Origin of the sequence: Desulfocicer vacuolatum DSM 3385 (assembly GCF_900176365.1) — a bacterium.
In the GTDB taxonomy this organism is placed as follows: Bacteria; Desulfobacterota; Desulfobacteria; order Desulfobacterales; family Desulfobacteraceae; genus Desulfocicer; species Desulfocicer vacuolatum.
The window spans coordinates 57,672-288,357 of sequence record NZ_FWXY01000002.1; the positions used below are offsets into that span (position 1 = coordinate 57,672).

Consider the following 230,686-nt stretch of genomic DNA (forward strand, 5'->3'; position numbering starts at 1 on the left):
CCCTGTAAACTCAATCTCAATATCTTCATCTGGCACCAGACCGCACAGCCGGATGAGATCCTTTGCCATGTCCGCAATCTTGATGCTCTGGCCCATCTCCAGGATAAAGGTCTCGCCCCCCTCACCCTGGGAACCGGCCTGGAGGATCAATTGGGCTGCCTCGGGAATGGTCATGAAATACCGGGTCACATCGGGATGGGTCACGGTGACGGGCCCTCCCCGCTCGATCTGTTCCCGGAACAGGGGAATCACAGATCCGGAAGAGCCCACCACATTACCGAAGCGTACGGCCATAAACTTTGTTTCCGGGGTATCAGGCCCAGCACTTTTTGAATCCGGCACCGGAGGGGCAGCTTTTTCATCCAGATCCGGTTTATCCTGATCTGATTTATCCTGATCCGGCACAGGAAAAAGAATCTGCTTAAACGTCTCGGCATTTAATCCCACATAAGAATGCACAATCAACTCACAAATCCGCTTGGAAGCCCCCATAATATTGGTGGGCCGCACGGCCTTGTCCGTGGAAACCAACACAAACCGTTCCACATTCCACGATAAGGCCATCTCCACCATCACCTGGTTGCCGTAGATATTGTTGCTCACCGCCTCCCATGGATTTTTCTCCAGCATGGGCACATGCTTATAGGCTGCCGCATGGAAAATAACCTGGGGCCGATGGCGCTGCATCACCTTGTCCATGAGATTGGCATCCTGGATCTTTGCCAGCACCGTTGAATAACGCTGATACTTGGCCCGGTGCTTCAATTCCATCTGCACATGGTACAAGGCAGCTTCACAGCTGTCCAGCAACACCAGCTGTCGGGGATTGAACCGGATAATCTGCCGACACAACTCGCTGCCGATACTGCCCCCGGCCCCGGTGACCATGACCACTTTTTCGTTGAGATACCCGCTGATGCTCTCTCGATCCAGTTCCACCGGCTTTCTGCGCAAAAGATCCCTGTAACTCACATCCCGCAGCACCTTGACATTGACCTTACCGTTCACCAGCTCGCCCATGCCGGGCAGGGTTTTAAAGGGCAAATCACAGGATTTGCACTCATCCACAACGGCCCGCATCTGACGACCGGTGGAGGAGGGCATGGCAATGAGCACCTGACTAAACTTGTGCGTCTCTTTAAGGGCACAGATATCCTTTGCCCCGCCCAGCACAGACACCCCATGGATGGATCGGCCCTTTTTCTGGGGGTCATCATCCCCAAACCCCACCACCCGATACCTGAGTCGGGGGTTTTCTGCAATCTCCCGGTAGAGCTTTTCTCCGGCACTGCCTGCCCCGTAAATCAACACCGGGGTTTTGTCTTTATTCATATTAAACAGGGGCAGCCCATTGCCGTCGCCCTTGTGCACCATGTATTCCTTGAAAATATAGCGGATAAACAACCGAAGCCCACCGGCAAAAAGAAGGGTCATCACGCCATCAATGAGAAACACGGCCCGGGAAAACCCCTGGAACCGATGGAGCAAAAGCCCCCCAGACAGCATCACCAGGGTGGATATGGCCACGGCCTTAGCCAATCGCCACAGATCTGCCAGCCCGGCATAGCGAAACATCCCTTTGTACATCTGCATGAACAAAAAGCTGAGGGACTTCACCGTCAGAACAAGGGGCAGGAGATGGACATACTGATCCCACATCCCCGGGGACATCACAAACTCAAACCGTATGAGATAGGCGCACAGCAACGACAGGGAAAAAAGAAGCAGGTCAATAAAAAAAATCACATAGAAATTAACATTCTTTAGTTGAACAAACATGTGAATTCTCTCTTTTGAAGATTTGTTTTTTAAAATTAGTGGGGGTCATTAGTGGGGGTCAGGCTTCGCTTATTGCGGTTATTTGATCTTTGATATGCTCCACTCTTTCAAGCATTGACTGGTTTTTTGTAAGGCGAGTACGCACATCCTTGACCAGCCTGCTCATTGATGGCAGATTCCGGTTAAAATAGCGTGTAAAATCTGACAGCGAAAAATTACAATAATCCATACCGATCAATGCGATGATGGCTCTTGCTTCTGCCGGATGCCTTGCGCGACTGGCACTTGTCAGTTCCATAGGTGAAACTTGATATACCTTTGCCACGACATCCACTATCTGCTCAATTGTAATCTCAGTTGAAACCTTTTCTTTGTTTTGTTTGAGTGCACCTTTAATAAAGTCTTCACTGCCGAGTATCCGTCCCTGCTTGGTGCCATGGCGGAGCTGCTCCAGAAGTTCTTCTTCTGTAGTTTGTCCCATAAAATGCAAATACGCAGCTTGTGCAGCCAATTCTGTTTTGCCAAATTGTCCCAGACCCTTATCAACGCTTAACCAGCAGGGTGATTTCACACGCCCGGTATATGCAGCATGGCTGCTCAACGGATAATCAACTGGATCACTTACCAGATTAGCTCGTACCGGGTTAAGATGAATATAGCGGATCAGCTCTTTCAAATAAGCATCTTTGTCTACAAGAATGGCTTTGTACCGCCCCTGGAAAAGATGCCCGACCCGATCGTACCGCTTATTGAACCAGTGTGTATAACGCTGGGAAATATTTTGCATCAGTTTTGAAAGTGGTTGGTCTGTGACCTGTAGTGCCATGTGAACATGATTTTCCATCCAGCAGTACGCATGCAGCATGAGCGAGTATTGCTCCAGCCCCTGGGCCAGAATATCTTCAAAATACCGATATTCTTCATCCCTATGAAAAATAGTCTGCTTTGCGTTACCCCTGATCATCACATGGTAAATTGCTCCAGGGTAATGTATGCGAGGTTTTCTTGCCATAATTATTCACATACCATGAATATATCTACAATACAATAACCACAATAAGCGAAGCCTGACCCCAAATCAGACCCCCAATATGATGTTTACCACGCGGTGGAGATCTTCTTCGGTCATGGCTGTGCCCGAGGGCAGGCATAGGCCCCGGTTAAAGAAATCTTCGCTTACTGCGCCGCCAAGGACACGGCAGGGGTAGGTTTTCTGGAACACAGGCTGCAGGTGCATGGGCTTCCACACGGGACGGGATTCAATGTTTTCGGCCTCCAGGGCCAGACGTACGGCTTCACTGTCCGCACCAAACAGCTCCGGGGTGATGAGGATCACGGTGAGCCACCGGTTGGGAATCCCATAGGCTGCCTGGGGCATGAAGGTCAGGCCCGGCACATCCTTTAAAGCATTCTCATACCAGGCACAGATTTCCCGCTTGCGGCGCACCCGATCATCCAGCACCTTAAGCTGCCCCCGGCCAATGCCGGCCAGGACATTGCTCATGCGATAGTTGAATCCGATCTCGGTGTGCTCATAATGGGGGAAAGGCGCCCTTGCCTGCTGGGACAGAAACCGTGCACGATCAATCAACGCCTTGTCATGGGAGGCCAACATGCCCCCGCCGGAGGTGGTCATGATCTTGTTGCCGTTAAAGGAGAAAACAGCGGCCCGGGCACCCACCCCGGCATGGCAGCCCCGGGTATTGTCAGCTGCACCCTGGTTGCTTTTATCTGCTCTCTTCTTACTTAGATATCGGGCACCCATGGCCTCGGCGGCATCCATGACAACGGGCACCCCGTAAGCATCACAGATCTCAAAGATCCGGTCATAATCGCTGCACTGGCCATAGAGATCCGTTGGCACCACGGCTTTGGGCAATTTCCCTCGCTGGCTGGCAGATTCAAGGGCCTGGGCCAGCAATGCCGGGTCCATGTTCCATGAGGTGCGGTCACAATCCAGCAGTACCAGGGTTGCCCCCAGAAATATCACAGGGCTGATGCTGCCCACAAAGGTCAGGGTGGAACCGATGACTTCATCACCCGGGCCTACGCCAAGCTCTTTTAATGCCAGATGCATGGCGGCTGTGCCGCTGGTGAGGGCTACGCAGTGTTCTATGCCGGTGTATTCAGCGAACTCTTTTTCAAAGGCGTTGATCTGGGGACCCAGGGGGGCTATGTAATTGCTCTCAAAGGCATCATTTACATATTGCTGTTCAAGAGTGCCCAAATGGGGAGGAGATAAAAATATTCGATTTTTCATGGGTTTATGCGTTACCTTTTTTCATTTTTTGGACGCTTCACGATATTCAATTTGATCAATTTTCATAACTCTGGCTGGAACGCCTAAAATAAAAAACCTGATCCAGAGGGCCAGGCCTGTAACAACTAATTAATCTCGGTACTGAACGGCGTGGGCTGTCCAGCCCAGCACCCTGTTCAGGCGCGGAGCGCCGGGAAAAGGTGCTGACACAGTAAGCACCGAGATTCACGGTGGCGCAGCCGCCGTGAAAGAAAGGTGTATACTTTACCCCCCAATAACCACAATAAACGAAGCCTGACCCCCATGATGACCCCCATGACCCCCACAATACTGATGTTGATTGACATTATATCCAGTTTATTTTAATATATTTTTTATGAAATACAGGCGTAAAATACTACAGCTTCATGAAGTTTTGGGGTTGTATTTAGGTGGATATATGGCAAAAACAGACAAGATAAAAGAGGTTCAAAAATGAGGAATCACACATTGATATATTGGAAAGATGATGGCTGGTATGTAGGCAAGCTTTTAGAAAACCCTGAAATAATGACCCAGGGAGAAACGCTGGAAGAGCTTGAAGTCAATATCAAAGATGCCTACATCATGATGTATGTTGATGATGTCCCCAGCGACTACCAGACCAAGGAAATTGCGCTGTGAAGCGTAAGGAGTTTATTAGGTATTTGACCCGAAACGGATGTGTGCTTGTTCGGCATGGTTCCAGGCATGATGTGTATCAGAACCCAGTTAATGGAGAAAAACAACCGGTTCCAAGACATAAAGAAATCAAGGACATTCTTGCCAATCATATTAAAAAGCAGCTTGGGGTGAAATAACGTGGGCCGGCTTGTTTGGATATGGCGGAGTTTTGGTTAATAAATAGACATAATCTATTGAATTTATAGCAATTATTGAAGAGATACAAGACTGAACCTACTCGACACTGAATAATCCCGGCGATGATCTGAGTGGCGTATCCAGCCCAGCACCCTGTTCAGGCGCGGAGCGCCGGGACAAGGTGCTGACGCAGTCAGCACCGAGATTCGCGGTGGCGCAGCCGCCGTGAAAGAAAGGGCTATACTTTACCCCCCAATAACCACAATAAACGAAGCCTGACCCCACCACGACCTTTCCTATAAAATCAAAAACTTAGCGGGGTCAGACCCTCACAGGCTCACAGGGATGCCGACGACTACAGCATTCTTTGGCACATCTTTATTTACAAAGCTGAAGGCCCCCACCACAGCGTTTTCACCCACAGTTACCCCGGGCATGACCACGCTATGGCTGCCGATGCGAGCATTTTTACAAAGGGTCACCTGCCCCTGCTTGTCATCAATGGTGGACACAGAATAAATGGAGCAATGGGAGCCAATCTGAACAAAATCCCCAATGATAACCCCATGTTTTGCATTGATATAAGAAAAAGCCCCAATGTCTGTCTTATAACCGAGTTGAAATTTCTCGGTATTTTGAACCACCCAATTGTATTTTGTTGGTTGGCCATCCACTATTTCCGGGTATTGCCACTGGCTGAAACGATCGCTGGAACTCTCAGATATCTCAGGATCGGGGTTTACCAAGTTCCCTTGCGGGCACCCCCCCCAAGTTCCAGAAGTGACTGATTTGGTCACGCAAGCCCCGGCACCAATAATCACATCATCACCAATGACCAAGGGGTTTTCTTTGGTGCCATTCAAAAATACCGCACCCGTTCCCACATATACTCTCTTGCCCAGATACACATATCCTGAAACATGAACACCCGGGGCCAAAGTTGCGTAGTCATCCATGATCACATCGTGGCCAATGGTGCAGTCCAGATTGATCTGCACATGATTTCCCATTTTAATGTTGGTGGTCAGGATGCAACCCGAACAGATCACCGTGCCTTCACCCATTTCAACCCAGGGAGACATTTCCGTTCGGGGATGAATCAATGTCCCTATTGATAGCCCTTCTTGTCGGACCTTTTTAGTAATTTTTTCTCGTATCTGGGGAGACCCCACGGCAACAACAACCCAAGCATCAGGAAATTTATCCTTGGCTTCCCCAAGAGACATGACCGGGATTCCGTTCATTTCTTTACCATGGTATTTGGGATCATCATCAACAACTGCAACCACTTCGCATTCATTGCAGCTCTGCGCCAGCCAGGCGATTTCCCGGCCAAAACCTCCGGCTCCATACACCACAATTTTTCTGAATTGATTATCTGGCATTTTACCTCGCTTGACTAAATACGAATGGATCGTTTATTACTCACTGAGTGTTGCTCAGAACCCATAAACTCCTGCATTGTCGCTTCCCCATCTGCACTGATTCCCTCTCTATGGAAGACCTTTCCAACTGTCATCAAAAGAATCTTGATGTCCAGCCAAAGGGATTGATTCTCCACATACCACACATCCAGCTTGAATTTTTCTTCCCATGTGATGGCATTGCGCCCATTTACCTGTGCCCAACCGGTAATCCCGGGCTTTGCTTCATGTCGTCTTGCCTGGTCGGGTGTATAACGGTCAAGATACTGCAGAAGCAAAGGCCGAGGCCCCACCAGACTCATATCCCCATTGAGAACATTAAACAATTCCGGCAATTCATCCAAAGAGGTGGCCCGGAGGAATCGGCCCAGGCGTGTCAAGCGCTCGCAGTCGGGCAGCAGACAGCTATTGTCATCACACGCATTGGTCATGGTGCGGAATTTGTACATGTAAAAGGGATCGCCATGGAGGCCGGGGCGTTTCTGCCTGAAAAAAACCGGCGACCCCATTTTCTGACGCACCAGAAAAAAAAGAAACAACAAAACCGGGCTGATGACAATCAGACCGGCTGCGGTTGCAATGAAATCAAACAATCGTTTCAACATAGGGAATCCAGAACAAGAGGATGAATGGCGTAAGTGGATAGCACAATATTTTCGCTTAAACAGCTCTTTTTGCCCCCGAAAAGGGGCTTCTAAGACCCAAAAGCGGCTCTTTTAAACGGGTTTTATTTGTCATATCAGCACATTAGGTGGGTCAGACGTAAGTTCTCAATAACCTGGGGTGATAAAGCCTGCTTACCCTTTAAACGCCGGGTGCTATTCAAAAGGATTTTATTAACGCCCGGACTTATTGAGAACTTGCGGTCAGACCCACCATTATTTTTTCAACTCATGAAATATTTTTTCAAATTTTTTGACACCAGCGTTCATTGATAAGTTTTCTCTATAATACTGTGATCCTTTTAATCCCATCCGCTTTCTTTCAGTTTCAGTCATATTGTATAATTCCAATATGCCATCAAGCATTGATTCTGGGCTTTCAGGAGTAAACATCACCCCGGCTTCAGATTCTCTAACGATATCGGCGGAATCTCCTTTAACACCTAAAAGGATTGGTTTTCCAGCTGCCATGTAGGCTTGAATTTTTGAGGGAATCGTTATTTGAAAAAGAGGGATATCCTTGAGATGAACCAACAGCACATCCGCCATTTGAAAAAGAGCATTGATCTTTTCCGGGGGCTGTCTCTCCAGAAAAACAACATTTTCAAGATTACGCCGGGTCGCGCTCTCTTCCATTCTCTCACATTCTATGCCGCCACCCACAAGCACAAATTTAATTTGTGGTTCAATTTTTAGCAGGTTTTCTGCTGCATCCAACACAGTATCTAACCCCTGCATTACCCCCATGGTACCGGCAAACATTACAATAAAGGGGTTCTCTTTTTTCAGCTTGTTGAGTTTGGATGGAATACTTGAAGAGGTATTTATGTTGGTCTCATCGCACCAGTTGTAAATAACACTGACATTATTCTTTGGAACACCGCGTTTTACAAGTTCATTTTTAAAACCCGGGGATAGTGTTGTCAGATGGCTTGCCCGTCGGTAAACGTTATTACACCAAAAACTAAGCAGGTGCATCAGATTCGATTTTCTCATCATTCCTGAATCAATTACTGAATCAGGCCAAAGATCCTGAATATCAAGAACCACCGGACATCCATGTATTTTTTTCAATAACCAGGCTGCCCAATCCAAGGTAATGAGGTTATAAGCATAAATAACATCCGGTTTTTTGACCAGCAATGGGCCGATCAATGCTGCACTGACAGCAAAACTCATGTAATTTAAAATTCGATGAAAACCTGAATGATTGTGGCTGGGATAAAGTGCAACCCGATTCACCGGTATAGAATCAATTACCTCACGATGAAACAACCGAACCTTATACCCTGGATAAATTTTACCATTGGGATAATTGGGGAACCCGGTAAGTATCTCCACCTCATGACCCCGAGCCTGCAAGGCTTTGGCAAAAGGTATACCTTTAAAAAAAGGCTCTGGCTGACACCACTGGGATAAAATTAAAATTCTCATACTTTATGCCAAACAAACCTATTTACATAATCTATGTAGCTCAAAATAATTCGTACGACTTTCTGGCTGACATTGGGCATGGCGTAATCATTTACAATGCGCAAACTTCTGTCGCTACCTGTGGGTTGATCTTCCAATATCTGGATTGCATTTTGAATGATTTTCCATTCAAAACCCGTCATCATCACCGCCCCCTCTTCCATCCCCTCTGGTCTTTCATGGGCATTGCGGATATTTAAAGCGGGGAAATTCAAGATAGAGCTTTCTTCATTAATGGTCCCGCTGTCTGACAGCACTGCCCTGGAATGCATCTGAAGCTTGACATAATCATTAAATCCCAAGGGTTTCATCAGCTCCACCAAACCATTCAATTGTACTTTTTCTGCATCCATACGTTTCCGGGTCCGGGGATGTGTGGATACGATGATGCGGTGGTTGTAGGTTTCTGCCAACTGATTTAAAATTTCTATGAGCTTGGAGAATTGTTCCGGAGCATCAATATTTTCCTCACGATGGGCACTGACAACAAAATATTTCCCAGGCTCAAGACCTAACCGCCCAAGCACATCGGAATCCATGATTTTGGGCATGTAATGATGCAGCACCTCATACATGGGGCTACCGGTCTTGATAATACGATCCGGAAGAAGGCCTTCACGCAGCAGGTACTCCCTGGCAATGCTGCTGTAGGGCATATTGATATCACTGATGTGATCAATGATTTTGCGATTGATCTCCTCGGGTACCCGTTGGTCAAAACAGCGATTCCCGGCTTCCATGTGGAAGACGGGAATCTTTCGACGTTTGGCTGCATAGGCGGACAGGCAGCTGTTGGTATCCCCCAGCACAAGGAGGGCATCGGGGTTCTCCTTTTCCAACACCTCATCCACCTTGGCAATGACCTGCCCCACTGTATCACAGGCGGTTTTGCCAGCTGCTTCCAGGAAATAATCGGGTTTACGAAGTTCCAGATCATCAAAGAAGACCTGATTCAACTCATAATCATAATTCTGGCCGGTGTGGACTATTATCTGTTCCATATATTTATCCAGTGCTGCCATGACTCTGGACAGACGGATAATTTCAGGGCGGGTGCCCACAACTGTCATTACTTTGAGTTTATTCATCGTTGCCTTTTCTTAATCAAAAATCACAAATAATCGTCTGAGCCCGTTTACCCAAACAGAGAGGCTGAAAATTTAGATCATCAAGTGGATGTAATTCATTGGCAATTAGACCTTTTCAAAACAGGTGTCTGGTTTTTCAGGATTAAACATTTCACTTGCCCAGAACAGTGTCACCAGCACGCCTTTGCCTATATTTTCAATGGAATGGGTGTAACCAGGCGGAATGTCAACCACCTGGTAATTTTCTCCACACACCGGATATTCCAGGATTTCATCCTTCTCTATATGTCGGAAACGAATTACCCCTTCCCCCTCCAACACCAAAAATTTTTCTGTTTTGGTGTGGTGGTAGTGATCACCCCGTGTGACTCCAGGGTTTGTCCTGCTGACAAAGATCTGTCCAATGGCTGGGGACTTTACAAACTCCGCAAGACTGCCCCGCTGGTCTGATTTTATGTCCAGGCCATACTCAAATTTTTTTTCATCCAGATATGTCAGGTATGTTCCATAAAGGGCTCGATCAAAATCGGTGTTAAGATCTGGCAAGAGCAAACTGGTTCTCATTTCCCTGAAGGATTGAATTTTTGCTGCCAGTTCACCCAATGTAATGCGGGTGGAACATAGGGGTTCTGCAAATCTAAATCCGGGAGTTTTTGAGTCTATATCATTAATAAAGGCTTTTACCACATCATCAATGTGTGTCAGGTCAATTTCGTGGGCTGGATCAGATATTTGGATGGGCAGATTATTGGCAATGTTGTGACAAAATGTTGCGGTTACAGAATTGTAATTGGGCCGACACCACATACCAAATAAATTTTTGAAGCGATGAACCACACACTCTGCACCAGTATCCTCTGAAAATTTCTGGAGCAATTCTTCTGCTCCACGTTTGCTTATGCCATAGGGATTATCAAGATCCGCCTGGATGGAGGAGGAGAGCACAATTTTTGGTGAGCGATTCATTAATTTCAACTTTAGACAAATTTCATCAATGGAACCGGTATTGCCGGTTTCAAACTCGTCTGGATTTTCTGGCCTGTTGACTCCTGCAAGGTGGATAATGCAATCGGCTTCAGCTAAAAAATCATCAAGTTCTTCAGGTTGGCTGTTCACATCATATTCATATAGAATAATATCCTCATGCTGACGTAAAACAGCACAAAGATTTCTGCCCACAAATCCTTTTGATCCCGTGACCAATATTTTTTTCATCTATATCCCTTCAACAATTATTTGTCTCTTATCCTTTGCTCATTGGTGAACTTCGTGCCTCAAACTTCTACTTTTTCCCCTCGCAATGCCATCTGCACACATTCTAACTTAAGCAACAAGTCACACATGCCGGCCACATCCTTCTGATCTATATTATGGGAATTATAATCCAGATTCAAAGCAACTTCCTCACGACCTTCACTGAAATATTGAGAATAATTCAGGTCACGATTGTCTGCTGGTACCCGGTAATAACCACCGAGATCTTCCGCAACGGCCATCTCTTCCCTTGTCAACAAGGTCTCATAGAGTTTTTCACCATGCCTGGTACCAATGACTGTGATGGGGGTATCCACTTTGAGCAGTTTTTTCAAAGCCAGAGCCAATGTTTCAAGAGTGCAAGCGGCAGCCTTCTGGACAAAGGTGTCTCCCGGATTCCCATTTTCAAAGGCATACACGACAAGATCAACAGCATCTTCAATGGTCATCATGAACCGACTCATGGCAGGATCTGTGATAGTTAAAGGGTGTCCTTCTTGAATCTGCTTAATAAAGAGGGGGATGACCGATCCTCTGCTAGCCATAACATTGCCATAACGTGTGATGGAAATGGTTGTGGTATCAGTGGCTACTCGAGATTTTGCCACAGCTATTTTTTCCATCATTGCTTTGGAAATTCCCATTGCGTTAATGGGATAAACTGCCTTATCTGTGCTTAAGATAATTACCCGTTCCACTTTTGCATCTATTGCAGCATTAAGCATATTCTCTGTGCCGATTGCATTGGTTCTTAATGCTTCAACCGGAAAAAATTCACAAGATGGAACCTGTTTCAGAGCGGCAGCATGAAACACTAAATCAACCCCAATCATGGCATCTCTCAGACTACTTGAATCACGAACATTACCGATATAAAATTTCAATTTTGAATCGGCATATTCTTTTCGCATGTCATCTTGTTTTTTTTCATCTCGTGAAAAAATACGTACTTCTTTAATTTTGGTTTCTAAAAAACCTTTCAAAACCGCGTTCCCAAAAGTGCCCGTCCCGCCAGTTATTAATAAAATTTTATCAGTAAACATAATATTTTTCATCCCAACAATCTATAATTATCAAAGGTTTGAACATTTAAAATCTGTAACTATTCAGCGTCGAAAATTCATGCCCAGCTAATTATTCAAACATCCAGCCGGGTAACTACGAACTTTTTGGCTCCATATGACAGAAACCAGGGAGACTGCCTTCAAACAACATCCGCAGAGCATCCGTAGCACTCATCCCATGCTTCCGGCACGTGGAAAGATAACTGCGTACGCGGCAGAATATTTGAGCTCCGTCCATGGAACGGAAACACCCGGACACCTTCTGCTGAAGCATTGTCATCCTGAGGTCATTTCCACCCTGGTTGTTGGTGAAGGTGTGTCAGGTTCCTCCATGAACCTCAGGATCTGTGTTTCAAAGTATCTCAGCCGTTCAAGAAGGCTTCTTGCCTTGAAGCGCTTGGCCGTCCCCGAGTTCCCTTTTTCCTTTAGAACCGGTGATTGAAAAGAGCTTATCCTTATCCGCCGAATTTGGATACTGAATCAGCACCGCGCGGTATTTACCCTTGAACACAAACAGGCTGCCAGCTGCTGCCCCGATCACCCCGTAGCGATGTACCAGCGCACGAAGGTCTTCCACTGCGCCCGCCCCACCCAGAACCGAGATTGGCAAACTGACCGCACCCCGCACTTGATCAATTAAGGCATAATCATAACCCTTCATTACCCCATCCTGATCGATTGAGTTGACCAGAATCTCACCGGCACCTAAAGCCTCGGCTTGACGGGCAAACTCTACAGGATGTATACCAGTGGAGTGCTTACCGTTATGCGTAAAGACCTCATAGCGCTTACTTATCAGCCCGATTTTTTTGACATCCAGCACCACCACGAGACTTTGATTGCCCACTCTCCGCGATGACTCGTAAATTAGTTTTGAGTTTGTCAGTGCCGCACTACTGATCGCCACCTTTTCAACTCCCAGGCTGATAATACGCTCCACATGTTCAGGTGTTTTCACCCCGCCACCATAACACAGAGGCATCCGACATTCACCGGAAAGATTGGCGATCAGCCCGTAATCCGGTTCCTGGCCGAAGGCAGTGGCGTCGATATCCAACACGATAAGTTCATCCACTTCCTTCTCGTTGAAAATACGCACAGCATTCAGCGGATCACCCACATACCGAGGCTCAGCGAACTTCACTGTTTTCACCAATCCGCCATTTTGTATCAACAGACATGGAATTATTCGAGGACGTAGCATGATTACATCTCCGCAAAGTTTTTCAATAACTGAATTCCCCAGTTGTGGCTTTTCTCAGGATGAAACTGCACGCCATAGACATTGCCATTGGACATGGCCGAAGTAAATTCATCGCCGTACTGTGTAGTCGCCAAAGTCTGTGATGCATGGCCAGGCACAAAGTAATATGAGTGCAGGAAGTAGAACATAGGCGCAGTAATACTGGCGAAGAGTGGATTATCTCTCACCGGCATAACGTCATTCCAGCCCATGTGCGGCAAATGGGTCTGCGAGGTAAAAGCTGCCTGGTCAAAGCGCTTGACTTTTGCTTCAATCCAGCCTAAGCCCTGTAAACATCCCTCTTCGCTGCCTTTGGCCATCATCTGCATACCCACACAAATGCCCAGGACCGGGATTTGTTGTTTCATCACCATCTCGTCCAATGCTTCTCGCAGGCCAGAGTCGTTCAGCCGAGTCATTGCCCAGTCAAATGAACCTACACCCGGCATAATAATTTTTTTCGATCGCAACAATTGAGCAGGGCATGAGGCTACCTCTACGGTAATATTCAATCGGTGATATATGTTGATAAAAGCAGGGATATTTCCCATTCCATAATTGATCAGAGTGACTGATGGCATTCCTAAAAAGCACCTCCCCTGCGGGTTCCGGAAATCTTTGACATTATTTTTTCACCCAGTTGGATACGCCGGCATTTGTTGCGATAATTCCAATAAAAATTTTTCGGCATTTGGTGATAACTGTGCAGTTTAGCCTCAGAGATACCCAATTTGGCGGCAACATATTCAATCTCCTGCTGAATCCGTTCGGTATCGTATGGCGGGACCTCAAGCAGCTCCAGGGCTTTACCGCGGTCCATCTGCTCAGTTAATATCAGGCTGGAAAACTGCACCCTGCGCACATCAAAACCAAAGCGAGTAGGAAGCCAATAGCCCTCAAAAAAACGGGTAAATATGGATTCAAAATGTTTTTGTGGATAAGGCTTCCAACCATACACTTTCTCCAGCTCTATCATAGCCTCAGCCTTGATATAGGGTACAAAATTGAGAGGCTTGAATATTTTCACGCCTTGGAAATAGGGCAAATAAAATTTACGGTAGAATATTGAGCTGAAAGGATAAGTCGCCATTTTCACAAGACCAAAACGGGAGAGAACATCTCGTACAAGCGTCATATCTGCATAATAATAATATTGAAGAGGATAGCATACGCATTCCGTTGATATATTTCCCCCATTTAATATGAATTTTATTCCATATTTCTGAGCATATTGATACAAGACACCAATAAAAGCGATATCTTGTGGCCCATCGATATTTGGCAGGCCACTCTTGAACATCGCCAACTGAAAGTCCCGCATTTCTTTCCAGTTAATTACTTCAGTAAAGAGATCAAGCCCCAAACTATCCACAAGCACTTTAATATTATGTACCGCCAACTCAGTGTTCCAGCCGCCATCCACATGAAAAACCAGCGGACGTAGACCAAATTCAGTCACCATCACATGCAGCATGTAGGAACTGTCAGCCCCGCCGCTCAACCCCATAATGCAGTCGAATTCATGCCCTTCACCTGATTTCTTAATAACTTCGACCATCTGTTCCAGCTTTAACCGCCCCTCGGGGCCTGTATGCCAGTGTTGTTTCACAAAGTTATTGAACTCCCAGAAATGGTTTGATATCCCGTCATGATCAAAGGTGATCGTGGGATCGGTTATGTCCATTACCGTTTTAGTACAAATTTGGTATGGCCTTTGATTCTCTATGGTGGTATTAAGCATCTCTTGCAGTCATCTCCATATTATTGATAATTTTAGGCTGTTTAGTACTGTTGGAGCAGCATCAAATCAACCATTTTCAACTCGTCCGTTTTCATTTCAATCCAGTCTTTCCCCAATGTATTGACAAGCTTAAATTCGATTAGTGCCACAGGCAAGGGGGTAAAGGCGAATGTTAGTATATACGCCGGGGCAAACGCCCGAGTGTTTTATAATAGAGCTCTTGGCTCATTTTGCCTATCTATCTAATAGATATTTAGCTCCTTAGATATAAAGAGTACCATAAAAAACCTAAGTTGGATCACTATAAAAGTACGCTTCATTTTGATGAACCGGAGTGTAAACGAGCCACGCCTTTATGAGATTTAGCCTATATTTGGTTTAGAGAAAAGTTTCAGATGGTCAATAAATATTTTTTCAGTGTCATTCAATGCGTTAAATGCTTTTATTCTAATTCTTCTTGCCTCTTTTTGATCATATATATTGTTTTGGACCAACTTTGATTCTATCACATCAACGAATTCTTGCATGTTATTTAAATTAATATCCCATCCAAGGCCAAATTCAGACAAGTTTTTCCATGGGGTATTATCGCTAATTAATACAGGGGTGCCAACCGAAAGTGATTCTGCTATCACATGTCCAAAGTTCTCGGCGAAAGTCGGTAAAAACAATAAGTCATTATTTAGTAAAATATTTTTCACTTTTTCTCTTTTAACTTCACCCAAGTACATATATTCAATATTAGAAGGAAGTTTCTTTGATTTTTTAACACAGATATCCCAAATATAATTGTCTTCAATAGGCCCATAAATTCTAAGTATCAACTTTCTTTTTACTTTCTTTAGTACGTCAAACACAAATGGGAGGTTTTTGTCTTTTGAAATCCTGGAAAGAAAAACGATATTTATAACATCATAGTTTCTCATAATATCAGAAGAGCTACAAATTTCGAATTCCTTACTGGTTTTTGATGACAGGTTTGTTGCTATACGAACTTTTGAAGAAGTGGTTTTGATGTGCTTCATGATACTTTGTTTCTCGAATTCTGTTGAGGCATGAAATATAATTTCTTTGTAAAGATTAAACCGTTTTGCAAAAAAAAGAAAAAGTCTTTTTTTATTCTTTTTGAAGTTTAACGCCTCATCATACAATTCACCCTTAGTCGCGACAATGATACATTTTACATTAAATATTTTTATCTTATGCAGAATGATTATCAGAATTGAAAAAAGAGGACTGAATAAACTTGGAAGGTAAAGAAAATCAGGGTTGACATTTATTATCTCCCTGACAACCGATTTAATTGATTGTAAATGCGATGGCAAGTACATTATTTGCACATTTCCATCTTTTATCCAACTGTTTACCGGAACTCCTTCATAAGGCTTAGAAATGCCCAGGTCATTATTATAAGTAATTATGTTAAAGTCATATTTCGATCCCAAATGATCTATAATGTTAATTATGGATGTAAGTGGGCCTCCAATTTTGTTCCCTGGCAAGTAGTGAGAGATTAAAATCAATATTGACTTTTTCCTATAGCCGCAAAATGCTGTTGCTTTTTGTTGAATCATAAACATTCCTCTAAAACTTACCGAGCTGAAGTTCCCATCCTGCCCAACCACCGGAAAATTTGATTGTTCACGGATAATCCTTATACACAGTTAACTCCACACCATCTTTATTAAGGGTGTTGGAATTGATGACTTTTATTCTATAAAAATAGTAAGTTATTACCAAGACATGTAAATCCTCATAAGTTCAGGTATTCAGAGATTCATTTTGAATACCATTTGGCGTTTAAAGGGCTAAATAGATTTTATACCTCGACAGGCTGTTACGGAACTAAAAATATCTTCACAGAATAGCCATATGTAGTATCGATGAAGCGAATGAGCCACTGTATGATGTGCTTTGCTTCGTGAGATCATGCATTCCGTAACAGCCTGTCGAGTTATTGAGTTATTACCAAGACATCTTTTATTTGGATAAACTACTGAAACGATCAATACGATTGCTACTATTTGACAAATTGACTTAACACCCTATTTAATAGGGTTATTTCAACTTGCTACCTAAAAATATTAGTAATTTTTTACTATTTTTATTATAATCTAAATAGTCAGAAGCCCAATTATATCCATTAAGAGCTATTGCTTGGGCCTCTGCTTTGTTATTCAGGACATAGCATATTGCTTCTGATAAAGAAATCGGATCATCAGGATTTGCAAAAATCAACTCTCTTTTATCTTTAAAATATGATAAAAGATCTCCCACCTTGGTTGAAATAACAGGTTTCTTGTTTGCAAAATATTCGCCTAACTTGGTTGGAAAACCTGTTTCTGCATGTATTCCAGATTTCCTAGGATTGACCATCACCGTACATTTTTGAATATATCGATTCACTTCTAATTTAGTTATTAAACCAGTAAATGTTATATTAGCTTTACATGTAATTTTATTAGCTATTTTGTCATAAATTTCAGGTTTTATATCACCGATGATAACCAATTCGGTGTTTGTCTTTTTTCTTGAAACGATTAAATATGCGTCTACCAAGTCTAATATGCCATTTTCGTAAGTTGGATTACCACAATAGCAAATTCTATCTGTATCTGAATTCTGATCATCCCCAATTTGTTTATTAACGTTGTCCACATCAATAAAATGTGGTATTAAAGTTAAATTTTCTTTTCTTACCTTGTTGGCAACACAAATTTGATAAAGGCGTTTTGTAAGAACGATTATTCCATCGAAATACCTGTCAAAATACATAAGCTGAGAATTGTAAAATAAGATTAGTGGTTTTCTCCACCAGCAATATGCATATTTATATGGTAGATATATTTCTGTAATTATTCTGAAGCACTTTATTCCAAAAGCCTTTGATAAGAAGAATACAGGAACTAAAATATAAGAAACATCAAGCCCATAAATAAGCAAAACATCGCTCTTTTTAAATAACTTTATTTTAATGAAAAATAATGGCAAAAATAGAATTTGACAAATTGTCTCAAAAATTTTTGAAAAAGCATTTTTAAATGGTTTTTTGAAAAGATAATTTGAACAGAAAATATCAACATCATTAATATTGGAAAACCTGTCCCCCCAGAAACGAATTATTTCAATTGAAGCCTTGTTATTTTTCAATCCTATAGTCAGCTGCCTCACAAAACTTTCTGCCGCCCCCCTATATGGGAAATCTGATGTAGTTAATAAAGTAATTCTTAATTGTCGCATTTATAATATTATCCCCAATATTCATTCGAATTATTTCGGTCTGATCCTTTCTTCGTTAAAATCCCTTTCTTATGTCACCTGATTTTGTTAAACTTGATTGAGTTATGAGCATAGCCCTTCTTTTATGTATTCTTTTTGTTGGAAACTTTAAAATACATTTAAAGGGGGCTTGCTCATAACTATTTTTTTAATTTTATCTTTTCAACCCCAAAATCCTTTTTTTTAACTCAAAGCGTAAAATGAGAATGAAGGGTGCACAGAACTGGACTTTTAAATTTTGGATACCAACCGATTCGTTAAATTTATGACATTACCATTACGTCTCATCTTCCAGTACCTGGGCACGGTAGACCCTGACAACCTTAATGATGTCGATATCAATGGCCTGCCTTGCTTCATAGCGTTTATCCGTATATTGACCCGGCGACAAAGTTACAGCCTTTTGAGGTCCCCAGATTCATCCGGAATATCATCCAGAGAGAATGATCCGGGGGAAACAGGACCATGCTGTTCTCTGCCTGAGAGTCATCTTTATAGCTTTGCACAAACCTGTTTTGCTCCATTAATTTTTACTCCTTTTTGTCACCAATTTTTGACCCATTTGAGGAATTTTTTCTGTCACACCCTCTTTGCTACCTGCTGTTTTTAGCATCGGCCGACCGGTACCGGGTTTTTGGTCCAACTAATAAAAAAGCGGCCTGGTTCAAAAGAGCATATGCCAGGGTAACACTTTTTTCTGATCTCCCAACTAAGTTTTCGCGACTAACTTACTGATATTTATTAATAAAAATCCAGCAAGGCTGATAGGAAAATATCAAAAACTATTACCCTGATTTGAATCAGGCCAAAAAACCCTTATTTCCTGATGGACAATACCGAGTGGCCTACTCTCACTGATGCAGCATATTCAATCTGAATTTCACGGATGGGCACTTTTTAGCACACCTACAATCATCCTTGACAGACAGCGGACTATCCTTGCCTAAAACAGGGGGCTCTAAGTGATTGAATAGTATTGTGTTTGCTGTTTGCTGTTTGCTGTTTGCCAATTATTATCCCAACAATCACCAAAAAAAAAGGGTCTACGTAAACCATGTTGGTTAGAACAGCTAATAAAAGATATGCCTGAAGAATAGAATTATTTTTTGTAAGCCGATATATGCGTAACAAACCTACTAAATAGAGTAGCACCCCAATTATGCCGCTTCTACTTAAAACATTAATGAGGAAAACATTCGGAACACTGTCAATTCTACCTTCTAAAGAAAAAATTGATGTAGAAGGTATAAATTCACTTGCCGGAATGCTTATTAGGTTGGGGCCAACCCCAGAAATAAGGTACTTAGGATTATTCCACAAAAAAATTAGAGATAGTCTATCAAAAATATCAAATCGAGTAAAAAGTTTTGGTTCATTTGGAATCCAAAAATCTTCAACTCCCATAATTGCTTTTTGAACTTTACTATAAGTAAAGTCAAAAACATACTCTTGTAAAACTGAAAATGTTAAAATGATTAAAGCAATAAATATTATATAGTATTTAGAAAATCGGCTTTTAAAATTTTTCAGCACAATAAAATTAATTAAAACAAAAAGAATAAAACTAGATGCAGAAGAGCTTAGAACTACAGCAATAACATTAGTTATAATTGCGAATAGTAGTATTTGTTTTTTTTTAATGTACAAATAATAGTAAAATATTATCCCATATGCTAACGCTGCATGTCTGCCCAGCTTTTTGGGTTCAAAATTAAGCCCGACAAATCTTCCTCGAATATTGTCGGCCGCATAAAATAGATGCTCTTTTATCACATAATCAAAATTATAATCTATTAATCCTATCCAAAAAGAGAACAATGAAGTTATTGCGAAGAATAAGACTATTGTATCTAATTCTATCTTTTTAAAATAAATAACCCATGCAAAATAAAACATAATTGCGAATTCATTTAACATTCGGATTAACGTAACGACTGTTCTACCTTGTGCTTGCTGAGTCAAAGTTCTTAGCCCTGTTATATCTTCCCATGGTATAATAAATCCAAAAAGCACACCTAATAAAATCAAATATACATATTCAGCAATAAATGGTTTTGTGTATTTATTAATATTTCTTTTGATAAAATTACTATTTGCGACGAGAAGCGGAATGACAGCAAAGCCAACAATATTAATCAGCAATAAACTAGGGCCAAAATATATTGTTCGAAAGTTATCAGCGATAATAGACAAAATACTTAAAAAAACCAATGTTTTATGATTTTTACTTGCAACCGCATGAAAAATAACCAAAATCGCCAGAATAGTGAGGTAAAAATTCATTTACTGAGAATAATCCATTTTATGATACTCATTAGGGGGGGGTGAGACCTTAGCACGACCACATTAATTTGACCGCAGCGAAGTCGTAATTTGGGCAGCTATCTTACTTTAACTTTTCATTATTATATTTTACCAAAGGTGATTAGGAGACATGCTTCGTCGCATGACTTATCCAGCCTCCCCTCATCGAATCTGGAAATGAAGTTTTCCCTCATTCGTGGATGCATCCTGAACTTCTTTTCTGTCGCCTGTGTCGTCCGCTTTCTCAAGGCCATGGTTTTTCAATACAAAGCAACGGCGTTATGAGAATTTTCACGGATCAACTCAACGCTCACATCTCCAAACAAGCCAAAATATGGGGTTTATATTCACTGGTGGCCATCAATTAGGTGGTGGTGTAAACGGTGCCAAACTCCGATTTGTTGAAGATCAATACTCTGTTAGTATGCAAATAGTATGACGGGTATTTTGTACCCAAATTGGCAAAATACTGTAACGCCTTTTTGGGCACACAAAAATTATAAGGTTTTACTGGATTCCAACCGGCATTCGCGATCATAGTTAAATATAAGAAAACAAGAAAAAATCGTTGTTTTTCAGCTAAAAAGGGCTCATAAAACTGTTCACCTGGCTTAAAGTGCACGCTTTATCCGACTTTCAGGATTTTATAGGGCTACAGAACCTGGATGGAATAGCTTTGGGCATCATTTACATCCAATCGCTATTTAAAAAATCCGTTATTTCAGCCACTTTAAAAACTGATGAACCTGTAAAAAGTCGACCTATGAATTTTTAACCACATCATATTGATTTGAAGTTGATTCTAAGTACCACATAATGTGGTTAAATATTGAGATCTGGACTTTTTGCGAGACCATCAAAAACTGATCCTTCAAGAACTCCGACGCAACCCCACATACTGAAAGAAGGTTTAGGACTCATCAATTAGGGCTTGAGCCTGATTACACAGGGTTTACCTGTAACTCGATGTTCAAGTTTTTGTACAACCATTGTAAACACGGCTACCGCCATAAGCCGGGACACTTTTTGTGTTATGACGCAGTAATGACGCGAACATGACGCATTTTTGAAATTTTATGACGCACTTAACTTATTGATTTCAAAAGCCATATCTGCATTTCCCCTGCGAGCTCAATCAAGCCTTACTATAGTGAGAATTTAGACTGTCCCGGCTTATGGCGGTAGCCGTAAACACTATGCTTGTGGGTGATGTTTTTTTGTGACTTAAAATCATCAATAAAACATAAACCTTTGATATTACTATCAATTAAAAACCATGCCAATATAATATTTAATTAAGAGCTTAAGCAATATTATCTTATTATATTAAAGGTTTAAAAAAACTTGAACATCGAGTGTAAATATGCAAATCTCAAAAAGCGTGAATTTTTTTCACGTTTTTTAGGAACAAAGCATATCATTTCTCCCCAGATCTGTGGAACGTCGTGAGGTCCGCTAGCATAGGTGGAGGATTTAGACAGGTGTTAATTTCCAGAATATATTTTTTTTAAGTGATCAATATAACTATTCCAATTATACTTCTCTCTGGTCTGTTTTATTGAGTTCTCTCTTAATTTTCTCAGGAACTCAGGATCAAAAAGTAATTTTTTTATCGATCTTACGTAATCTTTTGAATCATTAATACCAACTATAATACCAGTTATGCCATGTTGTATAACTTCATTGTTTGACTCAACATTTGATGCGACAACCGGAACACCTGCAAAAAGGGATTCAAGGATTGAAATTTGAGGGTTTATTGATAATTTTCTATACGGCGCTATAACCAATAATGATTGTGAAAGCAACTTTTCAATAGTGATTTGATTCTCGTATGGATGTATATAAACAAATACATTTGTGAATTTAAATGATAGCTCATTTATTGAGTGTTCGAATTCACTACCTGGTCTTATTGCAAAAACAAATTTTTTTCTTTTAAATACAGGCGCTAATTGCTTAACAATACTTATCATTATATCTGCACCATTATTATAATCAGCATTTCTCCAAAACAAAATAATATCACGCTGCCCATCATTAAAAATGGGTATTATGTTTTTTACGATGCCAGGTTTAATAACGACTGATTTGTGTTCACCAACAAAACTTTTCCATTTTTGGGCCACAAATTCTGAGTTAGATATAATTAAATCAAGATTACGAAAAAAATTAAAACCTGATCCTGTATAAATTTGTTCTGGCTCAGAAATTGGCGAGAAAAATACTCTTTTATTAGCAAAAATTAATTTTGAAATAACCGCAACCATGCCAGTTTTGTAACCACCAAAAAAATGAATTAGAGAATAATTTTCCTTCTTGATAAGAATTATAAGCTGAACAATTTGAATAAATGACCTAAAAAGACTAACACCTTTTTTCGGCCATTTTTTTGTTGAGTGTAAAACGGTTTTGATTTTTACATTTTCTGACAAATCAATCATTAAATGATTTGCCCCTTTTGGCTTTGTTGTAATGAAATCAACATTTATATTTTTTTCTGATAACAATGAAGTGGTTTTTAAAGGTATTTGAACATGACCAGACACGCCGTAAAGTTGTTCTTTCAAATAATACGCTTCCGTCACATAAATTGCTATTTTGGAATCTTTCATGGTACAATTAGCCTTTTTTGATAATTATATAACCTCTCGAAGCAAAACGCCATATAAAGATTGCTGATAATTTCTCGACCCACTCCCAAAATCCTAAAAAAAACAAAGGAATTTTATTTAAAACAGTTTGAGAGAATATTAAAATACCTGATTCCTTAATTACAGAACAGTTGTTGCTCCTTGCATAATTTTTTATCTGATTAAATGTTAGTCTTACAGAAGTTGTATTACGTACGAAAGGTCTTGATCTGTTTGCAAATTCCACAAGAATTACCCCTTCTTTTTTGGCAACACGAATCATTTCACTGATCGTACTTATCGCATAGTCTTTTGATTCAGTAGAATTTAAAACACGAATTGCAAAAACAAAATCAAAACTGTCATTTTCAAATGGCAAGGAAGCACCTTCAGCAACCTGAAAATCAACATTTGTTAATGAAGCACATTTTTGTTGAGCGATTTTAATCATATCAGGGGAAGGATCTATGGCTCTTACTTTGAAGCCCTGTTTTGCAAAAAACTCAGAGAATCGAGCTGTACCGCAGCCAACTTCAAGCACATATGAATTCTTGCTTATTATTTGTATTGTTTTTTTTAACTGAGTTAATTCAAGATTGTGAAAGACTCTACCTTGTTTAGATTTAAACCTTCTATCATCATAAGTATAAGCACCATCACCTATATAGGCAGTACTACTGATGTTGATTTTTTTATTTTTTTTTATTGTATCGTACATTCTGCACCTTTTTTATTTTTGTTAAGTCTGAGGCTGTTTATTAAATGGTGTACAAATTGACATCTCAAATTGTATCATTTCCTTAATACTCTCAATGAGTTACTCCAAAAAGTTTTTGACCAATTTACTGTTTTTATTAGAAAAACTATCCTTTTCAACACCCATTATTACTGCCTAAGCAACATAAACCCCACTTTTTTCCATTTCAATCCAAAGAATTCTCGTCGTCTTCGTAATTTTTCTTCACCCCTAGTACAAGGCAGTTATTTTTTTTAAAATATGTTCATTTTTGCTGACGTCCCCCTTTTCTTTTTGCTATAATTGGCACTGGTTCAGTTGAATAGGTAGTGTATATTTCTAAAAATATTAGAGAATATCCATATTTAATATGAGAAAAGGGGTAAAAACAAGCCTATTTCTAACTGATATGATTTGTCAAGGTGATTCAAGCTGTTCTGAAATCCTTGATTTTAAAGACTGTCCAGGTTTAGCTGATTACCTATTTAACTGAACCAGTGCCAATAAATCAAGTACTTTATATTTTTTTCAACATGCAAGAACCTAACTGGTCACCACTGGGATAACCGATTTTTCAATTTTGACAAAGGAACTTACTCAACACGTTCCAAACACCTGAACCATTACTGGTACCTGACCCAGATTGAAGTCTGCTCTAATATGATTTTTAAGTCCACCCTTTACCGCACCAGTCTCTTTGAACGACTTTTGGACAAGTTTTCTCGTGTCGGATTGCCCGACACTATTGCCAGAATGTTCAGCCGATAACTTGCCCGTACAGGTTCAAATTTTAGGGCTTGATCATAAGATCGGCCATCATCACAATTGGTGGACCAACGGGGTCAGGCTTGTGTTATTATATTTTTGACAACAGCCTGTGTTTAAAGACAAATTCAAACAAAAGTGTCAATAACGCAAGCCTGATAATCATATAAAGAGCACAGGGGAAATTTCAACGCTAATGGTTGATGGTTTGGCAGATGTGGCCTGTAAGAAACACGCCAGGGGGATTTTTAGTGTCCCCCTGGCTTATGGGAACACATACTTTTAAAAGAAAATGAGACACCTCCCTAATTATAGCACCTACTGCTATAATACCAGTTATGATTAACCATTTGGATTTAGGAGGTGTCAGATGAAATTTTACGCTGGAATTGATTTGCATTCAAGTAATAATTACATCGGCGTCATTGATGAGACGGACAAAAGAGTATTTGGCAGGCGGATTGATAACCATCTGCCCTGCGTTCTATCTGCTCTGGAACCGTTTAAGAAAAATCTCGATGGTGTCGTGGTTGAATCGACCTACAACTGGTACTGGCTGGTGGACGGTCTACAGGAAAACGGATACAAAGTCCACTTGGCTAACCCGGCCGCCATTAAGCAATATGAAGGGTTAAAATACACCGATGACAAATGGGATGCATTCTGTCTGGCGCACATGAAACGATTAAATATCTTACCTGAAGGCTACATCTACCCAAAAGATTTGAGACCGGTCAGGGACCTGCTGAGAAGAAGGAGTCTGTTTGTCCACCAGCGTACCAGCCAAATCCTGAGTCTTCAAAGCATGATTACACGAAATCTGGGTATTCGAATATCTGCTCAAAATATTCGAAAATTCGGACTCGATAGAATGGATCAGATAAATGATGTAAATCAAGCGTTTCTCATAGAAAATCAGCTGGGAACCATCGAGCATCTGGACAAGACCATTAAGGGTATGGAAAAGCAGGTGTTGTCCCAGGTCAAACTCAAGGAGGAATTCAGGCTGCTACAGTCCATTCCCGGCATTGGTACTATCCTGGCGCTGACCATCATGCTGGAGGTGGGAGACATCAAACGTTTTAAAAAAGTCGGCCATTATTCATCCTACTGCCGCTGTGTCAAAAGTGAAAAGACCTCCAACAGCAAGAAAAAGGGAGAAAACAACAAAAAGAACGGCAACAAGTACCTGTCCTGGGCATATGTTGAGGCGGCCAATTTTGCAAACCGGTTCAGCCAAGAGGCCCAGCGTTTTTTTCAAAAAAAACAAGCAAAACGGAACAGGATCGTTGCCACCAAAGCCTTGAGCAACAAGCTATGCAGGGCATCATATTACATCATGCGGGATCAGGTTCCCTTTGATGAAGCAAAACTGTTTTGCTGAGTTTGGTTGCGGCAGAGAACCCGTATAGGGGTTGGAATGAAACCATCAAGCCTGATTGGAACCTGCCGCAACCACTATAATGGTTTTTTGACTTGATTCGCCTATGCCGTGAGCCTGTATGGGGTTGGTTTACAACCATAAAATCTGAAAAACAAAACAATTAGCCACGGCATGGTACTGAAGATTTTCTGGGGTCCGAATGGACCAGGGGCCGTGTATTAAGCCGTGAAGGCTAATGCACACTCGCCTTGAACCCGATGGGTGACTGGTGCGGATCAACAAACCCGCAAACCCACACGATGAAATAACAGGTGCAGGTCAGGGATAAAAGCCGTGTTGAAAGAGCAAAAAATAGTGTCAGAAGTCAAGAAAAAAGGAAACTTTTTTCATAGGGGAGGTGTTTTTTCTCTTGACTGGCCCTTTAATGGGTGACCCCAACTCAAAATGGCCGATCTTATGATCAAGCCCAAATTTTCAGAACACGACATGTCATCCTCCTGTGCCCCCGACGATGTAAAAGTGTGTTATGCAGCCTGACTTTTGGATCCTCGCCCAGGCCCCCCGCGGGGGCCTCTGGGCGTAATTTCGACTGCTGTCTTTGGAGGTGACAACTATCCTGCCACAGGGGGATCATCTGTGAAGTCCTTTATGAGATCTTTGATAATTGAATTTAAATTTATTCATAATTTTCTCTCTTATTTTTAAATAAAAATCACTTGGAGCACATAAAAAAATTCTATACAATATAATAAGTTTTTCGAAAAAGCTTGTTATTGTTCTTAACATTAGCATCTTAGAGAAAAAATAGTTAAATTCGGAATTTGGCAAATTTATATATTGATTTAGATAATAGTCATCATCCATCTCTACATCACCGGAATATACTTGCTTAGGGGTAGGAGAAATATCGCAAAACAAAGTATGTAGCGCAGATTCAAACTTTGTTTTCCTATATCTATTATTCGAAAAGAATGAAGCATTTTTTGATCTTTCATCCTCATAAATTATCAATTTTTCTGCTTCAGTAAAAAATTCATCAATATTTTGTGGCTGTTTATAATTGTTTAGATCAAAAAAATCTTCAATACATCCAGACGCATTTCGTTTTTCTCCTATACCTATGATTGGCTTATTATTTTCGGTCCCGTACAAGACCGTCAACCCTCCTTTCAAAGGATAAGATTCAAACAAAATATCAATATTCTTTACAAGCTCATAAAAATCTTTTCTTCTGCCTAAAAAATAAAACCTTTTTTCTAAATTGTTTTCTTTAATAAACTCTATGATCAGTCTCTCGTTGCCCCAACCTGCTAAACAAAAAACAAAATTTTTATTTCGATCTAATAATTTCTTGACTGCATAAAAGTAGGCTAAACTTGGATCCAACAAATACTTATTAAGGTTTGCCCCACTTAAACCTACTACCTTTCCTTTTCGATCAAAAGGCAACCCTAAAAAATTTATTTTTTGAACTATTGGATAATATGGTATATGAAAAATTTTTTCTGGAGAAATTTTTCTCCGGTTTGTTGCTAACAAGTACCCAAATTTTCTAAATTCAATAAAAAAATCACTACAATTTTTTCCCAACCAAAACGTATGATCATTATGAACAATATAATATTTTGTAACGTCTTCAAAGGTGCAAAAAGAAGCATATCCAACAACATCATTAGGGACAAAATGAAGAAATGCTTTTTGAGGCATATAATCCTCAATTTTCTCAACGATTTTTTTTATTTTCTCAACATATCCAGAACACTCAGGAATAAAGAGTTCTACATAATCTGAATTTTCAATGAGTTTCAAAATATTTACACCTTCCAAAGTGTATTTTTTATCTGGAATAATAAAGAGAACCTCAATTTCATTTTCAATAAAATAATATAAATACTGCTCTGTCAGGGCTCCACTATCAATTATTTGAGAATTATAGAAAATTACCTTATTAGGTTTAACTGGCTTAATATTAATATTCCGGTGAAATACGATTTCTTTAGAAAGTTCTTCAAGAATTTTTTCTAAATCATCATCACAGAAATTATAAAGAATAGGATATTTCCATGCGATAAAAGCGCAAAAAGCAACACACAAAAGAGATTTCTCGAACTTATCTTTTTCAAAACATTCATACGCTTTTTTTTTATAAAAAGAATATTCTTTATTTAAAAAATTTTTATTTAATTTAAAATCCATATACTCTCACTCTATTTTTTCATCAAAATACCCGGTCTTTTGTTATGCTGGTCAATGGTATGGATTAAACATTTTACCTAAAAAGGGAATTTTCACAATCATCCGATAAACACGATGTTCTTTTCCCAGTCGTGCCAGTAACTGCCGTAAAGAATAAGCTCCGACCACAAATGACAAAATGCCACCAAAAGCCATACTCCACAACCCAGGCAACACAAGAGAACCCACAAAAACACAACCCACAATGAAAAGCTGACTGATAATCAAACGTTTAGTAGCTTTATCCCAAGAAAAACAAATCAAGTGCCTTGCAATAAGCCGAACACCAAAAACATAGAGCACATACATCGAAAAAAATGCAATAGCAGCGCCACATAAACCAAAAAAACGAAGCCCAACAAAAATAAAAAAAATATGCAATACATTAAAAAATATCTCAGAAGAAATAAACCAATATTTTTCGCCTTTCGCAAGCTGTATAAACGCCATAGGCCAAGATATCACTCGTAAAAAACACCCCATGGCAAACCAACGCAACAAATCAACGGCTGGGGCAAATTGAGTGGAGTACAAAAGATTGATGGCCAATGGAGCTAAGGCAAGGGTTGCAACTATAGCGGGTGTAGCAAGTAAAAGACCTATTTCAGTCTGTTCGTTAACCAAACAAACCATTTCCTCGTGATCCTCGGAAACACCTGCCAAACGGGGATAGAAGTCTGCCCCCATGGCACCGAGTACAAAATTAAGAACATAACCGGAAATAGAAAACGCAGCTTGGTACATACCTAAGCCATCCATCCCAATATCACGGACAATTAATGCCCGGGTGGCATAGGCTGTAAATGTTGTGGCCAAGCCTCCGACCATAAAGGCGGCACCCAGTCCGAGCAAGCTTTTGGCACCACTAAAAGTTTCTCTCCAGGACATAGGGATACTTCTTTCAAACAACTTTCTGGAAAACCACCAGGCCGATCCAAGATTAAACAGGGCAATTGCCATCAATGACGGTACAATTCCTGCTTTCCCAAAGGATGCATACAGACCTATGCTGATCACGGCCCCAGCTGTTGAGCCAAGAATTTGCACTCGAACCAAATCCGTAATACGTCGCAATCCCTGAATTACTGCCATCTGTCCCTGTGCAATGGTGGTAACAAGAACCACCATAGACAAAAGCATAAGACTGACAGCGTGATCTGAGTTTCCAAAGGTCAACTGGCTGACCGGAACGGCCAGAGCAGCCAAGACTACTGCACCGACCAAGCCTGTCAGCCAACACATTCGACGTAAAATAGAAACCGTCCGTGCGACTGCTTCTTCATCTTCTGATCCGGATGAAACGGCGACATCACGAACTCCACTCTGATTGATGCCAAGCCCAGCGAGTTGAATACCAAGCTGAATTATAGATTGGTATGCCCCTATTAACCCTACACCTGAAGGCCCGATAAGTATAGCCGCAAATTTAGTTGAGACAACCCCGATCATCATTCTTATGAGCTGGGAGCCACCGACCATGGAAGAGGATTTTAATATTTGAGAATAGGACTTCTGATTTGTCAATTTACTCCAAACGTTTTAAAATTTTTCCGGATTTCCACCTGATAACAATTTTGTGGAACACACTATGAAAAGGCATTAACAACCTCGACGACTTCATTTAAGCTTTCCAAACTCATCACAGGGCTCATAGGCAAGCTCAATACTTCAGTATGAATAGATTCTGTAAGTAAAATATTTTGATTAGGCCACTCAACAAAAGCCTGTTGTTTATGGGGAGGTAGTGGGTAATGAATCAAAGTTTGAACACCAGATTCATTCAAATATTTCTGAAGTTCATCACGCTTTGAACAGCGAACAACAAACAAATGAAACACATGCTGTTCGTATGCTTTCCATGCCGGCAACACAATAATTGGGTTGTTAATTCGTTCAAGATATATTTTTGCAACATTACGCCTGCCAATATTCTCTTGATCCAAACGCTTCAACTTAACCCGCAGCAATGCCGCCTGCATCTCATCCAACCGACTGTTAACACCCTTATACAAATTTTCGTACTTCTTATGGCTCCCATAATTACCCAAAGCCCTGATGGTATTTGCCAGCTCTTCATCATTTGTGGTAACTGCTCCACCATCACCCAAAGCACCAAGGTTTTTACCCGGATAAAAACTAAATCCAGCAGCATCACCCCAACTACCAGCTTTCTTCCCTTGAAAGCTTGCACCATGGGCCTGAGCAGCATCCTCAAGAACCAACAGCCCATGCCTTTTTGCAATATCCATAATTTCAGGCATTTCAGCCAATCGGCCATAAAGATGCACCGGCAAAATAACTTTAGTTTTTGAAGTAACAGCTTTTTCCGCCAACACAGGGGATAAATTATAAGTATTTTCATCCGGCTCAACAAGAACAGGCGTCAAACGATTTTCAGTAATAGCAAAAATGGTTGCAATATAGGTATTTGCAGGCACGATGACCTCGTCACCTTCCTTTAGTTTACCCAATTCCTTCCAGGCACGGAGAGTCAATATCAAGGCATCCAAGCCATTCCCAACACCAACGCAATACTTCACCCCGCAGTACTCGGCAAACTCCCTTTCAAATGCTTGGACTTCTTGGCCTTGAATATACCAACCAGAATCAATAACCCGAGTAGCAGCCGCTATAAACTCTTCACGATAGGCCGCGTTGATTGCCTTAAGATCCAGAAATGGTACCTTCATCTTTGTTTCACCTGCAAAAATTCATCATAATTTCGAATATATTCAGCTTCATCATACAGCATAGATGCAAGCACAAGGCAATTGGCACCAGAAGAAAAATTAATTAATTCACGCCATATTTGCTTTGGAATATAGAGACCACAATATGCACGATCCAGGCGAATTGTTTTTTTTTCTGAGCCATCATCCACAATAACATCAAAAGCGCCCATTACAGAGACCATCAATTGTTGAAGTTCTTGATGCGCATGACCACCCCTGGATTCACCACCAGGCACATCATAAAGGTAGTAAGTTCTGACAATATCAAAAGGAACTTGCACACCATTAGAAATATGCGTCAATGAACCCCTTTGATCATACATGCGGGGCAACTCAATCATTTTGCAGTCATGAACAGTCGTTTTCATTTTCCCTCCCGCATCAACGTTTTGTATGCATCAAAATTTCTCACATAATCCTCCGCCTTATACGGGCAGGAAGCAAGTACATAAGCCACTGCATTGGTGGAAAAATTCTGCATTCTTCGCCAGAGCATTTTGGGGACGTAAAGACCATGGTATGCACGATTTAAATGAACAATTTTCTGGGCTGTGCCGTCGTCCAAGAACACATCAAAACTGCCCGAGAGAGCGATGATTACTTCATCTTGTTCCTGGAATGCATGACCTCCGCGCTTCTCACCTCCAGGCACATCGTAAATCCAGTAAACCCGGGAGATATCAAAAGGAATGTGTTGTTGCTGTTCTATAAAAGTAAGATTACCTCTGGGATCAAGGATTTTAGGAAATTGGATTAGGGATGCGTCGTAAACGGAAGGAATCGAATTCATATATACACCCGAATATTTCTTTATTTTTTCAATTAATTTCAAAGCATTAGATAGAAAATACCAACAATCATTCAAAATTTAATTCAAAATTGCAAATATTCTTTTCAAATAATTTACTTTCATATCCAAAAGTTGCCCAGATATTCCAATCTTCAATTTTCAAACTATGAATATAAAAAAGCTTTTCTTTTTTTGGGAATTTCACTTTTACGACACTAAATTTATCAGGTACTTCAGAAACAGGTCTTGATTTTACGAGGATTAATATTGGAATATTTAATAGCTTGGCAACAACTTCGTAATATGTCCAAACTTTATAAAAGGTATTGCTCTCTTTAATAGAAAAATATTTACTAAGGTGCTCAGGGACATCTCTCTGATAAGTTTCAATATCCAAAGCAATATTTAATGAATTTTCTAAAATTTCAATTGATGGAGACCACGTGTACTTAAACCCTAAACCATCATATGATATCGCATAATTATTTTTCTTTGGATTAATGTTAATAGTGCTGCAATCACAATTCAGAGACCCCCAGATATAATCTTGCACCCAAGAAGTCTTAGATGTCAATTGCTGATACCGCCATCAATAAAAATTGTTTGTCCTGTTATATTGGTTTGCTCAAATAACAACATATTTATAATAGGGAGGATATTAGATGTTTGCGTTAATTCTTTTGTCGGTGTACGCCGCTTAATTGTATTTAACTGGTCTGCCCTTAGCACTGATGACATCTCAGATTCAAAAAAACCCGGGGCGATGGAATTAATATAAATCTTTCTTTCTCCCACCTCCCTTGCTAAAGAGCGAGTAAACGCATTCAAGGCACCTTTAGTGGCTGAATAAGTTGAAAGGCCAGGATAGCCCCTTTCTGCACAAATAGAGCTGATATTGACTATCCTTCCTCCATTGTTTGCCAAGAGCATGTATTTCAAAACCAGACGTGTCAAAATTATTGGCGCGACCAAATTAATGTTGACGATATTATGAATGGCTTCTTCTGGTGTATGCACAAGTAAATGATCTTGACCTATGGCGGCATTATTTATCAATGCATCAATTCTGCCATACTTTTGATTAACTGCAATTAAGAATTGTTTCAAAGCCACTGCATCTTGCAAATCAACTTCATCAAAATAAAGTTTCTCATGATATTCTAAAATTAAATCAGAAATCTCTGTGGTTTTTTTCCTTGCAAAGGTTACGACGGTATGCCCCTTGTGGAGTAAATGTTTTACAAGAGCTAACCCAAGCCCTCTACTTCCTCCACTTACAATAACAACCCTTTCGATATTCATCATTTTATCTCCGCTTTTAAATTATAACCAACAGGAATCTCGGAAAGGTTATTCCATATTCTGGGAACTGCAAATTCGGGACAATTTTCACGGCATAACGTTTCAAGTTCTTTTTCAATATCCGCTGTAAATTTGATATTATTTTTTAATACTATGTCAGCGGCAACCAGAAAGCCAACCAATGGAGCTTTTCGAGGATAAACACGACACCAGAGTACTTTTGAATTTCTTAATATTAAGGATTCAATGTCCACGGGATAGGCTTTACTGCCACCAACATTAATCATATTTGTTTTATCCCTTCCGAGAAATAAAACTCTATCTTTTCGGATTTCAACCAAGTCACCCGTATCAATCCAATTTTCTTTATCTTTATCAATTGAAATTGCAGAGAAAATTGATTTTAAATAGAGGTGGTTACCAACAATTTTCATTTTTTTATTGTCAATCCATTTTTCAGGAAAACCTTGCTTACCATCTTTTACAACAATACAGGCACCTGCCTCTGTGGACGCATAAATATGAAAAATAGCAGCATCTGGGTAAATTTCCCGCAAGTGATCCAAAACTGATTGGTCGGCGGCTTCACCACCTAATGAAATTTGTTTAAATGGTATTCCTTTCAAGTCCTTTTCATTCAAACCTAAAAAAGCCATTCTCCAAAAAGTGGGGGTACTCGAAATAGCAGTCACGTTGTGATGGGAAGCCTGCAATAACATCTCTGCTGGTTCTGCACTCAATGGGAATACAAGTTCCTGACCTTCAAGGAACAACCCCATGCATATCATCTGATACCATGCATATGTGCCAGGATTATAAGGTACCATCCATTTAAGCGGATTTGATTTTTTTACGTTTTGAAAAGTATTTAGGGTATTCCATGTGTGTTCAATAAGCTTTGGTATGCCAGTTGTGCCTGAAGTAAGCATTGAAATTCTACCAGGTACAACTTCTTCAATCTTATTAGCTATGACATCATCACTGACATTAATTGGCTTACCTATAATAGAATATCCATTATCTGATAAAATAGCCCTGATATTTTCATTGAGCCGTTCATGCGTTAAAATCAATCCGTCCGCTTTTTTTCGATTTAGGTAAGCGACTGCCCCCACGGCATCATGAGAATTTTCTATAGAAAATGCGATTTTATGTAGTCCATGGTCAAGCAGTGATTTTAAATCTTTGTTTTTTTCTTCATAGACCTCATCCCAGGTTGAGTTATTATGCTCCCCAAAAAAAATTTTATTTTCCCAATAGATTTTCTGTTCCATTACGCACATTCCTGAAAAAATTCTAAGACATCACTGACCGTTTCAATCTTTCGTAAATGCGAAGCATCAAAATTAAGCTCTTTTCCAGTTGTCATCTCCACGCGTAAAGCCAACTCAGAAAAATCAAGGCTGCGAAAGCCTATTTCTCGCAACTTTTGGTCATGAGAGTGAATGGGTTCTTTATTTTGCTTTTCCAAAATCATATTCATCAGTGTTAAAGTTTCAGATAGTTCCATAATCGTTGTCCCATCAGTTTATTTTGAGATTCATTTTATTTATCATTATTTCATTTAACAAAGAATCCAAACGGTTTGTAATTTCCTCTGTGTTTGGATAAACATGTCGATAATGATTCATCCAAGGATGCCTCTGCCCGCTGTTGAAATCTATCAAACGACTAACATGGTTGACTACTTTGCCATCCTCACCCGCAATGACTGCACCTGCAGGGACATCTCCTCTTGCCTGAGCACCAGCACTGATAAAAGCACCAGTCCCTACAATAGAGCCTGGCATCAAAGTGGCACCGACACATACAACAGCCCCATCTTTGATTTTAACTGGTGCTTGGGCATTAGATGGGGGCAAGGGATCATTTGTGGCAGTAACAAGGGAAAAAATCCAGACGAAATGTCCTATTTCTGCGCCTTTCCCAATATGAGAATATCCATGAAAACGACAATAGTCTCCAATTACACAGTCGCCCTCAATATCAGAAAAATTTCCAACTCTCAAATTTTCACCCACCATGGTTCCTTCACGTATGACAACATGATGTCCGGTTTCCAGAGCAGGGCCAAATTCAGAATTCTCATAAATTATTGAAAAAGATCTAATATGACTATTTGAGCCAATAATTACTGGTTTTTTATCGCTTAAAATGGAGGGATGGCCAATTTGACAATAATCATCTATCTGGACGTTATCACCAATAACCACATTATCAAAAATCTTAGCGTAATCACCGATAACAACATTTTTGCCCAAAATGGCCTTGGAAGAAATAATCGATGTTTTTGAAAATTCACTCATTTGCTTTTCCAATTTTTTAATTGACTGCCCAATAAAAATCAGGACTCCCTTCTAAATTCAATTTGATTGATTAAAGAGGAGTGGCTTAAAAACTCTATGTTCATTTTTTTGAAGAATATACAAATTTATCAAAATTTGAGTTGAACTGGGCAATATTCTTTATAATTGTTTTTTACAAATTCATCAAAAATTATTAAAAATATTTGAAGCGGAAACGCTTTGGCGTAGCCCTTTTAGATACGCTCCATAACCGTTTTTCAAAAGTGGTTTAGCCAATTCATCTAACGCCTCAATAGAAATATAGCCTTTTCGGAAAGCAACTTCTTCCACACACCCGACTTTAAGTCCTTGGCGCTTTTCAATGGTTTCAATAAATGTCCCAGCGTCCATAAGGGATTCATGTGTACCTGTATCCAACCATGCAAAACCTCGACCCAGAAGCTGAACTTTAAGATTCCCCCGGGACAAGTAGGCGTTATTAACGTCTGTGATTTCAAGCTCACCCCGGGCTGAGGGTTTGATGTTTTGTGCAATATCCACAACTGAGTTATCGTAAAAATAGAGACCGGGAACTGCAAAATTCGATTTCGGTTTTTGGGGTTTTTCTTCTATGCTGAGCACTTTACCGGTTTCATCAAAGTCCACAACCCCATACCGGGATGGGTCATTGACCCAATAACCAAAAACAATTCCTCCATCCTTCAATCCAGTACATTTTTTTAAGAGCGGCTGAAATCCCTGTCCATAAAATAAATTATCACCAAGGATCAGGCAGACTGAATCATTCCCAATAAAATCTTTACCCAGGACAAATGCCTGGGCAAGCCCTTCAGGCTCTGGCTGTTCAACGTAAGAAATTGAAATCCCCCATTGTGAGCCACCTTTCAGCAATTTCTTAAATCGTGGCAGATCTTCCGGAGCAGAGATCAGCAGAATCTCCCTGATACCCGCCAGCATCAGCGTTGACAAAGGGTAATATATCATGGGCTTGTCATACACCGGCAGGAGTTGCTTGGACCCTGCAATTGTCAGCGGGTATAACCGCGTACCGGAACCACCTGCTAATATGATGCCTTTCATTTTATTTCCTCAAAGTCGGCTCAAAGTCGGGGTCTGACCCAGCTAAGTCGTTGTTATTTAAATTTAATTGCTTTTAAAATGGCCCATTTTAGCTCTTAAAGCCCACTTTTTGGGATCAAAAACAACAGTTTAAGAATATCCTGAATCAGAGAGCTGGGGGTCTGGCTTGGTTTATGGGCTTTGTTTGAGTTGTATTATGGGGCAAGATCAGGTACTTTGGTTTATGATCAATCTCGACCCGAATGCTTGCTGTTTTTCAATGGATTTTTTCTCGGAATCAACTCATTTTCAAAGAAAACAAGGATTTTATGATGTGCCATCAGAAGCGTCTCTTGGGAATTTTTTTGTTTATCATCTTACTGGGTTTTTATTGTTTTAACGTCTCTGTTACATGGTGTGCGGATCAAGAAATTTCATCACCCGGATTAAATCTTGCGGCACTTGAGGAGTGGCGCATTGTCATTCCGGAAAAACCCATCCCCAGCGAAGCTTTTGCAGCCCGGGAGTTCCAACATTTTTTCAACATCGCATCTGGTGTCAACCTGCCCATCATCACATCGGCAATATCCCATCCATCTAACCCCGATGAAACCAGAAGAACCGGTCAGCATATTTTCATTGGATCACACAAGGCCATGCATAAAATTAACCAAGGTTCCCATGTAGACGGGTTTGGAGCTGAAGAGTTCAGTATCATCATCCGGGAAAACTCCATTACCATTTCCGGAGGAACACCCCGTGGCACCCTGTACGGTGTCTACGCCTTTCTTGAAACCTGGCTCGGAGTTCGGTTTCTCACGACTGATCACACCCATGTCCCGCCCCTGGATCGAGAAAAACGCCTCAGCCCCGGTGAGTTCACGTATCATCCATCCTTTGCCATGCGCACCTGCAGTTACCCGGAAACCACACAACACCCGCTCTTTGCCGCCAGAATGCGGATCAATACCGTTGCAGGTCCCAAACATCTGGGGGGCATCACCGATATCCGCACCATCAATCACAGTTTTTACCGACAGATTCCAACAACGGTGTATGGCACGGCCCATCCCGAGTATTATGCCCTGGTGGAAGGCAAGCGCCTGTCCCAGGTGAAGTCCGATGCCTATGACACCCAGCCCTGCCTGACTAACCCCGATGTCCTGGACATTGTCACCCGGTCTGTGCTCGCTGAAATAAAAGATCATCCGGACAGGAATTACATCGCCATCAGCCAGAATGACAGCCGCCAATATTGCCGTTGCAGCAGGTGTGCCGCCATTGATCAGCAGGAAGGCACGCACATGGGATCGCTGCTCACCTTTGTCAATGCCGTGGCAGACCGAGTGGCCCGGGAACATCCACACATCATGGTGGGCACCTTGAGCTATCTCTATTCCAGAAAGCCACCCCGCACCATCAAACCCCGTCCCAATGTTCAGATTCAGCTATGCAGCATTGAGTGCTGTCAAATCCATGCCATCAATGATCCGGATTGTCCCAAAAATGTTGCGTTCTGTAAGGATTTAAAGGCGTGGCGTGGTCTCACCGATCATATTTCTATCTGGAATTACAATGTTAATTTTAATAACTTTCTGCTGCCCTGCCCCAACCTTCGGGTGATTGAGCCCAACATCCGGTTTTTTGCAGCCAATCAGGTCACCGGGGTATTTATTGAAGCGGCGGACAATGGGGTTTCAGCTGAATTCTCGGACCTGAGGAATTATATGACCTGTCGTTTGCTGTGGGAACCCTCCCAGAGCGGTGAAGCCCTGATGGATGAATTTTTGATCCTGCATTACAAAAAGGCGGCAGCCCCCATCCGGGAATTCATTGATCTGATTCATGACACGGCTGAAGCAAGCGGGCGGCATCGCCATTGTATGGCCCATTATGCCCAGTATTATGGCATCCATGGATGGGATGTGGCTTCCCGGGGATTGGCATTATTTGACAAGGCCCTGGCATTGGAGCCCACCGGTGTGGTGCATCAATGGGTGGAAAAGGCTTCCATTGCGGCGTTGCGCCTGGCCATTGAACCCATATGGTATGTAAAAGACCCCAAAAAAGTACATCCATGCCTGCTAAAGGAAATGCGACCCTTAATTAAACGCTTCCTGACTCTATGCAAAAAATACGGCGTTACCCGCTCCCGCTCAACCGCCCCCTTTGAAAAAGACCGGAAAAGACTTCTCAAACTCGGGGTCTGACCCCGTAATCAATCATGGGGTCAGGCTTCGCTTATTGCTGTTATTGGGGGGTAAAGTATGCCCGGGAGTGGGCTCAGGCTTGGGTGCTGCCCACGGTGTCGTCATCAGACGTCGGTCATCATTTTTACGAGGGTGCGGGCGCGTTGCCCCACCTGGGTGTACCACCGGGAATCCTTCATTTCTGCGGCGGCCCGGGGGTAATCCAGATCGTTGACGGCGGTGATCATTTTTTTGAATTTCCGGAACCGGCCGGGTCCCAGGTTAAACCGCATATCCACAAGCACCAGCTGCACCGTTTCTGGCAGCAGCTCAAACCCCTTAAAAACTTTGTTTAAATCCGCAATGCACTCCTCAATATCATTTTCAAGAAGCATCACTGCTTCCTTTTCCGTGATGCCTTTGTCCTCAAGGTTTCTGCCGATGCCTATTGTTAATTTACCCGCCGGGCAATGATAGGGTTTCAGGCGCAGGCCTTCGTGTTTTGTCAATTGATCCGTCAGTTTTTCATGAAACGCTTTGTCATGGCTCATAATTTGCCTCCAAATCAAATCAGGGTCAGGGCAGCAGCTCCGGGGCATTTCGTTTGCGGTTGCCCCGCCAGGCCCACCACCCAGCCACGGACAGGGTGGCCCATCCCAGGGTATCAATGACGGCCATGCCGTTCACCTCTTTGCCCACGTCCTTGAAAATGGTGTCCCAGAAGTGCTGGCCCCGGCCCTTGCCGTATTTATATATGGTGCCGTCGGCTTCCTTTGCCCAGAGATAATCGTATCGGTACCCGAAATCGTGGATCAACCCGGGGATGAGGAGCAATCCGATGGGGGACAGCACGCCCCACAAGGGTCTGGGGATGGAGGCCCCGTCAAACAGAAAACCTTTGGGAATGATGATGCGCGGCCCGCCGTTGGGAAGGGAGTATTCCCAGTTTTCCATGACTTCCCACTGCCGCACCGTGGTTACCCAGCGCCAGACCCGCTTTGGCGCACCACAGCCCTTGGTGTCAATGGGCCAGGGCCTCAAAATCGGCATATGTTGTATTTTCATGGGGTATGACCCCGCTAAGTGGTTGTTATTAATGTGTTATGGATTTAAATAAAGGGTGTTTTTGCGCTTAGGGTGCACTTTTTGGGGGCAAAAAGTGGATTTTAAGAAATTGTAGTCTGATACTCCGTGCTGGGTTATCGGCTTATCGGGCAGGGTTCGGGTTTGTATGCTCGGCGGCTGCGCCGCCTTGCATACAAACCCGAACCCATGAGTAGTCGGATCGCAGGACCTGGTCGTGTTGGTGTTATTGGTGGGTAAAGTATAGAGGTTTTAGTTGCCCCTTGGGCTTCAATGGTGGATTCAGGCCCTATGATTCAGAGGGTATCTGTAGAATCCAGAAGATGCAGAGGGATATTGATATCTTCATTGTTCAATATACTTTCAACCATGGAAATGTCCAACTGAACAATTTTGGCAATAGTTGACACGCTGATTCCCTGTTCATGGGCACGGCGGACAAAAGAAAGAAGCTTTTTCTCCTCTCCTTTTTTTCTGCCTATTCTTTCAGCACTTGTAATATAAGGCATGTTTTTCTCCTTTTCATACGCTTTCAACTCTTCAAGAAAAATTTCCTCAAGGGCTTCGGGCAAAATCAACACCCAGTCTATAAAACGGTACAGGTTTACGACCGTTCTGGAAAATCTGATTTGCTCTGGGCCTGAACTTCTATATGGATCAATATCCATTTTTTGTTATTATTCTTGAGCGTGATTTCTACACTTGAGCGTGATTTCTACAAGTTTATCCGTATGCCTTTGACCGAGAACAGACTCTTTTGTCAATTTCTGAAATTCTTTATCCAGAAATTTGATATCTTTGCCCCAATCAATGTCCTCCTCTGAGCCGGGGACAAAAAAGGCCATGAACTGAGGGAAAAAGAATTCAATGATCTCTTTCCAGGGGGTGTCGTATGTTTGATTTTTATGGGTCATAATTCCGAATGTTGGTGTCATGGAATGTTGGAATTTGGTTTGTTTTTATTGCGGCTGCGCCGCCGTAAATACAAACCTGCTGTGGGGTCAATCTCGGCTTATTGTGTTATTAAAAACCCAGTCGTTGGGCCAATGCTTTTTGGGCATGGGGTTCGCCGTGTACCAGGATTATTTTTCCCGGGGGCTTGGGCATGGATTTTACCCAGTTAACAAGGGTATTTTGATCGGCATGGGCTGAATAACCGGACAGGGTATGAATGGCAGCCTTCACCGGTATCTTTTTTTCCATCATGCGGCGGCCCGGGGTGCCTTTTGCCTGGTATCCCACAAAAAAGAGATCGTTTTTCGCATCGTTCAAACCCTGCTCCAGATGATCCACAATGCGTCCTCCGGTGCACATGCCCGACCCCTTTTCGTATAAAAGCCTTGTCAGCTCTATTTTCCATTGCTTTCTCAACGAATGGTCTTTTCTTGTCTCAAGTGCTTTTAAATGTGCCATCACCACAATGGCAAAGGGGTTATCCTGTCTTTCAAGATACGCCCATTTCTCCTGATAATCAAGGAGGAGGGTTACTTCTACGAGTTTATCCGTATGCCTTTGGCCGAGAACAGACTCTTTTGTTAATTTCTGAAATTCTTTATCAAGAAATTTAATTTCTTTGCCCCAGTTAATGTCCCCTTCCGAACCGGGAACAAAAAAGGCCATGAACTGTGGAAAAAAGAATTCAATGATCTCTTTCCAAGGGGTGTCGTATGTTTGATTTTTTTGGGTCATAGCTCCGAATGTTGGGCTCATGGAATGTTAGGGTCTGGGTTGTTTTTACTGCGGCTGCGCCGCTGCAAATACAAACAAGTTCCAGGCTCAGGCTTGGCTTATAAGTAGTGTTGGGGCTACGAATGAAATAATATATCACTGATCGTGGTAAAAACACTTTGTGCAACATCGTAGAATTCTCGGGCATCCGTCTGAGATGGTTTTCCGTCCGGTAAAAGCCCCAAATCCCCGGGGTACCTTGCGTCAATATAAAGCGAATCAAAATCTGTTAAAAAATCAATGTCAATATCAAGCGTCAATTCATCCTTGATCATTCCATACAATTTCAATGTTGAGTGCGTTCGTGGCACCTTAACACCTGCCTTTGCTTCCAACATGGCTTTAAAACACTTTTCCACACATTGCTGGGCATAAAATGCAACAATGTGCGTCAAGAATTCATCATCAATGATATGCTTAATGCTTTTCAGGTCAGCCAAGGCTGATGTAATCCAGGCTTTTGCCATCTCATTGCTCATAACAGACGAATCCCTTTTTCCTGGATCTCCTTTGCAAACGAGCTGCGCAGTGCGTAAAATTTTTTATTCATAGGTGAGGTGTGCACCATTAAGTCAAGGCTAACCTTCAATCGGAGGTCCATAAGCGAGCGCGATATTCTCCTGACAATTTTTCGCTTTTCATGATAATTCTGAGGTATAAAATCATCCTTTGTCACCACATACAAATCAATATCACTCTCCCCATCAGGCTTGCCATAGGCATGGCTCCCAAACAAAATAACAGATTTTGGATCGACTGGACGCAGACGCTTTACAATTTCTTTTTTCAGCATTTCAATATTTTTCATGGGCACCTCCCATGGGGGTCTGACCCCGCTAAGGTATTACTATTTCAGAGTATTTTGTTTATTTTTGGGCTATTTTGGCTCTTAAAGTGAGCTTTTGGGGCTTAAAAAAGACAGTTTAAGGATTGCATCCTTGTTGCGGGTGCTGATATCGGATGTCCGGTTTTTTGAACAGGGCAATGGTTTGTTATCACTGCGGCTGCGCCGCCGTGAACACAAGCCCGCTGTGGAGTTGGGCTCGGATTATGACATTATTTTAAACCAAGGCGCTGGGCCAGGGCTTTCTGGGCATGGGGTTCTCCGTGGACCAGAATTATTTTTCCCGGAGGCTTGGGCATGGATTTCACCCAGTTAACAAGGGTATTTTGATCCGCATGGGCCGAGTATCCGGACAGGGTATGAATGGCGGCCTTAACCGGTATCTTTTTTTCCATCATGCGGCGGCCAGGTGTGCCCTTGGCCTGGTACCCCACAAAAAAAAGGTCATTTTTCGAATCGTTCAGGCCCTGTTCCAGGTGATCCACAATGCGGCCCCCTGTACACATGCCGGAACCTGCAATGATGACGGCCGGTCCCTTAATATCCATGAGCTGCTTATGATCCCGGTATTTTTCCACAGAATAGAGGTTCTTAAAATCCAGGGGATGATCCCCGTCAGCTTTAAGAGCCTTTGCCTCCTGATCCCAGAAGCTTTCCAGATCCGCATAGATTTTTGTAATTTTCAGGCCCAGGGGAGAATCAATGAACACAGGCACCTTGGTTTTAATGCGGTCCAGTTCGTAGATCAGCTCCTGGGTGCGGCCCAATGAAAACGCCGGGATATAAACAATGCCGTTGTCTGCCAGGGCTTTGTCCAAAAGCGTCTTCAATGTTTCAATGCGCTGTTTTCTGTTGGTGTGGTTCCGATCTCCGTAGGTGGATTCCAGTATCAGCAGATCACAGGATTCCGGTGGGTCAGGGTCCGGCAGTATAGGCGTATCACAACACCCCAGATCCCCGGAAAAAATAACCGAATATGTGGGGGTCAGGCTTCGCTTATTGCTGTTATTGGGGGGTAAAGTATGGGGGAGCCGGGGAAAGCAAAATCGGATAAAGCACGAGCCCAGAATATGCCCGGCATTGCCAAGCTTGAATGTGATCCCTTTTTTAAGGGAAAATGTTTCATGCAGTTCAAAGCCCCAGGAGAGGTCATCAATGGCCCGTTCCATGCGGCGGATCTCTTTATGGCTCCTGTTGCTAAAGGACATGCCGTCGTGGAGCATGGGAATCAGCAGTGCCTTTGTGGCATGGGTGCAGATGATCTCGCCTTTGAACCCGGCATCTATGAGATCCGGTACCCGGCCGATGTGATCAATGTGGGCATGGGTCAAAAACAGGTAATCAACATCTTGGGGCTGCACCGGGAATTGATCAAAGGGGATCTTCGGGTCGTGGCCTTGGGCCATGCCGCAGTCCACCAGGATGTTTACGCCCTCTTTGGAACCCGGCCGGGTCTGCACCAGATGGCAGGAACCTGTGACGCACTCTTTTGCTCCAAGATGTGTAATTTTCATTTTCATGGGGTCTGATTAATGTGTTCTGGGCTCAGGTGTCTGACAGCAGATGCAGGGGGATATCAATATCTTCATTATTCAATATTTTATTGACCATAGAAACATCCAGATTAACAATTTTGGCAATGGTTTGTACTGTAATTCCCTGCTCATGGGCACGGCGAACAAATATTTTCATGGGGTCTGACCCCACTAAGTGGCTGTTATTAATGCGTTATGGATTTAAATAAGGGGTGTTTTTGCGCTTAAGGTGCACTTTTTGGGGGCAAAAAGTGGATTTTAAGAAATTGTAGTCTGATACTCCGTGCTGGGTTATCGGCTAATCGGGCAGGGTTCAGGTTTGTATGCACGGCGGCTGCGCCGCCTTGCATACAAACCTGAACCCATGAGTGCGCGTAGAGTTGTGGGCATCTGCGAAACGACCTGGAGGGGGGTAAACCATGTACCAATCCGAATTTATTCTGTATCCTGAAGGAGATGCAGGGGTATGTTGACGGATTCATTGTTCAAAATTCTTTTTACCATGGTAATATCCAGATTGGCTATCTGTGCTATCAATTCTTCGGACAATCCCTTTTTTCGAGCATTACGTACCAGGGAAACCATGGTTTGTTGGCTGCCTTTCTGAAGCCCTTTCTGAAGCCCTTCCTGAAGCCCTTTTTGTCTAATTTTTTCTGCTGTTGTCATGGCAATCTCCCCACCTTTTTCTGAAATACGGGCAACAGAATCGACAAGTTTGTCCGTTTCTATTTCCGTTGCCTGTAAAATATAGTTTATCACAGCCTCAAGAAATTTCAATCCCTGCTCTTCCTGGAAATATGCACGCCCAATTTCAAGAAACTGCACCAAATGATGCTCCAGTTTTTGCTGATCAAATATATTTTTCATGATCAACAATGCAATCCGCAGCGATGTCAGTTCAAATACGCTCTTTTTAATGCTTTCATTGGAATACGCAGAGAGGTCGACAAAAACAAATTCAAAATCCGGAATATATGGTTTTACAGCCACAGGAAAATTATCAAATCGGGAAGACAAGCTGCCCGGATTCCAGGATTTACAGCCATGATAAAGCACAACGGGGATCACTGGTATCCGGGGCTGTTTCTGCTTGATGCTGTTTTCCCAGAGATTTCCCATGTAGCGGAGAAGCTGAAACTGCAAATTATTGTCAGGACTGCTTTTATGTTCAAAGAGCAGGGCTATCTTTATTTGAATGCCGGATATTCGACAGGTATAGACGGTGTCGGTAAAGTTTTCCGCCAGTGCGGTATCAACATGAGACCCTTTTTCAATGGTGAGCGTACTGAAATCCATCTCCGCTGCTAACTCTGTGGGGAGTGTATGCTTGACAAAGTCGGCAGCATGCTCACGGATTGAAAAAGTCTGTTTAAAAAACAAGTCGTGATGGCCCATGTTTATCCTTTAAATTCGGTGGCATTTGGTTTGCCCCCACTAAGCCTTTGTTATTAAAACCCACTTTTTGGGGGCAAAAACAGCATTTTAAGGAATCAGTGGGCTCAGGCGTTGCTCATCATGTTTACGAGGGTCTCTGCCCGTCGGCCCACCTGGCCATACCATCGTGAATCCTTCATCTCCGCACCGGCCCTGCCAAAATCCTGATCCTTAACAGCGGCAATCATTTTCTTAAATTGCCGGAACCGGCCAGGCCCCAGGTTAAACCGCATATCCACAAGCACCAGCTGCACCGCTTCCGGCAGCAGATCAAACCCCTGGAAAACCGTTTCCAGATCCTCAATACACTCCTGAATATCATTTTCCAGCAGCATCACCGCTTCTTTGTCCGTGATGCCTTTGTCCTCAAGATTCCTGCCGATACCAATGGTCAGCTTGCCTGCCGGGCATCGATAGGGTTTCAGACGCAGGCCTTCGTGGGTTGTCAGTTGATCCGTCAGTTTTTTATGAAAATCCTTGTCACGGCTCATTATATGTCCTCCAAATCAAATCAGGTTCAGGGCAAAAGCTCCGGGGAGTTTTTTTTGCGGTTGCTGCGCCAGGCCCACCACCCGGCCACGGTGAGGGTGGCCCAGCCCAAGGTATCAATGACGGCCATGCCGTTCACCGCTTTGCCCACGTCCTTGAAAATGACGTCCCAGAAGTGCTGTCCCCGGCCTTTGCCGTATTTATAGAGGGTGCCGTCGGCCTCCCTGGCCCACAGATAATCGTATCGGTACCCGAAATCGTGGATCAGCCCGGGGATGAGCAGCAGCCCGATGGGGGAGAGCATGCCCCACAATGGCCGGGGGATGGAGGCCCCGTCAAACAGAAATCCTTTGGGGATTACAATGCGTGGCCCGCCGTTGGGCAACGAATATTCCCAGTTTTCCATGACTTCCCACTGCCGCACCCGGGTGATCCACCGCCACAGGCGCTTTGGCGCACCACAGCCCTTGGTATCTATGGGCCACGGCCTGAGTATCGGCATATGTTCTATTTTCATGGGGTCTGACCCCGCTAAGTAGTTGTTATTAATGCGTTATGAGTTCTATAAAGGGGTGTTTTTGCGCTTAGGGTGCACTTTTTGGGGGCTAAAAGTGGGGTTTAAGGATTTTGAGCCTTGTTATGGATGCTGGTATTGGGTTTTGGCTTCTTCACTTTTTAGACAGAGGGCAGATTTGTATTTACTGCGGCTTCGCCGCCGTAAATACAAACCTGGATCAATCAAGCCTGGGGCTTGGCTTGTTGATGTTATTGGGGGTAAAATATGCTTTTTTCGTTGCCCGGAGAGTTGCCAAGATTAGACTATTATGAATATTTCGGATTATTCCCAAAAGATTTTAAAGACAAAAATAATCTTGCACTGCTGTCATTTAAGCAAGTAAATCCGTATTGTTCATAAAAACCTTTGGCATTATCGTCAATTGCATCAACAACCATGGCATAGATGGCTATCTGCTCGCTTACCGACAGCGTTCGCTTAATGGCATCTATCAGCAGCATTTTGCCGATACCGTATCCCTGAACGCTTTTGCTGACTGCAAGCCTGCCAATCAAAGCAGCGGGTATCGGATGCCTGGGCAGCTTCCGTGCCAGATTTTCTGGTAATTGGCTCAGTTCAATGGATAATGTACTCAAGCTGTAATAGCCCATCACCTCTTTGGAATTGCCAGGCTGCTCCGCAACAAAAACACGACTGATGCTGCGTTTGATATCCTGCCCTGCCTGCTTATGAATATAATTATCCAATGCGTCTACATTACAATGAAAGCTGGCTCTGTCATGATCCGTGTTGAGCGGTGCAATAACCAGGTCCCGGAGATGTCTCATTTGGCGATGACACGCTTATCATATTCTCCAAGAGCTGCAGTCAATTTGGAATTAAACCGCACAGGGGCGGAAAGTGCCTCAAAAAAAGACTTTGAATCCTTTGCATTTAAGGCCAGGATCTGATGATCCTGAACTGTTTTTTCTGCACATTTCAAAGCACTGGTCAAAATAAAGTTACTGACGGTCTTACCCTCAAAACCGGCAGCAAGCATTATGAGGTCCTTTGCACTGCTTTGCACACGGAGATTGATTCTCTCGGTTTTACTTTGTGACCCTGCTTCCATGACTCTCCCTCCCCTGTATTTTTGTTGACATCTTGCACAAATGTACGTCATATCGGTGCCTTTGTCAACAACATGGGGTCTGACCCAGAACGGGGTCACGGGGTCAGGCTTCGTTTATTAGCGTTATTGCAAAACAGCCCTCAAATAACCACAATAAACGAAGCCTGACCCCCTATTTCCCGTTCCCGTAGTAGGAGGCGTAATATTTTTGATAATACTTGTAGTAATACCCGCCTTTTTTAACATCCACGCGGTTAAGAAGGACCCCCAGGATGGGTAATTTGGCCATGCGAAATCGATCCACCACCTCTTTAACGATTTTTTTATTGGTTTTACCCGACTGAAGCACCAATACCGTGCCATCGGTGCGGGGGGCCATGAGCAGTGCATCAGAGGCAGGCAGCACAGGAGGTGTATCCACAATGATAAAATCAAAACGCTGCTTTAGAATCTCCATGAGAAATTCAGCTTTATCCGATCCCACCACTTCGGCGGGATTGGGGGGAACCTTTCCCGCCGGTAAAAGAAAAAGATTTTCCATCTCTGTTGTCTGAACAGCGCCATCAATAACTTGATTGATATACTTTAACTCCTTGCCCTGGCCAAAGAAATCCCGGTAAAGCTTTTCAAAATCAAGGGAGGGCACCATGGATGAGGTTACATCCTGTTCAGCCATGGGGAAAAACTCAAAGGAACCTTCTAACATCAAAGATGCCACCCGCAGGGCGTCCAGGGCATTTATCCCAAGCGTTTTTTCAAGATCTGGTCTGGAGATAAATCCCATGGCATAAAAAATATCCCCCAGGCGCTGGCGGGTTTTTCTCTGATGGGCCAAAGCAATATCAGCATTTTCCTGGGAAATAACTTTCTGCCGAACCAGCTGGGAAGCCAGTTTTCGGGTGGGGGGACAGGTATTCCAAAGAAGATCGGTCACCTTGCCGTTAATCACATAAAAGCTCACCTGCTCTTCCGGCGAAGTTATCTTTAAAATACCCGTATTTTTCTGGTACTTCATCAATTTTAATTTGTCCCCAAGGGAGTATTCAGAAAGATCGCCCCGGGGCACGTCTTTTCCCAATGCATCGGAAAGAATATCGGTGAAACCCGGTTCATATTTTTTTTCAAACACTTCGGTGAGCACCGGCTTTCTCAAGTCAGCGTCAATAAGCAAGGTGCGTTTGCCACTCTGGGCCATGGTGTAGGCCAAATTGATGGCAGTGTTGGTTTTGCCCTCGGCAGGAATGGACGAAGTCACCAGCACGGATTTTAAATTTTTTTCCATGGCGGAAAAATAGAGGTTGGTGCGCAAATTTCGATAGGACTCTGCATACCTGGAACCCGAAGGAAAGTCAAAAAGCAGATTTTTCTTCCGAAGTGCAAGATCTGCGCTTTTTTTCTTGTTTTTACTGAAAAATTTCATCGTCTGGCTCCATAGGTATATCCATACCCCGAACTTTTATCGGCCTCGGGAATGACAGACAGCACCGGCAAATTGAGGTAAGCGTGAATATCTTCTTCGGTTCTCAGGGACTGGTCCAGATACTCAAAGAAAAATGCCAACCCCACTCCGCCCATGAGCCCCAGCACAATGCCAAGAAGGAAATTGCGTTTTTTATTGGGGGACACCGGAACAGGGGAGACACCGGCACTTTCCACAATGCGAATATTGGAGGTGTCGCTGGTCTTTAAAATATCTGATTCCTTTACCCGGGCCACCATCACATCATAGAGATTCTGGCTGGTGTTAACATTTCTCTGGAGAATGGTGTATTTAAGCTCCTTTCCGCTGGTATCCAGGGCATCCTGTTCAAATTCACCAATGGTTTTCTCCAACACCCCTTCCCGGGCACGGAGTACAGTGCGCTGGGATTTAAGATTGGCAAGCTCCTTGGCCAGCTCTTCGTTAAGGTGCTTTTTGCTTTTGGCAAGCTCACTTTTCAGCTGCACCACCTTGGGGTGCTTTGATTTATACACCTTGGTAAGTTTGGAATACTCAATTTCCAGGTTATTAATCTTGTTATAAAGATTTTCAATAAAGGTATTGTTCAACAACGATCGAACCTTGGCAAGCCCCCGGGCGGAATTCAGATGACGTTCCAGCTCGGCAATCTTGGAGTCCAGCTCCATGCGGCTGTTCCGGGCCTCCAGGTATTTGGTGTTGAACTCAGAAATTTTCTGATCCACCACTTTTTGTTTGCCTTCCATGGAAAACAATTTAGACTGCTGCTTATACTCAAAAAAAGTCCGCTCATCATCCTCCAGCTTCTTTTTCAGACGATAAAGTTCATTGTTGAGCCAGTCCAGATTTTCCTTGGATGATTCCACCCGGTTGGAAAGATTGAATTTTATGTATTCCCTTGCCAGGGCATTGGCAATATCAGCAGCCATGGCCGGATCTTTATCCTTCACAGATATATCCAGCAGCCGGGTGTTTCGCACCTCTTGGATATTAATTTTCGCCCCGACATTTTTGATCAGATCATTGCGTTTCTGGATTTGCGGATCAACCAAAGCCCTATCCGTGTTAATATCTTCATCATTGTCCTGGGAAAAGAGCAGCTTGATGTTTTCTTTGAGTTGACGGATCACATTGCCAATGGGACTGATCTCCAGATCTTCCTCGTTCACCTGGTCCAATCGCAGGGCAGTGACCACCTTTTCAATCACCGGGGTTGATTTAATCAATTTAAAATGGGTCTGAAAGGTAAGGGTTTCTGATGCATACCCTTCAAACTCCATGCGCTCCCCTGTGATGGGAGAGGTAGTTTTCTCCCTGTCAATGATCAGCTGGGCTGTGGATTTATAAATGGGGGTGGTGCGCAGGGTAAACAGCACCGTGGCAGACAGGGTCAGCACAAAACACAGAAATATTAATCCTTTGCGCTTGGTGAGGATTTCTATGTATTCCGACAGGTGGATCTCTTTTTCCTGGAACATCTCATCCGGGTGTGAGAGATCCTCAAATTGTCTCTGCTGGAAATGGTTTTCCATTTTATAAGGTCCTGGGTTTTAGGTTTTACTGGGGAGGTAGTGTATATGTTACAGCCAGGATTCAGGGATAAAAATACGATCCCCGGGTTCCAGGGGAAAATCGGAAATTTTTCCCCGCTGGACTTTTTCCAGGTTGATTTTAAATACCTTTTGTTCGTCGGAATCAGTGTTGCGGATGATGCGGGCACGGTTGGGAGCTGCATATTTACCAAAACCGCCAGCCATGATGCAGGCACCAAAAGCTGTAAGCCCTGGCTGGTAATCAAACACACCGGGGGACTTTACTTCGCCCTCCACATACACCTTGGTAAAGGTCTGATTCAATGCTTTCCCAAGGGGTATGTAAACGGTATCCCCGGACTGCAAAGCAATATTTTCCGTCATATCGCCCTGATCCAGAAGTTTCAGCAGATCCACCCGGATGGGCTCTTTTTTTACCACGGTGCTTTCAAAGGAATCTGCATCCGTGTTTGCAGCCAGAAGGTCATTAACCCCACCTCCTTTACTGCCCCGGAGAACGTAGGCAACGTTTCCCCGGTCCGAATTAACACCACCGGCTTTGGCAATGAGATCCATGATGCTGGGATTAAAATTAAGCTCGTACATACCAGGGCTTTTCACAGCGCCTGAAATAAAAAACTGCAGGCTGTGGTACGCTTTGATCTGCACCTGCACCTGGGGATTCACAAAATAATCCCGTTGCAGGGGAATTTGAATGGCCTGCTCCAAAGCTTCCTGGGTAAGCCCTTCGGCTCTGACAGCCCCCACCAGGGGAACATTTATATCCCCAGACCCGGACACCACAAGTTCCGTGGAAATATGAACTTCACCACCGGCAAGCACTGTTACCAGGACCACATCCTCTGCCCCCAGACGATACCCGGTGACCATGTCGGTGCCGTCGGCAGCATGCAAGGTGGCTCCGGCATGGAAAACAACCATTAAAGACATGGCCACCACCTGGAGGAAACACAGAAAAAGGCATTTCCGGAAAAACGATTTCCGGGAAATCCATGGAAAGCCCCTGGCATCAGTTATATTTCTTTTAAGTGTCATTGGATATCCATATATAATAATTACACCCTGATTTTTTCTGCCGGAGACCGCACAAAAAAAGATACTCATCAATAATAAAACAAAAAAAGGCATGAAAAGCTGGTGAGTCGCCCATACAGGTACTTTCCATGCCAAATTAAAACCATTGTCAATTTTAATTAAGCAATACTAAAACCAGTTTTTACCACCCAAATCATACCGTACATTTATATTAAAAAGGATATAGGTATTATCATAATCCTTACCGGCCTCATTGGATTGCCGGGATTCAAACCCCGGCTCCACAGCAAGGGAGAACACTTTGTTCACAGCGTAATTTGTGCGGCATGCCAATGCCCATTTATTGTCTTTCCTGGGGCCCTCGTCATAATCACTGAACTGATAAAATCCCTTTAAATCCATTTTCAGGCGCTCCATAAAGACATGTCCCAATGACGCGCTGAACTTGGTGGCCTTATAGTAAAAATCTCCAGAACCGGAATCATTGTAATTCTGATTTAAGGTGGCGTCAATCCAGCTTTTGGGTGTTCCATCACTGCTGGAACCGGTTTGTCCTTTTACACCAATAACCCAGGTGGGTGCGTTCAGATCATTCATATCGGAGTGATCAAATTCCCTGGCATGGTACCCCGCCCCTGCTTTGAAAGTCAGGTATTTATACTTCTTTTTCAGATTAAACATGGCTTGGTTAGAGGTATAATCAGAGGAACTGCCCTCATAATCCCTGTCCCAGACCTGGTAGTCTATATCCACGGCTGTACTGTGGTTTAAATTATAGGTGAGCGTAAAAGTCCCCCGATTTTCATTGGAATCTTCACTTATCCCCTCGGAATAATCGGTCCTGAGATTTGTAAACTTAACGCCAAGGCTGAATTTATCTCCAAATTGATATAAAAGCCCGGGGGTAAACCGGTTTAAAGTGTATTTATTCCGGGTAACATCATTGTTAAATTCGTCTGAACTTGCAGGGTCTCTGGTTTTGATAAAATCATTTAAAACGGCCATGGTGAGACGATTGCTCACTTGACTTTTAACGGCCAGGGAGGCTTTGTGGCCAACATAATCATAGTCACTGATATTGTCTTCTCCACTGTACTGGTTTACCTCTGCTGAATAATTTAAACTCAAACTGCTTTTGGCCGTTACATAACCAAGATCAATTCCCGGTCTAAAAATATAGGTACCAACACTTTTTTCGCCATTTTCTGCTTTAAAGTAATTGGAGTCATGCTGATACTCCAAATCCAGATGGGGAACTATGGTAAGGCGATCTGCATGGGAGTCCTCCAGAAATATTCCTGTCAAAGCATACAATATTATCAATAGACTACATATAGGGTTTAAGCATGAAATTTTCATGGAATCTCCAAGCTAATTTGGATGAATTCTGTAGACATATTAAACGTCGCTGGCTGGCTCTGCATCATTTTGATTTTCTACATCATCGTCTCTCACGACATTTTCAATGGGGGGAAGATCTTCCCCTATGTTGTCATCACCTGCAGCGTCATCATCTGCGCCATCATCTGCATCTGCGCCATCATCACCTGTGGCGTCATCATCCACATCATCCACATCATCGCTAACAGCCGCTGCAATCTCATCTGCTGCTTCCGGGACCACACTGGTCACGGCAGCGACCACCTCCTCTGCTGCTTCAGGAGCTGCGGTGGTCACGGCCGAGGCTATTTCTGCGGCGGCTTCAGGAGCTGCGGTGGTCACGGCCGAGGCTATTTCTGCGGCGGCTTCAGGAGCTGCCGTTACTGCCTGGGTGGCCGCAGCAACGGGGTCCATACCCTCATCTATTGCTTTTTGGGCGGCTTCAACCGGAGTCATACCTGCTGCAATATCCGCAGCAATATCTGCAAAGACAACAGCAGGAAAAAAAACTGTAAGACTTAAACAAAAACTCAACAATAGATATAATGTTCGAAAATTTTTTAAACGGACCATATTTCCTCCTGAACTTAACTAAATAAGATAAAGTTCAATTTTAACCATCACCGGCCTACGCCCGCAACAACTCAACCGTTTCCTCATATTGACATGTTTCAAAACGACAATGGGGTTCCCACGGTCTATTCAACAACTTTTCCAAACGTTTCCTGGCCCGGGCTATGCCCGGCGGCCTCATATTGGCTGAATGAGCATCAGACCCCAAAAAGTGAACCATGTCCATATGGGCAAGACGCGTGGCGCTTTTCTTTACAGCCCTTCCAAAACCACCCATTAAACTACCGGCAGTGACTTGAAACAAGGCACCACAATGGTGCATTTCTTTTAACAGGTCCAAATTTTTCATAAGGACGACATTTCGCTCGGGATGGGCGATCACCGGGATCAATCCCCGGGATCGAACCAATCGAATAATCTGGCATAAATAACCTGGCATTACATGCGTGGGCAGCTCAATGAGGATATAAGCGCTGGCATTTAATGTCAGCACCCTGCCAGAATCGATATCATCCAACAACTCGGGTGTCAAACGAATTTCCTGACCGGGCAGAATGGTAAGGGGAATTTGCTCTTCCTCTAATAGGGAGTTAAGAAACCTGCACCCATTGAGCACATCAGATTTTTGACAATTGTAGGTACCATCGCAGCAATGGGGGGTGGCCACCATAACAGAAGTACCATCAGCCACCGCCATTTTTGCCATCTTTATCGCATCCTCAACAGAGGATGCTCCATCATCTACACAAGGCAGAATATGACTGTGAAAATCTATCATGAGCCCTCCTTTACAATCGAACAAAAGAGCATTAGAGCATATAGCTCCGCCCTTTAAGTTACATGGCGAAAGCACAATAACACATAATCGTCAAAAACTAATATTCTAAGCAAACTAAGCAAATTTCATACCTGTCCACCGGCAACAAACGCAGGGAGTTGCAAGGTTGAACTTGGTTTAATTTCAAAAAGGAGTGGTTTTGCAAAAACAGTCGACTGTTCACATAAGAAAGCAAAAGAAATAAAGCAGCACACAAGAACAAAGAGCAACCGATCATTACAAAAGCTAATGAGCAAATTCTAAAATCAGACCCTAAGATACACAATCACAAATTTAAATTCAACAATTTAAAAATATTTTTTTAAAATTATTCATTAACAATTCAAAACCACCCACGCCTTCATTTTTTACCATGTAAATATAGAGAAATAGAATCAAGAGAAGGAAAAATATGACACACAGCAAGAAAGATAACAACCAGACAAAAGGTTACAATAAGAATTCCATACAGAATATAATCGTTCTTTGCAAGACATTTTTCAACCTTTAATACTTAAAGACCAATATATTCCCGAATCACCCTGCAAATCTCATCACAAACACCATGGATACACGAAGAATCTTCCCCCTCCACCATCACCCGAAGCAGGGGCTGTGTACCCGAGTACCTCACCAGCACACGGCCATTTCCATTTAAAAGTTTTTCCGCTTGCTCTATACTCGATGCAATGGCATCAATCCCCATGAAATCAGGTTTATCCGGACGCACACTGACATTTTTTAACACCTGGGGATAAACAGTCATAACCTCTGCCAGCCGGGAAAGTGCCTCTCCGGTTTCCACCATGACAATGAGCAGCTTCAGAGCCGTGAGAAGACCGTCGCCGGTGGTGAGACAATTGGAAAAGATCATATGACCAGAATCTTCCCCACCCAGCACCGCACCGCTTTTTTCCATGGCCGCCATGACCTGGCGATCCCCCACCCCCGTGATTTCATGGTGAATCCCCAGGGATTTCAAAGCCCGGGACAACCCTATATTGCTCATGACGGTGCTCACCACCCGGTTGTGGGTAAGGTGGCCCTTGCGGGCGGCATGGGCTGCGCATATGGCAAGAATTTTATCCCCGGTCACCACGGCACCGGTTTCATCCAGGGCAATGAGGCGATCGGCATCCCCATCAAAGGCAAGACCTGCACAGGCATTATGTTTTATCACCTCTTTTGAAAGATCCTCGGTGTGCTGGGAGCCACAATCCTTATTAATATTAACGCCATCAGGGGAAATATGAATAAAACGGGCATTGAAATGCGGGGGAGCAAACACCTGTTGTGCCACCTGGAATGCGGCTCCGTTGGAGCAATCCACCACAATGGTGCCCAGGGGAGAGTCATTGGAAGTGGCAGCGTGTGTATCTTTTATCCCCTGGGTATAGATTCCTCTTAAAAAGGTGGCATATCGCTCCAGAACATGGGACATGGGTTGAATATGCCCGGGGTTTGCAATCTCCTCACCGGACCTGTCTTCCTGTGCATTGTCTCCTTTATTATTAGAAAGCAGTGCCAGTATCCGGGCCTCCATCATGGCCTCTTCTTCATCTGAAAGCTTATGGCCATCCCCTCGAAAAAGCTTAATGCCATTGTCATAGTAAGGGTTGTGAGAGGCAGATATAACGATGCCCGCCCCTGCATCCGGGGTGTTCATGGCAAGAAATGCCACCGCCGGAGTAGGAATAACACCTGCCAGACAAACATCCACCCCCTGGGAGGCGATGCCGGCAGCCAGGGCCGATTCCAGCATGCTGCCGGAACCACGGGTATCCCTGCCAATAACCACCTGTTTACGGTCACCCCCACCGACAAAATGTGCCACGGCCTTACCGGTTGCCATGGCAACCTCCACTGTCATGGGATAATGTCCGGTTCTTCCACGTATACCGTCTGTTCCAAATAGCTTACCCAAAGTATTTTTTCCTTTTATCACTCATGCACAAGATATTATACTGAGCTTACATAATTTATCATGATCATTGTATTTTAATCGTCACAGATTCCCTTCAGCCAAGCCATTCCCATGGCACGGGCCGTGGGAGAAAGGGAGTGAATGACCCGGGTATAATGAAATCCCTGGTGCTGGATGCCATGCAATATACAATCCACAAAATCACCCGGGGCCCGGGGCAATGGATACAGAAAGGCTTTTTCCTCCATTTGATATTTTATTTTTGACCATTTCCGAAGCACAGCATCACGGGGTGTAACCTCTGCTGGAGGCCCATCGCCACGGGACTGGATTTTTTCCCCGTAGCGTTTAAGGCCCTCACAAAAGCCATCCAAACGCTTTATGCGCTCTTTAATGCATCCCTCAAGGGTGGTCTGCATGCCGGACAGCAGTGCTTTGGAAAGAAAATTGTGGGAAAAAAACAGGGGACGGATCTGTTGATACCAGGCAAGGAGGGCGATGAGGTTTTGAATGTAGTGACAATTTTTTTCAAAAATATTGTGAATATCCCGGAATTTTTTTTTACCCATGGGAATGGAGCCAGATTTCATGGCACCGCCGAAAATCAGACATCCGGGTCGTGGCTCATCCCTGCGACAAATGGTCCCGGCAGCAACCACCGTTCCAAAGGCAAGGGATCGAGGCCCCACAAGCCCCCCCTGCCCCCCCAGGAAAATGGGGGGCTGATCCAGCATCACCCCCTGGTGGACATTGCCAAGCAAAGAGGCGGTGGCCTTATGCTGCTCCGGGGTATAATTAAAATGAATATAGGAACTTCCCACCTCGGAGTGATCTTTGCGACTGGTGCCGCCGGCCATTAAAAGATCACAAAAATTAATAAGGCTTCCCAGGGTAACAAAGGGGAGCAAAATGGTCTGTTTCAACCCCACGGTGTGGGCCGCACCGGCCTCTTCTTCCAGAATGGTGCCCCCCCGGACATGGGCCCCGGAGCCAAAAGAGTTTTTACCCACAAACACAGCATCCTGGAAAAAACCGCCCTTCAGGTGGGTATCCGGGCCCACATGACAGTTATCCAGGGTCACCGGCGCTTCTTTTCCCAGGGTGGTACCGGACATGATCAGGGTGTCTTTTCCAGAAATCCGGGTGCCGGGGTAAAGTGTGACACCCTCCCCGGAAATGCGCTCAAGGTCCACTTCCGGCCCAATGAACAGGGTGTGGGGAAGGGGTATCTCCACCCCTTTTTCCATCAAATAATTACAATTGTCTATTCCATTTTTTAGATTCATTTTTTAACACCTGAATTAATCATGGCTTCAGCAAAAAATAGTGGCAAAATTTGCTCTTTCTATAGACAAATTTTGTCGCAATGTGCAAAATCAAACATGCTCCCCGGATTTTTTTATATGAAACACTCCGCAGATCAGAGGCGTATTTCAAGCTTTGTTGTGGCCGGAACCGCATCAGAATACGGTCCGCCCGTGGCGGTTATATGAAAAGGCTATCAAAAGCGATAGGCCACCCCCCCCCAGGTCAAACCGGCACCAAATCCCACAAAAAGAATGGTATCTCCAGGGTTACCCACCACCCCCTGCTCCAGGGCTTCATCCAGGGCCAGGGGGATACTGGCTGCGGTGGTGTTGCCGTATTTTTGTATATTATTAAACATTTTGGATTCATCAATTTTCATGAACTGGGCAAAGGCCTGGTTAATGCGAAGATTGGCCTGGTGGGGAAACACCATGTCAATGTCATCCAGGGTGATATTGGCTTTTTCCAGGGTTTCCCGGGTGACCTGGGGTAATTTTCTCACAGCGGTTTTAAACACGGCAGGACCGTTCATGCTGGGGAAATATCGTTCAGAATCAATGGGAAGCCCCTTGGGGTGTCTGGCCGGCAGACGGGACGCCGGAAGCTCGGTCATGAGATTGTCAGCCCCGCGGCCATCGGCATGGAGACAGGAGGCAAGCACACCGATGTTCTCATCGGTTTCCACCCCTTCCACACACACGGCAGCAGCACCGTCCCCAAAAAGAACCGCCACATCCCGGCCCCTTGTGCTTTTATCCAGGCCCGAGGAGTGCACCTCCCCCCCCACCACCAGAACTTTATTGGCAAGCCCGCTTTTAATGTAGGCATCGGCCGTGGCCATGCCATAAAGAAAGCCTGTGCATTGCTGGCGGATGTCCAGGGCCGGTGTGCTGGTCAGGCCCAGTTTTTCTGCAAGAAGGCATCCGGATCCCGGAAAAAAGATATCTGGACTCAGGGTGGCAAAAATAATGAAATCAATATCTTCCGGCTGCCATCCGGCCTTTTCCATGGCCTTTTGGCTGGCGGTGAGACCCAGGTCCGATGCTCCCATTTCCCCCTCTTCGGGAATCCAATATCGCTGCTGGATACCGGTGCGCTGCTGTATCCATTCGTCGGTGGTATCCATGATCTTTGTCAGATCTTCATTGGTGACAAGGCAGGGGGCCAGGGCACGACCGGTGCCCCTGATAACGGTTTTTTTCATACTTTTGTTCCTTTGTTTGATATTTGTGGGATTATTTTTTTCTTTAGCAGGCTGAACGCCTGGTTTTGTTTCGTAATAATTAAGTATTATCGGGGTCAGAGCCCACTATAAGGTTGAATAAGTGCCCATAATGTTTATAATGTTCAGGCATTTCCTGTCGAAGACAATGAATATAGGGTCGTAGACGCGGAGCCAAATGGTATTATACCGCCGCCCCCCGACGGGCAATAGGGCCCGGACCGGAACTGTAGACAGCTCAATTGTCCGGTTCCCATTGCCCGTCGGGGGGCGGCTCTGCCTTAGCTTGCCTTGGAGGTTGCATTGTATATAACTGCCATGGGCAAATCATATTGGGATTTAACCTGCCCACAACGAAATTTGAAACTCTAAACATCACAAGCCCTTGGACAGAGTTTCATATAAACCGCCACGGCGGATCGTATTTTGATCCGGTGCTGCCCACAACAAAGATAAAAATGTTCCACAGATTTGTGGAGTATCTCATATAAAAAAACTGCCACGGACAGACCTTATTCTATCCTGCTCTGCCATGGCAGTTATATGCATATAATACTTTATAACTAAAGGCAAGTGGACTCACAGCCATAAGGCACAATGATCGTAAGAATTTTTTAATAAAAAACTTCGACATCTTTCATACAACTTCAAAAGTAGTTTACACTTTTCCATCAAGTTTTCCCGGGAAATGGGTATATCTTTTTGCAAAATGTAAACTGGAAAATGAAGCATGCCAAAACTTCGACATGCTTCATTTTTAAATTTTTAAGGAGACATCGTGATCATAGAATTTTTATTATTGCTGGCAGGCCTGGCCCTGCTTTATTATGGATCAGAATTCCTGGTAAAAGGAGCGGCCTCAACAGCCATATTATTTGCCGTGCGACCGGTGATTGTGGGATTGACCGTGGTGGCTTTTGCCACATCCGCACCAGAACTTCTGGTGAGCCTGGTGGCATCGGTGAAGGGGTCCGGGGATATTTCCGTGGGCAATATATTGGGAAGCAATGTCATCAACATTGCCCTGGTGCTGGGATTGTCAGCTTTAATCCGCCCCATTAAAATCAATGGACGCATTGCCCAGGTGGAAATGCCCATCATGGTTTTTGTGTGTGTTCTTTTCTATGTTATCTGCCTGGACGGGGTAATCGGATGGGGGGATGGCGCTTTGCTGCTGGCCATCCTGGTACTGTTTCTGGGCTACAGCATCTGGACGGCCCGGGATAAAAACGGTGACACTGTCCGGGAAAAACCGACGGTGAGAGCCCTTTTCCGAAATGGTGTAATGATAGTGGGGGGATTGATTGGCCTTGCCAAAGGGGCGGACATGGTGGTGCAATCCGCCATCATCATGGCCCGGGAAATCGGGCTGTCCGAGGCCTTCATCGGTATCTCCATTGTGGCATTGGGGACATCATTGCCCGAACTTGCTACCTCCGCCGTGGCCGCGGCCCAAGGGGAAAGCGACATCTCCGTGGGCAATGTGGTGGGCAGCAACATCTTTAACGTGTGCATGGTCATGGGGCTGGTGGGCTTGATCCAGCCCATGACCCTGGATAAATCGTTGCTGACCTTTGAATTCCCGTTCATGATTTTCATTGCCCTTTTCCTCCAGGCGGTGTGTTGGTGGAGGAAGGGCATCGGACGTTTAGCAGGTGGTGTGTTTGTACTGCTGTTCATCCTCTATATTATCGGAGCTTTGCTATAGTTGGGGTATAGTTGGGGTCAGGCTTCGCTTATTGCTGTTATTTTGCAAAATGCAAAATAACAGCAATAAGCGAAGCCTGACCCCATTTTTTACCATTTAAGTCCTTTATCTGGGTCAGACCCCACAATAAGGGACTGGCCGTCTTTGACGGTGCCGTTTAAGAGAGCCAGGGAAAGGGGATTTTCCAGGTGCTGCTGGATGGCACGCTTCAGGGGGCGGGCCCCAAAGGCCGGATCATAGCCGGATCGGGCCAGAAATTCCTGGGCATCCCGGTTCAGGGTGATGTGGATCTTGCGCTGGGCCAGGCGCTCATTTAACTGCCGGATCTGGATGGCGGCAATGGCTTTTATATCTTCCAGGGTTAAATTCTGAAAGGTGATGATCTCATCAATTCGGTTTAAAAATTCCGGTTTGAAGGCCTGTTTCAGAGCCTGGGAAATGGCGGCCTGGAGCCGTTGGTCGTTTTCTGTGGACATTGGGTTTGGGTTGCTTTTCTGCTTTTCTCCTGTGCCACTTTCAGCACCGCGATCCAGGGCACCGATGTACCCGGTGTCCGATGAAATTCCCGCAGCCTCCTGGATGAATCTTGACCCCACATTGGAGGTCATGATGATGATGGTGTTGGTGAAATCCACGGTGCGGCCCTGACCGTCTGTCATGCGGCCGTCATCCAATACCTGGAGCAGCACGTTGAACACATCGGGATGGGCCTTTTCAATTTCATCAAAGAGCAGTACAGAATAGGGTCTTCGCCGCACCGCCTCGGTGAGGGCACCGCCCTCATCATACCCCACATATCCCGGAGGGGCACCAATGAGCCTTGCCACGGAATGTTTTTCCATGTATTCAGACATGTCAATGCGCACCATGGCGGACTGGGAATCAAACATGAATTCCGCCAGGGCCTTGGCAAGTTCGGTTTTTCCCACACCGGTGGGTCCCATGAAAATAAAGGTGCCAATGGGACGATCCGGGGACTGCAGCCCCGACCTTGCCCGGCGCACAGCATTGGAAACCGCATCAATGGCAGTCTTCTGGCCGATCACCCGTTTTTTGATGTGGGATTCCATCTCCACCAGTTTTTCCTGCTCTCCCTTTAACATGCGGGACACCGGGATGCCGGTCCAGGCAGACACCACATCTGCAATGTCTGTGGCTTCCACATCTTCCTTTAGCATGCGAAGCTCTTTCTGGGCTTTATTGAGCGTTGCTTTTTTATCTGCCAGGGATTTTTGCAACGTTTCAATGGTGCCGTAACGAATCTGGGCCACCTTGGCCAAATCCCCTGCCCGTTCAGCCACCTGGGCCTGGGTCTGGGCCTGGTCCATCTGCTCCCTTATGGCACTGATCTCCTGGATGAGCTCCTTTTCCATGTTCCAGTGAAGTTTCATGGGCTGGATCTCTTCTTTCATGTCGGCAATGGACTTTTCCAATGTTGTCAGACGCTCCCGGGAGGCCTCGTCCTTTTCTTTTTTCAGGGCCTGGCGCTCGATCTCAGCCTGGGTGATGCGGCGCTGGACATCATCTATGACGGTGGGCATGCTGTCAATCTCAATGCGCAACCGGGAGGCTGCCTCATCCACAAGATCAATGGCCTTGTCCGGCAGAAACCGGTCGGCAATATACCGCTGGGAAAGGGTGGCAGCCGCCACAATGGCTGAATCCTTGATGCGCACCCCATGGTGCACCTCGTACTTTTCCTTGAGCCCCCGGAGAATGGAGATGGTGTCCGCCACCGTGGGTTCCGCCGCCATCACGGGCTGGAAACGGCGCTCCAGGGCCGCATCCTTTTCTATGTATTTTCTGTACTCATCCAGGGTGGTGGCCCCCACGCAGCGAAGCGTTCCCCGGGCCAGGGCCGGCTTTAACATATTGGAAGCATCCACAGACCCTTCAGAGGCCCCGGCCCCCACCACGGTGTGGAGCTCATCAATGAAAAGAACAATCTCCCCCTGGGAGGATTCCACCTCTTTTAACACCGCCTTGAGTCGATCTTCAAATTCCCCCCGGTACTTGGCACCGGCCAGCATGGCCCCCATGTCCAGGGCAATGAGGCGTCTGTTTTTAAGACTTTCTGACACATCCCCCTCCACAATACGCTGGGCCAGCCCCTCCACCACGGCGGTTTTACCCACCCCGGGCTCTCCAATGAGCACAGGATTATTTTTGCGCCGGCGGGAAAGGACCTGGACAATGCGGCGGATCTCCTCGTCCCGGCCAATCACCGGGTCCAGCTTACCCTGGCGGGCAAGTTCTGTGAGGTTGCGTCCAAACTTTTCCAGGGCCTGGTATTTTTCTTCGGGGTTTTGATCGGTGATGGTCTGATTGCCGCGGATTTCCCGGAGAACCTTTAAAATAGCGTCCCGGGTGATGCCCTGGGCTTTTAAAATATCAGCACAAGTGCCCCGGGTGTCTGCCATGGCCAGCACCACATGCTCCAGGCTCACATACTGATCCTTCATCTTGTCTGCTTCTTTAAAGGCCACTTCAAACAGGGCCTGGGACTCCTGGGATAGATAGATCTGGGGGGCTGCACCGGTGACCTTGGCCTGTTTGGTCAGGGCATTGTCCAAGCTTGCCAGAACTGTATCAAGGTTGCCGCCGATCTTTGCAATGATGGATGCCGGGACCCCCTGGCGATCTTCCAGCATCACCCGCAACAGATGCAGGGGCTCTATGGCGGTGTGCTGGTATTTTCGCACCAGGGCCTGGGCAGAATGGATCATCTCCTGGGATTTAACAGTTAGTTTTTCGGGGTTCATATTTCCTCCATGAGTTTTTTAATTAATGCACATAAAGTAATACAACCCATTCCTTTGTCAACTAATAACTAATTGGTAATCTAATTGGGGTTCTAATTGGGGTCGGGCCAAACGAACCTATTGATATTAAAAAGCTTTACTGTAAAACAAGCCAATTTTTCAAGCTTAAAGCGTCCATTTCACCCATAAAAAATGCATTTTAAGAAAAACAGGCACATACAAAAAAAATAGCAACATCTTGGCATGCTTCATTATCCAGCTTACACTTTTCAGAAAGATATACCCATTTCTCGAAAAAAAATGATCGAAAAGTGCAAACTACTTTTGAGGTTTGATAAAGGATGCCAACATCTTATGGTTGAAATTTTATAGATTGACTTTTTACAGGGGGAAGTAGCATCACACTTTAAATGTTTTAAAAAAAATCAGGGATAACGACGCTCAATTTCTTAGAAGGCACTTTTGGGGGGTAAAAAGTGCCTTCTAAGAGCAGCATCAAGCATATTTTGATACATATAAATAATAATTTAAAGCGGTTATCTGGGTCAGACCCCGAAAGAGAAGGCGAGTTCGGACATGATTTCAGCCAGGGTGGGATGGGCATGGATGGTGTGGGCAAGATCAGATACTGTCAGTTCTTTGGTGACGGCCAGGGCACCTTCGGCAATGAGATCCGTGGCGTGGGGGCCTGTGATGTGGACACCCAACACCTTTCCGGTGGATGTGTCAGCCACAATTTTGGCTTCCCCGGCAATTTCCCCAATGGCCTGGGCCTTGCCAAGGGTACGAAAATTCACACTGGCACAGGTGACATCAAGGCCCTGTTCCCGGGCCTGGGCCTGGGTGAGCCCCACATTACCGATTTCCGGCATGGTAAAGATGGCACCGGGCACAGCAGTATAATCCATAACAGCAGATCCGCCCATGGCATTTTCCGCTGCCACCATTCCCTCATGGGATGCCACATGGGCCAGCATGATATGCCGGGGTCCCAGGATATCCCCAATGGCATACACCCCGTCCACGCCTGTTCCCATACCCTGATTCACCGGTATCCACCCCTTGTCATCCAGATCAAGACCGATGTTTTCCAGACCCAGATCCCCGGATAAAGCCGACCTGCCAATGCACACAGCCATCTTTTCTGCGACCAGGGTACCGGGTTTCACCCGTTTTTTTCGTTTTTCATCCACAAAGGGTGACACCCCCAGTGTGATGGTGAGTAAGTCACCGTTCTTTTCTGCGGTTTCCACCACCTGATCGGTGATAAATTTAATTTTCCGTTTTTTCATCTCCCGCTGGAGAATTTTGGAGCACCCCTCATCCACCGACGGCAGGGGCAATAAACGATTCATGGCTTCCACCACAGTGACGTCCACCCCCAAAGCTGACAAGATACAGGCAAATTCACACCCGATCACCCCGCCCCCCACAATAACCAGGGATTGGGGAAGACTTTCCAGGGTCAACAGATCATTGCTGGACAAAATCTGCTTTCCATCAAAGGGAAACTGAGAAATGTTTAAAGGTTCGGTGCCCACGGCAAGAATAAGACGATCGTAATGGATCTCCTTTTCCCAGCACTTATCATCGGCCACGGAAACCACCCCCTGTTCCTTTATATAGCCCCGCCCCTGTTCAAACTGCACATTGCTTTTTTTAAGCAGGGCCAGAATACCTTTGCGCTGGGTCTCCATGATCTGCTGTTTCCGGGCCATGATAGCTGCCATGTCCACAGCCACGCCGCCGTCAATTTTAATGCCATAGTCCCTGGCTTCCCTGGTTTTTAAAAAAAGATCTGCCGATGTTTTCATGATCTTTGAAGGGATACATCCCCAGTTAAGACAGGTGCCGCCGGGGTGTTCCTTTTCCACCACGGTGACATCCCCGCCCAGCTGGGCTGCCTTTAATGCCGCCACATATCCACCGGGGCCTGCACCAATAACCACTATTTTTTCCGCCATCTCATTTTCTCCTTTACAAAATTAACAGAATTGATAAAAATATAGGATCGAATTTATTTTTTCCCCAATTTATTTTAAAAAAACTTTCCACAAATTTGTGGTTATTTTATATACTCAACTTTCGGTGTCCGCATTTCGTGGTGGGGTCAGGCTTTCGTTATTGACATTATCGAGGCTTTTTTCGTTGGCAAAGGCCTTGGTCGATAACGTCAATAACAAAAGCCTGACCCCGTCGGCACACTGAGCCCCCCCGAGGGGTAATAGGAACCGGCCAATCGGGCTGTCTACAGTTCCGGGCCGGGCCCATTGCCCCTCGGGGGGGGGCGGCATGACACCATTGTCAATATTCGTTGTGTCCGACAGGACATGCCTGTTTATATGAAATACTCCGCAAATCGGGGGGGGGTATTTCAAGCTTTGTTGTGGGCAGAGCCGGATCAGAATACGGCCTGCCCGTGGCAGTTATAGAAATATAACTAACATTGGTATTTCAGTAAAATCAACATAAAACAGCCCCTTTTTCGCTGCCTCCTGCCCAGAGTATTATTTTGATTAAAACACGTAAAACATAAAAATTCAATTTTTAATTTGATGATTATATAAATTTATTATTTTAAGATTGACATTTTCACAACAATTAATTAAACAATAACCCGAACCCCAAATCAATTGAGGTTCTCCTTCATTTTGAGCAGAGATTAAAACAATTATGAAAATTGATGATGTAAATATTGAGATTATTAAAGAATTACGCAATGGCAGACAATCCTTTAAAAAAATAGCAGACAAACTTGGCATCACAGAAAACACGGTGCGGACCCGGGTAAACAAACTCAGGGAAGAAGGGGTTCTGGATATCTGTGGATTGTTTGATCCGGCCTGCCTTCCCGGACATCAAAGCGTTATTATCGGTATTAAGCTTTCCGCCGCCAATCTGGTGGAAAAGGGCGAAGAAATATCAAAACTCATGGGAGTGATCTCGGCAAGTGTGGTCACAGGGCGCTACGACCTGATCATCCAGGTATTATTTAAACCGGGATTCGGGCTTCTGGAATTTTACACCAATGAGATCTCTAAGGTCCAGGGGATAAACACAGTGGAAACCTTTGTGATATACAAAGCGTATAACCTCAAAGTTCCCTATGTATTATAACCCCCCTGATCTTCTACTCCGGGCAGGAGAAGACCCGTTAAAAATCTGAAAGTTGATCAAAGAGGTGAAAACATGGAAACAACAATCAAAACAACACCTTTGAACCAATGGCATAGATCCCGCGGGGCCAACATGGCCAACTTCGGAGGCTTTGACATGCCGCTGTGGTATGACACCGGTGTAAAAGCGGAACATCTGGCAGTGATACAGTCAGCAGGCATCTTTGACACATCCCACATGGCATCGGTGCTGGTCAACGGTCCCGGCGCACTGCCACTGCTGCAATATTGCCACACCCGGGACCTTTCCCCCCTGGCCAACGGCCGATGTGTGTATGGGGCCATTCTCGATGAAAAGGGTCATGTCATTGACGATGCCATTGTTTATCGTTTCCAGGCTGATCAGTACATGGTGTGTGTCAATGCGGGCATGGGTACTGCCGTTGCCCAACACCTGAAGTCCCAGCTGGCCGTTATCCAAAAAACAGATGACACCCACGGCACAGTGGATATCCGGGATCTTTCCGAAAAACTCGGAAAAGTGGATATCCAGGGCAAAAATGCGGCAAAGATACTGCAACCGCTCCTGGACAACCCCAAAGCAATTTTTGAAAAAATGCCCTACTTCTCCTTTAAGGGGCATTTTGATGATAACAATCCCCTGGCTGACGGGGTACGGTTAAAGGATGGCACCCCCATTCTGCTCTCCCGGTCGGGCTACACCGGTGAGTTCGGATTTGAGATTTTCATCAAAACCGATGCTGTGGTGGCCCTGTGGGAGTCCATCCTCACGGCCGGGGAACCCTTTGATGTTGTTGCCTGCGGACTGGGTGCCCGGGATTCACTCCGGGCCGGGGCTGTGCTTCCCCTTTCCCACCAGGATGTGGGGCCATGGAAATTCATCAACCATCCCTGGATGTTTGCCCTGCCCCTGGCACCGGACAATGGCAGCTTTACCAAACCCTTTCTGGGGGACAAGGCCCTTCTGGACCCCAAAGACACTTTTTACACCCTGCCCTTTGCCGGGGAAAATCTCAGAAAAGTGGGCAGTGGCCCGGATTCCCAGGTACTGGATAAGAATGGTGAGGTGCTGGGCATAGTACTCACCTGTGCCACGGACATGGCCATTGGTCGTCATGACGGCACAATCTTAAGCATTGCATCCCCCGATCTCCCCCGGGGCTTCAAGGCCCGGGGCATCAGCTGCGGATTTATCCGGGTGGATCGTCCCCTGGAAGTGGGCACCCCACTGGTGCTCCGGGAAAAAAAGCGAAAAATCAATGTCACCGTGGTTTCCGATGTCCGGCCCCACCGCACGGCCCGGCGGAAAATTACGGATTTTCTGGATACAAAAATTTAGATTTCACATGCCGGGTGCCGGAACGTGAACCCCAAGTGACCGTACCGACACCCTGAATAGAGCCAATTTAATTTTTTTAACGGGGATCACCCCGCCACACATGGAGGGTAACAAAGATGAAAGAGATAAATGAACTGAATCTGCCGGAAAATTTAAAGTATTCCAAGGACCATGAATGGGTCGGTGTGGAAGGCGATGTGGCCACCATCGGCATCAACGATTATGCCCAGGATCAACTGGGTGAAGTGGTGTTTGTGGAAGTGCCCGAAGTGGGTGACACCTTTGACGCAGAGGATGAATTTGGCACGGTGGAGTCAGTAAAGGCGGTTTCTGAACTCTATTGCCCCATTGCCGGTGAGGTGGTGGCCATTAACGAAGATCTGGAAGATGCACCGGAACTTGTCAATGAATCCCCCTATGAAAAGGGGTGGATCATGAAAATTAAAGTTGCAGATGCCTCTGAACTGGACAACCTTATGGACAAAGCAGCATATTTTGAGATGCTGAAAGGATAATTGCCATGCGTTATCTTCCCCACACCCCACAGGATATTGCCGAGATGCTGGAAAGGACCGGCCATGCCAGCATGGACGATCTTTTTGAAACCATCCCGGAAAAATTCCGCATCAATGGAGAGATGGATCTTCCCCAGCCATTGACCGAATGGGAACTCAATGCCCACATGGAAGCGCTGTCCCAGGAGATGTGCGCCTTTCCCAAAAATAAAATTTTTCTGGGTGCTGGCAGCTACCCCCATTACATTCCCTCTTTGATCCCCTATCTTGCCGGTCGGTCGGAATTTGCCACGGCCTACACCCCCTATCAGCCGGAAATCAGCCAGGGCACCCTCCAGGGCATATATGAATTCCAGACCATGATCACCGAGCTTCTGGGCACAGAGGTTTCCACAGCCTCCCATTATGACTGTGGCACAGCCCTCACCGAGGCCCTTCTCATTGCCCTTAGAAAAAAGAAAAAACTCAACAAGGTGGCCGTGTCAAGCCTTGTGCACCCCCACCACCGCCAGATCATCAACACCTATTTTGCCCCGGCAGGATTTGAAATGGTGGAAATCCCCATGGCCGCCGATGGCACCACAGACCTTGATGCCGTGGCTGCCATGGATGACATTGCCGCCGTGGCCGTGCAATCCCCCAACTTTCTGGGCTGCATTGAAAATCTTGGCCGGGTCAAAGAAATAGCAGACAGTAAAAAAGCCCTTTTCATCACCTCCTTCACTGAAGGCCTTGCCTGGGGACTTTTAAAGAACCCGGGAAGCTTTGGGGCCGACATTGTGGCAGGGGAAGGCCAGAGCTTTGGCATTTCCCAGTCCTTCGGGGGTCCGGGGCTTGGTATTTTAACGGCCCGGAAAAAATTTGTACGGGATCTTCCCGGACGACTGGTGGGACGCACCAAAGACACCAAGGGCGAAGAAGGCTTTGTGCTCACCCTGTCCACAAGGGAACAGCACATCAGAAGGGAAAAGGCAAGCTCCAACATCTGCTCCAACAACGGGCTCAATGCCCTCACCGCTGCCATGTACCTTGCCACGGTGGGTAAAAAAGGCATGAGAGAACTTGCACAGATCAACCATGACAAGGCCGTATTTCTAAGGGATCAACTGCTGGATGCGGGTTTTGAACCGGCCTTTGACCGCCCCTTTTTCAATGAATTTGCCCTTAAAGCCCCCAAAGGATATGGGGTGAAACGCCAGGAACTTAAAAAGAAGGGAATCCTGGCCGGATTAAGTCTGGAGTGCTACTACCCGGATCTCAAAAACCACTACCTGTTCTGCGCCACGGAAGTATTTTCCAGGCAAGATATGGAAAACCTGGCCAAGGAGGTGAAAAATGGCTGATATTACCGGAACCGGCGGTCTGATATTTAAAGAAGCATTGTTGTGGGAAAAGAGCCGGGAGGGACGATGTGCCTTTTCCATCCCCACAAACGATGTCCCCACAGCCCAACTTGACCCTGAATTTGTGGGGGATGCACCGGAACTGCCCCAACTGGGTGAATTTGATGTGGTGCGTCATTACACACGCCTTTCCCAGTGGAATTTCGGCCTGGATTCAGGCATGTATCCATTGGGCTCCTGCACCATGAAGTACAATCCCAAAACCAATGAGGTCCAGGCGGCACGACCCGGGTTCACCGGGGCCCATCCCATGATTGACGATGAGCTCTCCCAGGGGGCCCTTGCGCTGTTGTACAACCTGGAGCAGTACCTGGCAGAAATCACAGGCATGGCTGCCACCACATTACAGCCGGCAGCCGGAGCCCACGGAGAACTGGCCGGTATGCTGGTGATTCATGCATATCATGAGAAACAGGGACATCAGCGCTCCAAGATCATCATTCCGGACACGGCCCACGGCACCAACCCTGCCAGTGCCACCCTGTGCGGATATGAGTCGGTGAACATTCAATCCGGACCCGACGGCATTTTAACACCCGAGGCTGTGGCTGCGGTGATGGATGAAGAGACCGCAGGCATCATGATCACCAATCCCAACACCCTGGGGTTGTTTGAAGAAAACCTGAGGGAAATTGCCGACATTGTCCATGACAAGGGCGGCCTGGTGTACGGGGACGGAGCCAACATGAACGCTGTCATGGGCATTGTCAAACCCGGCGATCTGGGCATTGATGTGATCCATTTTAACCTGCACAAAACCTTTTCCACCCCCCATGGCGGCGGCGGTCCCGGGGCCGGTCCCATATCTGTGGTGAAAAAACTGGAACCGTTTCTGCCGGTCCCCCGGGTGGAAAAAACCGATGACGGTTATCGCCTGGTCCATACAACTCCGGACAGTTTTGGACGGATGCTCACATTTCATGGTCATTTTGGTGTCCTTATCCGGGCCTATGCCTATATTCGATCCATGGGTGCTGCAGGGCTCACCGATGTGAGCAAGTTTGCCGTGCTCAATGCCAATTACATCAAGGCAAGTCTCAAAGATGATCTTGATCTGCCCTATGACCGGCCCTGCATGCATGAGTGCGTGTTCACAGACAAAAAACAGGTGAACACCGGCATCACCACCCTGGACATGGCCAAACGGATCATGGACTATGGATTTCATCCCCCCACCATCTATTTTCCCCTGGTGGTGCATGGGGCCATCATGATTGAACCCACAGAGACCGAAAGCAAAGAGACCATTGACCAGTTCATTGATGCTTTTAAGGCGGTGGTCAAAGAGGCAAAGGAGACCCCGGAGCTCCTGAAAAAAGCGCCCCATCGGCCCAAGGTGTCCCGTCTGGATGAGGTCACTGCGGCCCGGAAACCGGTTCTGAGGGGATAAGTTATGCCCTTTGAACTTATGGATCTGGGGCTTGTGGATTATGAGAAAGCCCTGGATCTGCAACAGCAATATGTGACGCAAAAAAAAAACAAGGCCCTGGAAACAGACATGATTCTCATGCTGGAGCATCCGGCGGTGTTCACCCTTGGAAAACGGGGGGGACGGGAAAACCTCATGGTATCAGAGGACTTTCTCAAGGAGCAAAAAGTGCCTGTGGTGCAGACCGGGCGGGGGGGAAATATCACCTTTCATGGCCCAGGCCAGCTGGTGGTGTACCCCATCATGGATCTTGATCGGGCCGGTATGGGGGTGGCGGATTTTGTTCATCTTCTGGAAGAAATCATGATTCAAATGGCCGGGGATGTGGGGGTGACGGCCCGGCGAAGTTCAGCCAACCACGGTATCTGGGTGGAAAACAGAAAGCTTGGTTCCATCGGCCTTTCCATCACCCGGGGCATCTCTTTCCACGGCCTGGCCTTGAATGCCAATGTGGATCTCACCCCCTTTTCCTGGGTGAACCCCTGTGGACTTTCCGGGGTTTCCATGACTTCCCTGGAAAATGAACTGCAGCAAAAATCCCCCAAAGGTTCCATATCCATGCCCGTTGTCAAAGAAAGTTTTGTCCGCCATTTCACCAGGGCCATTAAATCAACTTAGCCTCAATCAAGCATATTGAAAATGGTGTCATGCCGCCCTCCTGGCGGACACAACAAACACAAGGTCGTAGACGCGGAGCCAAATGGTATTATACCGCCGCCCCCCGATGGGCAATGGGCCCGGACCGGAACTGTAGACAGCTCAATTGTCCGGTTCCTATTACCCATCGGGGGGCGGCTCTGCTGAGGTTGCCTTGGAGGTTGTCTTTTCATATAAAAAAGAAAACCAAAGTCTAATATACCCAGCACCTATCACCCATCACTCACTTTTTCATAAAAAAAGGGACTAAGCATATGCAAGCAGCACCATTATCCAAGACCAGAAAACCCGGATGGCTCAGGCGGCCCCTGCCCAACGGTCCGGAATATGAAAAGGTAAGACGTCTGCTGGCAGGCTCCCAGCTCTCCACCGTGTGTCAGGAGGCCAAATGCCCCAACATGTGGGAATGCTTCTCCAAAAAAACCGCCACCTTCATGATTCTGGGATCGGAATGCACCCGGAACTGTCGGTTCTGCAACGTGACACCGGGTACCCCACCGCCGCCGGACCCCGGTGAACCTGGGCGGGTGGCCCGGGCAGCCCTGGATCTGGGACTTTCCTATGTGGTGGTGACCTCGGTGACAAGGGATGATCTCCCGGACGGCGGTGCAGCCCATTTTGCCGCCACCATCAACGAAATCAAGGCATTATTGCCCCGGCACACCCGGGTGGAAGTTCTTATTCCTGATTTTAAAGGGAACAAAGAGGCCCTTTACACTGTGCTGGATGCCCGGCCCCATGTGCTCAATCACAACATTGAAACCGTTCCGGCACTGTATGAAACCGCCCGGCCCCAGGCTGATTATGAACAATCCCTGACCCTGCTCCGGCGGGCAGCCCTGTACCGCCCCGGAGCAAGCCAGGCAAAAAATGGAGACAAAAATGCTGTTTTCCCCCGGGAAAATGCCATGCACACAGAAAAAACAGCCACAGAGACCACCTGCTCCCATGGAAGAAAACGCCGTATTCCGGTGAAATCCGGCCTCATGGTGGGCCTGGGGGAAACACGAAAGGATTTGGAACAGACCATATGTGATCTAAAGGATCATGGGTGCGATATCCTCACCATTGGCCAATACCTCCAACCTTCCAGAGATCACCTGCCCGTGGTGGAATACTACACTCCTGAAACCTTTAAAGAGCTGGAAATATTTGCCAGGGAAAAGGGATTTAAAACCGTTGCCAGCGGCCCCTTTGTGAGAAGTTCCTACCAGGCAGACCAGCTGTGCCCCCATTGCCGGGAAAAAGAATAACACTTGCAACTTTCAGGTATCACAGGTATTATGTGCTGTTTACCGTCCCTCCAGATGGCGGGATCTCCAAGTGACTTTCTTAAGACCATTGAGTGAAAGGATGATGCAGTATGTTTTATGAAGCCATATACCAGCCCCGGAATGAAGACAAATTGAGCGACAAGGCCAAAAAATTCATCGGCAGACTCATTGCTATACAGGATGGAGGGCAGGAAGAAACCGCCCCGGGAAAAAGTCAGGTGGTGTACATCGCCTCCCCCAACATTGGCATAATTCCCAACACAGATCTTGAAAATATCACCAGTATTCCCAATACCAAGTGGACGGCCCTGAGCAAGCTCAATGCCCAGGATCAGGAATAGGCTAAAATCATCCCCCCTGTATTTTTTAAAAAATACAGCCTCCAATCAACCTCAGCAGAGCCGCCCCCCGACGGGCAATAGGAACCGGACAATTGAGCTGTCTACAGTTCCGGGGCCGCCCATTGCCCGTCGGGGGGCGGCGCTATAATACCATTTGGCTCCGCGTCTACGACCTATATTTGTTGTGTCCCACAGGAAATACCCGTTTTATAAAATACTCCGCAGATCAGGGGCGTATGTAAGCTGGGCAGGTCAAATCCCAATATGATCTGCCCGTGGCAGTTATGTCAATGCCATTCCGGTACAAATCCGGACAATGAGATTTTCCAGGAGAATATGGGGATGGGCATTGCTGGATTTCAATTGATAATCCAGCTCCCCCAGGGCCATGAGAATATGAATAAGCTCCTTTTGGGTAAAGTTATCGGACTTTAAAAAAGTTTGATAAATGGGATAGGGATTTTTAGGATTGGGGGCCATGGCAAGATCCGAAGCTGTTTTTTTCTTTTTGGCAACCGCTTTTTTCTTCTTACCGGACGGTTTGGATTCCCCTTGTGGAGGCAATTGATCTTCCCACTCTTCAAGTTTTTTCACCATCAGTTCATCGGCCTTGACCACGGCCGGCAGGGTGATGCGGGAGAACTGCTGATAACTCTGACCCGGATGCCATACCATCTGCCCCGGTGCCCGGCAGGAATCAACAAAGTCCTTGACCCGGGTAATTTTTCGTATTTGATTGCCCAAAGCCTTTAAGAACTGCAGGGGGTGGGCGCCTTCCCGGGTGAGGGCATGAAAATAAAACAGGGCGGAAGAGACGTTGCGGTCTGCCACGGCATTGGTGAATTCAAATATAGCATCCTTTCGGGTGCGCTCCACCACCGATTGTACATCCGTGGCAGTGATACCCGGGCGGTCACCAATAAAGGCCACCAGCTTTTCCAGATTATCCACCAGGGTGGCAGGATCAAACCCCACCAGATCGGTGAGCAGGGTAAATGCCCTACCGTCAATGCCCTTTTGCACCGGTGCCAGCACCTGTTCCATGAGGGTGCGCATCAAAGCAGTCTGTTCGGTTTTATCAGCCTTGCGGCTGCCCTTGGCAACAGTGCAGTCCACCACCAGTCCGTATTCACGAAAGGCCTTGAACAAGGTTCGACGTCTGTCTGCCTGGGGGGTGGTGATCAACAGATAGTGTCCGGCGGGAATCCCTTTTTCCATGAGGTGCTGCAACGCATCAAAGTCTTCCGGGGTCATGCCGGACTGACGATCTGTGGAAAATAGAGGTACTTCTTTGGCTGCCACCACCAGGCGGTCCTGCATCATTGAATAGGTGGACAGGCGCTGCACAATCACAGGCAGTCGGGCCTCATCCCCGTCCAGAAAATCATAGCCAAGGCTGCGCTGTTCTTTGGGAAGCAAGACATCTAAAACAGCATCAAATATCTTGCGGCATAAAAAAGCGTCACCATGGACAAGATACACCTGGGGTAATTCATCAAAGGGCGTTGTGTTAAGCCATTGGGCAAGGTCTGTGTGTTTGATCTCCGCCACTGATCACCGTCCGGACTTTGGGGCCTTTGAAGATTTTGTCCCATGGGAGAGCCACCAGAGCATGGCCACGGCCACCAGGGCCATGACAATACCAATGGTCTGGGAAGGGGAAATCACCTGCAACAAAAAATCCCCCCGCTCATCCCCCCGGAAAATTTCCAGAAAAGACCTGAAAATCCCGTACAAAAAGATATAAATCCAGAAAAGACGCCCACTAAAGGCGTTTTTTCTATCCATGGCCACAAGCAGGATAAAAAGAATGAGATTGGAGAGCACCGCATAGAGCTGGGTGGGGTGCAGGGGAACCCCCAGGGGGGCCAGGGAGTGGGGATCAGAAAAAGTAATGGCCCAGGGCAGATCACAGGTTTTACCATAACAGCAGCCGGCAAAAAGGCATCCCACACGCCCTACGGCATGGCCAAGCGCAATGGCAGGGGCCAGAAGATCTGCCGTGTCCCAGAGATTAAAATTTTTCTTTTTAATGTAAACCATGGCCGCCAAAAGGGCCACGATGAATCCCCCGTAAAAAACCAGCCCACCGTTCCAGATCTTAAATATATCCAGGGGCCGGGCCGAAAAAAGGGAAAAATTCTGTATCACATAAAAAAGGCGGGCCCCCACCAGGGAGGATAAGAGGATCACAAAAAACAGATCCGTGATCTCCTGGTGCCCGATGGCGCTGCCCCGAACCCTGGCCCGCCAAGAGGCAAACCAGATGGCACTCATGAATCCCAGGGCCACAAAAAGGCCGTAAGTGTACAGGGTGATGTTGCCGATTTTCAAAAGAATGGGATGCAATGCATAACTCCTAAAAAAAACTGACCCTCATTCAATACCTTTGCCAAACTCAGAATTGAGTTAAAATCCGGCAATCATAAGATTATATATTGAATTGATACCCGCATTTGAATCACAATATATATCTTAAGATGCCAGCCAACATAAAACCGACCAAGGTATTATCATTATAGTTCCGGAATTTTGTTCAGGATGACGTGGTAGAAGAGGATGGCCATGCCAATGCAGATGGCGCTGTCCGCCACATTAAATGCAGGCCAGTGCCAGGTACCAATGTAAAAATCAAGGAAATCCACCACCTGGCCAAACCGGAACCGGTCAATGAGATTACCCACGGCCCCGCCAAATATGGCGGCAAGGCCCATGGAAAGAAATCGATGTTCCCGGGCCACCTGGCCATAGAACCAGAGCAGCCCCAGGGAGACCAGGGAAGATACAAATAAAAAGAAAAACCGACGCACCACCGGGGACTGCGTTGCAAACATGCCAAAGGCCCCCCCGGGGTTGAGCACATGGGTGATGTTGAAGAAAGAAGTCACCTCCATGCGCTCATACAGGGGCAGTTGCGCCATGATCAAAGCCTTGGTGAGCTGATCTGCAAGGATGACACCCCCTGCAATGGTCACAAGTCTCACCAGGCTCTGTTTTCCGGTCACTGTCATGGGCTGTTATGCCTCAACCCCAATGACATCAAGGGCGCCGGAACAGCGGGCACAGGTACCGGGCAGATCGTTTCTGTCTCCTGTGGTGACATCATATCGCCAGCACCGCTCACATTTTTCCCCTTCTGCCCGGGCAACGGACACAAAAAGCCCGTCAATCTCTTTGCTGGTAAATCCGGTTTCCCCCGGGGCATCCAGCAAAGTGGCCTGGGATACAATGAAGATATCCCTTAAATCCGGACCAAATCCCGCCAGGATTTCCCGGACATCGGTATCTGCCACATAAATGGCAATGGCGGCATCCAGGGGATGGCCAATGAGCTTAGCGGTTCTGGCCTCTTCCAGGGCCCGGGTCACCTCGGCCCGGACATCCAGAATCTTCTGCCACCGGACACCCAGGGCCTCATCCTTCCATGCCGGATCCACCTGGGGCCGGGATGTGAGATGAACACTTTCTTTTTTGCCGTCAAAGGCGGGCATATGTTTCCACACCTCTTCGGCGGTGAAAGGCAAAATGGGTGCCATGACCCGGATGATGCCGTCCAGAAGATAATACATCACGGTCTGGGCATTGCGCCGCACCGTGGCGGCAGGCGGAGAGGTGTAAAGCCTGTCTTTGTTAATGTCCAGATAAAATGCGGAAAGTTCCACCACGCAAAAATTGTGCATGGCATGGTAAATGGTATGAAACTCATAGGCATCATAGGCGTTTAAAGATTTTTCAATGAGAGTGGCAAGCCTGTGCAACACAAACCGGTCCATGTCTGTCATGGCCGACACCGGCTGAAGATCGGTATCTGGATTAAAATCAGACAGATTGCCCAGCATGAACCTGCAGGTGTTTCTGATGCGGCGGTAGGCATCTGACAGCTGACGAATAATGTTGTCTGAAATCCTCACATCATCCCGATAATCGGCCGATGCCACCCAGAGCCTTAAAATATCTGCCCCGTGCTGCTTGATGATCTTTTCCGGAGCCACCACATTGCCCACGGATTTGGACATTTTCTTGCCCTGGGAATCCACCACAAACCCATGGGTGAGCACGGATTTATAAGGGGCATGATCGGTGCGGCCCACAGCGGTGAGCAAAGAGGAGTGAAACCACCCCCTGTGCTGGTCACTGCCCTCAAGGTAGAGGTCTGCCGGACGTGTCAACCCTTCTCTTTCTTCCAGCACAGCCGCATGGCTCACACCGGAGTCAAACCACACATCCAGAATGTTATGGTCCTTTTCAAAGGTGGTGCCGCCGCACTTTGCACATGCAGCACCCTCTGGCATAAGCTCTTTGGCTTCCTTGGCAAACCAGATATCAGAGGAGTGTTCCAGAAACAGGCTATGGATTTTATCCACAGACTCCCTTGTGACATACACCTCCCCACACTCCTCACAATGGAACACAGGGATGGGAACCCCCCAGGAACGCTGGCGGGAAAGGCACCAGTCCGGACGGTGTTCAATCATGGAGTAGATGCGAGCCTTGCCCCAGGCGGGAATCCAGTTTACATTGTCGATCTCTTCCAGGCTTTTTTTGCGCAACCCCTTTTTATCCATGGAGATGAACCACTGGGGGGTGGCCCGGAAAATAACCGGTTTTTTACACCGCCAGCAATGGGGATAGGAGTGGGTCATGGGGGTGTGCTGCACAAGGGCACCCAGGCCATCCAGTTTTTCAATGATTCCCTGGTTGGCCTTGAGGATAAACTGTCCCTCAAAATCAGCCACCTCATCGGTGAAGCACCCCTTGGCATTCACAGGGGAGTAGGGTTTAAGACCATAACGAAGGCCCACAATATTATCATCGGCACCATGTCCCGGCGCTGTGTGAACACAACCGGTACCGGCCTCCAAAGTGACGTGCTCGCCCAGGATAATAAGGGAATCCCTTTCATACATGGGATGGGTGCAGCGCTTGTTTTCAAGGTCTTTTGCTTCTATATCACTTAGAACAGTAAAATCTTCAATGCCAAATTCTGCCATCACCTTTTCCACAAGCTCCCGGGCCATGATCATGACGCCCTGTTCCGGGGTTTTCACAGCCGCATAGACAAACTCGGGGTGAAGACAGATGGCAAGGTTGGCCGGAATGGTCCAGGGGGTGGTGGTCCAGATCACCATGGAAATTTTTTCCCCATCTTGTAAGCCTGGAACAAGGCTGGAGATATCATCCTTTAAAGGAAATTTCACATAAATGGATGGGGAGCCATGGTCATGGTACTCAATTTCTGCTTCGGCAAGCGCTGTGTGACAGGAGCAGCACCAGTAGATGGGTTTTTTGCCCAGAAACATATCACCACTTAAGGCAAACTCACCGCACTCCTTGGCAATGCGGGCCTCGTAGGCATTGTTCATGGTCAAATAGGGCTCATCCCACTCCCCGGCCACGCCAAAGCGCTTGAACTCATCCCTTTGGATGTCCACAAACCCTGCTGCATACTTCCGGCAGGCCTGGCGCACCTCCACCGGGGTCATGTTTTTCTTTTTTGACCCTAATTTTTTATCCACATTGTGCTCAATGGGAAGCCCGTGGCAGTCCCATCCCGGCACATAGGGGGCATCAAACCCGTCCATCTGTTTGGACCGGACAATGATATCCTTTAATATTTTGTTAATGGCGTGACCAATGTGGAGGTGACCGTTGGCATAGGGAGGGCCATCATGAAGAATAAAGGAAGGACGTCCCTTGGCAGCTTCCCGCAGTTTGCTGTACAGGCCGTTTTTTTCCCACTCTTTCAGCTGGCCGGGTTCTTTATTGGCAAGATTTGCCTTCATGGCAAACTTGGTCACCGGCAGGTTCAACGTTTTTTTGTAGTCCATCTTTCCTCCACACTGGGTGTATCAATTATATATATGCGTTCTGTTAAATTTAGTTTTTCAATCCAACCCTTTAAACAATGGGCGGCTTTTACCCACCTGCCCAGAGATGATGATCGAACACAAATCCATAAAAACTGTAAACAGTCAATCTAAGGCAAACCAGATAAAATTGTCAAGCACTAATCAACTTGTTCCCACAACGATGAAGTTGGAAACCATGAAGTTTTACCGGATCAACCCGGCAAAAAATGCTAAGAGGGGTACAGAAATTTGACCAACCGGGTTTAAATAACTATAGTATTTTTTTTTAAGTAACTGCCACGGGCAGACCTTATTCTGACCCGGTTCTGCCCACAACAAAAAATAAAAGTCCAATGATTTCAGAACTGGAGAATCACGGCATGAAAATAATTGTTATGGCCGGGGGAAGCGTGTTAAATCCCCATGCATTTAAATCCATGATATCCCGGGCAGACCGGGTGGTATGCGCCGATGGCGGTGCCGCACATCTGGCAGCCCTGGACATTGTCCCCCATGTGGTCATGGGGGATTTGGACTCCATTGACCTGTCCCATCAAAGAAATCTTGAGGATGCAGGGGTTGAATTTATCCGCCACCCCGTGGATAAGGACTACACAGACACCGAACTTGCAGCCCGATGGGCCGTTGAAAACGGAGCCTCACACATCACCTTCATGGGCACCACCGGCACCCGCATGGACCACACCCTGGCCAACGTATTTCTCATGGAAAAAATTGCTGCCATGGGTGTGGCCTGCTCCATGGTGGATGCCCACAATGAGATCCACCTGATCAGGGACGAAATCAGCCTGGAAAAACGTCCCGACACCTACCTGTCCATCATTCCCATCTCCGAAAAAGTCACCGGTATCACCCTCACCGGGCTTGCCTTTCCCCTGACCAATGCCACCCTTCACCGGGGGGACTCCACAGGTATCAGTAACCGTTTTAAGGCATCAAGGGCCACCATCCGAATTAAAACCGGTATTTTAATGGTGACCCTTTCCAACGATTAGCTGTAAACTCAACTTTCGGGCTTCATTTCAAAGCCGGCATTTTTAAATGTACCAATGGGGTCAGTGTGCCGACGGGGTCAGGCTTTTGTTATTGATGTTATCGACCAAGGCCTTTGCCAACGAAAAAAGCCTCGATAATGTCAATAACGAAAGCCTGACCCCACCACGAAATGCGAACACCGAAAGTTGAGCTGTAAATATGTGAAACTCAAAAAACGCGAATTTTTCTCACCTTTTTTAGAAACAAAGCTTAATGAGCGCCTTGCATTTTTTCAAAGGCCTCAATGTCGGTGCTGTATTTTTCGTACTGGGCTTCAAAGAGCACAGGCAGGCGCCGGTAAAAAGCGGCAAGCAAAGGCAGCATGACCTGACGGATCTGGGGATGGGACGCCTTGGAACAGCGAAGATTAAAGATGTGTCGCCACTCTCTGATATTGGCTGTGGTGACAATGTCGGTTTTAAGACTGTTGGGCAGCACACTGCGGGCCTCCTGGGGCCGGGCCCCCATATCCAGCAATGAAAGATAGGCTTTTTCCGCTGCCAGCATGGCGGCCTTCCATGTCTCAAACGCTTCACTGCCCTCCTCCCAGAAAAAGGGACGGATCACTGTGATTTCCCTGCCAAATTTTTCCTTGCCATAGTTGGCGTACCGGGTGCTTTCCTGGGAAAAGGAGCACAACCGATGGCGTACCAGCTCGTGGGTGATGCCCCGGTCACATACAATGCGCACACAAATGGATATGTGTTCAATGACACTTTCATGGCCGGTTTTCATCAATCGGCGCAACAGATCCCGGGCCGTTCCCCGGGCAATTTTATCCTCGGATTTGTAACAGGTGCGGGCTGCCAGCTCCAGCAAGCCATACACCTCTTCCTCCCGGGCCATGTGCAATATTTCAAAATAGGGTTCTATTATTTTCATAATTATTTTCCTAATAATTCTGATCCGCAAATTCCACCCAGCCCCCGGCCTTGACCAGGGACAGATCATATTCACTGATGGAAAATGAGATCTGACGGGAAATTTCACCTGCCGAAATGGTGAAAATCCCCTTATCAATATCTGTTTCTATGGCGGTCTCTTCACCGGCGAACTCAGCAAACAGCTCGTCCACCGCTGTGGCATCCAGTTCCACAGCCATCATGCCGCAATTGAACATATTCTGTCGGAAAATCCGGGCAAATCCCGTGGCAATGACCATGTTAATGCCGTTGACCTCAAAGGCCCAGGGGGCATGCTCCCTTGAAGAGCCGCACCCGAAATTATCCCGGGTGATCACCACAGATTTTCCTTCAATGTCTTTTTGTGGATCAAATCCTTCCAGGACCAGGTCCTCCAAAAGGTTGGGCTTCAGTGCAATTTTGGTACTTTCCGTTAAATATTTGGCCGGTATGATCTCGTCGGTGTTGATGTCTGACCTGTCCAGAAAAAGGACCCTGCCGTTGAAATTTTTCATTGGTTGTCACCTCCTGGCTGGAAAAGGGGAGAGTTGGAAATGGTTCCGGTGAGGGCCGATGCCGCTGCTGTTGCAGGACTCATGAGATGTACCATGCCCCCCTTGCCCATGCGGCCGTTGAAATTTCTGTTGGTGGTGGCAGCACACGCTTCCCCCTCTGCCAGTACGCCGTTGCTCATGCCGAGACAGGCCCCGCAGGTGGGATTGGTGACACAGAACCCGGCATCCATGAAAATTTTAATGATCCCCGCTGAAAGCGCCCGGCTGTAAATATCCGGAGTGGCAGGGCTGACAATGGCCCGGACACCGGGATCAATCTGTTTTCCTTTAATAATGTCTGCGGCAATTTCAAGATCTTCAAACCGACCATTGGTGCAGGAGCCGATGTACACCTGGTGAATGGGCTCGCCTTCCATGTCTGACACCGGTTTAACCTGATCCGGCTTAAATCCAAATGTCACCTGGGGGACCAGGGGGGTGACATCAAATTCAATCACGTCGGTGTAAGCAGCATCTGCATCCGGGGTAAAAACGTTGAATGCGTCAAGGGCTGCTTCTTTTGTGGGATACTCATCTTCAATAAAGGGCCACAGATAATCCACGGTGACCTTGTCAGGGGCGCAGATACCACTGGTGGCACCGGCTTCCACAGCCATGTTGCAAAGGGTCATGCGCTGATCCATGGTCATGGCATCCACCACATTGCCGGAAAATTCCATCACCCGGTTGGTGGCACCGTTGACACCGATCTTTGAAATAAGGGCCAGAATCACATCCTTGGCATAAACGCCCCGGGCAAGGGTGCCGGAGATATTTACCTTCATGGAAAGGGGTTTTTTAAAGGCACACACCCCTTTTAAGATACCCACTTCCAGGTCGGTGGTGCCAACACCGGCGGCAAAGGCCCCAAAGGCCCCATGGGTACAGGTGTGGGAATCTCCCATGATGATGGTGTAGCCGGGACGCACAAATCCCTTTTCCGGAAAAATGGCGTGGCACACCCCGTTGCGGCCAATGTCAAAAAAATCAACGATGTTGTGTCGCCGGGCCCAGTCCCGGAGAATTTTTCCCTGCAACGCTGTTTTTGAATCCTTGGCCGGTGTCACATGATCAATGACCGCCTTGATTTTTGTGGCATCAAACACCCGATCCTTGCCCCGGGCCACAAGATCTGTGATGGCAATGGGGGTGGTAATTTCGTGGCAGAAAACTGCATCCAGACGAACCACCTGAATATCCCCGGATGGGTTATCCACCAGATGCGCGTCAAAAATCTTTTCAGCTATTGTTTTACCCATGGCTTTTTCCTTTCAATTTATTTTACATAAAAACTTTTTGAATACCATTTTTCCCCCGGGGGAGCAAGCTCTGTTTTCATATAACTGCCATGGGCAGGCCGTATTCTGATCCGGCTCTGCCCACAACAAAACTTGAAATACACCCCTGGTTTGCGGAGTATTTCATATAAACGGGTATCTCCTGCCTGACACGGCAAATATAGGGTCGTAGCCGCGGAGCCAAATGGTATTATACCGTATACCGCCGCCCCCCGACGGGCAATGGGCCCGGACCGGAACTGTAGACAGCTCAATTGTCCGGTTCCTATTGCCCGTCGGGGGGCGGCTCTGCTGAGGTAAACTTGAAGAATACCCAGTACCCAGTACCTACTGTTTCATATAAAAAAGGGCAATCCCTTTATCTAAAAGAAATTGCCCTTTTAAAAACAAAATAAACAACCCGGCCCGGAGTAACCGCCACCCCATGCCGTTTAAATCATCAGGAACAGCAGGAACCTTTTGTTCCGCAGCTGCCACAGTCTGAACCGCCCAGATCAAGTTTGGATTCCAGGCTGAATCCCATGCCTGTGAAATCAATTTTGATCATTTTGGCCTGCTGCATGAAAGTTTTGTCCACAACAAGCTTATAACCTTTCACATCGTAGGTGTCATCGCTGTCCTTAGGCTCATCCAGAGCCATTGCAAGAGATGGTCCACCTCAGCCGCCGGAGTTTAAAAAAATTCGTATGGGAGAAGGCTCCCTGCCACTGAAATATTCTTCCAACTGCGCTTTGGCAGCATCTGTCATTTCAATCATTATAAATGCTCCTTGTTTGTTTGGTGTCGATCAGCTCCTATTTGCCGAATTGTTTTTAACTTAACCATATGGGGATGACTTGTCAAGAAATCAGACCCTCTAATTTCAGGCATACTTCATTTTCCGGTTTACACTTTTCAGAAAGATATACCCATTTCCCGGGGAAATTTAATTAAAAAGTGTAAATTACTTTTGAATTGTATGAAAGATGCCTAATTTTAAAGAAAATTTTCCCCGGGCTTTCCTCTACCTCCCCATTTTAAAGTCATGGCGAAAATAAGGCCATGGAACCGGGTATTGACTTAAGTCACATGTTTTGCTAAACCCTCAATCATTTCCACACTGAAATTTCCCGGTCTTTCCCTTCCCATACAGGGCAAGCGTCGCGGGCGGTATAATAGCATTTTGAATATTCGTCGTGTTTGCCATAACATGACCGCTATATAAAACCCCTAACACTTAACTCAAAAAGGACAAAGCAAATGGAAAGAACCTTGTCATTAATTAAGCCGGACGGTGTGGCCAAAAATCTCATTGGAGAAGTAATCAAACGGTTTGAAACAGCCGGCATTAAAATTGTTGCCATGAAAAAAATGCAACTCACAAAGAGCCAGGCTGAAGGTTTTTATGCCGTGCACAAAGAACGCCCGTTTTTTGGCAGCCTCATTGACTTCATGACCTCCGGCCCCATTGTGGCCATGGTTCTGGAAGGGGATGATGTCATTGCAAAAAACCGCAAACTCATGGGTGCCACCAATTTTAAAGAAGCTGAAGAGGGAACCATCCGAAGGGAATTTGCCACGGACATTGAAAAAAATGTGGTCCATGGTTCCGATGCCCCAGAAACAGCAGCCTTTGAGATCAACCACTTTTTCAACAACATGGAAATTGTGGGATAATTTTAAAATAAATAACTCAACTTTCGGTGTTCGCATTTCGTGTTGGGGTCAGGCTTTCGTTATTGACATTATCGAGGCTTTTTTCGTTGGCAAAGGCCTTGGTCGATAACATCAATAACAAAAGCCTGACCCCGTCGGCACACTGACCCCATCGGTGCATTTAAAAATGCCGGCTTTGAAATGAAGCCCGAAAGTTGAGATAAATAAAAAAAGGGCGTTAACTCCGGCAAGCCGGGATTAACGCCCTTTGTCATGCAAAAACTATCTTAATCGTGTATGGCTTAGTGACCAGCTACGATCTTTGCAAATTCTGCAGCCTGGGGATGTGCGTAGATAAGGATCAGTGCAACAACCAGTGCATAGATACACAGAGACTCGATCATGGCAAGACCGATGAGCAGTGTAACAGTAACTTTACCTGAAGACTCAGGATTTCTGGCAATACCCTGAACAGCACCGTTTACGCCCATGCCCTGACCAATACCACAACCGAAAGCTGCGATTCCAATGGCAACACCAGCTGCCCATACACATGCGGTAAAAAAATCCATTTTTTTCTCCTTTTACCTGATTAAAATAAATTAATGTTTGCGGCTTCTTCCAGGTCCCCGCATTTATTACACAAAGTCATACCGGAACAGACCGATACAACAAAAGTCCTTTATCAATGAGCGTGCTCCATGGCACCGGTGAAGTACATGACGGCCAGAAGAAAAAACACAAAGGCCTGTACCAGGGCGACAAAAATACCCAGCGCCATAATCGGCAGCGGAGCAAAAAAAGCACCGGCCAGGGCAAACAAAATACCCAGCACCAGCTCATGACCCATCATATTTCCAAAAAGACGGAAAGAGAGAGATAAAATTCTGGCCACATGACCGATGATCTCAATGGGCAGAATAATGGGGATCATCCACCACACAGGTCCGATGAAGTGTTTGTAATAATTAAAACCATGGTATTTAACACCGATAACATGGGTCCAGATAACCGTAACAAGGGCCAGGGCCGCCGTGGTGTTCAGGCTGGCAGTGGGAGGGAAAAACCCGGGCACAAGACCGATGAGGTTGCCAAGGAAGACAAAAATAAAAATGGTGGCTGCCAGGGGGAAAAGCCATCTGCCCTCTTCTCCGCAAATACCCACCATGAACTCTTCCAATCCTGATATCAACACTTCAAACACATTTTGAACAGGTTCCGGCACCAGCTGGGTGTTTTTACCCGCAAGCCATCCAAAACCGATAAGAATACCCATCACAACCCACATGTAGATAACATGCACGCTGGTGTGAGCAAAATGGCCCAGACCAATCAACTCAAACAGCTTTACAAAGAATAGATATGGATGTTCCACCTTAGACCGCCTCCTTAAAAATAAGTCTTGTTAATTCCAGCGTGGTTGCTGCCATAATGCTGACAACCACAACCGAAAGGCCCATGATCAGACCCAACGGATCAACAATATTTCCTTTTATAAGCGCGAATATAACAATTCCGCTTATGGCAAATCGAATATAATATTTTATAAGCACCACACCGAGGATTGAACGGGCAGGCTTTCCGGAAGCGGTGGCCATGGCCTTGTAAAGGGTGTGCCTTAGAAGATGAAAATTGAGGGTCACCAGCAACGAACCTGTTAAAATACCCATGGCAAAGGGCATTGGGGTATTTATAAACCCCAGAAGCGTTCCCACCACAAACAAAAACCAGTTGGAAGTGGTTACAAATTTGATTATTCGCTGATGAATATCCATAGAATTAAAGTTTTCGACTCCTTTTTGCCGCCATGGCCAGGTTTCTAAATCCGGCGGCAATTCCCAGCCCCAGCCCCACCAGGGTCAGGATCGGTTTTGTATCAAACTTACCATCCAGCCAGATCCCGGCAAACAGCCCGAGGAAGATGGAGATGGCCACGGACAGACCAAGGCTGCTGTAATAAGCAAGTTCCCGAATGGTCTTTGATGTCTCTTTTTTCATGGATCCTTCTCTTGGATCTGTCCCTGAATTAGAACGGACACGATCATTATTGTTAAATGGAACTAACACATGATTCATACCAAGTCAATGTCAAAAAAAATTATGGCCCGCACGCTCTATATTAAAGTCACCTTACCGCAGGTGTGATCTTTGGTCACCTCCCCCACCAGGGCAGCAGCAATCCCCCGGTCCTGCATGGCCATGAGGCAATTTTGGGCATCCTTTTTTTTCACACTCACAAGAAGCCCCCCGGATGTCTGGGGATCAAACATAAGATCCAGAACAATTTTATCCATTTGGTCGGGGATCACCATGCCCGGCTGGCAGTATCTCCGGTTTCGGAAGGCCCCCCCGGGCACCATGCCCATGGCGGCCCACTGTGCAGCGTTGTCAATCACCGGCACCGCCTGGGTGAAAAGAGAAATTTCCTTTCCCCCGCCCCGGGCCATTTCCAGCAGATGTCCTGCCAGGCCAAAACCGGTGACGTCGGTGCATCCCCCCACATCAAACCCGGCCATGACTTCGGCCGCATCCCGGTTCAGGGTGGACATGATATTTACCATTTTCCGGGTGGTGGCAGCATCGGCAAGCTTTCCTTTCAGTGCTGTGGCCACAATACCGGTTCCCACGGGCTTGGTGAGAATGATCTGATCTTTGATGCGAATACCGTGGTTGGTGAGCACCCGGTCCGGGTGCACCACACCGGTGACGGAAAGTCCATATTTAAATTCAGGATCATCCACGCTGTGCCCCCCCACCAGGGTGGCGCCGGATTCGTGGATCTTGTCAAGCCCTCCCTGCAGGGTCTTTTGTAAAACATCTTCTCCAAAATCAGCACTGGGAAAACAGACAATGTTCATGGCAGTCAAGGGGGTGCCGCCCATGGCATAGACATCACTTAAGGAGTTGGCCGCTGCAATCCGACCGAACTCATAGGGATCATCTGTGACCGGAGTTAAAAAATCCAGGGTCTGGATCAAGGCAGTGTCCTTGTTGATGCGAAAAACACCGGCATCATCACTGGTTCCCAGCCCCACAATAAGATCGGGATGGCTTTTTGCTTCAAGCCCGCCCACAATGCGATCCAGTGCCCCTGGATCTATCTTGGCCGCTCAACCGGCCGCCTTTACCTTTTCGGTGAGCCTTATGATCTCTCTGGAAGTCATGAATTATTTCCCTTTATATTGTTGTTCATCAACATAGTCCCACAGCCACAGCAAATCTACCCGTGGTGTGTTCATGGCGATATGAAAAAAAACGGTCTGGATGACACTGGGTACAAAGACCTGACACCTCAATGTGATCCGATTTAATGCCCTTTTCCATGAGCTGCCCCCGGCTGATGGCCCAGAAATCAAAATGATGATCCCCCCGGCGGTATTGTAAAAACCCCTGGGGCAGTTCGTCCTTGTAATGGACAAATTCAGCGCAGCAGGGACCAAGGGAAGGCGCAACGGCTGCCCTGATGTCACCGGGATCACAACAAAAATCGGTCACCATGACATCCACACCCCGGCCAATGATGTTGGCCACACTCCCCCGCCAGCCGGAATGTAAATTGGCCACCACTTTTTTTACGGGATCAAACAATAGCACGGCCTGGCAGTCAGCCACCTGGATCACCAGAAGCACTCCCGGGATGTTGGTGACCACCCCGTCGGCCACAGGGATGGCCCCCTGGGAAAATGGCATTCCATTTTTCAAACAGGGGGTATCCGGGCATGGGAGAGGGTCATGGGAAACGCTGCATTGCTTCCGGGTGTCCATACCATGGGATGTCAATGTCTTAATTTGCTGTTCCCGATCCAGCACCAAAACCCCGTTGCCATGGACCTGGTGCAGGTAAAGGGCATGTTCAAATCCCAGATCACGGGCAATGCGGCATCGATTTTCCCGGACATGGGTTTCATTATCCCCGGTGGAGATCCCCACATTCAAAGAGTTAAAGGGGGAAAGACTTACCCCGCCCTTGCGGGTAAATACGCCGTGGGCAACCTCCGCATGGGAAGTGAATATGTTAAATTGAATCATGTCCATGGCAGTGACACCAGATATCTCCATCATGAAAAGCGCGCCACAATGCGTTCAATGATGATGGTGGTGGATATGTCCGGTTCCAGAACCATGCGCGCCACCCTGCCCCCGTTTTGCGTCACCGTATCCGCACCAATGATATCCGCTTCGGCCCAGTCTGCGCCCTTGACCAGGACATGGGGGTTAAGCTCCCGGATCAACTCCCCGGGATCGGGTTCATCAAAAATCACCACATGGTCCACACAGGCAAGGGCTGCCATCACCCGGCTTCTGTGCTCCTGGGATATCACCGGCCGGGAAGGTCCTTTGATGCGGCTAACAGAGGCATCGGAATTCAGGCCCAGCACCAGCACATCTCCCTGGTGTGCCGCAGCCTGCAGGTAGGAGACATGGCCCGCATGGAGGATATCAAAGCAGCCGTTGGTGAACACAATGGTGCGGCCCCGGTCCCGGAGGGTTTTCCCCAGATCAGCCACGGCCTGTCTTTCAATTATTTTCAATTGATCAATACTTAAACCCATATTTCTTTTTCCACACCTGATATAAATTTTTCTTGTGGGCAGGTCAAATTCCAGGATGGTCCACCCCAAAAAACATTTTCACGCCCTGGCAAGCACCAGAACATCCACCGATGCCGCACCGGAACAGCGCAACACCCGGGCCGCTTCCTGGCAGGTGGACCCGGTGGTGTACACATCATCCACAAGTAAAACGGCCTTTCCCCTTACCTTGCGGGGGGATATCACCTTAAAGGCGTTTTTTAAATTTTCCCGGCGGGCCTCCCGGTTAAATCCGGTTTGGGAGGCGGTTTTCCGACACCGTTTTAGCAACCGGTGATCCACATGCCAAGGCGGGGGATTTCCATTGCATTGTTTCCACATTTTTTCAAAATTCTGCACCAGCAGAAACGCCTGGTTAAAGCCCCGCCGGACCAGCCGGGAACGATGCAGGGGAATGGGGATGATCGTATCCACAGCAGATGTGGCAAAATGGGCACAAAAAACCATGAACAACAGTTGCCCCAGGGGACGTGACAACGCCATCTTGCCATTATATTTCAATAAATGAATGGCCGTGAGCAATCCCCGGCCATAGCTCCCCACGGCCCGGACCCGGCCAATGTTCCCAGGAGATGTGGCACAATGCCTGCATACACCACCCGAAGCGTTCAGGCCCATCAGTGAACCGGCACATCGTGGGCATCGGGGAGGCTCAAGGGGTGCCGGCCCCGGGCTGCTACACTCCGGACAAAAAAACGGTGATAACAGTTCATGGAACCGGGCCTGGAGAACATCCGGGTCCATGCCAATGCCATGGTGAACCCCCATGGAGTCCCCGGATAACATATCGCAGGATGGCCGTGGCCAGGCTTTGTTTACGGGTGTTTTCTCCGGGGCCGGAGGAATAAAACACCCACACACCATGCACCGCCGGGGAAACAGATGATCCATGCCCGCCGCCCAAAGATAAACAAGCGTTTCCCGGCAATGGGTTTTAATCTTCCTTAAAAGGGCATTCATATCCATAAAAAGTTCATCAGCATGGTCAGTGTGCCTGTTGCAACTTTGGATTGGAAGGCGAGCGCAGCCACGCCGTCCAACACTTTTTTATCACTGCCGCAACAAGGCTTTCCAAACGCTGCCAAGGGCACTTTTAAAGCGTGGCACAACAAGTTATCCCCGCTGCCTTAAAACCTCATACATGGCAATGCCCCCGGCCACCGACGCATTTAAAGAGGTGACCCCCCGGGCCATGGGTAAAGAAATGAGAAAATCGCACTCTTTTTTCACCAGGGGACGAATCCCTTTGTGCTCCCCGCCCACCACCAGGGCAATGTTTCCGGTGAAATCCGCCTGAAAAAGGGACTGCTCCCCTGCGGCATCCAGTCCTGCCACCCAGAATCCCTTCTTTTTCAGGGAGCGAAGCAGGGTGGCGGTGTTGGTGACACAATACAAGGGGGCGTGTTCCAGGGCCCCGGCCGATGCCCGGGACACCGCCGGGGTGGGGGAAACGGCCCGGTCCCGGGGAAGAAGAATATAATTGACCCCGGCGCACAGGGCTGTGCGGATCAAAGCCCCGAGATTATGGGGGTCTTCCATGGATTCCAACACAAGGACAAAGCAGTTATTTTCTTGCTGATCCATTTCCTGCAACACTGTTTCCGCCTTTGCCAGGGGCAGTGGTCCCACAATGGCCACAATACCCTGGTGCCGCACCCCGGGACAAAGGTCATCCAGGGCCTCCGGGGTGAGGGGGATCACGGGTATGTTCAATTGACCGGCCCGGTCCACAACGGTCTTAAGCCGATCCCGAAGGTGATTATCTGCAATGTGTATGCAATGAAATTGTCTTCGGCCTGCTTTCAGGGCTTCCCGGACACAATGGACACCTGCCAGGGCCTCCCGGCCCGGCCCGGGACCATGGGAATCCATGGTTTGTTTCTTTTTCAAAAATCGCTTTTTCCCGGTACCGGCAGATTTATCACCGGCATGATGTTCCCGGGGGCCATGGGGCTTATTAAAGGGCTGATTTTTTCCCGGGCTCTGTCTGTTTCTGGGCGATGTCACACCGCTCCTCCCTTGAACTTTTCAATGATGGCTGCCATCTTCCCTGCTGCTGTGTCCAGGTCATCATTGACAATGACATGATCATAAAGGGGAAGGTCTGCCATCTCCCGGGCGGCATTTTCAAGACGCCGGGCAATGACAACATCACTGTCTGTGCCCCGCTTTCGCAACCGTGCTTCCAGCACTGCCATGGAAGGGGCATTGATAAAGACCGTTACAGCCCGGGGATAAGTTTTGCGAATCTGCCGGGCCCCCTGGACATCAATGTCCAGCAGCAGGGGGTTGCCCTTTTCCAGACGTTCAGTGATAAAGGCCCGGGAAGTACCATAATAATTGTCATGCACCTTTGCCCACTCGGCCCAGGCATTTTTTTGAATGCGCTCCCGGAACACCTCCGGGGTGATAAAAAAATAGTCCACCCCATCCTTTTCATTGCCCCGGGGGGGCCGGGTGGTGTGGGAAATGGAATAAGACAGCCCGGGAAACAGCTTAAGCATCCGGGTACAAAGGGTGGTTTTTCCGGCTCCGGAAGGGGCAGACACCACAAATAGCCCTGCCCGGGGGGGCAATCCCCCCGGAGAATTTTGACCTTCCTGCCCCGCCAGGTCATTCTTATGGATCATCACTCTTTCTCCTTTGGATCTTTACCCACCAGTAAAAATCGCTGGGACAGTGTTTCTGCCTGGATGGCCGACAGGATCACATGGTTACTGTCCGTCACCACCATGGCCCGGGTCTTTCTGCCGTGGGTGGCATCAATGAGACGTCGCTCTTCCCTGGCCTCATCCTTGAGTCGTTTCATGGGAGATGAGTTTGGTGCCAGTATGGTGACCACACGCTGGGCCACCACTGTGCTGCCAAACCCCAGATTTAACAGTTCTTTTTCCATGATTTCTCCTGCCTATTCAATGTTTTGGATCTGTTCCCGTATTTTTTCCAGTTCGGACTTTAACTCCACAATGGTATGGGATAACGCCGCCTTTCCCGATTTAGATCCCATGGTATTGAATTCCCGGTTAAACTCCTGGATGAGAAAGTTAAGCTTCCGGCCCCCGGGTTCATCTGCGGCCACAATATCCCGGAACTGCCGGATGTGACTGCGCACCCTGACGATCTCCTCGGAAATATCACTTTTATCAGCCAAAACAGCCGCCTCCTGGGCCAGACGGACCGGATCCACCTCCACACCGGCGGTGAGGACTTCAATGCGCTCCATGAGTCGCTTTTGATACAGTGCAGGAAGGGCCTGGGCATCGGTTTCCACAATGTCCATGCGCTTTTCAATGTCATCCACCCGGGCCAGAAGATCCAGGGAAAGATTGTCTCCCTCTGCGGTGCGCATGCGGTCAAGCCCCCCCAGTGCCATGTCAACGGCCTGGGAAAGCACGGCTGCCACCTGGTCGGCATCGGTCTTGTTTTCTGCGACCTGGATCATCTCCCGGCCCTCCAGAATATGGCCAAGCGTCACGGGATCTTTCAGATCAAACTCATCCCGCAGGGCGCAAAGGGCCTTAAAATAACCCTGGGCCCTGGGCAGATCCACCTGGAACACGGTGGTGTCTTCTGCCTGTTCTTCAAGGCTGACCCGAATCTCCACCCGTCCCCTGGCCACGTACCGGCCCACCTGTTTTTTAATGCCCTCCTCCAGTCGGCTGAAGGTCCGGGGCAGATAAAGGGCCACATCCAGATGCCGGGAGTTGTAGGTTCGGATCTCCACATCGCAGGTAATATTCTCCACGGTGTGGGAGGCCTCGGCAAAGGCGGTCATACTCTTAATCATCTTAAATACTCCGTTTAAAATGGGATCAGGCCTGACCCCAACTGTTTTTTTATACGAAAAAGCAGGTACTGGGTATTAGGTGCCGGGTGTTCACAGCAACTACTTTTTCATTGTTTGTTGTGTCCGTGAAGACATGCCGGTTATTTTAAATCTGTCACATATTGCCGACGCACATCCATGAGAAAATCGGTCATTTCCGTGGAAGCATAGTCAGGATAGGTCCATGCAAGGGAATGAAATTTTCCTTTTTTAAACATCAGGGTCACCTCGGCATAGATACCCCGGCCAATGTAAATCCGGTGGGAAAAATCCTTGCCCGTGGCCAGCACAAACCGGGAAAGCAACAAATACCCGGGATCAAGATTAAGGTTCCGCCGACCATTGACAGCCCATGTTTTTTCCATGGCATTGGTGGTCTCTTTAATGCGGGCCAGATCGTCCTGGGCAATCAAAGAACCAAAAGAGAGCATACGCCGAAACAATGGGGTTCCCATCTCTCCCTCATAGTAATCGGTGTAATCAAAATCAAACCAGCCACTGATATTTTCTGTGGGACCAAAGGCCTTTTCCAGCACCGGTAACAACTCATCAAACAGCTCTTTATCATTCATGAACACGCTGATGACAAGCTTTGCCGCATCGGGTTTCTTTGGGATGCTCACTTATCCAGTGCCCTCGCCTCTTCCACCAGCATGATGGGAATATCATCCCGAATCTCATATTCCAGACGGCACTTATCACAGATGAGACCGTTTTTTTCCGCATTAAGGTATATCTCCCCCTTGCACTGGGGGCACGCCAATATATTGAGCAACTCTTCTGAAACCGCCATGTTATTCTCCTTGTCTCTTTTCATATAACTGCCACGGGCAGATCTTATTCTGGCCTCGGCCTGCCCAAACCATTACCCCAAAACCTCTCCAGGCTGCTGCATGGAGCGAAGGGTGTGGTATTTTCCCTCCAAAGCCATGAGTTCGTCATGGGTGCCCTGCTCTACAATGCGCCCTTTTTCCAGCACCACAATGCGGTGGGCATGGTCAACGGTGGACAACCTGTGGGCAATGACAAAGGTGGTGCGCCCTTTAATAAGATTGGCAAGGGCCTGCTGAACCACCTGCTCTGCCTGGGAATCCAGGGCTGAGGTGGCCTCATCCAGGATAAGAACGGGGGCATCTTTGATTAAGGCCCGGGCAATGCACAATCGCTGTTTTTCCCCCCCGGACAGCCGATTTCCCAATTCTCCAATAACCGTGTCATATCCCTTGGGAAATCCCATGATGAAATCATGGGCAAAGGCTTTTCTGGCGGCGGTTTCCACCTCCCGGTCAGAGGCACCAAGATTGCCATACCGAATATTGCCGGCCACCGTATCATTGAACAGCACCGGTTCCTGGGTCACGATGGAAATATTTTCCCTTAAAGATGCAAAGCTTAAATTCTTGACATCCACTCCATTGAGGCGCAGGGAGCCCGAGGAAACATCATAAAACCTGGGAATGAGATTCACAAGGGAGGTTTTGCCGCCACCACTCATTCCCACCAGGGCCAAAACCTCCCCGGGGTTCACCTGAAGATTGATATCACTGAGCACCGGTGGTTCATGGACATCATAGGCAAATGCCACCCCTTCAAAAGCCACCCCCACCGATCTGCCTTCCAGAACCAGGGGGGATTTCTTTTCCTCTATTTCTGACTCCCGGTCAATGATTTCAAAAATCCGGGTCACCGCAGCCATGCCCTCCTGGACCGTATTGTTAAGGGCTGCAAGCTTTTTCACCGGTGCATAGAGCATCATCACCGCCGTTAAAAAAGAAAAAAAAGTCCCGGTGGTGGAGGCCCCGGATATCACCCGGGAACCGCCAAACCAAATAATAAAGGCAATGCCGATGCCCCCCAGAAATTCCATGACAGGAGAAGAAAGGGATTTGGCCACCACCGACTTCATCTCCAGGCGAAACAGGGTTTGGGATTTTTTATGGAACCGCTTTTTTTCATATTCTTCCCGGTTAAAGGTCTTAACGATCTTACTGCCGGCAAAGGTTTCATGGAGAAACACGTTGAGATCTGCCATGGCCTGTTGACGTCCGGTGCTAAACCGTCGCACCCGTCTGCCAAATATCACCACCGGATAAAATGCCGCCGGAAGCACAATAAAGGCTCCCATGGCAAGTTTCCAGTCCATGTAAAAAATCACGCACACAAGCCCCACCACAGTGAAAAGATCCCGCAGCAATCCTGCCACGGCCGTGGACACCATGCCTTTGACAATGTTTACATCATTGGTGATTCTGGACATGAGGGTACCGGTTTTTTCCCGGTGGAAAAAAGCCAGGGGCAGATCCATGATACGATCATAGAGCATGTTTCTCAGGGTTTTGATGATCTGTTGTCCCACATGGTTCATCCAGTACTGCTGACCATAGGTGGCACTGCCCTTTAAAAGAAAAATCAAAATGGCGGCACCGGGAAGCAACAAAAGACGGGATTGATCCCGGTTCACAAAAATATCATCCAGCATGGGCTTGACAAGATAGGCAGACGCAGAGGTGGCACCGGCCACCACCACCATGCACACCATGGCAAGGGCAAGTTTCTGCCAATGGGCCGCAACAAGGCCCAGCAGCACCCGTTCCCGGGGAGTATGTCTATTTTTATTTGAAGATTTCATAAGCCTTGTATTATGGAATGGAATAAGAACTGTTGTCAATATTAAAAAAATATGCGACAAGGGGTCCCATGGGACATCAGGGGATATTACATGGGGGGCTTGGACTATATGGTCTGGCCTGGAAGCTGGCATTGCCATGGCTGAAAAAAAACAAACGCCTTTGCCGGGGATTTCACCGGCGCATTGCCGCTGATCACCTGGCACCGGCAGAGATCTGGATACAGGCGGCATCGGCAGGGGAAGCTTATCTGGCCTGCGCCCTGGTACAGGCCATGGTGCCCCGGCAACCATTAACCGTGCTTGTAACCACCACCACCACCCAGGGCATGGACATCCTTAAAAAAGGCATGGCCGCCCCGGACATTGATCCCCATGTCCGGGTGAATCTCTCCCTTTTTCCCTTTGACACGCCTTCCCTCATGGATGCAGCAGTGTCAAGGGTGAATCCCGGCACCATGGTCCTTTTGGAGACAGAATTGTGGCCGGGCCTCCTTCATGCCCTGAAAAAACGACATATCCCCATTCTCATGATCAATGCCAGGCTTTCAAATAAAAGCGTTTCCCGGTATGAAAAAACGTCATGGCTGTGGAAACAACTGGCACCGGATACCATCCTGGCCATCTCCCCGGAAGATGCCCAAAGATTCCAACGGATATTTCCCCACACCGCCATTTCCACCATGCCAAACATAAAATTTGACATGGTGATACCCCAAAAAAGAGCAACCTCCCCCACACCTGTCCCCCTGGCCGGAAATCCTTTTCCCCCGAACACACCGGTGACACTATTGGCCTCCGTCCGCATGGAAGAGGAAAACCAGGTGGCAAAAATACTTGATGCCATCCTTTGCCAATATCCCAACCAGGTGGTGGGATTAATTCCCCGGCACATGCACCGCATCCCTTTTTGGCAGGATATGCTCACCCATCTTGAACGTCCCTGGCAGCTTCGCTCCACCATCAACGACCCGGTGCTGCCCGGCACCACCATTTTGTGGGACACCTTTGGTGAACTCAAAGCCGCTTATGGCCATGCCACCGTGGCCTTTGTGGGGGGCAGTCTGCACCCATTAGGGGGACAAAACTTCATGGAACCTGTCATGTGCGGTGCCCCCGCTGTGACCGGTCCGCACCTTGACAATTTTAACTGGGTGGGACAGGGGCTTTTCACCGCCGGTGTGGTGAATCGGGCCCAAAACAGCGCCCAGGTAGTACACCACCTGGTCCGGATACTTAACCATCCCCCCCAGAGACAACAGACCGCAACCACCGGCCTTGGCTATTTACGCCGCTACCAGGGTGGCACCGCCATGGCCGTTGATACCATTATCAAAACCCTCAATGCAGTGAAAAATCATGAATAAAACAGACTCAGCACCCCGGAAAAAAATCATCCGAAAACGGGCCGGCGAACATAAACGCTACGCCTCGGGATTTCTCTATCAGCAAAATGCCAGGTACTTTGCCCAGATTTCAGAAGGACTCATTGACCTTGGCGCAAAGGAACTCACCGCCCTTGGCGCAAAGGACATTGAAGCCGACCAGCGGGGCATCCATTTCACAGCGGAAAAATCGGCTTTTTACCGCATCAACTACTGTTCCCGCCTGGCATCCAGGATACTGGCACCCCTTGTCACCTTTTCCTGTGAAGACGATGAGACATTGTACCGTCAGGTCAAACGCCTCCGGTGGGAACAGCTCATGTCCCGGAAACAGACCTTTGCCGTGTCTGCCAATGTGTCAGACAGCGCCATGGATCACTCCCAGTTTGCAGCCCTGCGACTGAAAGACGGGGTGGCAGATTATTTCCGGGAACGAAGCGGTAAACGCCCCAATGTGGACCCCCGGGAACCGGATCTGCTCATCAATCTGCATATCCGCCACAACCGGGCAACGGTGAGCATTGATGCATCAGGGGGATCGCTGCATAAACGGGGTTACAGAGAAGAAAGCGTCACCGCCCCCATGCAGGAAACCGTGGCCGCCGCCATTATTAAAATGTCCCAGTGGGACGGGACCCGGCCCATTTACGATCCCATGTGCGGCTCCGGCACCCTTTTGTGTGAAGCCCTCATGGCCCAATGCAACATTCCTGCCGGTATTTTCAGGGAACGGTTCGGTTTTCAGCAGCTGCCTGATTTCAATCCGGAACTGTGGCGCCAGGTGAAAAAAGCAGCAGATGATACCATCGTGGATATCCCTCCGGGACTCATCCGGGGCAGTGATATTTCCGAAGTTTCTGTGGATGCGGCCCGCACCAATCTCATGGGTATGCACCACGGCAACCGGGTCACTGTGGAACAAATGGATTTCAATGATCTTGCCCCCATTGAAAACAGCATTATTGTGGCCAACCCGCCCTATGGTATTCGTCTGGGTAAGGATCAGGACCTGGAACTTTTCCACCGCCAACTGGGGGATTTTCTAAAACAAAAATGCACCGGTTCCACAGCCTATATCTATTTTGGAGATCCCGATTATATACAGTTCATGGGACTCAAGGCATCCTTTCGCAAACCCATCCGGGCAGGCGGGCTTGATGGACGCCTGGCCAGATATGAACTCTATTAATCCGGCATAGCCAAGCACCCCCGACGGACCATGGGGCCGACCCGGAACATTGGGAACTAAAAAAGGGGGAGAGATAAAATCTCCCCTGCTATTTATCGTTTCTGTCACCACACTTTTTTACAGCAAGTCGCTCATGCCCTTTGATGTAAGCGTGGCAGGCAGCATCGTCCAGCCCTGTGGCCAGCACGCCATGAAAACAGCCCAGGGCCGGAGCCCGGTCATTGCCGGAATAAAGGGCCACGCCCTTTTCAAAAAGTGTCCGGGTGCGTTGCTTTAATTTCCGGATGGGCTCAGGATCAGCATCAAATCGTTCATAAAGAGACACCGGCGCTCTTTTCCCCTTGAGCTTGACATGGCCAAGATGTCTGATATTTGATTTTTCATCTTTGCCCACATGGGCTGCCACAGCCTCACTGACAATAAGGGACACCCCAAACAACCGGGTCATCTGTTCAATGCGCTGGGACAAATTCACCGCATCGGAGATCACTGTGCTCTCCATGCGCTGTTCTTCACCAATGGTGCCCAGCATGAGCATGCCCGTGTGAACCCCCACCCCCACCTGAACCGGAAAACCGCCACTCATGCCCCCCCTCCGGTTATAGTGATCCAGCACCCGCAATACACCAATGGCAGCATCCACACCATCCCGGGGTCCCCCGGGAAAAAGAGCCATGATGCCATCCCCCATATATTTATCAATGAACCCGTGGTGTTCCCGGACCACCGGGCTGATGCACTTTAAAAGCGTATTTAAAAATTGAAAATTCTCCCGGGGCGTCATCTGTTCAGACAGGGCTGTAAAGCCTTTGACATCACAAAAAACAATGGTCATTTCCCGTTGTACGCAATCTCCAAGCTTCACATCAATGATATTGTCATGCCCCATGATCTCCAGTCCTTTCCGGGGAACAAAACGGGTAAGCGCCTTGTTGGTACGCTCAATGTGATCAAGTAGCATGGCATTGGAAAAGGCCACATTAATACCGGTCATCATTTTTTCCAGAAAGGTGATTTCAGCCCGGTTGTAAAATCCCCGGCACCGGGGGCCCAGATTGATCACTCCGATGATCTTCTCTTCATAAATAATGGGGATGGTGATGATGCAGTGAAATTTTTTAAAATAATGCATCCCGGTTTTCCGGTGGGGTTCATATTCCTTTTTCTGGGCCACCTGTTCCTTTTCAATGACCATGTCAAATCCCGGAATTTTTCCCAGTTGATCTTTTTTTACATCAATAATTTCAGGTCCCCCATATTTATGACCCAGCGCCAGGGAAAAACGGATATTACCGGATTGACGCAAAAAAATAGAAATATTCTCCGGCTGCAGGACATCATCAAGGGTCCTTCGGATCAGTTGGGCCAGCTGCCCCAGGGTTTTAAGCTGGAGAATGTTCCCATGGAATTGATCCACAATGGCGGCATATCTGTAAGATTTACGCTGGAGCCGCCTGCTGATGCGGGGTTGAATCAATAGCATGTAAATCAATCCCCCCATAAAGCACACCAGAAGCAGCAAGGTGGCTCCTGCAAGGTTGTATCGATGGGGATGGGTCAAAATATCTGTCATGGCAACGCCGATGAGTGCGGTGACAACCACAAGGGATGTGGCCCACAGGGCAAACTTGGCCATGAGCTGATCAATGTCCATGGCCCGGAGGGAAACAATGTTAATGGCCATGGTGGTGACATAAAGGGGGGCCATGAAAAGGGGCCCCACCTGGTAATACCGGGTGATCCCCATGAGGGGCAGCACAATACAAGACACTGTGGCCACCACCCCGCCCCCGGCCATGGCAAGGGCTGTATAAAGCACCTGTTTCCTGGCAATCCCCCCTGTGGCAACGCGATATTGCCGTACAAACACGGCACAGGCAAAAAGTATATAAGAAACCACCAGGGGGGCATATAAAGGCGTATAAAGAATGCCGATGTCCCGGACCATCACCCGGTGATCCCCCAGGGTCCGGATCACCATGTTTTTCACAAACAGATCGGTGAACACCACAGGCAGGGCCAGCAGCAGCACCGGGCCGCAGATCACCACCAGGGCAACAAGAAGCCGCCTGATCAAAACCATTGGAAAAATCATTGAAAAATAGAGATGAATGGCCACCTGGAACAAGGTGAACATCACAGCCAGACGGTTCAATAATGTGGTGACTTCCGGCGTATCTTCAAAAAAATAACCCACAAAAATGGATAAGATGAACAGGGCCGCACACACACCGATGATGAGAAAAACGCGATTTTGCAACCTGCCGGGATTGTGAATATAAACAAAAACAGCCAGCATGGCCATGATAAAGGGGAAAATCACGTTAACGATGTAAGGATTATTCACACCATGGCCTCCTTGGAGATAGATTTTGGGATATGGGATCAGGGTGAAATTTACTGATCCACCCAGTTCAAGGTGCGCTCCACCGCCTTTTTCCAGGCAGCGCAGGCACGATCTCTATCTTTTCGGGCCATGTCCGGGCTCCAGGCACCATGGATCTCCCAGTTGGCCTTGAGGTCACTCATATCTGACCAGTATCCCACGGCAAGCCCTGCGGCATAGGCGGCCCCCAATGCCGTGGTTTCAGCCACCCGGGGCCGAATCACCGGCACATTTAAAATATCAGATTGAAACTGCATCAACAGATCATTTTCAATCATCCCCCCATCCACCTTGAGCCGGGTGAGGGCCACTCCTGAATCAAGGTTCATGGCCGCCACAATATCCCCGGTCTGGTATGCCGTGGCCTCCAGCACGGCCCTTGCCACATGGTGCTTATTGGCATATGCCGTGAGTCCGGCAACCACCCCCCGGGCATCGGAGCGCCAATAGGGGGCGAACAGCCCGGAAAATGCCGGAACAAAATAGACCCCGCCATTGTCCGGCACGGCTGCGGCCAGGGCTTCAATGTCCCCGGCCTCTTTGATTAGCCCCAGGTTGTCCCGGACCCACTGGACCAGGGACCCGGCATTGGCAATGGAGCCTTCCAGGGCATACACCGGTTTTTCATCCCCCACCTGATACGCCAGGGTGGTTAAAAGCCCATGGGTGGACATGGTGGGGGTGGTGCCGGTGTTTAAAAGCAGAAAACAACCGGTGCCATAGGTGTTTTTGGCCTCTCCGGGTTCAAAGCAGGCCTGGCCGAACAAAGCTGCCTGCTGATCCCCCAGATCACCACACACCGGCACCTTTGCCCCCAGTGGGCCATCTATTAAGGTGTGGCCCCAGGCGTTACTGTCCGATGAGGGCACAATGCGGGGAAGACCGGATGGTGGAATTTGAAGAATTCCAAGGATTTCATCATCCCAGGCAAGGGTGTTGATGTCCATGAGCAGGGTGCGGCTGGCATTGGTGACGTCGGTGACATGGGCACCCCCCCGGGGGCCGCCGGTGAGATTCCAGATCACCCAGGTATCCATGGTGCCAAAGAGGGCATCCCCTTTTAAGGCAGCAGCCTTTGCCTGGGGGACATTCTCCAGAATCCATTGGATCTTAGGACCTGAAAAATAGGTGGCAACGGGCAGGCCGGTTTTTGCTCTAAAACGATCCTGCCCCCCCTGGGCAATGAGTTTCCGGCACATGGCATCGGTGCGGGTGCATTGCCACACCACAGCATTGTAAAATGGACGGCCGGTGTGACGATCCCATACCACCACAGTTTCCCGCTGGTTGGTCACCCCGATGGCAGCAAGATCTGCACCGAAAATACCTGAACCGGCAAGGGCCCCGGCAATGACTTCCCGGGTGTTGTGCCACACCTCCATGGGGTCATGGGCCACCCATCCCGGTCGCTCATAAATCTGCTTATGTTCCTTTTGAGCCACACCTGCAATATTGCCTTTGCGATCAAATATAATAAAACGGGTACTGGTGGTACCCTGGTCCACGGCACCTACGTATTTTGACATCTGCCCTCCCTTGTTTACAGATTACACCCATTTGCGGTAGCATCAACCCGGTTTTTTTTCAAGGGAAAAAAGAACTCACCCTGTTTTCCTTTCCTTTTTTCATTATTTTTTTCATTATATACCCCTATTGTTTAAGGGAATTCCCCCATAAAGCCCTCAAAAATTTTACACCCATTCTGCGCCCACGCACATAGCAACATATATTCCATTTTCAACCAAACTCAAAAAAAGCAATCAGATAAATATTGCGCTGCAAAGGCCCCTATGATAAAACCCTTTAACTCTTAAAATTAATCCATAAAATATAAGGCATATACTCATGACCCTTGCGGTGATACCTTCACGATACGGTTCCAAGCGTTTCAATGGAAAACCACTGGTTTTGGTGGCGGGAAAACCCATGATCCAGCGGGTGTATGAACAGGCTGCAAAGGCCGGTTCCATTGACCGGGTGGTGGTGGCAACGGATGACCAAAGAATTTATGACACAGTTCTTGCCTTTGGCGGGGAAGCTGTGATGACTCCATCTGATCTCAAGTCCGGTACAGACCGGGTGTGGGAGGCCTGCCAGCAATTTCCCATTGATGACAATGAGGTGGTGATCAACATCCAGGGGGATCAGCCGGTGTTTTCCCCGGAATGCCTGGATCAACTCACCACCCCCTTTGACACCGATCCGGGCCTTAACATGTCCACCCTGGCCCTTGAAATCACCGATCCCCGGGATCTTACTGACCCTTCGGCCGTCAAGGTCACCCTGGACAGAAACGGCTTTGCCCTGTACTTTTCCCGTTCACAGATTCCTTTTCCAAGGGACGGACAATGCCGGATTCCCACCTATCGGCACCTGGGGTTTTATGCCTACCGAAAATCATTTTTACAAAAATTTACCGCACTTGGGGAGAGTCTTCTTGAAAACACAGAAAAACTCGAACAGCTCCGGGTCCTGGAGTATGGCCATGCCATCAAGGTGGTGATCACGGCCCACGATTCTCCCAGTGTGGATCTGCCCGGGGATATTGAGCGGGTTGAAGCTTTTTTACCCTCCCCGGCAGATACGTTCTGAGGACCACATGATGGAAGCCAATACCCAACACCCCCTGTGCTAATAAATACCCAGGAGTTTTTTTGCCGGTTCTGTATAACCGCCACGGGCGGACGGTATTCTGATCCGGCTCTGCCCACAACAAAGCTTGAAATACACCCCTGGTTTGCGGAGTATCTCATATAAACGGGCATGTCCTGTGGAACACAACAAATATATAAAATGGTATTATACCGCCGTCCCCCAACGGGCAATGGGCCCGGACCGGAACTGTAGACAGCTCAATTGTCCGGTTCCTATTGCCCGTTGGGGGGCGGCTCTGCTGAGGTTGCCTTGGAGGCTGCCTTTTCATATAAAAGGATTATTTTCATGACACGCCCTTATCCACAAATTGACCTCAATAAAATTACGACCTATTCAGCCACCCAAAGGCAATCCAAAGTCACCCATAACATTGAAGGCGCCTCTCCCCATGCAGGCATGCACATGAGAGACTTTTTAGAGGGACTTCCCAATGTATTAAAAGCTTTTGAAATAAAACAGCTTGCAAAGGCAATGGTCAAGGCAAAAGAGAAAAAAAAACCTGTACTTGTCATGCTGGGCGGCCATGTCATAAAAACCGGTTGCAGCAAACTTCTCGGGGATCTGGCGTCCCGGGGCTATATCACCCATTTTGCTTCCAACGGTGCCGCCTGTATCCATGATACGGAATTGGCCAGGTTTGGCCACACATCCGAAGATGTTGCCTCCCAGCTGGACGATGGATCATTTGGTATGGCCCATGATACCGCAACATTTGTCAATGATGCCGCTCGACGATCATCTGCCGGCAACGAAGGATTTGGAGAGGCCGCCGGGGCCATGCTCATGCATGAAAATGCACCTTTTCTTGACCGGGCACTGCTGGCCACTGCATATCACCTGGCAATTCCTTACACGCTGCATGTTGCCCTTGGAACAGATATTGTTCACCAGCATCCCGGAGCCAGCGGCGCAGCCATTGGAGAGGCCTCCCTGCGGGATTTCAAAATTTTTGCGGCCACGGTTTCCAAACTTGGACAGGGAGGTGTGGTGCTCAATCTTGGCAGTGCGGTCATCATGCCGGAAATATTCTTAAAAGCCTTATCCGTGGCAAGAAACCTGGGGCACAATGTTTCTGATTTTACAACGGCAAATTTTGACATGATTCAGCACTACCGGCCCATCACCAACGTGGTCAATCGGCCGGTGCTCAAAGGGGGCACCGGATATGCCTTTACCGGACATCACGAACTGATGATCCCCTTACTGGCTGCAGCCGTTTATGAAGAGGCACATGCCCCCTTGAAATAAAAAGAGATGAATCATATGAAATTTCATGTAGACCGACTTTCACAGATAAAAGCGCTTGTGGTGGGAGATGTCATGCTTGACCGTTATATATGGGGAGATGTAGACAGAATTTCCCCTGAAGCGCCGGTTCCTGTGGTAACGGTGGGAAAAGAAAACCATGTCCTGGGCGGCGCAGGTAATGTGGCAGCCAACATGGCAGGCCTGGGAATCCAGGTATGCCTGGTTGGAATATGCGGGCATGATGAATCTGGAAAAATCTTTCAGAACCTCTGTCAAAACAACGGCATTATGCCCCGGCTCATCATTGACCAAGACTATCCCACCACGGTTAAAACACGTATAATGGCAAGAAAACAGCAATTATTCAGACTGGACCGGGAAAAAATCCAACCCCCTTCCCATACCCTTGCACAAAAAATCATAGCTCAGGTTCAAAAAGCAATGGCATCCGTTGATGTGGTAATCCTGTCAGATTATGCAAAGGGCATGTTTCTGTGTGAACAATTGTGCAGGGATATCATCCTGACGGCAAGAGAATGCAAGGTGCCATGTTTTGTGGATCCCAAGGGGAAAAACTGGGAAAGGTATACAGGAGCCTCCTTTATAACCCCCAACACAATGGAACTTGCCGCTGTATCCCAGCTTCCCATGGAAAAAGATAACGACACTTTAATTGCGTCAATAACAGATGTCAGGGATCAATATGATATTCAGTGCTTATTGTTAACCCGGGGGGAAAAGGGTATGTGCATTGCAGATAAAGCATCTGCCCCATTATTTATTTCCACAGCGGCACAAGAAGTGTATGATGTTTCCGGTGCCGGGGACACCGTGATTTCAACATTTGCAGCCAGCATTGCCATGGGTATGTCCCCGGATGATGCTGCCGGTGTTGCAAATATTGCAGCCGGTGTGGTTGTGGGAAAGGTGGGCACCCAGCCCATCTGTATTTCCGAACTGATTTCCGCTTTAGAACAATAACTCAACTTTCGGGCTTCATTTCAAAGCCGGCATTTTTAAATGTACCGATGGGCTCAGTGTGCCGACGGGGTCAGGCTTTTGTTATTGATGTTATCGACCAAGGCCTTTGCCAACGAAAAAAGCCTCGATAATGTCAATAACAAAAGCCTGACCCCACCACGAAATGCGAACACCGAAAGTTGAGAACAATAATTATGGATCATTGAAACATGAGCGCTTACGCTTCCAAACTTTCACAACTATTAAAATCAAGCCCATGGTATCCGGTCTGGCAGTTTGCCATTCATGCCTATATTTTGCTGACAGCTTGCCGGTCTGGTTTGATGGTGTGGCAATGGGACCGTGTAGGGGGAATTAAACAGGCAATTTATATTATTATTTGCGGCCTCAGAATGGACACCATAATGATATGTTACCTGATATCGATTCCGGTGCTTTTGGCCCCTCTGTTAAACGGTTTTAAAAAAACCCATACCCTGTGGCGAACCTTTGCCGGCCTCTGGTTTTCATGTTCACTTTTATTTCTTTTTTTTATGGAAGTGGTCACCCCTTTTTTCATTGTAGAATATGATACCCGACCCAACAGACTTTTTGTGGAATACCTTGCTTATCCCAAAGAGGTCATGACCATGCTGGTGACGGGATATAAAGCAGAATTGATTTTCAGTGCAGTTGCCGTTACCGGGGCATTGTTTTTTGCACGTCGTGTCTACCCTGAAATGACAAAGCGCCAATCTTTTTGGGATATAATCCCCCGTTTCATGGCACTTCCCATTGTGTTTGTGATAATATTTGCAGGCGCACGCTCCTCCTTAGGGCATCGCCCTGCCAACCCCAGCACAGTTGCTTTCAGTTCAGACCATCTGTTAAACAGCCTTCCCCTTTCTTCTGGATACAATCTTATCTACGCAATATATCGCATGGGGGACGAAGCAGACGCGTCAAAAATCTATGGAGAAATGGACGTCAATCGAATGCTTGAGCTGGTTCGAAAAAATGCAACCGGAAACATTAAAAATTTTACAAACAAAGAAATTCCCACCTTGCACAGTCTCTCCCCTGGAATCAAACGCCCTTCTCCCCTAAACCTGCTGATTCTTCTTGAAGAAAGCTTAGGCGCTGAATTTGTGGGACGCATGGGAGGTCTACCCTTAACCCCCAACCTGGATGAACTGTCCCGGGAAGGCCTTTTTTTCAACCGGCTTTACGCCACGGGAACACGCTCTGTGCGTGGCATTGAAGCTGTTGTTTCAGGTTTTTTCCCAACCCCTGGACGAAGTGTGGTAAAGCTTGGCAAGGCCCAGAATAATTTCTTTTCCCTTGCCTCCTTTTTAAAAACAAAAGGATATAAAACCCGATTTGTCTATGGTGGAGAAGCCAATTTTGACAACATGAAAGGGTTTTTCCTGGGCAATGGATTTGATGAAGTGATCGAAGAAAAAGATTTTCATGACTATACATTTAAAGGCTCCTGGGGTGTGTGCGATGAAGATCTTTTAACCAAAGCCCATGAGTTGCTTGAAGATGAGAAATCGTCTCCTTCCTTTACCCTTGTTTTCTCCTCCAGTAACCATTCTCCCTTTGAATTTCCTGACAATGCCATTGAACTGTACGAATCACCCAAAGCCACTGTTAACAATGCCGTAAAATATGCAGATCATGCCATTGGACGTTTTTTTGACATGGCAAAAAAAAGCAATTACTGGAATCAGACGCTTTTTCTTGTTGTAGCAGATCACAACTCCCGGGTGTACGGAGATGCCCTGGTACCCATTGAAAGATTTCATATCCCCGCTCTCATCATCGGACCGGGCGTGGCACCCGGAATTTCCAATACCCTTGCAAGCCAGGTGGACCTGCCCCCAACGCTTCTATCTCTGATGGGACTGGAAGGCCAGACCCCCATGCTCGGTCGCAATTTATTAAATATGCCCAAAGGCGTTGTGGGAAGAGCCGTCATGCAGTTCTACAAGAACCAGGCTTATATGGAAGGAGAGCATGTCCTGGTATTGCAACCGGGTAAAAACCATTCCCAGTTCCACTACGATGGAAAAAGACTCACCAAAGAAAAAATTACTCCCTTTTTATTGGAAAAAGCGCTGGCCCATGCCCAATGGGCATCCTGGAGTTACAGTAACAGGCTTTATAAACTGCCATCAATGGAGATATCTGCTTCCTCAATATTAATGAAACGGTGAAAAGTTGCCTCATGAAATTTTACCCCTTCATTTATGGGTTTAAGCCTTGGCTGCCCACAATCGGTCGTGGTTAAAAACTGGACTTCGGGCTTTTTACGAAGCCATCAACATTGGGAAGCATAAAAAATGATTAAAAGACCCGCAGCAAAAATTGAAACAATCATGTCCACCCCCGTTTCAAAGGAAAAGTACCCGTCCTTTAAAGCCCTTCTTTTTCTCCTGTCAAAAGTTTATGGCAAAATTGTAAAAACCAGACTGCGTAATCATCGAACGGGAAGACTTAAATCAAAACGTCTCCCCTGCTTTGTCATCTCTGTGGGAAATATCACAGTGGGCGGTACCGGAAAAACCCCCATGACCGTTTACGTGGCTGAGCTTGTAAGGCAAATGGGTTACAAAGTAGCCGTACTCAGCAGGGGCTACAAAGGAACATTTGAAGCGTCCGGCGGGGTTGTCTGCAACGGTCATAGTGTCTGCTGCACCCCGAAAGAATCAGGGGACGAACCGTATATGATGGCCCAGACCCTGGGAGTTCCCCTTCTGGCAGGAAAAAAAAGGTACGCACTTGGGATAAAAGCGATTGAACAATTTAATGCCCAGGTTATTATTCTTGATGACGCATTTCAACACATTCAATTAAAAAGAGATCTTGATATTGTTCTTTTGGATGCCCAAAACCCCTTTGGCAACGGCGCACTTCTTCCCCGGGGACCGCTCAGGGAACCTGTCTCCAGCCTGGAACGATGTGACACCGTCATTTTTACCAGGAGTGATGTCAAAGGCTGTGAACCATCCAGATATCATAAATGGCTGGGTGAGAAGCCTGTTTTAAAAACCCGACATTGTCCCGGCATTTTTAAGATACTGAGCGCTTCTGGCCATGAACTTGATAAAAAAACCACTGACAATTTTTTAATGGAAAACCGAAAAAAACGAGCCCTTCTTTTTTCGGGGATTGCCAATAATTCAGACTTCAAAAAGACCTGTGAAACAATGGGCATGACCATTGCGGGCCACCTTGAATTTCCAGATCATTATTGGTATAAGGCTGAAGATATGGCATTAGTTCTGAATCAATACAAAAAACTCAAAGCCGATTTTATTGTCACCACCCAAAAGGATTATGTGAAAATTGACAATGAATTTGTAATCCCCAAAGATCTTGTTGTGGTGGGTGTGTCAATAAAATTTATGAAAAACCATGATAAAAATTTTAAGTCACTGATAAAAGAACGTATAAAATCAAAAGACATAGGAGTCCCATGACCGTTACCGAGAAATTGGTATTTCAGCTGCTTTCAGGTACCATGTCCGTCCTTGGATTACTTTCTCCTCCCACAGGCCGTTTTCTGGGAAAAGTTCTGGGCAGAATCTGGTTTTGTTTTGATAAAAAACATAAAAGAATAACCCTCAACAGTCTGGGCCACACTTATTCAAAAAAAATGAGCTTTCAAACCCGGTGGAAACTGGCAAGAAAGGTCTTTGAAAATACCGCCACAATGCTGTTTGAGCATGCCAGATTCCATCGAATGCCTCCCCATGACTATGGGGACTTCTTTGAGGTCATAGGGATTCACCACTTTAAGGCAGCCCAGGCAAAAGGCCGGGGAATACTCTGTTTTTCCGGTCACCTGGGCAACTGGGAACAGGCTGTGGCAGTGGCCCATTTAACCGGTGTGCCCTTTTCCGTTGTCTATAAAAAGATAGAATCCCCTGTAATGGAAGCATATCTCAAGGCCAAAAGAGCATCCACAGGATGCAACATGCTTCCCCTTCACAACGCCCTTGACGGTATTTTTGCAACCCTTGCCAGGGGAGAAGCGGCAGGACTCATCGTGGATCAAAACTCAAGAAAGAGACATCACAGTGTTTTCATTGATTTTTTAGGACGAAAAGCATCTGCCAACACAGGGCTTGCAAGAATTGCCCTTGATTCCGGGGCCCCGGTGATACCGATATTGACCTACAGAAAAAATAATCAAACCTATCTTGAATTCTTTCCTGAAATCCCATTGATAAAAACCAATGATAAAAACGCCGACATTCTTGCAAATACCCAGGCGTTTCATGCGGTTATTGAAAGTAATATCAAAAAATACCCGGATCAGTGGTTCTGGATTCACAATCGCTGGAAAACAAGACCCCTGGAGGAAATATAAATGAATTTAATGGCTGGGTATTCATGAAAATACTTCTTGTTCAATTGAGCTATCTTGGGGATATGATCCTTTCCACCCCGGTTATTTCAGGTTTGAAAAAAATTTATCCCAAAGCAACCCTTACTGTGATGACCACCCCACTGGCTGCGCCACTTGTGGAAAACGACCCCTTGGTCCACGACATTATTGTTTTTGATAAAAGGGGCAGTGAAAAAAATCTTTCAGGTATTCTTAAAAAGGCAAACCAATTAAGGCAAGCTGGATTTGACAGGGTTTATTCCCTTCATCGATCCCCCAGAACCGCTATTTTGCTTTTTGTTGCAGGCATTCCTGTTCGAACAGGATTTAAAGATGCAAAATTGCATTTTTTATACACAGATCAACGGCAAAAAAAAATAGAAGGCCATTCTGCAATCAGAAATCTTTCCCTTCTGTTTAATGAGTTGCCCGAGGCAGAACTGAATCAAGAACTCAGACTATTTGCACCCAGGCAGGAACATCTTTTAAAAAAAGCAAAAATCAATTTTCCTTCAGCAGATGATTTTATTATCATGGCTCCGGGCAGTGCCTGGAAAACCAAACAATGGCATTGGCAGGGATATTCCAGTGTTGGCCATTATTTTGCCCAACAGGGTAAAACAATTGTACTGGTGGGCGGGCCTGCAGACACATCTGTGTGTGCAAAAATAAACGACCAGGGTGATTTTCTGGATCTTTCAGGCAAAATTTCCTTGTCAAACACGCTTTATCTCATGGAAAAAACCAAACTGCTTATTTGTAATGACAGCATGGCCCTGCACATGGCCTCGGCATTTAAAATTCCCACAGTGGCTGTATTTTGTGCCACCTCCCCTGAATTTGGTTTTGGCCCTTGGCAAAATCCTGACGCCATGGTTGTGGAGGATGCCACCCTTGAATGTAAACCTTGCCGAAGGCATGGCAGCAACCAATGCCCCAACGGTACTGAAGCATGCATGAAAATTTCTGCCAGGCAGGTCATTGATGCATGTAAAAAGGTATTAACATAATGGACAAACCGCTGAAACTTGCATTTTGTCTATTTAAGTATTTTCCCTTTGGCGGATTGCAGGTCAACTTTATCAACATTGCAAAGGAATGTATGGCCCGGGGTCACAAGGTCATTGCCTATACCATCTCCTGGGAAGGAGACAGGCCCCCGGGGCTTGACATAAATATTATTAAAGTCAAGGGGTTGACCAACCATTCCCGGTATAAATCATTTGCCCGACGGGTGAATGAGAATATTAAAGCCAAAAACTTTGATGCACTGGTGGGCTTTAACAAAATGCCCGGCCTTGATCTTTACTATGGTGCGGATGTTTCCTATGCAGCCAAGATGAAAAAAAGAAGCCGCTGGCACAGATATACCCCACGTTACCAGACTTTGATGGCCATGGAAAAAGCGGTGTTTGAAAAAAAGTCCAAAACAGATATTCTTCTTTTGACCGAAAAGGAGAAACAGTTCTACATGGACTATTATGGAACTGCTGAACATCGATTTCATATTATGCCACCGGGTATTTCCCGGGACTGCCTTGCCCCTGCAAATGCCGATGAAATCCGCAGTGCAACACGCAATGATCTAAGCATTGATAAGGATACACTGGTCTTATTGATGGTTTGTACCAATTTCAAAATAAAGGGGGTTGCCAGGGCCATTTGTGCACTGTCTTCTTTGCCATGTGAACTTTTAAAAAAGAGCCTGTTGCTTATTGTGGGAAAGGACACCCCACGCCCCTACCGAAAACTTGCAAAAAAAATGAAGGTTCAGGATAACATTCGATTTATCGGTGCCAGAAAAGATGTTCCCAGGCTTCTGTTATCTGCTGATTTTTTGCTCCATCCTGCTTCCATTGAAAATACAGGCACCGTCATTGTGGAGGCCCTTGCTGCCAATGTTCCGGTTCTTACCACAGATATATGCGGCTACAGCTCCCATGTCAAAAAAGCTGACGGCGGCAAAGTTGTGGGCTCTCCTTTTAACCAGAAAGAACTGAACAGCGCACTTGTCTCCATGCTTACCTCAAATATGAGGAAACAATGGCAGCACAATTGCAGAACATATGTTAAACAAACAGATATTTTCAGCCGTGCCCCAAGGGCCTGTGATATTATTGAAAAGGTTGCTTTATGATTGTTTTACCCCGGGAGTGGAAAGAATACTGGAATATTGAAAAAAAAGGATTTGAACAACTTTTTAATGTTAAAGGCCCTGTTTACAGTGAGAATATCGGCAGGAAAACCCTTCGGTTTAAATTTGGTGAAAAATATTATTTTGGCAAATTTCACACAGGTGTGGGCTGGAAGAAAATTATTAAAAACATTCTCCAGTTCAGAAGTCCACCGGTGCTGAGTGCCCAGAATGAATGGCGGGCCATAAAAAAACTTGAAAGCATTGGTGTCGATACCATGCGCCTTGTGGGGTATGGCAAGCGTGGATGCAACCCTGCAAAAATTCATTCTTTTGTGGTGACCCATGAATTAAAAAATACCGTCAGCCTTGAAAAATATTGCAGGAACTGGGCATCATCGCCCCCATCCGAGGCCTTTAAGGCGGCGCTGATCACCGAGGTTGCAAAAATTGCCAGAACCATCCATGAAAACGGCTTAAACCATCGGGATCTTTATATTTGCCATTATCTTTTGGATATTTCCAATGGAATAAAAAGCATTGATCCTAAAAAAATCCACCTGTATCTAATTGACCTGCACAGGGTTCAAATTCGTCCAAGAACGCCCTTGAGATGGCGGGCCAAAGATATTTCTGCCCTTCTTTTTTCAAGCATGGATATAGGACTTACAAAAAAGGACCTGTTGCTTTTTGCGGGTATCTACCACAACACCACTCCAACAAAATCAATTAATGAAAACAAATTTTTCTGGTGGCTTGTAAAACGGCGGGCCATCAATTTATACAAAAAAGAGTTTAAAAAAGAGCCGCCGCCCATACTTTAATTTTGGCACAATTCATGGCACTGTCACAGTGCAGAGCTCTTTTTATTGCACCTCTGACTATTTTTTTTACTTTGCTGTGGCAAAACAAAATATAGCCATGACAATTTTTAAAGGATGCTGTAATCTCCATGACCCATGCCGAAAAAAAAGTAATTATCATTGACAAAAAACATTTAACACCGCCCTTTAATATTGCTCTAAAGGAAAATGGTGAAGCTTTTAAATGTACGGAAATTTTGCGCATTGTTCCCGGTAAACGGGCGGTCTTGTTAGGAGAATGGCAAAAAAAATCGGTAATTGTGAAACTTTTTTACAGACGATTCAAAGCCACAGGGCATTTTCACAGGGAAGTTGAAGGAAATCACCATTTTAAAAAGGCAAATATTCCAACTGCAAAAATTCTCCATAAAGGAAGCGCCGGGGATTACCGGGCAAAAATGCTGATTTTCGACTATATTTACCCTTCGAAAAATCTGGATACCCTCCTTAGATCATGCAAAGACAGGGAAATACGCTGGAAACACCTTCAAAAGTTAATAATACTGGTTGCAAAAATGCATGGGGCCGGCCTTCAACACCATGATCTTCACCTGGAAAATTTTCTTGTCAAAGACAATGTGCTGTATGCCATAGACGGATCAGCACTGGAGGTAAAAGATAAAAACCATGCCCTTGACACACAAACAAGCTTAAAAAATCTGGCCACACTTTTTGCCCAGCGGGGCCTGGAAAAAAATTCCTTTTTCAAAGAACTTTTTTTTCTCTATTGCACCACCCGGGAATTTAAAGACAAAACTAAACATCTTGCTTTACTTCAACGGATGGTCAAAAATGAACGTAAATTTAGAATAAAACGCTATTTAAAAAAAATTTACAGGCAGTCCACTGAAACTGTCTGCATAAAAGGCTTTACCTCCTTTCTTCTTTGCAAGAGATCAAATTACACCCCGGCCATGGCCAAATTCTTAGAAGATCCAGATAGCGCCTTTAACAATCCTGAAACAGTAATGCTGAAAAACGGAAATTCTTCAACGGTGGTTCGATTCAAAATAAATGGTCAGGACCTTGTGATCAAACGCTACAATATTAAAAATCCTGTTCATGCTCTGAAACGCGCTTTTCAAAAAACCCGTGCCCATGGTTCCTGGTATGCTGCCCACCTGCTTTTGGAATATGGCATCAACACCCCTGCCCCCATTGCCATGAAAGAGGTACGCCTGGGTCCCTTTAAAAGCAGGGCCTATCTGATTTGTGATTACATTGAAGGACTAAGTGCCAGGGACTATTTTAAAGACTTTCTGCCCAAAAGTGATACTCACCTGCCCCAAAAAATTCTTGGTATATTTAAAAAACTTGAATCGCTACAGATAAGCCACGGGGACATGAAAGCCACCAATATCATTGTCCATTACGGAACACCTTTTTTGATTGACCTTGACAGTATGGTTCAACACAGAAGCAAAATCTGCTTTGCCAGGGCCCGCAATAAGGATGTAAAAAGATTTATGAAAAACTGGGCTGAAAAACCTGAAATTGCAACCATCTTTCACCCATTAAAATAAAAATCAGGAATTATACATGGAACCTGTCTTTAAAATTGATCTGGAAAAAATGCTAAGCAATTCACCTAAAATCATTTTGGAACTGGGAAGTGGAAAAAAAAAGAAGCCGGGAAGAATTTTAATAGATAAGGTGGATATGCCACATATTGATATTATCACCGACTTGGAAGAAGGCCTTTCCTTTTTACCTGATAACTCTATTGATGAAATCCATTCCAAAAGCCTTTTAGAGCATATTGATAATTTTGACTTACTGATGAGAGAGATATGGCGGGTGTTAAAACCCTCAGGGAAAAAATATCTGTATGTTCCTCATTTCTCAAATCCTTACTATTTTTCAGACTATACCCATAAACGCTTTTTTGGTCTTTACTCTTTTGAATATTTTTCAAAGCAACAACACTTCAAACGCAAAGTTCCTTCCTTTTACAACAATCAAAATGAATTTAAGACACAAGAAATCACATTGATATTCACCTCTCCATGGAAACCGCGTAAATTACTCAAACGAGTATTTCAAAAAATAGTTAATCTGCATCCATGGTTTATGGAATTCTATGAAGAAAATTTATGCTATATTATCCCTTGCTATGCTTTAAAAGCCACTTTAAAACCGATAAAATCCTAAGGTCAATTTTAAAAAATTCCATAATTACGACACCAAATCGAAAATTTCGGGCAAATGATAATGAATATTAAAAAAAGAATGAAACATTTTTTTAAAAAAAGGAAAAAAAACACCTGGAAAAATAAATATGATGTAGGACGAGGTACTTATGGAGAACCAACAATCAGGCGTTGGGGAGATGCCACCACACTCAAAGTGGGTTGTTTTTGCTCCATCGCAAACAATGTAACGATCTTTCTTGGTGGAAATCATAGAACAGATTGGATCACAACCTATCCATTTCCTGTTTTCAGAGAAAACGCAAAACAGATAAAAGGACACCCCGCATCCCACGGTAATGTTATCATTGGACATGATGTCTGGATCGGCTCCGGGGCCGTTATTCTAAGTGGTGTACACATAGCCAATGGAGCCGTTATCGGAGCATCAGCCGTTGTCACAAAAGACGTCGAACCCTATACAATTGTCGCTGGCAATCCGGCACAATTTGTTAAAACCCGTTTTAAAAAAAATGATATTAATATATTACAAGAACTAAACTGGTGGAATTGGAATGATACAAAAATAGATGCCGCAATGCCTTTTCTATTGAGTGGAGATGTCCCGGCTCTCCATGCGTTTTCCTCAAGGTTTGACTTATCCCACAAACAAGAAAAAACCCTCCGTTAACTATCTATATTTTGAAGCAGTTTTATCATTGATCTGGAAGTCGCCTCATAATTGTAGCGTTTTTTAACAATCTGCTGTCCATATTTCCCCATGGAAAGCCTGAGTTGCTCATCATTTATAAGACTGCTAAGGGCAGATAGCCACTCAGATTCATCATTAACAAGAAACCCTGATTTTCCCTGCACCACGATTTCCCTGTGAACACCCACATTAGATACAACCACAGGAAGAGAGCTTGACATATATTGCAACACCTTTAAACCGCATTTTCCTCGAGACCATGCATCATCGGACATCATGGATATTCCAATATGGCTTGAGCTCAACGCATCCACTTCTGTATCATTACTCCAATCAATTGGAAGGGTTGTTAAATTTTTTGTTTCAAGATCAAAATCTGCGATGATTTTCAACCTTATATGCGGCGATCTTTTGACCAATATTTCCAAAATAGGAACCAGTTCCTGTAAATATTTTTTTGTGGATGAGCTTCCTATCCACACAATATCAATATTTTTTTTCGATTTCTCTCCCACTTTTTTATAGCGATTAAGATCCACAGCTGTGGGTAATATATCAACGGATGCATTCCATTTTTTTGCATTTTCAGCAAGATATTCATTTCCGGCCCAAACATGATCAACCGCCTTCAACATGGACTTAAACCTGCCTTTTCTAAGTCTGGAGTTCTTGCCATTACTCTTTACAAAGACTGCATCGTCAAAATCAAAAATCAATTTTATTGATAAGAGCTGAAGAACAATTCGAAAGGGAAGGGAAAATGTCTTGCGTATCACAACCACTGCATCGGATTTCTTGACCTCCCGAAGAATGGTAAGCTTATGAAAACAACTGCCCTTAGTATCCATGTGTACAGGATAAAAGCCCGCTTGTTTTAGAAAAGGAAAATAATTTAAAGCTCTGTAACGTGTTGATGCGCTTGATTGTCTTTTGGCAAGAAATATAATATAGGGTCGCTTTTTCATATTTATGATTAAATATTAGTCTCGATTAAGGGTGTAAAGCATATATAATTGTTACTTCTTTTCCACTACTAAATCTTTTCAATTCTTTAAAACAATTAAAATCCAATTTTTCTTTACTCTTATCAAGTCTTATTTTCAAAATCAGAACAGCTGCCTTGTTTTTTACGGCAATTTTTTTTATTTCTTCAAAATTTTTATTTTTATATACTTCAATCGTCCAATCTGAACTCCAACTCTTTTCCAGGGTTGCATAAAAAGGCAACCTATCGGCATTTGTTATAATTTTTATTTTTTTTGACGAACTATTCATGGCAAACCATGCAACAGAACGTGGGATCGTATTATCGTTTTCTTCGATCAGGCAAAAGGTTTTTACAGCGGGTATAGATACAACAAAAAAAATAACTATTGGTATCAGAATCCTGTGAGATGAATTACGCCTTTGCATCCACAGCGCATTGATTCCAGCTCCAATCCATGGAAGAAGAAGAAATGCGGGTATCATTAAAAAACGGGTTGCAACAAAGTCTCGAGTCAAAAGAGAATAGTAGACCAGTCCAATAAAAATAAAAAATATCCAAAAAATGTATTTTCCTTGTGCAGTAAAAGGCTTTCTAAGTCCTCGATAAAGTGGAATGCATGATAGTGGGGAAATTATTTTTCCCACTATCTCAACCATTCCCATCAAATAAATGATGAGAATATAATGTCTTGACAATGATGCAAAATTATAATGCCAACCAGAGAATGGTGGGTAATTCTCAGCTTCAGAAAAAAAATTGTAAATCTGAAAATAATTGTGGAACCTGTGCCCACGTAAAAAGTAAAACAACTCATTAAAGACTTGATCAAACCGGTTTGCAGCAATAAAATTAACACCCATTATCTTGGTTAGCATAAAAGCTATCCCAAAGGGAAATCCCAACCAAAGCAGAAGCTTCAAAAAATATTTTTTTTTTTGATTTTCCACAGTCAGGCCACGATAAAACAAAAGGCCGGCATAAAAAAAAACAAAAATCAATCCTTCGATCCTGATAAGTATGGATGTCCAGACCAAAACAAAAATAATTCCAAACAAAAAAAAGTCTGATTTTCGGCTCCATAGCAATACAGCGTGGAGCAAACAGGCTGAAATCAGTAAAAACAAAGCATCCCGACTGACATAAAGTGCCCATTCATTCATCTTTGGTAAAAGAGCAAACATAAGCGAGGCCCAAAAAGCCGATTTGGGCCCAAACATGGCTTTTGTCAAATAATACAAAGGAATTATGGATAAAATCATGCTCCCTATGGATATAAAATATCCTGCGCTAATCCAATTCGGGATAATGGTATGGATTAATGCCATCAGCATGGGGTACGCCGGCATGGGGTAGATGGAGAAACCGGCACTCATATTACCTGCAGCATACTGTTTGGCTGCATTTATATAAAGAATACCATCCATATTTATAGCAGATTGGTGCAAAAAAAATAAAAGAATCGCTTTTACCCCCACAGAAACAAGCAATGGGATACCAAGATAAAATCGGTCAAAAGCTTTTTCACTTAAATTATCTGACAGGAAATATTTTTGAAAAAAACCTTTATTAATGGCACACCACCTTTTTAAAATCAGCAATCAAGAGAAATATCATTTAATATTTTATCTGCATCAAGTTGTCTAAGTTCTTTTTGACAACGTTTCAACCCTTTTTTTATGGTTTTACTGCTGGAACCTAATTCTGGATTAAAAATCATGGTGGCATGGTTAAGGTGAACAAGATATGTAGTTAAAAATTTAGCAGATAAAAAAATCATCCGATGGCCCTTTTCAATAAGAAGGGTGTGCATAAGGCTACCGGCGGTTTCATCTCCTCCGGTAAAGGTGAGATTATATTTTTTAATAAGATCCATACGGTAAAGAGCACAATGACTTCGGAGATAGAAATAGTCATTTCCATCACAATTTAAATTATCAGTATTTTTTTGGAAGAGGTTATAATAACCGCTTTTTTTTTGAACTTCAATCGTTTTAAGCTTTATTTCATTTTTAGCCAATCCGTAATAGAGCCCCCTTATGCCAAATTCAATTAATTTCCAAATTCGTTTTCCAACAGAAGGAGGTTCTTCCAATTTCCATGACCCCACACCGGCAATATCCGTAGAATTTTCTATTTCAGAAAGCAAAACCGTAAGCCAACGTGGATCTTTTATTAGAGTATCTGTATGAATTGACAAAACATAAGGGGTTTTTACTCGCTTGAGAGCAAGATCAAGTGCCCTTGAATGGGAAAGAGATGGACTCTCCCCGGGAATCGTAGTCCTTTCAATCAACTCAACCCAGGTAAGGGACTTTAAGTACAGCAAAGAGTCATCCTGAGAATCGTTATCAATAACAATCACATGTACCTTTTCAGGATCTGTATATTTGCGTATAAGGCGCAAACAAAGTTTAGTAAGGTCAGGTGTTTTATACTGTGGAATAAGCAAAGTTACTTTAGGAACAGACATCTTCTTTCCTGATATGTTATAAATCATAATAGTACGTAGTCGATATTAACTCAACTTTCGGGCTTCATTTCAAAGTCGGCATTTTTAAATGTACCCATGGGCTCAGTGTGCCCACGGGGTCAAGCTTTTGTTATTGATGTTATCGACCAAGGCCTTTGCCAACGAAAAAAGCCTCGATAATGTCAATAACGAAAGCCTGACCCCACCACGAAATGCGAACACCGAAAGTTGAGATATTAAAATGTCGTCACTCATCAGTTCTCCAACAGGGATAAAAATCTAAAGGAGCAATGACCCAAGCGAACAAAAGACCTCTTGTGGTGTGATATCATCCATGCACCTGGGGTTTTTACATTTTTTTCTATTACAAGGAGTGCATGGCAACTTTTTTTGTATCACAACGCCTCTAAACGGCCCTGTACGTCGTGGATCAGTGGGCCCAAAAAGTGCTATTAAATCAATTCCAAGAGCAGCTGCCAGGTGCATGGCACCCGTATCACAGGAAATTACGCATCGGGCATTTGCAATTACCTCAACTAACTGGGGAATGGATGTCTTACCGGTAAGATCAATGATATCTGCATTTGTTTTATCATGAATTTTCTTTCCCCCCTCAACATCTTCAGGACCGCCCGTAAGAACCGCCTGCAGATGAAATTTTTCATTAAGCTTATCTGCAAGGTCTGCAAAATTATTTAAACGCCACTGCTTTACAGGTCGAGAAGCACCGATATTGAGTACAATATATCTATCTGGAAGATTGAACGTCTTTTTGAATGTTCGGGGAATCATCCAAGACACTTCACTTAAAGGGATATTAATATGTTCTGCAAATTCAAGGTACTGGTTAAGCATATGGGCCTTGGGATTTGAGGGGGGAATCCTGTCAAAGGGAAACAGCCATGTCACTTCTTTGCATCTTTCCCGGTTAAATCCCACACGCCAAGAGGTTCTGGCCGCCATGGTAAACAAGGCTGATTTTAAAATTCTTTGGAGATCAAGGGTAATATCATATTGCTTTTCCCTTATTTTTCCCAGGGCTGACGGCAGGGAATCTATTATTTTTTTTTTATCAAATAAAATAGCGTTATCCACACAAGGGTGGTTTGCAACAAGGGGATAACTCAACGGCGCAACAAGCCAGTCAATTTCAGCGTTAAAATATTTTTTTATATTTACAACAAGGGGAAAAGTATTGATAACATCACCCAATGCCCCAAGTTTTATGATTAAAATTTTCATTATGCGTCCTTAAAAACCAATCCAAGCTCAATGTAGACATGTAAAATCCTGAGCCAAAGGGCCAGGGGATTCGCATTAGACTAAAAGTAAATATTCGGGTTGGTTCTGTAAATGTTTGGCCGGTGCCCATATTTGCTTAGTTGGGACTGCGTAGCATACCATTGCTATGTGAGCAGACCCAAATGAGTGAATATGGGGGTACTGCCCGAATATTTACAACTAAAACCATGTTTATTCAAAGATCCAGGGCACTTATCTCCTCCGGTAATTTATATTTTTGAACAGCCCGTCCCCACCTTTGATGATAACTTTTTTTAAGCCGGGATTTACTCTTTGACCAGTAACGGGCCTTGTCAAAATCAATAATATAAATTTTATTATCACCATTCAGTAGAATATTGCCAGGATGAAGATCAACATGTTGAATATTATGTTTTATTAAACGGTTTATGGCATTTGAAATTTCAGGTAAAAAGCCCAATGCTCTTTTTCTATCTTCAAGACAGACCCGAACAAAAGAGCGATGCTCTTTTACCTCTTTTAGAATCAACCATGTTTTATAAAAAGGAAAACCGACACTTGCATATGCCACGGGCAAAGGGACAGTTATACCTGCTTTTTCTGCCGCAATCAAAAAATCGAACTCTCTCTTGGATCGAATTTGCCCGGTATTTAAATAACGGTCTTTATTAATCCGGGCCATCCATCCCCCCCGTTGATAGCTTTTTATAACAATAGAGCCCGTTTCCGGGAGGATGAGAAATTGCGGAGGAATCCTTCCTTCAAGCATATGGGTTCCATGTCCTGGATTTGATCTAAAAATATCGATCAATTTATCAAGACTTGTATTGCTAAGCAAGCGGTCCGAGGCAAAGGAGTAATTTTTATGAACAATATGATGAATGTCCGGCATGATTATCAACCTAAATACTTGACTCTTTTATTCCAGGGGTATACGCATTTTCCCTGCCCATCACACACCCCATTGATTTCATTCAATTTGTGTCCCATCGGTTCAATTCAAACTATTTTAATAAATAACTCAACTTTCGGGCTTCATTTCAAAGCCGGCATTTTTAAATGTACCGATGGGGTCAGTGTGCCGACGGGGTCAGGCTTTTGTTATTGATGTTATCGACCAAGGCCTTTGCCAACGAAAAAAGCCTCGATAATGTCAATAACGAAAGCCTGACCCCACCACGAAATGCGAACACCGAAAGTTGAGTAAATAAAAGAGTTGAATCTCCAATCGAAAAAATGGAAATGCGTTCGTTATTCCGTGCGAGTCAGATAAAACAAGGCAACACACAAAAACAAAAAATTGGCACTCCAGGCACTGATAAAGGGAGGCAGCATGCGGCCATACCCAAGGGATGTGGTAAAGCTGTATAAAATCCAGTACAAAAATGCCATGCCAAGCCCCATGACAATACCCAAAGGCAGATTTTCCTTTATTTTTGGGCGCATACCCACCGCAGCTCCCATGATGGCCATGATAAGGCAGATAAAAGGAAAAGCGGTTTTCCCCAGAAGATCCACCCGGTAGGTGGTGGCGTCATAGCCCTCCTGCTCGACCTTTTTAATGTGGGCCGCAAGTTCAACAAACCGCATTTCATCGGTTTTTTTCACCATCTGCCCCAAATCTTCGGGAAGCAGCGCCATATCCACGACCTTTTCATCATGCAAGGTCACCTTTCCCGTATCATCACCCGGAGAAAAATCTTGAACCATCATATTAAAAAAATGCCACTGCCCCTCCTTATACACACCTGAACGGGCATCCATGCGCTGGACAACCCGGAAGTGATCATCCATGCGGGTGAGGGAAACCCCGGAAAGGGTTTGATCCACAGGGTTAAAAAATTTAAAATGGGCAATGGTGTCATCGCTTTTAATCCAGATGTTTTCCCGGGTGGCATGGACCTGGTGCTTTTTTTTAATCACCGAATATTTAATGTAATTGGCCTTTGCCATGGTCACCGGCACCACGGTTTCCCCCAGAAAAAACATGGAAACAGAGAGCAGTATACCGGCCACCACTGCAGGTGTTACAAGGGTATAAGCACTGATGCCTCCGGCCTTTAACGCCAGAAGTTCATTGTTACGATTCATGAGCCCAAATACCACAATGACAGCCAGAACCACCCCGGCCGGGGTGAACTGAACAAACATAAAAGGCGTTTTTAAAAGCACATACCCCAGCGCATCCACAAGGGAAATGCCTGCTTTAAAAAATTTATTCAAATTGGTCAGGTAATCCACGGCCACAAAAATGGCAAGTACAATGAATTGGACAATACCAAAAAACCGCAGGAACTGTACCATCCAGTATCGGTTTATGATGGACATACAGGTTACCTTTCCCGTTTCCGCAGGATAAACAGATGGGGCATGTGAAAAAAACGTTCCCCTGCCACTTGTTTGATGAGATAAATTGCCGTGCCTCCCATGACGCAGTTGGGCAGCCACATGGCCACACCGGGGGGGTATCCGCCACTGCCACCGGCGGACCACCCCAGGGCCAGGAGCATGTAATACCCCATGAAAAAAAACAGGGCCAGGCCAAACCCCGGTGCGTGGCGGGCGGAAAGGGATTGAAGCCCCAATGGCAGGGCCAGAAGCCCCAGAGCCAGGCATGCAAAGGGAATGGCCAGTTTCTCATGGAGTTCCATGCGGGCCTCATGGCGTTTTTCAGCCCCTTGCTTTCCATCCCGGGCAACGGTAAGAAGCTCCCTTATGCCCATTTCATCAAGATCTTTTTTATCGATACGCTGTTTATGGTCAGGCAGTCCCACATCAAAATTAATATCATACCTGTCAAACTGAATCTGATGGGCCGCACTGCGATCCAGGGACACCTGATTAATTATGCCGTTTTCAAGGGTCAATGTATAGATCCCTTCATTGGGCCGGGATACCAGTGCCCCCTGTGCAGCCACGGTGATATTAACGCTGTCAGGATCCCGGCCATCCTCAATGAAAACATCCTTTAACCGGGCGGTTTTAATATCAATGGCACTGACGTAAATCATTACATTGTCAAAGGGTGTATTAAATTGACGTTCCTTTAAGGCCACGTTAATATTTGCCCGGGCCATCTCTTGGCCCAGAACAGTGAACGCATGCTTACCCCAGGGCACGGCCCACACCGTCACCCACAGGGTGATAAGGGTCATCAAGGTACAAAAAAAAGCCACCGGCGGCAGCAGACGGTAAATGGACATGCCACCGCCCTTAAGGGCAATGATCTCATTGGCTCCAGACATGCGCATGAAGGTAAGCAAAACAGCAATCATCACGGACATGGGCAGGGTAAACTCCATAAACCGCGGCAGGGAATAGAGCACCAGAGAAAAAACCGCGGAAATTCCCATATTATAGTTCACCACCATGTTGGTGATATCCGGAATCCGTGTCATCACAAACACAAAGGTGAGAAACAAAAGACTCACCCCAAAGGGCGAGACAAGTTCCCGGAAAATATAGCGATAAAGCACAGGAATCAAGCCAGTTCCCTTTCTTTCATAAAAGCGTGAATGCGTTGCCATCCAGCATCGGGGATGTGTGCCCCCACCACCTGGCACACCTCATATCCCAGAAGGGATGCCAAAGTCCCGCTGTTTTCCAGGGAAAATCCATGGGCAAGGCCAAACAAAAAGCCTGCAGCCCAGAGATCCCCGGCTCCGGTGGTGTCCATTGCCGGATTACCGGTTTTTGGAGAAACTTCAATGATGTTACCATCATGGGCCAGGCAACTTCCCCGGGCACCTTTTTTCAGCACCGCCAGGGGGGCCTGGGCTGCCAGGGCATCCAAAGCCATTTCTTCATTGGCATGCCCAGTGTAAGCCCGGGCCTCATCCTCATTGGCAATGAGAATATCCACATATCTCCCCACAATTTTTTCCAAAAGGGGCCGGGTGTTTTCCACCACCTCAAAACTGGCCAGATCCAGGGCAATGAGGGCTCCGGCCCTGGTGGCACTTTCCAGGCAGGCCATCATGAGATCAGGATTAAATAAAAGATATCCTTCAATGACAGCAATGGCCGTATCCCCAAACAGCACCGGGGTGACCTCCTTGGGATTGAGCTCGGTGGAGGCTCCAAGGCAGGTGAACATGGAGCGCTGGGCATCCGGGGTGATCACTGACAACACCCGGCCCGTGGGGGTGGAAGATGTATAAAAAACAGGTTCCACACGGCATTTTTCCAAAGCCTTCTGGTAAATCTGCCCAGGTTCATCCTCCCCCCGCTGACCAATGAATCTGGCACCTCCCCCCAGCTGCCCCACCCCCACAATGGTGTTACAGGCAGCCCCCCCCGGCACCACCATGGGCCTTTGCCGGGTTTTTTCAAGAATCAGATCAATGTCCCGGCTTTCCACCAGGGTCATCCCCCCCTTTTCCTTGCCAAGGTCTGTTAAAAAAGCATCGCTCTCATGGATCAAGAGATCCACCAGGGCGGAACCAATGCCGGTGATACGATTTCCCTTAAGGGGTTTGTGTGGATTTATTTCGATCATTTTAGATATACCTTTATCTTTAAGTTTTTTTTATATGAAACTCCGTCCAAGCAGCGTAATAATTAGAGTTTCAAATTTCGTTGTGGGCAGGTCAAATCTCAATATGATCTGCCCATGGCAGTTATAAGAAAGTAATTTTAAATATTATAATTTCAGACACATACAGAACAATAGAACCATTCGGATATTTTTATAATAGACTTTCATTATTTGTTGTGATGCAGCGCATCATGGCCGTTATATGAAATACTCCGTGAATCAGGGGTGTATTTCTGTCTACAGTTCCGGTCCGGGCCCATTGCCCGTCGGGGGGCGGCGGTACAATACCATTTTTAATATTTGTTGTATCCGATCCAATGTACATTATCATGATGAGTCAGCCCGGACAACCCAAATCAGAATGGCTGGATATGACGCCAAATTGTTGACAAATGATGTACCATGGCATACCTTGTGCAGTTGATATATATTTACACTCATACGTTACTTTGCATTGAATGTATAATCAATTCTGATAATTATACTGACAATGCCATAAAGGAGATACCATGACGGAAAAAAAATCCTCTCTGTTCACATCAGAATCTGTCACTGAAGGACACCCCGATAAGGTGGCAGATGCCATTTCCGACAGTATTCTTGATGCCATCATGGCAGAGGACACAAACTGCCGGGTGGCCTGTGAGACCCTTGTCACCACAGGTCTTGCCATGATTGCCGGAGAGATCAGCACCGACTGTTACGTGGACATGCCCGAAATTGTCAGACAGACCATCAGAGATATCGGGTACCACTCGTCGGACATGGGGTTTGACTGGCGCACCTGCTCGGTGATCACCAGTATTGACCATCAATCTCCGGACATTGCCCAGGGCGTGGATGAAGGTGAAGGACTTTTCAAGGAACAGGGCGCAGGGGACCAGGGACTCATGTTCGGTTTTGCCACCAATGAAACCCCGGAGCTGATGCCCATGCCCATCAGTTACGCCCATAAACTGACCCAGCGTCTGGCCCAGGTGAGAAAAAACGGGGCCCTGGATTTTTTACGGCCCGATGGTAAATCCCAGGTCACCATTGAGTATGTGGACGGTAAACCCACACGGGTGGACACCATTGTGGTCTCTTCCCAGCACAAACCCGACGTCACCCATGAAGATCTGAAGGATGCCATTATTAAAGAGGTGATCCGCAAGGTGATCCCGGCGGAAATGATAGACGGTGACACCCGTTTTTTCATCAACCCCACAGGAAAATTTGTCATTGGCGGCCCCATGGGAGACTGCGGTCTCACCGGCAGAAAAATCATCGTGGACACCTATGGGGGACAAGGAAGCCATGGCGGCGGCTGCTTTTCCGGAAAAGATCCCTCCAAGGTGGATAGAAGTGCCTCTTACATGGGTCGATACATTGCCAAAAACATAGTGGCTTCAGGGGTGGCAGACAAATGCGAAGTCCAGGTGGCCTACGCCATTGGTGTGGCAGAGCCTGTCTCTTTGCTGGTGGACTTCAAGGGTACCGGTAAGATTTCCGAAGAAAAGGCGGTGGAAATTGTAAAAGAGGTGTTTGATCTCAGACCCGCTGGTATCATCCAGACCCTGGATCTGCTGCGACCCATTTACCGCAAAACCTCAGCCTATGGTCATTTTGGACGTCATGATCCCGATTTCACCTGGGAACACACGGATAAAGCTGCTGAAATCAAGGTAAAAGCCGGATTCTGATAGTAAATATTCGGCTTGCTTGTGTAAATGTTTGGACTGTTCCCCATATTCGCCTGCTCGGGGCTGCGTAGTATACTGATTGTTAGGTGAACAGAGCAAAACAGGTGAAGATGGGGTGCTGACCGAATATTTACTCCTGATATCCTGGGGATCAAAACAAATAAGAACAAAAACGGCCATGACAGGGAAACCTGCCATGGCCTTTAATTATAAGGAATAAAATCATGTTACAGACAGCAGAAAAAATCATCACGGCCCTGGATCCGGGCCTGGCATATAAAGTCAAGGATATTTCCCTTGCGGCCCATGGGCACAAAGACATGCAGTTGTCAGAAAAAGAGATGCCCGGCCTCATGGCCCTGCGGAAAAAATACGGTTCAGAAAAACCCCTGAAGGGATTTAAAATCATGGGCAGCCTGCACATGACCATCCAGACGGCCATGCTCATTGACACCCTTTATGAGCTGGGGGCCGATCTTCGCTGGGCCACCTGCAATATTTTTTCCACCCAGGACCATGCCGCCGCCGCCATTGCCGACAAAGGCTCTGCCGCTGTGTTTGCCTGGAAGGGGGAAACCCTGGAAGAGTTCTGGTGGTGCACAGAACAGGCCCTGACCTGGCCCGACGGTTCCGGACCTGACCTCATTGTGGATGACGGCGGGGATGCCACATTGTTTGTTCACCAGGGTGTGCTGGTGGAAAACAATCCTGCTTTGCTGGAAAATATCTCAGGCAGTGCCGATGAAATCTGCCTCATGGAGCGTTTAAAACTAAGTGTTGCCAACACTCCGGGTAAATGGACAAAAATTGCAAAAAACATCCGGGGGGTCTCCGAAGAGACCACCACCGGTGTGCATCGCCTGTACCATCTTGCGGCCAACAATGAGCTGCTGTTTCCAGCCATCAATGTCAACGACTCCGTGACCAAATCCAAGTTCGACAACCTTTATGGCTGTAGAGAATCCCTGGCCGACGGCATTAAGCGGGCCACGGACATCATGCTGGCCGGAAAAGTGGTTGTGGTGGCAGGATACGGGGATGTGGGAAAAGGCTGTGCCGATTCCATGAAAGGCTATGGTGCCCGGGTGATCATCACGGAAATTGATCCCATTTGCGCCCTCCAGGCAGCCATGGAAGGGTTCCAGGTGATGACCATGGAAGAGGCCGCTCCCCAGGGAGACCTTTTTGTCACAGCCACAGGAAACTACCATGTGATCCGGGGGGAACACATTGATCAAATGAAGGACGAGGCCATCATCTGCAACATCGGCCACTTTGACAACGAAATTGAAATGGCCCACCTGGAGGGCAATAAAGCCAATATCAAGGTTACCATCAAACCCCAGGTGGATAAATGGACCCTGGCATCGGGAAAATCAGTGATCGTACTGGCCGAAGGCCGTCTGGTGAACCTGGGCTGTGCCACAGGTCACCCAAGTTTTGTCATGAGCAACAGTTTCACCAACCAGACCCTGGCCCAGATCAAGCTTGCCAAGGAAGACCTTGAGAAAAAAGTGTATACCCTTCCCAAGGAGCTGGATGAAGAGGTGGCACGGCTGCACCTTGAAACACTGGGGGTAAAACTGACCCGGCTGAGCCGGCAGCAGGCCGATTACATAGGGGTTCCTGTGGAAGGGCCTTACAAACCCGATCATTACAGGTATTAAAAATATCCTTTTAAATAACTGCCACGGGCAGACCGTATTCTGATCCGGTTCTGCCCACAATAAAGTTTGCCCCCTGATCTGCGACGTATTCCATGTGATGGGCATCTCCTGGCGGACACAACAAATATAGGGTCGTAGACGCGGAGCCAAATGGTATTATACCGCCGCCCCCCGACGGGCAATGGGCCCGGACCGGAACTGTAGACAGCTCAATTGTCCGGTTCCTATTGCCCGTCGGGGGGCGGCTCTGCCTTAGCTTGCCTTGGAGGCTGCATTGTATAATGGGGCAGACCTTATTTGACACCCGGTCTCTTAATAGAATTTCACACATGTTTATGGGGGAATTTACCCAATTTATGCATGTGTTCATGCTGATGGATATGCACCTCATCATCCGTCAGGATTCGACCCTTTTCCATGGAAAAGATCCGATTAGTCACGGCGGAGATGAAATCAAACTCATGGGAAATAACAATGTAGGGAATTGATAAGGAAACCAGGGTGTCGGCAAGGGTGTTTTTCACACCGGCATCAAGGCCGGCGGTGGGTTCATCCAGAAGCAGCAGCTCCGGCTCCATGGCCATCACCGCTGCCAGGGCCACCAGACGTTTTTGCCCCCCGGACAATTTATGGGTGATACAGTCTTCCAGATTTGCAATGCCAAGCCTGTCCAGAATGGCCCTTGACTGCTCCAGGGCCTCTGCCGGAGAAAAGCCCAGATTTAAGGGACCAAAACAGACATCATCAATCACCGTGGGGCTGAAAAGCTGATCGTCGGCATCCTGGAAAAGAAGTCCCACCCGGGATCGAATCTGTTCAAAATCCTTTTCCGTTTTCATGGGTTGCCCCAGCACTTCAATGGTACCGGCATCGGGGATACAAAGCCCCATGATGGTGTGAAACAAAGTGGTTTTACCACTGCCGTTGGGGGCCATGATACCAATGCGATCTTTGGTTTCAATGGTCAGATTTACGCCATCAAGGGTGGGCGCCCCGGCACCGGGCCAGGTAAAGGATATATCTTTCAGTTGAATTACGGGAACGTCATGGGCCACAGTCTATTCGCTTTCATTCAATGATCATATTTTGCATACCGACAGAAACGATCAAAGGCCAGGTTTCAGGCATGTACCTGGATTGAACGCACCAGAACATTACCTGCCTCTGCCCCCTGTTTTTTCCCACCAGCCCCCAAAATAAGCCCACCGAATTTTACATCAACAGGGTTTCGGTTACAACCAGCCCCAGGGCGGTCATGGATACCAGGGTAAGGAACAGATGATTTACCACGCCCGGAGAGAAGGTGTCAAGGGTGTGAAACTTCCCGTTAAATCCCCGGCATCGCATGGCATCATACACCCTGGCGGCCCGGCGGGAGGCCCTGACAAAGAGCATGCCTGCAAGGTAGGCATAGGTGCGGTAGGAATGGATATTGGTGCCGGGCACAAATCCCCGGAACTTTGCGGCCCGGAGCAACCGATGGTACTCGGACTGGATCACACTGATATAGCGATAGGTCATGAGCAAAAGAAATATCATTTTATCGGGCACATGGAGACAATGCAGGGCCTGTCCCAGGGTGGCCACGGTCATGGTGGCCACAAGGGCCATGAAGTATAAAAGGATGGTCACAGACTTCAGGGAGATATTCACGCAAAGCATCACACCCGGCCGGGTGAGGGCCACCGGCCCCATTAAAACCAAGGGTTCTCCCTCATGGGTAAAGGGCATCACCACCCAGATCATCACCAAAAACCAGAACAACGGCTTTAACCGTTTAAAAACAGCCACCGGGGGAAGCTTTGCCATGCCCACAAGCACCAGGGACATCAATACATGCCCCACCAGAATGTTCACATCATGGCACAGGGCAGCACAGAAAGAGACAATCACCGCAGTTATAACCCTTACACAGGGGTCCATGCGGTGCATCCATGATTCTTGACGGGCAAGGGATTCATCCATTGTGTTTTTTCCTTTTTTTATGAATCAAAGATGCCAGGCCGCAGATGAGAAAAATAACAGCAATGCCCGTGGCCACGGCTGCCATGGAAGGTTTGGCTTCCAGGGTTTCTTTTTTTGTCATGGCCTCATCCAGCTGCTGTCTGGCCTCGTCTCCCTCTGCCATGAGCTCTGACAGGGTAACGGTCCACCGGGCCTGGTGTCCCATGGTGGCATCAAGCTTGATCAAAAGATCCGAATTCACTGCCACAGGAACGGGGAAATTAAATTTTCCCCGGTCATCGGTTTTGCCCTGGAGCACCACCTGATTGTCCCGGTCCACAACTTCAATGGCCCCCCCATGCACCGGCTGGTCCCCAAAGCTGCTTTCGGTGTAAACCGTACCCTTTTCCACCCAGGCAAACACATACACCTTGTGGGCCCATGCCGGGGAACTGCCCAAGAGAATCAAAATAAGCGCAAGCAGGGTCCCCCCCGGCAAGAGGTCTTTCTTCTGCCCTTTTTTTTGTGTCATTAAATATTTTCTCATTTTTCAGGTCCCCTCCGGGGAAAAATTTCAGGATACACTTTTAACAGAAAGGTGACGCAAAATCCTGTGACAATGCCTTCAATGATCATCACCGGCAGATTGGCCGTCATCACCAGCATGGACACTTCCAGAAAATTTTTCTCCGTGAAATAAAGGGCTGAGCCCAGGCCCAGGGCTGCCAGCCCCACACTGCCGGCACCGGCCAGAAAAGCTGCCACAAATGTATATCGCGGCCCTCTGCCCGGAAGTGGCCCCACCAGGTAGTAGCAGATCACCGCCGGCAGGGCCATGATCACGGTGTTTACCCCCAGGGCCGTTATCCCACCGTACTGAAACAAAATCGCCTGGAGCAGCAGGGCCGTCAAAATGGCGGGAAAGGCGGCCCATCCCAGCAATAATCCCACAATACCGTTGAGTATGAGATGCACACTGGAGGGACCAAGGTTGACATGGATCAGGGAGGCCACAAAAAAAGCAGATGAAAGTATGGCCACATGGACCATGCGCTCATAATCAATTTTTTTCAACCCCACAGCCGTTCCTGCAAAGGCCAGGGCCGCCCCTGCCATCATCACCGGTCCTGACACCACACCTTCGGAAATATGCATCCTATTCTCCTGCCTGCCAGGGCATGAATTGAACCCAGATCACGGCCCCCAGCTCAATGTCCTTTTCCACACCGTTGTGCATCTTTTTTTCATCTGCTGTGGTTAAAGCGGCAAATCCCCACCACCCGGAAACCGGGGGAGCATAGCTGAAAACACCGTTACCATCGGCCTTAAGGGTTTGTGTCACCATATAATCCGTGGGGGCCGTGGCCTTTTTATTTTCATTGTAGAACTCCACCTCCACCTCGGCAAAGGGAACTGCCTTGCCATCTTTTTTAATAATTCCCTGGAAAATATTGCCGGCATAAAGGCCATAGGGTTTTGACAGAGGAACAATTTCTGTTTTTAATCCAAGCTCATCATCCCATCCCTCTTCACCGCCATAGGCTGCCACAACGGTTTTGGTGTAATGAACAATAAAACAGTCTTCGGCAGGTTCCCAATAGGGAACAGGTTCCATGCAAAAGGCGTAGGCACCGGGCCGTTTCACAGGAAAATCAAAGGTCCACGCCCCGTGCTCCATGACACTGCTTTTTTTAAGCAAGGGCAAAAGATCGGTCTTTTTTCCCTCTCTTATTACATTAAAAACATGGGGTTTAACAAGTTCCATGCCATGGCCTTCAAAGGGGTGGAAAAATGAAAGATCAAGGGTCAATGTCCGGTCATCTTCCTGCATCACCATGCTGTCCGAAGGAATGATCATGCCAAAATGGGCTGAAGCAAAGGGAACCAGAATCAAACTGAAAAAAACAGTTAAACAGATGGATTTTGTCAAACGCAATGTCATTTTTATTCTCCTTAAACCTTGATGATTGGAACAACGTCATATCAAAAACAAAAAAACCACGAAGGTACACCACTGACCCTCCGCAATGGATGGGCAGCCATGGTAACCTTCGTGGTTAAATTTAATTATTCCTGTGTGGGAAGGGCTCAGACCTTCCTGTTTTTTTAAGACCTGATGTTTTAAACCGTTCTTTGTAAAGCAGTTCAAAGGACTTCTGTCCTTAATGTTAGCTTTTAGATATACAGAGAATCAAAAGCATGTCAATCATTTTCTATACCAACTGCCGTCGGGTTTTTGGAGAAAGTCCCCGGGCTTGGCTTTTTTCACGATTTGAAGTGCCCGCAGGGTTTCCACTTTTTCAAGGGTCACTCCCTGCTGTCCGGCAATGAGGCGATATACGGCTTTGCGATCTTTGTTTTCGGCAGCTATGATATTGTACCCTGTTTTTTTTGCAGTGACATGGGCAAGGTATCCCCTTGCGTTCTCCCCCACAAGCCCCTGGGATTTTAATTTAACAATGTCTGGAAGTCGACGCTTCATGCGCGTTTTCACATCATCTGCCACAGCCCCTCCCACAAGAAATACCAGGGAAAAGAGCAATATAAGCCCCACAGAAATCAACTGTTTTTTCTTCATATTAATCTCCTTTTGATGATACTGAATGATCTTTTTTATTCTTTGATTTCCTCTTCTGCGGCATCAATGTCATCAAAGAAACTATCCAGGGCCCGGTCCACTTTAACATTCACATCAATGGTGATGTGAATGGGCTTTACCTCCACCGGAGCCATGGCCACATCATGTCGGGTACTGCATCCCAGGGCCAGGCAAAGTGCAGCCCCGGGAATCAGCAGCGCCCATGCATTTTTTTTTTGTCCCATAAACACATCTCCTGTAACTTATTTTTTACACCTGCCACGGGCAGACCATAAATTGAGCTTAAGGTTTGTGCACGGTGAGCTGGGGAAAAGGAATGCCCCAGTGGTTAAGGGTGCACACATCAACGCACCATCGCTGGATGGCCCGGTTCAAACGATTGTAAAGAGGCGCCACCTCACCGTCAAAATCGGCAATAACAACAAAATCCAATGAAGACGCCCCGGCCTGACAAAATTCCACATTTAAATTAACAAGATGCTCATTATATCCCTCTTTTTCAAGGGCCTGGCCCAGGTATTCCCGGATCACCGTTAAAATGCCGGAGGTGGCCTCTTTCTGGTGCTCATACCCAATACCAAAAACCACCTTAAGTCTGAAATTAACGGAGATATTAAGGGGGGTCTGCCCCAGAAAATCCCCGGTTTGATATAGTTTACGGGATCCGCCCCGCTGGACCAGCTCCACCATTTCATGTGAAAGACTCACCACCTTTCCCCGGGTACCGTCGGCCAAAATCACCCAATCGTTCTTGCGACAGGGAAACCACGATTCCTCAGGAGCAAAGGGACGGGAGGTCTTGCCCACAAGGGATTCAATGGGAATTCTAAGCTTCATGCCCAGGTCGGGATTTTCAAGCTGACTGAACATGTTGATGCGCTTCACCATCCAGGGCACCCCGTCCATCACCAGGCGCTCACCCTCCCTCACCGCACCGATATTGAGCATGAGACGACTTTGCTGCCACATACCGGGCAAGGTACTTTTAATCCCCCAGCCAAGGCCCAGTAAAATAATAATGGTGAGACTGAGCAGGACCCAGTCCTCTGCCAGATAAAAGACCAGAATCAGGGCAACCAGGGAAAACACAATGGCCATCACCTTAAAAAGAAGGTCCATGAGACGGGCATAAAAGGGCCGATAACCGGATTTAAAGCCTGGAACCGTACGGATGGTAAGTCCATAGATAAACCGCAGTAAAAGCAGCACCATGACACATGCCCCCACGGCCATGAGCAGATAAAGCCCCCGGGTTCGGAAAAAATCCCTCATGGAAGTACGGGAAAGCTCCATCAAAGATTTCTCTTCCTGCTCCATGGTATCCAGCTGGAGATGGGCCACTTTCAGGCGGTTGTCCAATTGTTCCACAACCCCCTGCCATTCGGGCAAAAGCATTTTTAATTGCCTTTTAACGCCCTTGTCCGTTGTTTTTTCCATCTGGGAGTTGACATTTTCAAAGGCTTCCCGGGCAACGGGCAAGAGGCGTTGATAGTGCTGAATATCCTCTTTTAGTTTTGCCTTCTGCCTGGCCTTTAAGGTAAAGCGTTTTAATTCTTTAATACCCGGCTCCACCAAAGAAATCAGTTCATCCTGCCAGTTGAAAATCTCCTCTTTTTTATCAGAAAACAGATCAATATCAATGCCCGTGGCAATGCGTTCAAAATCGGCCTTGGCACCGTCCAGTTGCTGATCCAATGTGGCCAGTTCCTGCTTGAGATTTTCCTTTTCCATTTCAGAACTGCTGGCCTTCAACTGCTTATTTTTATCCTCAATGCGGCTGATCAGGCTTTTTTTTAATTCAATGATGGAGGTCAGCATTTCCTTGGAACGCCCCGACCGTTCCTCCTCCACAGAGACGGCTGTGGATTCTTTATCAGCGATTTCATCGGCACCATACACCGGAAAGATCAAACAAGCGTATATCATCAACCCTGTTAAAACAAATCGAAACACGTTCACCTCTCTTTTTCAGTATCAAATAACTGCCATGGGCAGACCAAAGTGTGATGGCCTCGTAAAAAGTCCAAAGCCTATTTGTTAGCTACCGCATATTGTGACAAACACATTTCATGACCACATATGAGGCATCAAAAAAATATTGGGCCGACTTTTTACAGGACCATCAAGTGTAAACCGGAAAATAAAACATGCCCCGGTTTTGTTATTTAAGAATTGCAAGCGTCATTTGGCTGGATATGCAAGGTGCCGGACATGCAGCCTTAGGCGTCAAAATTTTTCCATAAAATCATTTAATTCATTACCAAGCTTCAGCACCCGATGAAATGGCAAGGTAAGATTCACATCCAACTTGATTCCCTGGAAGCGCGATCCAGGAGCGGCAGCATCCACCCGGATAAATCGGCCCAGGTCTTTCCGGTACACAAAGGGCAGATTCTCTCCCGGACTACCGTCAAATTGCAACTTCACCATGAGATCTTCCCCCTGGGAATTAAACCCCACCCGGGCCCACTTATAGGTATAATTTTTCAATGCCTCCCGGGCCAGATCCATTTGCACGAACCGGGGCGTATCCATGGGAATACCGGCGGTGAAAACTTCGGTGTTGGACACCTGGATGGTCCCCCCCACTCCCGGTGTGGAATAAAGAAACCCATTGTCAAAGGAAAGCATCCCATCTACCCAGGAAATGGGAATTGTGCCATTGAGACTGCCCTCCCCCCGGGCCTTGAATGATCCCATCTGCTGCAACATATCGGCAAACCGCAGTCGATCACAAAACAGGGTAAGACGGTAGGCATCAACATCACTGGAAAAACGGGTGGCACCTGCGCTGACCCCACCGTTACACCATTTAAAAGAGGCATTTTCCAGCAAAAAGGAGGTGGCGGACTCCAAAGTATACCTCAATTTTGCATCGGTGAGTATTATCCCATTGAAGTCCAGGGAATCCATGGTTAAAACCATACCCGGTGCACTGCGCACAAGCGGCAGTTCATTCAATATCAGGCCAGCATTGATCCCCTTGATGGCAAGCTTTTTGTCCGGCATATCAACCTGACCCCGGGTGAGATCCAGCACTAATCGGTTTTTTGTTTTTTCACCTCCAAAATCCATGTGTCCCCGGGCTGCCAGGGTGGTGTTAAACCGGGGCAGCACCACATCTGGAGAAAGTAAACCGCTTTTTTTAACCATGTCATGGGTCAGAAAAAACGGTGGCATATCCCATGTGAGTGCCATGGCAGGTGCCAATGGGGGTAAAAAAACGGTTTTCAAATCAAATTTAACATGGGGAAACATGGCTTTTGATGACACAGCACTGCCTGCCATGGGTGGAACAGTCCCCCAAAAGGGAAAATGCACGGCACCGGAAATATCCATACCCTTTTCAGTGTGTATCATTTTTCCTTCCAGGGAGCAAACGGGCGCTCCATTAAAGGATATTGTTTCCCCGGAAAAAGTTCCCCGGCGGCCGGAGATTCCCCGGGGCCAGAAAAAGGGCATGTGCAGATTAAGACCTGAAATCACCAGGGAATCACGGCCAAGTTGGGACACGTTGCCATTTCTAATCTTTATGGCACCGGAAACCGAAGGCTTACCCCGGTGGGTCACCCGGACGGCAAAGGGTATACTTGCCCCGGGAAAACGGATCTGAAACTGCCGGTTCTCTCCTTGAATACGTCCCAGAGTGGTGGTTAAATCCATGGCAAACCCCTTACCCCGGGATGAAAAATCAAAGGTACCGGTGCCATTAAGCCCCACCCTGGAAACCCTCACCGGCAGGGGAATGTTTTGAACCATTAGCTCATTGGCCACCATGTGGAGCCGAAGCGTTCCCTTTGTTTTCTGCCCTGTGACATCCAGTTGAAACCGGGAGCCGGGGCCCATGCTCAACTCCGTCTTTCCCAGTCTGAAAAAGTATTCACTGTTTTTTTTGTGCTGATCCATCAGCGTCAATTTCCAGGCCCCCTCCCGGGTACAATCAACTCTGCCGGACATAAAAAGGGTCGGCAGCCCCCCCCGATCCCATTGAAAATGAAAAAGAGCATGCAGGGGAAACCGCAATGGAAGTCCCGGAATGGCGGGGCCTTTGCCGGGAACCAGGGTGACCGCAAGGTTGTCCAGACAGATGGGTCGGGGTTCAGCCAGTGCCAGCCTGGAAATACGAAGGCTTGCCCTGCCCTCCCCATCCCCTGTGAGGGTCAGATCCCCTTTACCCTGGAGACTGATTTCAGGAAACCACAATTTAAGAATATCATTGAACCGGCCATACTCAATCCCCCGGGCCGTCAGTTCAAAATGTTCAATATCACCGGCGTTGTTCATCACCACAGCGCCATGGACAGGCTGTCCCAGGGGAAATAGATGAAACCCCATAGAAACAGACTGTTTATCCCGGGGAACAAGGGCGGAAAGATCAAAGGGAATGATGATTTCCCTGCCATTAAAAAAGAGGGAAAAACGCGAATGGGAGATGTTCATCCGGGAAGGCAGACGGGCAAACACAGCGTCCATGGAAGGCCGGGACAAATCATCCGCCGGGGGGGTGGAGGAATTTTCCTTGTTAAAAAACAAAGGGGCAAAATCAGTCAAAACAATCCCCCCCCTGCTCAAGGATGCCCGTATGTCCAGACCTGAAACAGTTATTTGCCGGGGGCGTTGTCTGATCAGAGAACCCGGGGAATAAGTCGCTGTCACCCCATCTGCCACCAGGTGACTGCCCATGTAAATGGGGCCGATACCAGCACCGGTGAGCCCCACATGGCGCACAGAAATCTTAAGATCATCCAGACCCGGCCGGGTGGACAAGACTGTATTGATTCCCCATTGAAACACATGGGGTATAAGTACCAGGCCCAGGAGAATCAATCCTGCGCCGGTCATGAAACCATACTTTATAATAGACTTAAAGGTCATGGATGAACTCAAGTTTGAAAAACAGGTCCCAGGGCCAACCGGCATGACAGACAAAAAATCATCTTAACACCCTCAGCACATGATTTTTTTCCAGGGACGCTTTTAAAAATTTTAAAATCACCATGGCCGCATCTTCGGGGGTAATACGTTTTACACCGGCCATATCAGCGCAATGGGCCAGCAAGGTTTCATTGCCATGGTCCAGGCCCATTTTCACCTTAATGGTGTCGGCCAGGGCAAAATAAACCGTGCCAATGTCACGCCGATTAAGATTGGCAATCATGCACCGGGTGCGCAGATTCAAATCCTTTCCAATGAATTGGGCAGCCTCTTGTACTGTGGTGCACAGGGCCTGGGCCCGGCGCTCCATTAAAAGGGTATCCCGGCCCGACAGTGCCTCCGGGGTCTTTGCCATCATTTCCATGAAAAAAAGGGTTTCAAGTATCCCCTTCACGGCCCAGTAAATCCCGGCATCCTGACTGGCCCGGGGACCTGCCACGTTCAACACCTGAATGTACCGGGTGTTTACAAAATTCTGTAGCATCACAGCCGCTTCAAACTCATCCATATCATTGAGATCAACATGGCAGCATGGTTTTCCAAGGGTATGGGCAAGATCCCAGGTGAGAAGAGATCCCCCCTTTAAATGTCCCCTGGAAATAATCACCGTACCCTGGGAATCCCGGATATTTTGCTCCGTGCGCCGGGGGTAATCCTCCGTGTCCATCTCATCCAGGAGATACTGGGAAGGGATCACCCCATCCTCGGCTTTTCTACCTGCCGGCACCCATCCGCCGTGATCAATATTAAATTTTATGGCTGTGTCCAGGGCCGCGCGGTCCGCTCCGGTCTGCCCTCCGGAAATAATTTTCTGTATCATGGTTCCGGGGGGTTCCGGACGATCATCACAGAACAGGTGGCTTTGTGGGCAATGCGCTTGGCCACGCTGCCAAAGAGCACCAGCTCCACCCCGGAAAGCCCATAGGCCCCCACAATGACCAGATCAATATTTTCAGATTCAATGTAATGCAGTATTTCCGATGACACATGCCCCTCCAGGACCCGGACCACATGGTCTGTCCGGGGGGGAACACGCAGGCCATAGGTTTGAATCATCTGATCGGCCAATTTGTCCACAAGGGCAGTGGAAGATTCCGGCGGCACCACCAGATCAATGTCAGTGATCAAAGGGCTGATCACCGGTGGCAGCACATGAACCAGATGAAGGGCTGCCCCATACTTTTGGGCAAGATCCAATGCACTTTCAAAGGCATGGTCGGCATTGGAGGAAAAATCCACACAACAGAGAATTCGATTAACGTCCATTTGTGCCTCCTTTTTTTCATATGAAACTCCAGCCAAAGGCCTGTAATAATTAGAGTTTCATTTTTCGTTGTGGGCAGGTCAAACCCCAATACGATCTGCCCGTGGCAGTTATATGAAATACTCCGCAAATCAGAGGTGTATTTCAAGCTTCGTTGTGGGCAGAACCAGATCAGTACAAGGTCCGCCCGTGGCGGTTATATACAGGCAACCTAAGGCAGAGCCACCCCCCCCGACGGGCAATAGGAACCGGACAATTGAGCTGTCTACAGTTCCGGTCCGGGACCATTGCCCGTCGGGGGAGCGGCGGTATAATACCATTTGGCTCCGCGTCTACGACCCTATATTTATTGTGGGCAGACCCCAACAGGGAAACATGGCGTGCCACTGAATATCTATCCCGTCAATGGGGATAATCAATGTGAAGGGCGTCCATCTCTTTGGCCATCTGCCCATGGGTGTGAATCATGGCCTCAAGGTTGTGGCGGCGCTGGATCTTTTCTGTGTGCTCTGTGGCCACCAATGCCTCAATTTTGGACATTTCAAGGTCACACCCCTCAAATTCCACCACCATTTTTTCCTGGAAATCCCGGGACACAGCATGGATTAATTTTAAAAAATAGTCGGTTTCCAATAATTCCCGATAATTTTTAAAATGAAGTTCCATGCATCGAAGGGCCTCTTTTCGCATGCGTCTCTCCCCATTGGCAAAGGCCATGTCAAAGGGGGAGGCAAAGTTCTTTTTTAAAATCCTGGACAAAATGGCCACCAGGGAATGCACCCCAAGACCGGCCATGGCATCCACACGAATCCTTGCACTGTATGCAGTGGCCATCCTCGCCCGGGGAATTTCAAGGCCCAGAATGCCTTTGACCGCAGAGATATCCACCGGACACACCGGTTTTTGCTCCTCCATATCAGCCCCATGGTTCCAGAGTCCGTGATCATCCACTGTCAGGCGGGCCATGAGGGTACGGGTGTCCATGTGACAGGTGTCATAAAGAACCATGAAGTCCGTCTCCATGCGCTGTTCCTGTTCCTTGATAAAGGCTGCCACCCGGGGGGTGAACTGCCGGGCCATGAAATAATCCACAGCCGTGCGAAACTCCTGGAACATGGTGTAAATGGCCTGGTTAAATCCCGACTCAGCCAACTGTTGTTCCTGGCGGGGATATGACACGGGATGATCATTTATAAAGGCTTTGACTTCCCTGGCAAGGGCTCCTTTCCGGGGATGGAAAAAACGGTGTATCCGGGCACGAATATCGGTCTCCAGTGCCTCCACAGCAGACAGGGTGTTTTTTTTTATCATGCCCTTAAGATTTGCCCCCTGGGCTTTCATGCGTTTAAGTTCCCCCACCGCATGATCGGCACGGTCCTGATCCCGGGATAAAAGATCATAAAACAGCTCTATCCGTCTGCCGGTAAAATCACAGGCAACCCCCAGGCGCTGGATATGATTTTCAACCACCAGGGAAAAACGATCCCTTTGAATTTTTTCTTCCAGCCGGCCCATGAAAGTCTTTTCTCCCTCCAGGGTATGGCGCATCAATTCCCGGTTTTCCTCCCAGAGACTGATCCGTTTTTTTTCCCCGGGTAAAAGCTCATTTCCCAGGGCGCAATAAAGGCCATGGAGACAGGAAAGGCTGTGAATAAAGGGTTGAGCATGGACACAGGCCAGCTCATCCTTGACCTTTGCTTCCAGGGATTTAAGCTCGTCAAGACTGTGGTGTTCTCCAAGATCCACGTTGAAAAGGAACAAAAGATTATCCATCAGTCCCATTTCCTGAATCATTTGAAGAAAAACAATATCTGCCCGGCGCACCCCCATGCGACTGCTGATGACATAGATAATCATATTGGCAGACACCAGATAATCCTGGATCTGGGCCAGATGGGCAGGGTCCGTGGAATCACTGCCCTGGCAGTCGGCCATCTCCACCCCGGGGGCCAGGGCATTTCCCGGCAGTTCCAAAAGAACATCATTGGCAAAAAAAGCAGCGGAGCCGTCACCGGTGAACATCTGGTGACCATAAAATTCATCATCTTTAAAGGTAAGCACCACAGCATCTGCCTGTACCAGATGCCGGACCCGATCATAGGCGTCCAGGGCCTGTCGGATGCGAACAAATTCCGGTTGCAGTCCCCGGGGGACAACGGTGGCATGTCCCCCCCCCAGGCGGCCGGCAACGGCCTGGAGAAATCCACGGTCTTTTTTTCGCCTCAAATCAAAGGTGTCGGCACAGATGCCTTCAACGGCCACCAGATTTTCCGGAAACAACACCAGGGCCCGGCGCAACTCCTCATTGACCTCATCCCAGGATTTAAGAAAAACCCGGGCTTTCTGACTTTTTCCCGGGCGTATCCGGGTCACCATGGCAGTGATCACCCCGGCCCCCCGTTTTAAAATTTCAGCCCCGGTCATGGCATTAATGCAGGTACTTTTCCCCGACTTAATGGCCCCCACAACGGCAATACGGATGAGCCCCGATGTGATCTGACCGGGAACCTGGGAGCAGATGTGGTGCTGAAGTTCTGCCTGATCGTCGTACATGCCGGGGATGGCCTTCATCCCTTGAAAAGCAGTTGATAGTTTTTCTGCCATGTGTATGATGGCATCCACAATTCCATGGCTCATGGGATTCTCTGATCTGCCCATGGAAACGTGTGAGATGTTTTTAAAGGCTTCACCGGTGTCATATTCCTTTTTCACGTGCCCCATTCCATATCCATGTGCATCATGGCCTGTTCCCATCGGGCTTCCACCCGGGTTTTAAATAAAATATCCATGGTAAGGGTTCCCACAAGCCAGGAATTTTCTGCCATTTCCGCATCCAACTGCATGGGGGCCCAGCCGGCACACCCCAGAATGACCATGGCATTGTCAGGCCCCTTGCCCTGGCCCATGGCCATCAGAATATCCCGGGTATTACTCAAACCGATGTCAGGTGTCACCTGTATGCATCCCTCCCAGTGAAAGGGGGCCCCATGGAGAACAAAAACAGCCCCCGGCTGCACTGGCCCCCCAAGGTAAACTGGCATTTTATCCATGGTATCCACCATGGACATTTTTAGATCGGAAAACAGTTCCCGGATGGTCAAAAGGGGGTGCTCCCGATTGATGACAAAACCAAGTGCACCGGAATCATTGTGCTCACAAATGCAGGTAACGGTCTGGGCGAAGTTGGGGTCAGGCAACCCCGGCATGGCCATGAGCAACCGCCCCTTTAACGAAACTGGATTCTGGGACATCTCTTACCCCCTTTTCTTTTCCCGGCCATAGATATCGTCAAACCGCACAATATCATCCTCCCCCAGATAACTGCCGGATTGAACTTCAATGAGTTCCAGGGGAATCCTGCCGGGATTTTCCATGCGATGCACATATCCAAGGGGAATGTACACAGACTCATTTTCCCGGAGAAGAATTTCCTCTTCTCCCTTGGTGATGATGGCAGTGCCGGAGACCACTGTCCAGTGCTCTGCCCTGTGAAAATGTTTTTGCAAAGACAACTTGGCACCGGGTTTCACAGTGATGCGCTTCACCTGGAACCGGGGACCAAGATCAATGGTTTCATAGGACCCCCAGGGCCGAAACACCTCCCGGTGGGTGGTGACCTCGGGTCGATCTTTCTTTTTCAGAGCCTCCACCAGTCTTTTCACTTCCTGGACCCTGTTCCGGGGGGCCACCAGCACAGCATCTTTGGTCTCCACCACCACATGGTTTTCAAGTCCCACCGCTGCGATGAGACGACTTTCTGCATTGAGATAACAATTTTTAACATCACTGACCAAAACGTCTCCCTTGAGCACATTATGGTCTTTGTCCTTTTCACCGGTGTGCCACAGGGCATCCCAGGAGCCCACATCGTTCCAGCCGGCATCCAGGGGAATCACAACCCCGTCTTCTGTTTTTTCCATCACCGCATAATCAATGGAATCCGATGGGGAACGGGCAAAGGATTTGCTGTCCAGACGGAAAAAATCAAGGTCTTCTTCCCCTTTTTCCAGGGCATCCCGGCAGGCAGTGACCATATCAGGAACATGCAGGGTCAACGCTTCCAGAACCTTGTCGGCCCGGAACATGAACATACCCGAATTCCAGAGATACTCATCCGATGCCACATATTCTTTGGCTGTTTCAAGATCCGGTTTTTCCACAAACCGCTCAATGGCGCATCCCGTGGCATCTTCTCCTGGATTTAACGTCACAGAATCGCCTTTTTTAATATATCCATATCCGGTTTCAGGGCCGGTGGGGACAATACCAAAAGTAACAAGATATCCGGCAGCCGCATGGGCTTCTCCGGCGGCAACAGCCCCGTTAAAAGCAGCCAGATCCTTTATATCGTGATCCGCAGGCAGAATCAACAAGGTTGCCCGGGGATTTTCAAGGACCACCTGAAGGGCTGCCGCTGCAATGGCCGGAGCTGTGTTACGGCCCACCGGTTCCAGAAGAATGGTACCGGTGCAATTTATCCGTCGCATCTGTTCTGCTGCCATGAAGCGATGATCTTCGTTGCAGATCACCACCGGCGGGGCGATATCCGGAATACCAAGGGGCCGTAACAGGGTATTTTGAAGCATTGACTTCGCATCAATGAGGTTAATGAGCTGTTTGGGGAAAAGCCCCCGGGACAAGGGCCAGAGTCTGGTTCCGGAACCACCGGCAAGGATGACAGGTACGATCATAAAACGCTCCTTTTAAGCTCAACTTACAGATTGGCAGATATCCACAATTAAAATTAAGGCGTTTGGCATTTTTCATACAACGTCAAAAGTAGTTTACACCTTTCGATCAAATTTTTCCCGGAAAACGGGTATATTTTTCTATAACCGCCACGGGCGGACCGTATTCTGCTCCGGCTCTGCCCACAACGAAGTTTGAAATACTCCCCTGATTGGCGGAGTATTTCATATAAACGTGCAAACTGGAAAATGAATCATGTCAGACGTTTGATTTTAAATCTGATTCATGTTTAATATACATTATGCTTTTATTCAAGATCCCCGGACATAAGTTTTCAAGGTGCCCTGCCGGGCCCCATGAAGATGTAATACAAAGTCCAATGAAATCATCTCTCCCGGGCATGAACCACATTCCGTGTGGAGCATAATATTTTCAAGACCTTACAAACAACCCATAACACCGGCCTCCAGGACAACATGACACCCCATTGCACGCTTTTCCCCCAAAAACAAAGACAGATCTGTCACATATTTTTTTTTATCTGCTGTTTCTTTTTTCCCGGATATCATTCCATGGCCCGGGAACTCACCCCCGGTGCGGGGATCATCCTGGCAGCCCCCGAAGGAGAGATTCTGTTTGAAAAAAATGCAACCCGTCAATTTATTCCCGCATCAACCATCAAGGTGTTCACAGCCCTCACAGCCCTGAAATATCTGGGAGAAAACTTTCATTTCACAACGGATTTTCTCCTGGATAAACACCTCAACCTCAAAATCAGAGGACAGGGAGACCCCCTGTTGACTTCCCGGGAAATTCGCACCGTTTCAACACATATAAAAAAAATACTTCAAAAAAACCATATATCACACATCCAGCAAATTATGGTTGATGGATCTGCTTTTAAAAAGGGTATTGTCATCCCGGGAACCGGTGGCAGTAAAAACCCCTATGATGCCCCGGTGGGTGCACTCTCGGCAAATTTTAACACCATATCTTTTAAAACCACGGGCCCCAAGAGCGGTGGGGATGCCCCCCCGGCTGCCGGAAGTGCCACACCATGGATCAGCGCAGAAAAAGAAACCCCCCTTGTGCCCTTTGCCCGGGAAATAATTGCCGGAGCCGGCATGAAATCAGGAAGAATTCCATTGGCCCATGGAACCCAAGCACTATATGCCGGACATCTTTTTACATGGTTTCTTGAAAAGGAAGGAATAAAAACAGAAAAAACAATAACAATGGCAGAAGTGAATGCCGGGGATCGTCTCATGTTCGCCTGGCGCTCGCCATACGATTTAAGGCAGGTGGTGGCAAAACTACTTTACTATTCCAATAATTTCATGGCCAACCAGCTTTTCCTGACCCTGGCTCTCAAGCAAGAAGGGGCGCCTGCCACCCTTGAAAAAGGCATCAAGGTGGCAATGGCCCATGCCGCCTCCCTTGGAATAAAAGACCTTTTTATTGAAGAAGGATCTGGACTTTCCCGGCAAAACCGCATCTCCCCCCGGTCCATGTTAAGAATTTTACAGGCCTTTAAGCCCCACCATGGGTTAATGAGATATGAAAAAAATGAATATTATAAAACAGGAACCCTTCAGGGAGTTCGCACCCGATGCGGTTATTTCCAAAACAGGCAGGGAGAACTTTATCCCTTTGTTATCATGGTGAATCAAGAAAATAAGGGATATGAGAAAATCAAAAAAAAGCTGCAAAAAATAGTGCGTGAATGGAAAATTAAAGGCTGACAGGATGTTTCAGGTGCCCCAGACAGAATGCGATCTGTCCTGAAAAAGCAGGTACTGGGTATTAGGTGCTGGATACTGGGTCTTAACAGCAACTACTTTTTCATTATTTGTTGTGGCTGGAGGTTACAGCCATGTGGATTTTATTAGAAAATAAAACTTCCGGGTAACCTCAGCAGAGCCCCCCCGAGGGGCAATGGGAACCGGCCAATTGAGCTGTCTACAGTTCCGGCCGGGCCATTGCCCCTCGGGGGGGCGGCATAATACTATTTGGCTCCGCGTCTACGACCCTATATTCGTTGTGTCCGATAGAACATGTGGGTTATATAAAAAAGTAATCAATCGTTGGAGGGGGGCAGTATCAATGGGAGGTACCGCCACCATGTATCCCGGGATCCCCATGCTCAATAAAGGCGTAAGCGCTGTGGTTATGGATGGATTCAAAATTTTCAGCACTCACCGAAAACCAGGTGATGTTATCATCTTCCAGCAACACCTTACCCACATCCCGCACCACATCCTCAACAAATTTTGGATTATTATAGGCAAATTCGGTGACGTGCTTTTCATCCTCTCTTTTCAAAACAGAATAGACCTCACAGGAGGCAGCATGCTCCACCAGTTCAATGATATCTTCAATCCACACAAATTTTTTAAATCGGGTGCTGACACACACTTCCCCCCGTTGATTATGGGCACCAAAATCACTGATTTCTTTGGAACAGGGACACACAGAGGTGATGGGAACAGCCACCCTTAGCACCATATCCCTGTCTTCGTCGGGATGGGAAGAACCGATGATGGTGCAGGTGTAGTCCATGAGGCCTTTGGAACCGGTGACAGGGGATTTTTTTTCAATGAAATAGGGAAAGATAATTTCAATGTGTGAAGAAGTGGCCTCCAGAGTGGTCTTCATATTCTCCAGAATGGTCATGATGGATTCCAGGGATACCTGGGACCGGAAGGTGTGAAGCATCTGCACAAACCGGCTCATGTGGGTTCCCTTACATTGATGGGGAAGATCCACATACATGCTTATTTCGGCAATGGTGGACTGTAACCCACTGCTTTTTTTATCCCTGACCTTAATGGGATAACGAAGTCCTTTGATTCCGACTTTGTCGATGGGGATATTGCGGTAATCCCGCATTTTTTGCATATCAATCATAAGCTCTTCTTTAACAGATAATCTGCTTCAATATTTCCCATGGCCCTGAAAATATTGCCTTTAATATGATGATTGTCCCGATAGATCTCCCGGAGCATATCTCTTATCACACTGCGCTTGGAGTGACCATCACTGGGACAGGGGTTAATAAAATCAGGAAATTTCAGTCGTTTAGCCAGTTTAACAATATCTTTTTTTTCAACATAGGCCAGGGGACGAATAATGGTGATATTTCCCTTAAAAAAGGATTGACTGGGTACCATGGTTCCCATGCGACCGGAATAAAACATGTTAATAAAAAGGGTTTCAATGATGTCATCCTTGTTATGTCCCAATGCAATCCGGGTGCACCCCTTTTCCTTTGCCATTTCAAAAAGCGAGGTACGCCTCAGCCGGGAACATAAAAAACAGGGGTTTTCCCTGTTATCTTCGCCATGGGCTCGCACCCCATGGTCGGTGTACCTCACCGTCATGCTGCCGGAAAATCGAGAAACCAGCGATTTAAGTGCCGGAGCAAATCCATTGTCAAACCCCGGATCCACATACACCGGCACCAGATCAAATGCAATGGGCGCCTTTTTCTTAAAGCTTTCCAGGGCATTGAGCATGAACAGGCTGTCTTTGCCCCCGGAAACAGCCACCATCAGGCGGTCTCCATGGCGAATCATCCCGTAGTCACTCAAGGCCTTGCCCATGAGATGGTTCACTTTTCTGCTCATCTGGGGTCTGAACGGTTGAATGGGGGTTACCTTTTTTTTGTGAAACCTTTAAGGGTCACTCGCCCGGCTGCGATTTCGCGCAAGGCCATGACGGCATCTCCATTTCTGGCCGGTCTAATAAGAAATTCAGCACCTTCGCTCACCTGCCTCACACGCTTTGCTGCCATGTGAACCAAAGCAAAACGGGTGGGAACATTTTTCAGGCAGTCTTCAATGGTTACTCTTGCCATGAATTTTCCTCTCTGTTTAACATTTTTTATGAAAAACCCGGTAAACCGGGACAATCTTCATGCTTTGTTGTGGGCAGAGCGAGATCAACATCAAAATCTGCCCGTGGCAGCTATAAAATTTCAATGACCTCATAACTTCTTTTACCGCCGGGGGCCTGGAGAACCACTTCATCACCGGGCTTTTTACCAATTAAGGCTCGGCCCAGGGGAGAGGTGATGGAAATACGGCCTTTATCGATGTCCGACTCTTCCTGTCCCACCAGCATATATTCCACTTCTTCTTCAGAATCAAGATTTTCAAGCAATACCCGGGATGCAAACCGGGCACAATCTTTGGCCACTGTATCAGGATCAATTACCTTGGCACTGGCAAGCTTATATCCCAGTTCACCGATTCTGCCTTCAATAAAGGACTGGCGATCCTTGGCCGCATCAAACTCCGCATTTTCAGAAAGATCACCATGGGCCCGGGCCGTTTCAATGGCCTTGATATTCTCCGGTCGATCAATGGTTTTTAATCTCTCAAGTTCCGCTTTCAGGGTTTTATATCCCTCAACGGTGATTGGTATTTGCTCCAACGTTAATTATCTCCATTTGTTCATAAAAAAACAACGCCTTACCGCACAATATTTGTGCAACGATAAGGCAGAAAAAAACTAAAAGTATATTTTTATCCGGCAATGGCCTTATTTTTCATGTTCCCGGCCAAGATAGCCCACAATGGATGACCCTGCACTGACTTTTTGACCCAGGGTCACAGCAATATTCGTATTCAGGGGCAGATGAAGGTCCAGACGGGAACCAAATCGTATCATTCCATATCTTTTACCCCGTTCCAGACGATCCCCGGGCTTTATGTGGCACACAATTCGCCTGGCAATAAGACCTGCAATCTGTACCACCCCGTAAACCGCCCCCTGGGGGGTTTTAATGACCAGTGCATTGCGTTCATTGTGCTCTGAGGCTTTATCCAGGGATGCATTGAAAAATTTTCCGGGAAAATAGGTGACCTTTTCCACCTTCCCCCCCATGGGCACCCGATTGACATGTACATTAAACACATTCATGAAGATACACACCCGGATGCATGATCCGCTGACAACGGTTGAATTTTCAATGGTCTCAATGCTGATAACCTTACCGTCGGCCGGGGAGACAAGGGCATTGGATTGTGGGGGAATTGTTCGTTCAGGATCACGAAAAAACCAGCAGACAAAAGCAAACAGACCAAGGCCAATCCCTCCGGAAACAGCACCGCCCAACCCCATGGCAAGTGCGGCAATAACACCGGCGATGCCAATATATTTAAAGCCGGGGGCAGCAATGATAAAGCCTGCTTTTTCCGGCCATTTAATATCTTTCATCTCTATTTTAACATCCCTTTTCATGGGGTTATCTACCCACATTAATGTAAAAAAATATAATAATACCAGAGCGCATGTGGGTTGTCAACAATCCCCGAAGTGAAACATGCCAGGGCTTTTTTCACCCCGGGCATGGCACACTGTCTTGAAAAACAAAGCGCTGAAAAAATGTTACCTGGCTTTGGAATAATTTATTTCAGCATCAGAACGTCGAAGATAAACCGGCACCAGGGCCGCAGGATCTTTCAGGTATCCATGGGGGTCCTGGAAAAAAACATGGGCCAGGGCCGGGGCACTGACATGATTCTGAAATGCCGGGGCAAAAACAGCATCCGGCCCCAACTCCCGGATGATGTACCGGGCATGGGCCGCGGCCCCGGACCCCACAAACAGCGCCCTCTTGCCCACCATGGCCAGGGCGGTTTCCGGCGACACAACCATCTCTTCCCCTTTGGACATCAGCACGCCGTTTTCAAATTGATACAAGGCGCAATATACCTCCCCCCGCCGGGCATCAAGCATGGCACACACCGGCAGCGCTGCATGACTCATGCGCCAGGCAATGCCGTCCAGGCTGGAAATACCTGCCACGGGTTTTCCCGTGGCAAGGGCAAGCCCCTTGACCATGCTGAGCCCAATGCGAAGACCGGTGAAACTGCCCGGCCCCCGGGACACCACAAACCCGTCAAGCCCGTCAAGGCAAACACCGGCATCCTCCACCAGCATTTTTTCCACCAGGGGTAAAAGGGTGACAGCATGATTTTTCAAGCCTGAACCATAGCGTTCACACACGGGAACACCGTCGTTTACAAGGGCAATGCTGCACCCTTGCTCCGCCGTATCCACGGCAAGAATTTTCATTTACTCCCCTCCTCTGTGCTCAATGATAATGCCTTTCAAAACCGGGAGACCGGCCCGTGGCGGTTTCAACGGCATGGATATGCAGCATGTGACAGCCGGCAGGTCATTCCTTGTAAAATTGATTATGGTGAAACCGTCATCAGTCCTGATCCCGGTCAACAAAGGCAACCTCAAGCACCTGGGCCAGATCCCGCACCGGAATAAACTTGATCTTTCGTTTCACCCCGGCGGGAAGATCGTGGAGATCTTTTTTGTTTTTTTCCGGAATGACAATGGTCTTGATGCCTGCCCGGAGGGCGCCCAGAGCCTTTTCCTTAAGCCCGCCAATGGGCAGCACCCGCCCCCTGAGGGTAATTTCCCCGGTCATGGCAACTTTATTGTTCACAACCTTTCCGGTGAAGGCGGAAATAAGGGCTGTGGCCATGGCAATACCGGCAGAAGGTCCGTCCTTGGGAATGGCTCCGGCCGGCACATGGATGTGAATATCTTTGGTTTCAAAGGCGTCTTTGTCAATGCCGAGAATATCCATATCCGCCTTGATACAGGTAAAAGCAGCCCGGGCCGACTCCTGCATGACATCACCGATCTGTCCGGTGACTGTGAGCTCCCCCTTGCCGTGGCACAGGGACACTTCAATGTAAAGGGGTTCCCCACCCACTTCAGTCCAGGCAAGGCCGGTGACCAGCCCCACCTGACTTTCTTCCTGGTCCAGTTCCGGCTGGAACACAGGAGGTCCCAGATATTTTTGCAATGTGGCCTTGGTTACCTGGAATTTTCCCTTTTGACCTTCTGCAATCTTTCTTGCAATTTTTCGACAGATGGCCCCCAGTTTTCGCTCAAGATTCCGGAGGCCCGCCTCCATGGTGTACTGGGAAATAAGGGTGTCCATGGCACCGGAGGTGACGGTGATGGAACGACGGATTAAACCGTTTTCCCGCAGCTGTCGGGGAAAAAGATGCCGTTCTGCAATCACAGCCTTTTCCTCCCGGGTGTATCCGGAAATTTCAATGACTTCCATGCGATCCAGCAGGGCCGACGGAATGGTGTCCGTAACATTGGCGGTGAGGACAAAGAGCACCTTGGAAAGATCAAAGGGCATGTTAAGATAATGGTCACTGAACTCGGTGTTCTGTTCCGGATCCAGGGCTTCCAGAAGGGCCGAAGAGGGATCTCCCCTGAAATCACTGCCCAGTTTATCAATCTCATCGAGCATGAACACAGGATTATTGGTGCCGCATTGTCTGAGCCCCTGGAGAATTCTTCCGGGCATGGCACCGATATAGGTTCTTCTGTGCCCCCGGATTTCCGCCTCATCCCGTATGCCCCCCAGGGAAATTCTCACAAATTTTCGTTTCATGGCCTTGGCAATGGCCTGACCAAGGGAGGTTTTTCCCACCCCGGGAGGGCCGGAAAAACAGATAATCTGCCCCTTCATGGAAGGGTTAAGCTTCCGAACGCTCAAATACTCCAGAATCCGCTCTTTTACTTTTTCCAGGCCATGGTGATCCCTTTCCAGCACCTGGGCTGCCTTTTGAATATCAAGGAAATCCTTGGTGGATTTACTCCAGGGCATCTCCACAATGCAGTCAAGGTAGGTCCGTATAATGGAAGCCTCGGAGGAGTCTGAGTGCATCTGATCAAGTCGCTTGAGTTGCTTTAATGCCTCTTTATGACATTTTTCGGGCATCTTGGCTTTTTTTATTTTCTGACTGTAATCATTGACCTCGGCTATTTTTTCATCATTGTCACCCAGCTCCCGATGGATGGCCTTGACCTGTTCCCTGAGATAATAATCCCGCTGGGTTTTGGAAATTTCATCTTTCACATTGGTCTGAATCTTGGCCTGAACCGCAGACAATTCCACCTCCCGGGCCAGAAGATCATTCACCCTTAAAAGACGCTGGGCAGGATCAACGGTTTCCAGAAGATTCTGGGCATCTTCAACTTTAAGCCTCAAATTTGACGCCACCAGATCGGCAAGTTTTCCGGGAGACTCAATCTGCTCAAGAATCATCCCCACATCCCCGGACACCTCTCCGCGTAATGCCAGAATTTTTTCACTGCTATCCCGGACGTTGCGCATAAGGGCTTCAATTTCAATATCAACGGTGTCGATTTCTTTATCTTCCACCATCTCCACTTCTACCTGGAACCAGGGTTTCTGTTTTTTAAACTTAACCACCCGGGCCTTGGTAATACCCTGTATCAATGCCTTGATCCGTCCGTCGGGAAGCTTTAACATTTTTTGTATCCGTCCCACGGTCCCCAGCTGATAGACATCATCCTTACCGGGGTTCTCATCATCTGCCACCTTCTGGGCGCACATGAAAAGATAACGATCCGTATCCGCTGCCGCCTCCACCGCCTTGATGGATTTATCCCTTCCCACAAACAAAGGAATCAGCATATCGGTGAACACCACCACATCCCTCACCGGCATCATGGGAAGAGAGGTTGGGATTTCACTGATATCTGTCTCTTTTTCTATTATTTCAATAAGATCGTCCATATCGGTTTCCGCCATTTGAACTCCTTTTTATTACATATATAATATCAATCAGATCCTAACAATAAGGCATTTTTTGCCCTTTACAACGGTGAAAGTACACTTTTTTAATGTCATGGACCTATTGACACCGGCTATTTTTTTTTCTAAGGATAAAGAAGGTGCTGGTCATTTTGGCCGGACCGGCCCACTGATCTGTCACCCATACAAGGATTGTTGCCATGATTCCAAAAGCTGTACCACCTTTTACCATTCCTTTCATGGCTTTTATTTTCGGTGCATGTGTGGGAAGTTTTCTCAATGTATGTATTTACAGAGTTCCCCGGGGAAAATCCATCCTCTTTCCCGGATCATCCTGCCCCACCTGCGGGCATGCCATCCCTTTTTATTTTAACATTCCCATTTTAAGTTACATCATCCTCCGGGGCCAATGCCACCAATGCCATACCCCTTTTTCCATGCGGTATCCCGCCGTGGAAATTTTAACGGCCCTGGCGGCCCTGGCCACGGTGGCCCGGTTTGGCATATCTGTCCAGAGCGGTGTCTGGTTCACTTTCTTATGCACCCTCATTGTGGTGGCCTTCATTGACTATGATTTCCAAATCATTCCGGACATCATCTCACTTCCCGGCATTCCTGTTTTTGCCCTGGCATCTGTCCTGTCAGGGCACCATCCATGGCAGACATCCCTGGCAGGTATCCTCATGGGAGGAGGCTCCCTTTACGCGGTGGCCATGATTTACTATTTCATTCGAAAAGAAGAGGGAATGGGCGGGGGGGACATTAAGCTTCTGGCCATGATCGGTGCCGCCACCGGCTGGCAGGGAGTATTATTCACCCTGTTTGCCGGATCGCTCCTGGGCACCCTTGCCGGCTGTGTTATCATGATGGCAAAAAGAACCATGGCTCCCCGTTTAAGAATCCCCTTTGGACCCTATCTGTCCATGGGGGCAATTACCTATATTTTCAAGGGAAAAGCACTCATCCAGTGGTACTTTGCCCTGATTTACTGAAAAAGCATTGGACACTTTTTTTTGTCCCCCATGGGTTTGCCGTTCTTTAAACCAATATTTCCCCGGGGGCTTCTGTGCAATATTTTATCGGGACAGGCTAATAAGTTCTTGACACAAAGACCGCAACCACGGTACTTACAAGGCACTTAGGACAATTCATGGCCAGTCATCCCACTATCAGAAGCCACAAAAAGATCATGCTTTAATGTATTTTTTTCATATAGGACAGACTGCACAACCCATCACCATTGACCGCAAATTGATATCCCCCCATGTTCCATGGTGTCATTTTGCAAATTAAGGAGTAAAGAGATATGAACAAAGGCGACCTCATTAACAAAGTAGCAGAAGTACTTAGCAGCAAGAAAGAAGCCCAGGCAGCCGTGGACTGTGCACTTTCCACCATCACCGATGCCCTTGCAGAAAAGGAAACCGTCACCCTTGTGGGCTTTGGCACATTTAAGACCACCGAACGAAAAGCCAGAAAGGGAAGAAATCCCCAGACCGGAGACGAAATTGATATTCCGGCCAGAAATGTGCCCAAATTCGTCCCGGGAAAAGCTTTGAAAGACGCTGTAAAATAAAGTCTGGATTTTATAATCCTGTTGCTGTATTCGGATTCCTGCCATCCGAATACAGCTTTTTTATCCATCCTTACATGGCCTGGATATGCTGGTGGATCTCCTCCAGCAGGGCAATCTGCTCTGCATCAAATTGTTTCCTGTCAGCCAATAAATCTGCAATCTCCTTCAATGCCTGATCTGCCCCGTAACGAATATCATTTCTGAATCCTTTTATGGGATTAAGCCCTCCCCGGCGAACGCGCTCCATGTAACTTTCCCGATCAAATCCACCATTTTCATCCAGAGCCTCCGGGGGCATTTCACTGGAAAAATTTCTAAACAATACCCGGGCAGCAAGATTCTTGACCCGGGGGCAGCTCATTTTCTTTATAGAATCCAGCCGTCCGGCCGGTGCTGCACGGTGAAACCCCGCCATCTCATTTTTTTCCATGGATGAAAAAAAGCCTTCCTGGTATAACCCGGCATCTGCATCCAAATCCGGCACAACAGGATAGGTATAGTTCTTGTGATATTCAATGAGCTCCGTAAACCATGAAAAGTGATTGGCAAGGATTTCCATATTTTCATGGGCCATGGTTTGCTGCTCCGGGGATAATCGGCCCCAGAAACGCTCCAGGGGCGGTAAAACAATAGGGGGCTCTCCCTTTTTTTTTCGAATGATGAAAATTTTATCAGGGTCAACCGGCTCAGCCTCTCCGCCGGGAAAGCCTTTGGCATCCAGGCGCAGCCACAGCGTCTGATTACCATACACCCTGGAAGGCCCAATGCACAGCACCGGAGCCATGTAATTGTATTTGGCCCCAAAGGACAGCGACACCATTATTCCCAGATAAAAGGAGCCGGCCAGCCCTATCTTCCGACGCTCAAGGCGGCCCATGTGCGTGGGTTCATGGGCCTTATTGAAAAAGGTTCGGCAATAGTCCCACATTTCACCCCGGGTAAAAAGCCTTTGGGCCAGGGCCAGGGTGGCTTCCACATCAACCATGGCATCATGGGCACGCCCGGATGTAACCAGGGCATTTTCTTTGCTGATGAGCTCCAGTTTCATGCTGGGCTTGCCATCATTTTCAGGCCAATGGATGTCAAGGGGGACAAACAGCCGATAAAGAACAGCCAGGGGAAGAATATCCATGCGGAAACAGCCGTTGGCGTATTGGTGGGTGTAGGGATCAAGAAGATTACGATAAAAGGTAAAACGCAAGAACTCATCGTCAAACCCAAGGGTATTATACCCCAGACTGATGGTACCCGGGGCATTGATAATTCTGTGAATGGCAAGGGCTGCATCATATTCACACACCCCTTTCATCAACGATGCCGGGGAAAGACGATGGGTGATAAAAGCACCGGGGGACGGTACCACATCCGGACGCAGTTGAACCACCACAGAGGTTCTGTCAATTTCCTTTAATCCAAGGTCTGTACGGATGGCCGCAAAGGTGAGAATCTGATCAAATGCCGTATTCAGACCACTGGTTTCAATGTCATAAAATAGAAATGTTTTCATGGATTTAAAAGGAGGGAGACGATCCTGTGGGGTCTGTGTGGTTAATTCTTAAAAAACGGAAGCCCGGATAAAAAAAAGGAGCCGACAGTAAATACCTGCCTGCTCCTGAAAATCCATATGAACCACTGCCTATCTTTTGGAAAATTGATAGTTGGCCCTGGCACCCTTCTGACCATATTTTTTACGCTCTTTGATCCGGGAATCCCGGGTGAGGTATCCGGCTTTTTTCAGCATGCCTCTCAGATCCGGGTCTGCCATGACAAGAGCCTTGGTGATGCCGTGTCGCACCGCACCGGCCTGCCCCATGATGCCACCGCCCAGCACCTTGATATTAATATCAAAAGCGTCAGTATTTTCCGTCATGACCAGGGGAGATTCCAGAATCTTCCGTGCATCAAGGTGAACAAAATAATCTTCAAGACTTCTATTGTTCACAGTTATTTTACCATTACCCGGCGTTAACCATGTTTTGGCAATGGAACTCTTACGCTTGCCGGTTGCGTAATATATATTTTCATTCTCCATAAATGACTACCGTCCTTTATTTTTTCTTAAATTATAATTCAACGACCTCGGGTTTCTGTGCAGCATGGGGATGCTCTTCTCCGGCATAGACATAAAGCTTGCCATTGAGTTTTCGCCCCAATCTGTTTTTCGGAAGCATGCCCCGCACCGCTTTTCGAAGGATATCTTCAGGTTTTTTTTCCAGAAGTTCCTTGACGCTGGTGGACTTGATCCCACCGGTGTAGCCGGTGTGACGATAGTAAACTTTCTGATCCCACTTATTACCGGTGAGGCGTATTTTGTCGGCATTAATAACAATTACCCAGTCACCCATATCCACATGGGGGGTATAAAGGGGATTGCGTTTTCCCTTGATCCGGGCCGCAACCTCAGAGGCGATGCGACCCAGCACCTTGTCGCTGGCATCAATAACGCACCAGTTTTCCGGATTATCCGATCGTTTTGCACTATATGTATATTTTTTCAATTTTCTACACTCCTGTTATAAAATAATTTGAACTAATTAACCCATCCCCCTAAAAATGTCAAGGGCTATTTTGGTCAAAACAACTCCCGCTGGAAGGGCATGCCCAGATGCTCATGGGCCTTTGCAGATGCCTTTCGTCCGGCAGAGGTGCGCAGCAGCAAACCGGTTTTTAAAAGATAGGGTTCCACAACATCCACCAAGGTGTCAGTCTCTTCCTGGAGTGTGGCAGCCACGGCCTCAATGCCCACAGGCCCCCCCCGGTAAAACTTAATAATGGTGTTCAGATAATTTCGATCCAAAGGGGTCAATCCCATGCCATCCACCCCTTCGAGCTGCAATGCGGCCCCCACTGTTTCCGGGGTCACCTTCCCCCGGGCCTTGACCTGGGCATAATCCCTCACCCGCTTAAGCAGTCGATTGGCAATGCGGGGGGTCCCCCGGGAACGGGTGGCAAGCTCCAATGCCCCATCATGGGTCATGCGCACATTGAGAAGGGTTGCCGATCGCTTCACAATGGTGACCAGGTCTTCCAGATCATAAAAGTCAAAATTTCGAAACAGCCCGAACCGATCCCGCAGTGGAGAAGAGAGCAGGCCCACCCTGGTGGTGGCCCCCACCAGGGTAAACTGCTTGAGCCGGTATCGATGACTTCTGGCATGCACCCCTTTGTCAAAGACAAAGTCAACGGCAAAATCCTCCATGGCCGGATACAAAAACTCCTCAACAGTCTTGGGGATTCGATGGATTTCATCAATGAAAAGAAAGTCTCCGTCCCCAAGGTTGGTGAGCATTCCCAGAAGATCTCCCCCTTTTTCCAGGGCCGGGCCCGAGGTAATGGTCACCCCGGCCCCCATTTCCGTGGCAATGATATGGGCCATGGAGGTTTTGCCAAGCCCCGGTGGCCCATGGAGCAGAATATGCTCCAGGGATTCCCCCCTGATTCTGGCGGCGGCAATGGCAATTTTAAGGGTTTCAACGGTTTCCGCCTGCCCCACATAGTCAATAAAGCGCCGGGGTCGCAGCACATTGACATCGATTTCTCTGTCCACGGGATGGGCATCCGGTGAAACAAGGGATGTTTCTGTGGAACTAAAGGCTATGATATCATCATCTGATGTCATGATCCTGCCCTCCTTATCACCGCATCAAACAACTCTTCTGCGGTTGAAATCCCAGGAATTTCAGCAATGACAAGGGCCACCATCTTCCGGGCAATGGGGGCGGCATAGCCTAATTGCCGGACCAGCACATCCACCACCTGGGCTGCCACCTCATGGGAAAGTTCCTCCCCTTCCCCTGGGGATACCCGAGCGGCATCCCCGCTCCCCGGTCCCTGGGGATGGGCAATAAACATGGACACCTTGCCATGGAGGGCCGCAATGATTTTCTGGGCCGTGCGTTTCCCAATGCCCTTCAGGGTGGCAAGCATCTTTTCATCCCGATTTTCAATGGCAAAGGCAATGTCAGACACCGGCCGATCCATGGCTTTCACCGCCTTCAGGGGCCCAATGGCATCCACTGAAATAAAAAGTTGAAAAAAAGCCTTTTCCGTTTCAGATTCAAACCCGATGAGCACCGGCCGGGGCTGTCTTTCTGTTTGATTATGGTAAATAAACAAAGAAATTGTCTCTTCCGGGGGGTGTTTTTTAATGTTTTCAAGCACAAAAAGGGGCAGGACAATCTCATATCCCACCCCCCCCACCAGCAGTAGAATGCCCTCTTCGGCGGTTCGTAAAATCCGACCTTCCATGTATCCAATCATCTTTAAACTTTTTTCTTCTTTTTTTTATATGAAATACTCCGTGAATCAGGGGTGTATTTCAAACTTTGTTGTGGGCAGAGCCGGGTCAAAATACGGTCCGCCCGTGGCGTATTTTCCAGGCTTACCTCAGCAGAGCTCCCCCCCCGGGGGACGATGCTGTCACTTCCACCTTTTTCGAAAAAATCCGGCCAGGGCCAGGGCCAGGGCGTCCGAGGCATGAAAAGGCCTGATGGCCCCTTCATGGCACAAAAGATTTCGCACCGATCGCTCCACCTGGTGTTTATCTGCAGCCCCGCTTCCAGTGACCACTTTTTTGGCTTCGCGCACCTGGATCTCCTGCACCCGTGATCCGGCCCGTCCTGCGGCCAGCAACAAAACACCGGTGACCTTTCCCAGCGTAATCCCGGATGCCGGATACTTTCCCAGGGAAAAGATATCTTCAATCACAACAAGATCGGGCTTCTGGCGGCACAGATAGGCAAGGGTTCTGGCATAGATAAGTTCCAGTCGATCCACAAGGGATTGTTCCGGGGTGGTTTTAATGCTGCCAAACTCATAACCGGACACACGGTTTTCCCGGCCCTGCACCATGCCAATACCGGTACCGGCAAGCCCGGGGTCTATGCCCACCACTTTAATCATTTTATGATCACCATGAAAGAAGGCAGTCCTTAGTCAAGGGTCTCCAGTTTTTCCCTGGCAATCTTTGCCTCACTGGTTCCGGGATATTTACGTATCAACTCCTTTAATATCAAGCGGGCATTGCCCTTTTCCCCCAGATTTGCAAAGGCATACCCCTGCTTTAACAACGCAGCCGGTACCTTATTTCCCGAGGCATATTTTTCAATGACTTTTTGGTATTCCAAAATTGCCTTTTCATACCAGTTTTCCCGGTAATAGCTGTCAGCAATCCAGAATTGAGCATTGTCCGCATTGGTAGAATCGGGAAAGGTTTTAATAAAGGTTTCAAAATTTTTTCTGGCCCCTTTGTTATCACCGTTATCAAGAAGGGTTTTGGCAGCCGTATACATGCCGGATTCACTGCCGTCCGGCTTATCTGATGGCAAAGTGTCAGATGGCGTGTCAGTGGGTTCCAGTCCCAGATGGGCCTCCAGGGCCATCAGGCGTTGATAATTCCGGGAAATGGCACCATCCAGACGTTTGAGCTCCTTGGATGCAGCAGCCGTATCCCCTGCCCCGTCCCGGTCAATGAGAAACTCAAGGGTTTCCACACGGCCGGTTAACACCCGGATCTCATCCCGAAACCCATCCAGCAAAGCGTTTATTTCAGCATATTTTTCCCGGGTCATGCGATCATTGCTGCCCACACGACCCGTTATCTCAGCAAACTCTTTATTCAGCTTCCGATCGTAGGTTTTCTGTTTTTCCAAATGCCGGGCATTGTCCATTTCAAGGGAATGCACTCTATTTTTAAGGATAAGCATATCTTGATCAGACACACACCCCGACAGCACTGCCAGACAAGCTACGAAAAAAATTTGAAAAATAAACCTGGGCATCACATCCATCCTTTACAAAATCACAAAATGAGCGCGTCTATTTTTACGCCAGGCGTCCTCTCCACGCCCCATGTCAAGGGGTTTTTCCTCGCCATAACTGATGGTGACAATTTGACTTCCCGGTATTCCCATATTTGTGAGAAAATTCTTCACAGCAGTGGCTCGATGATCCCCCAGTGCCAGGTTATATTCTGTGGTTCCCCGCTCATCACAATGTCCCTGGACCACCACATTACGGTCGGGGTTGGCTTCAAGCCAGCGGGCCTTTTCCTTTAACAGCTGGCGGGCCTCAGCAGAGAGGACCGCGCTGTCATAACCGAACAAAATATCACGATTTTCAAACGCTTCCCTGGCTTCTTTGGCAGCCATGGCAGCCACCCTGACAGCGTTCTCCTGCATGGTCTGCTCCTGGAGACGCTGTTGGGCAAGGGCCTTCTCTTTTTCCTGGGCCGCCATGCGTGCGGCCTCTTCTGCTGAAATTTCACCTGAATTCTGTGCCAGATCTGCCGGATCCCCCATCACATTTTTTTTGGCACAGGACACTGTAAGGGCAAGGGCTGCAACCATCAGCCCCATGATCAGATTACGCACCAGTTGTTTTTTCATACCATCTCCTTTATAAATTATTAATGATCTGTACTTACCTCAAGATTCCTAACTTCTCATAACTCATTGAAATCATTAAGGCCTATAAATTCAAGCTTTAAGGCACAGGTTCTATGATTTCAAGGGTTTAGCAAATCTCCATATACAACATGCAGAGAACTTAGGACTGACGAGTACTTACAATACCTTCGCCAAACTCAGAACCAATTTAAAATTTGGCAATAAAAATACCATATATTGCATTGATGCTCGTATTTGAATAACAATATATATCTTAAAATTCCAGCCACATAAAATTGGCGGAGCTGTTAAAATTTAAAATCGATTTAAATTCAATCTGGCCAGATAGCATATATTGTGATTGCAAGAGTCGAGGGTATCAAAAAACAAACCACAATATGGGCTTAACAAAATCAACAAAGATATTAATTTGAATAACCAGGGGCCCACTGGGGATCGGTCTGGGCTCCGGGCAAATTGACAAGACGTCTTGGTTCACTTCCCCGGGCCGTCATCACATAAATTTTTGATACGCCTTCCCGTGTGGAGGAAAAAACAATAAAACCGCCGTCGGGGGACCAGGAGGGATCTTCATTATCCCCCTGGTCCCGGGTGAGCTGCATGGGGGCAGAACCGTCAAAACCAGTGACATAAATATCAATTTTATTCTTTACAATACCCACATAGGCAAGCTTATCCCCAGAGGGGGACCATGCCGGAGATGTGTTGTATTTCCCCTGAAAACTCACCCGCATCACTCCGTCGGTGTCAAGGTTTTTAACATAAATCTGGGGGGACCCTCCCCGTCGGGAAACAAAGGCAACCTTTCTGCCATCCGGGGAGACCTGGGGAGAAACGTCAATCCCCCAGCTGCGGGTGAGGCGCTTGAGAATATTTCCCTTTCCGGAAAGCAGGTATATCTCCTGATCTCCGTCAAGACTCAAAGTGGCCATGAGTTCAAATTTTCCCGGCACCCAGGCCGGTGTGATATTCATTCCTTTAAAGGCAATGGTGGTTTTGGCCCGATTTTTTAAATTCAAGACAAAGATATCAGGCTTTCCGTTCACATAGGAGGTGTATGCCAACCACCGGCCGTCCCGGGAAAGGGCCGGAGACAAAGTAATACTCTTATGATGGGTCTCCTGCCGGGGAGCATATCCGTCAAAATCACTGATAAAAATTTCCTTATTCCCCCCCACCCGGGACACAAAGGCAATGCGACTGCCAAAAACCCCCCGTTTTCCGGTGAGGTATAGACTGATTTCTCCACAAAACCGATGGATCATGGTGCGAAGCTCCGAGGCCCTTCCTGTATAAACTTTTCCCACCACCAGTTTTTCTTTAAAAGGGTCAAAAAGCCGCATCTCAAGACGAATATTTCCCTGTTGTTCAATAATACCGCCGGTGACAAGGAGCTCTGCACCCATGCGGGTCCATTTTTTAAAATGCAGGTGGGCCCCGGTGATGCCGGACACGGCAGGCCTTTCCGGAAAAGAGGCCGAATCCATCACATCAATATAGCCGGTGAATGCCATCCCCTCCACCAGAATTGTTCTGGCCATTTCACCATGGAGGGATTCAGCCCCGGTGCCGGACAAGGGTTTGAATGCCGATACCGCCAGGGGAACCTTTCGTATGAATGGGTCTTTGATATTAATGTAGGTATGCTGTTGCGCATAAAGCGCCATGGGCACTGACAACAATACAGCAATGATCCCGAATATCAAAAAACGCTTGCAATATTTCAAAACACTCCCTCCACCACTGTGTGTCATCTACTTTCTCCTCTTTTCAAGCCATGGACCACTGATGAAAACAAGGCGCTACATCAATCCGGACGGTGTAAAAATCAACCCCACATCATAGGACTGATACCCCTTTGGCAGGGGGGACAGAGGGTTGGATTTTTTCACCGCCTTTAAGGCAGATTCATCCAGCAAACGATTGCCGGAACGGGTTTCAAACCAGATATCCCGAATTTGTCCTGATTTCAAAATTTTAATGAGAATCCGCACCTCAGTTGAATCATTGCCACCGGCAAGCTGGGGGTTAAAGGCCCAGTTTTGCTGAATACGGTACATCAATTCAAGATTATAAAGATCAATGGCCCGGGTTTTATTGCCATTTCCCGAGATCCTGGCGCCATCTGCCCCAAACATTGCCCCTTGTTTACTGCCCTGGGCCGCTACTTTTTTCTGTAGCCGTTTCAATGCCGTATCAATGGAATTTTTTTCCTGTTTTTTAACCGTCTTGGCCATCTGTTTTTTACGGCTGGCAAGCACTTTTTCCGGCTGGTAGGTCTTTTTTTTCAAAGAGATCTTTTTTCGGGGAACCGCAGGCTTTAAAGGGGTAGGCTCAGGAGAGGATTGGATTTTTTTTTCCAGAACACTCTTTTTTTTTACTCCGGGGGTTTTGACAGGAATCTTTGCCACGGGCACCGGAGAGGACACCGGGGGCAGCTCAATTATTTTTTTCGATGTAACCTTGACCGGGGGGGCCGGGGGTTCCGGTTCCACCAACGTCTCATGGGAGGATGGGGTGGTGATTTTTTCACCCGATGTGTCCAGAGGCACCGGCGGAGAAGGTTCGTCCACCGGATTAATTTCCCCAAGGGAAACCAGGTTTACCTTTACCATGGGCAGCTGCACAGGCGGGGAGGGAACAAGATTCTGGATGAAAAAAAAGGCAGCAAACACAACAAAGTGACAAATCACGGAAACCCCAAAGAGCAGTGGATTAAACTGGCTGTGTGCTTCTTTGTTATTTCGAACTCTCCTCCGATTTGAGCCTGTTGTGGAGTGGAATAATGTCATGGCATAAATCAAGAGGGATCATCGGTTTCGGGCAGCGTAACCATGCCAAGATTGGTGACACCGGCCTTTTTAATCCGGGCCATGATATCCACCACCCTGCCATAGGGAACCGATTTGTCTGCTTTGAGGTAAACATCCCTGCTTCCCATATCAGTCAAAACCAACTCAAGCTTACGGGTGAGATAATCCACTCCCACCGCCTGCTCATTGAGGTATACCTGCCCATCCTGCCTAACGGAAACGACCAGATGATCGATTTTCTCCTCCAGGGGAACGGCAGCGGTCCTGGGAAGATTCACATCCACACCCTGGACCATCATGGGAGCTGCCACCATGAAAATAATCAACAGCACCAGCATCACATCCACAAAAGGGGTCACATTAATTTCGGAAACCAGTTCATCCCGATTGAAACCTGACTGCATCACACCCCCTTATTGCGTTGAATATCACGTTCAATCAAATTTAAAAAATCTGCGGCAAACCCCTGGAGTTCAGAATCCAGCACACGAATCCGGGAAATAAAATAATTATAGGCAATCACTGCGGGAATGGCAACCGCCAGACCTGCTGCCGTGGCAATAAGGGCCTCTGAAATCCCGGGTGCCACCACCGCAAGGCTTGCCGACTGACTCTGCCCAATCCCCCGAAAGGTGTTCATGATTCCCCACACAGTACCAAACAATCCGATAAAAGGAGCGGTGTTTCCCGCCGTGGCCAAAAAGGGAACCAGTTGTCCCAGTCGACGAAGTTCCACATCAATGGAACGCCGTAGGGCCCGTTTCACACTCCCCATTAATTGGAATCCGGTCATGGCATCGTCTTGTGATTTACTCCCCCCGGGGTCAGCCTCTGCCTCTCCGTTTTTTTTAATTTCCATATAGCCTGCCATGAACAAACGCGCCACAGGGCTGGTTTTAAGGGATCGTGCCCGGGCAAAGGCATCCCCCAGATTTCGACATTGCCAAAACAGATCTATGAAGGCCACCGAAGAGCGATGGGCGTTACGAATATATCGATATTTAATAAATACAATGGCCCAGGACGTAATGGAAAAAAAGAGCAGCAGCAGCAGCACCAACTTAACCACCGGACCTGCGCTGGTCAACATGTGGAATATACCAGCGGATTCAGGACTCATATCATACTCCATATTAAAAATTACATAAAGGAGGCATCCAGCACCGGAAATCACAGCAAGGATATGGATGTGCCATCCGTTTCCCAGCCAATCATATGGCATAGATGAAGTTTAAACCATTGCCAATGCTATATTAGATACATTACCATGTCAAGCAGAGCTTGAATTTGTGAAACAAAAAAACCCCTGTGCAGGTCCGCACAGGGGTTTTTAATATTACCAAAAGGCTGACACAATACCTTTGCCGAATTCATGTCAAACTGATTCCCAAGAGCGAATTTAAAAAACGCACCATGGAATTGATTAAATCAAACAATATTTTTCAATGTGGCAAAGATTATGGTCACAAGCTAAGCCTTTAGATTACATCATACCGGGCATTCCACCGCCCATGCCGCCCATGCCGCCACCGGGCATTCCGCCGCCCATGCCGGCAGCACCGCCTTCTTCAGGCATTTCAGCGATCATGGCCTCGGTGGTGAGCATCACAGATGCCACACTGGCTGCATTCTGAAGGGCAAATCGAACCACTTTTTTGGGATCAATAACACCTGCCACAATGAGATCTTCGTAGACGTTGGTTCTGGCATTGTACCCAAATGAACCTTCACCTTCTTTAACCTTATTAATGACAACAGAGCCTTCCACACCGGCGTTGTTGGCAATCTGACGCAGGGGTTCTTCAATGGCCCGGGCAATAACTTTGATGCCAAGAAGCTCTTCCTGGTCACCTTCAAGGGAAGCAAGACCGGCACTGGCACGAACCAGGGCCACACCACCACCGGGGACAACCCCTTCTTCAACGGCGGCACGGGTGGCATTGAGCGCATCTTCCACACGGGCTTTTTTCTCTTTCATTTCAGTTTCTGTGGCAGCACCCACACTGATAACAGCCACACCGCCAATGAGTTTTGCCAGACGTTCCTGGAGTTTCTCACGGTCATAGTCAGAAGAGGTTTCTTCCACCTGACCACGGATCATTTTCACACGACCTTCAAGGGCTTCTCTGGAACCGGCACCGTCAATGATGGTTGTATTGTCTTTGTCAATCACAATGGATTTGGCCTGACCCAGATCGTTCACGCCCACATTCTCAAGCTTTAGACCCATCTCTTCGGAAACCACCTGGGCACCGGTGAGAATGGCAATATCTTCCAGCATGGCTTTTCTTCTGTCGCCAAAACCGGGGGCCTTCACAGCAGCCACATTCAAGGTACCGCGAATCTTATTCACAACCAGTGTGGCAAGGGCTTCACCTTCAATGTCCTCGGAAATAATCACAAGGGGTTTACCCATTTTAGCCACTTCTTCCAGCACCGGCAGAAGATCTTTCATGCTGCTGATTTTTTTGTCGCAGATAAGAATAAAGGGATTTTCCAGCTCGGCAACCATTTTCTCAACATTGGTGGCAAAGTAGGGAGACAGGTAGCCACGATCAAACTGCATACCCTCAACAACGTCCAGGGTGGTGTCCATGGATTTTGCTTCTTCCACGGTGATGACGCCTTCTTTACCAACCTTACCCATGGCTTCTGCAATGATGTTTCCAATGGTTTCATCACTGTTGGCGGAAATGGTACCGATCTGGGCAATTTCTTTCTGATCCTTGGTGGGATTGCTCATCTTTTCAAGCTCAGCCACCATGCTGGAAACCGCAATGTCAATTCCCCGTTTGATACCCATGGGATTGTTACCTGCCACAACCAGTTTCTGACCTTCTTCATAGATGGCCCGGGCAAGAACCGTAGCAGTGGTGGTACCGTCACCGGCCATATCACTGGTTTTGCTGGAAACTTCTTTTACCATCTGGGCGCCCATGTTTTCAAACTTGTCTTCAAGTTCAACTTCTTTGGCAACGGTTACGCCGTCTTTGGTCACGTTGGGAGATCCCCAGGATTTATCGATAACAACATTTCTTCCCTTGGGTCCAAGGGTTACAACAACTGCATCAGCAAGGGTCTGAACACCTTTGAGCATTGCCTCACGGGCTTTTGCATCATATTTAATTTCTTTAGCCATTGATCAAGGCCTCCATATATATTTAATTTTCAGTTTTAAATTTTTAATATCAAATTTTATTGAACAGGTGTTTTGCAAAAAATTACTCAATTACACCCAGAACATCATCCTGGCGCATGATCAGATAGTCCTGACCGTCAATTTTAACGTCGGTTCCACCGTATTTACTGAAAAGAATGGTGTCTCCCACTTTAAGATCCATGGGAATCAGCTTTCCGTCTTCACCCACACGACCATTTCCAGTGGCAACAACCTTACCCTCTGCGGGTTTTTCCTTGGCAGTATCCGGAATAATGATTCCGCCCTTGGTTTTTTCGATCTCTTCCATACGCTCAACCAGAATTCTGTCCTGCAATGGTCTTAAACTCATGATGTTCATTCTCCTTTTAATAAAATTAAGTATACATTCATCAAATATAGGTTATTTTAAGGTTTAATGAATTCCAGGTCACACCACACACTTCTCCTGCGTGGTAAAAAAGGTTCATTATATAATATTATGACCACTGGGGATCAAAACACCATAAACAATGAGATATTCCCGTGAAATTCATTAAATTTTCAGGCGTAGTGATTTGACTCAGAATTGCTATTTTGATGTTCCGGTACCCGCACCGGCGCAATCTGTTTTGGCTGGTTTCCCGGCACAGGATGTGGCAGATTCCTTTTTGGAAGATTTGCCCGCAGATGCCGCATCTGCTTTGGATGTACTCCCACCATAATCGGTGACATACCACCCTGAACCCTTTAGATGAAATGAACTCCTGGAAAGAATTTTATGAAGGCTTCCCTGGCAATGTTTACATTTAGAAAGCGGAGGGTCTGACATCTTCTGAAATGCCTCTTCTATCTGTCCACACTCACTGCATTCATATTCATAAATCGGCATTGTATTGCGTCTCCATCTGTGATGTTTTTTTATCCATTCCAAATTCAAGGATAAAATAGTCAGTCTTTACCCCTTGTCAAGGATATCACGGAAAAATTTGAAACAAAGCAAAATCACTTTTTATCGGCCCACCATTTTCTATAATATACAAACACTTGCTCCAGGCCGGGTACGGAGATCTTCTTTAGAATGCGCCGGGTGAGAGCGTGAACGACCAACTCTTCTTCCATGGCGCAGTCTGCTTCACGGGCACAGCTGTAAATTTGCTGGAAACGGGCAAACCGGACAATGTGCACCAGCTCATGGACAATGACATACAACAAAAAGGGAAACAGCTTTAAATCACCGGAGGCTGTGGAAACAACACGTAAAATGGTGGAATCCTGGATGCAGATACGATACAAATCATAGCTGGCAGACCCCAGGCTGGCATCTTTGGGGCACGCCCGGTATCCCAGAACCTGGGCAAAGGGGCCGTCCACCACCTCATGGGATTCCAGATCTCCGGCCGTACGAACTTCATATCGACTGCGAAGCCATTGGGCCGAGGACATTTTATAATAATCGCTCACCAGATCCTCTGCGGCAGACACAGCCTCCCGGACCTGATGCAATTGTTTTTTATTAAAAAAACCGACATTGGGCATGATACGCCTCCCATGCAAAAAAAGGAATGGACATCCCATGAATCCATATGCTATAAAGGCAAGATTGACATTTAAATATGGATTTTTACAATTCCTGTAAAGGAGGTGATTTTTTGGGCAGCGTTATTAAGAAGAGACGAAAGAAAATGAGAAAACATAAGCATCGAAAACTCCTTGCCAGAACACGGCATCAGAGACGTAAGGGCAAATAATTCCCAGCATTATGGAGTGGGTATGGACCCGGGGAGTCAAATCATCACCCCCCGTTTTCCCATCCCACTCTTTTTTTATTTATTCCCCTCAACTCCTTTAAAATACTTCATGAACTCGGCGTCCGTTGAAAGCACAAGGGTTCCGGATTCATCCAGTACAGTTCGATACACATCCATTGTTTTCAAAAATGAGTAAAATTCAGGATCAGCCCCATAGGCTGCAGCATAGATCTCTGTGGCTTTGGCATCTGCCTTACCCTTAATCTCCTCTGCCTTGCGATAGGCTTCGGATCGAATCATCTGAAGATCCTTTTCCTTATCACCCATGATATTACTGGCTTCACCCTTTCCTTCTGCACGATATTTTTCCGCAATCTGCCTTCTTTCTGCAATCATGCGACCATACACCGCATCCCTGACTTTTTCCACATAATTGATGCGTTTAATTTTGACATCCACAAGCTCAATACCAAAGGGAGCAAGCTTGGGCTGGGCCTGGGCCATGATCCGGCGGGTGATTTCACTGCGGCCCACCTTAATTTTATACTGGGAGCCCTGATTCCCCTCGGATTCATCACTGAATTCCTCAAAGGTATCCATGGGTCGATCACTGTTACGAACGCTTTCCACCAGACGAAAGGAGGTAAGAAAGTTTCGCACCGCAGGATCAATAATATCATCCAGACGCCCCAGGGCCGTGACCATATTATTAACGGTCTGAAAATACTTCACCGGATCCACAATTTTCCACCGGGCAAAGGTATCCACCCAGATAAAGGTTTTATCCCGGGTGGGAACCTGACCGGGATCCCCGTCCCACTCCTGGAGATTCTTGGGAAAATAGGTGGCCTTTTGTATAAAGGGCATTTTAAAGTTTAACCCCGGAGAATCCACAGGCTCCCCCACCACCCGGCCGAACTGGGTGATCACCACCTGCTCGGTCTCATCCACAATATATGCCGACGTCAACAGCACAAACAGTACGCCGGCCAGCACAACGGCTGCCATTCCTTTTATTTTATTCATTATTTTACCCCACCTTCCCTTAATGCTTTTATGGCCGGCACCGCAGATGTTGCCCCATCAAGATTCAACAGCGGAAGCACATTTTTTTGATCGGAATCAATGATAAATTTCCCCCCCAGTCTGGGCAGTACTTCTGACATGGCCTCAAGATAAAGACGTTTTTTTGTAACATCTTTTGCTTTAACATACTCCTCAAAAACCGAGGTAAAACGCGCTGCATCACCCAGGGCACGGTTCACACGGTCCAGGGCAAACCCTTCAGCATCCTTTACCATGCGCATGGCCTCACCCCGTGCCGCAGGAATGGCTTTATTATAGCCTTCCCTGGCCTTATAAATCAGCTGCTCCTTTTCCTGAACCGCCTCATTGACCTCATTAAAGGAGGGCTGCACCGGCTCTGGCACATTGGTTTTCTTCATTTCAATGGTGACAATGTGAATGCCGGTTTCCGCCTGGTTCATCTCATCCTGGAGCATTTTTCTGGCAGCCACGGCAATCTCTTCACGCTTACTGATCACCTCATTAATACTGCGATCCCCCACCACCGTTCGCATGGTGGCCTCGGCCATGTCCCGTAAAATAGAGCGAACATCTTTGACCTTAAACAGATAATTGTAAGGATCAGAAATTCGGTACTGAACAATCCACGGCACCACTGCCACATTCAGATCTCCAGTGAGCATCAAGGCTGCACCGGCATCGGCGTTGTCGTTGGAAAAACGGGCATTGTTATAGCCTTTTACCGTTTCAAACCCGAACTCTTCCTTATATACACGCTTTATTTTAACCTTGGTAACCTTTTCAACCCCGGCCGGCAGCTTAAAATTCAACCCCGGCTGGGAAATGCGGCTGTATTTACCAAACCGCTGGATAATCCCCACCTCGTCAATGTCCACTGTGAAAAAAATTGAACTGCCGAAAAAAAGAAAAAACAGCACCACGATGAGCAGAATGCCCCCGGGGAATCTGAAATTCTTAAATCGATTCAGCACCTCATCCATCTGGGGCGGCCTTGGCACGCCTGCGCCGCCACCCGAACGTTTCTGCTCGTATTGCTCCTGTTTTTCTCTGAGCTTATCCCAGTCCCAGTTCATAATCAGCTTCCTGTTTTCACTTAAAATCAGATCACATTAAAGATCATCCCGAACAAACGCATCCCTGTTCAATTTAAAAGCCATCGAAAATGGAGGTATTTATTCATGATAGTCTACAAACCTTCAAAAACCCAACCACAACGGACATGTTTGTGCAGAGATCACCCCGCCACCATCTGTCCCATTTGTTAAATCTATTATTTTACATGCTTTGCCCATATTTTCAAGAAAAAAACAGAGACTGACCCCACACCCCACCCCGATTTTCCATGCCCGGCGGTGACCCGGCTTGACCTTTGAGTGGTAAAAATGTTAAAAAATATAAATTAACACCATCCCTTAATCCGCCTGAAATCCATGACGTATCAACAGGAGAACCGGCTTAATGAAAACAGATCTGACACATATCAGCACCATATTAACCCAGGCCCTGGATGAATTCCGTCCCAGTGCAGACACGGGCATGACCGCCATCTGGGAACTATGGAACAGCGTGGCAGGGGAGGGCCTGGCTCAAAATGCCAAACCCGGCGCATTTAACAATGGCACCCTCATTGTCCATGTTTCCAGCTCCGTATGGATGCACCAATTGAAATTTTTAAAAACAAATCTCATGGCAAACCTGAACCATGCCCTGGGCACCCCCCTTGTCAAGGAGATGAGGTTTAAAATTGCCGCCCTTCACAATTGAATATTTTTTTAATGAAAAACTAAGCATCTGCCAGCCCAAAGAGGGATATCGATTTTCCGTGGACCCCTTTGCGCTCTGTGGAGAGGTTCATCCCCGCCCCGGGGACAAAATCATGGACATTGGCTGCGGATGCGGCATCATTCCCCTGATTCTGTGTCTGAAAACCCCCGCGCTTTGCATCACCGCCGTTGAAATACAAAAGGAGCTTGCCGACATTGCCGGGGAAAATATCATAAAAAACCATCGACAAAACCAAATCACCGTGCACCATAAAGACATCACACAGATGACACCTTCGGATATACCCGGTCCCCAGGACATCATCATATCCAACCCGCCCTACATAAAAAAAAACCATGGCCGCATCAATCCCCACCCCCAGAAGGCCACGGCCCGCCACGAACTGACCCTGACCCTTGACACATTAATAAAAATTGCCTCAAAATGGTTAAAACCCCATGGCACCTTTCACACCATCTATCCGGTCTCTCGGTTGCCCGAACTTCTGGGTGCCCTTTCAAGGGAAAAAATGACCCTGGAAACTCTGAGATTCATCCATCCCCAAAAAAAGGAAAAGGCAAAATTATTCATGGTCAAAGCCGGAAAACACCAAAACAATGCAATCACAATCCCTCCGCCGTTGTATCTTGACACCCCGGGGGAACAAGCCGGCAGTGCACTGTAACACCCCCGGCAACCATGACATTCAAGCCCGGTCACGCCTTTTTATAAAACCGCAGAACAATCAAATTCAAAATTCATGGCTTTAATGCTTGACACAACATCGAAAAAAGGATATCTACCCTTTCATCATTATCAATGCGGAGAGATGACCGAGTGGCTGAAGGTGCACGCCTGGAAAGCGTGTGTATCGCAAGGTACCGAGAGTTCGAATCTCTCTCTCTCCGCCACTCTTATCCCACACCCCGGAAAACATGTCTTATCGCGTATTAGCTCTTAAATACAGACCCCAGACCTTTCAAGATGTTATTGGCCAGACCCATGTTACCCAGACCCTGTCCAATGCGATTTTATCAGGTCGGGTGGCCCATGCTATTTTATTCTCAGGTCCCCGGGGCACCGGCAAAACCAGCATTGCCAGAATCCTTGCCAAGGCAGTAAATTGCAAAGAGGGCCCCACCCCCTCCCCGTGCAACAGATGCAAATCGTGCATTGAAATCACCGCAGGAAATGCCGCAGATGTATTTGAGGTGGACGGGGCATCCAACAACAGTGTGGACCAGATCCGTGAACTGCGGGAAAATGTCACCTATCTTCCCATCTCTTCCCCCCGTAAAATTTATATCATTGATGAAGTGCACATGCTCAGCACTGCAGCCTTTAATGCCCTTCTCAAAACCCTGGAAGAGCCCCCGGAGCACGTACTTTTTATATTTGCCACCACCGAACCCCATAAAATACCCATCACCATTTTATCCCGGTGCCAGCGACACAATCTTGGCCGTATCAGCCTCACCGACATCGCCCGCCACCTGGAATGGCTGGCCTCCCAGGAGGGATTTAAGATTTCCCGGGAAAGTGCAAGCCTCATTGCCTCGGAGGCTGACGGTTCCATGCGGGATTCATTGAGCCTTCTGGATCGGGTGATATCCAGCAGCAGTGAGGAGACCATCTCCCACGATCATATCCTCAACAACCTTGGCATCATTGATAAAAAAATTCTTCAGGACATGGCCTCGGCTGTTTTCAGGGCAGACGGAGCAAAAATACTTCAAACGGTTTCCCAGGTCCGGGATCTGGGATTTGATCTAAAAAAAATATATGCAGGTCTGGTGGAGTTATTTAGAAATATATTGGTTGTCAGGCTATGTCCGGACAGCCATGCTTTTTCTGATATCAGCGACCATGACAGGGAGCAGCTTGCTGCCATGGAAGTACCGGGTACCCATGCCTATCTTTCCCGGATACTGACCACCCTGCTGAAGGAAGAACAGCTGCTTCGCTTTTCCACCCACACCAGGACCTCCCTGGAAACCATTTTACTACAGCTCATTGACATACGCCCCGGAACGGACATGGACAGCATCATCACCCGGCTGGACGCCCTGGCCCGGAATGTGGCCCCTCCAGAATCCCTGCCCCGGCATGCCGGAGCCACAGCCCGGACAAAGGCAACACAAACAGCGTCTTTGGCCTGTCCCCCCCGGTGCAATGAACACCCGGCCCCCTATGATCCCCCCCCGGAACAACAGATGGCACCCCCTCCGGCCCACTGGGATGTACCATCGGCTCCGGAAAAATATTCACCGGATGCCTCCCCCCGGAACAATGCCGGATCTGCTGCCGCACCAGAATCCCATGGAGACACCCCCCCGACAGCTTCCTTGCCCAATGCCGGAAAAGGGGCACAGATCACCGAAGAAAAAACATGGGAAGGATTTTTAAAAATCATAACGGCCAAATTTCCCTTTATCGGGGCCATTCTTTCCAAAGGCACATTTAAGGGAATGGACAACGGACAAATTTGCGTTTCCCTCTCCGGCAACAGCAGCTTTGATCTCAAACGAATTCAAGCAAAGCAGCAGGACCTGGAAGAACTATGCAAAACGTATTTTGGGAAAAAGCTCTCATTATCAACGAACACACCCCCAAAAAACATCCCCACCGAAAAAAACAAGGGGCAGACAAGTCCGGCAAAACGTAAGCAGGAGGCCATGAACCACCCCCTGGTTACAGAAGCTGTCAATCTTTTTAACGGACAAATCGTGGATATCAAGTTAAACTAAAATAAAAGGAGTTATTACCATGAAAAATATGGGTGGCATGATGAAACAGGCCCAGAAGTTACAGAAAAAAATGCTCAAAATGCAGGAAGAGCTGGCATTGAAAACCGTGGACGTGTCCGCCGGGGGCGGCATGGTCAAGGTGGTGGCCACGGGCAACCAGAAAATCCAATCCATTTCCCTGGAAAAAGAGGTGGTGGACCCCGATGATGTGGAAATGCTGGAAGATCTCATACTGGCAGCGGTGAACGATGCATTGAACAAATCCCAGGAAATGGTTTCAGGGGAGATGGGAAAGCTCACCGGGGGCATGAACATTCCGGGTCTGATGTAAATTTTGAACTATTATCCTGAATCAATCCTGAAGCTCATGGACTGCCTGGCAACCCTGCCGGGCATCGGTAGAAAAACCGCCGAACGCCTGGCACTCCATATCCTCCACGCCCCGGACACCGAGGCCCGCTCCCTTGCTGAAAACATCCTGGCGCTGAAAAAGAATGTCACCCTGTGTGCCACCTGCTTTGGGCTCAGTGACCGGCCCACCTGCCGCATATGCAGTAACCCGGCGCGGGATGCCGGAACCATCTGTGTTGTGGAAAACCCCACAGACATGGCAGCCATTGAGAAAAGCGGTGCATTCTCAGGCCTTTATCACATTCTGGGGGGCGCATTATCCCCCATGGACGGCATTGGACCGGATGAGATTCGCATTAAGGAACTGTTTGTCAGGGCCCGGCACCGCTCCACCCGGGAGATCATTCTGGCCACGGGCACAGATGTGGAAGGCGAAGCAACAGCAGCATACATTGCAGAACAATTGAAAAACACCCGGATATGCATCACCCGCATTGCCTCGGGGGTTCCCATGGGGGGGGATCTGCATTTTGTGGATCAGGTAACATTACAGCGGGCCATGGAGGGTCGAAGTGGATTGTAAATTTCAAACAGGCGATGATATTTTTGAATGTACCCAGTGCGGGGAGTGTTGCCGGGGATTTGGCGGTACCTATGTCACCCCGGAAGACATTAAACGGATTTCCAGGTTCATCAAGTGTGATCCTGACACCTTTGTCCCCCGGTTCTGTGACATGTCCGGCTCCCGGCCGGTGCTCACCCTTAACAAAAAAGGAAAGTGCGTTTTTTTTGATGAGCTGTGCACCATCCATGAAGTAAAGCCGTACATGTGCCGGGCCTGGCCCTTTATTCAAACCCTTGTGGATCATCCAGAAAACTGGGAAGCCATGGCAGGCTCCTGTCCCGGAATGAAAAAAGGGATCCCGGCGGAGGCTATCCAGCGCATTGCAGCCCTGGAAATCAAAAAGCTGCAATCATCTTAGGCATATTCATACAACTTCAAAAGTAGCTTAGAGACTCAGATCTTATTGTTTTACCATACCCAAATTGATATGTTTTATGGGTAAAATTTCGGGTAAACGGTAAATTGAAAACGGCTGACTCCCTTACACTTTTCGATCAAATTTTCCCGGAAAGTGGATATAGTTTTTTAAAAAAACGTAAACTGAAAAATGAAGCATGCCGCATTTTAATCCTTCAACCGTTAAATAACCCCTAATTTTCAGGACGGCATCACATAGTTGGGTCCGGCAATGAGCATGGTGTTGGGCAAATGGGTCTGAATCATCTCCATGGTGCTGCCAAAGAGAACATCCCGCACCACACCATGACCATAGGCCCCCATCACAGTTAAGGCATTGTGGGGAACCGCATAAAGATTGTGTTCAAATTTACCGGTTTCAAAAAAATGCCACTCCCGCACCTGTTGCGCCACCTCCCGGGCCATGTCCCGTTCTGCAAGAATCTTTTCAAAGGTTTCTTTTGATTTACCGTCGGCCTGGGTGAACAGATCCACAGGCTTGCCGGTGTCCCGGCCAAGGCGAAGCCCCAGCTTAAGGGCCTTCACCGCATTCACTGATCCCCCAAAAAAAACCAGAATACTCTGCCACTCCTTGAACAGACAGCTGGGCATGAGCACGGGAAAACGGGCCGCATTGATAATTCGGCGAACTTTTGGCCCAATGTGTCCAAGGCTGATCTTGGAAGACAGGTCACTGATACTCCGGGGACAACACATGAAATCAAAATTCACCGGAAGATCAGGTAAGGTGGAGGCAGTGAAATTCTTGGGCTGTACAAACCGGGGATCAATGTGTGCCCCCCGGGCCAGCTCCAGGGCATGGGCACTTGCCGTTTCAGGGGCTGTTAAATATGATTCATCCAGATCAACCTGTACCACATCATTGTCAAAATACATGAGAAATTTGGTATACCCGGGAATATAGATTACAATGGATGCGTTGATCTCGTTGCAGAAATAAAGTGACTGCATGAGAATTTCTCTTCCCAGCGGGGTATTTCTAAAAACATGAAAAAGCGTTGTCTCCACATATCCTCCTGAACCGTCAATAAACCGGCGGGACATAAAAATTAATAATGCCGGAATTTTATTATCCGGATATCTTTTTATAAGAAATACTCCGCAAGCCCGGGGAATATTTCTGCCTTTGTTGTGGGCGGAACCGAATCAGAATACGGTCCGCCCGTGGCGGTTTATAAGAAATACTCCGCAAATATAGGGTGTATTTCAAACTTCGTTGTGGGCAAAGCCGGATCAGAATACGGTCTGCCCGTGGCAGTTTATATACAAGGCAACCTCAGCAGAGCCGCCCCTCCGATGGGCAATAGGAACCGGACAATTGAGCTGTCTACAGTTCCGGTCCGGGACCGTTACCCATCGAGGGGGGGCGGCATAATATCATTTTCAATATTGGTTGTGTCCGTGGGGACATGCCCGTTTAATGGCGAACCAATCACAGCGGTTCACATGGGTAAGCCGGACAGACACAATTAGCTACGCGCGCTGGGTGGTCTGAACTTTAAGCTCATCCCGATATTTATCCAACAAAGTGGCCTTGGATATCATGCCCACAAACCGATGATTACTCACCACCGGCAGACTGTAGCAGCGGGTAACATCCATTTTATGAAGCACATCTGCCAGATCATCATCATAGTGAACGGTTTCCACATCCACATCCATGATCTGCTCCACCAGCACGGCATCATACATCACCGTGTTAAAAATATAGGGCCGCACATGATCAAAGCGTACCATGCCCATGAAATGACCGTTGTCAGGATTTTCCACGGGAAAATAGTTACGGGTGGATCGTTTAACCACGTATAAAAATTCCCGCAACAGCATCCCCGGAGCCACAGGAATGCAATCCCTTTCAATGACTTCCCTGATGGTGATGTCCGCAAGGACCCTGGCATCGGTGCCGGGTCTTAATAACTGCCCCCTTTCCGTTAAATCCTTGAGATAAAAGGAGGCCGGTTCAAAATAGTGGGTAATGGTGGTGGAAAGGGCTGATACAATGATCAGGGCCAGCATCACCTCATAACTTCCCGTGATCTCAAGAATCAGAAAAATCCCCGTCAACGGCGCCTGGAGAATACCGCTGATCATACCGGCCATGCCAAGCAGGGCAAAACACCCTTCGTTTACCCAGGTCACCGAGGGCATCAAAAAAACCAGGAGCCGATGGTAGGCAAGTCCGGCAAAACTGCCAATGACCAGGCAGGGAGCAAAAATCCCACCGGAGCCCCCCCATCCCAGGGTAAGGGCCGTGGCCACAATTTTTGCCAGGCAGGCAATGGCAGCAATGCCAAGGCCCGTGGTAAAGACCCCCTGAATCATGGCATGGATGGCATGATATCCTTCCCCCAGAACATCGGGAACAGCAAACCCCAGAAGCCCCACAGCAGCACCTCCCATGGCAGCCCTGGCCCACAGAGGCACCTTTACCTTTGCTGACACATGGTGCATGCGACGCAGCATGCGGGTGAGGATCAAGGAAGCCATGGAAGCTGCCAGGGCAAGCCCCAGACAGGCCAGCAGATCCAAACTTCCGATATTAAAGCTGCCAAAACTGTCAAAGGCAATGCTGTTTCCCCGGAGAAGACGACTGATCTCAGCCCCAGACACCGCCGCCACGGCAATGGGAATGATGTTCACCATGGACCACTCCCCCAGGATAATCTCCATGGTAAAGATGATACCGGTGAGGGGTGCATTGAAAATGGCGGCAATGGCACCGGCAGAGCCGCACCCCACCAGGGTGACCCGCTGCCGATCATTTAAATAGAAAAATTTGGCAATATTGGAACCGATGGCAGCACCGCTCATGACCACAGGGGCTTCGGGGCCTGCAGATCCGCCGCTGCCGATGGTGAGACAACTTGCCACCAGTCTTGATATGCTGGATCGAAACCGCATCAGTCCCCCGTACCGGGAGACACTGTAAATCACTTCGGGCACTCCGTGACCGGCCCCTTCATTCATGGCTTTTTCCAGAAACAAGGAAGAGAGCATGGCACCTGCGGCCGGCAAAAGAAAGGCCCACCAGTGATGACGCCAGTGGTGAAGGGTCTCCAGCATGAAAACCAGAGAAGTATTTAACCCCAGGGCGGCAAGTCCGCTGCAAAGCCCCACAATCACCCCCATGAGAATCAACAGCATGCGGTCATCCAGTCTAAAAAAGGGGAGGCGTGCCGGGTGACGCCAGGATATGAAACGCTTCATTTATTTTACTTAAACCCCTTTTTTCTCGATCTGTGCCTCTTTTGTACGAATACACGCCAAGAGCGCATCAGCCAAGGGCCTTGTTTTCACAAAAGAGATAAATTCACTGTCCCGGAGGCAAAAGGAGAGGCGGGACAGCAGGCTGAGATGACAGGCCACTGCTGGACTTAAAATCAAAAAAAGCGTGGACACCGGCAAATCATCAATGGCATTAAAGGGAACACTGTTGTCCAGATAACAGGTAACCACCATGGGGGTTTTAAGCCCCTTATCCAGGGGATTTCTGGGATGGGGAATGGCCATGCCGTGACCAATACCGGTGGAGGTCAGCTGTTCCCTTGCAAGGAGCTGTTGAAACAGCTCATCCTGCTGCACCGCCGAAAGCCCGGGAACCCTGCAAACCGCAGCCTGGAGCACCGAATCTCTGTCCGTTCCGGTGATACCGTGATGAACACCGCCGTTTTCCATGGCCGACACCAGAATAAATTCCGGAGAGTGGCACACACCGCCTGACGGATCTTCACAGGCTGGTATGATTTTTTTCTGCCGGGCGGCCCATTTATTGAGCTCTGCCTCATGAAACACGCCCATGTCCCCCGTCTTACTCACTGGAATTCTTCCCTGACGAATCCAACGCTCCAGGGTATCAATGCTCAAATTCAACCGTTGTGCAATTTTTTCCAAAGTTTGTATCATTTTTATAATCCACCGGCACAGAAAGGTTAATGATAATCCTCCTGTCCATCCATGAAGTTTTATGCAGGAAAAGGATATGCGCCCTGAACAAATGGCCAAAATTTTGATTTGACAATTAAATTTTTCATGGAAAAAATCATAAAAGTCCATGAACCTAAGTAATTATACCACCCATGCTTTTTTTTCAAGACCCATATGGGTAAAACCCGGGTAAACCGGGGCAGACAGTACTATTCACTGTAATTTTTCAGCCACCAGTCATCCCAGTTCGAAGATAGAAGGGCATGGGCCAGGGTACGCCCTGTATCTGTTTTTAATCGCTCCAGAACATGGGGCAGCCATTTGTCAGGGGTTTTAGCTCCGATGTCCTGTAGTTTTTTTAACTCAAGAATAAACGAGAGCTGGTCCGCATCCCGGGCCAGCATGGCTTCCCTTGTCTCTCCTTGATTAAACTCATTGACCAGGGCAACAATGGATTCACCCAAAGGAAATCCCTCAGCCATGCGGGACAAGGCCAGATCTTCCCGGGCCGTGACATATTGCTTCTGCACATAGTTTAAATCCCCGGTTCTTGCCTCGGCAAAATCATGAACCAGAGCCATGGACACAATTTTCCCACCATCCACTTTAGGCTCCATCTTTGCCATGGTAAAGCAGATAAAAGCTGTCATAAAACTGTGTTCTGCCACACTTTCCTGCCCCGCTCCCAAAAATTGATATCCCGATCTTGGCAGCCGGGTCAGCATATTTGCCTCAAAAAAAAGATCTGCAAATTTTTGATTCATATTATATTTTTCCTTGTCAGCCATAAGTTCCCCGTCCGTTTTGTATTAATCTTGGGTAACGCATTGATCCCATCAACCCTGAATCTTTAAAAATTTTCAAATCAGGCACATTTTTTTCAATGGGTTATGGAGATTTATGATTCCGCAGGATTTCTCCTGTGCTCGTTGAAATCTCTTACCGGATTTTTATTTTCAAGCATGGCGCCAAATGGCGGCCATCCCAGATCATGGCTTGACATTTAGCCGTCTGCCAGTTTAAATAGAGAAGCAGGGATACTCCAAAGAACACTGCAAAAAAGAGTTCTTCCCCGGCAAAACCCAAAACCTCACACCGTCTTTTTGCACACCCATGGGGGAAATCGCATGAAAAAAACAACAGGGATCCTGGTATTTATATTCTTAATGCTATTGCCCATGGCAGGAAGTGCCACCTCTGCAATACCAGAAACCGAGATGGTGGAAACCGACCGGGGTCCGGTATTTTATTACACCGTTAAAAAAGGGGATACTCTCTGGGATCTCTCCCAAAAATTCTATAATTCCCAGTGGGTATGGCCAGGATTATGGGAGATGAATGATCAGATCAAAAATCCCCACCAAATCTATCCGGGAGATAAAATCAGAATCTATCTGGCTGAGGAACCGGCATCACCGGCTCCCCCCCCGGTGCCTCGGACAGCCCATCTAAAAACCGCATCAATCCCCATGGCACCCCCTGAAAAAATTCCAGAACCCGCCCCCTTGACCCATGGAGAAAGCATTCAAAACCTATCTTTTATCAAGGAGGATGCCACTGCGCCCCTGGGACATATTCTCATGGCGGAAAACAATGGGGACCTTCTGTCCAACGGCGACACCGTATTTATCACCCCTGTGAACAAAAACACTTTTATCCCGGGAAACCGATATCATATTTTTTCAACGAGAAAGGTAACAGCCCAATATGATAAAATAAAATTCAATGGTGTAAAGCACCAGGTAAAGGGCACACTCACCATCCTGGAAAGTAAAAACACCTTCACCCGGGGCGTTATCGACAAAGTGTTTAGACCGGCTGAACCCGGGGACCCCATCATGGCTTATTTCCCACTGGAAAAACAGATCATCCCCAACCACACTCCCCATGCTGTTGATGCCAGAATCATCTGCGCCCAGGACGACAATGAACTCCTTGGGGAGGGCAGTATTGCCTTCATGGATGCGGGCATCCGGAACAATGTCAAACCGGGGGACATCTATACCCTTTACAGCACCCAGACCCGGCCGTCATCCTCTTTATTTAAAAAACCGCCCCCCCTGCCCCCGTTGAAAAACGGCACATTAATGGTGTTACACACAGAAGCCACGGCCGCCACAGTGAAGATCCTATCCACCAATACCGAAGTCCTCATCAATGATCTTGTAAAATAATTGCCATGGGCAAATCTTATTTTAATCCGATCCTGTCCACAGCGTTTTTTTTAAATATTCCATTTTCCGGAAAAAACTGATCCCAAAGTAGTGGGCAGACCAAAACAGATAAAGACGGGGTGCTGGCCGAATATTTACTTTCAGACAAACAAAAAAAGGTCTTGCAGGATTCACCTGTAAGACCTTATTATTTATATATGGTACCGAAGAGAGGGCTTGAACCTCCACGCCTTGCGGCACTAGATCCTAAGTCTAGCGTGTCTACCAATTCCACCACTTCGGCTCGCAACAAAAGCATGATGCCGTCATCACAATGGAGGCCTTTCTACAACAAAACCACCCCCAAGTCAACCTTTAACTCGACAATCTGTTTTTTTTCGGTATCATGAAGATATGAAAAGTGTTTTCACCTTCACAAAAGCAGCATCAATGGAAGTAAATATTGCCTTTTAAAACTTAAGGAGACAAGCGCTCAATGATCACAAACAACAACAGTGTGGTGGGATTTATTGGCATCGGAGTCATGGGTAATCACATGGCCCGGCATATTTTAAAGGCAGGATATACCCTGTACATCCACTCCCGAACCCGATCAAAAACCCGTCCCCTTTGCCGGGAAGGGGCCGTGTGGCAGGAGAGCGTTGCCCAACTGGCAAAACAATGCCCGGTCATCATCACCATGGTGGGTTACCCCACGGATGTGGAATCCATTTACATGGGACCGGAAGGCATTCTGGAAAATGCACAATCTGGAACCGTCACCATGGATATGACCACTTCCCGCCCGGACCTTGCCGCCGACCTGTATGAAAAAGGACAAAAAAAAGGCATACACTGCCTGGATGCCCCGGTGACCGGAGGGGATATCGGAGCAGAAAATGCCACCCTTTCCATCATGGTGGGAGGGAAAAGGGATCACTTTAAAAAGGTATTGCCCATTTTGAAACTCATGGGAAAAAACATTCACCACCAGGGTCCGGCCAGCAGCGGACAGCACACAAAAATGGCCAACCAGATTGCCATTGCTGCCGGGATGGTGGCCATGTGCGAGGCACTGTCCTACGCAAAAAAAACTGGACTATCCCCTGAAAAGGTCATTGAAAACATTGGCCAGGGTGCGGCCGGCAGCTGGTCGTTAAACAATTTGGCCCCCCGGATCATTAAACACGATTTTTCTCCGGGATTTTATGTGAAACATTTTATCAAGGACATGGGAATTGCCCTGGAATCGGCCAGGGCACTGGGACTTAAAACACCGGGTCTGGAACTGGCAGCCGATCTTTATGCACAACTGGCGGCCCAGGGGTGTGAAAATGAAGGGACCCAGGCACTTTACAAATTGTTTCAAAAATAAAAAAAGGAAAGCCGAAGCTTTCCCCCTAAACTATAAATGGCCCACTGACAAGAAAAAACAACTTCTTGTTAATGGACCACACCTTGATTCTTTTAAAGCCAGACTTATCTTCTTTACTCAAATGGTGCCGAAGGGGAGATTCGAACTCCCACGAACATACGTCCACTAGTCCCTGAAACTAGCGCGTCTACCAATTCCGCCACTTCGGCCCTTTGACCAATCCTTAAAAAAAGCAATCCAGAAAAAGGATTGATTTGAAAAGATAGGTGGTTTATATATGTGTTTTTTGGCTTTGTCAAGCCTATTATTTCAAAAAATGCAAAGGGAATTATGGAACTGATTGAAGACATTGACTCACTGAAAACACCCCCGGATGCCGGGGTGATCACCATAGGAAATTTTGACGGGGTACACAAGGGACACCAGGCCCTTTTTCACCGGGTAATTGAACTTGCAGAACAGCACAATGCCACGGCCATGGCCATCACCTTTGACCCCCATCCGTTAAAGGCGCTTGGCAACAACGGCCCCCCTTTGATCACCCGAAAAGATCAAAAAACAGAACTCATTGCCGCAGCCGGTATGGATACCTTGATCTACATTCCCTTTACCAGGGCTTTTGCCGCCATATCGGCCCATGATTTTGTAAAAAATATTCTTCTGGATCGCTTGGGAATGAAAATCATTGTTGTGGGGCCGGACTACACCTTTGGTAAAAACCGGGAAGGGGATGTTGCTTTCCTAAAAAAAATGGGAGAACAATACCGTTTTGAAGTGGTTATCCCAGACTGGATCAAGGGAAGTGATTCCGATACCAATAGAATCAGCAGCACCCGAATACGAGAACTGGTCATGGAAGGCCGGGTGGATGAAACCCACCCCTTTCTGGGCCGCCACTATCAAATCCGGGGAAAGGTGGTAAAGGGCCGGGAACGGGGAGGCAGTCAACTGGGATTTCCCACGGCAAACATCAAGCTTCATGATGAGCTGTGCCCTAAAATGGGGGTTTATGCCGTCACTGTGGAGACCACCACCGGCACATTCAACGGTGTTGCCAACATTGGATACAGCCCCACCTTTGATGATCATATTTTCACCATTGAAGTCCATATCCTTGATTTCTGCCACGATCTTTACGGCACCCGCATCCGGGTAAACATGGTAAAAAGGCTCCGGGATGAAATTAAATTCCCCGATATTGAAGCCCTGTCTGCCCAAATTCGTACAGACATTGAAAATGCAAGAAAAATCCTGGCATAACAGGCTGCAATGTGGCATCCTTTCTGCCGGTTTTAATGAACCGCTTGCTTGATCCCACCCTGGTCCGGGGTGGGTCAACCTTAAATTATTGACGCTTTTGTTTATTTTACCCCTTTGTGTCCGGGCTCTTATCAAAAGCATTTTCTGACCCCGTTGGCGCACCGGTTAACCCATGGACGGCATCGAGATCAAGTTCTTCAAATTTATAGTTACAGGTAAGAACAATGGCAATTTTAAAAATACTGGAATACCCAGACCCCTTTCTGGCCCAAAAGGCCAAACCCGTGGAAGAGATTGATAAAAAAATTCTTAAACTCATTAAAGATATGGCTGAAACCATGTTTGATGCCCCGGGTGTGGGCCTTGCCGCCCCCCAGGTGGGCAGTGATCTAAGAGTCATTGTGTACAACCCCGATGCCGGTATGGAAACCGAAGAGGAAGAAGAAGCAAACCAGAAAAACAGTGTCACCGCATTGATTAATCCTGAAATCATTTCAGCATCAGGGCAGATCGTCTCGGAAAATGAAGCCTGTCTCAGCGTTCCTGATTACAGTGCCGACGTAAAAAGATCGGAAAAGGTAACAGTGAGGGCTTTAAATAAAGAGGGTAAAAAACTTGAATTCAGTGCAGACGGCATCCAGGCTGTGATCCTGCAACACGAAATTGATCACCTGGACGGCACCTTGTACATTGATCGCATCAGCAAATTAAAACGAAACATGTACCGAAAAAAAATAACAAAAAGGCAACGCAGGTGAGTAAAAAATTTAATATTATCTTCATGGGAACCCCGGAGTTTTCGGTTCCGCCCCTAAAGGCGCTGGTCCATGCGGGCCACCAGATATCCCTGGTGATCACCCAGCCGGACCGCCCCAAGGGTCGGGGTAAAAAACGCATGCCTCCCCCGGTGAAAACAGCAGCAGAAACCCTGGGACTTGATATTATTCAACCCCAAAGCATGAAAGCCCCGGATATTAAAGAAAAACTCATGGCACTCAAGCCCGATTTTTTCGTGGTGGTGGCCTTTGGTCATAAGCTGTCCCGGGATATTCTGGATATCCCCCGCATCCACCCCGTTAATATCCATGCATCCCTGCTTCCGGCCTGGCGGGGGTCCTCCCCCATACAGGCCGCCATCCTGAACCGGGATAAAGAGGCCGGTGTAACCACCATGATCATGGACACAGACCTTGACACCGGGGACATGCTGCTCAAGGCCAGAATACCCATTGCCGGGGATGAAACGGCCCAAACCCTCCATGATCGCCTGGCCCCCCTGGGGGCAGAGCTCATTGTTGAAACCCTTGAAGGATTTGCCCGGGGCACCGTCACCCCCCGGCCCCAGGACCATTCCCGGGCCACCCATGCCCCCATGCTCAAAAAATCAGACGGATGTGTTGACTGGGGCATGGATTCAAAAAAAATCCATGCCCATGTCCGGGCCATGACCCCCTGGCCCGGGGCCTATGGTTTTCTGGGTGACAAAAGGATTAAAATTTTGGAAGTGGCGCCCCTTGACATCCACACCGATCACAAACCCGGCACTGTGTTTTCCTGTGATTGTGACGAGATTCATGTGGCCACCGGGTCTGGTGCTGTTGCCATATTAAGGCTCCAGGGTGCCTCGGGCAAATGCCTCTGTTCCGAAGATTTTCTCAGGGGAAACAAGCTCCAGACCGGAGAATGTTTTGCCGATTTTGACTGACCCCCATGGAGAACAATATTACAGTGGAACATGAGCCCCGCCAACTGGCATGGATGGTGTTAAAAGAAAGTACGCTGTCACAAAAAACCCTGGATCAAACCCTGGAGGCGTTCAGCCTCCCCCTGGAAAGTCTGAAAAAACGGGACCGGGCCCTGGCCAATGCCCTCATCCACGGCACATTGAGATGGAAAGGGCATCTGGATTGGATCATTGCCGCCTTTTCCCGAACAAAACCGGAACAGGTGGACCCTGAAGTGATGTGGCTGCTGCGCATGGCCCTTTTCCAGATCATCCACATGGACAAAATCCCCACTTCTGCGGCGGTGAACACTGCGGTGAACGTGGCAAAATTTCATATTCATAAAGGGGCGGCAGGATTTACCAATGCTGTATTACGAAAAGCCGCCACCCATTGGCAAAGCGTTGCCCCGCCAGATCCCGATCTCACCCCGGAACTGTTTGTGGCAGTGGAAAAATCCATTCCCCTGTGGCTTGCCAGGCGATGGATCACGCGGTTCGGCATGGAAAAAACCATGGCCCTGGGGGATGCCGTCAATGAAATTCCCCCCATTACCCTGCGGGTGAACACCCTTAAAACCTGCCGGGATGATCTGATCAATGCACTGTCATCCCATGCACACCGCGTGTGGCAGACCCCATACAGTTCTTTGGGGATCAGCCTTAAGAAACCTTCCATGCCCATCCATGAATTACCGGCCTTCAAGGCAGGAGAATTCCAGGTGCAGGATGAGGCGGCCCAGCTTGTCACGGCCCGTTTTTTAGACCCCCAACCCGGAGAACGGATTCTGGACGCCTGTGCAGGACTTGGGGGGAAAACCGGCCACATTGCCCAGCTCATGGAAAACCGGGGTACGATTGTGGCCGGAGACACTGATCCCGGCAAATTAAACCAGTTGGACCAGGAAATGAAACGCCTTGGCATTGACATGGTTTCCACCCGGAAAATCAATCTTTTAAAAACAGAAACCCTGGATTTCAACACCCACTTTCACCGGGTGCTTGTGGATGCGCCCTGCTCCGGTCTTGGGGTTTTGCGAAGAAATCCGGACACCCGATGGAAACGCACCAAAAAAGATGTGGCCCGGCTTGCCGTACGACAGGAAAAAATGCTTTTTAATGCAGCAGATCTGGTGGCCCCCGGCGGTACACTGGTCTATGCCGTGTGCTCCTGTGAACCCCGGGAAAACCAGACAGTGATCCAGAATTTTCTGGACCGAAAAAAAGAATTTACCATCAAAGTAAAAGCAGCATCCCCCCATGATTCCGGCACCCCCTTACCGTTGTCCCCCCAGGGAATGTTCTGTACCTGGCCCGATGCCCTGGAAATGGACGGCTTTTTTGCTGTGGCCCTGCAACGGAAAAAATCATAATTAAAAACCCGGCATCCTTCATATTGCCTAAAAAGTAGTTTACACTTTTGGGAAATTTATCCCCAAAATGGAGATATTGCTCTGAAAAGTGTGAAGCAAAGATGAAGGATGCCAAAAATCTGACAATAAAAAGAACTAAACGTTTAATCCACGTTTCTGTCAAAACCGCATTTAGGAATTAATTCCCATCCCGGTTCCATAAACGATGAAAAAACAAGACACAACTCCCTTTAAATTGTCAAAATAAGGAAAAAACTCAAAATGGCCATTATTGCACCATCAATTTTATCAGCAGATTTCACAAAACTGGGAAAAGAACTCAAAGACATCGACGACGCCGGGGCCAAGTGGGTCCACATTGATGTCATGGACGGACAATTTGTGCCCAACATCTCCTATGGTCCCATCATTGTGGAAGCCTGTAGCCGGGCCACGGACCTTTTGCTGGATGTCCATCTCATGATTGAACGCCCGGATCAGATGATTCCGGCATTTGCCAAGGCAGGGGCAGATCTCATCTGTGTCCATGCCGAAGCATGCACCCATCTGCACAGAACCGTACAATTAATAAAACAATCCAAAAACGATAAAAAAAATCCCATCAAGGCAGGGGTGGCACTGAATCCCGGCACCCCCCTTTCTGCCATTGAATGGGTCCTGGACTCCCTGGATTTTGTCCTGATCATGAGCGTTAACCCAGGATTTGGCGGACAGTCCTTTATCCCCTCAACCCTTGAAAAAATCCGCACCCTTGACCAAATGATCAAGGAAAGAAACAGCCGGGCCATCATCCAGGTGGACGGCGGGGTGGCCCCGGATACCATTTTTGACGTGGCCAAGGTCGGCACAGAAAGTTTTGTGGCCGGTTCCGCTATTTTTAATACACCGGATTACACCGCCACCATCCAGGGAATGCTTGAAAAAATAAACCAGGCAAAATCCCATGGAGATTGATCTTCTCATTGCCGTGGCAACGCCCATGGAAATTGACCCTTTTCTGGCATTGTCAAAGGTAGTTCATCGCCGGACAATGCCCGGAAACATTCCATTGATCACAGCCTGCATTAACGACATCAAGTTCCAGGTGATCATCACAGGGCCCGGCATGGTGAACACGGCCCTGGCCCTGGGCTGCTACCTTGGACACCACCATCCCCCACTGATCATCCAAACGGGCATTGCCGGATTTTTCCATGGAAAAGGCCTTTCCATGGGAGGAGTGGGCATTGCCACGGCAGAAATCAATATCCACTGTGGAGTGGAAAACCCGGAACAATGCTTTCCCCTGCTTCCCCTGCCCTTTTCCCTCACCGGCACCCCCATGGAGGGCAGTGACGGACAACTTGCCATGCATCCGGGCCTTGTCAACACGGCCCGGATGCACATCACCCAACAATTTTTATCAGGCCGGGTTCTGCCGGGCATAAACCCGCTGAAGGCCTCTTATCCCCGGAAATGCCCCGTAATAAGCGGTCCCTTTATAACCGTTTCCACCATCACCGCCAGCAAGCCCACTGCCACCCGGCTGTCCCGGGCTTATACCCCTGTCATGGAATCCATGGAAGGCATGGCAGCAGCCCACACCGCTTGCCGGTACGATGTTCCTTTTCTGGAAATCCGCTGCGCATCCAACCCCGTTGGAGTCCGCGACAAAAAGGCCTGGGACATCCCACTGGCAGTGGAAGGCATTGCCATGGCCCTGGCTGCACTTTTTGACTCAGGAGAACCATTTTGGACACAGATAACACCCCCAGACCCCATCTGACCATTGCCCATTATTTTCTTTTTTTATTGTTGTTCATGGCGCTTTTTTTAAGTTATCAAATGATAAAGCCCTACCTTGATCCGGTGATCATTGCCGTCATCCTTGCGGTGCTGTCCAACCCTGTGTATCAGTGGTTTAAAATCAAATGCAAGGGACGGAAAAAAACCGCAGCCTTTCTCTCCTGTATTGTGCTGATCCTGTTGATCATCATTCCGCTGACCCTGGTATTTCTGGCCGTGATCAAACAGGGCATTCTATCATTTAATGCCATCAATCAATGGGTGGCCCAGGGAAACATTGAAAAACTCACCCACACGCCCTTTGTCTCCAAAATGCTGCTCTTGTCCCAGAAGTACCTAAGGGGGAGCCTGCTAAAAGGAATTGATTTAAACGCCATAATGATCACCGTTTCCTCCCATGCCGGAGAATTATTGATGAACCAGGGCAAGGATATCATCACCAACATTTCGTCTGTGGTGGGGAAATTTTTTCTCATGAGTTTTGTGTTTTTCTTTGCCATCCAGGACCAGAAAAAAAATTTTGAATACGTCTCCCACCTCATTCCCCTTTCCACGGCCCATGAAAAAATTGTGGTGAACAAGATCAAAGCTGTGGCAAAATCGGCCCTTTTGGGCACCTTGGTGACATCGGCATCCCAGGGTTTTGCCGGCGGCATTGCCTTTACCATCTGTGGGCTTCCCGGGGTGTTCTGGGGAGCCATGATGGCCTTTGCCTCCCTGATTCCCGTTGTGGGCACAGCCTTGATATGGGTGCCTGGGGCCATCTGGCTTTTTATTTCCGGCGCCTGGTACCACGGCATCTTCATGGTGATCTGGTCGGTGGTGGTGGTGGGAATGATAGACAACCTGGTGCGTCCCCTTTTCATGAAAGGCTCAGCCGACATGAGCACCTTGCTGATCTTTTTTTCCATCCTGGGGGGCATCAACTACTTTGGGCTCACCGGTCTGTTGTACGGCCCCATGATATTTGGCCTGACCCTGGTGCTTCTCTATATTTACGATCTGGAATTTCACCATTTCCTGGATCACCAGGATCAAAATTAAAACTCATCAGGGTTGCCAGCCTTTCATATAACCGCCATGGGCGGACCGTACTCTAATCCGGTTTTGCCCACAACAAAACTTGAAATACGCCCCAGCTCTGCGAGGCATTTGATATAACGGGCATCTCCTGTGGGACACAACAAATATAGGGTCGTAGACGCGGAGCCAAATGGTATTATACCGCCGCCCCCCCCGATGGGTAATGGTCCCGGACCGGAACTGTAGACAGCTCAATTGTCCGGTTCCTATTACCCATCGGAGGGGCGGCTCTGCCTTAGCTTGCCCGGAAGTTTTATTTTCTAATAAAACCCACATGGCTGTAACCACCAGCCACAACAAACCAAGTCATGCCCCTTTAACAGCAAACATCTCTTATTTGCGATTTTCCAGATAAGGGTATATACTTCTGTTGTGAATCGTAAATCTTTTATGTAAATATTCGCCCAGTACCCAGTACCCAGTACCCAGTACCCAGTACCCAGTACCCAGTACCCAGTACCCAGTACCCAGTACCCAGTACCCAGTATCAACTATTATTTCTCACCAAAGGGGTCAACAATGAAAACAGCCAAAGAGATCATGGAAAAAAAAATAATATCAGTCACCCCGGACACAGACATCAGCCAGGCCGTGGAAATTCTTTTGAACAATCACATCAACGGCATGCCTGTGGTGGATGAAAACGGTGCGCTTAAGGGCATTTTATGCCAAAGTGACCTGATCTTCCAGCAGAAGAACATATCATTGCCCCCCATCCTCACCTTTCTGGATGGCATCATTCCCCTGTCCTCCTCTAAAAAAATGGAGCAGGAGATGAAAAAAATGGCTGCAAGCACCGTGGCCCAGGCCATGGTAACAGATCCTGTCACCGTGACACCGGACACTCCCATCAGTGACATTGCAATGCTCATGGTTGAAAAACATTTTCACACCATACCGGTGGTTGAGGAGGGCAAAGTGGTGGGAATTGTGGGAAAGGAAGATGTGTTAAAAACCTTGATGAAACCATAAGGCACTCAGGATGGTGGACACCAACGCCACAGCAACCGCTTTCCTGTTTAAGCGGAAATCGGATACAGAAGTGCATGATCATAGATGTTTAGAAATCGGTCTTAAATAAACTCCGTGGCAGTTATTTCGGACTCTTTCCTTAACATCCATAACCTGGACAAGCCAGAACCAAAAAGGTTTTCTGATTCTTTTGCCCAAATAACACGAAAATAAGAGATAAGAATCTAAAAATCACATAAAAACAGGGTTGATTACCAAAGTATCGCTTTCGTGCTAACAGTGTCCCCCGGAATCCTCAAAGGAATGCACTGTATACGTCTCAATAACAATATCCTTGTCCTTCCAGGCCCGGGAGGACAATCCTGCCTTTTGGCACAGGTGTTCCAAAAACAAGTCCGGCTCTGGAAGCTGCTCCCACACCTGGGGTAAAAAAGTTGCCTTGGCTCCGTGCTTTTCAAGAATCACCCCATGGATACCGGGTTTGAGTTTTTTCTTAAGCGCCTCCGGTCCGGCATAATCCATGACCCGGGGAGGCGTTAAAATGCTGATCTCCACGGTAATCTCCAGAAACTCTTTTTGGGTAAGGGCAGGAAACCTCGGATCATGGAAGGCTGCATGCCGGGCATTTTCAGCAACTTCCTTTGCAAGGGGTAACACCGGCTCCAGGGTACCGATACATCCCCTGAGTTCTCCATGGTGTTGAAGGGTCACAAACACCCCCATTTTTTTCTCCAGCAGACGGGCCTGGACATCCGATACCGCAGACGGCTCCTCGTCCATGGCATCTGCCACCCCCAGTTTTTGGGCAATGGCGTTCCGGGCAATGGCCAGCAACAGTGTACCCAGCTGCTCTGTAAATTCATCTGATATTGATTTTTTCCAATGCATTTTTCTATCCCTTAAACTCAATGCCCAGAAGGGATATGTCATCATTGGGGGCAAGGCCGTTCCCAAAGGTATTGACCCCCTTTAAGATATCGTCCAGGGTTTGGGATAACGGATTTTTCATGCCGGCAACCAATTGGCTGAAAAACCGTTTTTCACCAAAAAAATTACCCTGGTCATCCTGATACTCGGGCACCCCGTCCGTGTACAGAAAAAGTCGATCCCCGGGATTTAGAATGGCCCGCCCCTCATCAAAGGGCATCACGCCCCCCATGCCGATGATGGTACCGCCCTGGTCCAGAAATTTTGTGGAACCGTCGGTTCTGACAATGACGGGATGGGGATGGGCTGCATTGCTGTAAACAATGGCCCCGGTCTTAATATTTAAAACCATATAGCTCATGGTAAAATATTTATCAAACCGCTCCATGGGGTAGAGGGTGTCCAGTTCCTCAAGCACTGTTGCCGGAGAAGAGATTTCATAATAAGGAGGGGGTGCAATGCTCTGCTTTAAAATAAACCCCACATGGGGAAAAAGCATCTGGGACACGGAAACCGCCACCATGGCCGCTGGCACACCATGGCCGCTTACATCCAGCATATACACAGCAAGGTGGGATTCATCCAGGCGGAAAATATTAAAAATATCGCCACCGATATCCTGACAGGGAAGAAATTTCCAGGCAATATCCAGGGAGTCCACATCCGGTACGGCATGGGGTAAAAGGGTTTGCTGAATGGCCCCTGCTGCCTTTAAATCAGCATCTATGAGATTTTGTTTTTCCACCAGTGCAGCATTGGCATCCAGCAGATTCTGGTTCAACCGACGGATCTCCAGCTGGGAATTTACCCTTGCAAGCACCTCCCCCTGGTCAAAGGGTTTGGTCATATAGTCACTGCCCCCCAGATTCAACCCCTTGATCTTATCCTGGGTTTCGGTTTTGGCGGACAAGAAAATGATGGGGGTTGCCGCAAATTTTTCATCCTCTTTTAACTGACGGCACACCTCATATCCGTCCTTCAGGGGCATCATCACATCCAGCAAAATTAAATCCGGCATGATATCTTCGGCCATGGATACAGCCTCTTGGCCATCCTGGGCCTCAAAAAGAAGATATCCTTTTTTTTCAAGAATCATGATCAACAATTTTCGATTAACAGCGTTATCGTCAACAATCAATATTTTTTCAGCCATGGGAACCTCATTTTCGCATCTTTGTTAAATCGTATAGTCTTGATCACATTTTTTTTTATATGAAATACTCCGCAAATCCGGGGAGTATTTCAAGTTTTGTTGTGGGCAAAACCGGATCAGAATACGGTCCGCCCGTGAAAGTTATACTGAATATCCCTACCACAATGTTTTGTTTTTCTCCACTAATTTACTTGACATCCCAGGTAAGGCTCTATAGAAGACAGCAGAGTGCAGATACAATAAAGTAAACCTGTAAATTAAAATCACATTCCCTTGGCTACAATGGCGTAATCAAGGGGAAAAAGGCAAAACACCTTTTTAATTTCCAGACCTGCATCTGCCGGAACATATTTTTTCAACGTATTCAGTGTGGTCATTTTAATTTTTTTATCAACGAGGATGAAAATGAAGATCAGACAAAAAGAGTGCATGGGAAAACTCGCCAGCTGTCCCTCCACCATTTCCGAAGGCACCTACATCATCAACCAGGCAAAAGAAGTAAACCTTGATCCCGGGGTATTGTACGAAACCGTCATTGAGCTTGCATCAGAGGGGTTAATCACCTCAACTGCCATTAACATGGCTGCGGGCATTCTGGTGAGCGAACTTGCCCTTCCCAACTATTTCTTTGAAAACATCACCAAAGAATCCCTGCGGCATATTCTCTCTTCCATTGCCATGAGCATTAAATGCCAGGATGGGTGTGTGGGACTTTCCGGACGGGTGGCCCACATCGATTTCAACCTTGAACAGGGCACCAACATCCAGCGGGTCCGCATTGCCACTGAAGAGACAAGGGATGCCATGGAAGAACTGCTGGCGCCCTTTCTTTCCGGCAGACGCCGGGAGTACTATTACTCCCCTGAGAGTAAGTATTACACCTATATCATCCGGCCTGAAACCGTTGATGATTATCAGAAAACAGCTTTTGAAGAATCAAAGTTTCTTTACCATCTCTCCGGGGATCACAAAGAGACTCCGATTGTCACCCGCCAGCGGTATGAAAGTATTTTAAGGGAATCTGAAAATGCCATTTCCCCCCTGATTGAGGTGTTCAACCTCCCGGAAACCGGCGAAACCCGTCTGATGTTCAACAGCGATTTTGAAATGCCCCAGATTCCGGTGCTGCGCAGGTTGTTCCAGGACCATGACCTGATCCTGGGCCGGGCCTACTGGGAACCCTATTGCGGTAAATCCCAGGCCCCATCCTCCATCTGCTCTTTATACACCAGGGGTGAGCTCTCCCGGACAAAAGAGACCGCCCTTCTCAAAGATCTATATGCCTACCTGGCCATGAGTATCACAGACATGACCGATCTTTATGTGGAGGGACAACTCTCTTTCAGGCAAATGCTTTTTGCCTCCAATGCCGTTGATTTCACCCATATGTTTATATTCAAGGAGAGTAAAAACCTGGTGGACAGAGAGATCATGTCCAGCCTCACCAGCCCTGACCACAAAGAGGCCTATGCCGGTAGAATCCATGACGCCAACAAATCAACCTATGTCTATGAAACCATTCTGGATACAGCCAAAAAGAATCCAGATCTCATTGAATTTCTTTATATCCTTTTTGAAAACCGTTTTGATCCTTCCCGGAACAACAGACTCTCCTCCGATGCCCTGGAGATGAAATTCAAAGAGTTTGAAAAACTCATTGCTGTGCGCTTTATTGATTTCAGTCTGGGCTATGAAATTTTCCGGTTCATGTTTAAAATCATCACAAGCACCCTTAAAACCAATTTTTACAAAGATGTGAAACGCTCCTATTCCTTCCGCCTGGACAACAAGATTTTGGATCCCATTGTGTTCAGTCAGTCTGTGTATGGTATCTTTTACGTCAATGGGCACTATGCCTGCGGTACCCATCTAAGGGCCGGTGACATTGCCAGGGGCGGCCTTCGCATGATCCGGGTATCCCCCACCAATCATTCTGCAGAGCTTGACAATGTGGTAATGCTCAACTATGCACTGGGGGCCAAGGCCCAGCGCTTGAAACACAAAGATATCTGCGAAAGCGGCTCCAAGGGCGTGGTGGTTCCCCACACCATTTATGCCACATGCAGCATGGATGCCCTGTATGACTACACCGAAGGCATCATGGATCTCATGCTTGCCGGTGAACAGATTGTGGATTACCTGGGTCACCCGGAAATGATCTTTTTCGGACCGGACGAAGGCACGGCCCCCCTGATGGATGCCGTGGCCATGCGGGCCAAAGAAAGGGGTTACAAACACTGGCGAACCATCACCACAGGAAAAAGTTTTGGAATTCCCCATGACACCTATGGCATGCTGGAGGATGGCCGGTTGTTCGGCCTCCTGGATCAAAAAGACCAAGGCACCGAGTTGCAGGTTGACGGAGAATCCATTGTCACCACCACGGACATGGAAAAAATTTACGATGTCATTGGAGGACGCATAAAACAAAGCGGCATGACCACCACCTGTGTCATGGGGGCATTTCGTACCCTTATCGAACATTATAATGCCAAGGAAGAAGATCTAAACCTCATGATCACCGGTGGACCCGACGGGGACCTGGGGGCCAATGAGATCCAGTGTTATAAGGGAAAAATCTGCCTGATCATTGATGGGGGCTCCATCCTGTTTGACCCCATGGGCCTTGACAAAAAAGAACTCATGAAAATCGCCTTCATGCGCCACACCGCCCCCCGGGCCAATTCCGTTGCCTACCCCACGGAAAAACTCAGCGAAAATGGCTTCATGGTTCGCCTGGGGGCCAAGGAGATTACCCTTCCCGACGGCACCTATGTGGAAGATGGCACCATTTTTCACAAAACCTTTCTCACCAATGGCGAAAACCGAAAATTCATTGAGCAGGCCAACATTGAAGCCTTTATTCCCTGCGGTGGATTCAAGGACACCATCAACCATGGCAATGTCCATGAATTCCTGGAAAACTTCCAGGAGCTTCGATTCATTGTGGAAGGGGCCAATGTGTTTTTTGATGATTCCGCCCGACGACACATTGCCACCGCCTCCAAGATAAAGGAAATCAAAGATTCCACCGCCAACAAAGGCGGGGTGTTCAGCTCCTCCATTGCCGAAGTGCTGACCGCATTTTTGTTCAACGATGATTATGAAACACGGCTGCTGGAAGACAAGACCACCCGCTGGGGCCTGATCCGTGACATCATTGAACTTGTGGAAAAATATTCCCGCCTGGAAACCGGTATGCTCATTAAAATCCATGAGGCAGATCCCCAGGTTCCCCTGTTCAGCCTTTCAGAACAGACCAGTGAGCAGATCTTTAAATTGCAGAATATTTTTGAAGATAACATTTCAACCCTTGTGGAAAATGAAGACCTGGTGTGGCAAATCATGGAACATTATATCCCGTCCATGCTCATTGCCAAGCAGGGCAAAGAAAATATCATGGCTTTGCTTGCCACCCCGGAGATGGTGGCCTATCGAAATACCATTATCACCAAAAAGCTGGCTTCCATGGCATTTTATAAATATGGCCTTGACTGGGACGAGTTTATTGGCAAGGTGGAAGCCAATTTTGAAAAAACGGTTAACACCATTATGGAATAACTGCCCCGGGCAGAGCGTATTTGGATACTGCTCTGCCCACAACAAAGCTTGAAATCCCCCCCCGATGGGTAATGGGACAGGCCAAACTGCCATGTGGGTTTATTAGAATGGAATTTGAATGGAAAACAACATAGCCCGATTCTCCGGCTTTTTTAACGCCCCGTCCTGATTTATATAAAGGATATCAAGGGGTTCCAGGTGTTGAATACGGTGCAATGTTTTCCGGGTTTTAAATCGATTATATTTATGGGCGCTGGAGATGGAACCGTAAATGCTGCCTCCGTAAAACCCGGACTCCACCACACTCAAAAGCCCGCCAAGTATATTGTCTCCCCGGTCAAAGGATTGATGGGCGGCAAAGATCAAACCGGCATTAATAATAAAGGCGGCCAGGGCATCCTGATATCGTTGGCAATAGAGAAAGCCTCCTCCGGGAACAAGGGCTGTTATCCCGGCCACAAAGGGAGATTTTTCCTCCTGGTTCACAATGGCTTTAACGGCCTGTCTTATCTCCCCTGTATGAAAAACCGCTTCCCCGGTGCCGGATATTTGGGACAAAAATGCATCTGCCTGCTCCAGGGCACCGGGTTCCATGTCCCCGGCCCGGTGAAGCGATATCCACGCCAGGGCACAAAGGACCCGATCCTTTACCTCTGTTACCTCACTGGCAGATAAAAGATCCACCAGCACCCGTCGGGCTCCCTGAATGCGTCCCTGGGCCAGCAAAGTCTTACTGAGCATGAAAAACGATTCTATGTTTTGATACGTCCCCACATAGGGGAAACGCTGGGCTTGAAATATGGTCCGGGCCTGATCCCATTTTTTCAAATGAAACAAAGAAATACCAAGGTTAAATCGGGCCGTAGGTATCCGTGAATCCAGAGGGAAAAAGTGAATAAACCGTTTCCACTCCACCATGGCGGTTTCATGGGCGCCCTCTTTTTGACTGGCAAGGGCATAGTCATACTGCATATCTGCGGTGATGGTCAGGCCATGGGCAAAACAAGATGAAATAATAATCAAAATGGTAAAAAGACCACCAATAAAAACCAACCGCTTTAAGTTGTAACTGCCACGGGAAGACTTTATTCTGCCCTGGGCCTGCCCACAACTAAGGAACAAAAACCAAATAACCTGAACATTATTTGATGTGAATCCAAAGGGGCAGTCATTATTAATCGTGTGATGCATCTTGTTCCTATACCAAAATCAATTACTATAAAAGGCAACCTCAGCAGAGCCGCCCCCCGATGGGCAATAGGAACCGGACAATTGAGCTGTCTACAGTTCCGGTCCGGGACCATTGCCCATCGGGGGGCGGCGGCATAATACCATTTTCAATATTCGTTGTGTCCGGCAGGAGATGCCCGTTAAATGAAATACGTGGTAGATCAGGGATGTATTTCAATCTTCGTTGTGGGCAGACCGAATTCAGAATAAGGTCTGCCCATGGCAGTTATATAAAAGAGATCCTGTTGGAAATTTACAATCAAGGAGAAGTATACCACCAGAAATCATTGTCTTCCAAGGTATCCCCGGTCAAGATTCTACCACCGGACACAATGGGGGGGGAAAGGCGGGTTTCATCCCGACCGCACCGGATCAAACGGTCACAGGATATGATCCAGCCCATGAAAAAACCATGTTTTTTAAAGGCCCGGGCCGCATAGGCAGCACAGGAAGGGGACATACCGCAGCGGTTTCCATCTGTGGCGGAAATAACGGTTTTATAAAAATGAAAAAACCTTCCCCCCGCTTGATCCCGGCCTGCTTCCCCATTATTTGATGATGCCCATGCCCCCCTGGAAGCACCTGCCAATAGTAAAATTAAAAAAAGAAAAACAATTTTTTTAATGGCTCTGCCGGCCTCGTTACTTTCCTTCATTGAAATTCCCGGAAAAATTGTGTTAAATGCACCAAGAGCTAATCCTGGGTCACCCGCATCACCTCTTCCACAGTAGTGATCCCCCCAAGAAGTTTTTCTATACCGCTGTGTCGAAGGGTTGTCATACCCTGTTCCAGGGCCTCGGCTTTAATGGCATTGGCATCGGAGGTGGCCAGAATCACCAGCTTTAAAGCCTCATTGACCGCCATGATTTCAAATATGGCCTGACGTCCGGAATACCCGGTGTTAAAACAGGCCGGGCATCCCACGGCCCGGTAAACCGTCTTTCCCACCAAGTCTGCCTGATCAATGCGAAAGCCTTTAATATCCCCTTCCTTTAAAGTGTAAGCTTCCCGGCAGCCGGGGCACAGGGTTCTCACCAGTCGCTGGGCAATCACCGCCTTCACCGACGAGGTGATCAAATAGGGTTCCACACCCAGATCCACCAGACGGGTAACAGCACTGGGGGCATCATTGGTGTGCAGGGTGGAAAACACCAGATGACCGGTGAGGGCCGACTGAATGGCCACCTGGGATGTTTCAAGATCCCGGATCTCCCCCACAAGGATCACATCAGGATCCTGGCGCACAATGGATCTTAAGCCCTTGGCAAAGGTAACACCTATTTTACGGTTCACCTGGATCTGGCCAATACCTTTGAGCTTATATTCCACCGGATCTTCAATGGTGATAATATTTTTATCCGGTGAGTTAATGGCACTCAATGCCGCATAAAGGGTGGTGGTCTTTCCACTGCCTGTGGGACCTGTCACCAGAACAATGCCGTTATTTAGGCGAATTAATTTATTGAGAATCGCATAATTTTCAGGGGAAATACCAAACTGGGACAGCTCCAGCAATGCCCGGGATTTATTTAACAAGCGCAGCACCAGTCGTTCTCCAAAGGCCGTGGGCACAGTGGATACCCGGATATCGATCTCTTGATCTCCGATGCGCACATCCAGTCGTCCATCCTGGGGAATTCTTTTTTCTGCAATATTCATGTCCGCCATGACCTTGATGCGGGACACCAGGGCCGACTGTATCCACCGGGGGGGAGACAACATGTCATACAATATGCCGTCAATGCGATACCGGACTTTGATGCTGTCCTTAAAAGGCTCAATGTGAATATCACTGGCCCTTGCCTTCACCGACTGGGAGATCATATGGTTCACAAGCTTGATCACCGGGGCATCACTGGTGTCATCCAGAAGATCCGTGGTTTCCTCAATCTCCTGGAGAATACTGGAACCGTTACCGGCCATGTCTTCCACCAGCTGACTTGCGCTGTCAGTGTCTTGGTCGTACAGGGTGTTTATGGCTGACAGAATTTCGTTTCTTCTGGAAAGTCCGGCCCGGTAAGCCCCATGTCCCAAAATTCCTGCAAGATCATCGGCAACGGGCAGATGAACGGGGTCATTCATGACAATGTGCACCCCGCTTTTTTCCCCTGCAACGGGAACCATGCAATGGGCCTTTAAAAACTGTATGGGAACCCGGGAGATAAATTCCCGGGGTATCAGGTCGGGCACTGGATGTTTCACAAGGGGCATGGCATATAGTTCAGCCATGGCCCGTATAATCTCCTGTTCTGTCATGATTTTTGATTTTAAAAGCGCATGGACAAAATTACCCCCGGCGTTTGCATGGATGGCCATGATTTTCTCACGGTCCGTGGCCCCAAGTGATCTCTTGCTTGACACCACCTCAATAAAGCGGTTGATCATAATTTACTCCAGCGGAGAGAGCCGCCCTCCTTTATATAACTTCACATCCCCTTTTTTGATGGTGTCAATCTCTTTTTTTTTCTCATCATAGATCTCCCTGGCCTCCAGGGGATTTTTCACCACTCTGGGGGTGAGAAACACATAAAGATTGGTTCTGTCTTCCCCACTGGAAAGGGTTTTAAAAAGATATCCAAGACCCGGGATTCCCCCCAGACAGGGCACACTGTATTCCGCCCGGGAGAGCGTTTCATCAATGAGCCCCCCAATGACAATGGTGTGGCCATCCTCCACAATAAGGGTGGTGTCGATTTGACGCTTCAGGGTGGTGGGCCTGTCATTGCTTTGTTCATTGGCATTGTCAAGCTTGGTCACCTCCTGGTACACATCCAGACGTACCAGACGGTCTTTGCTGATCTGGGGAGTGATTTTTAGTGTAATACCCACATCTTTATACTCGTAAGAGCTGTAGGTGTCTGTGGCATTGTCTGCAGCAGACCGGGTCTGGTAGGGAACGTTCTTTCCAATGGTAAGGCTTGCCTCTTCATTATCTGTGGTCAGCACCTGGGGGGTGGAAAGAATATGAACATTGGAATCATTTTGATAGGCCTGGATCACTGCCCCCAATGTGGGAAAGGTAATCCCCCCAATGGTGAGCCGTTCACCCATCACCCCCACGGAAAATCCCGCAGGTAAACTTCCTTTGGTTACAATGCTGTTAAAATTTGAATAACTATTACCGCTGTACCCACCAAAGATAACACCGTCATCATTGTCAATGCCATCTCCGACACGCCATTCTGTGCCCAGGTTAAGGCCATTTTCAACATTTACCTCCATGATCAGGCACTCAATGTACACCATGGCCCTGGGAATATCCAATTTGGAAATCACCTCCTCCAGAACGGGATAGTCCTCTTTTTCCGCCATGATGATCAAGCTGTTGGTGGCAGGATCAGCAGTAATTCTGGCGGATTTGGATACCAGGGGGGCCAGTTTTTTGCCTTCAACCTGTTTTTTACCGCTGTCCGAAGGGATTTCCTGGAGCACCTTGGCCAAATCCTCTGCATTGGCATGCTCCAGATAATACACCCGGATTTTTTCATCCCCCCGGGGCACCTTTTTATCCAGAAGTGCCACCAATTGCTTCACCCGGTCCGTTTCCACTTCACTGGCAAGAAGCACAACGGAATTGGTTCTTTCATCTGCAACAAATTTCACCACCATGTCCGGGTCGGTTTTTCCCTTTTCCCCCCGGCTCCGGGCCGTGAAAATGCCGGTGAGATTTTTCACAAGCTTAGATGCATCGGCATGTTCCACCGGAATCACGGAGATCTGTTTACCAATGCCCATGACATCCACGGCAACAATAATTTTTAACAATCGCTCAATATTGGAAAGGGTGTCGGTGATGATGAGGGTGTTGGTATCACTGTAGGATAAAACAATGCTTCCCTTGGACACCAATGGGGTGAGAAGACGCTTTATGTCATTGGCATCGGCATATCTTAAGGGAATAATACGGGTGACCAGCCTGTCCCCGGCAACATCACCTGATTTTCGAACCCCGGTATCGATGTTCTGAGATTTTGCATCGGGGGACGGAATGATTTTAATCACCCGCCCGGCCTGCACCGTGGAAAACCCGTTGATATTCAAGACCGATTCAAAGACCATGTACGCTTCCTTAACCGATATTTTTGAAGGAGAAATAATGGTGACATTCCCCTTGACCCGTCGATCCACAATGAAATTCTTTCCGGTGAGTTCACTGATAAATTTTATAAATACATTGATATCCACATCACTGAAATCAATGGATACCAGTTTATCTTCCCCTTGATCAACACCAGAGGGGGCACAGGCGGCATTTTGCACCCGGAACACCATTGTTCCCAGGCAAATCATCAGCATGATCAACAGACCGGACAATAATTTTTTTCTACTCCACATGATATTGAATCTCCTTTGTCTTTCCCCGCCGTTTGATCTGCACATTCACATCTGATGCATCTTTTAATAGCTCATAGAAGGTCAGGGCATCATCCACGCTCTCAATTTCTTTACCGTCAACCCCCATGATAATATCCCCGTTTTTAAGCCCCATGTTTTGGAACAAAGAATTTTTTTTAATGCCGTACAGCAACAGCCCGTCGGGTTTTCCCCGGGAAAAGTGGGGTCTCACCCGGACATCTCCCATGAGTTTATTGATATTTCCCAGGGCTTCATTCACCATGGTACGGCTCAGGGTATTTTTTTCACCGGTTTTCCCCCCCGACAGAACAGAAGGAAATAAAGGAGCCGCCGGAACACCGGAACCCTTGGCAGGCTCCATCAAAAGCACTTCATCCCGTCCCTTGTAAGAAAGAATCACCTTTTCCCGTAACACTGCCTTTATCAAAGCGTTTTGAACAGTGTCTCCCTTTTGATAGCGTTTTTGTTCTTTTTTACGCCCCTCCTTTATAATGGCAAAGGCTCCCCGGGGTTCTAAAACAATGGTTCCCAGCAGTTTCAGATCAAGACGGGTTTTTTCCAGGGTATCCACCAAGGGAATTTCAGGATCAGGCCCAGAAACTTCTTTTTTTTCTTCCAACGCTGCCTTAAACAAATTTCTTTTTTCTATGGCAGCATAATGTTGTCTGGATTTTTTTTTCTTTTTTATCTCTTTGGCAGTGTCACCAAGTGACAGATCCACATGGTGGGACATTACAGGAAGCACAAATAGATCATTCCATTGGCCATAAAACATCTGTGCCCCCTGGAAGGCCAGCAAAGAGAGCAATAGAAGATGGATGACAATAAACCCTTTTTTCATAGACTCACCCCGGGCCTGTCCAAGGTGCCTTTAATCTTAAAGGGAACGCCCTTGCCCTTGAACCGCCCAAGAAAAGCGGACACCATTGGCGGAAGATTGGGAATCCCGGCAAGGTAACCGGCATCCGGTTGCACACGGCCCTTTAAATCAAGCCTGCTGCGTGATATTGGCGCATTGAGTGCAACCGTCCCTGACACCGTCAGGGTCATCTCAGCCCCCGTGGCCCGGCATCCAAGAATTTCAAGATTATTATCCTCTAAGCGATATGTGATTTTCACGGTTTCAAAATTCACTCCGGGAATGCCCATGCCGGACAATATTTCATGGACAATATCAACGGCACAGTTTGTAATCTTAATTTCCCCTATGCCCCCCAGGCCTCTGTCTTGGCTTCTGGAAAGGGTAAACTGCCCTCCGGCAAGACATGACACCGTAATATCCCCCTGGGGGCTTTTATATTGAAAATTTTCAATGTGGATACCGTCAAACCGGGCATCCACAATATAGCTTAACGGCATCCCGGAAAGTCCCTGTTCCGGTTCAAGGGAAAATTCCACCCTGCCAAAGGCCCTGCCCTTATATAAATCCATATCAAAATCAATGGTTTTGGATTCATTCAAAAAAGTGGTCCATGCAGGCTTTAACCATAAATGCTCCACAAAAATCCGGCGGTCCCGGGGAAGGGAAACCACAATGCCTTTCCCCCCCAGTTTCAAGGGAAGATGCCATTTAATATCTTCCATGGAAATCGTCACCGGCTCCAGGGACTTATTGAGTATCCGGGACATTATTGTGGCCAGTCTTTCACCGGGGAGCAACAGATATAAAAAAACAACAAACGCCCCAAGGGTATACAAAAGATATAAAAAAATCGATTTAACACCCATCAGGCAGCATCCTCCGGAACCAGCACCCAGGCATCCACCACCGCATCCAGAAGCCGGTTTTTTTTACCGGTTTTTACCAAAGAAACCCCTGAAATATGAACGCCCCTGTCAGCGGTTTCAATGAGATAAAGAAAATCCATGAACTCCTTTAAATACAAAGATTCAAGTTTAACCTTTACCATGGAAACAGTGCCGGTGCCATTGCCCTGTTTGCGGGAATCGGGTTTCATGTGCACAATATTTTCCTTGACCTTACTTTTCATGGCCTGTTGATCCAGAAAGGAAAACAGGGTAAATCCCTTTACACGTTTTTCCCCGGTGGATAATCCCTGGGCAACAGCCAAGCCCATGCGGTGATGCCGGGTCTCCATGGAGAGCATCTCCTGTAAATTTTTTTCAGCCACAGCCACCCTTTTTTCCAGGTGTTCTTTTTTTTCCATGGCCGGTAATAATATGCCTTTAAAGGCAAAAAACAGTAATAAAAAGCATACTCCCAGAAAAAGAACTTTTTTTTCCCGCATGGAAAGCTGTTTCATGAATTCTCCTTTTTAACCATGGATACATCATTCCTGCCGTTTGTGGTCTGAAAAACAAATTTAAAGCGAATACGTTTGTCATTCTTATCTGCTGCTGCATTACTGATTTTTACATCAATGAAAAACGCAGAGGATTCCATGGCTGTTTTCATTTTATCCACGCTGTCATAGGTGTCTGTATTCCCGGAAATAACCATGCGACCGTCGTTGAAAACCAGTCGGGAAATTTCCACATCAACGGTGGGGGGAATCCGACTGGAAAGTTCAAAAAACAGATCTGTTATTTTAGTATCAGCGACAAAACGATGTTGCATGTTCCGGGCCCCCGGGGATTTTTCCAAAGCCTGTCGCATCTGGATTTTCATCTGCATGTAAGGATCCACAACGGTGGTAATCTCCGGAAAGCTTCTTTTTAAAACAGTGACGGCCCGGCGGTCCATGGCTGCTGACTTATTTTCAAGGGAAGCAATGTCCATATACTGCCCGGCAACGGCCATAACAAAGCAAAACAGAAGCAAAACACCCGTGGTTATCAGTTGTGGCATATGTTTTTCCACAAACGCACCTTGACCATTACCATTGCGGCAAAAATTAAGATAGCCTTGTTTCCCACTGCATTGGGCCGCGGCAAAGGCGTTAACATAGTCATGGGCATCGGGTTGAAGAACCAATGTTTGGCTTTCAGGGGATGGCAAAACCAGGGTGGCATCTTCAAACACCACAGGGACGTCAAGGATTTTTTCCAGCCGGGCCTTTAATCCATGGACAATGTCCATTTCTTCCCCCCGGACATGGGGTAAAATGATGTGACAGCCCAAAAGCGGCGGGGTAATTCCCAGGCGATGGCGGAAAAGCATAAGGGTGCGTGACACATCCATGGCCACATGGGTATCCCTTTGTTCAGGCGACATTACCAGGGATCTGAACCCCACAATATTCCTGTCAAGGATCCCGTTTACCACCAGGCAATGGGAGGTCACATCCACCATGAGGTAAAACCCCCTGTCCGCCAGGGAAGAAAAAAAAAGATGAGAAGCCAGATAACCGGCAGATGAGATCAAACCCGGTGCCATGCCCCGTTTTCCCAGACCATCGTAAATCACATCCACAACCGTGGTGGAAAGGGAGGCCGTTAAAAAAATATGGTCATCACTGAGGGAAAGACCGGTGGAAATAAAATCATGGGTGTGGGGCTCATCGGGCAGGGGGAGCGCGGCATCAAGCTCCATGGGAAGCACCTGTCCGATTTTCCACCGGGACCGAAAGGGCAGATCCATGTGCCGAAAAAAAAACAAAAAGGCTGGAATGGCCACCGCGACCCGGGAACAGGCAGAAAAATCCATTTTTTGGGCCAATCGATCCAAAACCTCATCCAGGGCAGATTCACCATCCCGGTCCCCGTTTTTTTTCTCCACCAAAGGCTGCATATAAAGTGTGGTGGCATTGAGGATCACAAGCCCCTTTACCGTGGGCTTTAGAATCAATGCAGACAATGTCCAGGAAAAGGGGGTGGCAGCACCTTTTTCCGCATGTTGCCCCCCTGTCCCTTTTGGAATGATGTCAGCGGAATCAGGACATGGGGTATCTTTTATTTCCAGTGCAAGCAAATGGCCATTCATGGTTTATTTGGTTAAGAGTTCCAGAAGCCTGCAGGACCATGCCCCTGTTTTCTCTTGTTTTTCCCTTTTTATGATACCGGTTAATGTGACCATGCGACCGTTGAGATCTGCCACGGCTGTTGCCCCAAACAAATGGCTTGAATAGGTAATAATGGATTCAAATGCCTTTTTTTCCTTTTCAGACAACTGTATAACCTGTTCATACCATCCTTTGTCAAGGGCATTTATAAATCGCTCACTGTCCGGTTCCTGTTCCAGCCTGAATGCCACAAGGGCCGAAGCCTCATCCTCCATGCCTGTGGGGAGCATGAAAGACAACACTTCCTCTCCGGCAGTATTGATATTAATTAAACCGGAAAAAGAGAATCGGCCTTTTTTTTTCCTGGTACCGGCCATGCCATGGATGGAAAAAAATTGCCCAATTTGAACATCCGTGCCCGACGGTGTCATGGATAAGTCATCGTTGTCCACAAGCCCAGATGCCATGTCTGCCTTTCCCCATTCAAGAAAGTTATCAGAAACACCTTTAACAAAATAAAGTTCATCCAGGGTGGTCAACGGCCCATTGGTGCAGAACACTGGAGGATCCAGGGATTCATAATAATCTGTTTCCGCACCGGATATTCCGGTGACAGCATCATCGTCTCCACTGTCCAGCCAGTCTTTTAAAGCGTTGATGATTTCCGCCGGGTCCCTGTCATCCCGGGATTTATCCCCGGAAATGATAAGGCCCAACATGCGTTCCCACAATTGACGTTGATTTTCGTTAAATGCGTTGCCGGGATAGGCATCCAACAGGGCATTGACCTGAATTTTTCCCAGCTCATCGGTGATGGAAAGGTTAAGGCTCCCCCGGGGTATTTCCAATGCAGCCACGGCCATGGCCAGTTTTTCAGGGCTTGCCCAATCTTCCTGGAGGGAATCAATCTCGTTTTTTTCAGCATCTGCGGCAAGGATAGCCATGGCCAGTTGAATGCCGGACCAGGCGGTTTGTCTGGCCTGGAACAATTCCAGGGCCGCCGTACTCCGGGACGCAGCCTTTCCGGCCCGGCGTCCCACCTCCAGGGCTGCTGCCGTTAAAACAGAAATCAAGGCAAGGGTCATGAAAAGGGCCACACCCCGGTTATTCTTCATTGGGTTTCTCATCATTCCAAAGCATCCCTGTACACCGGCAGGGCAATGGAAGTCATAATCACATCACCTGCCAAACTGTTATCCCGGGCCTTGCCGGCATGGTATCCAATGATCACATCTATGGCACGGGGGGTGGCATGATCAAAGGCTTCGCCATCGGAATCCCAGTGGGTGAATCGTTCATTTTCTCCGTTCAAGAAAGCCAACTCAAAGGAAGATACATCCTTTATCAATATGGGGTCACAGGAATTTTGTACCCCATCTTCCCAGGGAGGCAGGGATTCAGACCGACACAGATCAAATCCGCCGTTTTCATTGGCACGCACATAATAGATGATTTGAACCGGCCGCTGATGCCCACCTTCTCCATGGATAGTTAAAAGCCCTTGGGAGACAAATCGCAATCTAAAAAAATCCTTCCCCCCCACGTTATCTTTATCCCCCACCAGCCTGAAGGGATCAGGCATGGATCGGGTATCAGGTTTTACATAGGCCGGAGACAGGGAAAAATGGGCAAACGTCAGATCCCGGGAGATGATTTTCAAAGGAATGGACAGGGCCCCATCCCGGGCAATGGCTGTCTGAATATGATCAGAAGACATGACAAAGGCTTTAAAAGAGGAAACCACAGTGGTCATTAAAATAGCAAAAATCACCACTGCCACCAGAATTTCCATGAGGGTGAACCCTTTGTTGGAAGGACTCGCTTCGCTGCCCTTCCAACCAAAAGTTGCAACAGACACGCTTCGCATGCTGATGAACTTTTGGTTCAAGGTGCTGAGCTGCATCTGAGGTTTGTATATTTTTCTCATAATTGCCGCGGGCAGACCGTGCTCTGGTCCGGATCTGCCCACAACAAATCTTGAAATATGTCCCTGATCTACCACGAATTCCATTTAACGGGCATCTCCTGCCAAACACAACGAATATTGAAAATGGTATTATACCGCCACCCCCCGATGGGCAATGGGGCCCGGACCGGAACTGTAGACAGCTCAATTGTCCGGTTCCTATTGCCCATCGGGGGGCGCTGCCTTGGAGGCTGCATTGTATATAACTGCCACGGGCAGACCTTATTCTGATCCGGTTCTGCCCACAACGAATCTTGAAATACCCCTCTGATTTGAGGAGTGTTTCATATAAAAAAAGTGTATCCACTCATGCATCACTATTCACATAGACCCAGGTTTGCAGGGTAAAAACATGTCTGTCTCCCAGAAAAATACTGAGCTCAATGCGTTTCATATGCTCTGCCTGTTTTTCAGAAATTATGTTTTCATCAAACACCGACATTTCCCCCATGCGACATTCCCATGAATATCCGGGAAATTCATCCCCGAAATCTCCCCCGGTGTTACCTGTGTCCTCCATATCCATAGAAATTTCCGTGATTTTTTTCTGGGCAAGGGCCGTTGCCACGGCGTTGAACTTAACCTTTTCTGCCAGCACAATGGTGGCTGCATGCATTTGAAACAGGGAGACCAGCACAATGGCAATGATGGAAATACTGACCATGATTTCAAGGAGGGTGAACCCATGTGGGGTCAGGCCTGTTTTTTTATGGTGCTGTGGGCCATTATTGTGAAGCGCCGGGTTCTGTGGAAAGTTTAATTGTGGAGGCATATGTGTTTTTAATCCCCGCAGAAAACATGACCGGCCAAAAGCTGTGCCCGGGGTAAAAAGGGCTCTATGGTCACTGTGAGATCCCGGCCATCTTCATGTATATAAATAAAAGCCTGGTTACAATATCCATGCCCACTGAACCGGATGGTGATCTCGTCATCATCATCATCATCCATTTCCGTTAATGGGGTTTTGACATCTTCAATGGATGAATCATCGGAAAATAAAATAAGAACCTCCGGGGAGGAGGGCTTTTTCGGCATATCTCCAGCCCCGGAAGCAAGGGTTGGTGACGTTACCCACACCCGTCCCGTGGCAGTATCAATGTTCAAAAAAAAATCTTGCCGGGTTTCCAGGCTCTGGGATTTAAGCTGCTCAATGAGGAGCACCAGTTTTCCGGTGGGGGTCATTGATGCCCCAAAGGGATTAAAAACATCAAATCGCGGCAGGGTAAAAAAAAGAACAATACCCATCACAGCCATCACCGTTACCAGTTCGATAAGGGTAAATCCTCGACTATTTCTAATCACTCAATTTCCCAGCTGTTGATATCCATGTCCTTGTCAACGCCACCCGGGGCTCCATCTGCCCCATGGGATATGATATCATACTCACCGTTCATTCCCGGGGAAAGATAAATATAATCCCGGCCCCAGGGATCTTTGGGAATCTTCCCCTTTTCAAGATATCCGCCGGTGGGCCACTTTGTGGGAATGGGTTCACTTTCTGGCCGTTCCACCAGGGCAAGGAGCCCCTGCTCTGTTGTGGGAAAATTACCATTATCCAGGCGATACAGTTTCAGCCCGGTTTCCATGGCAACAATGTCGGTGCGGGCCTTGACCTGCTTTGCTTCATCGGTACGGCCCATCAATTTTGGGACAATCATACCGGCCAGAATTCCCAGAATCACCACCACCACCATGAGCTCTATTAATGTAAATCCGCTATTGTTTTTCACCATAATATTTTTCCCTTTATTGTAACCACAGGCAACGTGATAAATTCAATCTGATCTTTTCCTCCATGGGGTTGGCATACATTGAAACGTCCATGTATTATCATTATCCAAGCATAAAAGATAGATGATCAGAACAACACAAAAATTTAAACTGATTTTCAGGTTATATGATGGATGTGGCTTTAAAAAACAAAAAGGGCTTAGAAATTTCTTTCTAAGCCCTTTCAGTATAACAAAATATTGGAGGCGGCTTCCGGATTTGAACCGGAGAATAACGGCTTTGCAGGCCGTCGCCTTACCACTTGGCCAAGCCGCCTTGACTGACTTTAAATGGAGCGGGAAACGGGATTTGAACCCGCGACTTCGACCTTGGCAAGGTCGCACTCTACCACTGAGTTATTCCCGCTCAGTTAAGACAAGAGGTTTTATATAAGGTTCCCCTTCATCTGTCAACCATAATTTTAGAATGGGCTTATTTTTTTTAAACCCCTTACTTGTTTTCTTTCTTTTCCCAGTCTGCCATAAAGGCATCAATGCCCTTGTCGGTCATGTGATGGGAGGCAAGGGCCTTTAAAACCTTATGGGGGATGGTGGCAATGTCAGCCCCCAAAAGGGCAGAATTCAGGACATGGAGGGGATTTCGAACACTTGCCACAATGATCTCTGTGGCGTATCCATAATTGCCGTAAATGTCCACAATCTCCTCAATGAGGTTCATGCCGTCCTGGGACAAATCATCCAGACGTCCCACAAAGGGGCTGGCATAGGTGGCACCGGCCTTGGCTGCCATCAGGGCCTGGAGGGCGGAAAAAATCAGGGTGACATTGGTTTTAATGCCTTCATCGGAAAGGGTTCTCACCGCTTTAAGGCCCTCAATGGTCATGGGAATTTTCACCACAATATTATCGGCAATGGTGGCAAGTTCTCTTGCTTCGGACACCATGCCGTCATAATCAAGGCTGATCACCTCTGCACTCACCGGGCCATCCACCACAGAACAGATTTCCTTGATGATATCCTTAAACTCACCGTCTTCCCTGGCAATCAGGCTGGGATTTGTGGTGACACCATCCACCATGCCCATGCTGTTGGCATCTTTAATCTCGTCAATATTTGCAGTATCTATGAAAAACTTCATGTTTGTGTTCTCCGTTTTTGTGTAATAGATCACCCCTTAAGGGTGGGTTGTTTCAAGGTAAGGCACCTTGGGGGGCATATGGTAAAATATTCTGCTCACCCTCTTTTAATTCATCCAAAAGACTTTGCGCAGTTTGATTCAGCACCGGGTGCATTATGTGTGCATCTATATCACAAAGGGGTTTTAATACAAAGCGCCTTTGGTGCATCCGGGGATGGGGAAGAATAACTGTCTCCTCATTTATCACCAGATTATCATAATAAACAATATCCAGATCAATGAGTCGGGGGCCAAACCGCACAGATTTTTCAAACTGGCCCAGGGCCTGCTCAATGCCTTTTAAGGCAGCCATCAATGGAACAGGTAAAAGTGAGGTGCTTATTTTTACCATGCCGTTGACAAACCAGTCCTGATCTGTGAAATCAACAGGATCGGTCTGATAAAAGGGTGATACTTCAATGACAGATGTCTGATCCAGCTGTTTTAAAAGTTCAACCCCCTTGAGGCAATTGTCATATTTATTTCCCATGTTAGAGCCAATGGAAATAAAAACCGATACCTGTTTTTCCATGATATACTTTCTTTTTTTTAGATGAAATACTCCGTACATCTGTGGAGAACTTCTATCTTTGTTGTGAGCAGCGGTGTATTTCAAGTTTTGTTGTGGGCAGAGCCGGATCAGAATACGGTCCACCCGTGGCGGTTATATACAAAGCAGCCTCCAAGTTTACCCCGGCAGAGCCCCCCCGAGGGGCAATAAGAACCGGCCAATCGAGCTGTCTACAGTTCCGGCCGGACCCATTGCCCTTCGGGGGGGCGGCATAATGCCATTTGGCTCCGCGTCTACGACCCTATATTCGTTGTGCCCGCCGGAAGATGGGGTTTTATTCAAAATCAAACGCCACGATTTCTGAATATTCACTGAAAATATTGATACCCAGACGGGTTCTCAGGCGGTAGGAATACCGAAAACCCTTTTCAAGGATCTCCCCATACTTCAGGGTTCCTGCCGAAAGGTCTGCTCTTTTTTCAAAGGGTAAAGGGCACCCCTTGCAGGCATCCATGGAAAGAACTCGCCGGGCCCTGTAAATTTCAACCCCCATATCCTTTCCTTTGTTCTTTTTTTGAAATTCAGAATCAATCTTCCATTGGAGCATCACCCGATCTGCCGTGAGCCGGGAAGTGAAGTGAACAGGTGGCGGTGGTGTTAAGGCCAATGGTGCCAGTGGCGGCCCTTTTTTCCCGCACCCCATGCCCACGACCATGAACAAAAAGACTATGGTTACCAAGGCAATTTTTTGTGATAGGCGCAGCATCTAAACCTCATTCCTTTTTCCACAAGCAAAAATGTATGGGTCCACTTAGGAATGCGTCCGAAATAATTTTTCCATTTACAAAGCGGGGACAGATTTAAAAATCTGCCCCCCTAAGTACTAAGGGCGGGCATTGTCCCGCTAAGGAGCTCATAAATGGGGCAAGTTATTTAAAACTGATTCTTTAAGCGTTCAATTGCCCACGGGCCTTTTCCACGGCAAGCTTAACATTTTCATAGCCGGTCCCCCCGTGGGTGACCCTGCGGGAGACCATCTGCTCCGTGGAAAGAAAGTCAAAAATATCCCCCTCAATGAGCTGGGAAAAGGTTTTAAAATCTTCCAGGGTGAGCTCATGCAGCTCCTTTTCTTTACCCAGGGCAAAGGCCACAGCCTTTCCTGACACTGAATGGGCTTCTCTAAAGGGCATGCCTCGGACCACAAGATAATCGGCAAGATCTGTGGCATTTAAAAATCCGGTTTCAGCGGCATCTCGCATGGTGGGGGCATTGACCTTAATATTGGGCAGCATGCGGGCATAGATTTCCACACAGGCCTTCAGGGTGTTCACCGTGTCAAATAATGGCTCTTTATCCTCCTGCATGTCCCGATTATAGGCCAGGGGTAAAGATTTCATCAAAGTGATCATGGCCATGAGATTTCCCACCACCCGGCCGGTTTTACCCCGGACAAGCTCTGCCACATCGGGATTTTTCTTCTGGGGCATTATGCTGGAACCGGTGGTAAAGGCATCTGAAATGGTGATAAAGGCAAACTCCGATGAGGACCACAATACCAGCTCTTCGGAAAACCGGGACAAATGCACCATGCAGATACTGGCATGGGAAATGAATTCCATGGCAAAATCTCTATCAGACACAGAGTCCATGCTGTTATCTGATACCTTGGCAAAACCCAACAGCTCCCGGGTGTATTCCCGGTTTAAAGGAAAGGTGGTACCTGCCAGGGCAGCACTGCCAAGGGGCATGACATCGGTGCGCTTAAGGGAATCTTTAAACCGTTCATAATCGCGTTTAAACATCTCATAATAGGCCATGAGATGGTGGGCAAACAACACCGGCTGGGCCCGCTGGAGATGGGTGTAGCCCGGCATCACCACATCAAGGTTTTCATGGGCCTTTTCCACCAGTACCCTTTGAAGGGCCATGAGCCCGTCCAGGATATCCCGGGTCTGGGCCTTTAAATACATCCTCACATCCAGGGCCACCTGGTCATTACGGCTGCGCCCCGTATGAAGTTTACGGGCCACTGTTCCCACTTCATCACCCAGGGCGCTTTCTATGTGCATGTGTATATCTTCCAGGGTATCGGAAAATTCCAGGGCATTGTCCTTTATCTTCTGACGCACCGATTCCAGACCCCGGGCCAGCACATCGGCCTCTTCATCGGTGATCATGGACTGGTGGGCCATCATCTTTAAATGGGCAATGCTGCCGTCAATGTCATAATTATAAAGCTCTTTGTCCACATCAATGGAGGAGGAAAATTTTTCCACCAGCTTGTCTGTACTCTGGGAAAATCTGCCGTCCCATGGTTTCTTTGCCATTTTTTTATTCCTGATTTTTACAGTCAGTAAATGCGCCCGTGGGTTCAAACCCGGGTTATCATGGATCAGGCAGCACAACAACGCAGGCCTGATCCCAAATTACTTGCGTCTTTCCTGGGCCAGCTTTCGGATTCTCAGGCGCAGGGCATTGAGCCGGATAAAGCCTTCGGCATCCTTCTGGGAGTAAACATCATCATCCTCAAAGGTGGCAAAAGATTCATCATAAAGGCTCAAGTCAGACTCCCGACCCAGCACATGGCATCCGCCTTTGTAAAGTTTCAGGCGCACCCGGCCACATACATTGGTCTGGGTGTCGTCAATCATCTTCTGGAGCAGCTCCATCTCCGGGGAGAACCAGAAACCATTGTAAATCAGCTCGGCATATTTGGGGATTAACGAATCCCGTAGATGGGCCACTTCCCGATCCAGGGTGATGGACTCCATGTTCATGTGGGCCAGACGTAAAATGGTGCCGCCGGGTGTTTCATAAACACCCCGGGATTTCATGCCCACAAAACGGTTTTCCACCAGATCAATGCGACCGATGCCGTTGCGGCCCCCCAGGGTATTCAAGGTTTTGAGCATGGTGGCCGGGGACATTTCCTCGCCGTTGATGGCCACGGGATCACCGTTTTTAAAGGTAATATCAATTATTTCAGGCACATCCGGAGCATCTTCAGGGCGGATGGACATGGTGTACATGTCATCGGTGGCCTGGGCCCAGGGGTCCTCCAACACCCCGCCCTCGTAGCTGATGTGCAGCATATTACGATCAGTGCTGTAAGGCTTTTTAGGCGTCTGGGGCACTTCTATGCCGTGCTGATTTGCAAATTCCATGAGCCGGGTCCGGGAGGTAAGATCCCAGTCCCGCCAGGGGGCAACAATTTTAATGGCCGGATCAATGGCCAGGTATCCCAGTTCAAAGCGCACCTGGTCGTTGCCCTTTCCTGTGGCACCGTGACTTACGGCATCGGCCCCTTCCTTGTGGGCAATTTCAATCTGGCGTTTGGCAATGAGGGGCCGGGCAATGGAGGTCCCCAAAAGATACTGACCTTCATAGATCACATTGGCCCGGAAGGCAGGAAAAACATAATCCCTGACAAACTCCTCCCGAAGGTCTTCCACATAGGCTTTCACCGCACCGGTTTTTAAGGCCTTTTCTTCAAGGCCGTCCAGCTCTTCTTCCTGGCCCAGATCTGCGGTGAGGGTCACCACTTCACATTGGTAGGTTTCTATGAGCCACTTTAATATCACCGAGGTATCAAGCCCACCGGAGTAGGCAAGCACCACTTTTTTTATATCAGCCACGTTTTTTCTCCTTAACGGGTTTTAAGAATCAAAGTTTCCAGAATCGCCTTGTGCATATGGCGCTTGTTTTCCGCCTGGTCCCAGAACACCGCCCCCGGGGCCTCAAGCACATCTTCTGCAATTTCCTCATCCCTGTGGGCCGGCAGGCAATGCAGCACGGTCACATCTTTTTTGGCATGGGCAAGCAGAGCTTTATTCACCTGAAATCCTTCAAAGGCTCTTTCCCTCTTTTTTTGTTCCTCTTCCTGGCCCATGCTGGCCCAGACATCGGTGTACACCACATCGGCATCTTTCACCGCTGCCACGGGATCATGGGTAAAACTGATTTTTGAGCCGCCCATTGCAAGTGATGCAGCCTTGACATCTTCGGGGATCTCATAGCCTTCAGGGGTGGCAATCACCAGTTCCAGATCCAGAACCGCTGCGGCATTGACCCAGGAGTTGGCCACATTATTCCCATCCCCCACCCAGACGATTTTCTGTCCTTCATAGGTGCCTTTAATTTCAATGACGGTCATGATATCGCTTAAAATCTGACAGGGGTGAAAAGAATCCGTCAAAGCATTGATCACAGGAATACTTGCCGATTGGGCAAATTCTGCCACCAGGTCGTGGTCAAAGGTACGCATGGCCAGGGCATCCACATATCTGGACAGCACCCGGGCCGTATCACAGGCAGGCTCGTTTCGGGATATCTGGGTATCCTGGGTGCTCATATATATGGGGGTTCCCCCCAGTTGAATCATGGCAGTTTCAAAGGCCACCCGGGTCCGGGTGGATTTTTTATCAAAAATCAATCCAAGGCTTTTTCCAATGAGAGGACGATCGGCAATGCCCTGGGCAAATCGTTTTTTCAGCTGCAAGGCCCTGTCAAACAGATGGGTAAAATCATCCTTTTCCAGATCAAGCAGAGACAATATATCTTTTTTCAAAACAAATTCTCCTTATGCCAGAAGGCTGTCCAGCACCGCCACCAAGGCGTCTATTTCTTCATGACTGATAATCAAAGGCGGTGCAAAGCGTAAAATATTACCTTGAATTGCATTAATAATAAAGCCTTTTTTCAGACATTCTTCAACAATTTTACCGGCTTCTCCGTCAATTTCCATGCCCACAAGCAATCCTTCTCCCCGGACGGCTTTAATGTGAGGATGGGTGGCTTGAAGGGAAGACAGTTGCTTTTTAAAGTATTGTCCCTTTTCCACCACATCCTGCAAAAATGCGGGTTGGGAGATGATGGAAAACACAGTTAAAGCCGCAGCTGCCACCAGGGGGGTGCCTCCAAAGGTGGTGGCATGGCTTCCCAGGGCAAATCCTGTGGCTGCCTCCTGTGTGGCCAGCATGGCCCCCATGGGAAGACCGTTGGCCAAGGCCTTGGCCAGGGTCATGATGTCCGGGGTGACACCGTAAATCTCATGGGCAAAGAGCCGACCGCAACGTCCCATACCGGTCTGCACTTCATCAAAAATGAGCAAAATACCCTCCCGGTCACACAGGGCACGCACAGCCTTTATGTATTCAGGGTCAGCCGGAACCACACCGCCCTCTCCCTGGATGGGCTCCATCATGACGGCGCACACCGTATGGTCCATGTTTGCCTTTAATGCATCAATGTCGTTAAAGGGAATGTGGATAAACCCATCCACCAGGGGAGCAAACCCGTCTTTTATTTTATCCTGACCCGTGGCAGACAAAGTGGCCATGGTTCGCCCATGGAAAGAGCGGGACATGGAAATAATCTTAACCCGGTCCGGCTGCCCTTTTTTATTGAAATATCTTCTGGCAAGCTTTATGGCCGCCTCATTGGCTTCGGCTCCGGAGTTGGCAAAAAAGGCTCTATCGGCAAAGGAAGATGTCACCAGTTTTTCAGCCAGATCTGCCTGGGGAGCTGTGTAATAAAGGTTTGACACATGGGTGAGGGTGGCTGCCTGTTCTGCCACGGTCTTTGCCACTTCGGGATGGCTGTGGCCCAGGCTGCACACGGCAATTCCGGCCAGAAAGTCGGTGTAGGTATTTCCCTCTTCATCCCACAGGGTGGCCCCTTGTCCCTTGACAAAAACCTTTTGGATGCGGCCATAGGTATTAAAAACATATTTATCTGTTTTTTCTTTTGTATTCAAAATATTCACCTCTTTTTATAACTGCCATGGGCAGAGCTTATTGGGATCTGACCTGTCCACAACTAATATTGAAACTCTAATTACTGCAAGGCTTTGGGTGGCGTTTCATATAAACCCACATGTCCTGGCGAACACAACAAATATAGGGTCGTAGACGCGGAGCCAAATGGTATTATACCGCCGCCCCCCCGATGGGCAATGGGCCCGGACCGGAACTGTAGACAGCTCAATTGTCCGGTTCCTATTACCCATCGGGGGGGGCGGCTCTGCTGAGGTTACCTTGGAGGCTACCTTTTCATATAAAAAATCCCGGCAGGTTTGCTCTTGCCCCTTAACCATTATCCCTGAAAACCTGGGTACCGATGCCGGAATCGGTGAAAAGCTCCAAAAGCAGGGCATGGGACCTTGTGCCGTTGATGATGTGGGACTTTTGCACCCCATGATCCAGGGATTCCAGGGCACACTCCATCTTGGGGATCATGCCTCCCTTGATATTTCCATTTTTAATCATGCCATGGATGGTGGCTGCATTGGCAGAGGAAACCAGTTTTCCGGCCTCGTCCAGAAGACCGTCCACATCGGTGAGCAGAATCAGTCGCTCGGCATTAAGGGCAGATGCAATCTTGGCCGCCACCAGATCGGCGTTGATATTATAGGTTTCTCCTTTTTCACCAATACCCACCGGGGCAATCACCGGGATAAACCCCTGATCCGTAAGGGTATGAATAATATGGGGATTCACCCGGGACACCGTACCCACCATGCCCGGGTCAATGATTTCCGGAGGATTATCCCCTTCTGCCTCCTGGTAGATGGTCATTTTCTCTGCAGTGATGAGCCCCCCGTCCTTGCCGGTGAGTCCCACGGTGTTGCCCCCTTTGCTGTTAATACGGGCCACAATTTCCTTATTGACCTTGCCCCCCAGCACCATCTCCACCACATCCATGGTTTCATCGTCGGTGTAGCGCATGCCCCGGACAAAACTTGAGGTAATCCCCATGGCATCAAGCACTTTATTAATTTGGGGACCACCACCGTGCACCACCACAGGATTGAGTCCAATGCATTTCAACAAAGTAATGTCACTGGCAAAGTCATCTTTTAATTTTTCATCCACCATGGCATGGCCACCATACTTCACCACAATGGTTTTTCCGGAAAACTGCCGAATATAGGGAAGGGACTCTATCAGTATGTCTGCTACGGTTCGATCTGTCATAGTATGTACCTGCTTAAATCTTCGTCTTCAACAATGTCTTTTAATTGCCCATTCACAAAGGCCGCATCCACCACAACGGTTTTTTCCTCCAGGTCCGGTGCATCAAACAGCACATTTTCCAGCAGTCTTTCCATGAGGGTGTGCAACCGCCTTGCCCCGATGTTCTCTGTGTTGGTGTTCACCTCTTCGGCAATGGAAGCGATGGTTGCCACGGCATCTTCGGTGAACTCCAGGGCAATACCCTCGGTGCGTAAAAGGGCGATGTACTGAAGTACCAGGGCATTTTTAGGTTCCGTTAAAATACGTTCAAACTCTGCCTTTCCAAGGTTATCAAGCTCCACCCGAATGGGAAAGCGGCCCTGGAGTTCCGGGATAAGATCAGACGGTTTTGAAATATGAAAGGCCCCGGAGGCAATGAATAGAATATGATCGGTTTTCACGGTACCGTACTTGGTGGGAACGGAACTGCCCTCCACAATGGGCAACAGATCCCGCTGGACACCTTCCTTGGAAACATCCGGGCCATGCCCTTTTTCCTTGCCGGCAATTTTATCAATCTCATCAAGGAATATAATGCCGGACTGTTCCACCATTTCAATGGCCTGGGCCACCACTTTTTCCATGTCCACCAGATGAGCCGCCTCTTCCTGGCATAGAATTTTCATTGCTTCGGACACCTTGATTTTGCGGCGCTTGGTGTTCTTGGGCATGAGGTTGCCCAGCATATCCTTAAAATTAATACCCATCTCTTCCATGCCGGTGTTGCTGAAAATCTCCACCATGGGGGGACTTTTTGCCTCAACCTCCAGGTCCACCAGACGATCATCGAGTTTACCTGCCCTGAGCATCTTACGAAGCTTTTCCCGGGTGGAAGATTTGGAGGCAGCACCGGCATCCACAATGTCAATGGGATTGCCTTCACCTGCCACACTGCCTTCAATGGGAGGGGCACCCTGGGCTTTGGGGGTATTACCGGTGGGAAGCAGGATATCCAAAATTCGCTCTTCGGCAATGGCGGCGGCCTTTTCCTGAACTGCCTCCTGTTGACGGCCTTTAAGATTGTTGATGGTAAGCTCCACCAGATCCCGCACCATGGACTCCACGTCCCGTCCCACATAGCCCACTTCGGTGAACTTGGAGGCTTCCACCTTATAAAAGGGAGAATCGGTTAAATCTGCCAAACGCCGGGCAATTTCTGTTTTTCCCACCCCTGTTGCACCAATGAGAATGATATTCTTAGGGGCAATTTCATCCCGGAGACCTTGTTCCACCTGACGTCTTCGCCACCGGTTTCTAAGGGCAATGGCCACAGATTTTTTAGCATTTTTCTGGCCAATGATGTATCTGTCCAGGCGTTGAACAATCTCTTTGGGTTTCAGATCCTGAATCATATGGTGATCCTCTATATGGTTTCTATGGTGATGTTATCATTGGTGTAAATGCAAAGAGATGCGGCAATGCCCATGGCCTCTTTCACAATTTTCACAGGATCAAGGTCTGTGTGCCTCACCAGGGCCTGGGCTGCGGCCTGGGCACCGATACTGCCGGAACCAATGCTGATGACCCCGTCATCGGGTTCAATGACATCTCCGTTACCGGACAACAGGTATGTGGCATCCTTGTCTGCGGCGATCATCATGGCTTCAAGCCGCCTTAAATATTTGTCTGTGCGCCACTCCCGGGCAAGTTCCACCGCACTTCGGGTGAGATTGCCGTTAAAGCGCTCCAGTTTTTGCTCCAGTTTTTCCGACAGATGAAGTGCATCGGCCGTGGCACCGGCAAACCCTGTGATGATGGCATCATTGTAGATGCGTCTCACCTTCCGGGCCTTGTGTTTGGTTATGGTATTGCCCAGGGTTACCTGGCCGTCACCGGCCACCACCACCCGGCCTTTGTGGCGCAGGGCAAGAATGGTTGTTCCATGAAATACATCATTCATCTGTTTTTCTCCCGGTCTGATGTCTCAGACCTTCTGTTTAAGCTATAACTGCCACGGGCAGACCGTCTTTTAATCCGGCTCTGCCCACAACAAATCTTGAAATACCCCCCAGATCTGCGAGGCATTTGATATAACGGGCACCTCATGTCGGACACAACAAATATAGGGTCGTAGACGCGGAGCCAAATGGTATTATACCGCCGCCCCCCGACGGGCAATGGGCCCGGACCGAAACTGTAGACAGCTCAATTGTCCGGTTCCTATTGCCCGTCGGGGGGCGGCTCTGCCTTAGGTTGCCTTGAAGGCTGCCTTTTCATATAACCGCCACGGGCGGACCGTATTCTGATCCGGTTCCACCCACAACGAAGCTTGAAATACGCCCCTCATTTGCGGAGTATTTCATATAAAAAAAAACGAAGGTACACCTTCGAATTGGCAGTGTAAATGTTTGACCGATGTCCCATATTCACTTAGTTGGGACTGCACAGCATACCAATAATATGTGAGCAAGACAAAATGAGGGAATATGGGGTGCCGATCGAATATTTACAGACGTAAGAATATAAGGCCTTGGAAAAAAGATGCAAGTATTATTTCAACGGCGGGGATGGGCCTTATCATATACTTCCATGAGCCGATCCATGGAGACATGGGTGTAAATCTGGGTGGTGGAGAGACTGGCATGGCCCAGGATTTCCTGGATGCCCCGGAGATCGGCCCCGGCATCGAGCATGTGGGTGGCAAAGGAGTGGCGCAGGGTGTGGGGGGAGGCGGGCAGATAAAGGCGGCAATCAGCAATGATTTTATTAAGGATGTTACGCATGGACCGGTCGGAAAGCCGGGTTTTGTTTTTATTCAAAAACAGGGGTCCCCGGGAGGCAGCCACGCTTTGTCTATAAAAAAGAATGGCAGAAAGCGCCCGTTGACCAATGGGCACCATGCGCTGCTTATTGCCTTTGCCCGTGACCTTGAGAAAATGCCTTTCTGCGTCCACATCCTCAACATTGAGTCCCTGCATTTCCGACACCCGGATACCGGTGGAGTAAAAGGTTTCAAAAATGGCGGCATTGCGTCGCCCAAGCAGGGTATCTGTTTTTATGGAATCCAATAGTTTAAAAATATCATCCACGGTGAGAAAATCAGGGATCTTCCGGGGAACCTTGGGGTAAGGAATGGCCTCTGCGGGGTTAAAGGAGAGGTGCTGCCCCATGACCAGATACCTGAAAAAAGACTTAATGGCTGCAAGCTTTCGGGCCACCGATCTTTTCTGAATACCGCTGCGGGCCAGAACCGCCATGTATTCCCGGATCAAGATTCTGTTTTTATGATTTACATATTCCAGGAATTTTACATCGGGCAAAACCTCAGCGCCATTTTCCCGGGCGCAAAAGGCCATGAAATCCTTCATGTCCCGGGCATAGGCCCTGATGGTGTGATTGGAATAGCCTTTTTCTGCATCCAGCACTTCCAGGAATTTATTTAATAGCATTTCAGCGGATCACCTTTAAATTTTATAACCGCCACAGGAGAACGGTATTCTGAACTCGGTCCGGCCGCAACGAATATTGAAAATGACATTATGCCGCCCCCCGGACGGGCAATGGGCCCGGCCCGGAACTGTAGACAGCTCAATTGACCGGTTGCTATTACCCCCGGGGGCTCTGCTGAGGAAGCTTGAATACTACCTTTTTACCCAGTATGCTTTAAAATACGTTTCATGCTCTCCCACACCGGTCGTTTAAGGGAAGGATCATTAATGAGCTGGGCTGGATGAAAGGTGGGAATAAAAAGCGCTGTGGCCATATTTTGGAACTGCCCTTCCCCATCTGCCAGGCGGGCGTCATTTCCCAGCATCACCTTCAGGGCATTTTCCCCCATGGAACAGATAACCCGGGGGTTGAGCTGTTTTATTTTTTCAAACACATGGGTTTTAATCTCTTTTTGCCATCCTTTACCAGGGCTGTCAGGCTGGGAAACCGGGGGCTGAAAACTGATGATGTAAGCCTTGTCCACATCAAGCTTCATGGCTTTTAATATTTTCAGGAACAGATCACCGGCAGGCCCCCCGGTAATATCCGGTTGTTGATTTTCATCCAGGGAGGAAACCTCACACAGAAAAAAAATTCCGGCATCTCCAGTGCCCCGGCCCTTGATAACGGGCATGGTAATATTTTGAGTACCAGATGCCCCATCACCGGAACCATCCCCCCCTTTGGAGGAAATCTGTGGAACTGTGTCAGATGGTTTGGCACTCTGGGTTTCCAGAGGCATTGTTTGAGTATCCAACGAATTGAGCGGTTTTAAGGAGCTTGTCTGTTTTTTTTCAAGAAAGGAAGAGCCTCCCGGCCGGGCAGGCTTAACCATGGGACGAAACTTACCCCTTTGCCACTGCTCCATTAATTTTATTGTGCCCGGGGCAAGATCCAGACTGTTTATCCCCATCTCCCTTTGCAGGGAAAGATAATTTGAAAAATCCCTGACAATCTCTCCAAGGGCCCGGGCTGATACCATGGGCTGATGATCTGCGCTCTTTTCCATCACAATCTGATGCCAATCTCATCAAGAAGGGCATGGGCCACAGCGGATTTATCCATGAGTGGTACATCCCGTCGGGTACCGTCCCGGAAAAGAAAGGTGACCTTGTTGGTATCAGCTTCAAACCCGGACCCCTCAACCCCCACCTTGTTGGCAACGATCATGTCAAGATTTTTTCTGTCCATTTTAAGGGTGGCATTTTCCACCAGATCATTGGTTTCTGCGGCAAACCCTGCCACAAACCGGTGTTGCTTTTTCTTTCCCACGGCCCGGAGAATATCCGGGTTTTCTGTGATATTTATGGACAAATCCTCTCCGGTCTGGTCTTTTTTCTTTATCTTTTTATCCCTGGAATCAGCCGGTCTGTAATCTGCCACCGCCGCCACCTTTATAATGATATCTGCTGTATCCATGGCCCCCAGTACGGCATCTGCCATGTCCCGGGCACTTTCCACCCGGACCGTTTCCACCCCCAGGGGAGGCAAAAGAGCCACCGGGCCGGACACCAGGGTAACCTCGGCCCCTCTTTTTTCTGCAGCTTCGGCAATGGCATACCCCATTTTACCCGAGGAGTGGTTGCTGATGTAGCGCACCGGATCAATGGCCTCCCGGGTGGGACCTGCTGTGATTAATATTTTCTTACCGGTAAAATCACAGGGCACAAACAATTTATCCAGCCGATCAAAAATCACTTCAGGGTCCGGCAGGCGCCCTGCCCCTGAGGTTTTGCAGGCAAGCTCTCCGGTTCCCGGCTCCAGGATCACCATGCCGTCCCCTTCCAGTATATCCAGATTGCGCTGGACTGCCCGGTTTTCATACATGTAAGTATTCATGGAGGGGCATACCATGATGGGGGCCGTCACCGCCAGCAGCATGGTGGACAAGGCATCATCGGCCAGGCCCCGGGCCATCTTGGCGATGATATTGGCCGTGGCCGGGGCAATGACAACGGCATCGGCCTCGCTTGCCCATTCAATGTGGCGCACCACGGCCTCGTTGGTGTTAAACAGCCCGGTGCACACATCATTTTCCGACAGTACCCGGAAGGTGGTTTCGCCCACAAATTCCCTGGCGGAATCGGTCATCACCACCCTTACCTCAGCCCCTGCTTTTTTTAGGAGCCTTAAAAGACTCACCGACTTATATGCGGCAATGCCTCCGCAAACTCCCAGCAGTATATTTTTATCTTTCAAATTTGTCATTTGGTTATTTAACGCCCATTGATTTGTCTATCAATTTGTCAAAGAAATTTCTCCGGATTCCATGGGCAGGACCTGCTCCTGGGTGGGTGCCACACCGATTTCCACATAGGTGAACAGTTCATTTTCCCGGATGTTCACCACAGCCCAGCGATTGGCCTTCTGGAACACCAGCATGGTTATTTTGGGGGATTTAATCTGGCTGACAATGTTCCAGTTGTCTTTGATCATGTTCATGTGGAAAAAATTGAAAAGGGAATTTTTCTCCACCCGTCCCCGGAGGGCAAGTACGCCGGAGGTGAGGCCGGGGGTGCTGATGATCACTGTGGCATCTTCATCAATTTTGAGCTCTTCGGGTACCAGTACGTCTTTGAAATCATAGTACACAGCTACGGATTCTTTTTTTTCCACTGTTGGTGTGGGTGTTTCTTTTTTTTGGGTCAGGCCTGTTGTGGTACAGCCGCCAACACATAGAGCTATCGCCATTAACAAACCCAATTTTATACCTGCTTTCATTCTGTACTCCTTTTTTATTTTTTTTCGGCCTTGGTCATAATATCGCCATTCTATGATAAAATTTTATCTCACATATAGTGGCCCAGCTTATAATCAATTCTATTCTTCATTTATCTATGAAATACTCTGCAAATCAGGGACGTATTGCAAGCTTTGTTGTGGGCAGAGCCAGATCATAATACGGTCTGCCCATGGCAATTATATCATTGGTATCCATTTTAATGATGATGTTCTAAAACGATAAAGAGAGAAAGTCAAAACAATTATATCAATCACCATTATTCATTTCAGCAAATTTTTTAAGTTGTTCAAGCTTCATATTGTAGGCAGCACTTTGATCCTTATGCGCATGTAAACGGCTTTCATATTGCTGAATTTTAATATTGATATCAGAAACCCTTTTATTGAAATCATCCCATTCTGACCTGGAAATTTTTTTTCGAGCTTCCAATTTTTGACGCAGTATTGCCAATTGTTTATTTTCTTCTATGATCACTGCATAGTCTTCTTTAAGTTTTATGTTTTCTTGCATTAAAGCATCTGCTTTTTTCATTAGTACATCAGATAGCGCGTTGTTTTTATCTGGAATGGGAGGATGCGCAACCTCTTCTGTCTGTGAATTCTCCACAGGCTCGGTTTTCATCTCATTAATTACTTTCATTTGATCCCGCTGGGCAACGGGTAATTTTGAAAAATCATCTGTAAAAGATAAAATTCCATTTTCATCCCTGTATTGATATAATTGCGCAGATACAGGCAAATCCATAGTTAACAAAAAAATAAAACAAATGAGCATTCCATATTTTATTAGTTTCATTTTTAACCCTTTGAACTCGCACCAAGTATGTCGTTACTCAGAAAGCTCCTTCCATGATCTCACAGAAGTTGTCACCGTAGCTCCCATGCTCACCGGATTATTGTATGGTCCACCACCAAAAGGGTTTATATTCCCTTCAGGGGTTTTAATATAAAGATGTTCATCAGTAATCAGAGGAGGAACACGAACATTTCCCGTGGTAAGCTCAAAATTCACAGTACCATCTTCAATGTCCACAGCATATGTTTTTCCGCTGTTGGCAGTATCATCAACAGCTTCACAGGGGTCTTCTGTTTCAGCAGTTGATGTTCCAAAATAAATATTACCGGCTGCGGCAAAGGCAGATGCAAAAACACGGTGCCCCTCCTCCAACTTCATGTACCAATCCAGCTTTACATCAGCGTCAGATGCTGCCCCCTTATCACTTGTGTCTTCATAAGCAAAAAAATGATACCGGGTATCTGCGGTATTAATATCCTCATCATAATAAGGACTATCTCCTGTACCGAAAAATATTTTAACATGATATTCCAACTCGCCTTTAGCGGAAAAGGTATTTTCTGTTATTACTGATGGAGAAGCGTACACAGGCTGAAACTGATATTTAGTGGCAACGGCATTACCGTCATCATCCGTAAAATCCGTATTAATAACGCAATTGGTAATACCGTATTTCACCGAATCTGGATCATCTGGGATATTTATTTTGTACATATACCCTTTATCAGATCCGATATAAATACGATCAATATATCCATTTTCATCGGAATCCACCACCGCAGGCTGACCGCTTGCAGTTCCGCCTTTTCCCCTGGCAGTTCCATCAGGATCATCATCCAGAAAAACCCTTTGAATCAGACTTCCATCCTCAATATTAACAATGTAAACGGAGGGATAAAGATTATCATCATAGGTTTTACCTGACACAAAAAATGCAACCCAGGTGGGTGACCCGCTGACCAATATTCTGCCGATCTGGGACACTGCAGCAGAGGAACGACTCCTGTATAAATCCGGATCGGCAAATTCCCACATAAAAGATGGATCGGCTGGATTTGTGACATCCAGGCATGACACAGTATCACCACCGTTACCTTGGGCACACAGTAATACCGTTTTCCAGGAAGAATTGATATTCACATCTGCAATGGTGGGAGATGCATCAACGTAGGCTTGATCATCCTTTTTTAAATAGTTATTCTTCAATCTTGATATGAGGTTTGCTGGAATAAAAGCCCATAATTCCTCACCGGTTCCATAATTTGGAACCCCTGACTCCCATAAAAAATACCCCCGATTCTCTTCAATACTTGTTGTATCCGGATTATCTCCTGAACGGAATTTACCGCCATCAAAGGCATGGAGCATACCATCCCGGGAACCCACATAAACCACTGTCGGCCTCTCTTTCCAAGTATCCAGGAAAGCATCATAATCTTCCCTTTCATCGTCAGTAATCGCCGTTCCATAATACCATCGGGGTATTCCCGGCGGTATCTGAACCGCCGGGACAGAATGATCAATGGGGCCCAAAAGCCATTCTTTTGAAGTGGATGATCCATCTTTGTACCCGCGTACCCAGTTGACCAGCCAGTCACCGTCACTTTCATCAAGGGCATCATCATCATTCATATCATAAACATATCCATCCGGAATGATGTATGTACTGTCCAGGCCCAGCATTGCGTTGGTAATATTGGATATTGTAAATTCAGACAATATGCTGGAAGCAGTGTAATAGGAATAAGATGCCTTAACCGGTACACCGTTTTCAGGGGGTGTATTAAAGGAAAAGCTGTATTCACCGGTAAAACGATTAATTGTTCCCACACCTCCAAGGCTGCCGGTGAGAACGTCGGTATGCTCATCCTTGAATGTTTCGGTGGTGTCAGTGATATTTACAGTTAATGCAGAAACCGGATGATGGGCAAATGTACCGGAAAACAACACTTTGGCCCCATCCCCGATTCCCAGGGATTCTTCTACAACCACCCCATGTGTAATGTAAGGATAATAAATTTTTCTATCTACAGGGGATTTAAGCTGCAGCACTTCGCCTGCATCCCATAGGGTGGCAACCGCCGTTGTATTGGGATCTTCAGGAACGTACAACTGAGAGGCTACCAGGTGCCCTCTTAAGACCTTGTCCGTCCATGAAATTGCAGGGGTCTCATAGGTGCCGGAATAGACAACATTGGTCTGAACAACAGGCTCAGCCCGGGAAAAAGAACCGTTGGTGGCCACTGTTCCATCAATAAGGACATCTAAAATCTGTGGAATACAGGTTTCCTTGTCGCTGAACATCTCAGCCTTCCACAAGAGTGCTCGGCCGGAAAGTCCTTTTTCTGAAAAATCCAGACGGACTTTTCTTTTGGTATATTGTGGAGTTCCATATACCCAGCCCGTTTCCGGATCACTTCCTGTAATGTTTTTTGTGGCATCTGTTGCATAAATTTCGTCCCAGTCGGTTATCTCAATCCAGGTATCCCCGTTATCAATGGAAATGGAATAATCAATCTCAGTGAGCCCTGAGCAGGGCATGTTATCGTAAACCACAAAGGTGACTGCCGTGAAATAGGCATCCTCATCTTCAGGAACAATGGCAGCGCTGGACTGCAGGCTGGCGATACCCCCTGTTCTTCTTTCTATTTGAAATACCATATCATTGTGGTCCGCATCTCCGCCTCCCATCAAATCTTCCCAGCCAAGTATCCATTTGTTAGGTTTGTCCGGCGGAGCTCCTACGATAACATGGGAATATTTGGCCCCCCAGGTTATCGGCAGTTTATATTCCCCGGACAGGGTAACGTCAAAATAACTTGCCATCCTTGTGATGGCAGGGCTTGCCAGCCATCCACCTTCAGTGGTACAACTCCCTTCCCCAGACTCACCCAATTTATAAATTTTATCAAATGTGCCTGAGCCGCAAGCTCCGTATGTATCTGGATTCCAGTCTTTTTTGGTAAAAAAAACACGGGTTGGATCTGAGTTGTCCCATCGCTTACTTGCGGTTAGAAAAAAAACCAGCTCTGTTCCACCGGCAATTGTTCCAATGGATTTTTTCATATCAAGGGGAGAAACCTTACCATCCCCATTGACCACAAAGGGATAGTCCGTACCGTCGTCATAGGCCGCCAGGGCAGTTTCACTGGAAGTGGGAAACGACCCGTTGCCATATTCCGTGTCAAGGACACCGTCCCCACCGCTGCAACAGCCACCTGTTTCATTGTCATCATAAATTTTTATAAAAAGTGGGTGCCTTTGGGCAAGGGGTATTTTATCCCATCCTTTAAAGGTTCCATCGGCTTCAACGGCATCCTCTTTAAGCATCCAGCCGAAATCCGAGACGTACCCGGCTCCTTCATACAAAAAAGTGACAAAGACTTCCTGGGTAAAAGGGATTTCAATATTATCGGGGTTTATGGCTTCATTGCCGGTGTCCAGTTCAATTACACCACTTGTTGACACACTTGTGTTTTCCAGACTGAAATTGGATGCATTAAAACCTCCGCTATAGTCGGTGGTCGTGTTGGTGGAGCACCCGGGAATACCGTTGTCCGCAGGATCATCATCTGAAGACTCTTTAAAAGTTACACTGATGGTATGATCTTCAGTGACATCTAAAAATTCATATTGATCATCGGTTAGAACTGCAGTGTTATCACCATCCACGGTTAAAACGTCCACCATATAGCCTTCATCAGGTACCACATCAAAGATAATATCAGCATTATCCACAACATCATTACTGCCGGAGGGACTAATACTTCCATTGCTGCTGGCTGATGCTGTAATGGTATGTAAAAACTGAGAAAAAGTAGCCCTGATGGTGTGATTTGCAGAAACAGGGCTAAAAGTGTATTGATCATCAAGCAATGGTAAAACACTGGAAAAATCCACAGTAACATCACTTATTTCATACCCGGTATCTGGAACAATGTTAAAAACCGGTTCACTGTTCTTGGTTGCTGTGAACAATCCGGCGGTTATTTCCCCATTTTCAACGGATATGCTCCCATTTTCACCACTGTCAACGGTTATGGTGTAAGTTGTCGGTATGGGCCCGTTATCTGTGTCAAAATCTTCAAAGTTAACCACACATTGATCACCTTTATCATGAGAAGTTACAAACAAACCTACATCCTGTATCCCATTGGCCTGGTTAAGATCTTTACTTTTAATCTCTATCCAATTTGTCCCGTCCAAAGAATAGAAACCGGTAAAGTTATATTTATTGTTATCAAGTTGCTTCACAAGCTTGAGCCAACATGGATAGGATGATGATGGAGAACGTCTGGTGTTTTCATTTCTATCCAGAAGCCCATTGTTATTATTATCCCATTGAAAAGCAAATCCATTACCGGGTGTAACAGCAACCATACAATAGCCAGGGCTCTGACCGTCATTGGAGATATCATTTCTCACCATAATACCGGCCTTGGCCCAGCCATTGGTATTATCCTGGGAAGTTATTTTGACTGTAACAGAAAAATCTCCCTCAATATCCTCAAGATAGTATGCTCCATACTCATCTGCACCAGTCCAGACATCATTCCCGGCTGCAGTAATGCTCATGGACGTGGCAGATAGGATGTTAAACGAGCTTATTTCATCCACTTCGTTTACAGAATCATGGAATTTCCATTCGGATGCGTTAAAAGAAAGTGAATCTGCCATAAGGGGTAAACTGAAAACCAGGCTCAACAACATGCAACAAAAAAAGAGGAACGCTTGAAGTGTGTTGCGTTCCGTTTTTTTATCTGACTTATTAGATGATCTGATTCGAAATAACGTGCTTAAAAAAATATGTGGTGTCATTTCGGTCTCCTTTTGAATGTCTGTTCATACTTCAGGGGGTAATTGTAGTCTGAGCAGTAAAACTGGTGATTGAGTCTACATCATCTGATTTATAACTTTTCCCGGCCCCGGCCCCGGCCTGGGCTCCATAACCCGTTGCCGTTCCACTGTTTAAAAGTCCTGACAGCCCAACTTCAACCCCTGCAGAAGATCCATTTGCAGCTGTTGCCCAGGAAGTAACATTAATTATACCATCGCTATCTGTAATAAGAGAGCCATCATCATTATTATCCCGCACACTAACCGTGTATGAACAAACCTGCCCAATTGACTTATTTTTAATCCAGATAAAGGATGAATCCAGTCCAGCCTCTACGCCAGGTTCATCTGTTGAAAGGGCAAAAGTCCAGTCAGATGAAGAAGTTCTTTTAAAATTTTCAATCATCCGGTTCATCAAAATAGCGGTACAATGCTCAATACCCGCTTCTGCTGCAAAAAAAGCCTGCTGTTTATTTTTTTCCGCCCCTGCAATCATTGTTTCAATGGTTGATGTGTTCGTGGCCGCAATACCTATCACTGTTAAGATAACAAGAAAAAGCATTGAACTTAATAAGGCAAATCCATTTTCATTATTCAAGAATAATGAATATTGACGCTCTGCATTCATCTGAGCCCCCATTTGATAATATTTTTATATTAAAGATTTCACAAATACGGGGAGTATGTATGCTTTGTTGTGGCCTGAGTCAAATCAGAATAAGGTCTGACCGTGGCAATTATTGAAACAGGCAAGCCCCCCGGACTCTTTAACTCAGGCTTGTTAACGGTTTAGAGCAGCAATTTTAAAAACCTGTACTCATTAATTGTCAAGATCGAAATTATGAACCTGAACAGTAAAAGACAGTAAACGTCGATGATACCCATCACTCTGGGTTGCTGCGGTATGATCCTCTA

The 230,686-nt window shown here is 47.2% G+C and carries 216 protein-coding genes, 5 tRNA genes and 1 pseudogene (2 of these 222 only partly in view); 55 read left to right on the forward strand and 167 right to left on the reverse strand.

The window, feature by feature from the left end; genetic code table 11:
* The 3 genes from B9A32_RS02195 to B9A32_RS02205 all read right to left on the reverse strand — a co-directional run.
* Nucleotides 1-1,779, reverse strand: partial view of a polysaccharide biosynthesis protein gene (locus tag B9A32_RS02195; protein WP_084066745.1) — the 5' portion only. 264 nt of this gene lie to the left of the window's left edge; 1,779 of the gene's 2,043 nt are visible here — the first part of the coding sequence; its start codon is at nucleotides 1,777-1,779; the stop codon falls past the left edge of the window.
* Between the two features lie 58 nt (nucleotides 1,780-1,837).
* Entirely contained in the window at nucleotides 1,838-2,791 is a 954-nt protein-coding gene (locus tag B9A32_RS02200) for a transposase (protein ID WP_232367004.1), read from the reverse strand.
* A 66-nt stretch (nucleotides 2,792-2,857) separates the two neighbouring features.
* Nucleotides 2,858-4,039 (reverse strand): DegT/DnrJ/EryC1/StrS family aminotransferase, encoded by a 1,182-nt coding sequence (locus B9A32_RS02205; protein WP_084066747.1) that lies wholly within the window; start codon nucleotides 4,037-4,039, stop codon nucleotides 2,858-2,860.
* Between the two features lie 474 nt (nucleotides 4,040-4,513).
* Between B9A32_RS02205 and B9A32_RS02210 the strand changes: the two genes are divergently transcribed.
* Both B9A32_RS02210 and B9A32_RS22485 read left to right on the forward strand, forming a co-directional pair.
* Complete coding sequence (locus tag B9A32_RS02210) at nucleotides 4,514-4,702, forward strand: type II toxin-antitoxin system HicB family antitoxin (RefSeq protein ID WP_084066748.1); 189 nt, start codon at nucleotides 4,514-4,516, stop codon at nucleotides 4,700-4,702.
* On the forward strand, nucleotides 4,699-4,878 hold the full coding sequence (locus B9A32_RS22485) for a type II toxin-antitoxin system HicA family toxin (protein WP_084066749.1): 180 nt from the start codon (nucleotides 4,699-4,701) through the stop codon (nucleotides 4,876-4,878). The genes B9A32_RS02210 and B9A32_RS22485 overlap by 4 nt, the downstream gene beginning before the upstream one ends.
* Nucleotides 4,879-5,208: 330 nt before the next feature.
* Here B9A32_RS22485 and B9A32_RS02220 read toward each other — a convergent pair whose 3' ends face one another.
* The 15 genes and pseudogenes from B9A32_RS02220 to B9A32_RS02285 all read right to left on the reverse strand — a co-directional run bounded on the left by B9A32_RS02220 (nucleotide 5,209) and on the right by B9A32_RS02285 (nucleotide 23,762).
* Nucleotides 5,209-6,264, reverse strand: coding sequence for a NeuD/PglB/VioB family sugar acetyltransferase (locus B9A32_RS02220; protein WP_084066750.1), 1,056 nt, complete (start codon nucleotides 6,262-6,264; stop codon nucleotides 5,209-5,211).
* 14 nt (nucleotides 6,265-6,278) lie between these two features.
* Nucleotides 6,279-6,908 (reverse strand): sugar transferase, encoded by a 630-nt coding sequence (locus B9A32_RS02225; RefSeq protein WP_084066751.1) that lies wholly within the window; start codon nucleotides 6,906-6,908, stop codon nucleotides 6,279-6,281.
* Nucleotides 6,909-7,181: 273 nt separating this feature from the next.
* Nucleotides 7,182-8,399 (reverse strand): glycosyltransferase family 4 protein, encoded by a 1,218-nt coding sequence (locus tag B9A32_RS02230; protein ID WP_084066752.1) that lies wholly within the window; start codon nucleotides 8,397-8,399, stop codon nucleotides 7,182-7,184.
* Entirely contained in the window at nucleotides 8,396-9,526 is a 1,131-nt protein-coding gene (gene wecB, locus B9A32_RS02235) for a non-hydrolyzing UDP-N-acetylglucosamine 2-epimerase (RefSeq protein ID WP_084066753.1), read from the reverse strand. The genes B9A32_RS02230 and wecB overlap by 4 nt, the downstream gene beginning before the upstream one ends.
* A 105-nt stretch (nucleotides 9,527-9,631) precedes the next feature.
* Nucleotides 9,632-10,741, reverse strand: coding sequence for a polysaccharide biosynthesis C-terminal domain-containing protein (locus B9A32_RS02240; RefSeq protein WP_084066754.1), 1,110 nt, complete (start codon nucleotides 10,739-10,741; stop codon nucleotides 9,632-9,634).
* A gap of 59 nt (nucleotides 10,742-10,800) precedes the next feature.
* Nucleotides 10,801-11,823 carry a polysaccharide biosynthesis protein gene (locus tag B9A32_RS02245; RefSeq protein ID WP_084066962.1) on the reverse strand — a complete coding sequence of 341 codons (1,023 nt, stop codon included), beginning with the start codon at nucleotides 11,821-11,823 and terminating at the stop codon, nucleotides 10,801-10,803.
* Between the two features lie 115 nt (nucleotides 11,824-11,938).
* Nucleotides 11,939-12,264: pseudogene (locus tag B9A32_RS22030) on the reverse strand (IS66 family transposase); the annotation flags it as partial.
* A complete protein-coding gene (locus tag B9A32_RS02250; protein ID WP_084066755.1) occupies nucleotides 12,215-13,048 on the reverse strand; it encodes an AglZ/HisF2 family acetamidino modification protein in 834 nt (277 codons plus the stop codon). The pseudogene B9A32_RS22030 and the gene B9A32_RS02250, both read right to left, overlap by 50 nt.
* Nucleotides 13,049-13,050: 2 nt before the next feature.
* Nucleotides 13,051-13,668: an imidazole glycerol phosphate synthase subunit HisH gene (gene hisH / locus B9A32_RS02255; protein ID WP_084066756.1), complete on the reverse strand. Its 618-nt coding sequence runs from the start codon at nucleotides 13,666-13,668 to the stop codon at nucleotides 13,051-13,053.
* 2 nt (nucleotides 13,669-13,670) lie between these two features.
* Nucleotides 13,671-14,828, reverse strand: a complete 1,158-nt coding sequence (locus B9A32_RS02260) for an N-acetyl sugar amidotransferase (RefSeq protein ID WP_084066757.1) — start codon at nucleotides 14,826-14,828, stop codon at nucleotides 13,671-13,673.
* A gap of 362 nt (nucleotides 14,829-15,190) precedes the next feature.
* Nucleotides 15,191-16,402 carry a glycosyltransferase family 4 protein gene (locus B9A32_RS02265; RefSeq protein WP_170923667.1) on the reverse strand — a complete coding sequence of 404 codons (1,212 nt, stop codon included), beginning with the start codon at nucleotides 16,400-16,402 and terminating at the stop codon, nucleotides 15,191-15,193.
* A gap of 484 nt (nucleotides 16,403-16,886) precedes the next feature.
* Nucleotides 16,887-18,068, reverse strand: coding sequence for a glycosyltransferase family 4 protein (locus B9A32_RS02270; protein ID WP_084066759.1), 1,182 nt, complete (start codon nucleotides 18,066-18,068; stop codon nucleotides 16,887-16,889).
* A gap of 972 nt (nucleotides 18,069-19,040) precedes the next feature.
* Entirely contained in the window at nucleotides 19,041-20,390 is a 1,350-nt protein-coding gene (locus B9A32_RS02275; RefSeq protein WP_084066760.1) for a hypothetical protein, read from the reverse strand.
* 1,505 nt (nucleotides 20,391-21,895) lie between these two features.
* Nucleotides 21,896-23,026, reverse strand: coding sequence for a glycosyltransferase family 4 protein (locus B9A32_RS02280; protein WP_084066761.1), 1,131 nt, complete (start codon nucleotides 23,024-23,026; stop codon nucleotides 21,896-21,898).
* Nucleotides 23,027-23,033: 7 nt separating this feature from the next.
* A complete protein-coding gene (locus B9A32_RS02285; protein ID WP_084066762.1) occupies nucleotides 23,034-23,762 on the reverse strand; it encodes a class I SAM-dependent methyltransferase in 729 nt (242 codons plus the stop codon).
* A gap of 1,153 nt (nucleotides 23,763-24,915) precedes the next feature.
* Between B9A32_RS02285 and B9A32_RS02290 the strand changes: the two genes are divergently transcribed.
* Nucleotides 24,916-25,929 (forward strand): IS110 family RNA-guided transposase, encoded by a 1,014-nt coding sequence (locus B9A32_RS02290; RefSeq protein ID WP_084066763.1) that lies wholly within the window; start codon nucleotides 24,916-24,918, stop codon nucleotides 25,927-25,929.
* A gap of 630 nt (nucleotides 25,930-26,559) precedes the next feature.
* On the opposite strand, the gene B9A32_RS02295 is transcribed toward B9A32_RS02290, so the two are convergent.
* The 11 genes from B9A32_RS02295 to rfbA all read right to left on the reverse strand — a co-directional run bounded on the left by B9A32_RS02295 (nucleotide 26,560) and on the right by rfbA (nucleotide 36,374).
* A complete protein-coding gene (locus B9A32_RS02295; protein ID WP_084066764.1) occupies nucleotides 26,560-28,125 on the reverse strand; it encodes a glycosyltransferase family 4 protein in 1,566 nt (521 codons plus the stop codon).
* A 51-nt stretch (nucleotides 28,126-28,176) separates the two neighbouring features.
* A complete protein-coding gene (locus B9A32_RS02300; protein WP_084066765.1) occupies nucleotides 28,177-29,688 on the reverse strand; it encodes an O-antigen translocase in 1,512 nt (503 codons plus the stop codon).
* A gap of 62 nt (nucleotides 29,689-29,750) precedes the next feature.
* On the reverse strand, nucleotides 29,751-30,854 hold the full coding sequence (locus B9A32_RS02305; protein WP_084066766.1) for a DegT/DnrJ/EryC1/StrS family aminotransferase: 1,104 nt from the start codon (nucleotides 30,852-30,854) through the stop codon (nucleotides 29,751-29,753).
* Nucleotides 30,851-31,264 carry a sugar 3,4-ketoisomerase gene (locus B9A32_RS02310; RefSeq protein WP_084066767.1) on the reverse strand — a complete coding sequence of 138 codons (414 nt, stop codon included), beginning with the start codon at nucleotides 31,262-31,264 and terminating at the stop codon, nucleotides 30,851-30,853. The genes B9A32_RS02305 and B9A32_RS02310 overlap by 4 nt, the downstream gene beginning before the upstream one ends.
* Nucleotides 31,261-31,728 (reverse strand): sugar 3,4-ketoisomerase, encoded by a 468-nt coding sequence (locus B9A32_RS02315; protein WP_232367005.1) that lies wholly within the window; start codon nucleotides 31,726-31,728, stop codon nucleotides 31,261-31,263. The genes B9A32_RS02310 and B9A32_RS02315 overlap by 4 nt, the downstream gene beginning before the upstream one ends.
* Before the next feature lie 25 nt (nucleotides 31,729-31,753).
* Nucleotides 31,754-32,260 (reverse strand): hypothetical protein, encoded by a 507-nt coding sequence (locus tag B9A32_RS02320; RefSeq protein ID WP_084066769.1) that lies wholly within the window; start codon nucleotides 32,258-32,260, stop codon nucleotides 31,754-31,756.
* Nucleotides 32,257-32,991, reverse strand: a complete 735-nt coding sequence (locus B9A32_RS02325; RefSeq protein ID WP_212637607.1) for an SDR family NAD(P)-dependent oxidoreductase — start codon at nucleotides 32,989-32,991, stop codon at nucleotides 32,257-32,259. Before B9A32_RS02325 ends, B9A32_RS02320 begins: the two co-directional genes overlap by 4 nt.
* Nucleotides 32,988-34,262: an AMP-binding protein gene (locus B9A32_RS02330; protein WP_170923668.1), complete on the reverse strand. Its 1,275-nt coding sequence runs from the start codon at nucleotides 34,260-34,262 to the stop codon at nucleotides 32,988-32,990. Before B9A32_RS02330 ends, B9A32_RS02325 begins: the two co-directional genes overlap by 4 nt.
* On the reverse strand, nucleotides 34,262-34,498 hold the full coding sequence (locus B9A32_RS02335; protein WP_212637609.1) for a hypothetical protein: 237 nt from the start codon (nucleotides 34,496-34,498) through the stop codon (nucleotides 34,262-34,264). The genes B9A32_RS02330 and B9A32_RS02335 overlap by 1 nt, the downstream gene beginning before the upstream one ends.
* 13 nt (nucleotides 34,499-34,511) lie before the next feature.
* Nucleotides 34,512-35,294 carry a hypothetical protein gene (locus B9A32_RS02340; protein WP_084066771.1) on the reverse strand — a complete coding sequence of 261 codons (783 nt, stop codon included), beginning with the start codon at nucleotides 35,292-35,294 and terminating at the stop codon, nucleotides 34,512-34,514.
* Between the two features lie 183 nt (nucleotides 35,295-35,477).
* Nucleotides 35,478-36,374, reverse strand: coding sequence for a glucose-1-phosphate thymidylyltransferase RfbA (gene rfbA, locus B9A32_RS02345; RefSeq protein ID WP_084066772.1), 897 nt, complete (start codon nucleotides 36,372-36,374; stop codon nucleotides 35,478-35,480).
* A 344-nt stretch (nucleotides 36,375-36,718) separates the two neighbouring features.
* Between rfbA and B9A32_RS02350 the strand changes: the two genes are divergently transcribed.
* The gene (locus tag B9A32_RS02350; RefSeq protein ID WP_170923669.1) at nucleotides 36,719-38,563 is read left to right on the forward strand and encodes a DUF4838 domain-containing protein; all 1,845 of its coding nucleotides are present in this window, start codon (nucleotides 36,719-36,721) and stop codon (nucleotides 38,561-38,563) included.
* A gap of 104 nt (nucleotides 38,564-38,667) precedes the next feature.
* Here B9A32_RS02350 and B9A32_RS02355 read toward each other — a convergent pair whose 3' ends face one another.
* The 23 genes from B9A32_RS02355 to B9A32_RS02460 all read right to left on the reverse strand — a co-directional run bounded on the left by B9A32_RS02355 (nucleotide 38,668) and on the right by B9A32_RS02460 (nucleotide 58,536).
* Nucleotides 38,668-39,093 carry a glycoside hydrolase family protein gene (locus tag B9A32_RS02355; protein ID WP_084066774.1) on the reverse strand — a complete coding sequence of 142 codons (426 nt, stop codon included), beginning with the start codon at nucleotides 39,091-39,093 and terminating at the stop codon, nucleotides 38,668-38,670.
* Between the two features lie 25 nt (nucleotides 39,094-39,118).
* Complete coding sequence (locus B9A32_RS02360) at nucleotides 39,119-39,592, reverse strand: DUF1353 domain-containing protein (RefSeq protein ID WP_232367006.1); 474 nt, start codon at nucleotides 39,590-39,592, stop codon at nucleotides 39,119-39,121.
* A gap of 329 nt (nucleotides 39,593-39,921) precedes the next feature.
* The gene (locus B9A32_RS22035) at nucleotides 39,922-40,293 is read right to left on the reverse strand and encodes an RpnC/YadD family protein (protein ID WP_232367007.1); all 372 of its coding nucleotides are present in this window, start codon (nucleotides 40,291-40,293) and stop codon (nucleotides 39,922-39,924) included.
* A 9-nt stretch (nucleotides 40,294-40,302) separates the two neighbouring features.
* Entirely contained in the window at nucleotides 40,303-40,539 is a 237-nt protein-coding gene (locus B9A32_RS22040) for a hypothetical protein (protein ID WP_232367008.1), read from the reverse strand.
* Nucleotides 40,540-40,648: 109 nt separating this feature from the next.
* Nucleotides 40,649-41,314, reverse strand: coding sequence for an MBL fold metallo-hydrolase RNA specificity domain-containing protein (locus B9A32_RS22045; RefSeq protein WP_084066775.1), 666 nt, complete (start codon nucleotides 41,312-41,314; stop codon nucleotides 40,649-40,651).
* A 116-nt stretch (nucleotides 41,315-41,430) separates the two neighbouring features.
* Nucleotides 41,431-41,832, reverse strand: a complete 402-nt coding sequence (locus B9A32_RS02375; protein WP_084066776.1) for a HEPN domain-containing protein — start codon at nucleotides 41,830-41,832, stop codon at nucleotides 41,431-41,433.
* Complete coding sequence (locus B9A32_RS02380; protein ID WP_084066777.1) at nucleotides 41,829-42,161, reverse strand: nucleotidyltransferase domain-containing protein; 333 nt, start codon at nucleotides 42,159-42,161, stop codon at nucleotides 41,829-41,831. The genes B9A32_RS02375 and B9A32_RS02380 overlap by 4 nt, the downstream gene beginning before the upstream one ends.
* Before the next feature lie 248 nt (nucleotides 42,162-42,409).
* Nucleotides 42,410-43,711, reverse strand: coding sequence for an MBL fold metallo-hydrolase RNA specificity domain-containing protein (locus B9A32_RS02385; protein WP_084066966.1), 1,302 nt, complete (start codon nucleotides 43,709-43,711; stop codon nucleotides 42,410-42,412).
* A 31-nt stretch (nucleotides 43,712-43,742) separates the two neighbouring features.
* Nucleotides 43,743-43,889: a helix-turn-helix domain-containing protein gene (locus B9A32_RS21265; RefSeq protein ID WP_170923665.1), complete on the reverse strand. Its 147-nt coding sequence runs from the start codon at nucleotides 43,887-43,889 to the stop codon at nucleotides 43,743-43,745.
* Between the two features lie 278 nt (nucleotides 43,890-44,167).
* Entirely contained in the window at nucleotides 44,168-45,127 is a 960-nt protein-coding gene (locus B9A32_RS02390) for an Rpn family recombination-promoting nuclease/putative transposase (protein WP_084066778.1), read from the reverse strand.
* A 104-nt stretch (nucleotides 45,128-45,231) separates the two neighbouring features.
* Nucleotides 45,232-45,657, reverse strand: coding sequence for a glycoside hydrolase family protein (locus B9A32_RS02395; protein ID WP_084066779.1), 426 nt, complete (start codon nucleotides 45,655-45,657; stop codon nucleotides 45,232-45,234).
* Between the two features lie 26 nt (nucleotides 45,658-45,683).
* On the reverse strand, nucleotides 45,684-46,157 hold the full coding sequence (locus B9A32_RS02400) for a DUF1353 domain-containing protein (protein ID WP_232367009.1): 474 nt from the start codon (nucleotides 46,155-46,157) through the stop codon (nucleotides 45,684-45,686).
* Nucleotides 46,158-46,477: 320 nt separating this feature from the next.
* Nucleotides 46,478-46,918, reverse strand: a complete 441-nt coding sequence (locus tag B9A32_RS02410; protein ID WP_232367010.1) for a GNAT family N-acetyltransferase — start codon at nucleotides 46,916-46,918, stop codon at nucleotides 46,478-46,480.
* A 77-nt stretch (nucleotides 46,919-46,995) separates the two neighbouring features.
* Nucleotides 46,996-47,283 (reverse strand): type II toxin-antitoxin system TacA family antitoxin, encoded by a 288-nt coding sequence (locus B9A32_RS02415; RefSeq protein ID WP_084066782.1) that lies wholly within the window; start codon nucleotides 47,281-47,283, stop codon nucleotides 46,996-46,998.
* A 172-nt stretch (nucleotides 47,284-47,455) separates the two neighbouring features.
* Nucleotides 47,456-48,703, reverse strand: coding sequence for a DUF4388 domain-containing protein (locus tag B9A32_RS02420; protein WP_084066783.1), 1,248 nt, complete (start codon nucleotides 48,701-48,703; stop codon nucleotides 47,456-47,458).
* Complete coding sequence (locus B9A32_RS02425) at nucleotides 48,700-50,274, reverse strand: GumC family protein (RefSeq protein ID WP_232367011.1); 1,575 nt, start codon at nucleotides 50,272-50,274, stop codon at nucleotides 48,700-48,702. The genes B9A32_RS02420 and B9A32_RS02425 overlap by 4 nt, the downstream gene beginning before the upstream one ends.
* A gap of 48 nt (nucleotides 50,275-50,322) precedes the next feature.
* Nucleotides 50,323-51,330, reverse strand: coding sequence for a polysaccharide biosynthesis/export family protein (locus tag B9A32_RS02430; RefSeq protein WP_232367012.1), 1,008 nt, complete (start codon nucleotides 51,328-51,330; stop codon nucleotides 50,323-50,325).
* 168 nt (nucleotides 51,331-51,498) lie between these two features.
* Nucleotides 51,499-52,653, reverse strand: coding sequence for an outer membrane beta-barrel protein (locus B9A32_RS02435; RefSeq protein ID WP_212637611.1), 1,155 nt, complete (start codon nucleotides 52,651-52,653; stop codon nucleotides 51,499-51,501).
* 75 nt (nucleotides 52,654-52,728) lie between these two features.
* Nucleotides 52,729-53,283, reverse strand: a complete 555-nt coding sequence (locus B9A32_RS02440; RefSeq protein WP_084066785.1) for a hypothetical protein — start codon at nucleotides 53,281-53,283, stop codon at nucleotides 52,729-52,731.
* Between the two features lie 55 nt (nucleotides 53,284-53,338).
* The gene (locus B9A32_RS02445; RefSeq protein WP_084066786.1) at nucleotides 53,339-54,061 is read right to left on the reverse strand and encodes a tyrosine-protein phosphatase; all 723 of its coding nucleotides are present in this window, start codon (nucleotides 54,059-54,061) and stop codon (nucleotides 53,339-53,341) included.
* A gap of 553 nt (nucleotides 54,062-54,614) precedes the next feature.
* A complete protein-coding gene (gene glmM / locus B9A32_RS02450) occupies nucleotides 54,615-56,024 on the reverse strand; it encodes a phosphoglucosamine mutase (protein ID WP_084066787.1) in 1,410 nt (469 codons plus the stop codon).
* Between the two features lie 74 nt (nucleotides 56,025-56,098).
* Complete coding sequence (locus B9A32_RS02455) at nucleotides 56,099-57,310, reverse strand: protein GlmU (protein WP_084066788.1); 1,212 nt, start codon at nucleotides 57,308-57,310, stop codon at nucleotides 56,099-56,101.
* A gap of 215 nt (nucleotides 57,311-57,525) precedes the next feature.
* Nucleotides 57,526-58,536, reverse strand: a complete 1,011-nt coding sequence (locus B9A32_RS02460; protein WP_084066789.1) for a 3-oxoacyl-ACP synthase III family protein — start codon at nucleotides 58,534-58,536, stop codon at nucleotides 57,526-57,528.
* 796 nt (nucleotides 58,537-59,332) lie between these two features.
* Here B9A32_RS02460 and B9A32_RS02465 point away from each other — a divergent pair.
* A complete protein-coding gene (locus B9A32_RS02465; RefSeq protein WP_084066790.1) occupies nucleotides 59,333-60,262 on the forward strand; it encodes a calcium/sodium antiporter in 930 nt (309 codons plus the stop codon).
* A gap of 89 nt (nucleotides 60,263-60,351) precedes the next feature.
* Here the strand turns inward: B9A32_RS02465 and B9A32_RS02470 are convergent, their stop codons facing one another.
* On the reverse strand, nucleotides 60,352-63,024 hold the full coding sequence (locus tag B9A32_RS02470) for an ATP-dependent Clp protease ATP-binding subunit (RefSeq protein ID WP_084066791.1): 2,673 nt from the start codon (nucleotides 63,022-63,024) through the stop codon (nucleotides 60,352-60,354).
* A gap of 545 nt (nucleotides 63,025-63,569) precedes the next feature.
* Entirely contained in the window at nucleotides 63,570-64,988 is a 1,419-nt protein-coding gene (lpdA, locus tag B9A32_RS02475) for a dihydrolipoyl dehydrogenase (protein ID WP_084066792.1), read from the reverse strand.
* Nucleotides 64,989-65,697: 709 nt separating this feature from the next.
* Between lpdA and B9A32_RS02480 the strand changes: the two genes are divergently transcribed.
* The 8 genes from B9A32_RS02480 (at nucleotide 65,698) to B9A32_RS02515 (ending at nucleotide 73,119) form a co-directional block, all read left to right on the forward strand.
* Nucleotides 65,698-66,141 (forward strand): Lrp/AsnC family transcriptional regulator, encoded by a 444-nt coding sequence (locus B9A32_RS02480; protein ID WP_084066793.1) that lies wholly within the window; start codon nucleotides 65,698-65,700, stop codon nucleotides 66,139-66,141.
* 72 nt (nucleotides 66,142-66,213) lie between these two features.
* A complete protein-coding gene (locus B9A32_RS02485) occupies nucleotides 66,214-67,500 on the forward strand; it encodes an aminomethyl transferase family protein (protein WP_084066794.1) in 1,287 nt (428 codons plus the stop codon).
* A 116-nt stretch (nucleotides 67,501-67,616) separates the two neighbouring features.
* The gene (gcvH, locus tag B9A32_RS02490; protein ID WP_084066795.1) at nucleotides 67,617-68,015 is read left to right on the forward strand and encodes a glycine cleavage system protein GcvH; all 399 of its coding nucleotides are present in this window, start codon (nucleotides 67,617-67,619) and stop codon (nucleotides 68,013-68,015) included.
* Nucleotides 68,016-68,020: 5 nt separating this feature from the next.
* Nucleotides 68,021-69,358 carry an aminomethyl-transferring glycine dehydrogenase subunit GcvPA gene (gene gcvPA, locus B9A32_RS02495; RefSeq protein WP_084066796.1) on the forward strand — a complete coding sequence of 446 codons (1,338 nt, stop codon included), beginning with the start codon at nucleotides 68,021-68,023 and terminating at the stop codon, nucleotides 69,356-69,358.
* The gene (gene gcvPB, locus B9A32_RS02500) at nucleotides 69,351-70,808 is read left to right on the forward strand and encodes an aminomethyl-transferring glycine dehydrogenase subunit GcvPB (RefSeq protein WP_084066797.1); all 1,458 of its coding nucleotides are present in this window, start codon (nucleotides 69,351-69,353) and stop codon (nucleotides 70,806-70,808) included. The genes gcvPA and gcvPB overlap by 8 nt, the downstream gene beginning before the upstream one ends.
* Nucleotides 70,809-70,811: 3 nt before the next feature.
* Complete coding sequence (gene lipB, locus B9A32_RS02505; RefSeq protein WP_084066798.1) at nucleotides 70,812-71,465, forward strand: lipoyl(octanoyl) transferase LipB; 654 nt, start codon at nucleotides 70,812-70,814, stop codon at nucleotides 71,463-71,465.
* Between the two features lie 293 nt (nucleotides 71,466-71,758).
* Nucleotides 71,759-72,757: a lipoyl synthase gene (locus B9A32_RS02510; RefSeq protein WP_084066799.1), complete on the forward strand. Its 999-nt coding sequence runs from the start codon at nucleotides 71,759-71,761 to the stop codon at nucleotides 72,755-72,757.
* A gap of 110 nt (nucleotides 72,758-72,867) precedes the next feature.
* Nucleotides 72,868-73,119 (forward strand): hypothetical protein, encoded by a 252-nt coding sequence (locus B9A32_RS02515; RefSeq protein ID WP_084066800.1) that lies wholly within the window; start codon nucleotides 72,868-72,870, stop codon nucleotides 73,117-73,119.
* A gap of 282 nt (nucleotides 73,120-73,401) precedes the next feature.
* On the opposite strand, the gene holA is transcribed toward B9A32_RS02515, so the two are convergent.
* The 4 genes from holA to ileS all read right to left on the reverse strand — a co-directional run bounded on the left by holA (nucleotide 73,402) and on the right by ileS (nucleotide 78,947).
* On the reverse strand, nucleotides 73,402-74,670 hold the full coding sequence (gene holA, locus B9A32_RS02520) for a DNA polymerase III subunit delta (RefSeq protein ID WP_084066801.1): 1,269 nt from the start codon (nucleotides 74,668-74,670) through the stop codon (nucleotides 73,402-73,404).
* Nucleotides 74,671-74,673: 3 nt separating this feature from the next.
* Complete coding sequence (lgt, locus tag B9A32_RS02525) at nucleotides 74,674-75,468, reverse strand: prolipoprotein diacylglyceryl transferase (protein ID WP_084066802.1); 795 nt, start codon at nucleotides 75,466-75,468, stop codon at nucleotides 74,674-74,676.
* A 167-nt stretch (nucleotides 75,469-75,635) separates the two neighbouring features.
* Complete coding sequence (gene lspA, locus B9A32_RS02530; protein ID WP_084066803.1) at nucleotides 75,636-76,130, reverse strand: signal peptidase II; 495 nt, start codon at nucleotides 76,128-76,130, stop codon at nucleotides 75,636-75,638.
* Nucleotides 76,131-76,136: 6 nt separating this feature from the next.
* Nucleotides 76,137-78,947, reverse strand: a complete 2,811-nt coding sequence (gene ileS, locus B9A32_RS02535) for an isoleucine--tRNA ligase (protein ID WP_084066804.1) — start codon at nucleotides 78,945-78,947, stop codon at nucleotides 76,137-76,139.
* A gap of 401 nt (nucleotides 78,948-79,348) precedes the next feature.
* Between ileS and B9A32_RS02540 the strand changes: the two genes are divergently transcribed.
* Nucleotides 79,349-79,984: a thiamine diphosphokinase gene (locus B9A32_RS02540; protein WP_084066805.1), complete on the forward strand. Its 636-nt coding sequence runs from the start codon at nucleotides 79,349-79,351 to the stop codon at nucleotides 79,982-79,984.
* A 250-nt stretch (nucleotides 79,985-80,234) separates the two neighbouring features.
* On the opposite strand, the gene thyX is transcribed toward B9A32_RS02540, so the two are convergent.
* The 4 genes from thyX to B9A32_RS22490 form a co-directional block, all read right to left on the reverse strand.
* Nucleotides 80,235-80,906 (reverse strand): FAD-dependent thymidylate synthase, encoded by a 672-nt coding sequence (gene thyX, locus B9A32_RS02545; protein ID WP_084066806.1) that lies wholly within the window; start codon nucleotides 80,904-80,906, stop codon nucleotides 80,235-80,237.
* 10 nt (nucleotides 80,907-80,916) lie between these two features.
* Complete coding sequence (locus B9A32_RS02550; protein ID WP_084066807.1) at nucleotides 80,917-81,441, reverse strand: 3-isopropylmalate dehydratase small subunit; 525 nt, start codon at nucleotides 81,439-81,441, stop codon at nucleotides 80,917-80,919.
* Nucleotides 81,438-82,739: a 3-isopropylmalate dehydratase large subunit gene (locus B9A32_RS02555; RefSeq protein ID WP_084066808.1), complete on the reverse strand. Its 1,302-nt coding sequence runs from the start codon at nucleotides 82,737-82,739 to the stop codon at nucleotides 81,438-81,440. Before B9A32_RS02555 ends, B9A32_RS02550 begins: the two co-directional genes overlap by 4 nt.
* Nucleotides 82,740-83,217: 478 nt before the next feature.
* On the reverse strand, nucleotides 83,218-83,535 hold the full coding sequence (locus B9A32_RS22490; protein ID WP_408607019.1) for an IscA/HesB family protein: 318 nt from the start codon (nucleotides 83,533-83,535) through the stop codon (nucleotides 83,218-83,220).
* A 482-nt stretch (nucleotides 83,536-84,017) separates the two neighbouring features.
* Here B9A32_RS22490 and ndk point away from each other — a divergent pair, with 482 nt between their 5' ends.
* A complete protein-coding gene (ndk, locus tag B9A32_RS02565; RefSeq protein ID WP_084066810.1) occupies nucleotides 84,018-84,434 on the forward strand; it encodes a nucleoside-diphosphate kinase in 417 nt (138 codons plus the stop codon).
* 281 nt (nucleotides 84,435-84,715) lie between these two features.
* Here ndk and atpE read toward each other — a convergent pair whose 3' ends face one another.
* The 15 genes from atpE to B9A32_RS02640 all read right to left on the reverse strand — a co-directional run bounded on the left by atpE (nucleotide 84,716) and on the right by B9A32_RS02640 (nucleotide 95,460).
* Nucleotides 84,716-84,985: an ATP synthase F0 subunit C gene (gene atpE, locus B9A32_RS02570; protein ID WP_084066811.1), complete on the reverse strand. Its 270-nt coding sequence runs from the start codon at nucleotides 84,983-84,985 to the stop codon at nucleotides 84,716-84,718.
* Between the two features lie 113 nt (nucleotides 84,986-85,098).
* The gene (gene atpB, locus B9A32_RS02575; protein WP_084066812.1) at nucleotides 85,099-85,788 is read right to left on the reverse strand and encodes a F0F1 ATP synthase subunit A; all 690 of its coding nucleotides are present in this window, start codon (nucleotides 85,786-85,788) and stop codon (nucleotides 85,099-85,101) included.
* A 1-nt stretch (nucleotide 85,789) separates the two neighbouring features.
* On the reverse strand, nucleotides 85,790-86,188 hold the full coding sequence (locus B9A32_RS02580; protein ID WP_084066813.1) for an ATP synthase subunit I: 399 nt from the start codon (nucleotides 86,186-86,188) through the stop codon (nucleotides 85,790-85,792).
* A 4-nt stretch (nucleotides 86,189-86,192) separates the two neighbouring features.
* Entirely contained in the window at nucleotides 86,193-86,411 is a 219-nt protein-coding gene (locus B9A32_RS02585) for an AtpZ/AtpI family protein (protein WP_084066814.1), read from the reverse strand.
* A gap of 116 nt (nucleotides 86,412-86,527) precedes the next feature.
* Nucleotides 86,528-87,577: a selenide, water dikinase SelD gene (gene selD / locus B9A32_RS02590; protein WP_084066815.1), complete on the reverse strand. Its 1,050-nt coding sequence runs from the start codon at nucleotides 87,575-87,577 to the stop codon at nucleotides 86,528-86,530.
* Nucleotides 87,578-87,605: 28 nt separating this feature from the next.
* On the reverse strand, nucleotides 87,606-88,475 hold the full coding sequence (gene pgeF, locus B9A32_RS02595) for a peptidoglycan editing factor PgeF (RefSeq protein ID WP_232367013.1): 870 nt from the start codon (nucleotides 88,473-88,475) through the stop codon (nucleotides 87,606-87,608).
* On the reverse strand, nucleotides 88,472-88,966 hold the full coding sequence (rfaE2, locus tag B9A32_RS02600; protein ID WP_084066971.1) for a D-glycero-beta-D-manno-heptose 1-phosphate adenylyltransferase: 495 nt from the start codon (nucleotides 88,964-88,966) through the stop codon (nucleotides 88,472-88,474). The genes pgeF and rfaE2 overlap by 4 nt, the downstream gene beginning before the upstream one ends.
* Before the next feature lie 78 nt (nucleotides 88,967-89,044).
* Nucleotides 89,045-89,971: a ComF family protein gene (locus B9A32_RS02605; RefSeq protein ID WP_084066816.1), complete on the reverse strand. Its 927-nt coding sequence runs from the start codon at nucleotides 89,969-89,971 to the stop codon at nucleotides 89,045-89,047.
* Nucleotides 89,972-90,118: 147 nt separating this feature from the next.
* The gene (gene rlmB / locus B9A32_RS02610) at nucleotides 90,119-91,012 is read right to left on the reverse strand and encodes a 23S rRNA (guanosine(2251)-2'-O)-methyltransferase RlmB (protein ID WP_232367014.1); all 894 of its coding nucleotides are present in this window, start codon (nucleotides 91,010-91,012) and stop codon (nucleotides 90,119-90,121) included.
* Nucleotides 91,009-91,635, reverse strand: coding sequence for a guanylate kinase (gmk, locus tag B9A32_RS02615; protein WP_084066817.1), 627 nt, complete (start codon nucleotides 91,633-91,635; stop codon nucleotides 91,009-91,011). The genes rlmB and gmk overlap by 4 nt, the downstream gene beginning before the upstream one ends.
* Entirely contained in the window at nucleotides 91,635-91,901 is a 267-nt protein-coding gene (locus B9A32_RS02620; protein WP_084066818.1) for a DUF370 domain-containing protein, read from the reverse strand. The genes gmk and B9A32_RS02620 overlap by 1 nt, the downstream gene beginning before the upstream one ends.
* Nucleotides 91,902-91,913: 12 nt before the next feature.
* Entirely contained in the window at nucleotides 91,914-92,792 is an 879-nt protein-coding gene (locus B9A32_RS02625; protein WP_084066819.1) for a YicC/YloC family endoribonuclease, read from the reverse strand.
* 140 nt (nucleotides 92,793-92,932) lie between these two features.
* Nucleotides 92,933-93,454 (reverse strand): DUF4416 family protein, encoded by a 522-nt coding sequence (locus B9A32_RS02630; protein ID WP_084066820.1) that lies wholly within the window; start codon nucleotides 93,452-93,454, stop codon nucleotides 92,933-92,935.
* The gene (locus B9A32_RS02635; protein ID WP_084066821.1) at nucleotides 93,451-93,624 is read right to left on the reverse strand and encodes a Trm112 family protein; all 174 of its coding nucleotides are present in this window, start codon (nucleotides 93,622-93,624) and stop codon (nucleotides 93,451-93,453) included. Before B9A32_RS02635 ends, B9A32_RS02630 begins: the two co-directional genes overlap by 4 nt.
* 72 nt (nucleotides 93,625-93,696) lie before the next feature.
* Nucleotides 93,697-95,460 (reverse strand): ABC transporter ATP-binding protein, encoded by a 1,764-nt coding sequence (locus B9A32_RS02640; RefSeq protein WP_084066822.1) that lies wholly within the window; start codon nucleotides 95,458-95,460, stop codon nucleotides 93,697-93,699.
* A 32-nt stretch (nucleotides 95,461-95,492) separates the two neighbouring features.
* Between B9A32_RS02640 and B9A32_RS02645 the strand changes: the two genes are divergently transcribed.
* Together B9A32_RS02645 and B9A32_RS02650 are read left to right on the forward strand one after the other, a co-directional pair.
* Nucleotides 95,493-96,824 carry a 3-deoxy-D-manno-octulosonic acid transferase gene (locus B9A32_RS02645; protein ID WP_212637619.1) on the forward strand — a complete coding sequence of 444 codons (1,332 nt, stop codon included), beginning with the start codon at nucleotides 95,493-95,495 and terminating at the stop codon, nucleotides 96,822-96,824.
* Nucleotides 96,817-98,031 carry a THUMP domain-containing class I SAM-dependent RNA methyltransferase gene (locus B9A32_RS02650; protein WP_084066824.1) on the forward strand — a complete coding sequence of 405 codons (1,215 nt, stop codon included), beginning with the start codon at nucleotides 96,817-96,819 and terminating at the stop codon, nucleotides 98,029-98,031. The genes B9A32_RS02645 and B9A32_RS02650 overlap by 8 nt, the downstream gene beginning before the upstream one ends.
* 88 nt (nucleotides 98,032-98,119) lie before the next feature.
* On the opposite strand, the gene B9A32_RS02655 is transcribed toward B9A32_RS02650, so the two are convergent.
* Together B9A32_RS02655 and glpK are read right to left on the reverse strand one after the other, a co-directional pair.
* Complete coding sequence (locus B9A32_RS02655) at nucleotides 98,120-100,378, reverse strand: adenylate/guanylate cyclase domain-containing protein (protein ID WP_084066825.1); 2,259 nt, start codon at nucleotides 100,376-100,378, stop codon at nucleotides 98,120-98,122.
* A gap of 50 nt (nucleotides 100,379-100,428) precedes the next feature.
* Entirely contained in the window at nucleotides 100,429-101,943 is a 1,515-nt protein-coding gene (glpK, locus tag B9A32_RS02660) for a glycerol kinase GlpK (protein WP_084066826.1), read from the reverse strand.
* A 319-nt stretch (nucleotides 101,944-102,262) separates the two neighbouring features.
* Between glpK and kdsB the strand changes: the two genes are divergently transcribed.
* The 12 genes from kdsB to B9A32_RS02720 all read left to right on the forward strand — a co-directional run bounded on the left by kdsB (nucleotide 102,263) and on the right by B9A32_RS02720 (nucleotide 115,493).
* The gene (gene kdsB, locus B9A32_RS02665) at nucleotides 102,263-103,009 is read left to right on the forward strand and encodes a 3-deoxy-manno-octulosonate cytidylyltransferase (protein ID WP_084066827.1); all 747 of its coding nucleotides are present in this window, start codon (nucleotides 102,263-102,265) and stop codon (nucleotides 103,007-103,009) included.
* 348 nt (nucleotides 103,010-103,357) lie between these two features.
* Nucleotides 103,358-104,320 carry a GSU2086 family protein gene (locus B9A32_RS02670; protein ID WP_084066973.1) on the forward strand — a complete coding sequence of 321 codons (963 nt, stop codon included), beginning with the start codon at nucleotides 103,358-103,360 and terminating at the stop codon, nucleotides 104,318-104,320.
* A gap of 15 nt (nucleotides 104,321-104,335) precedes the next feature.
* Nucleotides 104,336-105,301: a D-glycero-beta-D-manno-heptose-7-phosphate kinase gene (gene rfaE1 / locus B9A32_RS02675; RefSeq protein WP_170923670.1), complete on the forward strand. Its 966-nt coding sequence runs from the start codon at nucleotides 104,336-104,338 to the stop codon at nucleotides 105,299-105,301.
* 404 nt (nucleotides 105,302-105,705) lie between these two features.
* Complete coding sequence (locus B9A32_RS02680; RefSeq protein ID WP_212637627.1) at nucleotides 105,706-107,499, forward strand: LTA synthase family protein; 1,794 nt, start codon at nucleotides 105,706-105,708, stop codon at nucleotides 107,497-107,499.
* Nucleotides 107,500-107,625: 126 nt separating this feature from the next.
* Nucleotides 107,626-108,765, forward strand: coding sequence for a tetraacyldisaccharide 4'-kinase (gene lpxK, locus B9A32_RS02685; protein ID WP_084066830.1), 1,140 nt, complete (start codon nucleotides 107,626-107,628; stop codon nucleotides 108,763-108,765).
* The gene (locus B9A32_RS02690) at nucleotides 108,762-109,658 is read left to right on the forward strand and encodes a lysophospholipid acyltransferase family protein (RefSeq protein ID WP_084066831.1); all 897 of its coding nucleotides are present in this window, start codon (nucleotides 108,762-108,764) and stop codon (nucleotides 109,656-109,658) included. The genes lpxK and B9A32_RS02690 overlap by 4 nt, the downstream gene beginning before the upstream one ends.
* Nucleotides 109,659-109,681: 23 nt before the next feature.
* On the forward strand, nucleotides 109,682-110,686 hold the full coding sequence (waaF, locus tag B9A32_RS02695; RefSeq protein WP_084066832.1) for a lipopolysaccharide heptosyltransferase II: 1,005 nt from the start codon (nucleotides 109,682-109,684) through the stop codon (nucleotides 110,684-110,686).
* Complete coding sequence (locus B9A32_RS02700; protein ID WP_084066833.1) at nucleotides 110,686-111,813, forward strand: glycosyltransferase family 4 protein; 1,128 nt, start codon at nucleotides 110,686-110,688, stop codon at nucleotides 111,811-111,813. The genes waaF and B9A32_RS02700 overlap by 1 nt, the downstream gene beginning before the upstream one ends.
* Nucleotides 111,810-112,634 (forward strand): lipopolysaccharide core heptose(I) kinase RfaP, encoded by an 825-nt coding sequence (gene rfaP, locus B9A32_RS02705; protein WP_084066834.1) that lies wholly within the window; start codon nucleotides 111,810-111,812, stop codon nucleotides 112,632-112,634. The genes B9A32_RS02700 and rfaP overlap by 4 nt, the downstream gene beginning before the upstream one ends.
* Nucleotides 112,635-112,762: 128 nt before the next feature.
* Entirely contained in the window at nucleotides 112,763-114,196 is a 1,434-nt protein-coding gene (locus B9A32_RS02710; protein ID WP_084066835.1) for a lipopolysaccharide kinase InaA family protein, read from the forward strand.
* Nucleotides 114,197-114,212: 16 nt separating this feature from the next.
* Nucleotides 114,213-114,824 carry a class I SAM-dependent methyltransferase gene (locus B9A32_RS02715; protein WP_212637630.1) on the forward strand — a complete coding sequence of 204 codons (612 nt, stop codon included), beginning with the start codon at nucleotides 114,213-114,215 and terminating at the stop codon, nucleotides 114,822-114,824.
* A gap of 60 nt (nucleotides 114,825-114,884) precedes the next feature.
* Complete coding sequence (locus B9A32_RS02720; protein ID WP_212637632.1) at nucleotides 114,885-115,493, forward strand: CatB-related O-acetyltransferase; 609 nt, start codon at nucleotides 114,885-114,887, stop codon at nucleotides 115,491-115,493.
* On the opposite strand, the gene B9A32_RS02725 is transcribed toward B9A32_RS02720, so the two are convergent.
* The 8 genes from B9A32_RS02725 to B9A32_RS02760 all read right to left on the reverse strand — a co-directional run bounded on the left by B9A32_RS02725 (nucleotide 115,490) and on the right by B9A32_RS02760 (nucleotide 124,733).
* Nucleotides 115,490-116,479, reverse strand: coding sequence for a glycosyltransferase family 4 protein (locus B9A32_RS02725; protein ID WP_084066836.1), 990 nt, complete (start codon nucleotides 116,477-116,479; stop codon nucleotides 115,490-115,492). The genes B9A32_RS02720 and B9A32_RS02725 overlap by 4 nt on opposite strands.
* A gap of 25 nt (nucleotides 116,480-116,504) precedes the next feature.
* Nucleotides 116,505-118,100 carry a glycosyltransferase family protein gene (locus tag B9A32_RS02730; protein ID WP_084066837.1) on the reverse strand — a complete coding sequence of 532 codons (1,596 nt, stop codon included), beginning with the start codon at nucleotides 118,098-118,100 and terminating at the stop codon, nucleotides 116,505-116,507.
* Nucleotides 118,094-118,972 (reverse strand): glycosyltransferase family 2 protein, encoded by an 879-nt coding sequence (locus B9A32_RS02735; protein ID WP_084066838.1) that lies wholly within the window; start codon nucleotides 118,970-118,972, stop codon nucleotides 118,094-118,096. The genes B9A32_RS02730 and B9A32_RS02735 overlap by 7 nt, the downstream gene beginning before the upstream one ends.
* Nucleotides 118,973-119,251: 279 nt before the next feature.
* Nucleotides 119,252-120,214, reverse strand: coding sequence for a glycosyltransferase family 9 protein (locus B9A32_RS02740; RefSeq protein WP_084066839.1), 963 nt, complete (start codon nucleotides 120,212-120,214; stop codon nucleotides 119,252-119,254).
* A gap of 235 nt (nucleotides 120,215-120,449) precedes the next feature.
* Complete coding sequence (locus tag B9A32_RS02745) at nucleotides 120,450-121,127, reverse strand: lipopolysaccharide kinase InaA family protein (protein WP_084066840.1); 678 nt, start codon at nucleotides 121,125-121,127, stop codon at nucleotides 120,450-120,452.
* Between the two features lie 359 nt (nucleotides 121,128-121,486).
* A complete protein-coding gene (gene lptG / locus B9A32_RS02750) occupies nucleotides 121,487-122,563 on the reverse strand; it encodes an LPS export ABC transporter permease LptG (RefSeq protein ID WP_084066841.1) in 1,077 nt (358 codons plus the stop codon).
* A 5-nt stretch (nucleotides 122,564-122,568) separates the two neighbouring features.
* Nucleotides 122,569-123,711, reverse strand: coding sequence for an LPS export ABC transporter permease LptF (gene lptF, locus B9A32_RS02755; RefSeq protein ID WP_232367023.1), 1,143 nt, complete (start codon nucleotides 123,709-123,711; stop codon nucleotides 122,569-122,571).
* Between the two features lie 5 nt (nucleotides 123,712-123,716).
* Nucleotides 123,717-124,733 carry an adenosine kinase gene (locus tag B9A32_RS02760; protein ID WP_084066843.1) on the reverse strand — a complete coding sequence of 339 codons (1,017 nt, stop codon included), beginning with the start codon at nucleotides 124,731-124,733 and terminating at the stop codon, nucleotides 123,717-123,719.
* 548 nt (nucleotides 124,734-125,281) lie between these two features.
* Between B9A32_RS02760 and metK the strand changes: the two genes are divergently transcribed.
* Together metK and ahcY are read left to right on the forward strand one after the other, a co-directional pair.
* Nucleotides 125,282-126,454 carry a methionine adenosyltransferase gene (metK, locus tag B9A32_RS02765; RefSeq protein ID WP_084066844.1) on the forward strand — a complete coding sequence of 391 codons (1,173 nt, stop codon included), beginning with the start codon at nucleotides 125,282-125,284 and terminating at the stop codon, nucleotides 126,452-126,454.
* Between the two features lie 224 nt (nucleotides 126,455-126,678).
* A complete protein-coding gene (ahcY, locus tag B9A32_RS02770) occupies nucleotides 126,679-128,121 on the forward strand; it encodes an adenosylhomocysteinase (protein ID WP_084066845.1) in 1,443 nt (480 codons plus the stop codon).
* Nucleotides 128,122-128,444: 323 nt separating this feature from the next.
* On the opposite strand, the gene B9A32_RS02775 is transcribed toward ahcY, so the two are convergent.
* From B9A32_RS02775 to B9A32_RS02825, 11 genes are all read right to left on the reverse strand, one after another.
* A complete protein-coding gene (locus B9A32_RS02775) occupies nucleotides 128,445-129,176 on the reverse strand; it encodes an energy-coupling factor ABC transporter ATP-binding protein (protein WP_084066846.1) in 732 nt (243 codons plus the stop codon).
* Between the two features lie 157 nt (nucleotides 129,177-129,333).
* A complete protein-coding gene (gene cbiQ, locus B9A32_RS02780; RefSeq protein WP_084066847.1) occupies nucleotides 129,334-130,086 on the reverse strand; it encodes a cobalt ECF transporter T component CbiQ in 753 nt (250 codons plus the stop codon).
* A complete protein-coding gene (locus B9A32_RS02785) occupies nucleotides 130,079-130,597 on the reverse strand; it encodes a hypothetical protein (protein WP_139795681.1) in 519 nt (172 codons plus the stop codon). The genes cbiQ and B9A32_RS02785 overlap by 8 nt, the downstream gene beginning before the upstream one ends.
* A gap of 11 nt (nucleotides 130,598-130,608) precedes the next feature.
* Nucleotides 130,609-131,220, reverse strand: a complete 612-nt coding sequence (gene cbiM, locus B9A32_RS02790; RefSeq protein ID WP_084066849.1) for a cobalt transporter CbiM — start codon at nucleotides 131,218-131,220, stop codon at nucleotides 130,609-130,611.
* A gap of 1 nt (nucleotide 131,221) precedes the next feature.
* A complete protein-coding gene (locus B9A32_RS02795; protein ID WP_084066850.1) occupies nucleotides 131,222-132,007 on the reverse strand; it encodes a DUF4198 domain-containing protein in 786 nt (261 codons plus the stop codon).
* A 264-nt stretch (nucleotides 132,008-132,271) separates the two neighbouring features.
* Entirely contained in the window at nucleotides 132,272-132,643 is a 372-nt protein-coding gene (locus B9A32_RS02800) for a YdbL family probable chaperone protein (RefSeq protein WP_084066851.1), read from the reverse strand.
* Between the two features lie 35 nt (nucleotides 132,644-132,678).
* The gene (locus B9A32_RS02805) at nucleotides 132,679-132,888 is read right to left on the reverse strand and encodes a hypothetical protein (RefSeq protein ID WP_232367015.1); all 210 of its coding nucleotides are present in this window, start codon (nucleotides 132,886-132,888) and stop codon (nucleotides 132,679-132,681) included.
* Between the two features lie 58 nt (nucleotides 132,889-132,946).
* On the reverse strand, nucleotides 132,947-134,617 hold the full coding sequence (locus tag B9A32_RS02810) for a coiled-coil domain-containing protein (RefSeq protein WP_084066852.1): 1,671 nt from the start codon (nucleotides 134,615-134,617) through the stop codon (nucleotides 132,947-132,949).
* Between the two features lie 273 nt (nucleotides 134,618-134,890).
* The gene (locus B9A32_RS02815) at nucleotides 134,891-137,539 is read right to left on the reverse strand and encodes an intermembrane phospholipid transport protein YdbH family protein (protein ID WP_170923672.1); all 2,649 of its coding nucleotides are present in this window, start codon (nucleotides 137,537-137,539) and stop codon (nucleotides 134,891-134,893) included.
* A 58-nt stretch (nucleotides 137,540-137,597) separates the two neighbouring features.
* The gene (locus B9A32_RS02820; RefSeq protein WP_084066854.1) at nucleotides 137,598-138,419 is read right to left on the reverse strand and encodes a putative molybdenum carrier protein; all 822 of its coding nucleotides are present in this window, start codon (nucleotides 138,417-138,419) and stop codon (nucleotides 137,598-137,600) included.
* Nucleotides 138,416-138,865 (reverse strand): universal stress protein, encoded by a 450-nt coding sequence (locus B9A32_RS02825; RefSeq protein ID WP_084066855.1) that lies wholly within the window; start codon nucleotides 138,863-138,865, stop codon nucleotides 138,416-138,418. Before B9A32_RS02825 ends, B9A32_RS02820 begins: the two co-directional genes overlap by 4 nt.
* Nucleotides 138,866-138,977: 112 nt before the next feature.
* Here B9A32_RS02825 and B9A32_RS21510 point away from each other — a divergent pair, with 112 nt between their 5' ends.
* The gene (locus B9A32_RS21510; RefSeq protein WP_212637634.1) at nucleotides 138,978-139,253 is read left to right on the forward strand and encodes a hypothetical protein; all 276 of its coding nucleotides are present in this window, start codon (nucleotides 138,978-138,980) and stop codon (nucleotides 139,251-139,253) included.
* Between the two features lie 12 nt (nucleotides 139,254-139,265).
* On the opposite strand, the gene B9A32_RS02830 is transcribed toward B9A32_RS21510, so the two are convergent.
* The 3 genes from B9A32_RS02830 to B9A32_RS02840 are packed head-to-tail and all read right to left on the reverse strand — an operon-like array spanning nucleotide 139,266 to nucleotide 143,554.
* A complete protein-coding gene (locus B9A32_RS02830) occupies nucleotides 139,266-141,575 on the reverse strand; it encodes a dynamin family protein (RefSeq protein WP_170923673.1) in 2,310 nt (769 codons plus the stop codon).
* A complete protein-coding gene (locus B9A32_RS02835; protein ID WP_084066857.1) occupies nucleotides 141,572-142,114 on the reverse strand; it encodes a YqgE/AlgH family protein in 543 nt (180 codons plus the stop codon). Before B9A32_RS02835 ends, B9A32_RS02830 begins: the two co-directional genes overlap by 4 nt.
* 3 nt (nucleotides 142,115-142,117) lie before the next feature.
* A complete protein-coding gene (locus B9A32_RS02840; protein WP_084066858.1) occupies nucleotides 142,118-143,554 on the reverse strand; it encodes a mannose-1-phosphate guanylyltransferase/mannose-6-phosphate isomerase in 1,437 nt (478 codons plus the stop codon).
* A 474-nt stretch (nucleotides 143,555-144,028) separates the two neighbouring features.
* Between B9A32_RS02840 and B9A32_RS02845 the strand changes: the two genes are divergently transcribed.
* Entirely contained in the window at nucleotides 144,029-145,294 is a 1,266-nt protein-coding gene (locus B9A32_RS02845; protein ID WP_139795683.1) for a D-alanyl-D-alanine carboxypeptidase/D-alanyl-D-alanine-endopeptidase, read from the forward strand.
* A gap of 358 nt (nucleotides 145,295-145,652) precedes the next feature.
* Here B9A32_RS02845 and folE2 read toward each other — a convergent pair whose 3' ends face one another.
* The 7 genes from folE2 to lon form a co-directional block, all read right to left on the reverse strand.
* A complete protein-coding gene (gene folE2, locus B9A32_RS02850) occupies nucleotides 145,653-146,459 on the reverse strand; it encodes a GTP cyclohydrolase FolE2 (RefSeq protein ID WP_084066860.1) in 807 nt (268 codons plus the stop codon).
* Nucleotides 146,456-147,178 (reverse strand): PP-loop family protein, encoded by a 723-nt coding sequence (locus B9A32_RS02855; RefSeq protein ID WP_084066861.1) that lies wholly within the window; start codon nucleotides 147,176-147,178, stop codon nucleotides 146,456-146,458. Before B9A32_RS02855 ends, folE2 begins: the two co-directional genes overlap by 4 nt.
* Nucleotides 147,179-147,204: 26 nt before the next feature.
* Entirely contained in the window at nucleotides 147,205-147,408 is a 204-nt protein-coding gene (rpoZ, locus tag B9A32_RS02860) for a DNA-directed RNA polymerase subunit omega (RefSeq protein ID WP_084066977.1), read from the reverse strand.
* A 110-nt stretch (nucleotides 147,409-147,518) separates the two neighbouring features.
* Nucleotides 147,519-147,986 (reverse strand): transcription elongation factor GreA, encoded by a 468-nt coding sequence (gene greA, locus B9A32_RS02865; protein ID WP_084066862.1) that lies wholly within the window; start codon nucleotides 147,984-147,986, stop codon nucleotides 147,519-147,521.
* Between the two features lie 108 nt (nucleotides 147,987-148,094).
* Entirely contained in the window at nucleotides 148,095-148,796 is a 702-nt protein-coding gene (locus tag B9A32_RS02870) for a phosphatidylserine decarboxylase family protein (protein WP_232367016.1), read from the reverse strand.
* Between the two features lie 147 nt (nucleotides 148,797-148,943).
* Nucleotides 148,944-149,633 (reverse strand): tRNA (adenosine(37)-N6)-threonylcarbamoyltransferase complex dimerization subunit type 1 TsaB, encoded by a 690-nt coding sequence (tsaB, locus tag B9A32_RS02875; protein ID WP_084066864.1) that lies wholly within the window; start codon nucleotides 149,631-149,633, stop codon nucleotides 148,944-148,946.
* A gap of 139 nt (nucleotides 149,634-149,772) precedes the next feature.
* Nucleotides 149,773-152,157, reverse strand: coding sequence for an endopeptidase La (gene lon / locus B9A32_RS02880; protein WP_084066865.1), 2,385 nt, complete (start codon nucleotides 152,155-152,157; stop codon nucleotides 149,773-149,775).
* 203 nt (nucleotides 152,158-152,360) lie between these two features.
* Here lon and B9A32_RS02885 point away from each other — a divergent pair, with 203 nt between their 5' ends.
* Both B9A32_RS02885 and B9A32_RS02890 read left to right on the forward strand, forming a co-directional pair.
* The gene (locus B9A32_RS02885) at nucleotides 152,361-153,152 is read left to right on the forward strand and encodes a prepilin peptidase (RefSeq protein ID WP_084066866.1); all 792 of its coding nucleotides are present in this window, start codon (nucleotides 152,361-152,363) and stop codon (nucleotides 153,150-153,152) included.
* Nucleotides 153,153-153,466: 314 nt separating this feature from the next.
* Entirely contained in the window at nucleotides 153,467-153,736 is a 270-nt protein-coding gene (locus tag B9A32_RS02890; protein WP_084066867.1) for an HU family DNA-binding protein, read from the forward strand.
* A 70-nt stretch (nucleotides 153,737-153,806) separates the two neighbouring features.
* Here B9A32_RS02890 and B9A32_RS02895 read toward each other — a convergent pair whose 3' ends face one another.
* The 16 genes from B9A32_RS02895 to B9A32_RS02970 all read right to left on the reverse strand — a co-directional run bounded on the left by B9A32_RS02895 (nucleotide 153,807) and on the right by B9A32_RS02970 (nucleotide 167,631).
* Nucleotides 153,807-155,243, reverse strand: coding sequence for an exodeoxyribonuclease I (locus B9A32_RS02895; RefSeq protein WP_084066868.1), 1,437 nt, complete (start codon nucleotides 155,241-155,243; stop codon nucleotides 153,807-153,809).
* Between the two features lie 129 nt (nucleotides 155,244-155,372).
* Complete coding sequence (gene rpsI / locus B9A32_RS02900) at nucleotides 155,373-155,768, reverse strand: 30S ribosomal protein S9 (RefSeq protein ID WP_084066869.1); 396 nt, start codon at nucleotides 155,766-155,768, stop codon at nucleotides 155,373-155,375.
* 31 nt (nucleotides 155,769-155,799) lie between these two features.
* Nucleotides 155,800-156,234 (reverse strand): 50S ribosomal protein L13, encoded by a 435-nt coding sequence (gene rplM, locus B9A32_RS02905; RefSeq protein WP_084066870.1) that lies wholly within the window; start codon nucleotides 156,232-156,234, stop codon nucleotides 155,800-155,802.
* 74 nt (nucleotides 156,235-156,308) lie between these two features.
* A complete protein-coding gene (gene ruvB / locus B9A32_RS02910; protein WP_084066871.1) occupies nucleotides 156,309-157,355 on the reverse strand; it encodes a Holliday junction branch migration DNA helicase RuvB in 1,047 nt (348 codons plus the stop codon).
* Nucleotides 157,352-157,996: a Holliday junction branch migration protein RuvA gene (ruvA, locus tag B9A32_RS02915; protein ID WP_084066872.1), complete on the reverse strand. Its 645-nt coding sequence runs from the start codon at nucleotides 157,994-157,996 to the stop codon at nucleotides 157,352-157,354. Before ruvA ends, ruvB begins: the two co-directional genes overlap by 4 nt.
* Before the next feature lie 159 nt (nucleotides 157,997-158,155).
* Nucleotides 158,156-158,638: a crossover junction endodeoxyribonuclease RuvC gene (locus B9A32_RS02920; protein WP_084066873.1), complete on the reverse strand. Its 483-nt coding sequence runs from the start codon at nucleotides 158,636-158,638 to the stop codon at nucleotides 158,156-158,158.
* A 29-nt stretch (nucleotides 158,639-158,667) separates the two neighbouring features.
* Nucleotides 158,668-159,456, reverse strand: a complete 789-nt coding sequence (gene ybgF, locus B9A32_RS02925; protein ID WP_212637643.1) for a tol-pal system protein YbgF — start codon at nucleotides 159,454-159,456, stop codon at nucleotides 158,668-158,670.
* 72 nt (nucleotides 159,457-159,528) lie between these two features.
* On the reverse strand, nucleotides 159,529-160,122 hold the full coding sequence (gene pal / locus B9A32_RS02930) for a peptidoglycan-associated lipoprotein Pal (RefSeq protein ID WP_084066875.1): 594 nt from the start codon (nucleotides 160,120-160,122) through the stop codon (nucleotides 159,529-159,531).
* 425 nt (nucleotides 160,123-160,547) lie between these two features.
* A complete protein-coding gene (gene tolB / locus B9A32_RS02935) occupies nucleotides 160,548-161,897 on the reverse strand; it encodes a Tol-Pal system beta propeller repeat protein TolB (RefSeq protein WP_084066876.1) in 1,350 nt (449 codons plus the stop codon).
* A gap of 48 nt (nucleotides 161,898-161,945) precedes the next feature.
* The gene (locus B9A32_RS02940; RefSeq protein WP_170923675.1) at nucleotides 161,946-162,836 is read right to left on the reverse strand and encodes a cell envelope integrity protein TolA; all 891 of its coding nucleotides are present in this window, start codon (nucleotides 162,834-162,836) and stop codon (nucleotides 161,946-161,948) included.
* A gap of 107 nt (nucleotides 162,837-162,943) precedes the next feature.
* Nucleotides 162,944-163,360, reverse strand: coding sequence for a protein TolR (tolR, locus tag B9A32_RS02945; RefSeq protein WP_084066878.1), 417 nt, complete (start codon nucleotides 163,358-163,360; stop codon nucleotides 162,944-162,946).
* On the reverse strand, nucleotides 163,360-164,076 hold the full coding sequence (tolQ, locus tag B9A32_RS02950; RefSeq protein WP_084066978.1) for a protein TolQ: 717 nt from the start codon (nucleotides 164,074-164,076) through the stop codon (nucleotides 163,360-163,362). The genes tolR and tolQ overlap by 1 nt, the downstream gene beginning before the upstream one ends.
* 363 nt (nucleotides 164,077-164,439) lie before the next feature.
* The gene (gene groL / locus B9A32_RS02955; RefSeq protein WP_084066879.1) at nucleotides 164,440-166,095 is read right to left on the reverse strand and encodes a chaperonin GroEL; all 1,656 of its coding nucleotides are present in this window, start codon (nucleotides 166,093-166,095) and stop codon (nucleotides 164,440-164,442) included.
* 82 nt (nucleotides 166,096-166,177) lie between these two features.
* The gene (gene groES, locus B9A32_RS02960; protein ID WP_084066880.1) at nucleotides 166,178-166,465 is read right to left on the reverse strand and encodes a co-chaperone GroES; all 288 of its coding nucleotides are present in this window, start codon (nucleotides 166,463-166,465) and stop codon (nucleotides 166,178-166,180) included.
* 219 nt (nucleotides 166,466-166,684) lie between these two features.
* Complete coding sequence (locus B9A32_RS02965) at nucleotides 166,685-166,984, reverse strand: FmdB family zinc ribbon protein (RefSeq protein ID WP_084066881.1); 300 nt, start codon at nucleotides 166,982-166,984, stop codon at nucleotides 166,685-166,687.
* 113 nt (nucleotides 166,985-167,097) lie between these two features.
* Nucleotides 167,098-167,631 (reverse strand): hypothetical protein, encoded by a 534-nt coding sequence (locus B9A32_RS02970; protein ID WP_084066882.1) that lies wholly within the window; start codon nucleotides 167,629-167,631, stop codon nucleotides 167,098-167,100.
* A 113-nt stretch (nucleotides 167,632-167,744) separates the two neighbouring features.
* Between B9A32_RS02970 and B9A32_RS02975 the strand changes: the two genes are divergently transcribed.
* Nucleotides 167,745-167,843, forward strand: coding sequence for a 30S ribosomal protein bS22 (locus B9A32_RS02975; protein ID WP_073474648.1), 99 nt, complete (start codon nucleotides 167,745-167,747; stop codon nucleotides 167,841-167,843).
* Between the two features lie 75 nt (nucleotides 167,844-167,918).
* On the opposite strand, the gene hflC is transcribed toward B9A32_RS02975, so the two are convergent.
* Together hflC and hflK are read right to left on the reverse strand one after the other, a co-directional pair.
* Nucleotides 167,919-168,869 carry a protease modulator HflC gene (hflC, locus tag B9A32_RS02980; protein WP_084066884.1) on the reverse strand — a complete coding sequence of 317 codons (951 nt, stop codon included), beginning with the start codon at nucleotides 168,867-168,869 and terminating at the stop codon, nucleotides 167,919-167,921.
* A complete protein-coding gene (gene hflK / locus B9A32_RS02985) occupies nucleotides 168,869-169,963 on the reverse strand; it encodes an FtsH protease activity modulator HflK (protein ID WP_084066885.1) in 1,095 nt (364 codons plus the stop codon). Before hflK ends, hflC begins: the two co-directional genes overlap by 1 nt.
* Nucleotides 169,964-170,348: 385 nt before the next feature.
* On the opposite strand from hflK, the gene B9A32_RS02990 reads away from it, so the two are divergent.
* The 7 genes from B9A32_RS02990 to B9A32_RS03020 all read left to right on the forward strand — a co-directional run bounded on the left by B9A32_RS02990 (nucleotide 170,349) and on the right by B9A32_RS03020 (nucleotide 174,735).
* Nucleotides 170,349-170,654, forward strand: coding sequence for a DciA family protein (locus tag B9A32_RS02990; protein ID WP_084066886.1), 306 nt, complete (start codon nucleotides 170,349-170,351; stop codon nucleotides 170,652-170,654).
* A complete protein-coding gene (locus B9A32_RS02995) occupies nucleotides 170,635-171,339 on the forward strand; it encodes a tRNA1(Val) (adenine(37)-N6)-methyltransferase (protein ID WP_084066887.1) in 705 nt (234 codons plus the stop codon). The genes B9A32_RS02990 and B9A32_RS02995 overlap by 20 nt, the downstream gene beginning before the upstream one ends.
* A gap of 138 nt (nucleotides 171,340-171,477) precedes the next feature.
* Nucleotides 171,478-171,565, forward strand: a tRNA-Ser gene (locus tag B9A32_RS03000).
* A gap of 24 nt (nucleotides 171,566-171,589) precedes the next feature.
* Complete coding sequence (gene dnaX / locus B9A32_RS03005) at nucleotides 171,590-173,401, forward strand: DNA polymerase III subunit gamma/tau (RefSeq protein ID WP_084066888.1); 1,812 nt, start codon at nucleotides 171,590-171,592, stop codon at nucleotides 173,399-173,401.
* Between the two features lie 19 nt (nucleotides 173,402-173,420).
* Entirely contained in the window at nucleotides 173,421-173,732 is a 312-nt protein-coding gene (locus B9A32_RS03010) for a YbaB/EbfC family nucleoid-associated protein (protein ID WP_084066889.1), read from the forward strand.
* A 3-nt stretch (nucleotides 173,733-173,735) separates the two neighbouring features.
* Entirely contained in the window at nucleotides 173,736-174,335 is a 600-nt protein-coding gene (recR, locus tag B9A32_RS03015; protein ID WP_084066890.1) for a recombination mediator RecR, read from the forward strand.
* Nucleotides 174,325-174,735, forward strand: a complete 411-nt coding sequence (locus tag B9A32_RS03020) for a YkgJ family cysteine cluster protein (RefSeq protein ID WP_084066891.1) — start codon at nucleotides 174,325-174,327, stop codon at nucleotides 174,733-174,735. Before recR ends, B9A32_RS03020 begins: the two co-directional genes overlap by 11 nt.
* Nucleotides 174,736-174,974: 239 nt before the next feature.
* Here the strand turns inward: B9A32_RS03020 and B9A32_RS03025 are convergent, their stop codons facing one another.
* The 4 genes from B9A32_RS03025 to B9A32_RS03040 form a co-directional block, all read right to left on the reverse strand.
* Complete coding sequence (locus B9A32_RS03025) at nucleotides 174,975-175,802, reverse strand: universal stress protein (protein ID WP_084066979.1); 828 nt, start codon at nucleotides 175,800-175,802, stop codon at nucleotides 174,975-174,977.
* Between the two features lie 465 nt (nucleotides 175,803-176,267).
* Nucleotides 176,268-178,001, reverse strand: a complete 1,734-nt coding sequence (locus tag B9A32_RS03030; protein ID WP_084066892.1) for a chloride channel protein — start codon at nucleotides 177,999-178,001, stop codon at nucleotides 176,268-176,270.
* Between the two features lie 9 nt (nucleotides 178,002-178,010).
* Nucleotides 178,011-178,697, reverse strand: a complete 687-nt coding sequence (locus tag B9A32_RS03035) for a PTS sugar transporter subunit IIA (RefSeq protein WP_170923676.1) — start codon at nucleotides 178,695-178,697, stop codon at nucleotides 178,011-178,013.
* A 230-nt stretch (nucleotides 178,698-178,927) separates the two neighbouring features.
* Nucleotides 178,928-179,482, reverse strand: a complete 555-nt coding sequence (locus tag B9A32_RS03040; RefSeq protein ID WP_084066980.1) for an HD domain-containing protein — start codon at nucleotides 179,480-179,482, stop codon at nucleotides 178,928-178,930.
* Nucleotides 179,483-179,845: 363 nt separating this feature from the next.
* Between B9A32_RS03040 and B9A32_RS03050 the strand changes: the two genes are divergently transcribed.
* On the forward strand, nucleotides 179,846-180,892 hold the full coding sequence (locus tag B9A32_RS03050) for a LysM peptidoglycan-binding domain-containing protein (RefSeq protein ID WP_139795685.1): 1,047 nt from the start codon (nucleotides 179,846-179,848) through the stop codon (nucleotides 180,890-180,892).
* A 198-nt stretch (nucleotides 180,893-181,090) separates the two neighbouring features.
* Here B9A32_RS03050 and B9A32_RS03055 read toward each other — a convergent pair.
* Nucleotides 181,091-181,175, reverse strand: a tRNA-Leu gene (locus B9A32_RS03055).
* A gap of 192 nt (nucleotides 181,176-181,367) precedes the next feature.
* Between B9A32_RS03055 and B9A32_RS03060 the strand changes: the two genes are divergently transcribed.
* Nucleotides 181,368-182,246 (forward strand): NAD(P)-dependent oxidoreductase, encoded by an 879-nt coding sequence (locus tag B9A32_RS03060; RefSeq protein ID WP_084066895.1) that lies wholly within the window; start codon nucleotides 181,368-181,370, stop codon nucleotides 182,244-182,246.
* Between the two features lie 122 nt (nucleotides 182,247-182,368).
* Here the strand turns inward: B9A32_RS03060 and B9A32_RS03065 are convergent.
* Nucleotides 182,369-182,455: transfer RNA gene (locus tag B9A32_RS03065), tRNA-Leu, on the reverse strand.
* A 121-nt stretch (nucleotides 182,456-182,576) separates the two neighbouring features.
* Between B9A32_RS03065 and B9A32_RS03070 the strand changes: the two genes are divergently transcribed.
* The 8 genes from B9A32_RS03070 to B9A32_RS03105 all read left to right on the forward strand — a co-directional run bounded on the left by B9A32_RS03070 (nucleotide 182,577) and on the right by B9A32_RS03105 (nucleotide 190,442).
* Nucleotides 182,577-183,506 (forward strand): bifunctional riboflavin kinase/FAD synthetase, encoded by a 930-nt coding sequence (locus tag B9A32_RS03070; protein ID WP_084066982.1) that lies wholly within the window; start codon nucleotides 182,577-182,579, stop codon nucleotides 183,504-183,506.
* Between the two features lie 224 nt (nucleotides 183,507-183,730).
* On the forward strand, nucleotides 183,731-184,264 hold the full coding sequence (def, locus tag B9A32_RS03075) for a peptide deformylase (protein ID WP_084066896.1): 534 nt from the start codon (nucleotides 183,731-183,733) through the stop codon (nucleotides 184,262-184,264).
* Complete coding sequence (fmt, locus tag B9A32_RS03080) at nucleotides 184,261-185,211, forward strand: methionyl-tRNA formyltransferase (protein ID WP_212637645.1); 951 nt, start codon at nucleotides 184,261-184,263, stop codon at nucleotides 185,209-185,211. The genes def and fmt overlap by 4 nt, the downstream gene beginning before the upstream one ends.
* A 5-nt stretch (nucleotides 185,212-185,216) precedes the next feature.
* The gene (gene rsmB, locus B9A32_RS03085) at nucleotides 185,217-186,602 is read left to right on the forward strand and encodes a 16S rRNA (cytosine(967)-C(5))-methyltransferase RsmB (protein ID WP_084066897.1); all 1,386 of its coding nucleotides are present in this window, start codon (nucleotides 185,217-185,219) and stop codon (nucleotides 186,600-186,602) included.
* A gap of 261 nt (nucleotides 186,603-186,863) precedes the next feature.
* Complete coding sequence (gene rpe, locus B9A32_RS03090) at nucleotides 186,864-187,556, forward strand: ribulose-phosphate 3-epimerase (protein ID WP_084066898.1); 693 nt, start codon at nucleotides 186,864-186,866, stop codon at nucleotides 187,554-187,556.
* Complete coding sequence (gene mqnB, locus B9A32_RS03095; protein ID WP_084066899.1) at nucleotides 187,546-188,367, forward strand: futalosine hydrolase; 822 nt, start codon at nucleotides 187,546-187,548, stop codon at nucleotides 188,365-188,367. Before rpe ends, mqnB begins: the two co-directional genes overlap by 11 nt.
* The gene (locus tag B9A32_RS03100) at nucleotides 188,334-189,431 is read left to right on the forward strand and encodes an AI-2E family transporter (RefSeq protein WP_139795686.1); all 1,098 of its coding nucleotides are present in this window, start codon (nucleotides 188,334-188,336) and stop codon (nucleotides 189,429-189,431) included. The genes mqnB and B9A32_RS03100 overlap by 34 nt, the downstream gene beginning before the upstream one ends.
* Before the next feature lie 558 nt (nucleotides 189,432-189,989).
* The gene (locus B9A32_RS03105; protein ID WP_084066901.1) at nucleotides 189,990-190,442 is read left to right on the forward strand and encodes a CBS domain-containing protein; all 453 of its coding nucleotides are present in this window, start codon (nucleotides 189,990-189,992) and stop codon (nucleotides 190,440-190,442) included.
* 273 nt (nucleotides 190,443-190,715) lie between these two features.
* Here B9A32_RS03105 and amrA read toward each other — a convergent pair whose 3' ends face one another.
* Complete coding sequence (gene amrA / locus B9A32_RS03110) at nucleotides 190,716-191,330, reverse strand: AmmeMemoRadiSam system protein A (protein WP_084066902.1); 615 nt, start codon at nucleotides 191,328-191,330, stop codon at nucleotides 190,716-190,718.
* A 4-nt stretch (nucleotides 191,331-191,334) separates the two neighbouring features.
* Nucleotides 191,335-192,522 carry a PP2C family protein-serine/threonine phosphatase gene (locus B9A32_RS03115; protein ID WP_084066903.1) on the reverse strand — a complete coding sequence of 396 codons (1,188 nt, stop codon included), beginning with the start codon at nucleotides 192,520-192,522 and terminating at the stop codon, nucleotides 191,335-191,337.
* Nucleotides 192,523-192,581: 59 nt separating this feature from the next.
* On the opposite strand from B9A32_RS03115, the gene B9A32_RS21515 reads away from it, so the two are divergent.
* Both B9A32_RS21515 and B9A32_RS03120 read left to right on the forward strand, forming a co-directional pair.
* Nucleotides 192,582-192,770 carry a hypothetical protein gene (locus B9A32_RS21515; RefSeq protein ID WP_212637646.1) on the forward strand — a complete coding sequence of 63 codons (189 nt, stop codon included), beginning with the start codon at nucleotides 192,582-192,584 and terminating at the stop codon, nucleotides 192,768-192,770.
* A gap of 157 nt (nucleotides 192,771-192,927) precedes the next feature.
* A complete protein-coding gene (locus B9A32_RS03120) occupies nucleotides 192,928-196,083 on the forward strand; it encodes an NAD-glutamate dehydrogenase domain-containing protein (RefSeq protein ID WP_232367017.1) in 3,156 nt (1,051 codons plus the stop codon).
* A 102-nt stretch (nucleotides 196,084-196,185) separates the two neighbouring features.
* Here the strand turns inward: B9A32_RS03120 and B9A32_RS03125 are convergent, their stop codons facing one another.
* From B9A32_RS03125 to B9A32_RS03285, 33 genes are all read right to left on the reverse strand, one after another.
* Nucleotides 196,186-197,106, reverse strand: coding sequence for a tetratricopeptide repeat protein (locus tag B9A32_RS03125; RefSeq protein WP_139795687.1), 921 nt, complete (start codon nucleotides 197,104-197,106; stop codon nucleotides 196,186-196,188).
* 466 nt (nucleotides 197,107-197,572) lie between these two features.
* Nucleotides 197,573-197,968 carry a membrane protein insertion efficiency factor YidD gene (yidD, locus tag B9A32_RS03130; RefSeq protein ID WP_084066906.1) on the reverse strand — a complete coding sequence of 132 codons (396 nt, stop codon included), beginning with the start codon at nucleotides 197,966-197,968 and terminating at the stop codon, nucleotides 197,573-197,575.
* A 38-nt stretch (nucleotides 197,969-198,006) separates the two neighbouring features.
* Nucleotides 198,007-199,698: a type II secretion system ATPase GspE gene (gspE, locus tag B9A32_RS03135; protein WP_084066907.1), complete on the reverse strand. Its 1,692-nt coding sequence runs from the start codon at nucleotides 199,696-199,698 to the stop codon at nucleotides 198,007-198,009.
* 3 nt (nucleotides 199,699-199,701) lie between these two features.
* Nucleotides 199,702-201,648, reverse strand: coding sequence for a type II secretion system secretin GspD (gene gspD, locus B9A32_RS03140; protein WP_084066908.1), 1,947 nt, complete (start codon nucleotides 201,646-201,648; stop codon nucleotides 199,702-199,704).
* The gene (gene gspC / locus B9A32_RS03145) at nucleotides 201,638-202,510 is read right to left on the reverse strand and encodes a type II secretion system protein GspC (protein ID WP_084066909.1); all 873 of its coding nucleotides are present in this window, start codon (nucleotides 202,508-202,510) and stop codon (nucleotides 201,638-201,640) included. Before gspC ends, gspD begins: the two co-directional genes overlap by 11 nt.
* Nucleotides 202,507-203,397: a type II secretion system protein GspN gene (gspN, locus tag B9A32_RS03150; protein ID WP_084066910.1), complete on the reverse strand. Its 891-nt coding sequence runs from the start codon at nucleotides 203,395-203,397 to the stop codon at nucleotides 202,507-202,509. The genes gspC and gspN overlap by 4 nt, the downstream gene beginning before the upstream one ends.
* A complete protein-coding gene (gene gspM / locus B9A32_RS03155) occupies nucleotides 203,397-203,933 on the reverse strand; it encodes a type II secretion system protein GspM (RefSeq protein ID WP_084066911.1) in 537 nt (178 codons plus the stop codon). The genes gspN and gspM overlap by 1 nt, the downstream gene beginning before the upstream one ends.
* The gene (locus B9A32_RS03160) at nucleotides 203,930-205,552 is read right to left on the reverse strand and encodes a PilN domain-containing protein (RefSeq protein ID WP_084066912.1); all 1,623 of its coding nucleotides are present in this window, start codon (nucleotides 205,550-205,552) and stop codon (nucleotides 203,930-203,932) included. Before B9A32_RS03160 ends, gspM begins: the two co-directional genes overlap by 4 nt.
* Before the next feature lie 3 nt (nucleotides 205,553-205,555).
* Nucleotides 205,556-206,686, reverse strand: coding sequence for a type II secretion system minor pseudopilin (locus B9A32_RS03165; RefSeq protein ID WP_170923679.1), 1,131 nt, complete (start codon nucleotides 206,684-206,686; stop codon nucleotides 205,556-205,558).
* Between the two features lie 11 nt (nucleotides 206,687-206,697).
* A complete protein-coding gene (locus B9A32_RS03170) occupies nucleotides 206,698-207,582 on the reverse strand; it encodes a PulJ/GspJ family protein (RefSeq protein WP_084066914.1) in 885 nt (294 codons plus the stop codon).
* Nucleotides 207,583-207,844: 262 nt separating this feature from the next.
* Entirely contained in the window at nucleotides 207,845-208,309 is a 465-nt protein-coding gene (locus B9A32_RS03175) for a type IV pilus modification PilV family protein (RefSeq protein WP_084066915.1), read from the reverse strand.
* Between the two features lie 8 nt (nucleotides 208,310-208,317).
* Nucleotides 208,318-208,839: a pilus assembly FimT family protein gene (locus B9A32_RS03180; protein WP_084066916.1), complete on the reverse strand. Its 522-nt coding sequence runs from the start codon at nucleotides 208,837-208,839 to the stop codon at nucleotides 208,318-208,320.
* A complete protein-coding gene (gene gspG, locus B9A32_RS03185; RefSeq protein ID WP_084066917.1) occupies nucleotides 208,836-209,270 on the reverse strand; it encodes a type II secretion system major pseudopilin GspG in 435 nt (144 codons plus the stop codon). The genes B9A32_RS03180 and gspG overlap by 4 nt, the downstream gene beginning before the upstream one ends.
* Before the next feature lie 238 nt (nucleotides 209,271-209,508).
* Nucleotides 209,509-209,583 (reverse strand) — tRNA-Cys (locus B9A32_RS03190).
* 15 nt (nucleotides 209,584-209,598) lie between these two features.
* A tRNA-Gly gene (locus B9A32_RS03195) sits at nucleotides 209,599-209,673 on the reverse strand.
* A gap of 84 nt (nucleotides 209,674-209,757) precedes the next feature.
* The gene (gene fsa / locus B9A32_RS03200; RefSeq protein WP_084066918.1) at nucleotides 209,758-210,405 is read right to left on the reverse strand and encodes a fructose-6-phosphate aldolase; all 648 of its coding nucleotides are present in this window, start codon (nucleotides 210,403-210,405) and stop codon (nucleotides 209,758-209,760) included.
* 52 nt (nucleotides 210,406-210,457) lie between these two features.
* Complete coding sequence (folK, locus tag B9A32_RS03205; protein ID WP_232367018.1) at nucleotides 210,458-211,060, reverse strand: 2-amino-4-hydroxy-6-hydroxymethyldihydropteridine diphosphokinase; 603 nt, start codon at nucleotides 211,058-211,060, stop codon at nucleotides 210,458-210,460.
* A gap of 229 nt (nucleotides 211,061-211,289) precedes the next feature.
* Nucleotides 211,290-211,721, reverse strand: a complete 432-nt coding sequence (locus B9A32_RS03210) for a hypothetical protein (RefSeq protein ID WP_084066919.1) — start codon at nucleotides 211,719-211,721, stop codon at nucleotides 211,290-211,292.
* A gap of 181 nt (nucleotides 211,722-211,902) precedes the next feature.
* Nucleotides 211,903-213,282, reverse strand: a complete 1,380-nt coding sequence (argH, locus tag B9A32_RS03215) for an argininosuccinate lyase (RefSeq protein WP_084066920.1) — start codon at nucleotides 213,280-213,282, stop codon at nucleotides 211,903-211,905.
* Nucleotides 213,283-213,381: 99 nt separating this feature from the next.
* On the reverse strand, nucleotides 213,382-214,590 hold the full coding sequence (locus B9A32_RS03220) for an argininosuccinate synthase (protein WP_084066921.1): 1,209 nt from the start codon (nucleotides 214,588-214,590) through the stop codon (nucleotides 213,382-213,384).
* Nucleotides 214,591-214,601: 11 nt separating this feature from the next.
* Entirely contained in the window at nucleotides 214,602-215,522 is a 921-nt protein-coding gene (argF, locus tag B9A32_RS03225; RefSeq protein ID WP_084066922.1) for an ornithine carbamoyltransferase, read from the reverse strand.
* Nucleotides 215,523-215,534: 12 nt separating this feature from the next.
* On the reverse strand, nucleotides 215,535-216,710 hold the full coding sequence (locus tag B9A32_RS03230; RefSeq protein ID WP_084066923.1) for an acetylornithine transaminase: 1,176 nt from the start codon (nucleotides 216,708-216,710) through the stop codon (nucleotides 215,535-215,537).
* Nucleotides 216,711-217,041: 331 nt separating this feature from the next.
* A complete protein-coding gene (argB, locus tag B9A32_RS03235) occupies nucleotides 217,042-217,929 on the reverse strand; it encodes an acetylglutamate kinase (protein ID WP_084066924.1) in 888 nt (295 codons plus the stop codon).
* Nucleotides 217,926-219,317 (reverse strand): ATP-dependent protease ATPase subunit HslU, encoded by a 1,392-nt coding sequence (gene hslU, locus B9A32_RS03240; RefSeq protein ID WP_084066985.1) that lies wholly within the window; start codon nucleotides 219,315-219,317, stop codon nucleotides 217,926-217,928. Before hslU ends, argB begins: the two co-directional genes overlap by 4 nt.
* 14 nt (nucleotides 219,318-219,331) lie before the next feature.
* Nucleotides 219,332-219,868, reverse strand: a complete 537-nt coding sequence (gene hslV / locus B9A32_RS03245) for an ATP-dependent protease subunit HslV (protein ID WP_084066925.1) — start codon at nucleotides 219,866-219,868, stop codon at nucleotides 219,332-219,334.
* Between the two features lie 595 nt (nucleotides 219,869-220,463).
* Nucleotides 220,464-221,357: a tyrosine recombinase XerC gene (locus B9A32_RS03250; RefSeq protein WP_084066926.1), complete on the reverse strand. Its 894-nt coding sequence runs from the start codon at nucleotides 221,355-221,357 to the stop codon at nucleotides 220,464-220,466.
* A 200-nt stretch (nucleotides 221,358-221,557) separates the two neighbouring features.
* Nucleotides 221,558-222,406, reverse strand: a complete 849-nt coding sequence (locus tag B9A32_RS03255; RefSeq protein WP_084066927.1) for a uracil-DNA glycosylase family protein — start codon at nucleotides 222,404-222,406, stop codon at nucleotides 221,558-221,560.
* Nucleotides 222,406-223,605 (reverse strand): bifunctional phosphopantothenoylcysteine decarboxylase/phosphopantothenate--cysteine ligase CoaBC, encoded by a 1,200-nt coding sequence (gene coaBC / locus B9A32_RS03260; protein WP_084066928.1) that lies wholly within the window; start codon nucleotides 223,603-223,605, stop codon nucleotides 222,406-222,408. Before coaBC ends, B9A32_RS03255 begins: the two co-directional genes overlap by 1 nt.
* 30 nt (nucleotides 223,606-223,635) lie before the next feature.
* On the reverse strand, nucleotides 223,636-224,118 hold the full coding sequence (locus B9A32_RS03265) for a hypothetical protein (RefSeq protein WP_084066929.1): 483 nt from the start codon (nucleotides 224,116-224,118) through the stop codon (nucleotides 223,636-223,638).
* Between the two features lie 268 nt (nucleotides 224,119-224,386).
* Nucleotides 224,387-224,935 (reverse strand): hypothetical protein, encoded by a 549-nt coding sequence (locus B9A32_RS03270; protein ID WP_084066930.1) that lies wholly within the window; start codon nucleotides 224,933-224,935, stop codon nucleotides 224,387-224,389.
* A 33-nt stretch (nucleotides 224,936-224,968) separates the two neighbouring features.
* Complete coding sequence (locus tag B9A32_RS03275; RefSeq protein WP_212637654.1) at nucleotides 224,969-229,612, reverse strand: PilC/PilY family type IV pilus protein; 4,644 nt, start codon at nucleotides 229,610-229,612, stop codon at nucleotides 224,969-224,971.
* Nucleotides 229,613-229,784: 172 nt separating this feature from the next.
* A complete protein-coding gene (locus tag B9A32_RS03280) occupies nucleotides 229,785-230,399 on the reverse strand; it encodes a pilus assembly PilX family protein (RefSeq protein WP_170923681.1) in 615 nt (204 codons plus the stop codon).
* Between the two features lie 192 nt (nucleotides 230,400-230,591).
* Nucleotides 230,592-230,686, reverse strand: partial view of a PilW family protein gene (locus tag B9A32_RS03285; protein ID WP_084066933.1) — the final stretch only. 1,051 nt of this gene lie beyond the right edge of the window; 95 of the gene's 1,146 nt are visible here — the last part of the coding sequence; its start codon lies beyond the right edge, outside the window; its stop codon occupies nucleotides 230,592-230,594.

Coding starts and splice junctions, on each gene's coding strand:
- hflC (WP_084066884.1), bottom strand. CDS start 168,869: ATGAATAAAATAAAAGGAATGGCAGCCGTTGTGCTGGCCGGCGTACTG.
- folE2 (WP_084066860.1), bottom strand. CDS start 146,459: ATGATTGATATGCAAAAAATGCGGGATTACCGCAATATCCCCATCGAC.
- fsa (WP_084066918.1), bottom strand. CDS start 210,405: ATGAAGTTTTTCATAGATACTGCAAATATTGACGAGATTAAAGATGCC.
- B9A32_RS02735 (WP_084066838.1), bottom strand. CDS start 118,972: ATGTCTGTTCCTAAAGTAACTTTGCTTATTCCACAGTATAAAACACCT.
- B9A32_RS03030 (WP_084066892.1), bottom strand. CDS start 178,001: ATGAAGCGTTTCATATCCTGGCGTCACCCGGCACGCCTCCCCTTTTTT.
- B9A32_RS02745 (WP_084066840.1), bottom strand. CDS start 121,127: ATGCCGGACATTCATCATATTGTTCATAAAAATTACTCCTTTGCCTCG.
- hflK (WP_084066885.1), bottom strand. CDS start 169,963: ATGAACTGGGACTGGGATAAGCTCAGAGAAAAACAGGAGCAATACGAG.
- B9A32_RS02620 (WP_084066818.1), bottom strand. CDS start 91,901: ATGGAAAAAGAACTGTTAAATCTGGGGTTTGGCAGCACAGTGGTGGCC.
- hisH (WP_084066756.1), bottom strand. CDS start 13,668: ATGCCATCAGTCACTCTGATCAATTATGGAATGGGAAATATCCCTGCT.
- B9A32_RS02580 (WP_084066813.1), bottom strand. CDS start 86,188: ATGGATATTCATCAGCGAATAATCAAATTTGTAACCACTTCCAACTGG.
- gspG (WP_084066917.1), bottom strand. CDS start 209,270: ATGGTGAAAAACAATAGCGGATTTACATTAATAGAGCTCATGGTGGTG.
- B9A32_RS22045 (WP_084066775.1), bottom strand. CDS start 41,314: ATGACCCAAAAAAATCAAACATACGACACCCCTTGGAAAGAGATCATT.
- B9A32_RS02540 (WP_084066805.1), top strand. CDS start 79,349: ATGAAAATAATTGTTATGGCCGGGGGAAGCGTGTTAAATCCCCATGCA.
- lipB (WP_084066798.1), top strand. CDS start 70,812: ATGCCCTTTGAACTTATGGATCTGGGGCTTGTGGATTATGAGAAAGCC.
- B9A32_RS02700 (WP_084066833.1), top strand. CDS start 110,686: ATGGACAAACCGCTGAAACTTGCATTTTGTCTATTTAAGTATTTTCCC.
- B9A32_RS02455 (WP_084066788.1), bottom strand. CDS start 57,310: ATGAATCTAAAAAATGGAATAGACAATTGTAATTATTTGATGGAAAAA.
- B9A32_RS02375 (WP_084066776.1), bottom strand. CDS start 41,832: ATGAGCAATGAGATGGCAAAAGCCTGGATTACATCAGCCTTGGCTGAC.
- B9A32_RS02805 (WP_232367015.1), bottom strand. CDS start 132,888: ATGGGACAAAAAAAAAATGCATGGGCGCTGCTGATTCCCGGGGCTGCA.
- B9A32_RS02385 (WP_084066966.1), bottom strand. CDS start 43,711: ATGAAAATTACACATCTTGGAGCAAAAGAGTGCGTCACAGGTTCCTGC.
- B9A32_RS02420 (WP_084066783.1), bottom strand. CDS start 48,703: ATGAAATTTTTCAGTAAAAACAAGAAAAAAAGCGCAGATCTTGCACTT.
- rpoZ (WP_084066977.1), bottom strand. CDS start 147,408: ATGGCAAGAGTAACCATTGAAGACTGCCTGAAAAATGTTCCCACCCGT.
- B9A32_RS02815 (WP_170923672.1), bottom strand. CDS start 137,539: ATGACCTTTAAGTCTATTATAAAGTATGGTTTCATGACCGGCGCAGGA.
- wecB (WP_084066753.1), bottom strand. CDS start 9,526: ATGAATAAACTCAAAGTAATGACAGTTGTGGGCACCCGCCCTGAAATT.
- B9A32_RS03210 (WP_084066919.1), bottom strand. CDS start 211,721: ATGCTGCGCCTATCACAAAAAATTGCCTTGGTAACCATAGTCTTTTTG.
- yidD (WP_084066906.1), bottom strand. CDS start 197,968: ATGAAGGAAAGTAACGAGGCCGGCAGAGCCATTAAAAAAATTGTTTTT.
- lptG (WP_084066841.1), bottom strand. CDS start 122,563: ATGTCCATCATAAACCGATACTGGATGGTACAGTTCCTGCGGTTTTTT.
- B9A32_RS02205 (WP_084066747.1), bottom strand. CDS start 4,039: ATGAAAAATCGAATATTTTTATCTCCTCCCCATTTGGGCACTCTTGAA.
- B9A32_RS02870 (WP_232367016.1), bottom strand. CDS start 148,796: ATGAAAAGGGATGTTAAAATAGAGATGAAAGATATTAAATGGCCGGAA.
- B9A32_RS02200 (WP_232367004.1), bottom strand. CDS start 2,791: ATGGCAAGAAAACCTCGCATACATTACCCTGGAGCAATTTACCATGTG.
- B9A32_RS02415 (WP_084066782.1), bottom strand. CDS start 47,283: ATGGAAGCAGGGTCACAAAGTAAAACCGAGAGAATCAATCTCCGTGTG.
- B9A32_RS02515 (WP_084066800.1), top strand. CDS start 72,868: ATGTTTTATGAAGCCATATACCAGCCCCGGAATGAAGACAAATTGAGC.
- rfaE2 (WP_084066971.1), bottom strand. CDS start 88,966: ATGGGTTTAAGTATTGATCAATTGAAAATAATTGAAAGACAGGCCGTG.
- gspC (WP_084066909.1), bottom strand. CDS start 202,510: ATGAAAAAAGGGTTTATTGTCATCCATCTTCTATTGCTCTCTTTGCTG.
- B9A32_RS22035 (WP_232367007.1), bottom strand. CDS start 40,293: ATGGATATTGATCCATATAGAAGTTCAGGCCCAGAGCAAATCAGATTT.
- rfaP (WP_084066834.1), top strand. CDS start 111,810: ATGATTGTTTTACCCCGGGAGTGGAAAGAATACTGGAATATTGAAAAA.
- B9A32_RS02840 (WP_084066858.1), bottom strand. CDS start 143,554: ATGATCGTACCTGTCATCCTTGCCGGTGGTTCCGGAACCAGACTCTGG.
- tolB (WP_084066876.1), bottom strand. CDS start 161,897: ATGACACACAGTGGTGGAGGGAGTGTTTTGAAATATTGCAAGCGTTTT.
- def (WP_084066896.1), top strand. CDS start 183,731: ATGGCAATTTTAAAAATACTGGAATACCCAGACCCCTTTCTGGCCCAA.
- B9A32_RS02890 (WP_084066867.1), top strand. CDS start 153,467: ATGAACAAAGGCGACCTCATTAACAAAGTAGCAGAAGTACTTAGCAGC.
- amrA (WP_084066902.1), bottom strand. CDS start 191,330: ATGCATTGGAAAAAATCAATATCAGATGAATTTACAGAGCAGCTGGGT.
- pal (WP_084066875.1), bottom strand. CDS start 160,122: ATGAAAAAACAACTGGTGCGTAATCTGATCATGGGGCTGATGGTTGCA.
- ndk (WP_084066810.1), top strand. CDS start 84,018: ATGGAAAGAACCTTGTCATTAATTAAGCCGGACGGTGTGGCCAAAAAT.
- B9A32_RS02740 (WP_084066839.1), bottom strand. CDS start 120,214: ATGAAAATTTTAATCATAAAACTTGGGGCATTGGGTGATGTTATCAAT.
- B9A32_RS02625 (WP_084066819.1), bottom strand. CDS start 92,792: ATGATTAAGAGTATGACCGCCTTTGCCGAGGCCTCCCACACCGTGGAG.
- tsaB (WP_084066864.1), bottom strand. CDS start 149,633: ATGAAAATTCTTGCCGTGGATACGGCGGAGCAAGGGTGCAGCATTGCC.
- gcvPA (WP_084066796.1), top strand. CDS start 68,021: ATGCGTTATCTTCCCCACACCCCACAGGATATTGCCGAGATGCTGGAA.
- B9A32_RS02355 (WP_084066774.1), bottom strand. CDS start 39,093: ATGAGCCATGACAAAGCGTTTCATGAAAAACTGACGGATCAATTGACA.
- B9A32_RS02820 (WP_084066854.1), bottom strand. CDS start 138,419: ATGATACAGAAAATTATTTCCGGAGGGCAGACCGGAGCGGACCGCGCG.
- argH (WP_084066920.1), bottom strand. CDS start 213,282: ATGGCAAAGAAACCATGGGACGGCAGATTTTCCCAGAGTACAGACAAG.
- B9A32_RS02845 (WP_139795683.1), top strand. CDS start 144,029: ATGACACCCCATTGCACGCTTTTCCCCCAAAAACAAAGACAGATCTGT.
- B9A32_RS03040 (WP_084066980.1), bottom strand. CDS start 179,482: ATGAATCAAAAATTTGCAGATCTTTTTTTTGAGGCAAATATGCTGACC.
- hslV (WP_084066925.1), bottom strand. CDS start 219,868: ATGAATGATGTATTTCATGGAACAACCATTCTTGCCCTGCGCCACAAA.
- B9A32_RS02340 (WP_084066771.1), bottom strand. CDS start 35,294: ATGAGTGAATTTTCAAAAACATCGATTATTTCTTCCAAGGCCATTTTG.
- rpsI (WP_084066869.1), bottom strand. CDS start 155,768: ATGGAGAATGAAAATATATATTACGCAACCGGCAAGCGTAAGAGTTCC.
- B9A32_RS03280 (WP_170923681.1), bottom strand. CDS start 230,399: ATGAATGCAGAGCGTCAATATTCATTATTCTTGAATAATGAAAATGGA.
- B9A32_RS02295 (WP_084066764.1), bottom strand. CDS start 28,125: ATGGATTTTAAATTAAATAAAAATTTTTTAAATAAAGAATATTCTTTT.
- B9A32_RS02650 (WP_084066824.1), top strand. CDS start 96,817: ATGAATAAAACAGACTCAGCACCCCGGAAAAAAATCATCCGAAAACGG.
- B9A32_RS03120 (WP_232367017.1), top strand. CDS start 192,928: ATGAAGATCAGACAAAAAGAGTGCATGGGAAAACTCGCCAGCTGTCCC.
- atpE (WP_084066811.1), bottom strand. CDS start 84,985: ATGGATTTTTTTACCGCATGTGTATGGGCAGCTGGTGTTGCCATTGGA.
- B9A32_RS02555 (WP_084066808.1), bottom strand. CDS start 82,739: ATGGGTAAAACAATAGCTGAAAAGATTTTTGACGCGCATCTGGTGGAT.
- ahcY (WP_084066845.1), top strand. CDS start 126,679: ATGTTACAGACAGCAGAAAAAATCATCACGGCCCTGGATCCGGGCCTG.
- B9A32_RS02290 (WP_084066763.1), top strand. CDS start 24,916: ATGAAATTTTACGCTGGAATTGATTTGCATTCAAGTAATAATTACATC.
- dnaX (WP_084066888.1), top strand. CDS start 171,590: ATGTCTTATCGCGTATTAGCTCTTAAATACAGACCCCAGACCTTTCAA.
- ruvA (WP_084066872.1), bottom strand. CDS start 157,996: ATGATTGGATACATGGAAGGTCGGATTTTACGAACCGCCGAAGAGGGC.
- B9A32_RS03160 (WP_084066912.1), bottom strand. CDS start 205,552: ATGAATGGCCATTTGCTTGCACTGGAAATAAAAGATACCCCATGTCCT.
- B9A32_RS02260 (WP_084066757.1), bottom strand. CDS start 14,828: ATGCTTAATACCACCATAGAGAATCAAAGGCCATACCAAATTTGTACT.
- B9A32_RS02680 (WP_212637627.1), top strand. CDS start 105,706: ATGATATGTTACCTGATATCGATTCCGGTGCTTTTGGCCCCTCTGTTA.
- B9A32_RS02245 (WP_084066962.1), bottom strand. CDS start 11,823: ATGTTTACTGATAAAATTTTATTAATAACTGGCGGGACGGGCACTTTT.
- rfaE1 (WP_170923670.1), top strand. CDS start 104,336: ATGAAATTTCATGTAGACCGACTTTCACAGATAAAAGCGCTTGTGGTG.
- B9A32_RS02390 (WP_084066778.1), bottom strand. CDS start 45,127: ATGGGCCATCACGACTTGTTTTTTAAACAGACTTTTTCAATCCGTGAG.
- argB (WP_084066924.1), bottom strand. CDS start 217,929: ATGACAGATCGAACCGTAGCAGACATACTGATAGAGTCCCTTCCCTAT.
- gspD (WP_084066908.1), bottom strand. CDS start 201,648: ATGTGGAGTAGAAAAAAATTATTGTCCGGTCTGTTGATCATGCTGATG.
- B9A32_RS02460 (WP_084066789.1), bottom strand. CDS start 58,536: ATGAAAAAAACCGTTATCAGGGGCACCGGTCGTGCCCTGGCCCCCTGC.
- B9A32_RS02425 (WP_232367011.1), bottom strand. CDS start 50,274: ATGGAAAACCATTTCCAGCAGAGACAATTTGAGGATCTCTCACACCCG.
- B9A32_RS02605 (WP_084066816.1), bottom strand. CDS start 89,971: ATGGATATGAATGCCCTTTTAAGGAAGATTAAAACCCATTGCCGGGAA.
- B9A32_RS03265 (WP_084066929.1), bottom strand. CDS start 224,118: ATGAAAGCAGGTATAAAATTGGGTTTGTTAATGGCGATAGCTCTATGT.
- B9A32_RS02445 (WP_084066786.1), bottom strand. CDS start 54,061: ATGATAGATTTTCACAGTCATATTCTGCCTTGTGTAGATGATGGAGCA.
- B9A32_RS02710 (WP_084066835.1), top strand. CDS start 112,763: ATGACCCATGCCGAAAAAAAAGTAATTATCATTGACAAAAAACATTTA.
- B9A32_RS02440 (WP_084066785.1), bottom strand. CDS start 53,283: ATGGTCCGTTTAAAAAATTTTCGAACATTATATCTATTGTTGAGTTTT.
- B9A32_RS02330 (WP_170923668.1), bottom strand. CDS start 34,262: ATGGAACAGAAAATCTATTGGGAAAATAAAATTTTTTTTGGGGAGCAT.
- B9A32_RS02920 (WP_084066873.1), bottom strand. CDS start 158,638: ATGATTAAAGTGGTGGGCATAGACCCCGGGCTTGCCGGTACCGGTATT.
- B9A32_RS02855 (WP_084066861.1), bottom strand. CDS start 147,178: ATGAGCAGAAAAGTGAACCATCTCATGGGCAAGGCCTTGAGTGACTAC.
- B9A32_RS02550 (WP_084066807.1), bottom strand. CDS start 81,441: ATGAAAAATTTCAACGGCAGGGTCCTTTTTCTGGACAGGTCAGACATC.
- lspA (WP_084066803.1), bottom strand. CDS start 76,130: ATGACAGTGACCGGAAAACAGAGCCTGGTGAGACTTGTGACCATTGCA.
- B9A32_RS02265 (WP_170923667.1), bottom strand. CDS start 16,402: ATGATTCAACAAAAAGCAACAGCATTTTGCGGCTATAGGAAAAAGTCA.
- B9A32_RS02380 (WP_084066777.1), bottom strand. CDS start 42,161: ATGAAAAATATTGAAATGCTGAAAAAAGAAATTGTAAAGCGTCTGCGT.
- B9A32_RS03275 (WP_212637654.1), bottom strand. CDS start 229,612: ATGGCAGATTCACTTTCTTTTAACGCATCCGAATGGAAATTCCATGAT.
- B9A32_RS03175 (WP_084066915.1), bottom strand. CDS start 208,309: ATGCCTCCACAATTAAACTTTCCACAGAACCCGGCGCTTCACAATAAT.
- rsmB (WP_084066897.1), top strand. CDS start 185,217: ATGGAGAACAATATTACAGTGGAACATGAGCCCCGCCAACTGGCATGG.
- B9A32_RS02725 (WP_084066836.1), bottom strand. CDS start 116,479: ATGAAAAAGCGACCCTATATTATATTTCTTGCCAAAAGACAATCAAGC.
- pgeF (WP_232367013.1), bottom strand. CDS start 88,475: ATGATGGAGATATCTGGTGTCACTGCCATGGACATGATTCAATTTAAC.
- B9A32_RS02785 (WP_139795681.1), bottom strand. CDS start 130,597: ATGACACAAAAAAAAGGGCAGAAGAAAGACCTCTTGCCGGGGGGGACC.
- B9A32_RS03060 (WP_084066895.1), top strand. CDS start 181,368: ATGATCACAAACAACAACAGTGTGGTGGGATTTATTGGCATCGGAGTC.
- B9A32_RS02225 (WP_084066751.1), bottom strand. CDS start 6,908: ATGTTGAAACGATTGTTTGATTTCATTGCAACCGCAGCCGGTCTGATT.
- ileS (WP_084066804.1), bottom strand. CDS start 78,947: ATGGACTACAAAAAAACGTTGAACCTGCCGGTGACCAAGTTTGCCATG.
- B9A32_RS03270 (WP_084066930.1), bottom strand. CDS start 224,935: ATGAAACTAATAAAATATGGAATGCTCATTTGTTTTATTTTTTTGTTA.
- B9A32_RS02965 (WP_084066881.1), bottom strand. CDS start 166,984: ATGCCGATTTATGAATATGAATGCAGTGAGTGTGGACAGATAGAAGAG.
- B9A32_RS02835 (WP_084066857.1), bottom strand. CDS start 142,114: ATGTCCCAGAATCCAGTTTCGTTAAAGGGGCGGTTGCTCATGGCCATG.
- B9A32_RS02885 (WP_084066866.1), top strand. CDS start 152,361: ATGATTCCAAAAGCTGTACCACCTTTTACCATTCCTTTCATGGCTTTT.
- B9A32_RS02335 (WP_212637609.1), bottom strand. CDS start 34,498: ATGGAACTATCTGAAACTTTAACACTGATGAATATGATTTTGGAAAAG.
- B9A32_RS02280 (WP_084066761.1), bottom strand. CDS start 23,026: ATGAAAGATTCCAAAATAGCAATTTATGTGACGGAAGCGTATTATTTG.
- B9A32_RS03250 (WP_084066926.1), bottom strand. CDS start 221,357: ATGCTATTAAATAAATTCCTGGAAGTGCTGGATGCAGAAAAAGGCTAT.
- B9A32_RS02640 (WP_084066822.1), bottom strand. CDS start 95,460: ATGAAATCTTCAAATAAAAATAGACATACTCCCCGGGAACGGGTGCTG.
- gspN (WP_084066910.1), bottom strand. CDS start 203,397: ATGGGTGTTAAATCGATTTTTTTATATCTTTTGTATACCCTTGGGGCG.
- B9A32_RS02275 (WP_084066760.1), bottom strand. CDS start 20,390: ATGAATTTTTACCTCACTATTCTGGCGATTTTGGTTATTTTTCATGCG.
- B9A32_RS02825 (WP_084066855.1), bottom strand. CDS start 138,865: ATGGACGTTAATCGAATTCTCTGTTGTGTGGATTTTTCCTCCAATGCC.
- B9A32_RS21510 (WP_212637634.1), top strand. CDS start 138,978: ATGAAATACTCCGCAAATCAGAGGTGTATTTCAAGCTTCGTTGTGGGC.
- B9A32_RS02470 (WP_084066791.1), bottom strand. CDS start 63,024: ATGAACCCCGAAAAACTAACTGTTAAATCCCAGGAGATGATCCATTCT.
- rfbA (WP_084066772.1), bottom strand. CDS start 36,374: ATGAAAGGCATCATATTAGCAGGTGGTTCCGGTACGCGGTTATACCCG.
- cbiQ (WP_084066847.1), bottom strand. CDS start 130,086: ATGGATGAATCCCTTGCCCGTCAAGAATCATGGATGCACCGCATGGAC.
- mqnB (WP_084066899.1), top strand. CDS start 187,546: ATGGAGATTGATCTTCTCATTGCCGTGGCAACGCCCATGGAAATTGAC.
- kdsB (WP_084066827.1), top strand. CDS start 102,263: ATGACCCTTGCGGTGATACCTTCACGATACGGTTCCAAGCGTTTCAAT.
- B9A32_RS02360 (WP_232367006.1), bottom strand. CDS start 39,592: ATGCCGATTTTGAGGCCCTGGCCCATTGACACCAAGGGCTGTGGTGCG.
- groL (WP_084066879.1), bottom strand. CDS start 166,095: ATGGCTAAAGAAATTAAATATGATGCAAAAGCCCGTGAGGCAATGCTC.
- gmk (WP_084066817.1), bottom strand. CDS start 91,635: ATGATCCATAAGAATGACCTGGCGGGGCAGGAAGGTCAAAATTCTCCG.
- B9A32_RS02715 (WP_212637630.1), top strand. CDS start 114,213: ATGGAACCTGTCTTTAAAATTGATCTGGAAAAAATGCTAAGCAATTCA.
- B9A32_RS02270 (WP_084066759.1), bottom strand. CDS start 18,068: ATGCGACAATTAAGAATTACTTTATTAACTACATCAGATTTCCCATAT.
- B9A32_RS02585 (WP_084066814.1), bottom strand. CDS start 86,411: ATGAAAAAAGAGACATCAAAGACCATTCGGGAACTTGCTTATTACAGC.
- lpdA (WP_084066792.1), bottom strand. CDS start 64,988: ATGGCGGAAAAAATAGTGGTTATTGGTGCAGGCCCCGGTGGATATGTG.
- metK (WP_084066844.1), top strand. CDS start 125,282: ATGACGGAAAAAAAATCCTCTCTGTTCACATCAGAATCTGTCACTGAA.
- lon (WP_084066865.1), bottom strand. CDS start 152,157: ATGGCGGAAACCGATATGGACGATCTTATTGAAATAATAGAAAAAGAG.
- B9A32_RS02285 (WP_084066762.1), bottom strand. CDS start 23,762: ATGTACGATACAATAAAAAAAAATAAAAAAATCAACATCAGTAGTACT.
- B9A32_RS02895 (WP_084066868.1), bottom strand. CDS start 155,243: ATGAAAACATTTCTATTTTATGACATTGAAACCAGTGGTCTGAATACG.
- B9A32_RS03050 (WP_139795685.1), top strand. CDS start 179,846: ATGAAAAAAACAACAGGGATCCTGGTATTTATATTCTTAATGCTATTG.
- gspE (WP_084066907.1), bottom strand. CDS start 199,698: ATGATCAACCGCTTTATTGAGGTGGTGTCAAGCAAGAGATCACTTGGG.
- B9A32_RS02400 (WP_232367009.1), bottom strand. CDS start 46,157: ATGCCGATACTCAGGCCGTGGCCCATAGATACCAAGGGCTGTGGTGCG.
- B9A32_RS02970 (WP_084066882.1), bottom strand. CDS start 167,631: ATGCCCAATGTCGGTTTTTTTAATAAAAAACAATTGCATCAGGTCCGG.
- B9A32_RS21515 (WP_212637646.1), top strand. CDS start 192,582: ATGAAATACTCCGCAAATCCGGGGAGTATTTCAAGTTTTGTTGTGGGC.
- B9A32_RS02720 (WP_212637632.1), top strand. CDS start 114,885: ATGAATATTAAAAAAAGAATGAAACATTTTTTTAAAAAAAGGAAAAAA.
- gcvPB (WP_084066797.1), top strand. CDS start 69,351: ATGGCTGATATTACCGGAACCGGCGGTCTGATATTTAAAGAAGCATTG.
- B9A32_RS02795 (WP_084066850.1), bottom strand. CDS start 132,007: ATGACATTGCGTTTGACAAAATCCATCTGTTTAACTGTTTTTTTCAGT.
- gspM (WP_084066911.1), bottom strand. CDS start 203,933: ATGAAACAGCTTTCCATGCGGGAAAAAAAAGTTCTTTTTCTGGGAGTA.
- gcvH (WP_084066795.1), top strand. CDS start 67,617: ATGAAAGAGATAAATGAACTGAATCTGCCGGAAAATTTAAAGTATTCC.
- B9A32_RS02220 (WP_084066750.1), bottom strand. CDS start 6,264: ATGCCAGATAATCAATTCAGAAAAATTGTGGTGTATGGAGCCGGAGGT.
- B9A32_RS02305 (WP_084066766.1), bottom strand. CDS start 30,854: ATGAAGGTACCATTTCTGGATCTTAAGGCAATCAACGCGGCCTATCGT.
- ruvB (WP_084066871.1), bottom strand. CDS start 157,355: ATGACATCAGATGATGATATCATAGCCTTTAGTTCCACAGAAACATCC.
- B9A32_RS02325 (WP_212637607.1), bottom strand. CDS start 32,991: ATGATGAATATCGAAAGGGTTGTTATTGTAAGTGGAGGAAGTAGAGGG.
- B9A32_RS02510 (WP_084066799.1), top strand. CDS start 71,759: ATGCAAGCAGCACCATTATCCAAGACCAGAAAACCCGGATGGCTCAGG.
- rpe (WP_084066898.1), top strand. CDS start 186,864: ATGGCCATTATTGCACCATCAATTTTATCAGCAGATTTCACAAAACTG.
- B9A32_RS02430 (WP_232367012.1), bottom strand. CDS start 51,330: ATGACACTTAAAAGAAATATAACTGATGCCAGGGGCTTTCCATGGATT.
- B9A32_RS03115 (WP_084066903.1), bottom strand. CDS start 192,522: ATGGCTGAAAAAATATTGATTGTTGACGATAACGCTGTTAATCGAAAA.
- B9A32_RS02395 (WP_084066779.1), bottom strand. CDS start 45,657: ATGAGCCGTGACAAGGATTTTCATAAAAAACTGACGGATCAACTGACA.
- lpxK (WP_084066830.1), top strand. CDS start 107,626: ATGATTAAAAGACCCGCAGCAAAAATTGAAACAATCATGTCCACCCCC.
- coaBC (WP_084066928.1), bottom strand. CDS start 223,605: ATGACAAATTTGAAAGATAAAAATATACTGCTGGGAGTTTGCGGAGGC.
- B9A32_RS02635 (WP_084066821.1), bottom strand. CDS start 93,624: ATGGCGGTTTCAGAAGAGTTGCTCAATATATTGGCGTGCCCCCAGTGC.
- B9A32_RS02480 (WP_084066793.1), top strand. CDS start 65,698: ATGAAAATTGATGATGTAAATATTGAGATTATTAAAGAATTACGCAAT.
- B9A32_RS02990 (WP_084066886.1), top strand. CDS start 170,349: ATGAAAACAGATCTGACACATATCAGCACCATATTAACCCAGGCCCTG.
- B9A32_RS02210 (WP_084066748.1), top strand. CDS start 4,514: ATGAGGAATCACACATTGATATATTGGAAAGATGATGGCTGGTATGTA.
- B9A32_RS03170 (WP_084066914.1), bottom strand. CDS start 207,582: ATGGAATTCGTGGTAGATCAGGGACATATTTCAAGATTTGTTGTGGGC.
- B9A32_RS02485 (WP_084066794.1), top strand. CDS start 66,214: ATGGAAACAACAATCAAAACAACACCTTTGAACCAATGGCATAGATCC.
- B9A32_RS03070 (WP_084066982.1), top strand. CDS start 182,577: ATGGAACTGATTGAAGACATTGACTCACTGAAAACACCCCCGGATGCC.
- B9A32_RS02230 (WP_084066752.1), bottom strand. CDS start 8,399: ATGAGAATTTTAATTTTATCCCAGTGGTGTCAGCCAGAGCCTTTTTTT.
- B9A32_RS21265 (WP_170923665.1), bottom strand. CDS start 43,889: ATGAAAATATTTGTTCGCCGTGCCCATGAGCAGGGAATTACAGTACAA.
- glpK (WP_084066826.1), bottom strand. CDS start 101,943: ATGTCAAAATACGTAGGTGCCGTGGACCAGGGTACCACCAGTACCCGT.
- tolQ (WP_084066978.1), bottom strand. CDS start 164,076: ATGAGTCCTGAATCCGCTGGTATATTCCACATGTTGACCAGCGCAGGT.
- B9A32_RS03105 (WP_084066901.1), top strand. CDS start 189,990: ATGAAAACAGCCAAAGAGATCATGGAAAAAAAAATAATATCAGTCACC.
- thyX (WP_084066806.1), bottom strand. CDS start 80,906: ATGAAAATAATAGAACCCTATTTTGAAATATTGCACATGGCCCGGGAG.
- B9A32_RS02800 (WP_084066851.1), bottom strand. CDS start 132,643: ATGAAGAAAAAACAGTTGATTTCTGTGGGGCTTATATTGCTCTTTTCC.
- groES (WP_084066880.1), bottom strand. CDS start 166,465: ATGAGTTTAAGACCATTGCAGGACAGAATTCTGGTTGAGCGTATGGAA.
- B9A32_RS03010 (WP_084066889.1), top strand. CDS start 173,421: ATGAAAAATATGGGTGGCATGATGAAACAGGCCCAGAAGTTACAGAAA.
- B9A32_RS03165 (WP_170923679.1), bottom strand. CDS start 206,686: ATGAAGAATAACCGGGGTGTGGCCCTTTTCATGACCCTTGCCTTGATT.
- B9A32_RS02670 (WP_084066973.1), top strand. CDS start 103,358: ATGACACGCCCTTATCCACAAATTGACCTCAATAAAATTACGACCTAT.
- B9A32_RS22040 (WP_232367008.1), bottom strand. CDS start 40,539: ATGACCCATAAAAATCAAACATACGACACCCCCTGGAAAGAGATCATT.
- B9A32_RS02690 (WP_084066831.1), top strand. CDS start 108,762: ATGACCGTTACCGAGAAATTGGTATTTCAGCTGCTTTCAGGTACCATG.
- waaF (WP_084066832.1), top strand. CDS start 109,682: ATGAAAATACTTCTTGTTCAATTGAGCTATCTTGGGGATATGATCCTT.
- B9A32_RS02760 (WP_084066843.1), bottom strand. CDS start 124,733: ATGATCGAAATAAATCCACACAAACCCCTTAAGGGAAATCGTATCACC.
- B9A32_RS02250 (WP_084066755.1), bottom strand. CDS start 13,048: ATGCTACGTCCTCGAATAATTCCATGTCTGTTGATACAAAATGGCGGA.
- B9A32_RS03035 (WP_170923676.1), bottom strand. CDS start 178,697: ATGATACAAACTTTGGAAAAAATTGCACAACGGTTGAATTTGAGCATT.
- B9A32_RS02310 (WP_084066767.1), bottom strand. CDS start 31,264: ATGAAAACGACTGTTCATGACTGCAAAATGATTGAGTTGCCCCGCATG.
- B9A32_RS03255 (WP_084066927.1), bottom strand. CDS start 222,406: ATGGAAAAGAGCGCAGATCATCAGCCCATGGTATCAGCCCGGGCCCTT.
- tolR (WP_084066878.1), bottom strand. CDS start 163,360: ATGCAGTCAGGTTTCAATCGGGATGAACTGGTTTCCGAAATTAATGTG.
- cbiM (WP_084066849.1), bottom strand. CDS start 131,220: ATGCATATTTCCGAAGGTGTGGTGTCAGGACCGGTGATGATGGCAGGG.
- B9A32_RS02240 (WP_084066754.1), bottom strand. CDS start 10,741: ATGAAAAAAATATTGGTCACGGGATCAAAAGGATTTGTGGGCAGAAAT.